General features: G+C 41.9%; 239 protein-coding genes, 3 tRNA genes, 3 pseudogenes and 2 CRISPR repeat arrays (2 of these 247 cut by a window edge). Of the genes and pseudogenes, 129 read left to right on the forward strand and 116 right to left on the reverse strand.

From position 1 onward, the window contains the following. The 12 genes from SYN7509_RS0218115 to SYN7509_RS0218165 all read left to right on the forward strand — a co-directional run. On the forward strand, positions 1-411 hold the final stretch of the coding sequence (locus SYN7509_RS0218115) for a LuxR C-terminal-related transcriptional regulator (protein ID WP_009631596.1). Its footprint begins 1,008 nt before the window's first position; only the last 411 of its 1,419 coding nucleotides appear in the window; its start codon lies beyond the left edge, outside the window; its stop codon occupies positions 409-411. Positions 412-604: 193 nt separating this feature from the next. Then, positions 605-1,846, forward strand: a complete 1,242-nt coding sequence (locus SYN7509_RS0218120; RefSeq protein WP_009631598.1) for an MSMEG_0569 family flavin-dependent oxidoreductase — start codon at positions 605-607, stop codon at positions 1,844-1,846. 164 nt (positions 1,847-2,010) lie between these two features. Further along, a complete protein-coding gene (locus SYN7509_RS0218125; RefSeq protein ID WP_009631599.1) occupies positions 2,011-2,493 on the forward strand; it encodes an MSMEG_0572/Sll0783 family nitrogen starvation response protein in 483 nt (160 codons plus the stop codon). A 2-nt stretch (positions 2,494-2,495) separates the two neighbouring features. Beyond that, positions 2,496-3,476, forward strand: coding sequence for a Nit6803 family nitrilase (locus SYN7509_RS26325; protein ID WP_009631600.1), 981 nt, complete (start codon positions 2,496-2,498; stop codon positions 3,474-3,476). A gap of 10 nt (positions 3,477-3,486) precedes the next feature. Then, a complete protein-coding gene (locus SYN7509_RS0218135) occupies positions 3,487-3,903 on the forward strand; it encodes a nuclear transport factor 2 family protein (protein ID WP_009631601.1) in 417 nt (138 codons plus the stop codon). Next, the gene (locus tag SYN7509_RS0218140; RefSeq protein WP_009631602.1) at positions 3,900-4,973 is read left to right on the forward strand and encodes an MSMEG_0568 family radical SAM protein; all 1,074 of its coding nucleotides are present in this window, start codon (positions 3,900-3,902) and stop codon (positions 4,971-4,973) included. Before SYN7509_RS0218135 ends, SYN7509_RS0218140 begins: the two co-directional genes overlap by 4 nt. Before the next feature lie 7 nt (positions 4,974-4,980). Then, positions 4,981-5,478 carry an MSMEG_0567/Sll0786 family nitrogen starvation N-acetyltransferase gene (locus SYN7509_RS0218145; protein ID WP_038021013.1) on the forward strand — a complete coding sequence of 166 codons (498 nt, stop codon included), beginning with the start codon at positions 4,981-4,983 and terminating at the stop codon, positions 5,476-5,478. After that, positions 5,478-6,428: a sll0787 family AIR synthase-like protein gene (locus SYN7509_RS0218150; RefSeq protein ID WP_009631604.1), complete on the forward strand. Its 951-nt coding sequence runs from the start codon at positions 5,478-5,480 to the stop codon at positions 6,426-6,428. Before SYN7509_RS0218145 ends, SYN7509_RS0218150 begins: the two co-directional genes overlap by 1 nt. Positions 6,429-6,436: 8 nt before the next feature. Then, on the forward strand, positions 6,437-6,724 hold the full coding sequence (locus tag SYN7509_RS0218155; protein WP_009631605.1) for an MSMEG_0570 family nitrogen starvation response protein: 288 nt from the start codon (positions 6,437-6,439) through the stop codon (positions 6,722-6,724). A 132-nt stretch (positions 6,725-6,856) separates the two neighbouring features. Continuing rightward, a complete protein-coding gene (locus SYN7509_RS28725) occupies positions 6,857-7,006 on the forward strand; it encodes a hypothetical protein (RefSeq protein WP_009631607.1) in 150 nt (49 codons plus the stop codon). A gap of 91 nt (positions 7,007-7,097) precedes the next feature. Beyond that, positions 7,098-7,316, forward strand: a complete 219-nt coding sequence (locus tag SYN7509_RS26330) for a hypothetical protein (protein ID WP_038021015.1) — start codon at positions 7,098-7,100, stop codon at positions 7,314-7,316. Positions 7,317-7,441: 125 nt separating this feature from the next. Continuing rightward, the gene (locus tag SYN7509_RS0218165) at positions 7,442-7,675 is read left to right on the forward strand and encodes an EF-hand domain-containing protein (protein WP_009631609.1); all 234 of its coding nucleotides are present in this window, start codon (positions 7,442-7,444) and stop codon (positions 7,673-7,675) included. Positions 7,676-7,961: 286 nt separating this feature from the next. Here SYN7509_RS0218165 and SYN7509_RS26335 read toward each other — a convergent pair whose 3' ends face one another. Then, positions 7,962-9,146 carry a group II intron reverse transcriptase gene (locus tag SYN7509_RS26335; protein ID WP_009631610.1) on the reverse strand — a complete coding sequence of 395 codons (1,185 nt, stop codon included), beginning with the start codon at positions 9,144-9,146 and terminating at the stop codon, positions 7,962-7,964. Positions 9,147-9,163: 17 nt separating this feature from the next. On the opposite strand from SYN7509_RS26335, the gene SYN7509_RS0218175 reads away from it, so the two are divergent. The 4 genes and pseudogenes from SYN7509_RS0218175 (at position 9,164) to SYN7509_RS26340 (ending at position 11,694) form a co-directional block, all read left to right on the forward strand. Further along, on the forward strand, positions 9,164-9,604 hold the full coding sequence (locus tag SYN7509_RS0218175) for a hypothetical protein (RefSeq protein ID WP_009631611.1): 441 nt from the start codon (positions 9,164-9,166) through the stop codon (positions 9,602-9,604). Between the two features lie 11 nt (positions 9,605-9,615). Next, on the forward strand, positions 9,616-10,212 hold the full coding sequence (locus tag SYN7509_RS30755; RefSeq protein WP_009631612.1) for a recombinase family protein: 597 nt from the start codon (positions 9,616-9,618) through the stop codon (positions 10,210-10,212). Positions 10,213-10,233: 21 nt separating this feature from the next. Then, a pseudogene (locus tag SYN7509_RS31400) lies at positions 10,234-10,539 on the forward strand (recombinase family protein); the annotation flags it as partial. Next, positions 10,525-11,694 carry a recombinase zinc ribbon domain-containing protein gene (locus SYN7509_RS26340; protein ID WP_255327330.1) on the forward strand — a complete coding sequence of 390 codons (1,170 nt, stop codon included), beginning with the start codon at positions 10,525-10,527 and terminating at the stop codon, positions 11,692-11,694. The pseudogene SYN7509_RS31400 and the gene SYN7509_RS26340, both read left to right, overlap by 15 nt. Before the next feature lie 75 nt (positions 11,695-11,769). Here SYN7509_RS26340 and SYN7509_RS0218185 read toward each other — a convergent pair whose 3' ends face one another. The 3 genes from SYN7509_RS0218185 to SYN7509_RS31405 all read right to left on the reverse strand — a co-directional run bounded on the left by SYN7509_RS0218185 (position 11,770) and on the right by SYN7509_RS31405 (position 13,939). After that, the gene (locus SYN7509_RS0218185; RefSeq protein WP_009631614.1) at positions 11,770-12,726 is read right to left on the reverse strand and encodes a hypothetical protein; all 957 of its coding nucleotides are present in this window, start codon (positions 12,724-12,726) and stop codon (positions 11,770-11,772) included. A 318-nt stretch (positions 12,727-13,044) separates the two neighbouring features. Beyond that, positions 13,045-13,449 carry a reverse transcriptase N-terminal domain-containing protein gene (locus tag SYN7509_RS0218190; RefSeq protein WP_009631615.1) on the reverse strand — a complete coding sequence of 135 codons (405 nt, stop codon included), beginning with the start codon at positions 13,447-13,449 and terminating at the stop codon, positions 13,045-13,047. Between the two features lie 358 nt (positions 13,450-13,807). Then, complete coding sequence (locus SYN7509_RS31405) at positions 13,808-13,939, reverse strand: hypothetical protein (RefSeq protein WP_255327316.1); 132 nt, start codon at positions 13,937-13,939, stop codon at positions 13,808-13,810. A 168-nt stretch (positions 13,940-14,107) separates the two neighbouring features. Between SYN7509_RS31405 and SYN7509_RS0218200 the strand changes: the two genes are divergently transcribed. Genes SYN7509_RS0218200 through SYN7509_RS0218210 form a run of 3 tightly spaced genes read left to right on the forward strand, consistent with a single transcriptional unit; the run spans position 14,108 to position 15,597 of the window. Then, positions 14,108-14,356: an AbrB/MazE/SpoVT family DNA-binding domain-containing protein gene (locus SYN7509_RS0218200; RefSeq protein ID WP_009631616.1), complete on the forward strand. Its 249-nt coding sequence runs from the start codon at positions 14,108-14,110 to the stop codon at positions 14,354-14,356. Then, on the forward strand, positions 14,343-14,774 hold the full coding sequence (locus SYN7509_RS26345; protein WP_009631617.1) for a PIN domain-containing protein: 432 nt from the start codon (positions 14,343-14,345) through the stop codon (positions 14,772-14,774). The genes SYN7509_RS0218200 and SYN7509_RS26345 overlap by 14 nt, the downstream gene beginning before the upstream one ends. A gap of 7 nt (positions 14,775-14,781) precedes the next feature. Further along, positions 14,782-15,597: a tyrosine-type recombinase/integrase gene (locus tag SYN7509_RS0218210; RefSeq protein ID WP_009631618.1), complete on the forward strand. Its 816-nt coding sequence runs from the start codon at positions 14,782-14,784 to the stop codon at positions 15,595-15,597. Positions 15,598-15,619: 22 nt separating this feature from the next. On the opposite strand, the gene SYN7509_RS0218215 is transcribed toward SYN7509_RS0218210, so the two are convergent. Continuing rightward, complete coding sequence (locus SYN7509_RS0218215; RefSeq protein ID WP_009631619.1) at positions 15,620-16,576, reverse strand: tyrosine-type recombinase/integrase; 957 nt, start codon at positions 16,574-16,576, stop codon at positions 15,620-15,622. 132 nt (positions 16,577-16,708) lie between these two features. After that, entirely contained in the window at positions 16,709-16,984 is a 276-nt protein-coding gene (locus SYN7509_RS29830; RefSeq protein ID WP_192819840.1) for a hypothetical protein, read from the reverse strand. Between the two features lie 30 nt (positions 16,985-17,014). Between SYN7509_RS29830 and SYN7509_RS31410 the strand changes: the two genes are divergently transcribed. The 9 genes and pseudogenes from SYN7509_RS31410 (at position 17,015) to SYN7509_RS26365 (ending at position 23,522) form a co-directional block, all read left to right on the forward strand. Further along, the gene (locus tag SYN7509_RS31410; RefSeq protein ID WP_192819841.1) at positions 17,015-17,203 is read left to right on the forward strand and encodes an IS1096 element passenger TnpR family protein; all 189 of its coding nucleotides are present in this window, start codon (positions 17,015-17,017) and stop codon (positions 17,201-17,203) included. Position 17,204: 1 nt separating this feature from the next. Then, on the forward strand, positions 17,205-17,465 hold the full coding sequence (locus SYN7509_RS31415) for a plasmid pRiA4b ORF-3 family protein (RefSeq protein WP_038021017.1): 261 nt from the start codon (positions 17,205-17,207) through the stop codon (positions 17,463-17,465). Further along, a pseudogene (locus tag SYN7509_RS26360) lies at positions 17,419-18,342 on the forward strand (ISKra4 family transposase); the annotation flags it as partial. The gene SYN7509_RS31415 and the pseudogene SYN7509_RS26360, both read left to right, overlap by 47 nt. Positions 18,343-18,492: 150 nt before the next feature. Next, positions 18,493-19,122, forward strand: a complete 630-nt coding sequence (locus tag SYN7509_RS0218230) for a tyrosine-type recombinase/integrase (protein ID WP_009631622.1) — start codon at positions 18,493-18,495, stop codon at positions 19,120-19,122. A 166-nt stretch (positions 19,123-19,288) separates the two neighbouring features. Next, positions 19,289-20,338 carry a rod shape-determining protein gene (locus tag SYN7509_RS0218235; protein WP_255327317.1) on the forward strand — a complete coding sequence of 350 codons (1,050 nt, stop codon included), beginning with the start codon at positions 19,289-19,291 and terminating at the stop codon, positions 20,336-20,338. A gap of 12 nt (positions 20,339-20,350) precedes the next feature. Next, complete coding sequence (gene mreC, locus SYN7509_RS0218240) at positions 20,351-21,097, forward strand: rod shape-determining protein MreC (RefSeq protein ID WP_009631624.1); 747 nt, start codon at positions 20,351-20,353, stop codon at positions 21,095-21,097. 6 nt (positions 21,098-21,103) lie between these two features. Continuing rightward, positions 21,104-21,706 carry a rod shape-determining protein MreD gene (gene mreD, locus SYN7509_RS0218245; protein ID WP_227501510.1) on the forward strand — a complete coding sequence of 201 codons (603 nt, stop codon included), beginning with the start codon at positions 21,104-21,106 and terminating at the stop codon, positions 21,704-21,706. Between the two features lie 128 nt (positions 21,707-21,834). Continuing rightward, positions 21,835-22,932 carry a bifunctional diaminohydroxyphosphoribosylaminopyrimidine deaminase/5-amino-6-(5-phosphoribosylamino)uracil reductase RibD gene (ribD, locus tag SYN7509_RS0218250; protein WP_084610743.1) on the forward strand — a complete coding sequence of 366 codons (1,098 nt, stop codon included), beginning with the start codon at positions 21,835-21,837 and terminating at the stop codon, positions 22,930-22,932. A gap of 86 nt (positions 22,933-23,018) precedes the next feature. Continuing rightward, a complete protein-coding gene (locus SYN7509_RS26365) occupies positions 23,019-23,522 on the forward strand; it encodes a hypothetical protein (RefSeq protein ID WP_009631627.1) in 504 nt (167 codons plus the stop codon). A gap of 39 nt (positions 23,523-23,561) precedes the next feature. Here SYN7509_RS26365 and SYN7509_RS0218260 read toward each other — a convergent pair whose 3' ends face one another. After that, positions 23,562-23,771, reverse strand: coding sequence for a hypothetical protein (locus tag SYN7509_RS0218260; RefSeq protein ID WP_009631628.1), 210 nt, complete (start codon positions 23,769-23,771; stop codon positions 23,562-23,564). 325 nt (positions 23,772-24,096) lie between these two features. Here SYN7509_RS0218260 and SYN7509_RS0218265 point away from each other — a divergent pair, with 325 nt between their 5' ends. Beyond that, entirely contained in the window at positions 24,097-24,780 is a 684-nt protein-coding gene (locus SYN7509_RS0218265) for an SDR family oxidoreductase (protein ID WP_009631629.1), read from the forward strand. Here SYN7509_RS0218265 and SYN7509_RS0218270 read toward each other — a convergent pair whose 3' ends face one another. The 3 genes from SYN7509_RS0218270 to SYN7509_RS0218280 form a co-directional block, all read right to left on the reverse strand. Next, entirely contained in the window at positions 24,781-26,451 is a 1,671-nt protein-coding gene (locus tag SYN7509_RS0218270; RefSeq protein ID WP_009631630.1) for an alpha-amylase family glycosyl hydrolase, read from the reverse strand. It abuts the gene before it with no gap. Between the two features lie 525 nt (positions 26,452-26,976). Continuing rightward, the gene (locus SYN7509_RS0218275; protein ID WP_009631631.1) at positions 26,977-27,267 is read right to left on the reverse strand and encodes a hypothetical protein; all 291 of its coding nucleotides are present in this window, start codon (positions 27,265-27,267) and stop codon (positions 26,977-26,979) included. A gap of 103 nt (positions 27,268-27,370) precedes the next feature. Beyond that, positions 27,371-29,584: a phosphoketolase family protein gene (locus tag SYN7509_RS0218280; RefSeq protein WP_009631632.1), complete on the reverse strand. Its 2,214-nt coding sequence runs from the start codon at positions 29,582-29,584 to the stop codon at positions 27,371-27,373. Between the two features lie 199 nt (positions 29,585-29,783). Here SYN7509_RS0218280 and SYN7509_RS0218285 point away from each other — a divergent pair, with 199 nt between their 5' ends. The 7 genes from SYN7509_RS0218285 (at position 29,784) to SYN7509_RS0218320 (ending at position 37,531) form a co-directional block, all read left to right on the forward strand. Continuing rightward, the gene (locus tag SYN7509_RS0218285; protein WP_009631633.1) at positions 29,784-31,124 is read left to right on the forward strand and encodes a cytochrome P450; all 1,341 of its coding nucleotides are present in this window, start codon (positions 29,784-29,786) and stop codon (positions 31,122-31,124) included. A 230-nt stretch (positions 31,125-31,354) separates the two neighbouring features. Beyond that, a complete protein-coding gene (locus SYN7509_RS0218295) occupies positions 31,355-32,713 on the forward strand; it encodes a hypothetical protein (RefSeq protein ID WP_009631634.1) in 1,359 nt (452 codons plus the stop codon). Continuing rightward, entirely contained in the window at positions 32,714-33,217 is a 504-nt protein-coding gene (locus tag SYN7509_RS0218300) for a type IV pilus modification PilV family protein (RefSeq protein WP_009631635.1), read from the forward strand. It begins immediately after the preceding gene. Beyond that, positions 33,195-33,830 carry a prepilin-type N-terminal cleavage/methylation domain-containing protein gene (locus SYN7509_RS27780; RefSeq protein WP_009631636.1) on the forward strand — a complete coding sequence of 212 codons (636 nt, stop codon included), beginning with the start codon at positions 33,195-33,197 and terminating at the stop codon, positions 33,828-33,830. Before SYN7509_RS0218300 ends, SYN7509_RS27780 begins: the two co-directional genes overlap by 23 nt. A gap of 47 nt (positions 33,831-33,877) precedes the next feature. Next, complete coding sequence (locus SYN7509_RS0218310; protein WP_009631637.1) at positions 33,878-34,912, forward strand: PulJ/GspJ family protein; 1,035 nt, start codon at positions 33,878-33,880, stop codon at positions 34,910-34,912. Positions 34,913-35,011: 99 nt separating this feature from the next. Beyond that, positions 35,012-36,337, forward strand: a complete 1,326-nt coding sequence (locus SYN7509_RS26375; RefSeq protein WP_009631638.1) for a diguanylate cyclase — start codon at positions 35,012-35,014, stop codon at positions 36,335-36,337. A 3-nt stretch (positions 36,338-36,340) separates the two neighbouring features. Continuing rightward, positions 36,341-37,531: a glycosyltransferase gene (locus SYN7509_RS0218320; protein ID WP_009631639.1), complete on the forward strand. Its 1,191-nt coding sequence runs from the start codon at positions 36,341-36,343 to the stop codon at positions 37,529-37,531. Here the strand turns inward: SYN7509_RS0218320 and SYN7509_RS0218325 are convergent. The 4 genes from SYN7509_RS0218325 to SYN7509_RS0218340 form a co-directional block, all read right to left on the reverse strand. Beyond that, positions 37,524-38,222: a carbonic anhydrase gene (locus SYN7509_RS0218325; RefSeq protein WP_009631640.1), complete on the reverse strand. Its 699-nt coding sequence runs from the start codon at positions 38,220-38,222 to the stop codon at positions 37,524-37,526. The two genes, SYN7509_RS0218320 and SYN7509_RS0218325, sit on opposite strands and share 8 nt — an antisense overlap. Positions 38,223-38,231: 9 nt before the next feature. After that, positions 38,232-39,359 carry an LbetaH domain-containing protein gene (locus SYN7509_RS0218330; protein WP_009631641.1) on the reverse strand — a complete coding sequence of 376 codons (1,128 nt, stop codon included), beginning with the start codon at positions 39,357-39,359 and terminating at the stop codon, positions 38,232-38,234. Positions 39,360-39,545: 186 nt separating this feature from the next. Continuing rightward, positions 39,546-40,412, reverse strand: a complete 867-nt coding sequence (gene ylqF / locus SYN7509_RS0218335; protein ID WP_009631642.1) for a ribosome biogenesis GTPase YlqF — start codon at positions 40,410-40,412, stop codon at positions 39,546-39,548. 102 nt (positions 40,413-40,514) lie between these two features. After that, the gene (locus SYN7509_RS0218340; protein ID WP_009631643.1) at positions 40,515-40,922 is read right to left on the reverse strand and encodes a universal stress protein; all 408 of its coding nucleotides are present in this window, start codon (positions 40,920-40,922) and stop codon (positions 40,515-40,517) included. Positions 40,923-41,017: 95 nt separating this feature from the next. On the opposite strand from SYN7509_RS0218340, the gene SYN7509_RS0218345 reads away from it, so the two are divergent. The 3 genes from SYN7509_RS0218345 to SYN7509_RS0218355 all read left to right on the forward strand — a co-directional run bounded on the left by SYN7509_RS0218345 (position 41,018) and on the right by SYN7509_RS0218355 (position 43,295). Then, positions 41,018-42,220, forward strand: coding sequence for a phosphoglycerate kinase (locus SYN7509_RS0218345; RefSeq protein WP_009631644.1), 1,203 nt, complete (start codon positions 41,018-41,020; stop codon positions 42,218-42,220). Positions 42,221-42,407: 187 nt separating this feature from the next. Then, the gene (locus SYN7509_RS0218350) at positions 42,408-42,743 is read left to right on the forward strand and encodes a hypothetical protein (protein ID WP_009631645.1); all 336 of its coding nucleotides are present in this window, start codon (positions 42,408-42,410) and stop codon (positions 42,741-42,743) included. Positions 42,744-42,797: 54 nt separating this feature from the next. Beyond that, on the forward strand, positions 42,798-43,295 hold the full coding sequence (locus SYN7509_RS0218355) for a DUF4385 domain-containing protein (protein ID WP_009631646.1): 498 nt from the start codon (positions 42,798-42,800) through the stop codon (positions 43,293-43,295). Positions 43,296-43,349: 54 nt separating this feature from the next. Here SYN7509_RS0218355 and folE read toward each other — a convergent pair whose 3' ends face one another. The 5 genes from folE to SYN7509_RS0218380 all read right to left on the reverse strand — a co-directional run bounded on the left by folE (position 43,350) and on the right by SYN7509_RS0218380 (position 47,889). Further along, the gene (gene folE, locus SYN7509_RS0218360) at positions 43,350-44,018 is read right to left on the reverse strand and encodes a GTP cyclohydrolase I FolE (RefSeq protein ID WP_202807357.1); all 669 of its coding nucleotides are present in this window, start codon (positions 44,016-44,018) and stop codon (positions 43,350-43,352) included. A gap of 134 nt (positions 44,019-44,152) precedes the next feature. Next, positions 44,153-44,872, reverse strand: coding sequence for an SDR family oxidoreductase (locus SYN7509_RS0218365; RefSeq protein ID WP_009631648.1), 720 nt, complete (start codon positions 44,870-44,872; stop codon positions 44,153-44,155). Positions 44,873-44,983: 111 nt separating this feature from the next. After that, positions 44,984-45,964: an acetyl-CoA carboxylase carboxyltransferase subunit alpha gene (locus SYN7509_RS0218370; RefSeq protein ID WP_009631649.1), complete on the reverse strand. Its 981-nt coding sequence runs from the start codon at positions 45,962-45,964 to the stop codon at positions 44,984-44,986. A 33-nt stretch (positions 45,965-45,997) separates the two neighbouring features. Continuing rightward, positions 45,998-47,023: a long-chain acyl-[acyl-carrier-protein] reductase gene (locus SYN7509_RS0218375; protein ID WP_009631650.1), complete on the reverse strand. Its 1,026-nt coding sequence runs from the start codon at positions 47,021-47,023 to the stop codon at positions 45,998-46,000. A 170-nt stretch (positions 47,024-47,193) separates the two neighbouring features. Continuing rightward, a complete protein-coding gene (locus SYN7509_RS0218380; RefSeq protein ID WP_009631651.1) occupies positions 47,194-47,889 on the reverse strand; it encodes an aldehyde oxygenase (deformylating) in 696 nt (231 codons plus the stop codon). A gap of 175 nt (positions 47,890-48,064) precedes the next feature. On the opposite strand from SYN7509_RS0218380, the gene SYN7509_RS0218385 reads away from it, so the two are divergent. Beyond that, complete coding sequence (locus tag SYN7509_RS0218385; RefSeq protein ID WP_009631652.1) at positions 48,065-48,898, forward strand: carbohydrate ABC transporter permease; 834 nt, start codon at positions 48,065-48,067, stop codon at positions 48,896-48,898. A gap of 3 nt (positions 48,899-48,901) precedes the next feature. Further along, positions 48,902-49,144 (forward strand): transporter suffix domain-containing protein, encoded by a 243-nt coding sequence (locus SYN7509_RS0218390; RefSeq protein WP_009631653.1) that lies wholly within the window; start codon positions 48,902-48,904, stop codon positions 49,142-49,144. Here SYN7509_RS0218390 and SYN7509_RS0218395 read toward each other — a convergent pair whose 3' ends face one another. The 3 genes from SYN7509_RS0218395 to SYN7509_RS30760 all read right to left on the reverse strand — a co-directional run bounded on the left by SYN7509_RS0218395 (position 49,145) and on the right by SYN7509_RS30760 (position 51,668). Then, a complete protein-coding gene (locus SYN7509_RS0218395) occupies positions 49,145-50,215 on the reverse strand; it encodes a hypothetical protein (protein WP_009631654.1) in 1,071 nt (356 codons plus the stop codon). Positions 50,216-50,284: 69 nt separating this feature from the next. Continuing rightward, positions 50,285-50,818 carry an alpha/beta hydrolase gene (locus SYN7509_RS0218400; protein WP_009631655.1) on the reverse strand — a complete coding sequence of 178 codons (534 nt, stop codon included), beginning with the start codon at positions 50,816-50,818 and terminating at the stop codon, positions 50,285-50,287. Between the two features lie 397 nt (positions 50,819-51,215). Beyond that, the gene (locus tag SYN7509_RS30760; protein ID WP_202807247.1) at positions 51,216-51,668 is read right to left on the reverse strand and encodes a hypothetical protein; all 453 of its coding nucleotides are present in this window, start codon (positions 51,666-51,668) and stop codon (positions 51,216-51,218) included. Positions 51,669-51,717: 49 nt separating this feature from the next. Between SYN7509_RS30760 and SYN7509_RS30765 the strand changes: the two genes are divergently transcribed. Continuing rightward, a complete protein-coding gene (locus tag SYN7509_RS30765; protein WP_227501568.1) occupies positions 51,718-53,184 on the forward strand; it encodes a DUF1565 domain-containing protein in 1,467 nt (488 codons plus the stop codon). A 301-nt stretch (positions 53,185-53,485) separates the two neighbouring features. Here SYN7509_RS30765 and SYN7509_RS0218410 read toward each other — a convergent pair whose 3' ends face one another. Further along, the gene (locus tag SYN7509_RS0218410; protein ID WP_009631965.1) at positions 53,486-53,761 is read right to left on the reverse strand and encodes a DUF3493 domain-containing protein; all 276 of its coding nucleotides are present in this window, start codon (positions 53,759-53,761) and stop codon (positions 53,486-53,488) included. Between the two features lie 34 nt (positions 53,762-53,795). On the opposite strand from SYN7509_RS0218410, the gene SYN7509_RS0218415 reads away from it, so the two are divergent. From SYN7509_RS0218415 to SYN7509_RS0218430, 4 genes are all read left to right on the forward strand, one after another. Next, positions 53,796-53,867, forward strand: a tRNA-Thr gene (locus SYN7509_RS0218415). A gap of 96 nt (positions 53,868-53,963) precedes the next feature. After that, entirely contained in the window at positions 53,964-54,164 is a 201-nt protein-coding gene (locus tag SYN7509_RS0218420) for a hypothetical protein (RefSeq protein ID WP_009631966.1), read from the forward strand. Positions 54,165-54,259: 95 nt separating this feature from the next. Next, positions 54,260-55,414 (forward strand): AI-2E family transporter, encoded by a 1,155-nt coding sequence (locus SYN7509_RS0218425; RefSeq protein WP_009631967.1) that lies wholly within the window; start codon positions 54,260-54,262, stop codon positions 55,412-55,414. Positions 55,415-55,418: 4 nt separating this feature from the next. Continuing rightward, on the forward strand, positions 55,419-56,588 hold the full coding sequence (locus tag SYN7509_RS0218430) for a homocysteine biosynthesis protein (protein WP_009631968.1): 1,170 nt from the start codon (positions 55,419-55,421) through the stop codon (positions 56,586-56,588). An 8-nt stretch (positions 56,589-56,596) separates the two neighbouring features. On the opposite strand, the gene SYN7509_RS0218435 is transcribed toward SYN7509_RS0218430, so the two are convergent. Next, on the reverse strand, positions 56,597-57,475 hold the full coding sequence (locus SYN7509_RS0218435) for a hypothetical protein (protein ID WP_009631969.1): 879 nt from the start codon (positions 57,473-57,475) through the stop codon (positions 56,597-56,599). A 389-nt stretch (positions 57,476-57,864) separates the two neighbouring features. Between SYN7509_RS0218435 and SYN7509_RS0218440 the strand changes: the two genes are divergently transcribed. Continuing rightward, complete coding sequence (locus SYN7509_RS0218440; protein WP_009631970.1) at positions 57,865-58,830, forward strand: tetratricopeptide repeat protein; 966 nt, start codon at positions 57,865-57,867, stop codon at positions 58,828-58,830. Between the two features lie 26 nt (positions 58,831-58,856). Here SYN7509_RS0218440 and SYN7509_RS0218445 read toward each other — a convergent pair whose 3' ends face one another. Together SYN7509_RS0218445 and SYN7509_RS0218450 are read right to left on the reverse strand one after the other, a co-directional pair. After that, entirely contained in the window at positions 58,857-59,477 is a 621-nt protein-coding gene (locus SYN7509_RS0218445; protein WP_009631971.1) for a TMEM165/GDT1 family protein, read from the reverse strand. A 341-nt stretch (positions 59,478-59,818) separates the two neighbouring features. Next, positions 59,819-61,546 (reverse strand): succinate dehydrogenase/fumarate reductase flavoprotein subunit, encoded by a 1,728-nt coding sequence (locus SYN7509_RS0218450; RefSeq protein ID WP_009631972.1) that lies wholly within the window; start codon positions 61,544-61,546, stop codon positions 59,819-59,821. Positions 61,547-61,690: 144 nt separating this feature from the next. On the opposite strand from SYN7509_RS0218450, the gene SYN7509_RS0218455 reads away from it, so the two are divergent. Beyond that, on the forward strand, positions 61,691-62,455 hold the full coding sequence (locus SYN7509_RS0218455) for a class I SAM-dependent methyltransferase (RefSeq protein ID WP_009631973.1): 765 nt from the start codon (positions 61,691-61,693) through the stop codon (positions 62,453-62,455). A 276-nt stretch (positions 62,456-62,731) separates the two neighbouring features. Here the strand turns inward: SYN7509_RS0218455 and SYN7509_RS0218460 are convergent, their stop codons facing one another. Beyond that, positions 62,732-63,043, reverse strand: coding sequence for a hypothetical protein (locus tag SYN7509_RS0218460; protein WP_009631974.1), 312 nt, complete (start codon positions 63,041-63,043; stop codon positions 62,732-62,734). A 289-nt stretch (positions 63,044-63,332) separates the two neighbouring features. Between SYN7509_RS0218460 and SYN7509_RS0218465 the strand changes: the two genes are divergently transcribed. The 3 genes from SYN7509_RS0218465 (at position 63,333) to SYN7509_RS0218475 (ending at position 68,600) form a co-directional block, all read left to right on the forward strand. Further along, a complete protein-coding gene (locus SYN7509_RS0218465; protein ID WP_227501511.1) occupies positions 63,333-64,187 on the forward strand; it encodes a class I SAM-dependent methyltransferase in 855 nt (284 codons plus the stop codon). 126 nt (positions 64,188-64,313) lie between these two features. After that, positions 64,314-67,841 (forward strand): WD40 domain-containing protein, encoded by a 3,528-nt coding sequence (locus SYN7509_RS0218470; RefSeq protein ID WP_009631976.1) that lies wholly within the window; start codon positions 64,314-64,316, stop codon positions 67,839-67,841. Between the two features lie 15 nt (positions 67,842-67,856). Beyond that, positions 67,857-68,600 (forward strand): 4'-phosphopantetheinyl transferase family protein, encoded by a 744-nt coding sequence (locus SYN7509_RS0218475; RefSeq protein WP_202807248.1) that lies wholly within the window; start codon positions 67,857-67,859, stop codon positions 68,598-68,600. Here SYN7509_RS0218475 and SYN7509_RS0218480 read toward each other — a convergent pair. From SYN7509_RS0218480 to SYN7509_RS0218515, 8 genes are all read right to left on the reverse strand, one after another. Continuing rightward, complete coding sequence (locus tag SYN7509_RS0218480) at positions 68,577-69,335, reverse strand: HEAT repeat domain-containing protein (RefSeq protein ID WP_009631978.1); 759 nt, start codon at positions 69,333-69,335, stop codon at positions 68,577-68,579. The two genes, SYN7509_RS0218475 and SYN7509_RS0218480, sit on opposite strands and share 24 nt — an antisense overlap. 50 nt (positions 69,336-69,385) lie before the next feature. Next, a complete protein-coding gene (locus SYN7509_RS0218485) occupies positions 69,386-69,841 on the reverse strand; it encodes a GNAT family N-acetyltransferase (protein WP_009631980.1) in 456 nt (151 codons plus the stop codon). Between the two features lie 5 nt (positions 69,842-69,846). Further along, a complete protein-coding gene (locus SYN7509_RS0218490) occupies positions 69,847-70,086 on the reverse strand; it encodes a hypothetical protein (protein WP_009631981.1) in 240 nt (79 codons plus the stop codon). An 81-nt stretch (positions 70,087-70,167) separates the two neighbouring features. Then, positions 70,168-71,661, reverse strand: coding sequence for an AmpG family muropeptide MFS transporter (locus tag SYN7509_RS0218495; RefSeq protein ID WP_028954431.1), 1,494 nt, complete (start codon positions 71,659-71,661; stop codon positions 70,168-70,170). Between the two features lie 160 nt (positions 71,662-71,821). After that, complete coding sequence (psb29, locus tag SYN7509_RS0218500; protein ID WP_009631983.1) at positions 71,822-72,547, reverse strand: photosystem II biogenesis protein Psp29; 726 nt, start codon at positions 72,545-72,547, stop codon at positions 71,822-71,824. A 75-nt stretch (positions 72,548-72,622) separates the two neighbouring features. Next, entirely contained in the window at positions 72,623-76,564 is a 3,942-nt protein-coding gene (locus SYN7509_RS0218505) for a non-ribosomal peptide synthetase (protein ID WP_009631984.1), read from the reverse strand. 3 nt (positions 76,565-76,567) lie between these two features. Further along, entirely contained in the window at positions 76,568-81,133 is a 4,566-nt protein-coding gene (locus tag SYN7509_RS0218510) for a non-ribosomal peptide synthetase (protein ID WP_009631985.1), read from the reverse strand. Then, the gene (locus SYN7509_RS0218515; RefSeq protein WP_009631986.1) at positions 81,130-84,330 is read right to left on the reverse strand and encodes a non-ribosomal peptide synthetase; all 3,201 of its coding nucleotides are present in this window, start codon (positions 84,328-84,330) and stop codon (positions 81,130-81,132) included. The genes SYN7509_RS0218510 and SYN7509_RS0218515 overlap by 4 nt, the downstream gene beginning before the upstream one ends. 172 nt (positions 84,331-84,502) lie before the next feature. Between SYN7509_RS0218515 and csaB the strand changes: the two genes are divergently transcribed. Together csaB and SYN7509_RS0218525 are read left to right on the forward strand one after the other, a co-directional pair. Then, positions 84,503-85,540, forward strand: coding sequence for a polysaccharide pyruvyl transferase CsaB (csaB, locus tag SYN7509_RS0218520; RefSeq protein WP_028954432.1), 1,038 nt, complete (start codon positions 84,503-84,505; stop codon positions 85,538-85,540). 28 nt (positions 85,541-85,568) lie between these two features. Continuing rightward, on the forward strand, positions 85,569-86,213 hold the full coding sequence (locus SYN7509_RS0218525; protein ID WP_009631988.1) for a hypothetical protein: 645 nt from the start codon (positions 85,569-85,571) through the stop codon (positions 86,211-86,213). Positions 86,214-86,381: 168 nt separating this feature from the next. Here the strand turns inward: SYN7509_RS0218525 and pgeF are convergent, their stop codons facing one another. After that, complete coding sequence (pgeF, locus tag SYN7509_RS0218530; protein WP_009631989.1) at positions 86,382-87,140, reverse strand: peptidoglycan editing factor PgeF; 759 nt, start codon at positions 87,138-87,140, stop codon at positions 86,382-86,384. A gap of 61 nt (positions 87,141-87,201) precedes the next feature. On the opposite strand from pgeF, the gene SYN7509_RS0218535 reads away from it, so the two are divergent. Both SYN7509_RS0218535 and SYN7509_RS0218540 read left to right on the forward strand, forming a co-directional pair. Further along, entirely contained in the window at positions 87,202-87,930 is a 729-nt protein-coding gene (locus SYN7509_RS0218535; protein ID WP_009631990.1) for a biotin--[acetyl-CoA-carboxylase] ligase, read from the forward strand. A gap of 72 nt (positions 87,931-88,002) precedes the next feature. Beyond that, complete coding sequence (locus tag SYN7509_RS0218540) at positions 88,003-89,190, forward strand: M23 family metallopeptidase (protein ID WP_009631991.1); 1,188 nt, start codon at positions 88,003-88,005, stop codon at positions 89,188-89,190. A gap of 159 nt (positions 89,191-89,349) precedes the next feature. Here SYN7509_RS0218540 and SYN7509_RS26390 read toward each other — a convergent pair whose 3' ends face one another. The 3 genes from SYN7509_RS26390 to SYN7509_RS0218555 form a co-directional block, all read right to left on the reverse strand. Then, positions 89,350-91,128 (reverse strand): non-ribosomal peptide synthetase, encoded by a 1,779-nt coding sequence (locus SYN7509_RS26390; RefSeq protein ID WP_009631992.1) that lies wholly within the window; start codon positions 91,126-91,128, stop codon positions 89,350-89,352. Between the two features lie 396 nt (positions 91,129-91,524). Further along, complete coding sequence (locus SYN7509_RS0218550) at positions 91,525-91,974, reverse strand: nitrate reductase associated protein (RefSeq protein WP_009631993.1); 450 nt, start codon at positions 91,972-91,974, stop codon at positions 91,525-91,527. An 11-nt stretch (positions 91,975-91,985) separates the two neighbouring features. Further along, positions 91,986-92,447 carry a phosphate-starvation-inducible PsiE family protein gene (locus tag SYN7509_RS0218555; protein ID WP_009631994.1) on the reverse strand — a complete coding sequence of 154 codons (462 nt, stop codon included), beginning with the start codon at positions 92,445-92,447 and terminating at the stop codon, positions 91,986-91,988. Positions 92,448-92,612: 165 nt separating this feature from the next. On the opposite strand from SYN7509_RS0218555, the gene SYN7509_RS0218560 reads away from it, so the two are divergent. The 6 genes from SYN7509_RS0218560 (at position 92,613) to SYN7509_RS0218585 (ending at position 100,093) form a co-directional block, all read left to right on the forward strand. Then, positions 92,613-93,155, forward strand: coding sequence for an inorganic diphosphatase (locus SYN7509_RS0218560; protein WP_009631995.1), 543 nt, complete (start codon positions 92,613-92,615; stop codon positions 93,153-93,155). Between the two features lie 82 nt (positions 93,156-93,237). After that, entirely contained in the window at positions 93,238-93,621 is a 384-nt protein-coding gene (gene panD / locus SYN7509_RS0218565; protein WP_009631996.1) for an aspartate 1-decarboxylase, read from the forward strand. 218 nt (positions 93,622-93,839) lie between these two features. Beyond that, positions 93,840-96,368, forward strand: a complete 2,529-nt coding sequence (locus SYN7509_RS27785) for a response regulator (RefSeq protein ID WP_009631997.1) — start codon at positions 93,840-93,842, stop codon at positions 96,366-96,368. 59 nt (positions 96,369-96,427) lie between these two features. Next, positions 96,428-98,665, forward strand: a complete 2,238-nt coding sequence (locus SYN7509_RS0218575) for an ATP-binding protein (RefSeq protein ID WP_009631998.1) — start codon at positions 96,428-96,430, stop codon at positions 98,663-98,665. A gap of 6 nt (positions 98,666-98,671) precedes the next feature. Beyond that, positions 98,672-99,124, forward strand: coding sequence for a response regulator (locus SYN7509_RS0218580; RefSeq protein ID WP_009631999.1), 453 nt, complete (start codon positions 98,672-98,674; stop codon positions 99,122-99,124). A gap of 6 nt (positions 99,125-99,130) precedes the next feature. Further along, positions 99,131-100,093 carry an Npun_F2552 family protein gene (locus SYN7509_RS0218585; protein WP_009632000.1) on the forward strand — a complete coding sequence of 321 codons (963 nt, stop codon included), beginning with the start codon at positions 99,131-99,133 and terminating at the stop codon, positions 100,091-100,093. A gap of 89 nt (positions 100,094-100,182) precedes the next feature. Here the strand turns inward: SYN7509_RS0218585 and SYN7509_RS0218590 are convergent, their stop codons facing one another. Then, complete coding sequence (locus SYN7509_RS0218590; RefSeq protein ID WP_009632001.1) at positions 100,183-100,608, reverse strand: QcrA and Rieske domain-containing protein; 426 nt, start codon at positions 100,606-100,608, stop codon at positions 100,183-100,185. A gap of 386 nt (positions 100,609-100,994) precedes the next feature. On the opposite strand from SYN7509_RS0218590, the gene SYN7509_RS0218595 reads away from it, so the two are divergent. The 7 genes from SYN7509_RS0218595 (at position 100,995) to SYN7509_RS0218625 (ending at position 110,487) form a co-directional block, all read left to right on the forward strand. Further along, a complete protein-coding gene (locus tag SYN7509_RS0218595; protein ID WP_009632002.1) occupies positions 100,995-102,548 on the forward strand; it encodes a ferredoxin--nitrite reductase in 1,554 nt (517 codons plus the stop codon). Positions 102,549-102,602: 54 nt separating this feature from the next. Further along, positions 102,603-103,934, forward strand: a complete 1,332-nt coding sequence (locus SYN7509_RS0218600; protein ID WP_009632003.1) for a CmpA/NrtA family ABC transporter substrate-binding protein — start codon at positions 102,603-102,605, stop codon at positions 103,932-103,934. 87 nt (positions 103,935-104,021) lie between these two features. After that, on the forward strand, positions 104,022-104,861 hold the full coding sequence (ntrB, locus tag SYN7509_RS0218605) for a nitrate ABC transporter permease (protein WP_009632004.1): 840 nt from the start codon (positions 104,022-104,024) through the stop codon (positions 104,859-104,861). 77 nt (positions 104,862-104,938) lie between these two features. Further along, positions 104,939-106,939: an ABC transporter ATP-binding/substrate-binding protein gene (locus SYN7509_RS0218610; protein ID WP_009632005.1), complete on the forward strand. Its 2,001-nt coding sequence runs from the start codon at positions 104,939-104,941 to the stop codon at positions 106,937-106,939. 72 nt (positions 106,940-107,011) lie between these two features. After that, positions 107,012-107,857: a nitrate ABC transporter ATP-binding protein gene (locus tag SYN7509_RS0218615; RefSeq protein WP_009632006.1), complete on the forward strand. Its 846-nt coding sequence runs from the start codon at positions 107,012-107,014 to the stop codon at positions 107,855-107,857. Between the two features lies 1 nt (position 107,858). Continuing rightward, positions 107,859-108,302, forward strand: a complete 444-nt coding sequence (gene cynS / locus SYN7509_RS0218620) for a cyanase (protein WP_028954434.1) — start codon at positions 107,859-107,861, stop codon at positions 108,300-108,302. Between the two features lie 25 nt (positions 108,303-108,327). Continuing rightward, positions 108,328-110,487 carry a molybdopterin oxidoreductase family protein gene (locus SYN7509_RS0218625; RefSeq protein WP_009632008.1) on the forward strand — a complete coding sequence of 720 codons (2,160 nt, stop codon included), beginning with the start codon at positions 108,328-108,330 and terminating at the stop codon, positions 110,485-110,487. Positions 110,488-110,564: 77 nt separating this feature from the next. Here SYN7509_RS0218625 and SYN7509_RS0218630 read toward each other — a convergent pair whose 3' ends face one another. Continuing rightward, positions 110,565-110,801 (reverse strand): hypothetical protein, encoded by a 237-nt coding sequence (locus SYN7509_RS0218630; protein WP_009632009.1) that lies wholly within the window; start codon positions 110,799-110,801, stop codon positions 110,565-110,567. 354 nt (positions 110,802-111,155) lie between these two features. Between SYN7509_RS0218630 and SYN7509_RS0218635 the strand changes: the two genes are divergently transcribed. Continuing rightward, a complete protein-coding gene (locus SYN7509_RS0218635) occupies positions 111,156-112,739 on the forward strand; it encodes a ferredoxin--nitrite reductase (protein WP_038021955.1) in 1,584 nt (527 codons plus the stop codon). 79 nt (positions 112,740-112,818) lie between these two features. After that, positions 112,819-113,301 carry a GAF domain-containing protein gene (locus tag SYN7509_RS0218640; protein ID WP_009632011.1) on the forward strand — a complete coding sequence of 161 codons (483 nt, stop codon included), beginning with the start codon at positions 112,819-112,821 and terminating at the stop codon, positions 113,299-113,301. Here SYN7509_RS0218640 and SYN7509_RS0218645 read toward each other — a convergent pair. Further along, positions 113,298-113,531 carry a TLTLP motif-containing protein gene (locus SYN7509_RS0218645; RefSeq protein WP_009632012.1) on the reverse strand — a complete coding sequence of 78 codons (234 nt, stop codon included), beginning with the start codon at positions 113,529-113,531 and terminating at the stop codon, positions 113,298-113,300. The two genes, SYN7509_RS0218640 and SYN7509_RS0218645, sit on opposite strands and share 4 nt — an antisense overlap. Positions 113,532-113,713: 182 nt before the next feature. On the opposite strand from SYN7509_RS0218645, the gene SYN7509_RS0218650 reads away from it, so the two are divergent. From SYN7509_RS0218650 to SYN7509_RS30215, 5 genes are all read left to right on the forward strand, one after another. After that, positions 113,714-115,003 (forward strand): HEAT repeat domain-containing protein, encoded by a 1,290-nt coding sequence (locus SYN7509_RS0218650; protein ID WP_009632013.1) that lies wholly within the window; start codon positions 113,714-113,716, stop codon positions 115,001-115,003. A 93-nt stretch (positions 115,004-115,096) separates the two neighbouring features. Next, positions 115,097-116,020, forward strand: a complete 924-nt coding sequence (locus tag SYN7509_RS0218655) for a LysR family transcriptional regulator (RefSeq protein WP_009632014.1) — start codon at positions 115,097-115,099, stop codon at positions 116,018-116,020. A gap of 19 nt (positions 116,021-116,039) precedes the next feature. Further along, entirely contained in the window at positions 116,040-117,086 is a 1,047-nt protein-coding gene (locus SYN7509_RS0218660) for an anthranilate phosphoribosyltransferase family protein (protein ID WP_009632015.1), read from the forward strand. A 151-nt stretch (positions 117,087-117,237) separates the two neighbouring features. Further along, positions 117,238-117,462, forward strand: coding sequence for a hypothetical protein (locus tag SYN7509_RS0218665; RefSeq protein ID WP_009632016.1), 225 nt, complete (start codon positions 117,238-117,240; stop codon positions 117,460-117,462). Between the two features lie 72 nt (positions 117,463-117,534). Then, positions 117,535-117,702 carry a hypothetical protein gene (locus SYN7509_RS30215; RefSeq protein WP_158506165.1) on the forward strand — a complete coding sequence of 56 codons (168 nt, stop codon included), beginning with the start codon at positions 117,535-117,537 and terminating at the stop codon, positions 117,700-117,702. 7 nt (positions 117,703-117,709) lie between these two features. Here SYN7509_RS30215 and SYN7509_RS31805 read toward each other — a convergent pair whose 3' ends face one another. The 6 genes and pseudogenes from SYN7509_RS31805 to SYN7509_RS26415 all read right to left on the reverse strand — a co-directional run. Beyond that, entirely contained in the window at positions 117,710-117,835 is a 126-nt protein-coding gene (locus SYN7509_RS31805) for an IS1 family transposase (protein WP_202807249.1), read from the reverse strand. Continuing rightward, positions 117,813-118,094: an IS1 family transposase gene (locus SYN7509_RS30775; protein ID WP_202807250.1), complete on the reverse strand. Its 282-nt coding sequence runs from the start codon at positions 118,092-118,094 to the stop codon at positions 117,813-117,815. The genes SYN7509_RS31805 and SYN7509_RS30775 overlap by 23 nt, the downstream gene beginning before the upstream one ends. Before the next feature lie 99 nt (positions 118,095-118,193). Beyond that, positions 118,194-118,481 carry an IS1/IS1595 family N-terminal zinc-binding domain-containing protein gene (locus SYN7509_RS30780; RefSeq protein ID WP_028954436.1) on the reverse strand — a complete coding sequence of 96 codons (288 nt, stop codon included), beginning with the start codon at positions 118,479-118,481 and terminating at the stop codon, positions 118,194-118,196. Between the two features lie 60 nt (positions 118,482-118,541). Beyond that, the gene (locus SYN7509_RS30220) at positions 118,542-118,700 is read right to left on the reverse strand and encodes a hypothetical protein (protein WP_158506166.1); all 159 of its coding nucleotides are present in this window, start codon (positions 118,698-118,700) and stop codon (positions 118,542-118,544) included. Then, complete coding sequence (locus tag SYN7509_RS30225) at positions 118,657-118,794, reverse strand: hypothetical protein (RefSeq protein WP_158506167.1); 138 nt, start codon at positions 118,792-118,794, stop codon at positions 118,657-118,659. The genes SYN7509_RS30220 and SYN7509_RS30225 overlap by 44 nt, the downstream gene beginning before the upstream one ends. Before the next feature lie 136 nt (positions 118,795-118,930). Beyond that, a pseudogene (locus SYN7509_RS26415) lies at positions 118,931-119,083 on the reverse strand (transposase family protein); the annotation flags it as partial. Between the two features lie 288 nt (positions 119,084-119,371). Between SYN7509_RS26415 and SYN7509_RS0218695 the strand changes: the two are divergent. Further along, positions 119,372-119,443: transfer RNA gene (locus tag SYN7509_RS0218695), tRNA-Cys, on the forward strand. Between the two features lie 135 nt (positions 119,444-119,578). Further along, complete coding sequence (locus SYN7509_RS0218700; RefSeq protein ID WP_028954437.1) at positions 119,579-120,673, forward strand: site-specific integrase; 1,095 nt, start codon at positions 119,579-119,581, stop codon at positions 120,671-120,673. On the opposite strand, the gene SYN7509_RS0218705 is transcribed toward SYN7509_RS0218700, so the two are convergent. The 9 genes from SYN7509_RS0218705 to SYN7509_RS0218745 form a co-directional block, all read right to left on the reverse strand. After that, positions 120,670-120,972, reverse strand: a complete 303-nt coding sequence (locus SYN7509_RS0218705; protein ID WP_009631043.1) for a hypothetical protein — start codon at positions 120,970-120,972, stop codon at positions 120,670-120,672. The genes SYN7509_RS0218700 and SYN7509_RS0218705 overlap by 4 nt on opposite strands. A gap of 2 nt (positions 120,973-120,974) precedes the next feature. Further along, positions 120,975-121,349: a hypothetical protein gene (locus SYN7509_RS0218710; RefSeq protein WP_009631042.1), complete on the reverse strand. Its 375-nt coding sequence runs from the start codon at positions 121,347-121,349 to the stop codon at positions 120,975-120,977. A gap of 98 nt (positions 121,350-121,447) precedes the next feature. Next, on the reverse strand, positions 121,448-121,738 hold the full coding sequence (locus SYN7509_RS26420; RefSeq protein ID WP_009631041.1) for a hypothetical protein: 291 nt from the start codon (positions 121,736-121,738) through the stop codon (positions 121,448-121,450). Between the two features lie 60 nt (positions 121,739-121,798). After that, positions 121,799-122,125, reverse strand: coding sequence for a helix-turn-helix domain-containing protein (locus tag SYN7509_RS26425; RefSeq protein WP_202807251.1), 327 nt, complete (start codon positions 122,123-122,125; stop codon positions 121,799-121,801). Positions 122,126-122,152: 27 nt separating this feature from the next. Further along, positions 122,153-122,485: a hypothetical protein gene (locus SYN7509_RS30230; RefSeq protein WP_158506168.1), complete on the reverse strand. Its 333-nt coding sequence runs from the start codon at positions 122,483-122,485 to the stop codon at positions 122,153-122,155. Beyond that, a complete protein-coding gene (locus tag SYN7509_RS0218730) occupies positions 122,482-122,835 on the reverse strand; it encodes a hypothetical protein (RefSeq protein WP_009631038.1) in 354 nt (117 codons plus the stop codon). The genes SYN7509_RS30230 and SYN7509_RS0218730 overlap by 4 nt, the downstream gene beginning before the upstream one ends. Beyond that, positions 122,835-123,050, reverse strand: coding sequence for a hypothetical protein (locus tag SYN7509_RS0218735; RefSeq protein ID WP_009631037.1), 216 nt, complete (start codon positions 123,048-123,050; stop codon positions 122,835-122,837). Before SYN7509_RS0218735 ends, SYN7509_RS0218730 begins: the two co-directional genes overlap by 1 nt. After that, complete coding sequence (locus SYN7509_RS0218740) at positions 123,034-123,237, reverse strand: hypothetical protein (protein WP_009631036.1); 204 nt, start codon at positions 123,235-123,237, stop codon at positions 123,034-123,036. The genes SYN7509_RS0218735 and SYN7509_RS0218740 overlap by 17 nt, the downstream gene beginning before the upstream one ends. Before the next feature lie 2 nt (positions 123,238-123,239). Next, a complete protein-coding gene (locus SYN7509_RS0218745) occupies positions 123,240-123,464 on the reverse strand; it encodes a hypothetical protein (protein ID WP_009631035.1) in 225 nt (74 codons plus the stop codon). 273 nt (positions 123,465-123,737) lie between these two features. On the opposite strand from SYN7509_RS0218745, the gene SYN7509_RS0218750 reads away from it, so the two are divergent. From SYN7509_RS0218750 to SYN7509_RS0218765, 4 genes are all read left to right on the forward strand, one after another. Beyond that, positions 123,738-123,995, forward strand: coding sequence for a helix-turn-helix transcriptional regulator (locus SYN7509_RS0218750; RefSeq protein ID WP_009631034.1), 258 nt, complete (start codon positions 123,738-123,740; stop codon positions 123,993-123,995). Between the two features lie 113 nt (positions 123,996-124,108). Then, on the forward strand, positions 124,109-124,615 hold the full coding sequence (locus SYN7509_RS0218755; protein ID WP_009631033.1) for a hypothetical protein: 507 nt from the start codon (positions 124,109-124,111) through the stop codon (positions 124,613-124,615). Positions 124,616-124,687: 72 nt separating this feature from the next. Next, the gene (locus tag SYN7509_RS0218760) at positions 124,688-124,981 is read left to right on the forward strand and encodes a MarR family transcriptional regulator (RefSeq protein WP_009631032.1); all 294 of its coding nucleotides are present in this window, start codon (positions 124,688-124,690) and stop codon (positions 124,979-124,981) included. Between the two features lie 24 nt (positions 124,982-125,005). Then, complete coding sequence (locus SYN7509_RS0218765; protein ID WP_009631031.1) at positions 125,006-126,046, forward strand: helix-turn-helix domain-containing protein; 1,041 nt, start codon at positions 125,006-125,008, stop codon at positions 126,044-126,046. 4 nt (positions 126,047-126,050) lie between these two features. Here the strand turns inward: SYN7509_RS0218765 and SYN7509_RS30235 are convergent, their stop codons facing one another. After that, complete coding sequence (locus SYN7509_RS30235; RefSeq protein WP_158506169.1) at positions 126,051-126,188, reverse strand: hypothetical protein; 138 nt, start codon at positions 126,186-126,188, stop codon at positions 126,051-126,053. Between the two features lie 52 nt (positions 126,189-126,240). Here SYN7509_RS30235 and SYN7509_RS0218770 point away from each other — a divergent pair, with 52 nt between their 5' ends. Continuing rightward, positions 126,241-126,609, forward strand: coding sequence for a hypothetical protein (locus SYN7509_RS0218770; protein WP_009631030.1), 369 nt, complete (start codon positions 126,241-126,243; stop codon positions 126,607-126,609). A 30-nt stretch (positions 126,610-126,639) separates the two neighbouring features. Here SYN7509_RS0218770 and SYN7509_RS0218775 read toward each other — a convergent pair whose 3' ends face one another. The 14 genes from SYN7509_RS0218775 to SYN7509_RS26435 all read right to left on the reverse strand — a co-directional run bounded on the left by SYN7509_RS0218775 (position 126,640) and on the right by SYN7509_RS26435 (position 136,799). Continuing rightward, entirely contained in the window at positions 126,640-127,284 is a 645-nt protein-coding gene (locus SYN7509_RS0218775) for a hypothetical protein (RefSeq protein WP_009631029.1), read from the reverse strand. Between the two features lie 98 nt (positions 127,285-127,382). Continuing rightward, entirely contained in the window at positions 127,383-128,036 is a 654-nt protein-coding gene (locus tag SYN7509_RS26430; RefSeq protein ID WP_009631028.1) for a hypothetical protein, read from the reverse strand. Beyond that, complete coding sequence (locus SYN7509_RS0218785; protein ID WP_009631027.1) at positions 128,033-128,251, reverse strand: hypothetical protein; 219 nt, start codon at positions 128,249-128,251, stop codon at positions 128,033-128,035. The genes SYN7509_RS26430 and SYN7509_RS0218785 overlap by 4 nt, the downstream gene beginning before the upstream one ends. Then, positions 128,238-128,675 carry a hypothetical protein gene (locus SYN7509_RS0218790; protein WP_009631026.1) on the reverse strand — a complete coding sequence of 146 codons (438 nt, stop codon included), beginning with the start codon at positions 128,673-128,675 and terminating at the stop codon, positions 128,238-128,240. The genes SYN7509_RS0218785 and SYN7509_RS0218790 overlap by 14 nt, the downstream gene beginning before the upstream one ends. 2 nt (positions 128,676-128,677) lie before the next feature. Then, on the reverse strand, positions 128,678-129,919 hold the full coding sequence (locus tag SYN7509_RS0218795) for a hypothetical protein (RefSeq protein WP_009631025.1): 1,242 nt from the start codon (positions 129,917-129,919) through the stop codon (positions 128,678-128,680). Positions 129,920-129,921: 2 nt separating this feature from the next. Continuing rightward, entirely contained in the window at positions 129,922-130,422 is a 501-nt protein-coding gene (locus tag SYN7509_RS0218800) for a hypothetical protein (protein ID WP_009631024.1), read from the reverse strand. A 9-nt stretch (positions 130,423-130,431) separates the two neighbouring features. Further along, on the reverse strand, positions 130,432-130,938 hold the full coding sequence (locus SYN7509_RS0218805) for a hypothetical protein (RefSeq protein ID WP_009631023.1): 507 nt from the start codon (positions 130,936-130,938) through the stop codon (positions 130,432-130,434). A 55-nt stretch (positions 130,939-130,993) separates the two neighbouring features. Further along, on the reverse strand, positions 130,994-131,233 hold the full coding sequence (locus SYN7509_RS0218810) for a hypothetical protein (RefSeq protein WP_009631022.1): 240 nt from the start codon (positions 131,231-131,233) through the stop codon (positions 130,994-130,996). 109 nt (positions 131,234-131,342) lie between these two features. Continuing rightward, positions 131,343-132,050 carry a hypothetical protein gene (locus SYN7509_RS0218815; RefSeq protein ID WP_009631021.1) on the reverse strand — a complete coding sequence of 236 codons (708 nt, stop codon included), beginning with the start codon at positions 132,048-132,050 and terminating at the stop codon, positions 131,343-131,345. Further along, positions 132,047-132,943 (reverse strand): Rossmann-fold NAD(P)-binding domain-containing protein, encoded by an 897-nt coding sequence (locus tag SYN7509_RS0218820; protein ID WP_009631020.1) that lies wholly within the window; start codon positions 132,941-132,943, stop codon positions 132,047-132,049. Before SYN7509_RS0218820 ends, SYN7509_RS0218815 begins: the two co-directional genes overlap by 4 nt. Positions 132,944-132,966: 23 nt before the next feature. Beyond that, entirely contained in the window at positions 132,967-134,709 is a 1,743-nt protein-coding gene (locus tag SYN7509_RS0218825; RefSeq protein ID WP_009631019.1) for a hypothetical protein, read from the reverse strand. Beyond that, positions 134,703-134,873: a hypothetical protein gene (locus tag SYN7509_RS30240; protein WP_009631018.1), complete on the reverse strand. Its 171-nt coding sequence runs from the start codon at positions 134,871-134,873 to the stop codon at positions 134,703-134,705. Before SYN7509_RS30240 ends, SYN7509_RS0218825 begins: the two co-directional genes overlap by 7 nt. Before the next feature lie 26 nt (positions 134,874-134,899). Next, positions 134,900-136,252, reverse strand: coding sequence for a hypothetical protein (locus SYN7509_RS0218830; RefSeq protein ID WP_009631017.1), 1,353 nt, complete (start codon positions 136,250-136,252; stop codon positions 134,900-134,902). Between the two features lie 10 nt (positions 136,253-136,262). Then, the gene (locus tag SYN7509_RS26435; RefSeq protein ID WP_009631016.1) at positions 136,263-136,799 is read right to left on the reverse strand and encodes a glycosyltransferase family 2 protein; all 537 of its coding nucleotides are present in this window, start codon (positions 136,797-136,799) and stop codon (positions 136,263-136,265) included. A 132-nt stretch (positions 136,800-136,931) separates the two neighbouring features. Between SYN7509_RS26435 and SYN7509_RS29845 the strand changes: the two genes are divergently transcribed. Both SYN7509_RS29845 and SYN7509_RS0218840 read left to right on the forward strand, forming a co-directional pair. After that, positions 136,932-137,003, forward strand: a tRNA-Leu gene (locus tag SYN7509_RS29845). 334 nt (positions 137,004-137,337) lie between these two features. After that, the gene (locus SYN7509_RS0218840; protein WP_369792284.1) at positions 137,338-138,042 is read left to right on the forward strand and encodes a YdcF family protein; all 705 of its coding nucleotides are present in this window, start codon (positions 137,338-137,340) and stop codon (positions 138,040-138,042) included. A 93-nt stretch (positions 138,043-138,135) separates the two neighbouring features. Here SYN7509_RS0218840 and SYN7509_RS0218845 read toward each other — a convergent pair whose 3' ends face one another. From SYN7509_RS0218845 to SYN7509_RS0218855, 3 genes are all read right to left on the reverse strand, one after another. Then, a complete protein-coding gene (locus SYN7509_RS0218845) occupies positions 138,136-139,659 on the reverse strand; it encodes a bifunctional aminoglycoside phosphotransferase/ATP-binding protein (protein WP_009631014.1) in 1,524 nt (507 codons plus the stop codon). Positions 139,660-139,732: 73 nt separating this feature from the next. Continuing rightward, complete coding sequence (locus tag SYN7509_RS0218850) at positions 139,733-140,353, reverse strand: 50S ribosomal protein L25/general stress protein Ctc (protein WP_009631013.1); 621 nt, start codon at positions 140,351-140,353, stop codon at positions 139,733-139,735. A 42-nt stretch (positions 140,354-140,395) separates the two neighbouring features. Beyond that, positions 140,396-141,730 carry an adenylosuccinate synthase gene (locus tag SYN7509_RS0218855; protein ID WP_009631012.1) on the reverse strand — a complete coding sequence of 445 codons (1,335 nt, stop codon included), beginning with the start codon at positions 141,728-141,730 and terminating at the stop codon, positions 140,396-140,398. 291 nt (positions 141,731-142,021) lie between these two features. Between SYN7509_RS0218855 and SYN7509_RS0218860 the strand changes: the two genes are divergently transcribed. Then, the gene (locus SYN7509_RS0218860) at positions 142,022-142,420 is read left to right on the forward strand and encodes a DUF6464 family protein (protein WP_009631011.1); all 399 of its coding nucleotides are present in this window, start codon (positions 142,022-142,024) and stop codon (positions 142,418-142,420) included. On the opposite strand, the gene fmt is transcribed toward SYN7509_RS0218860, so the two are convergent. Both fmt and SYN7509_RS0218870 read right to left on the reverse strand, forming a co-directional pair. After that, positions 142,377-143,333, reverse strand: coding sequence for a methionyl-tRNA formyltransferase (fmt, locus tag SYN7509_RS0218865; RefSeq protein ID WP_009631010.1), 957 nt, complete (start codon positions 143,331-143,333; stop codon positions 142,377-142,379). The two genes, SYN7509_RS0218860 and fmt, sit on opposite strands and share 44 nt — an antisense overlap. A 45-nt stretch (positions 143,334-143,378) precedes the next feature. Beyond that, positions 143,379-143,903, reverse strand: a complete 525-nt coding sequence (locus SYN7509_RS0218870) for a DUF937 domain-containing protein (RefSeq protein WP_009631009.1) — start codon at positions 143,901-143,903, stop codon at positions 143,379-143,381. A gap of 145 nt (positions 143,904-144,048) precedes the next feature. Between SYN7509_RS0218870 and SYN7509_RS29320 the strand changes: the two genes are divergently transcribed. Next, entirely contained in the window at positions 144,049-144,255 is a 207-nt protein-coding gene (locus SYN7509_RS29320) for a hypothetical protein (protein WP_084610699.1), read from the forward strand. 203 nt (positions 144,256-144,458) lie between these two features. Here the strand turns inward: SYN7509_RS29320 and SYN7509_RS0218880 are convergent, their stop codons facing one another. Further along, positions 144,459-145,772 carry an Nramp family divalent metal transporter gene (locus SYN7509_RS0218880; RefSeq protein WP_009630823.1) on the reverse strand — a complete coding sequence of 438 codons (1,314 nt, stop codon included), beginning with the start codon at positions 145,770-145,772 and terminating at the stop codon, positions 144,459-144,461. A gap of 141 nt (positions 145,773-145,913) precedes the next feature. Next, positions 145,914-146,309, reverse strand: a complete 396-nt coding sequence (locus tag SYN7509_RS0218885) for an ArsR/SmtB family transcription factor (RefSeq protein ID WP_009630822.1) — start codon at positions 146,307-146,309, stop codon at positions 145,914-145,916. Positions 146,310-146,460: 151 nt separating this feature from the next. Between SYN7509_RS0218885 and SYN7509_RS0218890 the strand changes: the two genes are divergently transcribed. Continuing rightward, a complete protein-coding gene (locus SYN7509_RS0218890) occupies positions 146,461-148,404 on the forward strand; it encodes a heavy metal translocating P-type ATPase (RefSeq protein WP_009630821.1) in 1,944 nt (647 codons plus the stop codon). Here the strand turns inward: SYN7509_RS0218890 and SYN7509_RS0218895 are convergent. After that, complete coding sequence (locus SYN7509_RS0218895; RefSeq protein ID WP_009630820.1) at positions 148,388-150,676, reverse strand: FdhF/YdeP family oxidoreductase; 2,289 nt, start codon at positions 150,674-150,676, stop codon at positions 148,388-148,390. The genes SYN7509_RS0218890 and SYN7509_RS0218895 overlap by 17 nt on opposite strands. A gap of 93 nt (positions 150,677-150,769) precedes the next feature. Here SYN7509_RS0218895 and SYN7509_RS0218900 point away from each other — a divergent pair, with 93 nt between their 5' ends. Beyond that, on the forward strand, positions 150,770-151,597 hold the full coding sequence (locus SYN7509_RS0218900; RefSeq protein ID WP_009630819.1) for a dienelactone hydrolase family protein: 828 nt from the start codon (positions 150,770-150,772) through the stop codon (positions 151,595-151,597). Positions 151,598-151,677: 80 nt separating this feature from the next. On the opposite strand, the gene SYN7509_RS0218905 is transcribed toward SYN7509_RS0218900, so the two are convergent. Next, on the reverse strand, positions 151,678-152,220 hold the full coding sequence (locus tag SYN7509_RS0218905; protein WP_009630818.1) for a DUF2231 domain-containing protein: 543 nt from the start codon (positions 152,218-152,220) through the stop codon (positions 151,678-151,680). Between the two features lie 577 nt (positions 152,221-152,797). Between SYN7509_RS0218905 and SYN7509_RS0218920 the strand changes: the two genes are divergently transcribed. Next, entirely contained in the window at positions 152,798-153,829 is a 1,032-nt protein-coding gene (locus SYN7509_RS0218920) for a hemerythrin domain-containing protein (RefSeq protein ID WP_009630816.1), read from the forward strand. Positions 153,830-153,935: 106 nt separating this feature from the next. Here SYN7509_RS0218920 and SYN7509_RS0218925 read toward each other — a convergent pair whose 3' ends face one another. Both SYN7509_RS0218925 and SYN7509_RS0218935 read right to left on the reverse strand, forming a co-directional pair. Further along, entirely contained in the window at positions 153,936-154,790 is an 855-nt protein-coding gene (locus tag SYN7509_RS0218925) for an SDR family oxidoreductase (protein WP_009630815.1), read from the reverse strand. Positions 154,791-155,068: 278 nt separating this feature from the next. Continuing rightward, entirely contained in the window at positions 155,069-155,623 is a 555-nt protein-coding gene (locus SYN7509_RS0218935; RefSeq protein WP_009630814.1) for a hypothetical protein, read from the reverse strand. Between the two features lie 62 nt (positions 155,624-155,685). On the opposite strand from SYN7509_RS0218935, the gene SYN7509_RS0218940 reads away from it, so the two are divergent. From SYN7509_RS0218940 to SYN7509_RS0218950, 3 genes are all read left to right on the forward strand, one after another. Next, positions 155,686-156,675, forward strand: a complete 990-nt coding sequence (locus SYN7509_RS0218940; protein ID WP_009630813.1) for a hypothetical protein — start codon at positions 155,686-155,688, stop codon at positions 156,673-156,675. A 94-nt stretch (positions 156,676-156,769) separates the two neighbouring features. Continuing rightward, complete coding sequence (locus SYN7509_RS0218945; protein ID WP_009630812.1) at positions 156,770-157,507, forward strand: SDR family oxidoreductase; 738 nt, start codon at positions 156,770-156,772, stop codon at positions 157,505-157,507. A 136-nt stretch (positions 157,508-157,643) separates the two neighbouring features. After that, positions 157,644-158,795 carry a pyridoxal-phosphate-dependent aminotransferase family protein gene (locus SYN7509_RS0218950; protein ID WP_009630811.1) on the forward strand — a complete coding sequence of 384 codons (1,152 nt, stop codon included), beginning with the start codon at positions 157,644-157,646 and terminating at the stop codon, positions 158,793-158,795. Between the two features lie 145 nt (positions 158,796-158,940). On the opposite strand, the gene SYN7509_RS0218955 is transcribed toward SYN7509_RS0218950, so the two are convergent. The 6 genes from SYN7509_RS0218955 to petM all read right to left on the reverse strand — a co-directional run bounded on the left by SYN7509_RS0218955 (position 158,941) and on the right by petM (position 163,055). Continuing rightward, positions 158,941-159,132 (reverse strand): DUF2949 domain-containing protein, encoded by a 192-nt coding sequence (locus SYN7509_RS0218955; RefSeq protein WP_009630810.1) that lies wholly within the window; start codon positions 159,130-159,132, stop codon positions 158,941-158,943. A gap of 301 nt (positions 159,133-159,433) precedes the next feature. After that, positions 159,434-159,922: a DUF192 domain-containing protein gene (locus SYN7509_RS0218960; RefSeq protein ID WP_009630809.1), complete on the reverse strand. Its 489-nt coding sequence runs from the start codon at positions 159,920-159,922 to the stop codon at positions 159,434-159,436. Between the two features lie 72 nt (positions 159,923-159,994). Next, the gene (nblR, locus tag SYN7509_RS0218965; protein ID WP_009630808.1) at positions 159,995-160,687 is read right to left on the reverse strand and encodes a response regulator transcription factor NblR; all 693 of its coding nucleotides are present in this window, start codon (positions 160,685-160,687) and stop codon (positions 159,995-159,997) included. Between the two features lie 130 nt (positions 160,688-160,817). Further along, the gene (locus SYN7509_RS0218970; protein WP_009630807.1) at positions 160,818-161,735 is read right to left on the reverse strand and encodes an NAD(+) kinase; all 918 of its coding nucleotides are present in this window, start codon (positions 161,733-161,735) and stop codon (positions 160,818-160,820) included. A 118-nt stretch (positions 161,736-161,853) separates the two neighbouring features. Further along, entirely contained in the window at positions 161,854-162,834 is a 981-nt protein-coding gene (locus SYN7509_RS0218975; RefSeq protein WP_009630806.1) for an SDR family oxidoreductase, read from the reverse strand. A 107-nt stretch (positions 162,835-162,941) separates the two neighbouring features. Next, the gene (gene petM / locus SYN7509_RS28745; RefSeq protein WP_009630805.1) at positions 162,942-163,055 is read right to left on the reverse strand and encodes a cytochrome b6-f complex subunit PetM; all 114 of its coding nucleotides are present in this window, start codon (positions 163,053-163,055) and stop codon (positions 162,942-162,944) included. A 65-nt stretch (positions 163,056-163,120) separates the two neighbouring features. Between petM and pdxA the strand changes: the two genes are divergently transcribed. The 11 genes from pdxA to SYN7509_RS0219035 all read left to right on the forward strand — a co-directional run bounded on the left by pdxA (position 163,121) and on the right by SYN7509_RS0219035 (position 171,433). Next, the gene (gene pdxA, locus SYN7509_RS0218985) at positions 163,121-164,170 is read left to right on the forward strand and encodes a 4-hydroxythreonine-4-phosphate dehydrogenase PdxA (protein WP_009630804.1); all 1,050 of its coding nucleotides are present in this window, start codon (positions 163,121-163,123) and stop codon (positions 164,168-164,170) included. Between the two features lie 295 nt (positions 164,171-164,465). Continuing rightward, entirely contained in the window at positions 164,466-165,548 is a 1,083-nt protein-coding gene (gene leuB / locus SYN7509_RS0218990; protein WP_009631102.1) for a 3-isopropylmalate dehydrogenase, read from the forward strand. A gap of 9 nt (positions 165,549-165,557) precedes the next feature. Next, positions 165,558-166,379, forward strand: a complete 822-nt coding sequence (locus tag SYN7509_RS0218995) for a prepilin peptidase (protein WP_009631101.1) — start codon at positions 165,558-165,560, stop codon at positions 166,377-166,379. Between the two features lie 60 nt (positions 166,380-166,439). Continuing rightward, positions 166,440-167,378: an acetyl-CoA carboxylase, carboxyltransferase subunit beta gene (accD, locus tag SYN7509_RS0219000; RefSeq protein ID WP_009631100.1), complete on the forward strand. Its 939-nt coding sequence runs from the start codon at positions 166,440-166,442 to the stop codon at positions 167,376-167,378. Positions 167,379-167,453: 75 nt separating this feature from the next. Beyond that, on the forward strand, positions 167,454-167,648 hold the full coding sequence (locus tag SYN7509_RS0219005; RefSeq protein WP_009631099.1) for a hypothetical protein: 195 nt from the start codon (positions 167,454-167,456) through the stop codon (positions 167,646-167,648). A 196-nt stretch (positions 167,649-167,844) separates the two neighbouring features. Beyond that, positions 167,845-168,336, forward strand: coding sequence for a photosystem II cytochrome c-550 (psbV, locus tag SYN7509_RS0219010; RefSeq protein ID WP_009631098.1), 492 nt, complete (start codon positions 167,845-167,847; stop codon positions 168,334-168,336). A gap of 99 nt (positions 168,337-168,435) precedes the next feature. Further along, the gene (gene psbV2, locus SYN7509_RS0219015; RefSeq protein ID WP_009631097.1) at positions 168,436-168,915 is read left to right on the forward strand and encodes a photosystem II cytochrome PsbV2; all 480 of its coding nucleotides are present in this window, start codon (positions 168,436-168,438) and stop codon (positions 168,913-168,915) included. A 96-nt stretch (positions 168,916-169,011) separates the two neighbouring features. Further along, the gene (gene petE, locus SYN7509_RS0219020) at positions 169,012-169,428 is read left to right on the forward strand and encodes a plastocyanin (RefSeq protein ID WP_009631096.1); all 417 of its coding nucleotides are present in this window, start codon (positions 169,012-169,014) and stop codon (positions 169,426-169,428) included. 121 nt (positions 169,429-169,549) lie between these two features. Next, positions 169,550-169,888, forward strand: coding sequence for a c-type cytochrome (locus SYN7509_RS0219025; protein WP_009631095.1), 339 nt, complete (start codon positions 169,550-169,552; stop codon positions 169,886-169,888). Positions 169,889-169,989: 101 nt separating this feature from the next. Next, positions 169,990-170,706, forward strand: a complete 717-nt coding sequence (locus SYN7509_RS0219030; protein WP_009631094.1) for a rhomboid family intramembrane serine protease — start codon at positions 169,990-169,992, stop codon at positions 170,704-170,706. 40 nt (positions 170,707-170,746) lie between these two features. Further along, a complete protein-coding gene (locus SYN7509_RS0219035) occupies positions 170,747-171,433 on the forward strand; it encodes a rhomboid family intramembrane serine protease (protein WP_009631093.1) in 687 nt (228 codons plus the stop codon). Positions 171,434-171,435: 2 nt separating this feature from the next. Here the strand turns inward: SYN7509_RS0219035 and SYN7509_RS0219040 are convergent, their stop codons facing one another. The 3 genes from SYN7509_RS0219040 to SYN7509_RS0219050 form a co-directional block, all read right to left on the reverse strand. Then, positions 171,436-173,145, reverse strand: a complete 1,710-nt coding sequence (locus SYN7509_RS0219040; protein ID WP_009631092.1) for a hypothetical protein — start codon at positions 173,143-173,145, stop codon at positions 171,436-171,438. A gap of 47 nt (positions 173,146-173,192) precedes the next feature. Further along, positions 173,193-174,143, reverse strand: a complete 951-nt coding sequence (locus SYN7509_RS0219045) for an ABC transporter ATP-binding protein (protein ID WP_009631091.1) — start codon at positions 174,141-174,143, stop codon at positions 173,193-173,195. 94 nt (positions 174,144-174,237) lie between these two features. Next, on the reverse strand, positions 174,238-174,909 hold the full coding sequence (locus tag SYN7509_RS0219050; protein WP_009631090.1) for a helix-turn-helix transcriptional regulator: 672 nt from the start codon (positions 174,907-174,909) through the stop codon (positions 174,238-174,240). A gap of 89 nt (positions 174,910-174,998) precedes the next feature. Between SYN7509_RS0219050 and SYN7509_RS0219055 the strand changes: the two genes are divergently transcribed. The 3 genes from SYN7509_RS0219055 to SYN7509_RS0219065 are packed head-to-tail and all read left to right on the forward strand — an operon-like array spanning position 174,999 to position 177,034. Further along, on the forward strand, positions 174,999-175,673 hold the full coding sequence (locus tag SYN7509_RS0219055; protein WP_009631089.1) for a DJ-1/PfpI family protein: 675 nt from the start codon (positions 174,999-175,001) through the stop codon (positions 175,671-175,673). 1 nt (position 175,674) lies between these two features. After that, complete coding sequence (locus SYN7509_RS0219060) at positions 175,675-176,097, forward strand: DUF6220 domain-containing protein (RefSeq protein ID WP_009631088.1); 423 nt, start codon at positions 175,675-175,677, stop codon at positions 176,095-176,097. Positions 176,098-176,125: 28 nt separating this feature from the next. Next, complete coding sequence (locus SYN7509_RS0219065) at positions 176,126-177,034, forward strand: alpha/beta fold hydrolase (protein ID WP_009631087.1); 909 nt, start codon at positions 176,126-176,128, stop codon at positions 177,032-177,034. Between the two features lie 7 nt (positions 177,035-177,041). On the opposite strand, the gene SYN7509_RS0219070 is transcribed toward SYN7509_RS0219065, so the two are convergent. Both SYN7509_RS0219070 and SYN7509_RS0219075 read right to left on the reverse strand, forming a co-directional pair. Continuing rightward, positions 177,042-178,448, reverse strand: a complete 1,407-nt coding sequence (locus SYN7509_RS0219070; protein WP_038021980.1) for an LCP family protein — start codon at positions 178,446-178,448, stop codon at positions 177,042-177,044. A gap of 190 nt (positions 178,449-178,638) precedes the next feature. Then, complete coding sequence (locus SYN7509_RS0219075; protein ID WP_009631085.1) at positions 178,639-179,037, reverse strand: hypothetical protein; 399 nt, start codon at positions 179,035-179,037, stop codon at positions 178,639-178,641. A 107-nt stretch (positions 179,038-179,144) separates the two neighbouring features. Here SYN7509_RS0219075 and SYN7509_RS0219080 point away from each other — a divergent pair, with 107 nt between their 5' ends. After that, a complete protein-coding gene (locus SYN7509_RS0219080; protein ID WP_009631084.1) occupies positions 179,145-180,305 on the forward strand; it encodes an AI-2E family transporter in 1,161 nt (386 codons plus the stop codon). 4 nt (positions 180,306-180,309) lie between these two features. Here the strand turns inward: SYN7509_RS0219080 and SYN7509_RS0219085 are convergent, their stop codons facing one another. Further along, the gene (locus SYN7509_RS0219085; RefSeq protein WP_009631083.1) at positions 180,310-180,513 is read right to left on the reverse strand and encodes a hypothetical protein; all 204 of its coding nucleotides are present in this window, start codon (positions 180,511-180,513) and stop codon (positions 180,310-180,312) included. Between the two features lie 129 nt (positions 180,514-180,642). After that, the gene (locus SYN7509_RS0219090) at positions 180,643-182,229 is read right to left on the reverse strand and encodes a S8 family serine peptidase (protein ID WP_009631082.1); all 1,587 of its coding nucleotides are present in this window, start codon (positions 182,227-182,229) and stop codon (positions 180,643-180,645) included. A 119-nt stretch (positions 182,230-182,348) separates the two neighbouring features. On the opposite strand from SYN7509_RS0219090, the gene rpe reads away from it, so the two are divergent. Further along, on the forward strand, positions 182,349-183,056 hold the full coding sequence (gene rpe, locus SYN7509_RS0219095) for a ribulose-phosphate 3-epimerase (protein ID WP_009631081.1): 708 nt from the start codon (positions 182,349-182,351) through the stop codon (positions 183,054-183,056). Positions 183,057-183,172: 116 nt separating this feature from the next. Here the strand turns inward: rpe and SYN7509_RS0219100 are convergent, their stop codons facing one another. From SYN7509_RS0219100 to SYN7509_RS0219110, 3 genes are all read right to left on the reverse strand, one after another. Beyond that, positions 183,173-183,700, reverse strand: coding sequence for a hypothetical protein (locus SYN7509_RS0219100; RefSeq protein WP_009631080.1), 528 nt, complete (start codon positions 183,698-183,700; stop codon positions 183,173-183,175). A gap of 80 nt (positions 183,701-183,780) precedes the next feature. Then, entirely contained in the window at positions 183,781-184,227 is a 447-nt protein-coding gene (locus tag SYN7509_RS0219105; RefSeq protein ID WP_227501512.1) for a hypothetical protein, read from the reverse strand. Between the two features lie 89 nt (positions 184,228-184,316). After that, entirely contained in the window at positions 184,317-184,499 is a 183-nt protein-coding gene (locus tag SYN7509_RS0219110) for a CsbD family protein (RefSeq protein WP_009631078.1), read from the reverse strand. Positions 184,500-184,709: 210 nt separating this feature from the next. On the opposite strand from SYN7509_RS0219110, the gene uvrB reads away from it, so the two are divergent. Then, complete coding sequence (gene uvrB, locus SYN7509_RS0219115; RefSeq protein WP_009631077.1) at positions 184,710-186,716, forward strand: excinuclease ABC subunit UvrB; 2,007 nt, start codon at positions 184,710-184,712, stop codon at positions 186,714-186,716. Positions 186,717-186,759: 43 nt separating this feature from the next. Here uvrB and ppc read toward each other — a convergent pair whose 3' ends face one another. Together ppc and SYN7509_RS0219125 are read right to left on the reverse strand one after the other, a co-directional pair. Next, positions 186,760-189,771: a phosphoenolpyruvate carboxylase gene (gene ppc, locus SYN7509_RS0219120; protein WP_009631076.1), complete on the reverse strand. Its 3,012-nt coding sequence runs from the start codon at positions 189,769-189,771 to the stop codon at positions 186,760-186,762. A 108-nt stretch (positions 189,772-189,879) separates the two neighbouring features. Next, positions 189,880-190,110: a hypothetical protein gene (locus tag SYN7509_RS0219125; RefSeq protein WP_009631075.1), complete on the reverse strand. Its 231-nt coding sequence runs from the start codon at positions 190,108-190,110 to the stop codon at positions 189,880-189,882. A gap of 228 nt (positions 190,111-190,338) precedes the next feature. Between SYN7509_RS0219125 and SYN7509_RS0219130 the strand changes: the two genes are divergently transcribed. From SYN7509_RS0219130 to SYN7509_RS0219145, 4 genes are all read left to right on the forward strand, one after another. Beyond that, positions 190,339-190,707: an STAS domain-containing protein gene (locus tag SYN7509_RS0219130; protein ID WP_028954440.1), complete on the forward strand. Its 369-nt coding sequence runs from the start codon at positions 190,339-190,341 to the stop codon at positions 190,705-190,707. A 285-nt stretch (positions 190,708-190,992) separates the two neighbouring features. Beyond that, complete coding sequence (locus SYN7509_RS0219135) at positions 190,993-191,397, forward strand: Mini-ribonuclease 3 (protein ID WP_084610747.1); 405 nt, start codon at positions 190,993-190,995, stop codon at positions 191,395-191,397. 175 nt (positions 191,398-191,572) lie between these two features. Continuing rightward, positions 191,573-192,820, forward strand: coding sequence for a 23S rRNA (guanosine(2251)-2'-O)-methyltransferase RlmB (gene rlmB / locus SYN7509_RS26445; protein ID WP_071994169.1), 1,248 nt, complete (start codon positions 191,573-191,575; stop codon positions 192,818-192,820). Positions 192,821-192,887: 67 nt separating this feature from the next. Continuing rightward, positions 192,888-193,184 carry a DUF1816 domain-containing protein gene (locus SYN7509_RS0219145; protein ID WP_009631193.1) on the forward strand — a complete coding sequence of 99 codons (297 nt, stop codon included), beginning with the start codon at positions 192,888-192,890 and terminating at the stop codon, positions 193,182-193,184. Between the two features lie 30 nt (positions 193,185-193,214). Here SYN7509_RS0219145 and SYN7509_RS0219150 read toward each other — a convergent pair whose 3' ends face one another. Both SYN7509_RS0219150 and SYN7509_RS0219155 read right to left on the reverse strand, forming a co-directional pair. Next, entirely contained in the window at positions 193,215-194,045 is an 831-nt protein-coding gene (locus tag SYN7509_RS0219150; RefSeq protein WP_227501513.1) for an alpha/beta fold hydrolase, read from the reverse strand. A 5-nt stretch (positions 194,046-194,050) separates the two neighbouring features. Beyond that, complete coding sequence (locus tag SYN7509_RS0219155) at positions 194,051-194,626, reverse strand: Uma2 family endonuclease (protein WP_009631195.1); 576 nt, start codon at positions 194,624-194,626, stop codon at positions 194,051-194,053. A 102-nt stretch (positions 194,627-194,728) separates the two neighbouring features. Between SYN7509_RS0219155 and gatA the strand changes: the two genes are divergently transcribed. The 5 genes from gatA to SYN7509_RS0219180 are packed head-to-tail and all read left to right on the forward strand — an operon-like array spanning position 194,729 to position 201,232. Further along, entirely contained in the window at positions 194,729-196,180 is a 1,452-nt protein-coding gene (gatA, locus tag SYN7509_RS0219160; RefSeq protein WP_009631196.1) for an Asp-tRNA(Asn)/Glu-tRNA(Gln) amidotransferase subunit GatA, read from the forward strand. A gap of 44 nt (positions 196,181-196,224) precedes the next feature. Beyond that, positions 196,225-197,088, forward strand: a complete 864-nt coding sequence (locus SYN7509_RS0219165) for an alpha/beta hydrolase (protein ID WP_009631197.1) — start codon at positions 196,225-196,227, stop codon at positions 197,086-197,088. 32 nt (positions 197,089-197,120) lie between these two features. Continuing rightward, a complete protein-coding gene (locus tag SYN7509_RS0219170) occupies positions 197,121-197,384 on the forward strand; it encodes a BrnT family toxin (RefSeq protein ID WP_009631198.1) in 264 nt (87 codons plus the stop codon). A 2-nt stretch (positions 197,385-197,386) separates the two neighbouring features. After that, positions 197,387-197,641, forward strand: coding sequence for a BrnA antitoxin family protein (locus tag SYN7509_RS0219175; protein ID WP_009631199.1), 255 nt, complete (start codon positions 197,387-197,389; stop codon positions 197,639-197,641). Positions 197,642-197,665: 24 nt separating this feature from the next. Next, positions 197,666-201,232, forward strand: a complete 3,567-nt coding sequence (locus SYN7509_RS0219180) for a DNA polymerase III subunit alpha (RefSeq protein ID WP_009631200.1) — start codon at positions 197,666-197,668, stop codon at positions 201,230-201,232. A 10-nt stretch (positions 201,233-201,242) separates the two neighbouring features. On the opposite strand, the gene SYN7509_RS0219185 is transcribed toward SYN7509_RS0219180, so the two are convergent. Further along, complete coding sequence (locus SYN7509_RS0219185) at positions 201,243-201,440, reverse strand: hypothetical protein (RefSeq protein ID WP_009631201.1); 198 nt, start codon at positions 201,438-201,440, stop codon at positions 201,243-201,245. Beyond that, positions 201,433-202,098 (reverse strand): zeta toxin family protein, encoded by a 666-nt coding sequence (locus SYN7509_RS0219190; RefSeq protein ID WP_227501569.1) that lies wholly within the window; start codon positions 202,096-202,098, stop codon positions 201,433-201,435. The genes SYN7509_RS0219185 and SYN7509_RS0219190 overlap by 8 nt, the downstream gene beginning before the upstream one ends. Between SYN7509_RS0219190 and SYN7509_RS0219195 the strand changes: the two genes are divergently transcribed. Continuing rightward, a complete protein-coding gene (locus SYN7509_RS0219195; protein ID WP_009631203.1) occupies positions 202,089-203,543 on the forward strand; it encodes a hypothetical protein in 1,455 nt (484 codons plus the stop codon). The two genes, SYN7509_RS0219190 and SYN7509_RS0219195, sit on opposite strands and share 10 nt — an antisense overlap. Positions 203,544-203,566: 23 nt before the next feature. Further along, the gene (locus tag SYN7509_RS0219200; RefSeq protein ID WP_009631204.1) at positions 203,567-205,219 is read left to right on the forward strand and encodes a cation:proton antiporter; all 1,653 of its coding nucleotides are present in this window, start codon (positions 203,567-203,569) and stop codon (positions 205,217-205,219) included. On the opposite strand, the gene SYN7509_RS0219205 is transcribed toward SYN7509_RS0219200, so the two are convergent. The 5 genes from SYN7509_RS0219205 to rsmH all read right to left on the reverse strand — a co-directional run bounded on the left by SYN7509_RS0219205 (position 205,216) and on the right by rsmH (position 208,156). Then, entirely contained in the window at positions 205,216-205,725 is a 510-nt protein-coding gene (locus tag SYN7509_RS0219205) for a DUF3124 domain-containing protein (protein ID WP_227501514.1), read from the reverse strand. The two genes, SYN7509_RS0219200 and SYN7509_RS0219205, sit on opposite strands and share 4 nt — an antisense overlap. Before the next feature lie 35 nt (positions 205,726-205,760). Next, complete coding sequence (locus tag SYN7509_RS0219210; RefSeq protein ID WP_009631206.1) at positions 205,761-206,438, reverse strand: potassium channel family protein; 678 nt, start codon at positions 206,436-206,438, stop codon at positions 205,761-205,763. 153 nt (positions 206,439-206,591) lie between these two features. After that, complete coding sequence (locus SYN7509_RS30245; protein WP_158506170.1) at positions 206,592-206,729, reverse strand: hypothetical protein; 138 nt, start codon at positions 206,727-206,729, stop codon at positions 206,592-206,594. Between the two features lie 187 nt (positions 206,730-206,916). After that, entirely contained in the window at positions 206,917-207,141 is a 225-nt protein-coding gene (locus SYN7509_RS0219215) for a type II toxin-antitoxin system Phd/YefM family antitoxin (protein ID WP_009631209.1), read from the reverse strand. Positions 207,142-207,262: 121 nt separating this feature from the next. Next, positions 207,263-208,156, reverse strand: a complete 894-nt coding sequence (rsmH, locus tag SYN7509_RS0219220; RefSeq protein WP_009631210.1) for a 16S rRNA (cytosine(1402)-N(4))-methyltransferase RsmH — start codon at positions 208,154-208,156, stop codon at positions 207,263-207,265. A gap of 139 nt (positions 208,157-208,295) precedes the next feature. Here rsmH and SYN7509_RS0219225 point away from each other — a divergent pair, with 139 nt between their 5' ends. The 4 genes from SYN7509_RS0219225 (at position 208,296) to SYN7509_RS0219245 (ending at position 212,531) form a co-directional block, all read left to right on the forward strand. Next, positions 208,296-209,480 carry an NAD(P)H-quinone oxidoreductase subunit H gene (locus SYN7509_RS0219225; protein ID WP_009631211.1) on the forward strand — a complete coding sequence of 395 codons (1,185 nt, stop codon included), beginning with the start codon at positions 208,296-208,298 and terminating at the stop codon, positions 209,478-209,480. 55 nt (positions 209,481-209,535) lie between these two features. Continuing rightward, the gene (locus tag SYN7509_RS0219230) at positions 209,536-210,672 is read left to right on the forward strand and encodes a class I SAM-dependent methyltransferase (RefSeq protein ID WP_009631212.1); all 1,137 of its coding nucleotides are present in this window, start codon (positions 209,536-209,538) and stop codon (positions 210,670-210,672) included. A gap of 237 nt (positions 210,673-210,909) precedes the next feature. After that, positions 210,910-211,899: a 2-hydroxyacid dehydrogenase gene (locus tag SYN7509_RS0219240; RefSeq protein ID WP_009631213.1), complete on the forward strand. Its 990-nt coding sequence runs from the start codon at positions 210,910-210,912 to the stop codon at positions 211,897-211,899. Positions 211,900-212,111: 212 nt separating this feature from the next. Then, complete coding sequence (locus tag SYN7509_RS0219245) at positions 212,112-212,531, forward strand: CAAD domain-containing protein (protein ID WP_009631214.1); 420 nt, start codon at positions 212,112-212,114, stop codon at positions 212,529-212,531. A 63-nt stretch (positions 212,532-212,594) separates the two neighbouring features. Here the strand turns inward: SYN7509_RS0219245 and SYN7509_RS0219250 are convergent, their stop codons facing one another. The 3 genes from SYN7509_RS0219250 to petH all read right to left on the reverse strand — a co-directional run bounded on the left by SYN7509_RS0219250 (position 212,595) and on the right by petH (position 216,391). Next, positions 212,595-213,542, reverse strand: coding sequence for an S-layer homology domain-containing protein (locus SYN7509_RS0219250; RefSeq protein ID WP_009631215.1), 948 nt, complete (start codon positions 213,540-213,542; stop codon positions 212,595-212,597). 75 nt (positions 213,543-213,617) lie between these two features. Further along, positions 213,618-214,904, reverse strand: a complete 1,287-nt coding sequence (locus SYN7509_RS0219255) for a homoserine dehydrogenase (RefSeq protein ID WP_009631216.1) — start codon at positions 214,902-214,904, stop codon at positions 213,618-213,620. 188 nt (positions 214,905-215,092) lie between these two features. Then, entirely contained in the window at positions 215,093-216,391 is a 1,299-nt protein-coding gene (gene petH / locus SYN7509_RS0219260; protein ID WP_009631217.1) for a ferredoxin--NADP reductase, read from the reverse strand. A 526-nt stretch (positions 216,392-216,917) separates the two neighbouring features. On the opposite strand from petH, the gene SYN7509_RS0219265 reads away from it, so the two are divergent. From SYN7509_RS0219265 to SYN7509_RS0219275, 3 genes are all read left to right on the forward strand, one after another. Further along, a complete protein-coding gene (locus SYN7509_RS0219265) occupies positions 216,918-217,922 on the forward strand; it encodes a phosphoribulokinase (RefSeq protein WP_009631218.1) in 1,005 nt (334 codons plus the stop codon). Between the two features lie 180 nt (positions 217,923-218,102). Then, complete coding sequence (locus tag SYN7509_RS0219270; protein WP_009631219.1) at positions 218,103-220,832, forward strand: valine--tRNA ligase; 2,730 nt, start codon at positions 218,103-218,105, stop codon at positions 220,830-220,832. Positions 220,833-220,866: 34 nt separating this feature from the next. Further along, on the forward strand, positions 220,867-221,307 hold the full coding sequence (locus tag SYN7509_RS0219275; RefSeq protein ID WP_009631220.1) for a hypothetical protein: 441 nt from the start codon (positions 220,867-220,869) through the stop codon (positions 221,305-221,307). A 15-nt stretch (positions 221,308-221,322) separates the two neighbouring features. Here SYN7509_RS0219275 and SYN7509_RS0219280 read toward each other — a convergent pair whose 3' ends face one another. Next, on the reverse strand, positions 221,323-223,338 hold the full coding sequence (locus SYN7509_RS0219280; RefSeq protein ID WP_009631221.1) for an ABC1 kinase family protein: 2,016 nt from the start codon (positions 223,336-223,338) through the stop codon (positions 221,323-221,325). Between the two features lie 213 nt (positions 223,339-223,551). Between SYN7509_RS0219280 and mnmG the strand changes: the two genes are divergently transcribed. Together mnmG and SYN7509_RS0219290 are read left to right on the forward strand one after the other, a co-directional pair. Further along, positions 223,552-225,459, forward strand: coding sequence for a tRNA uridine-5-carboxymethylaminomethyl(34) synthesis enzyme MnmG (gene mnmG, locus SYN7509_RS0219285; protein ID WP_009631222.1), 1,908 nt, complete (start codon positions 223,552-223,554; stop codon positions 225,457-225,459). A gap of 26 nt (positions 225,460-225,485) precedes the next feature. Beyond that, positions 225,486-226,058 carry a TIGR04376 family protein gene (locus SYN7509_RS0219290; RefSeq protein ID WP_009631223.1) on the forward strand — a complete coding sequence of 191 codons (573 nt, stop codon included), beginning with the start codon at positions 225,486-225,488 and terminating at the stop codon, positions 226,056-226,058. A 2-nt stretch (positions 226,059-226,060) separates the two neighbouring features. Here SYN7509_RS0219290 and SYN7509_RS26450 read toward each other — a convergent pair whose 3' ends face one another. Continuing rightward, entirely contained in the window at positions 226,061-226,267 is a 207-nt protein-coding gene (locus SYN7509_RS26450; RefSeq protein ID WP_038021033.1) for a hypothetical protein, read from the reverse strand. 78 nt (positions 226,268-226,345) lie between these two features. After that, positions 226,346-227,025: direct repeats of the CRISPR family, unit length 37 nt. A gap of 12 nt (positions 227,026-227,037) precedes the next feature. After that, positions 227,038-227,921 (reverse strand): IS630 family transposase gene (locus SYN7509_RS29325; protein ID WP_148297905.1). Its coding sequence is split into 2 segments (ribosomal slippage): positions 227,038-227,592 and positions 227,595-227,921, totalling 882 coding nucleotides; the frame shifts between segments, so codons are not numbered across the junction. Positions 227,922-228,009: 88 nt separating this feature from the next. Then, positions 228,010-228,376: direct repeats of the CRISPR family, unit length 37 nt; it runs 8,206 nt beyond the window's last position.

Raw genomic sequence — 228,376 nt, forward strand, 5'->3', positions numbered from 1 at the left:
GGTTTAACAATTGGCGATTGCGAAAATTTACCTCTGCTAACCGATGATATTACTAAGATACAGACCGCAAAATCGGTAATCTGGATTGAGCAAAAAGATCGAATACCTCAAGGAATTACCGCCAAGGTTAACTTATCTACGACTCCAGAACAATTGCGTTGCTGTGTAGAATCAGTAGTTAGCGGTCAATCTTGGGGCATTGAGGCGGAGGGAATAAAGCAAAACCTAAGCGATCGCGAATTAGAGATTTTGACTTTGTTAACCCAGGGTAAGCGCGATCGTGACATTGCTCAAGATTTAATTATTAGTGAAAGTACCGTCAAGTTTCACATGAATAATGTTTTAACCAAACTCAAGGCAAAAACTCGGTGTCAGGCGATCGCTTGTGCGATCATTAATGGTTTGATTTAACACAAGGTAAACTTTTTCTATGGCACTCTTGGCATTACCTATTGATTTAGCTAGGTCATAGCATCTACAACAAATGCGATTGCACCTTCACCTAGTCTTATTGCTAAACTTAAATCCAAAGTATTGAGAGCTACAAAAGACTTACTCAGCCAGCACTTAATCTGACAGTACATTGCTGGAGCAAAGAGTAGTTATGAAAAATCATTATCCTATAGTTATTGTGGGCGGCGGTCAAGCGGGATTATCTCTAAGTTACTGCTTGAAGGAAAAAGGCTTTGAGCATATTGTCTTTGAAAAAAATACCATTGGCTACTCCTGGCGTTCTAAACGTTGGGATTCTTTTTGCTTGGTGACTCCCAATTGGCAATGTAAGTTACCTGGTTATCACTACTTTGGCGATGAACCAGAAGGGTTTATGCAAAAAGACCAAATTGTTCAATACATTGAAGATTATGCCGCTTCTTTTGCGCCACCAATTAGAGAAGGCGTAGAAGTGTTAAAAGTGCGGAGTTTTCAAGGTGAATTTGCTGTAACTACTACCATTGGCGAATATACAGCAGATAATGTTGCGATCGCATCTGGTAGCTATCATCGCCCCAAAATCCCCCCAGTAGCCCAAAATCTCGATAAATCTATCCTGCAATTACATTCTTCTGAATATAAAAATCCCCAATCTTTACCCGATACTGTATTAGTTGTAGGGACTGGACAATCTGGCTGTCAAATTGCCGAAGATTTGCATCTTGAAGGGAAAAAAGTACATTTGTGTGTTGGTAGCGCTCCTAGATCACCACGCAGATATCGCGGTAAAGATGTCGTGGAATGGTTAGATAAAATGGGTCACTACGATTTACCCGTTGACAAACATCCGCAAAAAGAGCAAGTTCGCGCCAAAACTAACCATTATGTAACCGGACGCGATGGCGGGAGAGAGATTGACTTGCGCCAATTTGCTTTAGAAGGAATGCAATTGTATGGATCTTTGCATGACGTTACAAGTCCTTATCTACACTTTCGAGACAATTTGCAGCAAAATTTAGATGGCGCGGATGCGGTGGCGGAAAATATCAAAAAAAACATTGATAAATTTATTGACTCTAACCAGATTCAAGCACCTGTAGAACCGGACTATCAACCAGTTTGGCAGCCTGAAAAGGCGAAACCTTTACTTGATTACCAACAAGCAAATATTGGCGCGGTTATTTGGTGTACGGGTTATCATTCCGATTTTAGTTGGATAGAAATCCCGGTATTTGACGATAAAGGCTATCCCCAACACGATCGCGGTGTAACGGCTCATAAAGGCTTGTATTTTCTCGGTTTGCCTTGGTTATATACTTGGGGATCGGGTAGATTTTCGGGAATAGCAAGAGATGCGGGTTATTTGAGCGATCGCATTGCAGCTAATCAAAATATTTTGCAGTCTGTTCGTTAAGTACCTATCTAAATCAATAGGTATAGAGAGAAGTTTAGTAACCAAAGCCATCGCAACTAGCTTTATTGTTAGACCTAAAACTTTCGTATTTATAAATACAAAACCCTTATTCCGGTAGCACTTAATCTAGCAAAACGATAAACAGTTTTGCAAAGGAGAACATTATGCCTGAAGTTACAACACCCGCACACCAAACTGGTGACTTTTTTGTCGATTACGAAGAAAAAGTATTTCCCGATGTCAAAGCTGAACCCGGAGAAAAAGCCTTAGTTACCTTTCATACTGTCGCCTTTGAAGGTTCGATTGGTTTTGTAAACTTGCTTCAAGCTACCCGTTTGCAGCGTAAAGGTTTTGAAACAGCAGTTTTACTCTACGGGCCAGGCGTAACACTCGGAATTCAACGCGGCTTTCCTAAGCTTGGTGATGAACCATTCCCCGGTCAGCAAAACTTTAATAACCAAATTACTAAATTTATGTCAGAAGGTGGCAAAGTATACGCCTGTCGCTTTGCACTGCAAGCACTCTACGGACATGGCGAACCTTCTTTAATTCCAGGGATTCGTCCAATTAATCCTCTTGATGTCCTCGATCTAATTTTGATGCATCGCAAAGATAACGCCTTTATTCTCGATACCTGGACACTGTAAATATGGATTATTCGCGCCCAATTAGAGCCGCCGCCGTCCAAATAAGCCCAGTGTTGTATAGTCGGGATGGGACTACAGAAAAAGTATTGAAAGCGATCGCCAATGCTGCCCAATCTGGCGCTCAATTAGTAGTTTTTCCTGAAACTTTCATTCCCTATTACCCTTATTTTTCCTTTGTACAGCCCCCGGTACTCATGGGTAAAGAACATCTGAAACTGTACGAAGAAGCGGTAACTGTACCGGGTGCGGTAACTGATGCGGTGAGTCAAGCCGCCCGTACTTATAACATTGTGGTGGTATTGGGAGTAAACGAACGCGATCGAGGTTCTCTATATAATACTCAACTAATTTTTGATGCCGATGGGACTTTGTTACTCAAGCGGCGCAAAATTACCCCTACCTATCACGAGCGGATGGTATGGGGACAGGGAGACGGTGCGGGTTTAAAGGTTGTAGATAGCGCCGTTGGCAAGTTGGGGGCTTTGGCTTGTTGGGAACATTACAACCCCTTGGCGCGATTTGCTTTGATGGCGCAGCACGAACAAATCCATTGCGCTCAGTTTCCAGGTTCTTTAGTTGGACAGATTTTTACTGACCAAATTGAAGTAACAATTCGCCATCACGCTTTAGAATCTGGCTGTTTTGTTGTCAATGCGACAGGTTGGCTATCCAAAGAACAAGTTGCCCAAATTACTACCGATGAGAAATTGCAAAAGGTTTTGAGTGGGGGTTGCAATACTGCCATTATTAGCCCGGAAGGTAATCATTTGTGTGCGCCAATTACTGAAGGGGAAGGAATGGCGATCGCCGATCTTGATTTTTCCCTAATTACCAAACGCAAGCGAATGATGGACAGTGTAGGTCATTACTCCCGCCCAGAATTGCTGCAATTGCAAGTAAATACCAACGAGCAAACCGTTATGAAACCTTTAAGCCAGGAGTTTCACACCCTTGTAGAAACTTACCCAATTCTGAAGGAGTGAAGCCTAAAAAATGGAAACTAAACCGCCTTTACCGCCTTTTACTTTAGAAACAGCATTAATCAAAGTTCAAGCGGCGGAAGATGCCTGGAACACTCGTAACCCTCAAAAAGTTGCCTTAGCTTATACCGAAGATTCCCAATGGCGCAATCGGGACGAGTTTTTTAGTGGACGAGAGGCGATCGCAGCTTTTTTACAACGCAAATGGGCAAAAGAGTTAGACTATCGCCTCAAAAAAGAACTTTGGAGTTTTACCGATAATCGCATATCTGTCCGTTTTGAGTATGAATGGCATGACACGGCGGATAACTGGTATCGCTCCTATGGCAACGAACAATGGGAGTTTGCGCCCAACGGTTTGATGCAAAGGCGATACGCCAGTATTAACGATGTTTCAATTCTTGAATTTGAAAGAAAGTTTCGCGTATGAATAAACAACAGTTGATTGTAGAACTTCAGTCTGCGGGTTTGAAACTAGCCAACGCCGAAATTGGCGCGGCGGGACGCATTGGAGGCGCGGGACCTTCGGATCATAAAGCTGTAACTGTAGGCGATACAACAGTAATGATTCCGATATTTAACAGTCCCGCAGCTTCTTCGCCTTACACGGTTAAAGAGCAAAAATTGCAATTAAATGGAGAAGATATTAGCACGGTTGCTTTCCCCTCAGAACCAAAGTTTTATAGTTTAACGACTTCTGACGGGATTCCTTACAAACAAATTGCCTTATTACACAGCAAGGATGTATTAGCTACAACGGTTTTGCAAACTTGTATCCGTTATGGAGATACAGCAACATCTTGTCAGTTTTGCGCGATCGGGCAGTCTTTAGCCGCCGGGAGAACGATCGCCCGAAAAACCCCTTCTCAATTAGCCGAAGTTGCCGAAGCCGCCGTGCGGTTAGATGGAGTAAAGCACATGGTAATGACGACCGGAACACCCAGTACGAGCGATCGCGGTGCAGCCTACCTGACTCAATGCGCTAAGGCTATTAAAGCTAAAGTAAATATCCCAATTCAAGCTCAATGCGAACCTCCTGACGATTTTATCTGGTTTGAACGCATGAAAGAAGCGGGAATCGATAGTTTAGGAATGCACCTAGAAGCCGTTGAGGATAAAGTTAGAGCAAATATTATGCCGGGGAAAGCTACAGTTAGTGTAGATTATTACTTCCAAGCATTTACCGCCGCCGTTAAAGTATTTGGTTGGGGACAAGTAAGCACCTATTTATTAGCAGGTTTGGGAGATAGTTTAAAATCGCTCGTAGAAATGAGCGATCGCCTAATTCAAATTGGCGTATATCCTTTTATCGTCCCTTTTGTGCCAATTACCGGAACTCCTTTAGCCCACCATCCCACCCCTAGAAGTGAATGGATGTTTGCCCTTTACCAAGAAGTAGGGGAATTATTACAACGTTCGGGGATGTCATCAACAGATATCAAAGCCGGATGCGCTAAATGTGGGGCTTGTTCTGCTCTTGCCAATTTTGAAGGGAAATAAACAAGTTATGTCACTATACAAATTTATTATTGCCACATCACCCCAGCATATTAACGATTATTTTGCTTTGCGTCGCGCTATCTTTGCTGAAGAACAGCAGCTATTTGAGGGAGATGATCGCGATGAAATAGATAAAATTGCTTATCCCATTGTGGCAATTACCCCAAATAACCAAATAGTCGGCGTAGTGCGAATTTACGAAGTTCAACCGGGGGTTTGGTACGGCGGTAGATTAGGGACGCATCAAGACTATCGCAAAGGTTGGCAAATTGGCAAAGGACTAATTTATAAAGCTGTTACTACCGCTAATACTTGGGGATGTCAGCAGTTTTTAGCTACCGTACAGTTACAAAACGTGCGTTTTTTTGGGCGGCTACACTGGGAATCAATTGAAGAAATGACTATTTGCGATCGCGCTCATCATTTAATGAGCGCCGATCTCAATTTTTATCCCCCCAGCACTGAAATTCGTCCGTTTAACCTTCATTCAACCGTTGCCTCTTAATGTTATCGTCCCTTGCAGCGCGTCTAAATCAATCTCTCAGCATTTTACAAAAGCAAGACATTCAAACAGCATCCCAAGCCTTAAATATTGGCTATCGCACTCAAATCTTGCTAGGCGATGATTGTGCGGCGATTCTTGACGGCGATGGATATTTACTTTTAGCCGCCGAAGGAATGTTACCTTTGCTAGTTGATACCGATCCTTGGTTTGCTGGCTGGTCGGCAATTATGGTAAATGTTAGCGATATCTATGCAATGGGCGGAAACCCGATCGCCGTAGTGGATACTTTGTGGAGCGATCGCCTAAATAATGATGCTCTTTGGGCAGGTATGAAGGCAGCTTCAGAAGCTTACAACGTCCCCATTGTTGGCGGTCATACCAATTGCCACAGCCCTTACAATGCCCTTTCTGTAGCTATTTTAGGACGAGCAAAGCAATTAATTTCTAGTTTCAAAGCACAACAAGGCGACTTGTTATTAGTAGCTGTGGATTTCCAAGGGACATCTCACCCTCAGCATAACTTTTGGAATGCGGCAACTACAGCAAATCCCGTTCAGCTACGCCAGAATTTAGCCCTTTTACCCCATTTAGCTGAAACTGGACTATGTGATGCGGGTAAAGATATCAGCATGGGGGGAATTATTGGTACGTTATTAATGTTGCTAGAAACTTCTAACTGTGGCGCAGTGTTGAATCTAGATGCAATTCCTTGTCCCCAAGAACTACCATTAGAGCGTTGGTTGCTTAGTTTTCCCAGTTACGGCTTTTTACTTAGCATTCGTCCTGATAATGTAGCGGCGGTAAAATCTTGTTTTCACAATCAAAATTTAATCTGTGAAGTTGTGGGAGAAGTGCAACAAGACCAAAAACTCGTTCTAACTTCAACTACCGAATCGGTTGTATTTTGGGATTTATCTAATCAACCATTAACGGGCTTTTCTCCCCCATAAATAATCCTATGCCAGAAGTTCGTTTTCAAGTTCAATGGTCAGACGGTACGAAATCTCTTTGTTATTCGCCATCTTCCGTTATCAAGAAATACTTTACGCCTAACACCGACTACGATTTAGATGATTTTGTATCCCGTAGTCGTACCGCTTTACTTATTGCCAGCGATCGCGTTCAAGCCAAGTACGGGCGACCTTGTGGTTTAGCTTTAGGACAAATAGCAGAAATTGAAGCTAATTCTACCAAATACAAAGATTTGTTAGCGCCAAAAGTCCGATTCATCCAGTTTATTGAATAAATTTTCCTTAGTTAATTACTTTTCACCCCACAATGAAAGTAAGGATAATAATGAACAGCGTGACTATTACCAGCAACGAAGAAGGAGCAAGTCACTGTTCTCAAAGAGACTCGAGACTACTTAAAATTGGAGATGAGCGACAAAATTGACTTTGTAATTGATGGAAACAGCATAGTCAAAGTAATTCTCCTTACTGTACCAGTTACATCATCGGCTGGGATACTATACAGTCCCGATATGCCTGCCGTGACTCTTGAAGATATGGAAACTTCAATTCATTAAATACAGGTTCAATCGTATCAGTATTAGACCGCGAAGTGGCACAGGATTTCGCTTGTTAAGCTAGAGTTACCATGAGGAAAGCGTACAGGATTTGGCGGAAAAAGAGAATATTCCGTTGTGGCACAATGTGATCGCTCAATGGATTGAGCAGCATCGCGGTAAGAAGGTTTCTTTGCAGCAACTACAGCAAGCGTTAGGTATGCCCTTAGTAAAAGTTTGGCTAGGGTTGCTGCATTCGCCTACGCCTTATCAGTGGGAGTGTACAGGGGATTTTTATCGGGATGCGCGGGATTTTTGGATTAACAATTAATACAAATACACTCGACGATCTAAGCCCCAGCGATACCCGTTTCTACGTCTTTGGTTATAAGTTTGTTTAATCAGTGAGCTATTAATGAGATATTAAATTGCAAAACTAATTAAAATAAAAAATTTATGGCAACCGAGCAAGAGCTTCAATCCCTTTTTGATACTTTAGATGGCGACAAAGATGGCAAAGTTTCCATTAATGAGCTTTTTTTAAGTCCTGGCTTAAGTGCCATCATCTCATCAGAAACTGGTATCAGTAGCCCCCAGGAGTTACTATCACGGTATGCTTCGGGCGAAGACGGTAGTATTACCTTTGAAGAATTAAAGCAAGCAGTTAAAAATGCAAATAATTTAACCTAGTAGTCAAAAAAACCAATACCCAATGCCTAAAATCCCTCTCTAGCTCACGCTTCGAGGGATAAAAAATTTCTAAGTCATGGCAATTGAGCGCAAGCATTGAATATGCCCCTAGTAGAGGTTTAGAGCTTGGCTCTTGCATTCGCCTACGCTTTATCAATAGGACGGGCAGGGAGAGTTTTATTGGGATGCAAGGGATTTTTAGGTTATCAATTAACAAAGTGTTAGGGTCGAGGGCTGGTATTATCCAGCGCCCCTCCCTGTTAGATCCGGACGTGAAACTTTCGCCTCATCCGGCTCCCGATTCAATTAGGCTGTGCCTTTTGCTCATGTGAAGATAATCATGACAACTCTCATGTAAGGCTTCCAGATTCTTGTAGTCCCAGTTGTGGTGGTTTTCATCTTTATGGTGCAAGTGAACTCGCTCCTCGGATGTCATCTTTAATCCACATCTGGCACATGAATGGTTTTGTCGTTTTAGGACTTTAGGGGTTACACCGTCGTAGAGCTTACTGTTACGTTCGCTCCAATAGGTCAAATCGCCGTCAAAAGGTGATTTATTTCCTTTGACGTTAACGAATTTGTTTTCGGAGTAAGGGACTACTGAAAAAGCTTTATCTAGCAATGTTTTGCTAGTGTAGCGATTCTGTTTAGTTTCCTTATTGAACACCTTCTTCGCTCTTGTTTTGATGAAATATAACGAGTTTCTAGACCCGTCCATCTTACAAAAGCGGTGGTAATATCTCCAACCCCTAACTACCGGGGCTAATCTTGTAGCCTTTTCGGTAGCACCATAGTTACTGTTGTTGACGATGTGTTTTGCTTTCTTACGAAAAGCTTTGAAATTATCCACTGAGGGAACACATCTAAACTTTCCGTTACTCTGCACTTTAAAGTGCCAGCCGAGGAAATTAAACCCATCGGTCGTAGCGGTTAGCTTGGTTTTCTTTTCGCTTACCTTTAATCCTCGTTCTGCTAAAAATTGACTGATTCGTACAAGTATTTGGTTTGCATCATCTTCGGGTTTTAGAATGTATACCATATCGTCCGCGTATCGGACGCTTCGGTGTAATTCCTCAATCCCGTTGAGAGCAATATTAGCTAGTAATGGGCTAACGACCCCGCCCTGTGGCGTTCCTTGTTCGGGAAACCCTGGATTGACTCCTGATTTAAGGCAGCGAAAAATTCCTGTCTTAATGCCTAGAGGGGCAATGAGTTTATCCATGATGGATGAGTGGTTAATCCGGTCGAAACATTTTTCGATATCTAGTTCTATGACTCGCTTATCTATTCCTTTGGCGTTAGAGCTTAGATTAAGGAACAAAATCTTCTGGGCATCATGAGCCGAGCGTCCTGTCCTGAATCCGTAGCTCCTAGCGTGGAAGGTTGCTTCGTGGGCGGGTTCTAAAGCGTGTTTTGCTAGACATTGCCAGCACCTATCCGCGATAGTGGGAACAGTACAGTAAGACTGCACATAATTTCAAGTCACTTTTGGGAAGTTGTGTCACTATCATCAATCCCATCCACCCGTTATGTGGTCAGTGTGTTGTAATACAGCAAATTCGTAAAGTTGGTCAAGAGACTAAAGTAACTGTAGAGAGTCCTTTTGGGGGATTTTTGTCTCTACCAGCAACGGAAACCGATCTATGGACACAGCAAGCTTTCACAGTCCAAACAGTCGGGAAGTTTTTACCTGAGAAATTACTGCGATTAAGCGAATGGGTAGCTCGGCGAGCGCAAATTATAACGTCCGAATCTTCTTGTGTTCTTGATGATATTGAAGTCGAACCCAAGAAAAAAAATGAGAAAAAAGCATCTACTAGCAACCGCTCAACCCAAAAACGAAGAAAGGCTAAGTCGCCTCATAAAGCTAACAGCACGGTTAGTGGACAAAATACTCTCCACTCAACAGACAGAGAAAGCGATAACTAGGAGTAAACCAGATGAATAATAAAATTAGTTCAACCCATCTGGAACGCCGCGCTGTTGTGTATTTAAGACAGTCAACACCCAAGCAGGTAGAATTTCACCGTGAAAGTACTGAGAGACAATATGCCCTAGCTGACCGTGCATTAACCTTGGGTTGGGACAAGAGCCAAATAACCATATTGGATAGCGACCTTGGTAAAAGTGGTCAAAGCACAACGGGACGAGAGGATTTTCATCGACTAATGGCTGCTGTTGGTTTAGGAGAGGTGGGGGCTGTGTTAGCTCTGGAAGCCTCAAGATTTTCTCGTTCCCAAGCAGATTGGCATAAACTTTTAGATATCTGTGCCCTTACAGACACCTTGGTAATTGACCACGATGGGATTTACGACCCAAATGATTTTAATGACCGAGTGATACTGGGGTTTAAGGGAACTTGGAGCCACACGGAACTACATGGTATGCGCTTACGGTTACAAGGAGCCAAACTCAATAAAGCTAAAAAAGGAGAATTACGCTGTTCTCCACCTACTGGCTATGTCTACAACCCAGAAGGGAAATTGGTGTTAGACCCAGATGAAGGGGTAGTTGCCGCAATACAGTTAGCCTTTTAAAAGTTCCGCGAACTTAGAACAGCATTTAAGGTGATGCGCTACTTTTGTGTAAACCAAATTCCTTTCCCAAGAAGACGTTGGCGACCTGGGGATATTGGTACACTTCATTGGGGACCAGCCAACCTTAGTCGTATAACTGCCCTACTGCACAACCCAACTTACACCGGAACCTACGTATATGGTAGACGACGCAGTTTTAATGTAATTGAGGAAGGGCAAATAAAGAAGGTTAAAATCAAACAATTACCCCAAGAAGAATGGAAAGTAATCATCCACAACGCTCATGAGGCTTACATTAGTTGGCCAGAATATTTGTCTAATTGTGAGCGACTCAGACACAATTGCCCAATTTCTTTATCAGATGGATGTCCAGGTACACCTAGAGAGGGCTTTGCTCTCCTCCAAGGTTTAGTAATTTGCGGTAAATGCGGTCGTCGTATGAGTCCTCGCTACCACGGTACTGGTGGTTGTAGAGCAGCTTACGAATGTACCCAAGCTCGAAAACAAGATGGTAGCGTCGGTGCTTGCTGGAGCGTTGCGGGAGCAGCCATTGATACAGCCGTTTCCGTCCATGTGCTGTCAGCTTTTACGGACGAGCAACTAGACATTTCCCTTGCTGTCCTATCTGAACTTGAAAATATTGCCGATGAGGCAGATAAAACATGGCAACTGCGACTGGAAAGGGTACGTTACGAAGCTGAAAGAGCTTTTCGACAATATGATGCAACCGAGCCAGAAAATCGTTTAGTAGCCCGTACACTAGAAAGGCGATGGAATGAAAAATTACAACAGTTAGCAGAGTTAGAAGAAGCATACCAAAAAGCCCGCCAAGTACAACGGCTGGAATTAACAGCAGTGCAACGGCAACAAATTTTACAGTTAGCCAATGATATTCCCACACTTTGGCACGCCAGTACTACTACGAACCTTGAGCGTAAAGAAATACTAGGGCTGTTAGTAAAACAAGTTGTTATCACCCCAATTGATGCTCCCTCTCGTTCCACTCGTGTCCAAATACTTTGGCATACAGGAGTTACAAGTGAGTTGATTGCGACACGCCCAACAAATGCAGAAAAATTCCGAACACCCAACGGGGTCATTCAACTCATTGAAGAATTAGCTGTAGGTCGAACTGATAGCGAAATTGCTCATGAACTCAATCGCCGAGGTTTAGTGGGTGGTACTGGGCGTGCTTTTACGAAAAAAGGTGTCGCCTGGATTCGTTGGAAGTTTGGGATTGAAAAGCCTTTAAGTAACCCACAAGTAGCACACTTAGGGGTTAGTCCAGAAGGTTACTATTCCACCAGTGCCCTGGCTCTTAAACTTGGTGTTGGAATTCATACTGTCTATTACTGGCGAGACAAAGGAATTATTCAGGCATTTCAAGAAACTCCTAAAAGTCCTTGGTGGTACATAGTCACACCCGAAGTTTTAGAGACTTTACGTGAAAAAATCCGCCGCGTACCAGTTAAATCTGAATAATACCAGTTTGATAGTCAGCCGAAAACAATAGTTTGAATCGTTAACCCCTTTGAGTAATTTTGTACTCAAGGGGTTTTATTGTCTATCGGGGGAAGGCTTTTCAATAAATTTTTCACCATTAAAATGCCAAGCAATTCCATCGGGATCATGAAGAGAAGTCCATTGCCCAAAATTGGGAGCATTTTTCTTATGACGAAGGGTGCTGGGAGAAACATTTAATCTTCTTGCTAAAGCAGCACCAGTGAGGTGAAGTGGTACTTGTTGGGAATTTTTACTTTCGGATTTATCTAGTGAGCTATAAGGTAAGTCGCCAAGTGGCTTACTATTGAGCGATGATACTTTGGGATGATTATTTTCTGCGCTCAGTGGTAAACCATCAAGTGAGTCATAAACTGGCTCACTGATGATTTGCTTCAACGAGTCATCCAGCAGTTCACTTGGTAATTCACTATGGGGCAGCGTGCTTTCCTGAACTGGTAGGTAGTTTAAGATAGATTCGGTAGTTGGCTTGACTGGTAGTGGCTCATTTGATAGCTTACTGTTGGTGGAGTCGGTTTCATAAACAGATGACTTCACTAATTGAGTGTCACCATCTGCTCCAGTTGTTTGTAGCTCACTTTTAGATGTACTCACGGACATTGCTACAGACTCGTTTGTCAAATCAAAGGTTGTGTTAGGTGATTTTTTTTGTGGCTCACTTAATGCCTCACAGTTGTCAGGCTGATGCAGATATTTCTTTGGCAATAGATCCTCACCAGAAGAAAGAAAAGTATCCTGACTCATTGCCTGCTTGAGTGCTGCTACATCAGAAACCAGACTGCTCACCTTCACCTCTAAATCCTCAATCCGCTTTGGTGTGCCTGATAGCTCACTTGGTAGCACATTAGGTATGCTACCACCTAGGTAAGTCTCAAGGATTGCCACAATAGCGGCAGAATCTGACTTTAATCCTTGAGAGTGCTTAAATTCAACCAGTCGTTCATAGACTTGGAGTGGCGGGTAGGCTGCTATACGGGGATTTTTTGTTGCCATAGTTTGTAGATTTCCACACTTGATACAACTCTAGCCTACCCCATTTATAGCTCACCTATAGCTCACTCTTTACTCCTTTTTTCATGTTCGCTTGTTGACAAAAATGTGTGCCTAGGAAAGAAAATGTTCTAAATTACACCATTTGTGATTCACTCGTAGCTCACTTTTTTCCGTGCTACTTTCACATCTATTTCTGATTGCTTTGTTTTGCACGTAGGCGTACATCGCCGTAGAAATCGTTTGCTTGTGGTCAAATCTCTACCCAATCGCAGCGCATTCAGTGGAGAATAATCATAGATAAGAAAATATCCCTAAACTTCATTGAATCGAAGTGCAATATGAATACACCGTCGGAACTTTTAGCATCCGCATTGTTCCATCCTTTTTAGGGATGGGGATTTCATGTAGCTTATTGTGCTTCCATGTGTTAACATTTTCCCTAAGATTCTGACTTAAGGTGAAGCGTTCCTCAAATGTGAGGGATGCTTTGCCGTCAACCCCCGCCGTTTTCTTACCAGCGTTCAACTGAGTTACTTGGCGTATAGCCAGAAATCTTGCAGCCTTTGACTTCAAGATAAGTTTTTGTAGATACTTCGCTTTGCGCTTGTCTCCAACATTCACTGCTTTCCACACTCGTTTTTGCAAGCGGAATAAATCCCTCCGAAATTTCTTCCAGGGGAGATTCTTCCAAAGTTCACTAGCGTTGTCGCTGTGTCTAACCATGCTCTGCTCCAGAAAAGTGTGTTCTTTGAACCTTGACCCAATTACGGGTCATCCTACCCAGTCTGCGGGATTCCGCTTCTCGTCTAGCCTACTAGGGTTACGAAGCCCCAGACCTAACAGACTGTTTTTATTCGTTCCTCTCGTTTGATTGATCGTTCCCTTAGATGGATTCAATTCAACCGCCAGAACCCCACACTCTTGTCGCTGTTAAAAGAAAGACGCGACGGGATACTAATCTCTGGCGTGGTCAGGCTAGGTATTGCTACCTTCCAGGGTTCCCTGGTTTACGTCCTGCCATTAAATGGGTTGCTTTTCTAGAATCTGTTTCATCAATAGGAACTCCCTGTTAGCGCCAGTGTCAGCCCGTAACGGCTGTCTGATTGCGCCCTGTCCCCGGCTCCGCTCTACCGATTTCCCCGAAGGTACTCCGAGTCGGTTCGGCGCGGGCAGATAAGGAGTCATGCCTGAGTTTGGCAGGTAGGGCTTTCACCTACATCAATCGAGAAGTTCAACCTATAATGACAGTAATCTGCTGTCAGGCTGGAATGCTTATGTACGGGTTGTTTACCGTGATTCAGCATTCAACGAATCGCACTCTTTTCTTTAATTACCTTTCACCTTACAATTAAGTAAGGAACTATAGTAAGGCATTACGTTAATGAAAAGCGCTACTATTACCAGTAAAGGTCAAGTCACTATTCCCAAAGAGATTCGAGACTACTTAAAGTTAGAAATTGGCAGCAAAATTGACTTTGTAATTGATGAGAACGGGACTGTTAAGATAATTCCCCTCACTGTATCAGTTACAGCATTGTCTGGAATGCTACGCCGTCCGGGTCTGGCTGCCGCAACTATTGAAGAAGATATGGAATTAGCGATCGCTCAGGGTGCTTGTGATTGCACTTGATACCAATATTTTAGTGCGTTACGTGACTGCTGATGACCTAGAGCAGTGGCAATTAGCCGCCGCGCTAATTGAAGCAGAGGGGCAATTGTGCTTTCTCTCTAATATTGTTCTTTGTGAGTTGGTTTGGGTACTTCAAGGTAAACCTTACCAATTTACTCGTCCACAAATTTCTGGCGTTCTGGAAGCCATGCTTGCCACTCCGGTGATGGAGTTTGAGAACCGATCCGCCGTCTATCAAGCTTTACAGCGCATGAAAGTGGGAAAAGCCGATTTCTCTGATTACTTAATTGGCGCAATCGCTCATCAAGCTGAGTGTTCTACTACTTATTCCTTTGACCGTAAGCTAATTGGTGAAAAAGGTTTTCAGTATCCACGCATTTCCGACAATACAATAGATAGCGACCGGGTAAAAAGTTGATTCCTTTATGACCAAGCTTCCCCCACGCAAACTCCCTTTTTCAAACCGCCGGGATCGCCAATTCCTCTACCTTCATGAAGTTGATGCCCTGATCGCTGCAAGCATCCATTCCCGCGCCCCGACTCGCAACCAAGCTCTAATTATGCTCCTGTTCTGTCAAGCGCTACAACCATCGGAAATCTGCTGGCTGCGCTGGTGCGACCTCAATTTTACTGCCCATACTCTGCTCATTGTTCGTAATCGATCTAAGTCCCTCCGCCTCCAGCCGCAAGTTGTAGTCAACCAACAACCTTTGTGTCCTGCGGAAATTGAGATTTTGCAGGAATTAATACAACTTAGTAAAACTGACTGGATATTAGAGAGCGAGAGAAAACAACGCCTAAGCGATCGCTCTTTACACCACATCGTTCACCAAGCTGGCAAGCAAGCTGGTTTACCCCTTCCCGTCCATCCCTATATGCTTCGCCGCTCCGGGCTATATTATCGCGCTGCTCTATTGCTTCAAAGAGCCAACTTGTCGCTGCATGAATGCTGCCTGCTGTGGAATTATTACGCTACATCCTCTGCAATGACTGCCTCTGCACAAATTGAGTATAGGGCAATTGAACGCAAACGTGAGGAAACTTTTTTACTTGCTTTTGAGCAGATTAAAGCTTTTGCTGGCATTAGCAGCGATGAAAATGTTATCGACTATCTTTTGGGCGCTTATTTATTATCTCCCCATTTATCAGAAATTTTCGATAACTACTGGCTAACCCCCGCCTACTGGCGTTTGAAAACTTTGCCGAAAACATTTAAGTCTATTAGAAGCACCTATTCTTAAAAGCTTTGTATTAGAACTGTAGCTACTTTAACTTCAATCCCTGTACAGCTTGACGCTTAGTTTCCTCTCCTCGGCGGTCATACTTAGCGGTAGTAGCTGGAGACGCATGACCAGCCAACTGCTGCACAGTGAATGTATCTGTATTAGCATCGAACAAGTTTGAGCAAAAGGTGCGCCGGAAGTCGTGAGGAGAAAATTGCTCAACCCCTGCTTTTAGCGCTCGTTCTTTCACAAGCTTGTAAATACCATCTCCATCCTCAGCGAAATGCCGCTTTTCGGCTCTACCTCCTTTGTTGACGGGACAAATTAATGCCCCTGGTTCGTTACCCCTAATTTTTAGCCAATCCTCTACAATCTCAAGAGCTTCGGCGGTCAGATAAACAATGCGCCGCTTTTCTCCTTTTCCGCGCTGCACAACAATTGAGCCACTCGTGCGGTCAAGGTCAGCTAATACTAAACGTGCCAATTCTTGCCGTCTGATTCCGCCCGTTCGCAAAATCGCAATTACTGCCGCATCTCGTAAATCTATGGGCTTAGGGTTAACAAAGCAACTAGCAATCAATGCACTAATTTCTTCACTTGTTAAAGCTCGACCGCGCAAGCCAAGGGAGGTTTTTAGCGACGGTAAGGCGATCGCTTTATTGTAATGGGTCATCTCGATTAAATCCAATTGGTAAGCTTCTAATAACACTCGCCGCAAAGCTACCAGCATTCTGTTTACTGTAGTAGCAGCTAATTTTTGTTTCAGAGCCGTACGAACTGCTGCCGTATGACGATAGCGAAGTTTCGACCAGTCTAAAGTCATAGCATCACATTCTCCCGCCGTCAATAATGAGGCAATTTGATTTAACGCCGAACGCATTGCCCGCTCCGATCCCAGCGTTAACGAGCCGAGGTAAACGGCGGCAGGATGATTGCTTAAAGGGACAGGCTCAGTGAGCTTGAGCGTAACGATTTCATTGGCGGACAACAGGCGCATTACTCTTGAAAACTTACCTTCTCAAGAGCTATTTTCTCACAAAGTAAAGCAACTAATCGTCAATCTTTTTACTGCGGTGCTGACAGATATCTAAAACTGCCTAAAGCCTCAGCAACACTATCGAACTTTACTTTACTTACCAATCAAAACAGCTTGGTTACTTCCTCTAGTTACAGAACCGTCCGCACTCATCAATAGAGGCTGCCCCAAAACCACCGCCAGCTTACTTTGAGCTACAGGCTTGTTATCGACGACACACAACATTCTTCTATTTAGAGTGACGCTATCAAACCCGATAAATACTTGACCGTTAACTTGGAGAGAGCGATTATTTTTGGGGGAGATGAAAGACCCGAAATGCGGTAAAATGTCTCTATGTCCGACTCTGAGCAAGTAACCGTTTACCAACTCAAAATTTTCATCCTAGGCATCAGTCCCATGATTTGGCGACGTATTAAAGTTCGCAGCGACAACACGATCGCCGATCTGCACTACATCATCCAGATCGTAATGGGCTGGACAGACTCCCATTTGCATCGCTTTGTCATCCACAAGAAAGATTACGGCATCGCTCAAATCGGTGGTATTTCATTCTCTGACGATCCCAGCCTAAGTCAAACTAGCTGACTTGGGCTGGCGTGTAAAAGAGCGGTTTTTATACGAATATGACTTCGGCGACTATTGGCAGCATCAAATTCGAGTCGAGAAAATACTTACCTCCAAATCAAATAACTTAGAGCCAGTGTGTATTAGTGGCCAATGTGCTTGCCCTCCAGAAGACTGTGGTGGCGCGTGGCAGTTCATGGCAAAAAAACAGGCATATTGGGTCGGTTACATCGTAGAACAGGTTACACTCTTGCGGTCAACGTTTAGAAGAAGAATTGGGTGAAGAAAAAGGAGGATATATCGAAGGTTGTCAGCGAGAATGGGAGAAATTGCCGATACCCAACTTACCTCTAGTTGTGGGAATGGATGGAGGATATCTTCGCTCTACTAAACCCAAATTACGCGACAAAAGTAACTTTGAAGCCATTGTAGGCAAGAGTGTCAAAGCTGATGGTACATCCAAGCGGTTCGGGGGAGTTCATGGCTACGACACCAAACCCCATCGGCGGATCTTTGAGGTTTTGAAATCTCAAGGAATGCAGATGAATCAACAAGTGACATTCATGTCAGATGGTGATGATAAGCTCCGCCAACTCCAATTTGCCCTTACCCCAAATGCTGAATACTTGCTGGATTGGTTTCACATTACGATGCGACTCACTGTAATGAGTCAGACAGCCAAAGGACTTAAAAAACAAGATAATGAATTAGAGCTAACTAAAAAATTAGAACAAATTAAATGGTATTTGTGGCATGGCAACATCTTTAGAGCTTCACAACTCATCGAAAGCCTTATTGATGATCTTGAAGTCGAGATTTTTGATGGCAACGATCGCCCAGAAGTGAAAAAACTATTTAAAATGGTGCGGGAGTTTGAAACATATATTTCTAACAACAGTGGTTATATTCCTAATTATGGAGAACGGTGGCGCAATGGTGAAGCAATTGCAACTGGCTTCGTAGAATCGACGGTCAATCAAGTTATTACCAAGCGGTTTGTCAAGAAACAGCAGAGGCGCTGGACTCCCAAAGGTGCCCATCTTTTACTGCAAGTTAGATTATCAGTTTTGAATGAAGATTTCCGCAGTAAATTTCAGCAATGGTATCCTGGTTTGAGAACGGGAGATTGCCTAGCCGAGACAAGGGCCATAGCCTCATAAAAATCAGGATTAAATGGGCTTCGATTGACTTTTCAATCTGTGAATATTTATTCAACAAAGGTTGTTAGTGTGTGTCTAGATATTTACCAACTTTGGAGCATAAGTTGGTAAAATTGGAGTGGATACTCTCAGTTTTTGGGGAGTTGAGTCATGACATTAGCAACCGTCCCACTATCGAAAGTTGGTAAAACCGAAAAGCGAGCTTCTAAATCTCCTAATTCTCGCAAATATTCAGAAGTTAGAACTAGAGAATATTTATTATTGGCAGAAATTGAAGCGATGCGATCGGCAGTTAAAAAAGGCAAGGGTCGTCATGCTCACCGAGATTCAACTTTAATTTTGCTAATTTATCGTCATGGATTGCGTGTAGCTGAAGCATCAGCATTGCAATGGACACAGATAGATTTTAATGGAGGGACGATTTACGTCAAGCGAGTTAAAAAGGGAACTTCTTCGGTGCAACCGCTATATGGTGACGAGATTCGGTCACTTCGCAAGCTACAACGAGATTATCCTGCTAGTCCCTATGTTTTTCAGTCTTCGCGATTTGGGCCGTTAGCTCATGATACGGTTGGTGGCATTGTCGAGCGGGCTGGAGAGTTGGCTGCTTTACCGCCCGTTCATGCCCATATGCTGCGGCACGGCACGGGTTATTATTTGGCGAACCGAGGTATTGATACTCGGACAATTCAGAGCTATCTGGGGCATAACAATATTCAACACACAGTGCGTTATACCGAACTTGCTTCTACCAAGTTTCAAGGGCTGTGGGATAGTTGACTGTAGTATCGTGAATCTTATTGTCTATCTCCCCCGAAAAAAATCGCTCTCCTTGAACTGGGGAAACAGCAAAGAGCAATCTTCAGAAAAAATGCTCGGTTTTTTATTGGGAAAACCGATAAAATCCTCTAATGTGAACTTATTAAACTTTAGGGTAGCAAGATACGTGGGTCTTTTTGGTTTTTTTAATCAGTCTTCTTTATCTAGGGACATGGGTATCGATCTCGGTACTGCCAATACCCTCGTTTTTGTATCTGGTAAAGGTATTGTTTTGCAAGAGCCGTCAGTAATTGCCATCGATTCCAAAGACAAACAAACCCTAGCTGTAGGAGAAGATGCCAAAAAAATGTTAGGCAGAACTCCCGGTAGCGTCGTTGTAAGTCGTCCCTTACGCAATGGCGTAATTGCTGACTTTGATACTGCCGAATTAATGCTCAAGCATTTTATCCAACGAGCCAATGGCGGCAGAACTGTTAACCCACGCATTGTCGTTGGCATTCCTAGCGGCGTTACGGGCGTAGAACAACAAGCCTTGATGAATGCAGCTCTGCGGGCGGGAGCAAGAGAAGTTCACGTCGTCGATGAGCCATTAGCAGCAGCCATTGGGGCGGGATTGCCCGTAACCGAACCCATTGGCAACATGATTATAGATATCGGCGGCGGGACGACAGAAATTGCCGTGCTAAGTTATAACGGAACAGTGGAAAGTGAATCGGTGCGAGTGGCTGGAGATGAGCTAAATGAGGCAATTATCCACTACATGAAAAAAATTCACAATATGATTATTGGCGAACGCACCGCCGAAGAAGTCAAAATTCGGATTGGCTCGGCTTATCCTACCCGTAATGATGATGATGCGGTGATGGAAGTAAGAGGATTGCATTTACTTTCAGGATTGCCACGAACAGTCACAATTAAAGGGCCAGAAATTCGGGAAAGTATGTCAGAACCACTACTTGTAATTATTGAGGCAGTAAAGCGCACCTTAGAGAGAACCCCGCCCGAACTTGCCGCCGATATTGTCGATCGCGGTATTATGCTGGCAGGAGGTGGAGCTTTATTGCGCGGCATAAATACATTGATTAGTCATGAAACAGGCATCATTACCCACATAGCTGATGAACCTTTAAACTGTGTAGTTTTAGGTACAGGGAAAGTATTAGAGAACTTTAATCAAATGGAACGAGTATTTAGCGGGCGTTCCCAACATCAGTAACCTGTGTATGCAATGCGTCGATGGTGGGATAAAAATAGGTGGCAATTGATCGGTACTTGTTTGGCATTAGTTGGGGCTTGGATAATACGCCAAACTCAGGGTGCTGCCATTAGCGAAGTAACTAATATAATTACTCGCCCCTTTCAAGATCCAATTCAAGTGGAAAAGTTGAACGATGCCCGCAGCATCGAATTACTAGGGCGGCTAGTAGAACAAGAGCGTCAAAATCAACAGCTAAAAGAGTTACTAGACTATCGAGCCACGCAAAAAAAACCGCAAATGATTGTTGCGCCAGTTATTGGACGCAGTGCGGATTTGTGGTGGCAACAAGTAACTTTAGGGCGCGGTAGCAGTGCAGGTATCCGAGTAAACTTTGTTGTTACGGCTCCCGGCGGTTTGGTCGGTAGAGTAAGTAGCGTTACTCCAAATACTAGCCGCGTTTTGTTAGTTAGCGATGTGACAAGCCAAGTTGGGGTAACTATCAGCCGTAGTCGATATACGGGTTTGCTTAGAGGGCAATCTTCAACTAGGGCAATCATGCAATTTTTTGATAAAGTCCCCGATGTTCGCCCTGGCGATTTTGTGGCTACTTCGCCTTATAGTCAAATATTTCCGGCGGGTATACCAGTAGGGAGAGTGGAAACAATTAATTTAACCAAAAGCCCTGCCCCGGAAGCAGCGATCGCTCTGACTTCACCGTTAAATTATTTAGAATGGGTTTTTGTGTACGCAAAACCTGGCAGTCAGGAAAATAAATAATTAATTTTGAGGAAAAAGTTTTTGCGCCAAATTTTGCCAAAAGGCTTAATTCCCACCTATTTGTTGAACTGGACAGTGATTGTTGGCTCTTTAGCTATCTGTTTATTCCTTTTACCCCTGCGCTTACCAGGCGTAGAATTATTAGGGATCGCTCCCAACTGGCTATTAATTTGGGTGGTGTGTTGGAGTGTCAAACGCTCAATGGGAGCAGGTTTGCTTGCAGGTATAGCTTTAGGCTGGTTGCTAGATGGCATGACTTACCCAACCCCTACTCATACTTGGAGCTTGGTAGTTGTGGGCATTTTGACGGCACGGTTGCACAAAACGCGCTACTTGCAAGAAGATTTTATTTCTATTGCTTTAATTGTTTTTGGCATGACTATACTGGCAGAAATGATCATGGCGGTGCAATTTGCTTTTCCTGCCTCGACGCTAAATATTACTGAAGCTATAGATAAATTAAGGCTGAATTTAGCTTACCAATGGATTTATCACCAGCAAACAGCTTTATCGAGTGCGATCGTTAGTAGTCTTTGGGCCCCAGTGGTTTATTATCCTCTTAATCGCTGGTGGCAAAATCCGCCGCCAAATCCTAGTTCATCGATTTAGGTAGATATTGGCGATCGCCTTTATAATGTTGCCCAGAATTAAAAATAATCTATTACGTGAACGTTCCCCCAGATGCCACCCCCAATCCGCAGCCCCCAACGGTAGTTACTGCCTTTGATAAAGAGATTATGCAACGGTGTTTGTCTCTAGCTCGTAACGCCCTAGGACGCACCGCCCCCAATCCCTTAGTTGGCTCGGTAGTAGTCCTAGATGGCAAAATTATTGGTGAAGGATTCCATCCCGGCGCAGGTCAACCCCACGCCGAAGTTTTTGCCCTGATTGCCGCCGGAAACCTTGCCGTGGGAGCAACACTTTACGTTAACCTAGAGCCTTGCAATCACTACGGGCGCACTCCTCCTTGTAGCGAGGCAGTAGTCGCGTCTCAAGTGTCCAAAGTCGTAGTCGGGATGGTAGACCCCGATCCGCGCGTCGCTGGCGGTGGCATTGCTAGATTGCGCTCGGCGGGTATCGAGGTGGTGGTAGGAGTCGAAGAAGCAGACTGTCGTCAGTTAAATGAAGCTTTTATTCATCGCATTCTCTACCAACAGCCTTTTGGCATTTTGAAGTACGCCATGACTCTAGACGGCAAAATTGCCACAAGTAACGGTCATAGTGCCTGGATCACTGGGGAAATTGCCCGTAATGAAGTACATAAATTACGGGCTGCTTGCGATGCGGTGATTGTGGGGGGGAATACTGTTAGGCTAGATAATCCTAAGCTGACAAGTAGGCTTGCTGATGCTGCCAATCCCTTGCGGGTAGTTATGAGTCGTAGCCTAAATTTGCCTGCAAACGCTCACTTGTGGGAAAATATGGAAGTCGCCCCAACTTTGATATTGACTGAAGTGGGGGTAAATAGAGATTTTCAACAACTGCTCTTAGCTAAAGGAGTAAAAGTTGTAGAATTAAACCCTTTGACACCAACAGAGGCAATGAAGTATTTATATTCTTTGGGTTTAATGTCCGTATTGTGGGAATGTGGAGGAACTTTAGCCGCTAAAGCGATCGCCTGTGGAGCCGTTCAAAAGGTACTTGCTTTTATTGCTCCCAAAATTATCGGTGGTAATCAGGCTTTTTCCCCCGTAGGTGAATTAGATTTGACCAACATGACTCAAGCTCTCACTTTAGAGCGCTACCATTGGCGCAGTGTAGGCGCGGATTATTTGATGGAAGGTTATTTACCTATCAAGCAAATTGCTAAGGTCGATCCACCCATCGTCAATTAATTTCCTCTATTTTGTAGCCTGTTTATCAGTAGTACCGTATTTAAAAATGTCGTAATTATTAGCAGTAAACTTTAATAATTTATCCTATGACTTTAGAACAAAACGCAGAGGAAGAAGAAATGTTGACCCCTTACGAAGCCTACGAGCATAATGGTACTGCCGACCATCATACTGATGGCTTTAGTCAAGACCAAGAATTGCTCGATCCGCGTTTAATAGGGTGGGAGTTTAAAATTGTCCGTGCCAAGCGCAATTTATTCGCCGATCCAGCAGTTTTTCAGTTTTTATGTGCCGAGGAAGCGGAAGCTGGCTGGATTTTGCTTGAAAAGTTAGACGATCGTCGCGTGCGCTTCAAGCGACCTATTGCCCTTAGAGAAATTATTAAAGCTGAATTTCTTAATTACGATCCTTATCGCTGCTCTTATGGTTCTTCCTGGCAACCTAGTAAATGGCTCAGTGCGATCGCTCTATTGATTGCTGTAGTTGTTCCAGCTTACCTCGGCTATACCTTTGTGGCTCAATCTCTAGCCACCACTACTACTCGTTCAATGCAAAGTTTTCCTCCGGTAGCACCTTTGCCTAAACCTTGAACGTTAAGTTAAATCTAGTTTCTGTGGCTGTGCTGCTAATTAACGCTCTTGGGCTAAGTCGCGAATTAAGGTTAAACGCGACTCAATGTAGTCGCTGAGGATATCCGTCTGGCTACCATCTAAAAATGTTTTGGTAGTGGTTTGCTTGATCAACCACTGTACAAGGCTGGCATCATCGAGTTTCAATAAAGTATGAGCCTGTGTAGTTTCGACTACAGACCACAGCTGACGTAAAATTGCTGGAGTCATAAATACCTCTTCTTAATTATTTCTTTATCTTTTAAGAATATACTCAAGAGAACCATAAACCAACCAAAGAAACACACAAGTTGATACAAGACTTACTAAATACTTAACAATAGGATTTATATATTGACAATTGCCCTCGGTTATGAGGAGGCAAATATGTCTTTGTGCAGATGCGTAACCAAAAACAAGTAATAGTAGGGCAAATTAGTTGTGTGTCCAATTAGATAATAGGCGATCGCCTTAGCCACTAAATGAAACACTGTCCTGAAAAAACTACTTTGTGGCGCTCTTTACAGTCCAGTCTACCTCGTACACTAAAAAAATTATGACAAAACTGATTTTAATTACAGGTGTAAGTCGGGGTTTGGGTCTAGCGATGGCAGAGCAGTTTGTGCAAAAAAAATATACTGTGATTGGTTGTACGCGATCGCCAAGCGTTGCAGAAAAGTTACAACAAAAATTTGGTTCTCCCCACAAGTTTACCGCCGTAGATGTCAGTAACGACAGTCAAGTAAAAACTTGGGCAAATCAAGTGCTTACACAATATTCGCCACCGGATTTGTTAATTAACAATGCTGGTTTAATCAATCAATTAGCATCTCTTTGGCAAATAAGCGCTGACGAATGCGATCGCATTATTGATGTAAATATTAAGGGAGTAACTAATGTGATTCGCCATTTTGTCCCGGCGATGGTAGAAAAAAACAACGGTGTGATTGTCAATTTTAGTTCCGGCTGGGGACGCTCTACTTCTCCTCAAGTTGCACCCTACTGTGCTTCTAAGTGGGCAATTGAAGGGCTTACGCGCTCCTTGGCTCAAGAATTGCCGTCAAAAATGGCAGCAGTTCCTCTCAATCCTGGTATCATTCACACAGATATGTTAGAAATCTGTTTCGGTGAAGAAGCAGCCGACTATACATCAATTCAAAACTGGGTAAAAAAAGCTGTGCCTTTCTTACTCCAGTTAAGTGTGAAAGATAACGGCGTAGCTTTAACTGTGCCAAGTTAATTAATTGCTAACAAATATCTTTGCTGTATATTCAGGAAGGTTTACTGTTAGTCCTTCACTACCAATTTTAACTTCCGAGGTATCCAACCACTCGCGCCACACTTCACCCGCAGGAAAATTAGCAACTAGGTAGCTGTCAAAAACATGACTTCCTAAATTAATAACTACAACTACTTGACTACCAGAATCATCCCAACGCCTGTAAGCAAAAACTCTCGCTTCTGGGTTTTCGTGGAAAAATTCAATGTTGTCGCTTTGCAAGGCGGTACATTCCTTTCGTAAAGAGATTAACTGCTGGTAATAAACAAATAAATCTTTATTTTCTTCTCGTTTTAACAACGGCCAAGCAATTTTTTTCGGTTGAGTTACAGTTTCACTTTTGCGCTTATGTTCGCCAAACTCCTCCCCCATCCACAACATCGGTATACCCACCGCCGTCATTAGTAGTACAGCACCTAATTTAGCTCTAGTAAAAGCGGCCTCGTCAAAAATACCGCGATCGCCTAATTCCCTCATGGTACGCTGGCGATCGTGAGTAGCTAAATAATTGACTACATTTGTCGCCATTGCATAGCCTTGTTGCTTGGGATCTAAAACTTGCTTGAGTTCGCCTAAATTAAAGTTTTCGCCGCAGATATGAGGCATGATAAAGTAACGAAAACTCTCATGCCAGCAAGCATCTAAAGGCCCTTCAGGGGCAGTAATGGTACTGGTATCGGGGATATTTTCGGCAATATTATAAAATGGTTTATTGGCGGTATTTTTCTTTGATTGATGAGCTACCCAGTCTAAAAATTCATTATTAGCTAATTGGCGCACCGCATCAAAACGAATTCCATCAATATGATATTCCTGCACCCAAAAACGGACTATATCCCCGACGTATTTCCAAGCGGGTTTAACATCTAGTTTTTCGTCGTAGTTATTGTAGTTAAATTCTGGGCCCCAATGATTTCCCGGATCTTCTGGGTAGTGCATATTTTCGTAGTACCAGTAATTTCGGTCTATTTGCAATAGGGGACATTCTTCATCTGTATGGTTATAAATCCCATCCATAATTACCCGAATACCTCTAGCATGACATTCATCAATAAATTGCTTTAATTCTTCGGTAGTTCCATAACTAGACTCTGTAGCAAAAAAGTGACGAACTTTATAACCCCAACTATAATCGCCGGGATACTCATTGACGGGCATTAATTCAACCGCATTTATGCCTAAGTCGCGCAAATAGTCTAATTTAGAAATTGCATCTGTATATTTTCCTTTCCTGTCGTCGTCTATTTCTCCGCCTGTAAAATCAGCTATATGCAGTTCGTAAATAACTAATTGACGGTTTTCTGGCAATGGGACATTATCATGTTGCCAAGTATAGGTATCAATAATGCGATCGCCACCTTTGACCCTAACTAAACCATATTTCTTTTCGTCATCCACATCTGTAGCGTAAGGATCGACAACTTCTATCCAGCTATCGGCTTCAAACTGCGGACTTTTTGTTTGAATGCGAAACTTATATTGATAAACTCCATCCGCCAAATCTACCTGAGTGCGAAAATAGCCATCTTCGCCTTTTTCCATTGGTACGTCTTCCCAGTTAGAAAAAGAGCCAATCAAAGCCGCTTGTTGATTGCGTGGAGCAAATAAATTAAACTCTATAGAACTTGCCATCGATTTCCCTTTGTCTTGTGCGGAAAGAAAGTTTTAGTAATTAATACCAGCGCCGAGCGCCGATATTAAATTTACAAGCATTCACTTGTTTTTTGCTTCTTTCCTAAGAGACATCCAGAAGTTTTATCGGGAATATTTAATTATCTATATTAATAAAAAAATAAATAATGCTACAAATTAAACTTTGTTTTAGAATCAACATTTTTAAGTAAGAATTGCAGTTTTTGATAAATGGTTATTGAAAGCTCAAATTTATGGCTTTGTAATCTCATTCATAAATTGGGTCATGGCTTCAAGTTGTGAAGGTATCAATACGCAATGCACCAGTAGTTCTAAATTTAATTCGGATAAAAGTTCGCTGCGGGAGACAGATTCATAATTATCGCTGCGTAATCAATACAAAGAAAGTTGATTGTTTTCCCCTGCACGAGTGGCGCTACCTACAGGAAAATTGAGTATATTCCTGTAAAAAAAGTAAGCTGCTATTAAAGTAGCGATCGCGCAAGTTCCAAAAACGCGAACAAACTAGCAACTCTGCAACGTACCCGATTCTAGTTGTTCTAGATAGATAAACTCTGGAGACTTTACACCCGCCTCTATTCTGATTTTGACGAGTTCGGGAGATTCAAAAAATGTTTTGGCATCCTCTATTGATGTCCAAGCGGAAAAATGCACTATTTTGTTAGCATCACTTTCATACTTTAAAACTTGATAAATTCTTTCTCCAGCATCAAAGCGGATATTCGCCGCCCGATCAAAAATCTTCTTCCATGACTTATAGTCTTCAACTTCATGGATGATTAATACATAGTGCATAAATTGATAATCAAACTTTGATAATTATCAGTATATTTAAGCACAACTTTGAGAAAAGGGAAGGTAATTGAGCATCGGAAACTGCTAAATTACCCGTTCCCAATTAACCAAGCAATTCCATGGCGCGTTTAACTAAGTTTTCCGCCGTTAACCCATTAAACGCCATAAGTTCGGCGGGACTTGCGGTAGTTTCTCCTCGCTTCCAAGCAAAGGTATCGCGCTTTGAGTTGCTGCGTAACATAATTGGTTCTAACATCCCACTTGCACCAGCAGTTACACCAATTAAAGCATCACCGCCAAATAACTCCTCAAAACCCCCATCGCTTAAAAATTCGCCATCGGGTTCGCTGCAAGTATCCCAAGCTACATCGGTAGGACGATATAAGCGACGAGGATTGACAACAGAAACAATGCGTACCCCGATTTCTTGCGCTTCTAAATAAGTCGCTGCTTCAAAAACTGGCATAAGTACCATATCGCCAATTACCGCAAATACTACTGTTTTCGTACCTTTTACATCTTGAAGTGCGATCGCGCCCTTAACTAAAGCTTGTCTACTTTGCTCGAATGTAGTCCGAATTGGCAAAGGCGACTTACTAGCAGTAATTACAATCCCTTTATTTTTAGTAGATAACGCCCACTCATAGCAAGTTTGAATACTATTCGCATCCGGGGGAAATACCGGGAAAACGTTGCCATTTCGCATCATAGCGGCAAAATAAGCCTCAATTTCTGGGCGTTGGTGCGTCCAACCATTGCGCCCTTGCTCTAAAGCCCCCGCAGTAAATAAAGTAACAACTGATGGTGTAGGACGGCGCAATTCTGCCATTGCTTGAGTTACAGTCTGCATAATTGGCAAACCATTAATCGCAAAGGATTCGTAAGAACACCATAGAGTACGGCTACCCATTAAACACAACCCCACAGCTAAACCCGCGCAAGCATCTTCGCTTAAAGGTTCGTAAACTTGCCCAGTAGGGTTTTGAAAATATAGATCGTCGGTAGTAGGGTGGACAATTTTTAAAGCTTGGTTAATGTTGGCAATTCCTGATGCTTCATTGCCATCAGCGTTAGTGACAATAAAATTGCGATCGCTTTTTCCCACCATCCCGACGATTTTTCCCATAGCCGTTGTAGCTACTTTGGGTTCTCTCCCTACAGCATATTCTTCTAAACCTAGTTCGCCCAGTTCTGATAATTCATAAACCGATTCTGTAACCGATGTCCGCCCCGCCGAGCCTCCTCCAGAGCGTTCAAAGTTGTTTCGCACCAATTCCCACGCCGCCGGGGTTAAGGCACGAGTTTTGAGGGCGTTTACTATCTCTGCGTTATCTAAAGTGTGCATGGCATAGAGGTTATGAGATTTTGCCCCTTTAGCGTGTACTCCCGCACCTTTTAGCTGCTTAATAATCAATACTGTTAGTTTGCCACCCAAAGCCAATTTAGCAGCGCGATCGACGGCTACAAGCACCGCTTTAGTGAATTCTAAACGATGCTCAAAAGAGAAAGCGGTGCTATCAACGTAATCTCCTGGTTGATTTTTGTCGTCAAAGTCTTTGGCATTAACTAAAATCACTTCCTCAAAGCCGTTACCTTGCCAATAAGCAATCATCTCTGCATTAGATTTTGTCGAAACCATGCTGTGATGTTCTTGGCTAAAACCATTCCAGACTAAAACAGGTAAAAAGTTAGTTACATCAGGATAAGCGGTGTGGAAGTGCGCCATCGAACTAACAATATACGGTTCTCCCAAGCCACCATCGCCGACAGTAAAGGGAAATAGCTTATCTCTATGCAGTTTAGCGGCGGACATGGCGAAATGTTGCCCTTGTCCTAATGGGCCTGCGGGGGCGAGAATACCAGGTATAAAGCCCGATAAATGACCTAAAAGCCCGTGTTTTTCGCGGTATCTGTCGCGCAATTGTTGCACATTGACTATTCCCATGTCTTCTAAAGACTTATCTAAAAACATGGCACTATAAAAACCGGGGGCATGGTGTCCGACTTCAGTAATAATATTTTTATGCCCCAGCATAACTAAAGCCGCGTAAGCCTCCGCTTGACTTGCAAAGCCTCCGGGATGTCCTGATGCTTTGCTGGCGGTAACTTGCAATGTTAGGTAACGTAAGGCATCGGCTGCAAGTAAGGTTTGAAATACAGCATCGGGGGATTGAGGATCAGTAATCGCTGTTTGATTAGGCGCGATCGCACATTCTTTGCCATACGTCTCAAATTCTGGCAATTGTTCGCCAAAATACTGAATTCCTTGACAAAAATCTGGAATTGATACTTTTGTTTCTTGAGTCGATGCCGTCATGCCTACTTTCCTTCTAGTTAATTATTTAACGTTTATTCTACAGTTGTGCTGTTGCTTGGATACTTTACTTTTGCTTATTAGTTCCATTAATCCCGCACTCAGCAATAATGTCAGGAAAAAATATTGATTATTTCTATCAGCTAATAATTTTTGATAGCAAAGCTTATAAGATCGTTTAGTCTCAAATTATCAAACATTTATGCAAGTAATTAATGGGCCCAGTACACCACAATTTATCCAACTAATGGAAGCGATCGCCCGTCCTACCCAGCGTTTAGATGCCTATGCTAAAGAATACGGCGATGTTTTTATCTCTAAACTAAGTGGCTTTCGTCCTTTTGTCCTTTTCAGCCATCCCCAAGCAATTCAACAAATACTTACCGCCGATCCCAATTTATTTGATTCTGGAGTGGGGAATCAAATTTTACATCCTTTAGTAGGTGATTATTCGCTATTACTATTAGATGGAAGTAGCCATCAACGCCAACGTAAATTGCTAACTCCTCCCTTTCATGGCGATCGCATGAAATCCTACGGGACGCTAATTTGTGAAATCACAGAACAAATTATGAATCAACAGGCAATTGGGGAAGTATTTTCTGTGCGATCGGCTACTCAAGAAATATCTTTAAGAGTAATTTTAAAAGCCGTCTTTGGCTTAGATGAAAACGAGAGATTTCAACAACTTAGAAAACTTTTAAGTTCAATTTTAGATGCCGTAGGTTCGCCCCTAAATTCTACTTTGTTATTTGTTCCAGGGTTGCAAAAAGATTTAGGTGCTTGGAGTCCTTGGGGTAAATTTGTCCGCCAAAGAAGAGCAATAAATCGGTTGATTTATGATGAAATTGAAACCCGTAGAACTAACAATAATATTTTTGGCGAAGACATTTTAAGCTTGATGATGTCTGCAAAAGATGAAAATGGGCAATCAATGACATATGCAGAATTGCGCGATGAATTAATAACTTTGTTATTTGCCGGACATGAAACTACAGCCTCAGCTTTAGCCTGGGCTTTTTACTGGATTCATAAGTTACCAAATGTCAAGTCTAAGCTATTAGCAGAACTAACTACCATTGGGACTAATTTCGATCCAAATGTAGTTGTTAAACTGCCTTATTTAACGGCGGTTTGTCAAGAAACTTTGCGAATTTATCCCATTGCTATGTTTACCTTCTCGCGCATTTTAAAAGCACCTATGCAAATCATGGGTTATGACTTCGCTGCGGGGACACAATTAACACCTTGTATATATTTAACCAATCAGCGAGAAGATATTTATCCCGAACCAAAACAGTTTAAACCCGAACGTTTTTTAGAGCGTCAATTCTCACCTTACGAGTTTCTCCCTTTTGGCGGTAGCAATCGGCGCTGTATTGGGATGGCGTTTGCTATGTTTGAAATGAAACTCGTACTAGCAAGAGTTTTGTCACAATGGCAAATGAATTTAGCCGAAACTAAACCAGTGCAACCTGTACGTCGCGGTATCACTCTCGCACCATCGGGAGGCGTAAAAATGTGGTTAAAAACTAAGTGTTAGTACGTATTTATAAAGCAATAAGTATAAAATGTAAAACTTTTGTAGCTAATCGTTTAAAAAATAATTTAGATGTTAATTTTGATGAGAGCAATTACTTTATTATTCATACCGTCTTATTTAAAGTATAAATTAATTGTGAAGGTCGTAGGGGCGCAATGCATTGCGCCCCTACGGGATAATGTTTATGAATCAAATAGGATTGCTATATTTAAAGTATAAATTAATACTCTATGAAAGTGAATAATTTAAAAACAGCTTTTAAAATTTCCTGTAGAAATCGCGGTTTTGTTTTACCGATTGCCTTAACAATGGGAATTGTAATGATTTTAGTAGGAGTAGCAGCCGTTGCTAAATCCTATAGTCTTCGCCTCAACACGTCTGCACGCAAACAAACTGGGGGAAGTTTAGCAGTAGCTGAAGGAGGCGTAGCTAGAACTTTGGCTCAACTTACGAAAGCTAATAATAGAGTATTATTAACCGGAAATTACGATGCTATAAATCCGAAAACTAACAAAACTTATCTAGGAGCTGATGGGATTTTAAATAATGGTGACGAAGAAACAACTTTAGTAAATCAGTGGACAAGCTTCGGTGGTAGTTCTCCATGCAGCGCTATTGCTAGTCCCGGAACTCCTGACGCTACCCATAACGGCTCAATTGGTGGCGACTCTTATACGCTTAAAGCCTATCGTTATCATAATTCCAGTAGTACAGGCACTTTCTTAGTAGAAGGTAAACAGAATAACTCAGTTTCACTACTTAAAGTAACTATTACTGTTGACTCAATTATCAGCGATTTTCCTGGTGTTGTGGCAGTGGAAAAAATGGAACTATCAGGGCGTGAGGTGATTGGTAGCAATGGAAATGTTTACTACGATCCTGCTTTTTCTGCTAATAAAAGCTTAACTGCTGCTGCTGCGCCTGGCGATGCTAATAGACCAGATTATTTAAACGCGATCAAATCCGGTACAAATGATAGTTTTAGTAACGACAATGTAGCAGGAAAAATTGTTGCGTGTAAACTAAATCCTACTTTTGCTTATGCTCCTCAAGGCGCAAATTTAGGTGATATTACTGATAGTTTTAATTTACCACTTGCTGGAGCAAGTAGCGGAATTACACGCTATCAAGCAGGCAAAATAGATATTGCCAATAAAACTATAAATGTTAACACTACTAATGGGTCAGTATATATATATGTAAACAGTTCTGTAACTGTCAAAGGAACTGCAAAAATTGTCAATTTCCGTACTGATGGTATACCCCCAAAAGTAGGAGATTTGCGGATTATTATCTCTACTGACAGTCAAACACAAATTGATGGCACGCCTTGTATTGAAAATGCTTTTTTCTATTCCCCTACAGGCAACTTACAATTAGGAGGTTCTGGCGGTGGTTGCCCACGTATTGGGAATACAAATATTGATGGCGTTGTGTGGGCAAAAGTAATTACTAATACGTCTGGTAGTAATTCTGGCATAGCTGTACCCGATGATTTATCTAGTTTGTCAGATATTGCCAGTAGTATAGGCTTATCAGGAACTAAAAAGTTTGGATCTGTAAAAAATTGGCAGCGTCAACAATTATAAATGCTGCAATCAAAAAAGAAATTGTTTTCCCAGGGTTTTACAATCATTGAAGTTGTAGTTTCAATGCTAATAATAACGATATTTCTCGCAATTGCCATGCACTTAATGGTAGTTGCAGCAATTTTTAAAGCTCGTGCCGATCAGTACGATCGCGCTATAGTGTGGATTCAGGAAGACTTAGAACAAGCGATCGCCATCGCCCAACAATACGAGCAAAATGCTACCCCCTACTCGACAAAATGCAGCGCTACGGTAGCAAGTAACGGACTAGCGGCGGGATTGCTTAACGATCCGACAGGTATTGGCGGTACACCAAAAAACTTTGGGGTTAGAAGCTTTGGTAGTACAAGTTTTACGATGACGCGCACCGCAGATTATGCTACTTCTTTCGATCCTTTTAAATTGCTTAGATTAAATTATAGTGTTACGCCAGCTAATGGCGGCAGTGCGATCGCAACTATTAGTACAGAGGTAATAGCCAATGCCACGTTTAAATGCCCCTAAAAAAAACTTAGGTTTTACATTAATTGAGATTTTAGTAATTATTTTAATTGTGGGAATTTTAAGCGCAATTACTATTCCTAGTTTCATTAGTCTTGTTGATAAAATTAATCTAAACAATGCTGTTATCGAAGTAAGAGCAGCATTACAAACAGGACAAAGAGAGGCTATTCGCAAAAGCCAAGTTTGTAGTGTTGGTTTAAATACTGTAGAACGCACGGTCACGAGTTATTGTTTAGGTGAAGTAAGTAATTTGTCTACTCAAGCAGATATTGCTACTAACATTAGTAAAAATTCTGGTTCACCTGGCAACACCATTAATATCAACTTTGGTATTTTGGGAACAGCAGAATTTATAGTAGATCCAGAAGATGATTTAGAAGCAAGTCAAGGGACAGTTCAGCCAAATTATACAGAAATGAGTTGGTATCAAGTATCTATTTCACCACAAGATAATACTGGTAAAATTGTTTTTTATCTCAACAAAAATCCAGCTTTAACTAAAAAATGTATTGCTATATCTAATATTTTAGGATTGACTAGAGTTGGCAACTATACAGGTAAGATCAACAATAATTCTAAACTTAGCAAAAAAGGAATTTGCACTGCTTATTAAAAATAAATTAAATTTAACTTAAATACTTGTGTATAAGTTTTAAACCCATGAAAACTAAAATATTCACCTTTTTTAAAAGTTTACTCAATTGGCAAAAAATTAATCAGGGTTTTACCTTAATAGAACTATTGGTAGCCGTTGTAATTAGTACAATTGTTATTAGCATTGCTGGCTTTGGAATAACTACAATTTTGACTATGGATAATCGAGCAGAAGCTACCATTGAAAGACAAGTAGACCTCAACCGTGCCTTTGATTTTTTGACTAATGAAATCCGCATGGCACAGAGAATAAATTTTACTGCTACTACCGCCGCCAATGGTACAACCGTTACGCTGGACGATGTGGTTGCAAGTTCCGGGCTGAATCTTTCGCAGCTAGGCGATTATGGCAATATTGTTTTATATCTAGAAATACCGATCGCCAATTCTCCGGCGGTTTGTCCGGCAAATAGTCCAAATGCGGGGTTTGCGCCACCAGAACCTAGTAACCACGATCGCGTTGTTTACGATATTCGTGCCAATACCGGGGTATGGTTAGACCCCCAAGTAATCAATCGCTACGGACGTATACCCAGCCGTGACGGCACTATAAACCCCTGTAACAATCCTATAAGTGGGGATATTTTTGTTGATGCCATTTCCGATATTGACATCAACCCCACCAATTGCACCGCCCCGGCCGTTCTGTCTGGTAGTGGAGGATTTTATGCTTGCACGGAGGGTCTGAAAGTAGACCTTTATTTACGCAGCAGAGGTACGAATACAAAGGCTTACAATATTGCTAGTAGAGCGGTTTCAAGGCTTAGTGGTACAACAACTGTAGTCTTAACTTTATCGAGAACGCGACTTTCTAGCAGCGATACAATGAATTTAGCTTGGACGTGGACAGGTTCTAATAACGTCACTTTTAAGCTTGTTCAGCGTGTTAATGGGGCTAATACAGAAATATATAATGGCTCTGCTTTGAATACTGTTAGCACTCTATCTGGCAATCTCAACGACTTAAATTGTTATACCGTTACAGCAATAGTTGACTCAAATACTCAAATTGCCAGTAATCAAGTATGCGAGCCTAAGTAGTTGTATTTTTTGCAACTATTAATTGAGTATTAACACTGGTTTGCATAATTAAAAAAAAAGGGAAACTAATATAGATAAGATATCCTGCTTTAGCCAATAATGAGGCTCCCTAACTTACACAAATTATCGGTAAAAACTCGTTTGGCGATCGCCATGGGAGCGATGTTTGTGCCTTTAGTAGTGTTAGCAGGAGGTGCGCTTTTTTACTTTGAAAAAGGCATTAATGCTTTTGGAAAGATCGAAAATCAAGCTCTAGAAGTTTTGTTTCCCCTTGCCGACCTAGAAGCTTTAATTATTGACACCTCAAAACCAGTTAAAGATTACATGATTGACGGTAATCAAATAGCGCGAAATGACTTTTTTCGCAACAGTCAAGAAATAAATCGCACCTTTGCCGCTCTGCTTAACGTGCCTTCTAATTTGCCAGCACAAAAAAAATTGCTCCAAGCCAGTCAGAGACAATGGCAAGAAACTTTAGCAATTGGTCAAACTATTTTTGCCTATGCCGATCCCGCCACCAATTCCCACGCCGCCCAAGCTGCCGAACAATTCTACAATCGCAATTCTCAAGTTGTTAGTAACCTCGACAAGTTATACAAACAACTTACTGATTTTCAAATAAATGAAAGTTTACGTCAAGCCGAGTTAGCTAAACAGCAAGTGAGAATAATTGTAGCGATCGCCTTTCTATTGGGTGTCAGTATGGCAATTATCACTAGCACGATTATGGTTCGCTCGATTGTAGAGCCATTAAGCGTTTTAGAAAAAGGAGTCGCACAGTTAGGAAGTGGTGATTTTTCTTATCGCATCAGCCTGGCAAACCAAGATGAATTAGGACAATTAGCCGCAGCATTTAACCTCATGATTGAAAAGCTACAACAAAGCCAAACAGCACTCAAAAATTTAGCAATTTTAGATGAGCTAACCGGATTATACAATCGCCGCGAGTTCAACTCACAGCTAAAAAATGAGCTAGAACGCTCTGGGCGTTTTGGTCATTATTTTAGTTTATTAATGCTAGATATCGACTACTTTAAAAAACTAAACGATACGTACGGTCATCAAGTAGGAGATTTGGCTTTGCAGACTATTGCTGCTTTGCTTAAGCAAGAATTTCGAGCCTTAGATGTGGTAGGACGGTACGGGGGCGAAGAATTTGTCGTAATTCTTCCAGAGACATCAGCTTTTAGTGCTTACACGGTAGCAGAACGAATCCGCCAGCTAATTTCTAACTCTGCTTTATTTACAAACGAACAACAAACAATTAATGTGACAATTAGTGGAGGAGTTGCAACTTTCCCCATCGATGGAGGTACTCAAGAAGCCTTAATTTATGCCGCAGACCAGGCTCTTTACGCCGCTAAACGCTCTGGTCGCAATCAAATTATTATGTACGGTAGCTTAACCGTTAAAAAGATATTTTAAACAATGAAACTTAGCCTGTGTGCGATCGCCCTCAATGAAGAATCAGCTTTACCCAAATGTTTAAGTAGCGTCGCTGGTGTCGTAGATGAGATAGTTTTGCTCGATACAGGTTCAAGCGATCGCACCTCTGAAATTGCCCTTAGTTTCGGCGCTAGGGTGTACGAATATAAATGGTGTAACGACTTTTCCGCCGCCCGCAATGAAGCGCTAAAGTACGTTCGAGGTGATTGGGTATTGGTACTAGACGCGGATGAAGTATTAGTCCCAGAAATTGTCCCCAGTCTCAAGCAAGCAATAAATAACGAAGCCTATTTGCTAATTAATTTACTACGCTATGAAGTTGGAGCGGCAAGTTCTCCCTACTCTTTGGTTTCTCGTTTGTTTCGCCGTCATTCCAATATTTATTTTGCTCGTCCTTATCATGCTTCGGTAGATGATAGCGTGACATTAATTTTAGAGCGAGAATCTCATTGGAAAATCGGCAATTTGCCAGGAGTAGCGATCAATCATGTAGGTTATCAAAAAAATGCGATCGCCTTATTAAACAAGTTTGATAAAGCTAGAACCGCTATGGAAGGCTTTTTAGCCACCCATCCTCACGATCCTTACGTTTGCAGCAAGTTGGGTGCTTTATATGTTGAGCAGGATTTATTAGCCGAAGGTATGGAATTATTAGAGCGGGGTTTACAAGCAAAAGATGTTAGTTCTGATCTTCGTTACGAACTTCACTACCATTTAGGAATTGCCTATACAAAAGTGCAACAGGTAGAAAACGCTCAGTCTCATTATGAAAGTGCGATCGCATCTTCGGTTTATCCAATGCTCAAACTCGGCGCTTACAATAACTTGGGGGCTTTAAAACGAGCAACGGGCGACTTAATCGCTGCTAAAACTGCTTACCAAACGGCGGTCAACATCGATCCTAATTTTGCTACTGGTTACTACAACTTGGGAATAACGCTCAAAGCTATGGGGAATTTGACTGAAGCTATAGCAGCTTATAAAAAAGCAATTTCTATTCATCCCAGTTACGCCGAAGCTTATCAAAACTTAGGGGTAGTTTTATTAAAAGCTGGTTTAGTAGCCGATAGTTTAGCCGCCTTTAATAGAGCCATTGCTTTACACAACGAGCAAAACCCCGTAGCAGCGCAACAGTTACGCCAAGGCTTGCAAGATATGGGTTTAGTTAAATAATAGTTACTTCCCCTGTATCTAAATCGTAGCGCCCACCAATAATTTGTAGTTTGCCTTGGGTAACTAAATCAGTCAACAGTTTTGACTTGTTTAATACTTCTAGTTGATACTGGACATTGGCAATTACTGCGTTGTCAATGCGATCGCCCTCCATATCCTTTATCCTAGCTAGTGCGGGCTTAATATCGGCGACAAAAGTACCGATTTCCCCTTCCAGCAGTGTACCTTCAACGGCGGCGGTTACTGCTCCACATCTTTCATGACCTAAAATAACAATTAATTGAGAGCCGAGTATTTTGGTAGCATACTCCAAACTGCCCATAACTCTAGGACTAACAACATTACCCGCGATTCTGACTACAAATAAGTCTCCCAAACCCGCATCAAAAATCATTTCCGCCGGAACTCTCGAATCAGCACAGCTAAGAATGGAAGCAAAAGGATGTTGGACAGTGGCAATTTCTGCTAAACGTAATCGCGATTGATGAGGGTTTCTTCGTTTATCTTGAACAAACCTTTGATTGCCTTCTATTAGCTCTTGGAGCGCCAAAGCCGGACTAATAGGCTGGAAATTCAATTGTTGGGCAAAGGCGGTAGGAACTTGCATTAAGGGACTGCTAAGAGCCACTATCGCGCCACCACCTAGCTTGATAAAATTTCGACGACCGATAAACCGATTAGTCCGACTCATTACTTGACCTTAACGACGTACTCGTGGGAGTTTATCAGCTTGAGCTTGAGTAGTAATTAAGGCATTATCGGGAATAGATACGCGATCGCGCAAAGTTACCCCTACAACTACCGCACCCGTTCCAATAGTTACATTATTTCCCACTTTAGATTTAAACAATACCGCATCGTCGCCGATAGTTAAATTATTGCCAACTTCCAATGGGCCGTGAAAAACAATATTATCATCGGTATTAAGACCATTGCCAATTTTGATATTTGTACCTTTGAGGGCGTGAAAAGTTACTCGATCTTCAATTTCAGCATTATTACCAATAATAATCGGCGCACCTTCATCCGCCCGGATTGACGATCTTTCGCCCACTACACTATTTGCACCTAATCGAACATCGCCTACAATCCGCGCAAATTCTTCTAGGCGAACATTTTTACCTATAGTTGGTGCTACAGGCTTAGTATTCCAAGAAGTTTTTGGTGCAGCACCTACACCTGTTACGCCATCGTAGCCTTTTTCTTGATATAGCTCGTTATAATGCTCGGCAAATTCTTCGTTAACTTCCAATACTTCGTTTTGAAATTCGGAATTTGCTTCGGCTTTAGGTTTTAGTGCATTAGCTTGAGCTTGGGTGGTAATTTTAGCGCCGATTGGCACAATGCGATCTTTAGGAATTCTAACACCAGTAACGGTTGCACCGTGCAGTACAAACACACCGTCTTCAAGAGTGCTATTAGTAATTCGCGCTCTAAAGCCTACAAAATTGAAGTTGCCTAGCTTAGAATTTTTAATTACTGCTTGGTGAGCAATACTAACTCGATTTTGGGTACTGCTTGATTTTGCCCCACAATCTGCCGCCGGAGCGGGAGCATTCCGCGACGCTAAAAAGTGAATATTGTCTTGTAAGTTGGTTTCATTACCAATACAAATTTTAGTGCCAGGTTCAGCGCTAACAATAGTATTGGAGGCAACAAAGCTTTTTTCACCGATCGCTACATCTCCAAATAAGTCTACCAAAGGGCTAACGAAGCTTGAAGGTGCTACCACCAATTTAGACATTCCCGACTGAGCGAGAACTTCTACACCTACAGCAAGGGTAGAGAGTCCAGTAAGTGCGATCGCAACAGAGCGAAGTTTAAACATAAATATCGTTTCCTAAAATCAATTTTTTTTGAGTGAGTGTAAAACAAATTACAACACAACAGCTAAATTTAAGATTAAATAGTCAAGATTCAATCAGAGTTTTTACGGAAAAGACTGATAAACTTACTATTTTTCTTAAACTGCTTAAGTAAATATACGGCGAATTTAACTAACTACTAGGAAAATTTATATTTCCGGTGGGGCTTCCAGAGCGATCGCACCCAATGCACCTTTACGGAAATCTGTCAACATTTGCCTAGCGGTGCGCTCTATATCTCCTTGATGGCGTTTTTGCGCTAATGCAATTAAATAATCTTCCGCCGTCATCTCAGCAAAATCGAGGTCGTACCGCGTTAATAAAGGATTATTTGGTAAAAAAACTGGGGAATTAATTGCTAATTGTTGCAGCAACTCAATTAAAACTGTTGCTACTCGTTGATTATCGTAGGAAGCATCGCCAATATCATCGCAAATAGCTAGTTTAAACGCATTTACTTGATTATTTAGTTTAATAGGAATAATCCCCGGCGCATCTAATAATTCTAGTTGGTCAGAAATTCGCACCCAACGCAACTGACGAGTAACCCCCGCCCGCGCCGCACTTTCTACAACTCGCCGATTGAGTAAGCGATTAATTAAAGCTGATTTGCCCACATTCGGAAACCCAATTACCACCGCTCGAACAGGACGCGGTAGCATTCCGCGCAGTTGTCGCCGCTCATTGAGTTCTATTCCTGCCTTTTGGGCGGCTTTGGCAACGGCGGTTATCCCTTTCCCGGCTTGCGCGTCGGTAAAATATGGTTCTTCTCCTTGCTCTCTAAACCACCGCATCCAAGCTTGTTGAGCGGCAGGCGAAATCATATCTAAGCGGTTTAATACTAAAACTCGCTCCTTAGTACCTATCCATTCTTGGGCTTGGGGATGACAAGTTGCTAGAGGAATCCTTGTATCTCGTACTTCTAAAACTACATCTACGAGTTTTAGCTGTTCTTTGAGGGCTTTTTCTGCCTTAGCTATATGACCGGGATACCACTGGATAGGAGTAGTTTTCATAAATAGTTTTATTATCTAAAGCTTCAAGCAGTGCAACACATCTGTTGTACTGCTAACACATATACTGCCGCTACGGGATTGGTGCGATCGCTCTAAATATTATTAAGGGACTACCAGCACAGGACAAGGAGAAAGGTTAATAACCCGGTTGGTGACGCTTTCGGATGCTCCATCTTCGGTTAATCCTAATCCGCGACAGCCCATAACAATTAAGTTTGCCCCAATTTCATCAGCTACATCGCAAATTGTAAAAGCTGGCTTACCTGCTCTTTCTAAAACTTCCGCGCTGATACCTTGCTGACTAAATAAAGCTTGGGCATTTTGCAATAACTGGGCTACGGCTTCGGGGGAAGTCATTACTTGTTCGCCTGGAGATTCTTCTGTGGGCGATTCTATCACCGATAGCAGCACCAAACGGCTATGATACTGCTGCACAATGTTGACAACAACTTCTGCCGCTTCTTGAGTTTCTCGGCTGCGATCGATGGGAAATAAAACAGTCTTAAACATGAATAGATACCTACGCTACCTTGCTCCGGTAAAATGTGGACGGTGCTAAACATTGACATACCAAAAATACAAACGCGCTCTAGGAGATTAACCCTGTGTCCAAAAAAACTTTAGCAAATTTGTCGTCTTCCGATTTATCTGGCAAACGCGCCCTTGTCCGAGTAGATTTTAATGTACCTTTGGATGACCAAGGCAACATTACTGATGATACCCGGATTCGGGCGGCACTACCTACCATTCAAGACTTAATGCAAAAAGGCGCTAAGACAATTTTAGCCAGCCACTTCGGTCGTCCCAAGGGTGTAACAGATAAATTGCGCTTGACTCCCGTTGCTAAACGTTTGTCTGAGTTACTTGGTACTGAAGTCATCAAATGCGATGACTGTATTGGGGAGGAAGTTACAACCAAAGTTGCAGCAATGCAAAATGGTCAAGTGTTGTTGCTAGAAAATGTCCGTTTCCATCCTGAAGAAGAAAAAAATGACCCCGAATTTGCTAAACAATTGGCTGCAAATGCCGATATGTATGTAAATGACGCTTTTGGGACAGCCCACCGCGCTCATGCTTCCACGGAAGGGGTAACTCACTATCTCAGTCCTTCGGTGGCTGGTTATTTGATTGAAAAAGAGTTGAAATACTTGCAAAATGCGATTGAAAATCCTCAACGCCCGTTAGCAGCAATTATTGGCGGCTCTAAAGTTTCTAGTAAAATTGGCGTAATTGAAACGTTGATTGATAAGTGCGATAAGTTGCTTCTCGGTGGAGGGATGATTTTTACATTTTACAAAGCGCGGGGAATTAGTGTCGGTAAGTCTTTGGTGGAAGAAGATAAGTTAGAACTAGCTAAGTCTTTGGAAGCTAAGGCAAAAGAGCGCGGTGTATCGCTACTACTGCCTACCGATGTAGTTGTTGCTGATAAGTTTGCTGCTGATGCTAATGCCCAAATTGTTAGTATTGACAACATTCCCGACGATGGTATGGGTTTAGATATTGGACCCGACTCAATTAAAACTTTTCAAGAGGCTTTAGCTGATTGTAAAAGCGTGATTTGGAATGGCCCAATGGGTGTGTTTGAGTTTGATAAGTTTGCTAAAGGTACAGAAGCGATCGCTTATTCTTTAGCGGATCTTACCAAAACAGGCGCGGCGACTATTATTGGTGGTGGTGATTCGGTGGCGGCGGTAGAAAAAGTTGGACTTGCTGACCAAATGAGCCATATCTCCACTGGTGGCGGTGCTAGTTTGGAATTGCTAGAAGGTAAAGAACTTCCCGGAATTGCCGCGTTAGATGATGCTTAAAAAATAACTCTTTATTAAGCAGTGGTAGCGGTATATTCCTTGCTACAACTGCTTAATCATTGAATGTATCTTTGGATAGTAGGCGCGTATAGCACTTGTTGCGTAATTTGAATTTAGTAAAAGAGTTTTGAGTGTTTCCCAGCACTAATTTCGCCCAATAAATCAATAAAACAAGGAGTGGTCTTTTATGCAGCAAGTTTTAGCAACTTTTTTGCGAAAAATCGTCGTAATTTTGTTAGTTGGCTTTATAAGTATTTCTAGCTTTGCGATTAGCAGTGCGCCAAGTTTTGCCGCAACTCCTAACCAAAAATTGATTCAGCAAGAAAATTTAGATAAGCCTAGTCAATCGGTAAGCGATCGCGAACAAGCTTATGAAGAACAATTAGAGGCGGAAAAAAATCCAGATAAAGTCTTTTCGGAGAATTTGAAGGAATACAAAAAAGAAAATCCTGGGGAAGGCATTATCGAAAAAGCTGTAGAAGGTGCTGAAAAAGCCGTTGAAAAAGTCACAGGCAAAAAATAACATCACACTTTTATTTATTTAGAGACGTTGATAAAACGTCTCTTATTTTTCTAAATGCTACCTTTTGATTATTCTCTAGATTTTAAAAATATTGATTTTCGCGATCGCCCAGACCTTTATCGAGTTGGTAAGGGCGAACAGGGCGTACTTTTAGTTGAACCTTACAAATCAGAAATTCTCCCCTATTGGCGATTTAAAAATCCCGAAATTGCCCAGCAATCGAGCGAAAAAATCTACGAGATGTTTTTAGAATATCTTGACAAAAACGACTTTGTAGGGGCGGATATGGCGCGAAAATTCATTCAAATGGGTTATACGCGATCGCGCAGGTATGCAAATCACAAAAGCGGTCGAAAATATAAGCAAAACCCCCAAAAAGAACTAACGAAAGCCGCAGTAATGGCAGCAAGACAAGAGATTTTACCTAATGAAGTAGATCCAATTAAAGCGGAATCGGCGGCAATATTTAAAGTGAAATGGATAGAAGCAAAAACTAATCCTAAATACCTTCAGCTACTCGCACAACATAAGCAAATGTACGAAAAAGAGTAAGTCAAAATATAGTGACAGCAAAGGCGATCGCGTTAATTTATTGAACTGCTTACTTTAGAAAAATGCTGCTTGATGGCGAATCAAATTAAAAAATTCTTCGCGGGTTTTTTGATCTTCTTGAAACACACCTACCATGGCACTTGTTACTGTCCAAGAGCCGGGTTTTTGTACGCCTCGCATAACCATACACATATGACTTGCTTCAATTACTACGGCAACTCCTTTTGGTTCTAAAATAGTTTGTACAGCTTCGGCAATTTGACGGGTTAATCTTTCTTGGACTTGCAAGCGCCGAGAATACATCTCCACAATTCGCGCCAGCTTGCTTAAACCTACTACTTTTTGATTGGGGATATAAGCAACATGAGTTCTGCCCATAAAGGGCAACATATGGTGTTCGCAAAGGCTAAAAGTGCTGATATCTCTAACCAGTACCATCTCATTATGCCCTTCATCAAAAATTGCTCCGTTAACCAAGTCATCTAAAGATTGGTTGTAGCCACTGGTAAGAAATCGCATGGCTTCCGCAACCCGCTTAGGAGTCTTCAATAATCCCTCCCGTTCTGGATCTTCCCCAACCCCTAATAACAACGTCCTTACCGCTTCCATCATTGGCTCGTTGAGGTCTTCTGACGGTGGCTGTAAGTTTGGCTCTTTGCCGTTTTGAGTGTTGCGATCGGGTCTAGTTGAAACGCCAATATTTAAGGGATTTTGTTCGTCCATAGATTCTCTCCTATCAGAAATTAAAGAAGATTCAGCGCGATTTTGCCCGTTAGTATTAGTGGTCATAATCTTATAGTTAGTTAAATTTAGGCAAAGGGCGCGTTCACGAAGTGTTCGCTCTGCGAAATCGCATTTTATAAACTTCCCGCGCTGGGCATTAATATCAATTCATCAATTACGGCTTGCTTGGGCAACAATGCAGTGTGCAGAATCGTTTGAGCGACAATTTGGGGTGTTAACATGGCTTTACGGTCAAAATCCGAATCCAAAGCGTCCCATAGCTCGGTATCCACCGCTCCCGGACAAATAGCTGTAACTCGGATACCGCGATCGCGTTCTTCTACAGCTACAGTTTTAGAAAGGGCAATTAATCCGGCTTTACTGACGCTGTAAGCTCCCCAACCTGGAAATTGTTGTTTCCCAGCAATAGAGGCAACATTAATAATTGTCCCCCCTCCACGATGTCGCATAGTTGGTAATATGCCGACAATGCACTGAAATACACTGGTAAGGTTGAGATTAATCACTGTCAGCCAGTCAGCTAAAGGTGTTTCGCTCAACGTGCCAATGTAACCGATTCCAGCATTATTAACTAAAATATCAATGCCGCCAAAGTCCGCCGCAATTAATTTTATTTGCTCCTGCACCTGGTCAAGGTTGGCTAAATCTAGCTCGTAAGCTTTGGCTTTTACTCCCGTAGCAACGGATGCTTCGGCAACGGCGGTTAGTTTATCCATAGAACGACTTACTAAAGCGACATCAATTCCGGCTTTGGCAAATTCTAACGCTGTTGCCTTGCCAATACCGCTACTCGCCCCAGTAATTAAGGCTTTAGGCTTAATTAAATTAGTCATAAAACCTATATACTCTTGCGCCTAAGTTGGCATTATTACGAGCTAAAGTAATAAAACTTTACATCTCTTTATTAACTATACCACTTAGGGCAGATTCAACAAAAAATGTTATTAATGTTGCAATTCTGAGAACTTCCCTAGTTGGCGGAATTTTTGGTAGCGCCTTTCTCTAAGCTCGGAACTTGATAATTTAGATAATTCGTCTAAGTTATCCACCAAGGCTTGCTTGAGCGTAGCGGCGGCGGTAACAGGGTCAGAATGAGCGCCGCCGACGGGTTCGGGAATAATACTGTCGATGATCCCTAAGTTTTTTAAATCCCAAGAAGTAATTTTTAAAGCCACCGCCGCTTGAGGGGCTTTGCTGGCATCTTTCCACAGGATCGCCGCGCAGGCTTCGGGAGTAGCAACGGTATAAACCGAGTGTTCAAACATTAATAAGCGATCGCCTACACCAATACCCAAAGCCCCCCCCGAACCACCTTCCCCAATTACCGTACAAATAATTGGCACATCAAGGCGGAACATTTCGCGCAAATTGTAAGCGATCGCTTCTCCTTGTCCTTGGTGTTCGGCTTGGATTCCTGACCATGCCCCCGGAGTGTCAATAAAGGTGATTATCGGCATCCCAAAACGGTTGGCGTGATCCATCAAACGCATGGCTTTACGATAGCCTCCAGGGGATGCCATGCCAAAATTACGAGCAATATTATCTTTAGTGTCTCGCCCTTTTTGCTGACCTAACATAACTACGGGACGACCTGCTAACCGCGCTACGCCGCCAACTAAAGCCGGATCGTCAACTCCTCGGCGATCGCCATGTAATTCTAGCCACTCGTCGCTAATTGCCTGAATATAATCAAAGGTACTAGGGCGGCGGGGATGACGGGCTAATTGTAATCTTTGGGCGGGGGAAAGACTGCTAAAAATCTCTTGGCGCAAGGATTTTGCCCGTGTTTCTAGCCTTCTAATTTCCTCAGACACATCAACGCCGTTTTCTGTTGCTAGTTCGCGGATTTGGTCAATTCGCAATTCTAGATCCATCAACGGCTTTTCAAAGTCTAGCAATAGGGGTTTGCGCTCAATCGTTGCCATAATGTGCGATCGTGTCTTTGTTTCTCTAAGTATTTAACTGCTCAAAAGTGGTCGAAATCCGTGCTTAATAGACGCTGCGCCAATTTGCTCCATTTTGGCGACGGTAATTTGGTTGCGCCCCCAAGAAAAGTTTGTGTGGATTTTTTCAAATTCCAACAACATTGACTCCGCAAAACAGGCGAATAGCTGACGCGCGGGCGCATCCATGATATTTACAATGTGCATAATTCGCCAGTCAATATCTAATGAATGCTCGACAATGCCACCGTTTAGAACATGAATGCCGGGATGTTGTAACTTTGTTGCTAAGTTTTTGGGATAACCGCCATCAATCAGCAAACAGGGTTGTTTTAAAACCGCCGGATCGATTTCTACACCTTTTGGCATACTCGCAACCCAGACAATGATATCTGCTTGGGGCAAGGCTTCTTCTAAGCCCATAATTTTACCCCGTCCAAGTTCTGCTTGCAGTTCTTGCAAACGTTCTTGATTTCGGGCAATTAGGAGCAATTCGGCGACATCAGTACGGCTTTCTAGCCAGCGACAAACCGCGCTCCCAATGTCTCCGGTTGCACCACAGATGGCAACAGTAGCTTTTGATAGTTCAATTCCCAACTGTTTAGAAGCTTCTTCTACCTGACGGCAGATAATATAAGCCGTGTGAGTGTTTCCGGTAGTAAAACGTTCAAATTCTAGCTTAATATTGCGGACTTGCTTATTGTCTTGTAAATTAAAGTTTTCAAAAATAATTGAAGAAAAACCGCCCAACGCTGTAATGTCGATACCATGCTTTTGGGCATGAGCCATAGCATTTAAAATTTTGCGCGTAGCTGCTTTAATTCGCCGATTTGCCAGCATTTCCGGCAAAAAGCAAGATTCTACATACTGCCCTTCGATTTTTTGCCCAGTGATGCTAGTAACTGTAATATGATCGACAATTTGGGGCGGGGCGCTGCACCAAAAATCTAGCCCTTGGTCGGCGTATTCGGGGTAGCCTAATTCTTTAGCTACCGATTGGGCGTGTTGCAAACTGGTAAGGTGACCGATTAGACCAAACATGAATTGCTTTATTAAGACCTATAAATCCGGTCAAATGGGAGTAAGTGGATAAAAATAGTAATAGTCGCGCTGATAAATATTTCACCTCTTTGCTTAAGCAGTTAATTTTTAGGCGCGATAAGTCAATTACTGTAGGGATTTGGGGCAATTGTCTATTGCCCCTAAGTTACTTAAGCGGCACTTAAGCCGTAGGCTGACATTCTCATGATGTCGCGGGTAGTGAAGCCAATGTTACTTAGAGCTTCGCCGTATTGAATCATGAAGTCTTCAACCAAAGCTTCTTTTTCCATTGCCAAAACTTGGGCATCATCAGCTACTTCATTGAGCATTCGCCAAACAATGGGTAGATTTTGACGGTTGGCGGCTTCTAGTTCAGCTTTTGAATCTTCAAAGTTGTTTTTTAGCCAAACTTCGCCAAAATTGAGGTGGCTGTATTCATCTTTGACAACGCCTTCGGTAATTTTGCGGGCAAAATCATCAGCAACGGGGATGTAGATGTTGTAGGCGGCGATCGCAAAACATTCGATAATTAACGATTGGATCAGCAAGCAAGTTACTACTCGTCCCTCTTTGGCTGCATCTTGGAAGTTTTGATGCAGGGAAGCAAAAAACGATTTAGCAAAGGGCAAATCTGGCGTTACTTTTAAATTGCGACCGCAGGCTTCAAAACCTTTTTTATGACGGCTTTCCATTTTGGATAACCGAATTAAGTCGTCCTGATGTTCGGGCAGCATTTGCGTAAGGGTGATGTAATTTTCGTGGGCTTCTTGTTCCCCTTCAATTACAATGGCGTTAACGCGGCTATAAGCATCCTTATAGGCTTCGCTCTGAAAATCAAGTTCGGAGTTGGCAGCAAGTTGCTGCATAGGTCTATTCACTCCTATTTAACGTGAATTGGTGGACAGCATTATTGCTAGGACTCTTACTTAATTATTAAGTTAAAGTCACTGTGGTTAATTTAACTTAAACAAGGCACTATTTTAAATAGTAACGTCCTAGGGCATAGCGATCGCTCTTTAACCGCAATAAAACCCTTAACTGATGGATAATGACCGTAAAAAGCCTAAATTAGACTACTTTTTAGCCTCGCTAAGTTTATTTTTACTGCTACTGGGAGCGTTCGTCGTATTATTGCCGCTAGGGGTGGTTTTTCTTACATCTTTTACGTCCCCAACTGCCCTAGGTGAATCAGCCCAAAAAGGTTGGACTTTTGTTAATTATCAAGACGCTTGGCAACGGGGGGAGTTCCTTTTAGCCTTTGCTAATTCGACTTTGGTAGCACTAGCGGTTACAGGCTTACAAATAATCACTTCAGCACTAGCAGGCTATGCTTTAGCACGGTTAAAGTTTAGAGGCAGACAAGCTTTGCTATTAATTGTGCTGGCAACTCTTGTAATTCCGTTTCAGTTATTAGTAATTCCGATATTTTTAGTTTTGAAGTGGGGACACTTAATTAATACTTATGGGGCGCTAATTTTGCCGACGGCGGTAAGCGGATTTGGCATATTTTTACTGCGGCAATATTTTCTAACTATTCCGGTGGAATTAGAAGAAGCGGCGGCGATTGATGGTGCTAATCGCGCTCAAATATTATGGCGAGTCATGTTACCGCTATCGCGTCCGGCTTTAGTAACATTGTTTCTGTTTACATTTATTGGCGAATGGAACGATTTATTTAAACCTTTAGTTTTTACTACCAAGCCGCAATTAAGGACGGTACAACTAGCTTTAGCCGAGTTTCAAGAGCAATATACAAATAATTGGCCCTTACTAATGGCAGCAGTAGCGATCGCCACCATACCAGTAATTTTATTATTTCTGGTCGGGCAGCGCCAATTTATTCGCGGTATTGCGGCTACGGGGATTAAAAACTAAGTTATGCAAAAACTGGGCTTAGGTCTAATTATTGTCTCCTTTGTGCCTTGGATAGCAATATTTTTTGTGCCATCGTTAGCGCTGACTTTGGCTCAAAAAGCTGCTTTAGTGCCGATTTTGGTGATTATCGCCGAAGTTGTTTTTTGGTTGGGTATCTTAATCGTAGGCAAAGAAGCAGCTACAAAATATCGAAAATATTTAAGCATAAAGGCGCTATGGCGACAGGTTAAAAAGTGGCGTAAATAGCTAAGATTCGGCGCTGGTTTCTTGAATTTGCAGGCGAATAGTGCGAAGCCCGTTACCGGGCGCGCTTGCGCTATCACTATTTTCCCCTAATTGAATCTCCATCACTTCCCCCGTTAGTTGCTCTAAGCAAGTCAAAAGACTGCGTAAATTGGGCGTACTTGCTCCCGTATCTACATACAATCTATCGGATAAGCTGCCAATGCGTTTCCAGGTAGTGTAAAGTTTGGCGATCATTTGTTCTAACTGCGATGCTTGATTAACTAAGTCCGCCGCCGTATTGATACAGCCTAATCGTAAAGCTTCTTCTAAAGCCTTTTCCAAGTCCACCGCACCGTCTTCAAATACTTGAACGCTCGTTGCGGCTTCCAAGTATTTTGCTAAGTATCTAGCCTCGGAGGTGACTTGCTTAACGGTGTCTACATCAGGGTTAAGGGCAACTTCTTGACGCAAAATTGCTTGATGAGATTCCGGCAACTTTTCAATTTCTTTAACTAATGGCGGTAAATAGCGGCTAGGTAAAGTGCGATCGTTGACTTTTTCTTTCACGCTATCGGGGACTAAATCGGAAGTCATCGCCGTCCATTCATCGGCAATTTGACGGACTTCGCGGCGGGTAATGCGATCGCCATTTTTAGCCGCATCAGTTACTAATTGCTGCACCTCTGGATCGGCTTTTGCTGTTTCCATAAAGGCGCGTTTGCTAAAACACCTCACTGCTGCCGGATCTAGCTGTCCTTCTGCCATTAAGGTATCGGCACTGTTGGCTAAGGCAATAATCGCGTAAGCTTGACTTTTACTAATTTCTCGGACTTTTAGCCAGTCTAAAAAGCCACTACCACGAGCATCGCCGTGTTTTTTTTCCCGATCGCGTACCGCTCGTAAAATCCGCCCCCGCCATATTTCTGTTTGCAAATCAAAGCGATCGCACACTTGCCAAGCAGTATCAATTTGCTGTTGAAAGTCTAATTCAGCAATCTCCTCATCTTCTGGATCGGGCAATTGCAGACTTAAATCCACTGGTTCAGATAGTACCGCAGCAAGTTCGGTGGGGTTTTGGGGTGATGAAACCATAGAGAGGGCGAAGTCACGTATTACAGACCGATTATTATGGCATGATTCGGCTTGGTTATTGCTCTTAGTTTAAAAGGGAATTTTTAGTAGTAAGTCTTGCAAATTTCCTCCCAACTGGCGCAATTGACGATAAGCACGTTCTAAAACTTCTCCTTCAACTTCAACTTCGGCAGTAGGATAATTTTGGATTACCTCAATGAGGCTAATATTGCGATCGCGACTAGCAGATAAAATTAACGCTGCTCTTAATGCTTGGCGATCGGCTTTTCGTGAAGGTGTATGAATTGCTTCGCTGATTTGATCGAGAATCACATTCCCAACGGGGCTATTTAATACACGATCTAACAATATTGGATTAACTGCTACAGTCTCGGTTAGGTACTGGCGAATTGGTTTTGGGTCTTGCTTTGCCAAGGCTAAGTTTACTCGCAATGAAGTAGACAATTCACCCGTTTGAGCAAAATTTGTTAATTCTTTAACAGAAATTGATTCCCGAAAAATACGATATTTTAATAACACGTTTTCTGCTGCAAAAGCACTCCCATTAGATAGAGAAAACACAATAACTATTGATAAAAGTAAGCTGCGACGTAATAATGACATTTGCTTAAATAGACTTAACACAATAATTTATTGACGATACTTGTTAAGTTTTAGTTGCGCCATCAAGCCTAAGCTGTAATTTATCAAAGATAAAATTTTACCCAGTTTAGAAATGCTATAAATGCTTTAATTCTAAGCTTTTACGGTAATACATAAAATTAGGGTACTTTTTTTTGTTAAAGAAAAGTAAAATGTTGTTGCGTTTTTACCGAATCAACGTAACGTAATTCAAGACATTAATATTAGCAAGTACAATGCCTAAACAGGGTTTTAACATCGATCGAGCGAAGGTTTCTAGTAGCACTACTTCGCCTTTAAAGACAATAATCGCCGCCGCGTTACTTATAGGCAGTGGAGCAATATTACTTAAGACTAATGCGATCGCATCTCCCCTTGCTCAAGTTGTTGTCCCAACTGTACCAAATTCCACACCATCGCCGACACCATCCCCGGTAGTTGTACCAACTCCTACCCCATCTCCATCACCCACACCATCCCCGGTAGTTGTACCCACTTCTACCCCATCTCCATCACCCACACCGACACCATCGCCGACACCATCCCCGGTAGTTGTACCAACTTCTACCCCATCTCCATCACCCACACCGACACCATCCCCGGTAGTTGTACCAACTTCTACCCCATCTCCATCACCCACACCGACACCATCGCCGATACCATCCCCGGTAGTTGTACCAACTCCTACCCCATCACCATCGCCAACGCCATCCCCGGTAGTTGTACCAACTCCTACCCCATCTCCATCACCATCCCCGGTAGTTGTACCAACTCCTACCCCATCTCCATCACCCACACCATCGCCGACACCATCCCCGGTAGTCGTACCCACTCCTACCCCATCACCATCTACTAACCAACCACCACTGAGTGGAACAGTTATTTATGTAGATCCGGTAAATGGGACAGATAACGCAACTGGTAGCACGCAAGCGCCTTACAAAACAATTTCAGCCGCTCTCAATCAAGCCCAATCAGGTACGGTTGTTCAACTTGCACCAGGGATTTATAGCGCGACTACTGGCGAAGTTTTTCCTCTAACTATCAAACCTGGCGTAACCTTGAGGGGCGATGAGTCTACCAAAGGTCAAACTAGAGTGATTATTGGTAGCGGTAATTATGTTAGTCCTAGTTTTGCTCGTCAAAACGTGACAATTCTTGCCGAAAGTGGGAGTAATGTTACAGGCGTTACTATTGCTAACCCCAGCAGTCGGGGTACGGGTTTATGGATTGAGTCAACTAATCCCACCGTCAGAAATAACACTTTTACCATCAATAATCGCGATGGTGTTTTTCTTACTGGCAATGCAAACCCCATTATTGAAAATAATGTTTTTACGCAAAATAGTGGTAACGGTATTTCTGTAGCTCGTACTGCTAGTGGTCAGATTCGCAATAATCTATTTTTGGATACTGGGTTTGGTTTAGCAATTGGTGGTAACTCTACTCCAGAAATCACCGACAACCAACTCTACCAAAATCGAGCCGGGTTATTTATTTCTGATTCTGCTCGTCCTATACTACGGCGTAATTTCATTGAAAGTAGCAAACAAGATGGTGTAGTCATTACCGCCAGCGCCCAGCCGGATTTGGGGACTGCTGAAAATCCTGGTAATAATTTCATTCGCAATAATACTCGCTACGATGTCTACAACTCGACGCGCAGTAATACAGTTACGGCGGCGGGTAATGATATCGAACCTGAAAAAATTTCTGGTAACGTTACTTTTGTTGCGGCTACAGTAAATCGACCAGCAATTAGACAAGGTACATTCCGAGATATTCAGGGTTATTGGGCGCAACCTTATATTGAGGCTTTGATTGCCCAAAATGTAATTGCTGGTTTTCCTGATGGCTCGTTTAAGCCCACAGATCCCGTCACCCGCGCTCAGTTTGCGACTATTCTTAGTAAAGCTTTTGCGCCACCATCGCAACGAGCAGCGCAAGAATTTAAAGATGTCAAGCAAGGCTTCTGGGCTTACGGGGCAATTCAAACTGCTTACCGTGGCGGTTTTGTGGCAGGGTATCCGGGCGGTTTATTTCAACCCCAGCAAGCGATTCCTAGAGTACAGTCGCTAGTTTCTTTAGCTAATGGCTTAGGTTTAAAGTCAAATAATCCCAATGCTTTATCTACTTATGTCGATGCTGCTCAAATTCCTAACTATGCGACAGATCCAGTATCGGCAGCAACACTAAGACAATTGGTTGTCAATTATCCTATTCCTACGCAGTTGAATCCTAATCGTGATGCTACAAGAGCCGAGGTTGCAGCCTTTGTTTATCAAGCTTTGGTAAATACTGGACGCGCTCAGGCGATCGCCTCTCCTTACGTTGTCCGAGTTCCATAAATTTAAGTTCAAAAAACGCCAGAGTATCCAATTGGAAACTCTGGCGTTTTAAGTTTTTTATCGGCTGGGTCTTATATATAGTTGACCCGTTTTTAAAAGGTTGATTTTATTTTCAGGGTTTATAAATTTGCTCACCCTGTTTCAACTAAGTTAATTATTGCAGCATTTACTAAAATAGGTAAATTCCGTAATAATTTCTTTATTTTCTGTACTTTTTTGGCTGCATATATTAACTTAAGTAACCAATCAACAGTAGATTTACGGAATTAGCAGCAGTTTTTACTTAGTTTTTACTTAGTTTTTACTTATTAGGGCGTTTTGGCGATTCCTTGTCCCAACGAAATAGAAAAATCATGATGGCGACAACTCCTATTTGCAAAGCGAGGTTTGACAACGGTGCATCAGAGTGGTTTCCGGCGGCTATTTGCGCTAAAAATATTAGTGCGCCGACAAAACCAGAAGCTCCAAAAGCTATATAAATAAACCTTCGTAGTCCCCGATAAGGTGCGGCGGCTTCGGCTTTTAAGCGATCGTATTGTTCGCTTGTAAAACGTTTATTTTGAGATGGTTTGACCATGAAGCTTTAAAAATGATATCCTAGCAAATTGTGTGCCGATGTGGCTCAGTGGTAGAGTAGTTGATTCGTAATCAATTGGCCGCGGGTTCAAATCCCGCCATCGGCTTTTTGTAAAACCATTTCTAGAGATAGTAGAGACTAGCAATTGCTGTCTCTGCTAATCAAAAATCATTTATTCTAATCAACAAAGCCAAAAACTTTTATGGCAAGTCAAGCTTTATTTATTGTTAAGTTGTTAGTTGTCTCCCTAATTCTATCGGTAGCGATCAAATCTGTTGCTCCTAGTTTATTTATTCCACCCACCGCAACGAATGCCCTCATAGCGGTTTTATTACCATCAACGGTAATGACGGTTACTTTTTTATGGCGTTATGCGGCTTTTCGCCAGCAAAAAACTAACTAACCGTCTTGCGAATCTAGGCGAAATCACCATAATCCGCTAAGGTAGCTGCATTGATACATTAAAAAATTCAAATTTTTGCTAGGAGTTGCAGCAGAGTGAATATCGGTCAATGGATCGGTTTAATTGCCTTAGTTATTTCTTTATACATATTGTGGCAGATTCGTCAACTGCTTTTATTAGTATTTACCGCGATCGTTATAGCTACGGCTTTAAACAGATTAGCTCGGCGGTTGCAAAAATCGGGTATATCGCGCGGTTTTGCAATTCTACTATCTGTAGGAATTTTGCTAACTATATTAGCTGGCTTTTTTTGGTTGATCGTGCCAGCTTTTACAGGTCAATTTCAACAACTAGCAGAGTTATTTCCTAAAGGGTTAGCTAGGTCAGAATTTTGGGTAGCTCAACTTGAAAAGTACGTACCTCCGCAGTTTATTCCTTATTTGCCAGATGTGGATGGATTAATTAATCAAGTTCAACCCTTAGCAAATCAGCTTTTTCAAAGATTTTTTACTTTCTTTTCTAGCTCCTTTGGTTTTGTGGTCGACTTTCTGCTAGTGCTGATTTTGACTTTGATGTTCATCAGCGACCCGCAACCCTATCGTAAAGCCTTTATTGGTTTGTTTCCCTCTTTTTATCGGCGACGGGTAAATGTAATTTTAGACCGTTGTGAAAAAGCTTTGCGCGGCTGGTTAATTGGGATTTTGTTTAATATGTTTGTGATCGCTTCCTTAAGCGGCATTGGTTTGTTACTTTTGGGTATTCCCTTACCTTTAGCTCAAGCTGCTTTAGCCGGAATTTTGACATTTATCCCGAATGTTGGGCCAGTTTTGAGTGTAATTCCGCCTATGGCGATCGCGCTTCTAGACGCGCCGTGGAAATCTTTAGCCGTATTAGGGCTGTACGTCGGCATCCAGCAACTAGAAACTAACGTTTTGACTCCCTACGTGATGGCGCAACAAGTATCGCTACTACCCGCCGTTACGTTGCTCTCTCAAGTGTTTTTTGCAACTTTCTTTGGGTTTTTGGGTTTACTATTAGCTTTGCCCTTAACAGTAGTTGCTCAAGTTTGGATTCAAGAAGTATTAATTACTGACGTACTAGATAAATGGGGCAATGATGAGGAAAAAGAGATTGAATCTCAAACAATTGCTGACAATATAGATCCACCAAACACCCCAGAAACGCCAGTACAACAAACAATCGTTGTCCAAACCATACCCCTTGAAAAAGGCAACGAAGATAAAACTTGACTTTATGAGAACGATTGCCGAAATTAATGACAAAATTAACCGTTGCTGTGCAGTGGTCTGGACGGTAGAGGAGCTAAAAGCAAAAGTAGCCGAGTCTAGTATTGCTCAAGTGGCTAAACAAGTAGATGTAATCACCACAGGCACTTTTGAGCCAATGGAGTCCTCTGGAGCGATTATTAATTTGGGACATACCGACCCACCGATCAAAATTCGGCGCTGTTGGATGGATAACGTGCCTGTTTACTCTGGTTTTGGAGCCGTAGACTTGTATTTGGGCGCAACGCAAGCTATGGAAGCTCAAGACGGTGAGGAAGTGCGCGATCGCGGTGGCGGTCACGTAATTGCTGACTTGATTGCTGGCTTACCCGTACAAGTCAAAGCCTTGGGACAAGTAACAGATTGTTATCCTCGCGCCGCTTTTGAAACCACTATTACCCGCGAAACCATTAACCAGTTTTACTTATTTAATCCGCGCAATCTATACCAAAATTTTATTGTTGGCGTTAATGGTGGCGATCGCCCCTTATTTACTTACTTAGGCCCTTTGCAACCGCGTTTAAATAATGCCGTTTACTCCAATCCCGGCGCAATTTCCCCTTTACTTAACGATCCAGACTTGCAACTAATTGGGATTGGCACAAAAATCTTTTTGGGTGGCGGTGTGGGTTACGTTGCTTGGGAAGGTACGCAGCATTTCCCCTTACAAAAACGCCTGCCCAATCGCACCCCTGTAGGGCCCGCCGCTACGTTGGCTTTAATTGGCGATGCCAAACAAATGAGCCATCGTTGGGTGCGCGGCTGTTATTTCAAAAGTTATGGGCCTTCTTTAATGTTGGGGGTAGGTATCCCATTACCTGTATTGAATGAGGAAGTAATAGCTCATTGTGCCGTACAAGACAAGGATTTGGTAGCGCCGATTGTAGACTTTTCTATTCCCCGGCGCGTCCGTCCGACTTTTGGGTTGGTAAGTTATGCCCAGCTAAAATCTGGACGAATTACTATTGACGGTAAAGCTGTGCGTACTGCTCCCCTAGCCAGTATGTTTTTATCCCGGCAAGTAGCGCAAGAATTGAAGCAATGGATCGAAGAAGGAAAATTTACCCTTACCGAACCCGTAGCCCCGATCGCGAATGATCGCGCTTTTTTGCCTCAAGATCGGTGGACGGAATTTTAATGCCGTTTTTATTGGGGATTTTGTCGCTTGATGGGTTTTGGCGCTGGCGATCGCGCTGGTTGTTTAACGGGGGGCGCGACGTTAGTTTTCCGCACAGGCTGCGGCGGCGCAAAATTGCGCCGCGTGTCGCTACTAGAAGGATTGTTGTAGGGCTTCTTTCTCAAGACTGGTTTTGATGTTAAAGCCGCGATCGCTTCTCCATTACTCAAAATTAACTTCTCTGCTTGCCTTTGAACTTGCAGATCCCAAAACTGTCCTACAGCTTTAGTCGCCAAATCGCCGAAAATTTTGAGCTTGAAATACTTGGGTTTATCGGCTTCAGTGCGGGTTGCTTGCCTAATTTTGACAATGAAATGTCCCTCGGCGGTAGATTGATATACTATTTCCCCGCGCACAGAAAAATAATTATCTACTACTTCTAGCTCTAAGGCAGTTTCGGCGCTCGGCTTGTCGCTTTCTGGCTGCTGGAGAGTTAGTTTTTCTGGCTCCCATACCCCCACAATTTGCAGGTGTAAATTATCTTCTTTTTGACCAGTACGGGGATAAACTACCCATAAATGTTCTTGGGCTAAATCGATATGATTTTTGATTAAACTAATAATTCGCCCTAGTAAAACTGCACTAATTTGGGTTTCATCTGTAGTTGACAGCGTACCTTGAGTAAATTGATCGCTGCTAGCAACATAACGACCGCGTACTAAGCCAATAGCTCGGTACTGCATGGGTTCGCTAGGAGGTGGAATTGGTTGCAGCCGTTGCCCATTGAGCAATTGGGTATCGGTAGAGGCAGGATTGGAAGACGGATTTTGAGCCTCTATTGCCTGCATAGGTGTTTGCGGTTGGTTGGGAGCAGAATTTGATTCGGACGGATTGAGAGAGGAATTCATAAAAACTCCTTGCGGCGGAGACTTATCCCTTTTTAGGATTGAAATAAAGTAGGACACTTTAACTAGAAATCGGGACAAGCTTAAGAAATAAGCTGATCTTTTGACCTTTTTCCGTTAACCTTTACTCAGCCTATAACAAAAAACAAATTTGCTCTAGTTATACTGATTTCAAGGGATTGCTAGTAACAAGCGTAGCAAAAGCTTCCTATTACAGAGCATAGTGTGGGCAGCATAGCATAGCTACAGGCTTTATTGGCTGTAATTGACCAAGCAAAATAGTTACTGCTCTAAATGCAAAGTTTTGTGGAGAAAAGCTTTACTCCTTTGCTTGTTAGGGGCAAATAATTCTATTTTGGTCAAAGATAATACTATACATTCAAGGCAGTTTTGTGTCTCAACCCCGCAATCGCTGGTTAATAAATATTATATTAGTGGTGGCAGCTATTGCTTTAGTAGGAGCTTCTATGCTGCCATTGTTGACAAGCACTATTGAGCAAAGCCAGCCACCTACCGCCACACCGTTACCTTCAGGACAAACAGCGCTTACAGACCAAAAATCGCAATTGGCAGACCAAGCAAGGGGTTTTGAGTTGGTTTTGCAGCGCGAACCAGAAAACCTCACAGCCTTACAGGGATTGGCTGATGCTCGGATTAAATTAGGAGATATTAAAGGCGCAATCCCGTCAATTGAGAAATTGGCGGCTTTAAACCCTACGCAAACCCAATATGCGCTTCTCCTTGCCCAAGCCAAGGTAAGAACAGGGGATATTGAAGGGGGACAAAATGCTTATCGTTCAATTTTGAAAACAAAACCCGGCGATAATCTAGCCTTACAAGGATTAGTGTTAACTCTACTACAGCAACAACGCGCCGATGAAGCGATCGCCTTGTTGCAAGACACCTTGAACCAGGCAAATAAGTCTAAAGATGCAAGGGTAGATACAACCTCCGTACAGTTGCTTTTAGGGGAAGTTTACGCCAATCAAAAACGCTACGATGAAGCGATCGCAACTTACGATCGGGCAATCGCCGCAAATCAACAAGATGTACGTCCTTTTTTAGCTAAAGGTAGCGTTTTAGCAGTTCAAAAACGTTACGACGAGGCAATTTCTCTTTACGATCGCGCTATTAGTGTAGATAACAAAGATTTTCGTCCCGTACTTGCCAAAGCCAGCGTTTTCAAAGAGCAAGGCAAAAACGATCTAGCTAAACCATTGTTTGCAACGGCGGCGACTCTCGCCCCACCAGAGTACAAGGCGCAAATTCAGCAACTCGCCCAAGCAAGTCCTACCCCTTCTATTGCACTGCCTTCTACCGCGCCTAGCGCCACCCCATCGCCGACGACAAAGCCCTAACTATGTAGGCATACTCTTGGGTATGCCTACATTTTTTCAAATAAGCTCAAAACACCAAACAATAAAAATAACCCACCACCAGCAAAAGTAAGAGTACGTTCAGAAATTCGCCCCGCCAGCATTCGTCCCCCAATAACTGCGATCGCACTACAAATAGCGTGACCGACAATTGCCCCAATAGTTACGCCAACGGGGTTGTTTGCCGCCGATAGGGCGATAGTAGCAATTTGAGTGCGATCGCCCCATTCGGCGATAAAAGTGAGGACAAAGGCTTCTATATAAATGGTGGCGGCTACTTGTTTTTTAGACAATATCAATTCAGCTTTGTCTACGGCGATCGCTGCTTCTTGGACTACTTCTACATCGCAAGCATCTTTAGGCATCCGACTAGCTGAGTACAGTAACTTAATGCCAAACCCAATAAATAAAATAATTTCGCCATAATGGACGTACTTTGCAGGTAGCAAAGAAGCAACTTGTCCGACTAGGACGGAAATTATCGTCATTGCCGCTAGAGCGGCTAGTACCCCAGCAAATACAATTCTACGGGAGTGACGCATAGCCAAAATTACAGCGATAAAAAAGGTTTTATCTCCTAGCTCCGAAACTGTAATTAGCGATAAACCTTTACTAAAAGCAGTTAGCACCTTTCACTCCTCAAAACTTACATTACCTGTTTTGGGCTTGATAAAGATGCGATCGCACTTCACCAAGCCCACATTTTGCTGTGAACTTAGTGAAAGTCTCGCTGCCAAATTGCTGAAATTAGTTACTAATTTCTAACTTGTCATCAGAACCAGGCAAGATTGTTGCCAGTATGTTGATTCCGATGGACTGGCAAAATAATTACCAGTAGCTACTCCCCTTCATTAGTTGTAAAGATTATACATTTTTCCTGGCTGGTAATACAAGCCCAAAATATAAGCAAGACGTTCCACTGGAACGTCTCTACATTTACAATTGAATATAGGTAACAAATCTTTCCCTGTTAATACTTACGCTCTTTTGGCTCAAACATTGTAATAGTTACCGGGCGGTGTTGAATATCAATGCCTGCGGGGGAGTAGTAAGCCATTGTATGCTTGAGAAAATTCTCGTCGTCTCGTTCGGTGTAATCTTCACGACAATGAGCGCCTCGGCTTTCGGTGCGACTCAAGGCTGAAGTTAAAATTATCTCTCCCACTACTAATAAACTCTGTAATTCCAACGCTTCTACAAGTTCTGAGTTCCAGCAATCGCCCTTATCGTCTAAATATATCTCTTGGTATTGCTGTTGAATTTGCTGCAACTGTTGCAAACCAGAGCGCATTACTTCCTCTGTCCGAAAAACTCCGCAACACTCGGTCATGCAATCTTGAAAAGCTTGGCGTACTTGAGCAATACGGTATTTTCCCTCTTGGGCGATTAATTGCTGCATTTGTTTTGCTGCCCCTTGAACATAGCGTTGCTCGTCTACAACGGGTAATTTGCGATTTTGGACAAATTCAGCGATCGCTTTTCCAGTCCTGCGCCCGTAAACGACGCATTCTAATAGCGAATTGCTTCCCAATCGATTCGCGCCGTGTACCGATACACAGGCTGATTCTCCCGCCGCAAAAAAGCGATCGATAAACCCATCCCCACTGCTGCGGACTTTGCCATCAGTGTTTACAGGAATTCCACCCATAGAATAATGAATCGTTGGGCGCACAGGCATCGGTTCATGTACGGCATCAATGCCTACTAATCTATGGGCTTCTTCCCAACAAAAAGGAATCCGACTCATAATTTTTTCCTTGCCCATGTGCCTTAAATCGAGGTACACAAACTTACCTCCGGCGCTGCCATCGTGATTAGCACCGCGTCCGGCGGCAATCTCACGAGCGATCGCGCGGGATGTAATATCGCGGGGGGCTAGTTCCAGGCGACTAGGGGCGTAGGTATTCATAAAGCGATCGCCCAGGGCATTAATTAAGTACGCCCCTTCTCCCCGTACCGCTTCCGAAATTAGTACACCCACCGGATAAAGCCCTGTAGGGTGAAATTGCACAAATTCCATGTCTTCTAGAGGTAAACCCGCTTGCGCCGTCATCGCCAGCCCGTCACCCGTCGAAGCGTAGTCATTTGACGTGGTATTGTAAGCCCGTCCATAGCCCCCAGTAGCAAACATTACCGCTTTGGCGCGGACAACTTCAATATGACCGTCCAAAATCCGGTACATCACAACGCCTTTTGCTTCTTCGTCTTCCACAATTAGCCGCATTACATACCATTCATCGTAAATATGTACGCCGTAGCGTCTTAAGTTGCTGACTAATTCGTGTAAGATAGCGTGACCTGTTTTATCGGCGGCGTAGCAAGTACGGTTGTGGGAATGTCCGCCAAAAGCCCTTTGGGCGATGCGTCCATCCTCCAGGCGAGAAAACATTACCCCCATGTGTTCTAGATCGATTACCACGTCTGGCGCTTCGCGGGTGAGGATTTCTACCGCATCTTGATCGGCTAAATAGTCAGAACCTTTGACTGTATCAAAAGCGTGAGCTTCCCAACTATCGGCAGCATCTACGTTTTTTAAGGTTGCCGCAATTCCCCCTTGTGCTGCTACAGAGTGGGAACGAATGGGGTGAGTTTTGGCAACTACCGCAATATTTAATTTTGGATCAGTACGGGCAATCTCAACGGCGGCACGGCATCCAGCCAAACCACCACCAATAATAATTACATCGTGTTCTAGCATAAGTAAATCTGTTATTTAAAATATTTATTATTGTATTTTGACTTAATAAAAGAATCATTACCAGCAATTTTAGAGGATGTGCAGGCAGGACAATTTTATGTCATAACTTAGCTAGACACTCTTAATAACAAACCAGTTAACGATATGAACACAGATATCGAATGGGAAAAGTGGGGCAAGAAAGATCCTTATTTTGCAGTATTAATAGACAAGAAGTTTCGCAACGATAACATTACTAGCGATATAAAATCAGAATTTTTTGAGTCTGGGAGAAAGCATATAAGTCATGTATTACAAGTCTGTAGGGACTACCTCAACCCTGACTTTTCTCCAAAGAAAGCTTTAGATTTTGGTTGTGGAACTGGACGACTTGTAATCCCACTTGCAGAAGTTGCCGACCATGCTGTAGGGATGGATATTTCTGATTCGATGCTGAAAGAGGCTCAGAAGAACTGTGAAGAATACTCTGTGAAAAATGTCAGTTTACTTAAGTCAGATGACGATCTTTCTGCCTTAGATGGACGACGTTTTGACTTTATTCATTCTTACATCGTTCTTCAGCATATACCTGTTGCTAGGGGGCGACGTATTTTTACGAACCTCCTTAATCACTTGGAAGATTCAGGTATTGGTGTTATTCACTTTACCTATGCAGAGACTATTTATAGTGAGAATTATGGTGCGTCTCCTAGTGGAATAGGGCAACTGTTTAAGATTTTGAAAAAACTTCTAAGAAGATCGTTCTTATTTAGGCATCTAGAGCCAGAAATGCAGATGAATTCCTACAATGTGAATGAGCTTTTGTTCTTAATGCAAAAAGTAGGGATACGTAACTTTCATGTTGAGTTTAAGGATCATGCAGGTGCGTTAGGTATTTTTGTGTATTTTATGAAGCCCCAGAAAGTATGACAAAACGCTCATTTATTTGTTGAGAGAACCCACAATAGACAAAGAGCAACTTTTTTGTCCCTGCCCATAACTATTGGGACAACATATAAAAAAACAAGCCTCTTGCGTAAATTGCCAATTTAGGTAGGTCAACTTATGGGCGACGCATACCAAAATATTGATTCATGCAAGAGGTTTAATTTTGTTAAGAACTTTAACAGAAAGATAATAACAAGCCTACAAGACTTGCTTTTTGTTCGCTGGCGCTGATTTTAGATCAATCTGGCGAACGAGTAGCTAACTTGTTGCTTCTACAGGGCGCTGGTTTGAGACATTACCAGGCATTGGCTCGTACTGGGTTTGAGCATCGACGGCGATTAATTCAATGTGATTGAATAATGTCGTAACGAACGCAAACAGCAAAAATGGCAGCGACAGCAATACAATTAGTCCAACGGTAGCTAGGGCGTAGTAAGGTCTTCTTGCTCCCATCATCGCCATCGCTGAAGCTAAACTAAGGGTAATGGTAATCAACCAAACAATAATTTGACCGTAGATATCACCAAAGGTTAGAGTGCAGGCTAGACGGTATTTGCGTAATTTATCCATAATATTTCCTCCAGGACGTGCTTAAACTTTTAGATTAAGGGTCTAATTTTGTTTTAGACAATTTTTAAAGGATTTTGATCATTTCGCAACAGTAATTTACAGTTCTTACGATATTTTTCAGCAAAGGCGCGATCGCACAGTTATCTTTGGCATAAGGCAAAAAACTTTACTTATTTACTGTTTTTATAAAACCCTTACTCCTCACAATTAATAATCATAATAATTTCTGCGTAAAAGGTAACTATATATTTACTGATTTTGTGTTAAGCATTTAGGCTAAATTGTAGTTGTGGTAGAAACCTTAATGAAAAAACAGCTTAACTTAGAAATGTATAAGCAAGAAATAGCAGACTTATATACTGGTAGAAGCCAAACTTATGACAATAGCAATTGGCATTTGCAGATTGCTCATCGCCTTGTTGAGTATGGACAAGTTAGTTCTGGTCAGTATATTTTAGACATTGCAACGGGAACAGGTCATGTTGCGATTTCTGCTGCTCAGTTAGTGGGTGTTGAAGGTAAAGTAATTGGTATAGATATTTCTTCTGGAATGCTGGAACAAGCAAGACATAAGACTGAAAGATTAAATCTCAAAAATATTGAATTTCAGCTTGCAGACGCTGAATTACTTAATTTTGCTACTAATAGTTTTGACCGAGTTTTCTGTTCATCTGCGTTTATCTGGATGTCCAATTTAAGTGCGGCGTTACGTCTTTGGCATAACTGTCTTAAACCTGGTGGAATTATAGGATTCCATGCTTTTGCTGATACCGCTTTTATAAGTGGAGTGGTTACACAGAAAGTTGCTCAAAAGTACGGTATTTCATTTGTGAATAATAAGCCAACAGGTACAGTTGAAAAATGCCAAAACTTGCTTCAGCAGGCAGGATTTGAGACAATTGATATCAAAGTTGAACAAGATGGTAGTTATATCAGTTTAGATGAAGCTAAAAAAATGTGGCTTGGGGTTTCGCATCCTACACCTGGACAATATCCGCCTCCTTTATCACAACTTTCATTAGAGCAGTTGGCACAAGCTAAGGCTGAATTTGAGACAGAATTAGAGGCACTACAAACCGAGCAAGGAGTCTGGAATGATATTACTATCTTTTATGTATATGGTCGCAAACCAAAGATTCAATAGCTCAACTTCTCTTTAACAGAAAGTAAAAAACTATATTTATCTACGGTTTTACTCCAAAATCCCTAGCTTTCAAAATAGATAGCACTAATTTTATGCATAAACTGTAACTATTTACTTACTTATTTTGTGGTAAATAATTTTCTATTTTCGCCTAGTAATGGGGATTATCAAGTCGGGGGAAATCTCCCGGTTGATGCTCCGACTTATGTTAAAAGACACGCTGACATCGAACTGTATAACAAGTTGCTGGCGGGAGAATTTTGTTATGTACTTAATTCTCGCCAAATGGGAAAATCTAGCTTGCGAGTGCAGGTTATGCACCAATTGCTTACTAATAATATTGCTTGTGCGGTGGTCGATTTAACTACTATTGGCATAGAACAAGTTACTGTTGAGCAATGGTACGCTAGTTTAATCGCACTTTTAGTTAATAGTTTCAATTTAAAACTAAATTTGTCTGTTTGGTGGCGCGATCGCACTTTACTTTCTCCGGTACAACGTTGGAGTGAATTTGTAGAAACAATCCTATTAGTTGACATTAGTCAATCTATTGTAATTTTTATTGACGAAATTGATAGTGTTTTAAGTTTAAGGTTTCCGATTGAAGACTTCTTTGCGGCTATTCGTGCTTGCTACAATCAACGCGCCGAAAAACCCGCTTATAATCGCTTAACTTTTGTCATGCTTGGGGTAGCAAATCCCGCCGACTTGATGCAAGATAAAAAGCGCACTCCTTTTAATATTGGACAAGCTATTGAACTACGAGGTTTTGAACTTGCAGAAGTTGAACCTTTAGAGAATAAAGTAATAACTAAATCGGTACTTCAAGCCCTATTAAATTGGACTGGTGGGCAACCTTTTTTGACTCAAAAGCTATGTAAGTTAGTTGTACATTCTTCGGTAGTAATTACCGTAGGCGAGGAAGAATTAGCAATTGAAAAAATAGTGCGATCGCAATTGCTCGAAAACTGGGAATCTCAAGACGATCCCACTCATTTGAAGACTATACGCGATCGCGTTTTAAAATCATCAAAATCTGGTCAACTACTTGGACTTTACCAGCAAGTTTTAGTCAATAATACTGTGTTAGCTGATGATAGCTTTGAACAAATAGAATTGCGTTTATCGGGTTTAGTTGTTGAGAATAAAACGCATAATCAATCTGTAATTATAGTCTCTAATCGCATTTATGAAGAAGTTTTTAATAATAATTGGATATTAAAAGCTTTAGCAAATTTGCGTCCTTACGGGGAAGCAATAGCCGTTTGGCTAACTACAAAAAATGAATCTTGGCTATTAAGAGGAAAAGCTTTACAGACGGCTCAAATTTGGGCAAAAAGCAAGAGTTTGAGCGATCAAGATTACTGGTTTTTGGATGCCAGCCGCGAGTTAGAAAACCGTGAATATCAAAAAGCTTTAGAAATAGAAAGACAAGCTAATCAAATATTAACTCAAGCACAGGAAAAAGCTCAGTTAGCTTTGATAGCAGAAAAAGAGTCAAATCAAAGATTAATTGCCACTCAAAAACAAATTAGACGTACAATTAAAGTTGGTTTTAGCATTTTGGTAGTAATTTCTACGATATCGGTAATTGTAGGTGGGCGAAGTTTATTATTATTAAAGCAAGCCGAAAATCAAAACAGATTAGCAGAAGTTTCAAGATTGGTAGCAGCATCGCAATTGCTGCTGTTAAAACACGATCGCTTAGGAGCATTAATTGCCAGCATCAAAGCCGGGAAAAATGTTCAAAATACTGCTACAGATGATAATTTAAAAAATGAAATTATAAACACGCTACAACAAGCTGTTTACAGCATTCAAGAATTTAATCGTTTAGAAGGACATCTTGATAGTGTTAACGATGTTTCCTTTAGTCCTAATGGTCAAATTATTGCTTCTAGTAGCGCCGATGGCACAATTAAAACTTGGCGAACTAATGGCAGTTTATCTAAAACTTTAATTGGTCATACGGGAGGCATAAATAGCATTAGTTTTAGTCCAGATAGTCAAGTAATTGCTTCCGCTAGTGATGACAATACTATTAAACTTTGGCGCAACGATGGAATCAAAACTAAAACTCTGATTGGACACAAGCAACCCGTTGATAGTATTAGTTTTAGTCCTGACGGAAAGTTTATTGTTTCTGGTAGTTGGGATAATACAGTTAAACTTTGGCGTAGTAATGGCGAAGAAATTAAAACTACAATTCCTTTAAAACATCGCGGTGCAATATATAGCGTTAGTGTTAGCGCGGATAGTGAAATTATTGCAAGTGCGGGACAAGCTGGCGATATTAAATTATGGACTCTTGACGGTAAAAATCGCACCACTTGGCAGGCACACAAAGACCAAGTTAATTATGTTAGTTTCAGTAAAAATCGCCAATTAATCGCCTCCGCTAGTAATGATGGCACAGTTAAACTATGGAAACTAGACGGCACGTTGGTTAAAGTTTTAACTGGACATAAGGGCGCAGTTTATAGTAGTGCTTTTAGTCCCGACAATCAAACCATAGCCACCACAGGTAAAGATGGCACAGTTAAAGTGTGGCGGATGAAAGATTATACACAAATTAAAAATTTTCAAGCGCAAGGTAGAATTTATAGCGCAGGTTTTAGTCCAAATGGTGAAATAATTGCTTCTGCAAGTTCCGATAATATAGTTAGACTTTGGAAATTAAATAACTTTTTGCGTCAAGACTTAGTAGGACATCGTGCGGAAGTCAATAGTATTGATTTTAGTCCCAATAGTCAAAACCTCATCTCTGCAAGTCAAGACGGAACAATTAAACTTTGGCGAAGTAACGGGACTTTTGTCAAAACTATTGCCAAAGATTCTAACTGGTTTACAAGCGTTAGTTTTAGTCCTAATGGTCAATTAATAGCCGCCTCCAACCGCAACAAAGCCGTGAAACTGTGGGATTCTCAAGCAAGAAGATTGTTAAAAACCCTAAATGGACACACTGCACCCGTTTATAGCGTTAGTTTCCATCCTAATAATCAAATATTGGCTTCAGGAAGCTACGATCGCACAATCAAATTATGGAATACCAACGGCAAACTAATTCGTACCTTAACTGGTCATTTGGGACGAGTTTACAGCGTTGATTTTAGCTCGGACGGGCAGCTACTAGCGTCAGGAAGTAGCGATCGCACAATCAAATTATGGAGTACCAACGGCAAGCTAATTCGTACCTTAACGGGTCACAGAGGGCGGGTTTATAGCGTTGATTTTAGCCCCAATAGTCAGTTACTCGCTACCGTCAGCCAAGACGGTACAATCAAAATCTGGAATACTCGTAACGGCAAAGAAATTAGTAATTTGGTAGGACATCGAGGCGCGATTTATGGGGTTAGGTTTAGCCCGGATGGTGAAACGATTGCTTCTGGTGGTGACGATCGTATGGTTAAGCTTTGGGACTATCGTCAAGGTAAATTACTAAAAACCTTTAGCGGACATCGTGCTGAAGTTAATAGTGTAAGTTTTAGCCCAAACGGTCAAATTTTAGCTTCCGTTGGTAGAGATAATATAGTAATTTTGTGGAACTGGGATGTAGAATTTGAGCGCCTTTTGGAGCATAGTTGCAACTGGTTAGAGGACTATTTAGAGCATAATCCTAGCGTGGAAACGCGCGATCGCTTTACTTGTAAATAGTAGTCTTACCCAAAAATGGAGATATTTAGAAAAGAGGAAAGTTTTGCAATGGTAATGCTCGATTGCAAGTGGCAGTTATCACCAAGCCAGTTAGTAGCTAATAAAAATGAAGTTCATATCTGGCGCTCTAACCTCAATTTACCTACTGAAAAAGTAGATATACTAGCTCAAACTTTATCTACCGACGAGCGCCAAAGATCAAAAAAGTTTCACTTTGAGCAAGATAGGCAAAGGTTTACTGTGGCGCGGGGATTGCTGAGGACGATTTTGGGTAACTATTTGAGCATACCCGCCGATCTTATAGAGTTTAGTTATGGGCAACACGGGAAGCCGGAAATTAAAGCTACTCCGTTGCGGTTTAACTTGTCGCACTCCCAAAATTTAGTTTTGTATGCCATAACGTGCGATCGCAATTTGGGGATAGATTTAGAATTTATCCGCCCAGTTACGGAAGCTGAACACATTGCCAAGCGGTATTTTTCACCGCGCGAAAATGCAGGTTTTCAAGCTCTTTCCCCCGATCAAAAACCTACAGGCTTTTTTCACCACTGGACGCGCAAAGAAGCTTATTTAAAGGCTGTAGGGGCTGGTTTAGCGGCGGGTAACGATGATTTTGACGAAACTGTAGCCACAGAGAGCGATCGCGCCCATCGTTGGTTTTTGCGCTCTTTTGTTCCTGCCCCAAATTACTTAGCTACGGTAGCTGTAGAAGGCAACGGTTGGGATATTTTCTATCTAGAACCATCCTTCTTGCTCTAAAGTTTCAATTAGCTGCAAGCCACGCGGATCGCCCACGCCTAATAAGGAAGCTTTGGCATCTTCTCTAACTCCCAAGTCTTCATCTTCGGCAAAAGCTTGAATTAAAGCATCGATTGCAGTAGCGTAAACAACGTTAGAAGGCAATTCGCGGCACAGTTGCCCGATCGCCCAGGCGCAATTACTCCTTACTGCACCTACAGGATCTGTTACTAAAGCTTCAACTAAGGGCGGAATTGCGCCGACAACCCCCTCATAACTTACCAGTGCCATCTGCGCCAACGAACTCGCCGCCCACAAGCGCACGGCAGAAATATCAGTTTTTAAGGCAACAGCAAGAGGCATTAAGGATCGGCGATCGCGGCAGTTTCCCAAAGCCCACACGATGCCTTTACGGACGTAGCCATTCCAATCAATGTTTAACTGCGCGATTAGCGGTTCTACAGCGTCCGGGTGGGGGTTGCGCCCAATTGCGTAAGCTGCACTAACTCTAACTAAAGGGCAAGTATCGGTTAAAAGGTGAATAAGATGAGGGGTAGCGCGTTTGTCTTCTAGTTCACAAAAAGCCCGTGCTGCTAACATCCTTTGCTGAGTTTGCGGATCTTCTAGCAGGGCTAACATTGCGTCAGGATTTGGTTTATATTCCTCAACTTCTGCTGTTAGAGGTTCAAGGCGATCTAGAGGGCTTTCTAAGTCTTCCCCGTCAAGTAAGCTGATTAAATCTTCGTCGTCATACATAACTATTCAAGCTACCACAACCAAAGCGCTGTTAGCTTTGTTTAGTATATCTATTTCAGTGGTTTTACCATCGATAGCGATCGCGTTTGATAGCCCAACTGGTTGTAAAGATTTTTGGCAAAGTCATTAGTTTGAAATACTTGCAACTCAATTGCGGGAAATCCTTTAGTAATTGCCCAAGTTTCTACTTGGTTCATTAAAGCTCTAGCAATGCCTTTTCGTCTATGTTCTGGGTTGACGTAGAGTAAAAAAATATGAGCAATGCGATCGCTTGTTATTTGATCTATCGCGTTTCCTGCCCATACACAAGCTACCGCAGCATCGCTATCTGAACTTACCCACCATAAAGGCGTTTCTCTAGATAAATATTGCTCCACTGTTAGGGCTAAATGAGAAAAATCTTGCTTTGGGGCTAGTTCCTGGTAAGTTTTTTGCATAAACTTGGCTAGCAATGCTCGATCTAAGCTCGATCCAGCCCGAACTTGATAACCTGATATTAGTTCCACATTATTTAGTTAATAGTCATGCGGAATTGATCGGACAGTGCCAAATCATCCGGTATGCCTTTTACCAACATAGAAAGCCCTGGAGGTAATTGCACGTTGGCTTTTTGGGGTGAATTAATTTCTTCAATTGGCGCGGGTGCAGCCATATCGCTAGGAAGAAAGATCCGGGCGCTAACTGCTACAAGCGCTACAAAAAACACAAACACGATCGCAAAAGGAAGCACGTATTGACGGAAGATAGCCATGTTGGTAGCCGAGGAAAAGCAATAATATGAGAACTTAGCTAAAGAATTGTTAAGCCTTCTTTTATCCTACAACTTAATTTATTAATAATCATCATCATTTAAACCTGGTTTTGCCATAGCAATCGGCGGAGAATTCCAAGGCGCAATAAAAGGTAAAAGTACCAACCCTGGCAAAGCAGCTACGATAGAAAGTAAGAAAAATGTTGACCATCCGGTAACAACGGCTAATTGTCCGGCGGGGGCGGAGATGATATCACGACTAATAGCGACTAAGCTTGAAAATAAGGCAAATTGGGTTGTTGTAAAGCTGTGGTTGCAAAGACTCATCAAATAGGCAACGGTAACAACGGTAATTAAACCCGCACACAAATTCTCAATGTTGATTGCTAAAACTAGCAAAGAATAATTTTTTCCGGCGATCGCCAAAGCATAATAACCTAAGTTACTAACTAACTGGAGAATCCCAAAAATCCACAAGGCGCGATTCATACCAATTTTAGTTAGAATAGCGCCCCCGGCTAACACCCCTACTGTTGTAGCAAAAAAGCCCATTCCGCCTTGAATTGCGCCAATGTCAGTTTTTGAAAAGCCGATTTCTTGGAGAAATAAGTTTGCAGTAATTCCAACTAAAGAGTCCCCCAGTTTGTAAAGCAAGATAAAAGCTAAAATTAAACTTGCTTGAGTGACTCCAAAACGCCCGAAAAACTCTTGAAAAGGTAGAACCACCGCGTCTTGTAAGGATTGTGGCGGGCGACTTTCGGTAACGTTATTAAGTTGCTTTTTCGGTAATATAAAAGCTGCAACTATCCAAAAAACGAGTAAACCTGCGATCGGCAAATATAATTTATCTAAAGAGAGATAGCCTGTAATTAATCCGCCGATTAAGCCTGCCAGGAGTAAAGCAAATAATAAAAGAAAAATTCCATCTTTGGCTGATATAGGTGCAGAACTTTGTTCGCCTTCTAGCACGGGTTCGGTAGGCGCAAATAAAGTCGCAATTATGCCAATGCCCATAAAAGCCGCCATGATTAAGTAAACGGCATTCCAAGAAATATAATCGGCTAAAACAAAAGCTAAAAAGCCCGTTACTAGCAGCGCCATCCGGTAGCCTAGCACCCAAACCGATGCACCTGCACCCGCCTCAAGGGGCGATAAAACATCTGTGCGGTAGGCATCGCCAGCAATGTCTTGAGTAGCGCTTAAAAATGTAATGATTAGGGCGATAATTGCCAGTATTTGTAAGGATTGAAGGTTTTGGGAGGGTTGTTGTAATGCCATAGTGGCGATCGCTAATACTAACCCGATTTGAGTTATGATTAGCCAACTGCGTCTTCGTCCTAGAAATGGTGGCACAAAGCGGTCTAATAACGGCGACCATAAAAACTTAAGGGAGTAAGGAACGCCAACTAGACTAAATAGAGTAATTGTCCCTAAGTCAATCTTCGCGTCTTGCATCCATAGTTGCAGAGTTTTACTGGTGAGAAATAAAGGTAAACCAGAGGAAAAGCCCAAAAATAGCAAAACTGCCATTTTGCGGCTTTGAAAAACTTGTAAAAAATTGCGCGTTGGATTCACTTGCGAAAAACCCCTGACTGAGCATAACTTTAGGCTGAAGTCATGATGCCATAGTGGGGGTTAATTGAATAATGCAATACTTGGAGATCCCCTAACCCACGACAATATAGTAGGGGCGCAGTGCATTGCGCCCCTACTCTTAAAAATGGGGGGAAATGTTTTAAGAGGCGGTATCTTGAGGTTTATCGGAGGATTTAGCAGCAAGCGCCGCTTGTTGTTCATCGGCTTTTTTTTGTCGCTTTTTGCGTTCGGCGGCTAACATATCTTCCATGACAATTAAAGCTTGGTTCATTTTTTCGACGTTAGCGCGATACAACTCTAGGTCTTTGTTGAGTTTGTCTTCGGGTAAGTGCAAGCTACTAGAAATTTGCTTGAAAGCTTCTACACGCTTAGTTTCATCTTTAACTAATTCGGGGTCGGATAATTCTAGTAAACTAAATACACCGATCGCAAATAAACGGCTGTATTTGAATTTTTGATTGGTGGCAATTTGTTTAATTTGTTCTTGTAAGTCGCTATAACCATCTATAGGCTTTTCACTACTTAGCCATTGCATTAAGTCTTGGGATGACAAACTTTTAGCAAAGCTTCCTAATCTTTCCGCATCTTGGCGATATTGATGAGGATCGGTATTTATAGCTTGACATAGAGCTTGAAAAATTGAGTCTTTATCCCGTTCTGGTTGATAGCCTTGCATAAAGCGCTCGTAGGAAGTCACCACACCTAGCGCGTATATGGGGTTGTAGCTAAAATCAGCGTTGACAGAGAGTAAGTGCATTTCTACCATTAATTCCTCAACCACGCGGCGATAAATAGTGTTTATCGGGCGAGTGTGAGTAGAATAGAAAGCTCTTTTGGTATCGGAAACAGTACGAACGGTATTCACAGGTTGAGAATTAACGGGAGACGTATATATTATTGTCTCGCTTTAGGGCGACTTTGCCAAGGGAAGATGTTTTACTCAAGCAGTCAAATACTTGTTCAATTGTTTGGCTAAGGCTTGGACGTTGGGAGTTTTGAGCATTGTTAGATGATTTCCAGGTATAGAGTGTAATTCAACAGAGTTTGTCAGTTGACTCCAGCCTAAAGTTGTGTCAGTCGTGGTTAGGGGTTCGTTGCTTTTGAATAATGCGATCGCGCCTGGGTAACTTTGGGGTGCATAATTTACTGTAGCTTGGCTATTTGCCCAAAAAATCCGCATTATCCGCTCAATTGTTAGTTCGTCTAGCATTCGCAATCTAGTTTCTTGGGGGAAAAGGCTATTAACAGTTGCTTTTTCTAGTAAGGAAGTCCAACCATGAGGAGAAAAAATTTGCTTGAGGTAGGAATCGCAAATTAGCTCCCAGTAATCTAGTACAAAGGGATAAATAGAACCGGGTACAGTGGTAATAAGAAAATTCAAACTCTCCCAAATTGACGGTTGATTGCTGGGTATTGGTGCAAGGGTATCGAAAATTGCCAGTTTACTTACTGTTTCTCCTGCTTGGTGCAATTGTTGCGCCATTTCAAACGCAACTAAACCGCCAAAAGACCAGCCACCTAGTTGATACGCGCCTTTTGGTTGAATTTGACGCAAGGCTTTAATATAACAAGTTGCCATTTCTGCAATGCTGGTTAGTGGTGGCTGCAAACCGTCTAAACCGCAGGGTTGGAGGGCGTAAAATGGTTGATTTTTGCCTAAATGGGTTGCTAATTCGTAGTAGGGTAAAACAACGCCGAAAATAGGATGAATGCAGAAAAATGGTGTTTTAGCGCCTTGGGGTTGAAGCGGGACTATAGGCGACCAAATATAGTTTTTCTCGATATTTGGCGCGAATTGTTCGACGGTTGGCGCACTAAAAAGGGCGGATAAAGGTAGGTTTTGATGGAAATGTTGGTTTATTTGGTCTAATAGTTGAATTGCTAGTAGAGAATCTCCACCTAGTTCAAAAAAGCTGTCTTGTATTCCTACTTGCTCAAGTTTAAGAGTTTGCGCCCAAAATGTTGTTAAGGTCGATTCTGTGGCATTGCGAGGCGCTACAAAAGATTTGTTTGTAGAGATATTTGGGCTTTTTAGAGCATTTCGGTCTACTTTCCCGTTGGGTGTTAAGGGTAGCGATGACAGGATAACGAAAGCTGAAGGGATGGAATAATTGGGTAATTTTTCTTTGAGAAAGTCGCTTAATTGAGCGGTGGAAAGGTTTAAGTTGGGATGAAAGACTATATAAGCTACCAGTTGAGTATTAGCAGCAGTTTCTTGAGTAATTACGGTGACGGCTTGAATTGCTGGATGTTGTAGCAACAAGCTTTCAATTTCTCCTAACTCTATCCGATAGCCGCGAATTTTAACTTGGTGGTCGATGCGTCCTAAAAATTCTAATTTTCCGTTAGGGAGATAGCGGACTAAATCGCCAGTTTTGTAAAATTTTGGCGGTGAGACGTTGCATTGCAACGTCTCTACAAAAGGGTTGGGAATAAAACTTTTAGCGGTTAATTCAGGACGATTGAGATAGCCTCGCGCTATACCTACTCCACCGATATATAATTCGCCGGGAATGCCTATAGGGACGGGTTGATAATTAGAGTCTAGAACGTAAACTTGGGTGTTAGCGATCGCATTTCCTATAGAAATACTATCCCCAATCTCTGCAATAGTTGACCAGATACTTGTCTCTGTTAATCCGTAAGCATTAAATAATCGTCTGTTTTTTGTCCATTTCTCTATGTCTCCCGTCCAAGCTTCCCCCGCTAAAATTAGGGTTTGCAATGCTGGTAATTGTTCCGCTACAAGGGTTGTTAGGACTGCTGGGGGCAAGGTAGCGTGGGTAATGGAGTGGTAACGCAAATAAGTAGTTAAAGATGCTCCTAGACGCGATTTCTCTGGGATTAAGTAAAGACTTGCGCCGTTAGCTAATCCCATAACTATTTCAAAAATAGACGCATCAAAGCTAATTGAGGCAAATTGTAAAATCCGATGTTGCGGTTTGAGGTCAAAAGTCTGTCTCTGTGCGTGGATTACATTACTTAGTCCTCGATGTTCGATTAAAACACCCTTGGGTTGTCCTGTTGAACCAGAAGTATAGATTGCATAAGCAAGATTTGCCGCTTTTACAGGACTTGTAGGATTATATTTATTTTGGAGTGCGATCGCCAAATCCTCAATAAAAACTAATTTATGCTCCCACTCCTCGGTAAATAAAGAGTTTTGAGTTATTAAAATAGTTATTTGCGAATCTTCCAGCATAAAGCGCGATCGCGCTTTGGGATATTCTGGATCTATTGGTAAATAAGCACCCCCAGCTTTGAGTATTCCTAAAATTGCGATAATTATTAACGGCGACTTTTCTAAACAAATCCCGACAATTACATCGGGTACAACTCCTAGGTTTTGTAAGTGATGGGCGATTTGGTTGCTTTGTTCGTTTAATTGCTGGTAGGTAATTTGCTCGTTATTGTGTACAAGTGCGATCGCACTAGGATTATTATTTACTTGTTCCTCAAATATTTGCTGGATGCACTTATCGGGATAGTTTTGTTGCGTATTATTCCAGTCAATAAGTAACTGTTGGCGTTCGGTGGCGGTTAAAATGGGTAATTCGGCTAGTGTTTGCTGGGGATTATAAATAATTCCTGCTAGTAGAGTTTGCAAGTGTCCAGCCATGCGGAGGATTGTAGAGCGATCGCATAAATCGGTACTATAAGTTATCTGTGCCTCTAATCCGGCGGAACTTTCCCAAAAATTCAACTCTAAATCTAACTTACTTGTGCCATTTTCAATCTCAAAGGGATTTAGGGTAAGTTCAGGTAATTCTAAGGCTGTAATCGGCGTGTTTTGCAGAGATATCGCTACTTGAAATAAGGGATGTTTGCTTAAATCTCGCGCTGGTTGAAGTTCTTGTACTAGCTTCTCAAAGGGTAAATCTTGATGGGCGTAAGCGTCTATTGTTACTTGTTTTACTTTTGCTAATAATTCTAAAAAAGTAAGATTACTAGATAATTGAACCCGCAAAACTAAAGTATTGACAAAAAAGCCAATTAATGGCTCTAGTTCGGCTCGATTTCGATTAGCAATGGGAGAACCTACAGCAATATCTGTTTGTCCTGTGTAACGATATAACAGTGTTTGCAAGGCTGCTAAAACCGTCATAAATAATGTAACCCCCTTTTGCTGGTTAAAGGCGGATAAAGATGCGCTGAGGCTGTGTGAAAGAGCTAAAAAGTTGTAGGTTGCACCTTTGTAAGTTTGGGTAGAATTACGAATGCGATTGCACGGTAAATTTAAACTTGGTAAATCGGCGAGTTGTGTCTTCCAGTAAGGTAATTGTGACTCGATTATTTTTGGTAACTCTTGTTTTTGCCAAGCGGCGAAATCAGCATATTGGATTGGCAAATCGGGCAATAACGAAGTATTTGTACAAAAAGCAGCGTAAAGCGCGGTAATTTCCTTAATTAATACGCCAATTGACCAACCATCAGCAATAATGTGATGCAGACTTAGCAATAAAATAGAATCGCTGGAATCTAGTTGAAATATCGTTACTCGTAGCAGCAAATCTGTACTAAGGTTGAAGGGAAGATGAGAAAATGCGATCGCTCTTTGTCTTGCAGTATCTTCTCGCTCAAGTATAGGTAAATGTTGCAAGTCTACAAGTTTCAGATTTATACTTGCACTCTCAGCAATTACTTGATTTAACTCTCTTTTCTCCATTGCAAAGGTTGTCCGCAAAACTTCATGACGGCGGATTATTTCGTTAAAGGTTTGTTTTAAAGCGGTTAAATTTAAGTTTCCAGTTAGACGAATCGCCGCAGAGACGTTGTAAAAAGGATTATTTGGTACTAATTGGCTGAGAAACCAAAGCCTTTGTTGAGCAAAAGAAGCCGGAAAAACAAAAACTTCATCGGTAGAAATAGGATGAGTATGCAAGAATTATCTCCCTAAGTTTTCAGGATTTTTGAGAGACGATCGCAAACGGCGATGAGCATCACGAGAAAGCGGTACAATCCCTATGTCTGGCTGAGTTTTTTGGCTGCTTTGTAAGGTTTCGATAGTTTTAGCTAAAGGCACAATTTGAGGAGTTTCAAAGACTTTTTGCAAAGGTAACTCGACGCCGAAAGTCTCGCGGATGCGGGAAGTTAGTTGAGTAGCGAGTAAAGAATGTCCCCCCAACTGAAAGAAATTATCGTCAATACCAACATTTTTTAGTCCTAGCAATTCTGCCCAAATATTTGCTAGTTTTTGTTGAGTAGGTGATGTAGGTGAAACTGCATTTTTGCCCCAATTTGGTACAGGAAGGGCGCGACGATTGACTTTACCATTAGTTGTTAAAGGTATTTTCTCTAACACTACAAAGGCAGCAGGTATCATATAATCGGGTAGATTTTGCTGGAGATAATGTTGTAACTGGGGGATGATTTGACGCGCCAATTGTGCTTGTAAAGGATTATTTGCGTCGGTTTTAGTTATATGTCTTTCTTTTATAACTCCTGGAGTCGCTTTTTGACTAATACTTTGAAAAATCACATCATAGCAACCTGTAGCATCGGTATTTATCCAACTAACTTCGACAGTATAAGGAAGTTTATTTAACTTATACCAATCTTCCGGCTCAATTCCCGATGTTTCTAACTGTTGCAATTCTTCGCGCATTTGATGGGCGTTTTGAGGCGATTCTGTATCATTAGTTAGCCATTGAGCGGTTTTAACGGCGGTTATAACACGAGAATTGGGAATTTTTGTTACTTGTAGAATAGCTGGCTGATTTTCGAGTAAATATTGACTTACTTTGGAAATGCTTAGGTTATCTTGCTCCCAATCAAGTTGACAATCGGGAGTTGGGGTTTTTTGAGATTCAATATGCAAGATGGCGTTGTAGCGAAATTGGGTTAGTTCATTGCGATCCGCGCGATCGCATTCCCGTGTAAGCTGTACTTGGACGTGACTAATTTTTTTAAAGCGCTGTTTCAATGCGGGAAAGAAAGCCGGATCGATAACTAATTCCGTCTCTTGAAATAATGCTGCTTGTAACTGTTGCTGTAACTGCTCTTTAGACGAATCCCCCTCCGAATGTTGTAGTTGTACGGCGGCGTGAAAAGCTGACAATAGTTGTAAGTTTCGTACATCTCCAATAAATATAAATCCTCCAGGGGTGACGGTTTCAATTGCTTTCTCTAATACTTGCAATAGGTAATCGAGGCTAGGAAAATATTGGATTACAGAATTAAGAATCACTGCATCAAAAGAGTTTGCAGCTATTCCAGTAAAATCTGTTGCTAGTTGTTGCAGCAATTTAACTTGTGGTAAGGGTTGCAATAAAGGCTTTAAATATTGAATGGATGCGGCGGAAAAATCGGTTGCTACATATTCGCTGCAATGAGGCGCAATTTTAAACAGCAACAAACCCGTACCGCAACCAATCTCTAACACTCGCTCTGGTTGTAATGCTAAAATTTGCTCTACGCGACTATTTACCCATGTCTGCATTTGCTCGGTAGGTATGGGAAGCCCTGTATAACTACTATTCCAACCGATAATATTAAAATTAGATTCCTTTGCAGATTGGCTATAAGTGCGATTGTAGAGATTTTCCCATTGTAATACTAGCTCTAATTGCAACTGCTGTTCTACTGTTGTTTGAGGGACAATGTAGGCAATAATGCGATCGCTATTAACAAGTGCGATCGCATTTTCAACCATTGGATGCTGTTTTAACACTGTTTCTATTTCGCCTAACTCTATCCGAAACCCGCGAATTTTTACTTGCTCGTCAATGCGCCCAATAAATTCTAAACTTCCATCATGACGATAAAGGGCGAGATCCCCAGTTTTGTATAAGCGATTATTTGCAAAAGGATTGTTAATAAACCTCTCTGCTGTTAATTCTGCTTGATTCAAATAACCCCGCGCTATACCATCCCCAGCAATGTAAATCTCGCCAACAACGCCAATGGGGACGGGAAAAAGGCGATTGCTTAATAAATAAATCTGTGTATTCGTTACAGGACGACCGATAGAGGGATTTTCATCCGAAACCATCAATTTAGTCGTCGTCGCCCATATAGTCGTCTCTGTCAGTCCGTAGGCGTTAAATAGACGGCGATCTGTTGCCCATTGTTGGACAATTTCTGTTGTACAAGCTTCACCACCAGCAATAACCGTTTGCAGTAAAGGTAATTTGGACGCGGGTAAAACGGCTAAAACTGATGGAGAAATGATCGTTGTATTGATCGCGTTTGTCTGCAAAAATTCTATTAAATCTTTTCCTGGTAACTGGGCTTTTTTGGGGGGAATGTAGAGAGTTGCACCAACGCCAAAAGCAAGTAATATTTCAAAAATAGAAGCATCGAAGCATAAAGAGCTAAATTGTAAAATCCGGTTATGCGATCGCAATTCAAAAGCTTTTATCTGTCCTACAACTACATTACACAATCCGCGATGCTCAATTAAAACTCCTTTTGGTTGTCCTGTCGAGCCAGATGTATAAATAATGTAAGCAAGATTATCTAGATTTGCGCTGCTGGTGGGATTTTCGGTGCTGTAAGCGTCGATATTTTCGTCTGTATCCAAGCAGATTAGTTTGATGTCTGCAAATAGCGATGTTAAAGACTGCTGAGTTAAAACTACTTTTACTTGTGTATCGGTAAGCATAAACTCTCTACGGCTTTGGGGATAATTTGGATCTATTGGTACATAAGCGCCACCCGCTTTAAAAATCCCTAGTATCCCGACAATCATTTCTAGCGACTTCTCAACGCAAATCCCTACTAAACTTTCTGGCTTAATTCCCAACTCTTGCAAGTAATGCGCTAATTGATTAGCTCTATGATTCAATTGTTGGTAGGTTAGTGTTTGATTGTCGAAGACTAGAGCGATCGCATTTGGTGATTTTTCGGCTTGCTCCTCAAACAGTTGATGAAATAATTTATCGCTATAACTACAGCTAGTTTGATTCCATTCTTCTAATAACTGATGGCTTTCTGCATCACTCAATAAAGGTAAATCGGCTATGGGAATATCAGGATTTGCCACAATTGCTGTAAGTAATGTTTGAAAATGAGCGAGAAACTGAGAAATTGTGTTTTTATCGAATAAATCGGTATTGTAAGCCAAAAAACCGCTAATTCCCTCGCTTTTTTCCTCCCATAATCCACTTAATCCGTAACTTTGCTCCCACAAATGCAACTCTAAATCGAATCTTGTAGTAGTAACCTCAAACTGCAAAGGATTTAAGGTTATTCCTGGTAACTCCAAAGGTTGCATTGGGGCATTTTGGAGCGCGAAAACCACCTGAAACAAAGGGTTTCGGCTCAAATCTCTTTCAGGGTGCAATTCTTCTACTAGCTTCTCAAAAGGTAAATCTTGGCGATCGTAAGCTTCTATTGTCTTCTCTCGCACTCGTCCTAGCAATTCCCTAAAGGTAGGATTGTTAGATAAATCTGTGCGTAATACTAAACTATTCACAAAGAAGCCAATCAAAGGTTCTAATTCTGCTCGATTGCGATTTGCGATCGCAGATCCAACTACAATATCTTCTTGTCCTGTATAACGACTCAGCAATACTTGAAAAGCTGCAAGCATTGTCATAAATAAGGTTGAGCCTGTTTGCTTGCTTAAAGTTTTTAATCCCGCGCTCAAAGCTGGAGATAAAGAGATATTTTGTGTCGCACCTTTATAGCTTTGCACTCCTTTTCGTGGTTTTGTAGGCAAATTTAGCATCGGAAGGTCAGCAAGTTGAGCTTTCCAGTAAGATAATTGACTTTCTAAAACTTCTCCTTGCAAATACTTTCTTTGCCAAAATGCGAAGTCTGCGTATTGAATAGCTAAGGGTGGTAAAGGTTGATTTGTATACAGTAGTCCAATTTCCCGAATTAATACCCCCAGTGACCAACCATCAGCAACGATATGATGGAGATTGAGCAGTAAAACATATTCATCTTCGCTTAACTGCAATAGTTTGACGCGCAACAACAACTCTTTGGCTAAGTTAAACGGATGCTGGGCTTCTTGTGTAGCAATGTTTTGAGCGGCGGCTTGTCTTTCTGTTACGGGTAAATGCTGCAAATCTACTACAGGCAAAGATACATCAATTTGGGGAGATGCGATCGCTATTGGTTGTCCGTTAACTTCAACAAAGTTGGTACGCAAAGCTTCATGACGTTGGACAATTTTATTAAAGGCTTGTTTTAAAGCTAAATAATCTAGCTTTCCACTAAGACGCAAAGCCGCAGGTATATTGTAAAAAGGATTTTCGGGAATAAGCTTGTCTAAAAACCACAACCTTTGTTGAGCGAAAGATAAACAAGTGCGATTAGTTTGGGGTATTAAAGGAGGAGATGGACTAAGTAAAGCAATTAACTGTGACTTGTATTTGATGATATGCGATCGCATTTCCTCTGTTAAAATTCCTTGAGGAGCGTTACATTGCAAGCTTTCCCCTTCTACAAACACCTGAATATCTAAACGTCGTAAATCCGCCAATAATTCAATAGCACTCAAAACTCTACCTCCTCTCGATTAGTAGTATTTTTGCTACTGGCTATATATTCCGCAAGTCCTAAAATAGTTGGAGTTTCAAACACTCTTTTTAGCGGTACTTGTACGCCAAAACTCTCGCGGATTCTAGAAACTAGCTGTGTTGCAAGTAGTGAATGTCCACCTAATTCAAAAAAGTTATCGCCAATCCCTGCGTTAACGCCTAATAATCCATTCCATAACTCTAATAATTGGACTTCAACGGAGTTACGCGGAGTTTTGTTAGAGATATTTTGTGTAAAATCTGGTGTAGGAAGGGATAAGCGGTCTACTTTACCATTGATTGTTAAAGGTAATTTCTCCAAAAATACAAAAACCGCCGGAATCGAATAGTTTGGTAACTTTGCTTGCAAAAACTCTTTCAATTGCGAGCTTTTTAGTTGTACCGAAGCAACGATATAAGCAACTAAACTCTCATCTTTAACTACAACGACACTTTCTTTTACTTGGGGATGCTGATTAATTACCGTTTCAACTTCCCCCAATTCAATCCGAAAACCCCGCAACTTTACTAAATCATCTTTACGTCCAATAAATTCTAAATTCCCATCGGGTAAATATCGCCCAAAATCGCCAGTTTTGTACAAACGCGCTGATTTAAGCCAAGGATGAGCAATAAATTGTTGCGCTGTTAATTCAGGGCGATTAAAATAACCTTGCGCCAAACCATCGCCACCAATATAGATTTCTCCTGCAACTCCTACAGGTACAGGGTTTAAATAGTTATCTAATAAATATATTTGCGTATTTGCGATCGCCTTTCCAATCGGTATAGTCTTTAATTGTGTTACATTCTCCACCTCGTACCAAGTAGTAAAGGTAGTATTTTCTGTAGGGCCATAGACGTGCAACAAGTGCTGAGGCTTGCTTTCAAACACAGATTGCACCGATTTCACATCTACAACTTCACCGCCAAACAGCAAATATTTCAAATCTTTAAAAGCTGAGGGAATTTCTCGCGCAATCTGGTTAAATAAAGCTGTAGTCAAAAATAAAATATCAATCTCTTGCTGTTGGAGAGTTTGAGCAAAATCTGGAGGAGAAAGCAAAGTTTCTCTATCAATCCCCACTAACTGCAATCCGTTTAAAAGTGCGCCCCAAATCTCAAAAGTCGCCGCATCAAAGGAAATATTGGCACATTGAGCAACTTTGTTGCATCCTTTCCAGGTGATGTAATTAGAATTAATTAATCTATTTACCGCTTGATGAGTTACAGCAACACCTTTAGGAATGCCTGTAGAGCCAGAAGTATAAATTATATAAGCTAGAGTTGCGGCGGTGGATTGGTTAGGGAGATTTTCATGGCTTTGCAGTGCTAATTTTTGCCAATCTTTATCTAAACAAAGGATTTGCGTATTAAAAAAAAGGTGAGAAAAGCTACTATGGGTAACGATCGCACTTAAGCCCGTATCTTCTACCATAAACTGAAGTCGCTCTACAGGATAAGCTGGATCTAATGGTACATAAGCGCCTCCAGCTTTAAGAATACCCAGCATTACAGATACCATTACAGGCGTTGATTCTAAGCAAATTCCAACTAATGAATCTTTACCCACACCGAGTTTTTGCAAATAACGCGCCAGTTGATTGCTACCGTTATTTAGCTGCTGGTAAGTAACTTGACGATCTTTATAGTTAAGGGCGATCGCATTTGGATTATTATTTACCTGAATCTCAAACAACTGTTGAATAGACAGATGTTTTTGATAATCGCGCTGCGTCTGATTCCATTCCACCAAAATCAGATTTTTTTCAGCAACGCTCAATAAAGGCAAATCGGCTAACTTAGTATCAATATTCTCAACCGCGCCAGTTAACAGGGTTTGAAAGTGTTGAAGTAATAAAGCGATCGCATTCCCATCAAATAAAGCAGTATTGTAAACTAAAACTCCCCGCAATCCTGCCGATTGTTGCCATTTATCCCCCCACAAGCTTCTAAAATCTTCGCCGCACTCCCACAAATAAAACTCCAAATCAAACCTAGCTGTTGTCGTCTCGATTTCTTTAAAAGGTGCAAGAGTCAACCCCGGCAACTCTAATTGCTCTATAGGGGCATTTTGCAGAGCAAACACGACCTGAAACAAAGGATTTTGATTTAAACTTCGTTCGGGGTGCAATTGCTCTACCAGCTTCTCAAAAGGCAAGTCTTGATGAGCGTAAGCGCCTACAGCAACTTGCTTAACTCTGGCTAATAACTCTTTAAAACTAGGATTATTTGATAAATCAGTGCGAATAACTAAACTATTAGCAAAAAAACCGATCGCATCTTCCAATTCTCGGCGATTGCGGTTAGCAATGGGAGATCCGACAGCAATATCTGTTTGTCCAGTATAACGACACAACAAAGCCTGAAAAGCTGCAAGCAATGTCATATATAGGGTTACACCTTCTTGCTGACTAATAAAGGCGATTTTCTGCGCCAACTCTTGAGGTAATTCTAATAACTCCGTTGCACCCTTATAACTATGTTGTAAAGGACGATAGGGAGCAATTTCTAGCAAAGGTAGATTTTTTAACTGTGATTTCCAGTAAGTTAACTGTTTTTGTAACACATCTCCTTGCAAATATTCTTGCTGCCAATGGGCAAAATCTGCATACTGAATAGTTACTTCTTCCAGGGGGGAAGGTAAACCTTTACAAAAAGCAGTGTAAATTATGCCCAATTCTCGAATTAGTAAAGCGCTTGACCATTCATCAAAGATTATGTGGTGTAATGCGATCGCTAATATATATTCTCCCGCCCCAATTTGCCACAAATTTACCCTTAATAGCGTTCCCTGCTCTAAATTAAAAGGTTTTTGACTAAATACCGCGATTTCTTGCTGCGCTGCGGCTTCTCTTTCCCCTATAGGTAAAGGTTGTAAATCAATTAATTGTATAGATATTTGTAAATCCGGTAAAACAATCTGTACGGGTTTTCCGTCTACAGTGTCAAAATTAGTACGTAATACTTCATGACGACGGACAATTTCATTAAAGCTTGCTTCTAAAGCGGCAATATCCAGCAAACCAGTTAGCCGCAAGACATTCACCACGTTGTAGCAGGCAGAATTAGGAAATAGGCGATCGAGAAACCATAGCCGTTGTTGTCCAAAGGATGCCGGAAAAACAAAAACTTCTTCGTCAGAAACATTGCACCGATGCGATCGCGCTAAAGTCATTAGTTAGTTTACTGTTTTCTTAGCTAACTCTTTTTAACGGAGCGGCAACAAAAATAGCTCTACACTCAGACAGATTAACCAAAAACAAATTAAGAATTGTAGGTAAAGCTTTATAGGAAGCAATTTTAGTAACTTTTGGCTTTTGTAAATGTTAAATTCAGGTATTTTTAAAATGCAAGCGGTTTTATGTGGCTACTACGGTAAAGGAAATGGTGGCGATGAGGCGTTACTAGCAACACTATTACAAATGTTGCCTGATAATGTAACCCCCTTAGTGCTTTCCGGCAATCCTGAAGCCACAAGTAAGAGTTATCAAGTAAAATCGTGCGATCGCAATTCCTTACCCCAAGTTATCAAAGCCTTGCACCAATCGGATGTATTTATCTGGGGTGGTGGTAGTTTAATGCAAGATTCCACCAGCGCCATTAGTCCTTTTTACTACGGGGGATTAATGACTTTAGCGCAAGTTATGGGACTAAAAACTATTGCTTGGGCGCAGGGTATTGGGCCATTAAAGCGTCCTGTAACAAAATTTTTGGCACAAAAGAACTTTAGTAACTGCAACGCGGTCAGCGTCCGCGATCGCGCATCTGCTGCATTATTAACTAATTGGCAAGTTTCTTGTACTTTAGCTCCCGATCCCGTATGGGCGCTTGAATCGGTTGCTGTACCTGGATTATGGAACTTACCCGCCCCCAGAGTTGCTGTAACATTGCGATCGCATCCTTTATTAACTCCCGCGCGTTTAGCTACCTTTACCCGCGCCTTAGTAGACTTTCAAACAGCCACCCAAACTTGTATTTTACTCGTACCATTTCAGAAAACTCAAGACTTGGCGATCGCGCAAGCAATTCAACCACAGTTACCAGGAAAAAGCGAAATATTTAGCCTAGAAGATCCCAAAGCATTAAAAGGATTGTTTCGCGGCGTTGAAATGGCGATCGGTATGCGCTTACATAGCTTAATTATGGCAGCAAGTGAAGGTTGCCGATGTTTTGCACTTAGTTACGATCCCAAAGTTAGCCAATTGATGAGCGACTTAGATATGCCAGGATGGGAATTAGCCCAAATGCCAGAAAATGCGAATGTAATTAGCAAAACTTGGATAGAGCATTTTGTTAATGGCGAAGCTACTTCGCCTGAAACAATAGAGTCACTGATAGATAGAGCCTTGCTACATCAGGAGTTATTAAAAGAACTACTAACCTAGATTAGTATTCTTGCGGGTAGGTTAAATAATGCTTCAAGGCTTTAGCTCATCAAAAGTTTTAGTCCCTTTATGCCATGTGGAAAAAATGTTATCTGAAACAGAAGATCCTACGCCGATTTATAAAGTAGAAGTTATAAATCATTCAGGAATAAAAATAAACGCGTGCTTAGAGCCTGCGAAGAAAGAGGATATGCCACCTGTACAGTCACTTGACTTTACATTCGCTTGGCGTGAGTTTTGGCAAAAGAGCGACTTTGACTGTGAAGCGATTATTAAGCTTTCCTGTCAGGGAGAGATTTTAGGTTTAATTCGGTTTGGACTTTACCCTTATGGTCTTGGGGACTACACTCCTGAGTACATAGAAGTTTTGCATCTTCAATGCGTTTCCAAAGAAAGAAGATCGGTTAATCCTGTTGGCTTTTGGCTGCTTTGGTATGCTATTCAGATTGGGTTTAGTTACTGTATCGGTGAAACTGACGGTACACTGCTTAAGCTCGATTCTCTAGAAGATGCCATACCTTATTACAGAGATAAAGTTAAAATGGATGGACTAGGATGGATTAACACACCTTCAGGAGAGGCAAATTATGCTTTCAAGTTTACGCAAGAGAGAGCAAAAGAGTTCTGCATCAGAATCGAGCAAGAATACGGTTATCCCGTCAGACTCGGCTGATAGCTCTTGGAAAGAAACCTCTGATGATGTAGTTACGGCTGGCTCTAAGCAGTTTATGAGCCATCAAGAAAGATACGAGTTTGTCAAAAATAGGACTTACTCTCCTGTTAAACCTTCTTAAACTATCAACTAAAATCAGATTGGTTGTGAAGCGATCGCCAAATTGACTTAAACAGTAAAATCCTTACTAAAAATACCTGACCACTGAACTTTTTTCAATTTGTCGCGGCGGTAGGAAAAAAAATGATCTGGTTGAGAGTAAGTGCAATGAGGAGAAACGGCTACTTGTTCGGGATTAACACCCAAGTTTTCTAACTGTAAAGCAATAACTCGTCGCACATCTAGCCGCACTCGTCCGGGATGGGGATCGGGTAATATTGGCGGATTGGGCAATTCTTGCAATGTCTGCATTAAATTAGCATCATTGGCAATAATACTAGAACCTACTTCCGCCGCTACTTGCTCAGATACTTGATAAACAGAGCCAGAAATCGCAGGCCCTAAAGCAAATTTTAAATTCTCAAGCTTGCTACCAAAAGATTGTAACTTGGCGATCGCTTCTGGCACAATTTTCGCCGCCGTCCCCCGCCAACCTGCATGAAGTGCCGCCACTTGTCCTGTAGTAGAATCAGCAATAAGTACGGGCGTACAGTCAGCGCTTGCTACCCAAACTGCTTGTTTTGGAAGTTCTGTAATTAAACCATCGGCTTCAGCTAAGGTATCGCCAATTTCCCTAGGACTAAGTACAACATTACCGTGTACTTGTTTGACTCGATAAGCCTCAGCTTGAGGTTGAAACATTGAGGTAATTTCGGCAGGAGTGCGGGGGGAAAATTGCTGAGTAAAAAAACCGTGTTTCCAATCTTTCAAAAGGCTGCAAGTCAAGTAAGGTAAATCTTCGCAGGTGCGCCAGTTCCAAGTGTGCATTGCAGTATGTAATTATTTAGTAATAATAAGTGTTGATTTATATTAACTTGAGTAGCAAATCTTGAGCTTAGACAGGCAAAAGTTAGAGGCATTAGTTGCCCAAAATATCACACTGCATATTTATGAAACTCTCCCCTCTACAAATCAAACTTTATGGAAGTTAATTAAACAAGGTGCAAAGCCAGGAAGCGTTGTAATTGCTACACAGCAAACCGCAGGACGCGGACAACGAGGGCATCAATGGTATTCTGCCATTGGGGGATTGTATTTGTCTTACGCCCTTGCACCCAATATCCCAGTATCTGAAAGCTTCCAATTAACTTTACGCACCGCTTGGGGAATTGCTACTACTCTGCAAACTTTGGGCATTCCCGTACAATTAAAATGGCTTAACGATTTAGTTATAGATGGGCGTAAACTAGGCGGTATTCTTACAGAAACTAAAGTTAACCAAGGAATTATTACTAAAGCAGTGGTTGGCGTAGGGATTAATTGGACTAACCCCGTACCAGAAACAGGGGTCAATTTAAGCTCGTTTATAAACATAATTCCCGATTTAGAAATGCTTGCGGCTATTACTATCCAAGGTATAGAAACGGGAATCAATAAACCCATCGCATCTTTAATCCCATCTTACGAACAATTATTGCTAAATATTGGGCAAAAAGTAACTGTGGGCGATCGCCCTGGAGTTATTATCGGCATTACTGATACTTGTTGTTTGCGAGTACAAATAGAAGATGCAGAAGTACACCTCAAGCCAGGTAGCATTAGTCTGGGCTATAAATAATTCATTGAACTTTACAAAATAAGATATTAAAATTACGAGAGCTTAGTAATTAAGCAATACTTTAGGGGGAACATGACTCAGCACAACGATCGCCAGCAGCCTAGAAGCCAGAAGTCGCTATTATTTAAGAGCCTTAGTTGGATAAGCGTTATTAGTATTCTTAGCTGCAATCAAGTATTGGCTCAAACTGAAAGCGCCTCAGATAATATTGTCCCCTTACCCACCGCCGAAGTTGCACCGCCTCCCGCTACTCCTTCTCAACCATCAGTAGTTAGATTGCAACGCGCTTTAGCCAAACCTAAAGTTGTCCGTCCTGAAGCTGTGCCGCAGCCAAGAGTATCTACTTATGTTGCACCAAAAGCGAAGTCTCCAGTTAGAAAAACTGCTATTCAAAAAACTCAAGACTACAACGGCGCATTTATCGATCCTACCGATTACAATACGGGCGCAACTAGCACCTACGAAGCACCTAGCCAAGTGATATTTTCCCAACGCTCCCCAAGCGGCAAATCCCAGCGTCAAACAATAATTACAACTAACGGTAATTCCGTCCAGCTATCTACGCCTCAAAAGCCTCAACAAAACGCAAGTTGGGTAAGAAATAGCCGTGTAGCTACCGCCGCCATATTCCCAGTTCGAGCTAATACAAGTAAAATTCGTTATACAAATAGATTGCGATCGCCTATAAACCGCCAAAAAGCTGTAAATAATGTCGTAACTTTGCCCAAAATCCCTGTAAGCAGCTACTACAACCGCACCATTAGACCTACAGGAATGCTAGGTAACGATAATACAAATATGATATTTCCGTTACCAATACCTGCAACTATTACCTCGTTGTTTGGCTGGCGGATTCATCCTATTACCGGAGATCGGCGCTTTCACTCAGGTACAGACTTCGGCGCTAGTATGGGTACGCCCGTTGTCGCTGCTTACAGTGGGAATGTAGCGACAGCCGACCTCATGGGTGGCTATGGGTTAGCGGTGGTTTTAGACCATCAAAAGTTTGGTCAACAAACCCTTTACGCTCACTTATCCGAAATATTTGTGCAACCTGGTCAAGTGGTGGAACAAGGTACAGTTATCGGGCGTGTAGGTAGTACGGGCAATTCTACCGGCGCTCATCTGCATTTTGAAGTTAGACAACTAACTAATCAAGGATGGGTAGCCACAGACCCAGGAGTACAAATACAAAGTGCTTTCGCTCAATTAGTAGAAGCCTTGCGCGTTGCTGATGCTAGGACGCAAAAACCAGGCTAAACTTGAATTGCAAATCGCTTATAGGGCGATCGCTGGCGCTGGGAGAAAATCAGCCAAAGATATATCTTTGGCGCGAATAAGTACCTAAACCGCTCGTAAAAAATGCCCTCCCAACGTAAAGAAACTGTCATCTATCCCCACAGGTTCAATCCCAAGAAACTACGCCCAAATTTCTGCTAGTTTTTCCTCAATTAGGTTTGTGGGGGTAACAAATTCCTCAGTCAAATTTGGTCGAAATCGGTTTGATTCTGGTAGCGCTCGACGATCAACTTTGCCATTAGAAGTTACTGGTAGAGCCTCCAAGACAACAAAAACTGACGGGATAGCGTGTTCGGGTAGTTCTTCTCTTAGCAAAGCTTGTAGCTGTCTTACTAGCTTGTTAATATTTTGTTTTTCTTCCGGATGATTAGCGTAAGTATGCCAGAGTTGAATAGCTTTGTACTGATCTTTTGGAAAAAATTGCGATTCTAAAACCAAATAAGCAGCTAAGTATTTGTCTCCCTGCGCCAAATCTTCCCGCGCCACAACCACAGTTTCTCTAACGGCACAATGTTGAGCAAGAGTAGTTTCAATATCCTCTAGATCAACACGGAAACCGCGAATTTTTACTTGATTGTCGATACGTCCGATAAATTCAATTGTCCCGTTAGGTAGATAACGCGCCAAATCTCCAGTTTTGTATAAGTACTTAGGTTTATCGCTAAAAGGATTAGGTACAAATTTGTCTACCATTTGTTCCCGATTAAAGTAGCCGCAAGCCAAACTTGCGCCACCAATCCACATTTCCCCTACTACACCCACTGGTACAGGTTTAATAGGGTCACTTTTGCGCCTTAGCAAGTGATCTAGTAAATATATTTGAGTATTAGCAATTGGTCTACCTATAAAAATTTGTGTTTGATTAGGCTTTACTTGGCAAATAGTAGACCAACTTGTGGTTTCAGGAGCGCCGTACATATTCCATACGGAGCGTACCTTTGTTAATAACTGCTGTGCTAGTCTTTTGGGCAATACTTCGCCGCCACAGAGAACTTTTAGCTGTTTATTTCCTTGCCAACCAGAGGCTAAAAGACTCCGCCAAGTGCTAGGAATTGCCTGCATAACTGTAATGCCTTGAGCGAGGCTTTGGGCTAGTTTTGCACTATTGGCAGCAACTTCGCGGCTAACTAAAACAATTTCCGCCCCGACAATTAGCGGTAAGTAAATTTCTAAGCTGGCAATATTAAAACTCATTGTAGTTGTAGCAATCATTACATCTTGGGCGTTCATTCCTGGCTCGTCACGCATGGAAGATAAAAAATTGACTACTGCTTGATGGCTAATTTGTACGCCTTTGGGTTTGCCCGTACCAGAATTGTAGATAGTGTAAGCTAAGTTATTTGCAGTAACGTTACTGTCTAGGTTGGAGTCTCTACAAAGCGCGATCGCGCTCTCCTCCTCGTCCATGATTACCGTATGGGCTGCGTGAACAGGTAGGCGCTCTAAGCAACCAAGTTCTGTTAATAAAACTGGAAGTTGCAAGTCTTGCAACATAAACGCCAAGCGATCGTAAGGATAGGCGGGATCTAATGGTACGTAAGAGCAACCAGCTTTGAGAATGCCGAGTAATCCCACAATTAAATCAAGACTTCGCTCTAAGCAAATACCTACCATAGTTTCTGGTACAACATTTGCTTTTTGTAAGTATCGAGCCACTTGGTTTGCGCGTTGATTTAACTGTTGGTAAGTCAGTTGCCGATCTTCAAATCTAACAGCTATTTTTTGAGGAGTTTTTTTTACTTGTTCTTCAAATAGTTGATGAATACATTTGTTTTGAGGGTAATTAGTTTTTGTGTTATTCCATTTTTTTAGTATCTGTTCTTTTTCCCTGGAACTAAGCAAAGAAAAATCTATAACTTGTTCTTGTGTTAGCGAAAAATTACCTTTGATATTTTTCATAAGTTAATTGCTGAATTTTTTTAATTAAATATTTTTAAACCCAAATTAAAGTTATTACTATGCTTGACTGGTTAGTTTTGTAGTTCTTAGATTAATTACCTAAATACATTGAAGATTTTTTATAAGTAGTTAACGCTCTGATATTAATATTGTTCTACTTCTGGTTGTTTTTGCTAGTTATTACCTTATTTATTAGCAAATTCTTATGGGTTTACGCAATACGTATAAACACAGAAATTTTTAACCTAAGTTGTTTTTAGGTAGTTAAAATACCGTATTTACTCCGATTTGTATTGTTTTGAATAAAATTGCAAAAATTTACTATGAAGATATCAAATATTTGCTGACAACTTTCCGTTTTAAGTAAGCGATCGCACCAGAGAAAATTTTTAGTTGTCAAACTAGATGAAACTCTTGCAGGGCGGGAAGAAAATTTTTATTTTCGTGGCTGGGGCGACTGAGTTTGATTAAAGCAAATCTTTGTAAAGGAGTCAAAGCCTGCCATTGTTGTATTGTTAAACCTGCGCCTAATTCTTGCACCTTTGCTTGCAAACTAATCGGAATATTCGTGTCATCCATCCATTCGGGGTAGGCTTCTACAGCTAAATCTTTGGCTTGGCTACCCGTATATTTTTGTACGAAAGTTTGCAACCTTTGGCGATAGGCTTGAATTTCAGTAGTTGTAATGCAAGGTTGCAGAGCGATTGCTTGACGCTCTGCTTCGCTAAAATGCGTCCAATCTGCTAATTTTAGCTTAATTCCACAAGTATCTAGCTTCAAACGTACCTGCATGGGAATACAACGAAGATTATCAACAAAATCGGCTTCAAATTCAAAAAAAGTCATAGGATTTTTAGTTAGGATGGTTTAGTATTACTGCGACGGACAATCCAATAACTCACAGATAAGGCAAAAATTGCGATCGCAAGTCCGATTAATTGGCTACCAGAAGTTTTGTCCAAGTCTAGAATAATCAATTTTCGCGCCACCGCAATTAAAGACGTAATTATCACTAATTCAACTTGAATAACATTTTTTTCTAAGTAAGCTGTAATATTTGCTAGTAGTTCTAAAGCAATCAAAATATTTAAAAACAAGCCAAATAGTTCAATTAGCGTTGTATTAAAAAATCCTATAGGTTCAGTAAATAGTTCTCTAAATAAAAGTATCCCTAAGTCAACTATGGCAACAATAATTACAATTAACATTGCTATAGCCAGCAATTTAGAAGCTATTTTTTCTATGTAGTGAACTAGGTGAAGAAAGTTCTCATCTTTACCCGTCGCTAGAATTTGCCTGAATAGGTTTCTTAGTCTCATAACTTATACCTGCGTCAAATTGCATGGTACAGCTAAAATATGGGCGATCGCTTATAAAATCGGCATTGGATACTTATTCTATTTTCGCAAGTGTCCATTTTATCTTAGAATGCGATTCCAAGGGAGCGATCGCACCTGTTACCTAATCTCAAGTGGAGAAATTTTGTGAATTTAGACCGCATTCCAGCCCAACCTAAGCCAGGGTTAATCAACGTATTGATTGAAATTGCTGCGGGAAGCAAAAATAAATACGAGTACGATAAGGATTTACAAGCCTTTGCTTTGGATCGGGTGCTTTATTCGTCGGTAAAATATCCTTACGACTATGGCTTTATCCCCAATACTTTAGCTGATGATGGCGATCCCCTTGATGGCATGGTACTAATGGATGAGCCAACTTTTCCCGGCTGCGTCATTGCCGCAAGACCGATTGGAATGTTAGAAATGATTGATGGTGGCGATCGCGATGAGAAAATTCTTTGCGTCCCCGATAAAGATCCTCGCTATGCTCATGTAAAGTCTCTTAAAGACATTGCACCGCACAGGTTAGATGAAATTGCTGAGTTTTTCCGCAGTTATAAAAATTTAGAGAAAAAAGTTACAGAGATTCGCGGCTGGCAAGATGTAGAATTCGTTATGCCTTTAGTAGAAAAGTGTATCAAAGCTGGTAGCGAACAAGGTAGAGATTCTGATTCGGAAACGACTTAAATTAAGTCAATTGCCCCGACAAGTTTAGAATGTAAGAGGAGAGAAATTACTTTTTCCTCTTGCTCTCTCGCCCCGTGACACAATGCAACGAACATTTCTTAGTGCCAAAATTCATAGTTGCACGCTCACGGCTGCTTATCTTAACTATGTAGGTAGTATTAGTATCGATCGCACTCTACTAGACGCTGCGGGAATTTTACCCTACGAGCAGGTGCAAGTAGTGAATATCAATAATGGCGAACGATTAATTACTTATGCGATCGCCTCTCCCCCTAATTCTGGCGCGATAGAATTAAATGGAGCCGCCGCTAGGCTAGGTATGGCTGGCGATCGCGTTATTATTATGACCTATGCTCAATTTAACGAGCAAGAACTTCAAACCTACTGTCCTACCGTTGTTTTGGTAGATAAGCATAACAAAATCCAAGAAGTGCGTCGTTATGACGATTTGCTGGCTCAAGTTTAGGCAAAAAGCTAAATTTATTCGTAATCCTGGTTCTAATTCTAAAGACGGCAAAAAAATACGAGCTTTTGTAGAAAAAATCATCTATCTTAAGGAATAAGATCCACAGAGTACGATTAATACAGCCGTTGTAACCTTTGTCATAGTAAGCTACTAGCAACATAGCTGCAAAAACCTAAGTTGCTAATACCTAAATAGTAGCTGGAAGTATGTAGAGCCTGATGATTAAGCAACACCGCACAGTTTTGATAATTGATGATTTTTCCCCCGACCGGGAGACATATCGCCGCTATCTGCACGCTGATAGGGAGTATGACTACACAGTATTAGAGGCTCAGTCGGCAAAAGATGGGTTGATCGCGTGTGAAGTGCAGCAAGTTGATGGAATTCTATTAGACTTTTCTTTGCCAGACCTAGACGGATTGGAATTTTTGGCAGCATTGAAAAAAATGCCCTTAAGCTGCCGCCCTACAGTAGTAATGATTACGGGACAAGGCAATGAAACCGTTGCCGCCAAAGCAATTAAAAGCGGTGCAGAAGATTATTTAGTCAAAGATCGCATAACTCCCCTAATGTTGCAAGTGGCGGTAGGAAGTGCGATCGCATCTTCCAAATTACAGCAGCAGTTGCAGCAAAAAATTGAGCAAGAAAAAATTGTCAGCCAAATTGCCTTGCAAATTCGTCAATCGCTGGATTTGGCAGAAGTTTTGCAAACAACGGTGAACCAAGTAAGGCAATTTTTGCAAACCGATCGCGTAGTTATTTTTCAAACGCAACCAAACGGGGACGGAGCAGCAATTGTTGAATCGGTAGGCAGCCAATGGCGGAGTATTTTAGCCACAAATTTTTACGATCCATGCTACATCGATCGCTACAACGACCAATACCGCAAAGGGCTAATTGTCGCTAGAACTGACATATATAATGCTGGGGTGAAGCAGTGTTATGTTGACTTGTTAGCGCCGTTGCAAGTTCGAGCTTGTCTTATTGCGCCCTTGTTTCGGGGCGAAGAATTGTGGGGATTATTAATTGCTCATCATTGCTCGTCGCCGCGAGCGTGGCAAGAATCGGAAATAGATTTAATCAAGCAACTATCAACTCAAATTGGGATTGCGATCGCCCAATCAGAACTTTATCAAAAAGTCCAAAGGGAACTAAGCCAAAGGCAACGGGTAGAAGCAGAGCTTAGTGCCAGCGAAGCAGGGTTGCGTCTGGCTCTAGAGGCAGCCAAAATGGGAACGTGGGACTGGAATATCCTCACAAATCAAGTTCAATGGTCTGCCAATATGGAAGCTTTATTTGGCTTGCAACCAGGGGAGTTTGATGGCTCTTACGCTATGTTTGTTTCTAGACTGCACCCGGAAGATTGCGATCGCGTCCTCGATGCCATTAACCAATCAGTAGCCACAGGGGCAGAATACAATATTGAATTTCGAGTTGTGTATCCTAACGGTTACATTCGGTGGGCGTTATGTAAAGGGCAAGTCTTTTATAATCAAACCGGGCAACCCGTCCGCATGGCTGGAGTTGACTTAGATATTACCCCCTCTAAGCAATTGAGAGAAGAAAAGGAAGTATTGCTATTACGAGAACAAGCAGCAAGAGCCGAAGCCGAAGCCGCTAACAATAGTAAAGATGAATTTTTGGCGGTGGTGTCTCATGAATTGCGATCGCCCCTCAATGCCATTTTAGGTTGGGCGCGGCTACTGAGGACGCGGGAACTAGATAAAGAGACGACTAACAAAGCCTTGGAAACCATTGAGCGTAATACCCAAACCCAAGTTCAACTAATCGAAGACTTGTTAGACGTTTCGCGGATGATTCGCGGCGAGTTGCAGCTAACTATAACTCCGGTGAGATTGGCTACTGTTATAGAAAATACCATTAGTAGTATGAGCTTGACTGCCGAAGCCAAACAAATCCAACTAGAAGTAACTCTTAGTTGCGATTGTCAAATTTTGGGCGATCTTCGCCGTTTGCAACAAATTATTACTAATTTATTGACAAACGCCATTAAGTTCACTCCAGCAGGCGGGAGAATTGAAATTTGTCTGCACAAATATGATGATCAAGCACAAATTCAAGTAATTGATACTGGAATTGGAATTAGTCAAGAATTTTTGCCCCATATATTTGATCGCTTTCGTCGTGCCAACAGTTCCACCGAACGCTCGAATGATGGGCTAGGTTTGGGACTTGCGATCGCCAGTCAATTAACGGCGTTGCATGGCGGCACAATTACAGTTAGTAGTCTTGGTGTGGGAAAAGGAGCTACTTTTAGCGTTTTATTGCCAATTTTTGAGCCAATTATTAACGTTAAGCCAGAAATTAGCCCCGAAATAACGCCACCATTACCCCTAGCTGATATTCGCATTTTGGTAGTAGATGACGAAATTGATAGTTTAGAATTATTAGCCTTTACTTTGGAAGAATCCGGCGCTATGATTAAGCCCGTTAGCTGCGCCTCCGATGCCCTAGAAGCGATCGCACAGTTTGAACCAGATATTTTGATTGGTGACATTGCCATGCCCCAAGTGGACGGTTACACGCTGTTGAGTAAAATTAGAGAAATAAAAGGAGTTGGACAAATACCTGCGATCGCCCTATCAGCCTTTGCCAAAGAAGAAGATGTCCAAAAGTCTCTTGAGGCTGGGTTTTCGCGCCATTTGACCAAGCCCATAGAACCCACTGAGTTAGTTAAGGCGGTTTCCGAGGTGTTAATTGAAATTAATACTGTTATAAATAAATAAAATATATTAATTGTTTAGTTGTTCCCCAACTAATTATTTATTTAAAAGCAACTTAACCCATGACTACGCCCGTAAATATTACCGCAGAAACCTTAGACTTAACTAATTGCGATCGAGAACCTATACACATACCTGGATTGATTCAGTCTCACGGGGTTTTGCTCGTTTTAAAAGAACCAGAATTACAAATTATCCAAGTAAGCAGCAATACCAAAACGTTTTTAGGACAAGAACCAGAGCAATTGTTAAACACTAAACTTCAGCAATTGCTTGATGAAGACCAAATTCAAGTAATTGCTCAATGTTTAGACAAAGACTTTGAAAGCGTTAATCCTTTAAAGATATCAGTAAATAATATTGTTTTTGATGGAGTGATTCATCGCTTTGACAATAATCTAATTTTAGAACTAGAGCCAACCCAAAACACAAACAAAACTGAGTTTTTAGATTTTTATAAATTAGTTGTAGGTAGTGTAAACAAATTACAAGTTGCTTCCACACCAGAGCAAATTTGTCAAGAAATTGTTAAAGAGATTCGCGTTTTGACTCAGTGCGATCGCGTGATGGTTTATCAACTAGATCCTGAAGGATCGGGAAAAGTAGTAGCAGAAGATAAGCAAGAGCATTTAACACCTTTTTTGGGCTTAAAATACCCAGCTACCGACATTCCTAAGCAAGCAAAACATCTTTATACCCTCAACTGGTTGCGCTTAATTCCAGACATTAATTATCAAACTATTGAACTTATTCCTCCGTTAAATCCGCTTACAAATTCTCCTACAGATTTAAGCTTATCTGTTTTAAGAAGTGTATCGCCGTTGCACGTAGAATACTTACATAATATGGGCGTAGCTGCTTCTATGTCGGTATCGCTAATTAAAAATGGACAACTTTGGGGTTTAATTGCTTGTCATCATCATTCACCTAAATATATTCCCTACGAAGTGCGGACGGCTTGCGAGTTCTTGGGTAAAGTAACCTCAATGCAGTTAGTAGCAAAAGAAGAAAATCAAGACCTTGACTATAAAGTTAAATTAAAGTCAATATCATCAAAGTTCGTTGAATCTATAGGACTGCAAAAAACTCTACTTGAGGGTTTAGTAGCTGCCAAAAACGATTTATTAGGACTTACTAGCGCCCAAGGAATTGCTATTTATTGGCAAGACGAAATTTTTGCTATTGGGAAAACCCCAGATATCGACCAATTGCAAGATTTAGGTAATTGGATACAAACAAAACTTCAAGACAATCTTTTTCATACAAATACCTTAGCTAAAGAGTATCCCATTGCTGAAAAATATACTGATGTTGCCAGTGGAATTGTAGCTTTAGCAATATCGAGAACTAATAAAAACTATGTTTTATGGTTTCGCCCAGAAGTAGTACAAACAGTAAGTTGGGGGGGGAATCCTGATAAGCCTGTAGAAGTAGATGAAAAGGGGGGAATGCGACTATCGCCGCGTAAATCCTTTGAATTATGGCAACAAACCGTCAAAAATCAGTCTTTACCTTGGAAAAAGTGGGAAATTGAAGCAGTTTTAGAACTTAGAGGGGCAATAGTTAGTACGGTATTGCGCCAAGCTGACGAACTTGCCAAAATCAACATTGAGTTGCAACAAAGTAATACTGAACTTGATGCCTTTGCTTATGTTGCGTCTCATGACTTGAAAGAACCATTACGAGGCATTCATAACTACTCTAACTTTTTAATCGAAGATTACGGCAATATTTTGAACGAAGACGGCGTATCAAAGCTGCAAACCTTGGTGCGTCTATCTCAGCGCATGGAAGACTTAATTAATTCCTTGCTGCATTTTTCCCGGTTAGGACGGGTAGAACTGGCGATTTCTCGGACAAATCTAAATGATATTTTACAGCAGGTTTTAGACTTATTACGCGCTCGAATTGAAGAAACTGGGGTAAGTATTTCAATTCCTAGACCTTTACCAATTATTAATTGCGATCGCATTCAAGTAACCGAAGTATTTACCAATTTAATTAGTAATGCCATTAAATATAGCGACAGACCGGAGAAATGGGTAGAAGTTGGCTATCTTGACCACCAGGAAGAAGCAACAGTATTCTACGTCCGCGACAATGGTATTGGCATCAAAGAGCAATATTTAGATAATATATTTCGGATATTTAAACGGTTACACGGTCACAACCATTATGGCGGCGGTACAGGAGCGGGTTTAACAATTGTCAAAAAAATTGTAGAACGTCATGGGGGTAAAATCTGGGTAGAATCTACCTTTGGACAAGGTAGTACGTTTTATTTCACATTGCAGGCATAAAAAATCATGGCAGGCGACTTAATTGATTCATTACTTACAATTGAAGACAGCGATGAAGATTTCACAGCCTTCGAGCGTGTAGTCCGTAAGTTATCTATTAATAAGCCAATTTTTCGTTGTACTGATGGAGAGGATGCAATAGAATTTTTGCACCACACTGGTAAATATAAAGATACCCCTCAAACACCCCTTCCAGCAATGATTTTACTAGACCTCAATTTGCCCGGAATGGATGGGCGCGATGTACTATTGCATATAAAACAAGACCAAAATTTGCAAAATATACCTGTGGTGGTGTTCACAACCTCATCTAACCCCACAGACATTGAAGTTTGCTATCAACGGGGCGTAAATGGCTACATTGTTAAGCCCATCGACACCAGTAAACTGATATGGACTATTAAATTATTTATGTCTTATTGGTTTGACGTTACTACTTTGCCCCATCAATTAGATTAATTTTTTATGAACTCAAATCCCAGTATTAGTTTAATTCGCGCCGACTCCTACGAATTAGAATCTCTGCAAAATCATGTAACTAAGTTACTAGAACCAATGGGAGGAATGGCAACTATAGTCAAAAAAGGCGATCGCGTTTTACTTAAACCAAACTTGTTAACCGGGGCGCGTCCTGGTAAAGAATGCACTACTCGTCCCGAATTAGTCTATATTGTCGCCAAAATGGTAATGGAAGCGGGGGGTAAACCTTTTTTAGGTGATAGTCCAGCTTTTGGGACTGCAAAGGGAGTGGCGACAGCTAGTGGTTATTTACCTTGGATAGAAAAACTAAACTTACCAATTATCGATTTTCACGGACAACGTTACCAAACTTTGGGGCAAGAATTTAACCATCTGTTGCTTTCCACCGAAGCAATGGAGGCGGATGTAGTGATTAATTTACCCAAAATTAAGTCTCATATGCAGCTAACTTTAACAATGGGTGTAAAAAACTTATTTGGTTGCGTCCCTGGCAAGATGAAAGCATGGTGGCACATGGAAGCGGGGAAAGATAGCGCTAGGTTTGGACAAATGCTAGTAGAAACCGCAAGAGCAATTAATCCAGCTTTAACAATAGTTGATGGCATTATTGCCCACGAAGGCAATGGACCCAGTGGAGGAGAACCCCGTCAGTTGGGGATTTTGGGGGCAGCAAGTAATGTATTTGCTCTTGATCTAGCGATCGCACATATCCTAAAAGTTGATCCTTCTGCTATTCCGACAATCGCCGCCAGTCAACGGTTAGGACTGGTGGGAGATTTAGATAGTATTAGTTTTCCGCTTCTGCAACCCAATGAACTGCAAATTAATGATTGGCGGCTACCAGATACTTTAATGCCGATTGATTTTGGAATGCCTCGCGTTTTGAAGTCTACCTTTAAGCATTTTTACATCCGGTTCATCAAAGAGCCAATGAGCGCTTATTTGTAGGTTTGCCACTTTTCGCCCCCTAACCCCCAACTTTGGGGGAACTGGAGTTGAAAGTCCCCAGAATTTGGGGATTTATGGAAAAGGTTTATTTATGAACTAACTAATACCGAATCGCCTTCAATTTTAGCTTTGTAGGTTTTCAGTGGCTTGGTAGCTGGCCCTTTTAAGACTTTGCCATCGATGCCAAATTCGGAAGCATGGCAAGGACAAACAAATTTTTGTGACTTAGCTGCCCAATCTACCGTACAACCAGCGTGAGTACAGGTAGGATTTACAGCGCTAAGATTGCTCGTTGAACTGGTGCGAACTACTAAAACTGCACCCACAGGAGAATTTTTGTTAAGTAATTGATTATTTTTGCTTAACTGTGATAATTTCCCTACAGACTGAAACCCACCTTTGTTATTAGTAGATTCGGCTTGAGTAGTTTGGGAAGAACAGGCAGCGATCGCAACGGGCAAAGAACTAGCCAACCAACCTACACCCACCCAATTTAAAAAAGTTCGACGATCCATAGTATTTTCCTTAACTTTGATATAAAAAACTTTGCAAAATTTAATGACTTTTCCAGACTTTGAGCTTTTATTTCCTTGAGGCATCTGGCTATAGACAGGTATTTAATGACAAAAATACATATAATTTATGCGTTTTAGTCATATTCCTCAATATTTTGTTACGAAAGATACGAACTTAATAGTTAATTAATCCTAACTTGAATACTAACAAGCATTTAACGATTGTCTAACCGACTTTACCCAAATCTAAGCCGTACCGCCGCAGGTGGTGTAGCGACTGATACGAAAGGAGTGCTTGAAGTCTAATAACCTAGCAGCAAATAGCAATTATTTTAATGTATGCGACTTCCAGCAAAGCTAGATAAAGGAAATATAGGGTCTAGTCCATGATAGAAGATGCGATCGCCAAGACAAGCCTAAATAAATTTGAGAAGTTTAAAAGCGAAAAAGATGGGTTAGCGGTAAAAGCAGAATTGGCTCAATTTGCGTCGATAGGCTGGGAAGCTATGGACAGCACGGACAGGGAACATCGGCTAAAATGGCTGGGCGTATTTTTTCGTCCCGTCACCCCTGGCAAATTCATGATGCGTCTGCGCTTACCCAATGGAATTATCAATAGCCAGCAGTTGCGAGTATTAGGCGAAATAGTCGAACGCTACGGCGATGATGGTTGCGCCGATATTACCACTAGACAAAACCTTCAACTGCGCGGCGTAAGAATAGAAGACTTGCCAGATATTTTTGACCAAATGCAGCAAGTAGGCTTAACTAGCATTCAGTCAGGAATGGACAATGTACGCAACATTACCGGAGATCCAATTGCAGGATTGGATGCAGAAGAACTATTTGACACGCGGGAACTCGCAAGTCAAATTCAGGACATGATTACAAGAAATGGCGAAGGTAATGCAGAATTTACCAACTTGCCAAGAAAGTTTAACATCGCCATTTCCGGCGGACGAGATAATTCAATTCACGCCGAAATCAACGATTTAGCATTCATTCCCGCCTATAAAAACGAGCAATTTGGCTTTAACGTGCTTGTTGGCGGCTTTTTCTCCGCCAAGCGCTGCGATGCGGCGATTCCTTTAAATGCTTGGGTAGCACCAGAGGAGGTAGTAGCCGTATGCAGAGCAGTTCTAGAAGTTTACCGCGACAATGGACTAAGGGCGAATCGGCAAAAATCCCGGTTAATGTGGCTAATTGATGAATGGGGAATTGAGAAATTTCGCGCCGAAGTCGAAAAGCAATTAGGTAAAACCTTAATTAACGCCGCCGAAAAAGATGCAATAGATTGGGAAAAACGCGACCATATTGGCGTTTACAGCCAAAAGCAACCGGGATTGAACTATGTAGGCTTGCATATTCCCGTTGGGCGCTTGGAAGCCCAAGATATGTTTGAATTAGCGCGGGTAGCAGAAGTGTATGGGAGTAGCGAAATTCGGTTTAGCGTCGAGCAAAATGTTATTATCCCCAATATCTCCGACTCGCGCTTAGAAACATTCCTTGCTGAACCCGTATTAGCAAAGTTTTCTGTCAATCCCGAACCACTAACGCGGGGATTGGTTTCTTGTACGGGAGCGCAATTTTGCAACTTTGCCCTAATTGAAACCAAAAATCGCGCCTTAAAAGAAATCGCATCTTTAGCCCAAGAAGTTCAACTAACTCGCCCCGTCCGCATTCACTGGACAGGTTGCCCAAATTCCTGCGGACAACCCCAAGTAGCTGACATCGGCTTGATGGGAACTAAAGCCCGGAAAAATGGCAAGCCTGTAGAAGGAGTGGACATTTATATGGGTGGTACGGTGGGCAAAGACGCACATTTGGGAACTTGCGTAACTAAGGGCATTCCCTGCGAAGATTTGCAACCCGTATTACGAGACTTGTTAATCGAGCATTTCCAAGCAAAACCAAGAGAAAAAGCTTTAGTTTCTACCTAAAGTCAATATCCAAACCCCTCATACAACTTACCGAACTTAAATTACTACCAGATCATGAGCAACTTTTCTAGAAGACAATTTATTATCACCGCCGGCGCAGCTACCGCAGGGTCTTTACTGGCTCATGGCTGTAGCTCTGGGCCAACGGAAACCGCGAGTAGTGGTGGTGCTGCAAGCCCCGTTGCTAGTGTTGGTGCGGCGGCTAATGCTCCAAAAGTAGAAACAACTACCGCTAAGTTAGGCTTTATTGCTCTTACAGATTCCGCTCCCCTAATTGTGGCGCTAGAAAAAGGTCTTTATGCCAAGTACGGCATGACCGATGTGAAGGTAGAAAAACAAGCATCTTGGCCCGTAACCCGCGATAACTTGGTACTTGGTTCTGGCGGCGGCGGTATTGATGGAGCGCATATATTATCGCCCATGCCTTACTTAATGGCGTTAGGGAAAATTACTCAAGGTAAGCCAATTCCCATGTACATTTTGGCGCGGCTAAATACCAACGGGCAAGCAATTTCGGTTGCCAATGCTTACAAAGATATGAAAGTGGGTTTAGATAGTTCGCCCTTAAAAGCAGCTTTTAGCAAATCTAAATCCTCTGGAAAAGAAATCAAAGCCGCCGTTACCTTCCCCGGTGGTAATCACGACCTTTGGATGCGCTACTGGTTGGCTGCTGGAGGGATCGATCCTAATGCAGAAATCTCTGTAGTTCCCGTACCACCACCCCAAATGGTTGCCAATATGAAAGTAGGTAACATGGAAGCATTTTGTGTTGGCGAACCTTGGAACGCCCAGTTAGTCAACCAAAAAGTGGGTTACTCAGCTTTAGTTACAGGCGAACTTTGGAACGACCACCCTGAAAAAGCTTTTACAATGCGCGCCGATTGGGTAGACAAAAATCCTAATTCCGCCAAAGCGATGTTAATGGCAGTTCAAGAAGCTCAACAGTGGTGCGAAAAAGCCGAAAATAAAGAGGAGATGATTGAAATTATCTCTAAGCAAAAGTGGTTTAAAGTTCCTGCTAAAGATATTATCGAACGCTCCAAAGGCAATATTGACTACGGCGACGGTCGTACTGTTCAAGACTTCCCTTACAAAATGAAGTTTTGGGCAGATAATGCTTCTTATCCTTACAAGAGCCACGATTTATGGTTTTTGACTGAAAATATCCGTTGGGGTAATCTTCCCGCCGATACCGATACTAAGAAAATTATCGACCAAGTAAACCGCGAAGATTTGTGGAAAGAAGCCGCTACAGCGTTAGGAGTTCCCGCCGCCGAAATTCCGACAAGTACGTCGCGTGGAGTAGAAAAGTTTTTTGATGGTGTCACCTTCGACCCGGAAAACCCCGCCGCGTATTTGAAATCTCTCAAAATTAAGAAAGCCTAAATCCTTTGTCAGTACCGGAGTTCTGTTAAACTCCGGTACTGATACTCAGTCATTGCCGAAAATTACTACCGTAGGAGAAGTTAAAGGATGACCGTCACCCTTCCCAGTCGCACTAAAAGTAGAAAGAAAACTGCTCAAAAAGAAATTTCAACAATTGTCACTAAAAAAATTCTGCCGCCCTTAATTGCGATCGCAATTTTTGCAATTATCTGGCTGTTGCTAACTCTAGGTGACAGCCCCAGATTACCATCGCCGATTACGATGGTCAAAGAAACTTGGGACCCTTTTATTATCAAGCCTTTCTTTGATAACGGCGGTACAGATAAAGGCCTCGGCTGGCAGCTATTGGAAAGCTTAAAGCGGGTAGCTGTGGGCTTTTCCTTGTCGGCTATTGTCGGCATTACCCTAGGTATTTTAATCGGGGCAAATGTCTGGGTTTATAACGCTGTAGACCCTTTGTTTCAAGTATTGCGGACTGTTCCACCTTTGGCATGGTTGCCGATTTCTTTGGCAGCATTTCAGCAATCTAACCCTTCAGCCATTTTCGTTATTTTCATTACGTCAATTTGGCCCATTATTATCAATACAACCGTAGGCGTTCAGCAATTGCCCCAAGACTACCGCAATGTGGCTAGAGTATTGAAATTGTCAGGTTCTAAGTATTTCTTTAAAATTCTATTTCCGGCTACTGTTCCTTATATATTCACTGGTTTAAGAATTGGCATCGGTTTATCTTGGTTAGCGATCGTTGCGGCGGAAATGTTAGTTGGTGGTGTGGGTATTGGCTTCTTTATTTGGGATGCTTACAATAGTTCGCTCCTCAGTCAAATTATTTTGGCACTAATCTATGTTGGGATTGTGGGTCTAATTCTAGATCGCCTAGTAGCTTTTGTTGCCAGCAAAGTAGTTCCCGAAGAACAGAAATAAAAGTAGATTACACACTAATATTGCTTGCAAAGTCCGATTTCTGTCAGTAGCCTTTACCCTTCAGCCTTAAATAAGTCATGTCTGTATTTGTTGAAGTAGACCACATCGATCGCATCTTTCCCTTGCCCAACGGCAACAGCTACACCGCCCTAAAAAATATCGAACTCCAGATCCCCCAAGGAGAATTTGTTTCCTTGATTGGACACTCTGGTTGTGGCAAATCAACCTTACTTAATATCATTGCCGGATTAGATAGAGCAACTTCCGGCGGCGTAATTTTAGAAGGGCGCGAGGTAAGAGAACCAGGGCCCGATCGCATGGTAGTGTTTCAAAACTACTCTTTATTGCCTTGGTTGAGCGTTTCAGAAAATATCAGCTTGGCAGTAGATGAAGTTTATCAAAATAAACCTAAAGGCGAACGCAGATCGATTGTAGAGCATCACATCGATTTAGTGGGATTACGCGCCGCCGCAAATAAGCGCCCAGGGCAACTATCGGGGGGGATGAAACAAAGAGTTGCGATCGCACGGGCTTTAGCAATACGTCCCAAATTATTACTTTTAGACGAGCCTTTTGGAGCTTTAGATGCTTTAACGCGGGGTGGTTTGCAAGAACAATTAATGAAAATCTGCAACGAAAGTAACCTAACTTGCGTGATGGTGACACACGATGTAGACGAAGCATTGCTACTAAGCGATCGCATTGTCATGTTGACCAACGGGCCAGAAGCCCAAATTGGGCAAATTCTCGACGTTGAAATTCCTCGCCCCCGCCAAAAACTAGAAGTAGTTAATCATCCCACTTACTACGGCTTACGCAATGAAATAATTTACTTCCTCAATCAGCAAAAACGTGCCAAGCAGCGCAAAGCAAGGCAGCAAGGGGCGCAAAGCATTGCGCCCGTACGAGCAGCCAATGGTTTAGAAAAAGTAAATTTAGAACTAGGTTTTATTCCCCTCACAGATTGCGCCCCGTTAGTAGTTGCTAAAGAAAAAGGCTTTTTTGAAAAATACGGCTTAACAGAAGTAGTTTTAAGCCGCGAACCAAGTTGGAAAGAAATTGCTAAAGGAGTGGGTACAGGACGCTTAGATGCGGCGCAAATGGTCGCCGCCATGCCCTTAGCTTTAACGTTGGGTGCAGGGGATAAGCCGCCAATTCCTACGGTTAGTGCGATGAATTTGTCGCGCAATGGTAACGCGATTACTTTTAGCAAAAAACTGTACGACCAAGGGGTAAGAACCCTTGCAGATTTTAAAGATGCGATCGCCCTTACTCCCGATAAAGTCCACACTTTAGCGATGGTGCATCCAGCATCGATGCACAACTTGTTATTACGCTACTGGTTAGCCTCTGGCGGTATTGATCCTGATAAAGATGTCAATTTAACAGTAGTTCCGCCGCCTCAAATGGTATCCAACCTCAAAGCTGGCAATATTGACGGTTATTGTTCTGGCGAACCTTGGAACTCCCGCGCCGTCCACGAAAACTTGGGGTTTGTAATTGCGACCGATTTAGAAATTTGGGCGGGACATCCAGAAAAAGTTTTGGGCGTAACGGAAGAATGGGCAAATAAATATCCCCAAACTCATCTAGCCTTAGTCAAAGCTCTCCTCGAAGCTTGCGAATACTGCGACGATAGACGCAATCGAGAAGAAATTGTTGAACTACTCTGCCGCCCGGAATACGTTGGTTCAGCGCCGGAATATACGCGCCCTGGATTTTTGGATGCTTACGATCGCGGTGATGGCACAGAACCCGTGCAAATGTATACCTTTAACCAATTCTACGTCAACAAAACCAACTACCCAGATCGGGCAGAAAGGTTATGGATGATGACGCAATTAGCCCGTTGGGGTTTAGCACCCTTTCCCAAAAACTGGCAAGAAATCCTCGATCGCGTTTGCCGTGCGGATATATTTGGTGAAGCCGCTAGAGAATTAGGCTTTTTAGATACTGGACGCGACCCCCACACAATGATATTTGATGAGATTGTCTTCGATCCAGAAGATCCAATTAAGTATCTCAATAGTCTGGAAATCAAACAGCCTTTACAAATTCAAGAAATATGTTTGATTTAACCGCCAGCAGATCGGCGAACCATCTCCAAAACTTACCTAGCCGCACAATTTAGCATTTAATACTCCAAAACTATGCAAATACTTAAAACTAATCAAGCAACTTCTCCAATAACTACGCCAACAACTAAAAACGAACATTTTCTAGTTATTGAGAATGTCTCAAAAATTTATCCCACCCCCACAGGCCCTTATACAGTCCTAGATGGCGTAGAACTGAGCGTAGGTGAAGGTGAATTTGTTTGCCTAATTGGTCACTCTGGTTGTGGCAAATCAACGCTGCTAAACATGGTGGCAGGATTTAACACCCCTTCTGATGGTGAAGTTAGACTAAATTCAAAAGCAATTACTGAACCCGGCCCCGACCGGATGATGGTGTTTCAAAATTATTGCTTATTGCCTTGGATGACTGCTTTTGAGAACGTTTATTTAGCTGTAGATTCCGTTTATCCTGACAAGCCAGAAGCACAAAAAAGAGCGATTGTTAAGGAACATTTGGCAATGGTGGGGTTAACAGAATCCGCCGACAAAAAGCCGACGCAGCTATCGGGAGGGATGAAACAAAGAGTTGCGATCGCCCGCGCTTTATCAATTCGCCCTCAAGTATTGATTTTAGATGAACCTTTTGGGGCATTGGACGCGATTACAAAAGAAGAATTGCAAGAAGAATTATTGAAAATTTGGCAAGATTATCAAGTAACAGTGTTGATGATTACCCACGACATCGACGAAGCGCTATTTTTGGCAGATCGTTTAGTAATGATGACTAATGGACCCTCAGCAAAAATTGGCGAAGTATTAACTATTCCCTTCCCCCGTCCCCGCAACCGCGCCCAGATGTTGGAAGATCCTGAATACTACAACTTGCGTAACTACGCGCTAGACTTCCTATTTAGACGTTTTGCTCACGACGATGATTAACATGACAAGCTTAGAAATTACCGAACAATTATTAAAAGCCAAACAAGTTAAAAGCATGAGCTTTCAAGACTTGGGTAAAGTATTAGGGCGCGATCCAATGTGGGTTGCCGCCTTAATTTATCGTCAAGCTACAGCATCGGAAGATGAAGCGAGCAAATTAGCTCAAGCTTTAGATTTATCGCCAGAAATAGCCCAAGAATTAACCGAATTTCCTGTTAAAGGCTCTTTAGACCCAATTATTCCTACAGATCCTTTAATTTATCGGTTTTATGAGATTATGCAGGTTTATGGAATGCCGCTTAAAGCTGTGATTCAAGAGGAGTTTGGCGACGGAATTATGAGCGCCATAGATTTCACAATGAATGTCGAGAAAGAAACAGATCCAAAAGGCGATCGCGTCAAAATTACCATGTCTGGAAAATTTCTACCTTACAAAAAATGGTAGTGGAAGTATAAAGGGGTGACAAACGGTGACAGATATTATTAAAACACTATGTCCTTACTGCGGTGTAGGCTGCGGTTTGGAAGTGTCGCCCCCTGTAGCGAGTAGTCAAAATCAGAATTGGAAAGTAAAAGGCGATCGCACACATCCATCAAGTCAAGGAATGGTATGTGTTAAAGGTGCAACCATTGCTGAATCAATGGATTGCGATCGCTTACAATTCCCCATGATGCGATCGTCTTTAGATGAGCCTTTTCGCCGTGTTAGTTGGGATGAAGCCCTAGAAACCGTAGCTAATCGCCTGAAATCAGTATACGAAAAGTCCGGCGGCGATGCCGTTTGTATGTACGGATCTGGGCAAATGCAGACTGAGGACTACTACGTTGCTCAAAAACTCCTTAAAGGCTGTTTGGGTACAAATAATTTTGATTCTAATTCTCGCTTGTGTATGTCTTCGGCGGTAGCGGGTTACGTGCAAAGCCTGGGATCTGATGGGCCGCCTTGTTGCTACGATGACTTGGAACTAACAGATTGTGCTTTTATTATTGGTGCAAATGCCGCAGAGTGTCACCCCATAGTTTTTAACCGCCTGCAAAAGCATCACAAACGCCACCCAGAAGTAAAACTAATTGTGGTCGATCCTCGGCGTACTCCTACAGCCGAAGTTGCAGACTTACATTTAGCGATTCAACCAGGGACAGATATTGACTTACTCAATAGCATTGCTTATTTACTACTGCAATGGAGAAAAATAGACCAAAGTTTTATTGACGAATATACTAACCAATTCTCCGATTTTGCCGAAGTAGTTTCTCACTACTCACCCCAAGAAGTTGCTAAACGCTGTGGAATTTCGGCGGCGGATATTGAGCTTGCGGCACGTTATTGGAGTGAATCGGAGCGGGTTTTATCTTTGTGGTCGCAAGGGGTTAACCAGTCTTCTGAAGGTACGGCTAAAGTATGCAGTCTGATTAATTTACATTTGCTAACTGGACAAATTGGGAAGCCAGGAAGTGGACCTTTTTCTCTCACTGGTCAGCCTAACGCAATGGGGGGAAGGGAAGTAGGGGGACTTGCGCACCTATTACCCGGTTATCGGTCGGTAAGTAATGCCCAGCATCGGCAAGAACTAGAACAATTTTGGCAACTTCCCCCCGGACAGGTTTCGCCAAATCCAGGTCGCACCGCTTGGGATATTATTACCGGATTAGAAACGGGGGAAGTAGAGTTTTTATGGGTAGTTGCAACCAATCCCGCCGTTAGTTTACCCGACTTAGAGCGCGTCAAAGCCGCTTTATTGCGATCGCCCTTTACCATCGTTCAAGACGCTTACTACCCCACCGAAACCACCGCTTACGCCCATGTTTTGTTACCTGCGGCACAGTGGGGCGAAAAAACTGGGACAATGACAAATTCTGAAAGAGTAGTAACTTTGTGTTCGGCTTTTCGTCCTCCGGTAGGGGAAGCTTTAGCTGATTGGGACATAATCGCCCAAGTTGCTAAAAGGCTGGGATTTGATGATAAGTTTGCGTTTACAAGTTCTGCCCAAGTGTACGATGAATTTGTGCAACTAACGCGCGATCGCCCTTGCGACATGACGGGACTTAGCCATCAAAGGCTTTTAACGGAAGGTGCAATTCAATGGCCCTGTCCTGATAAAGGTCATATCTCTCCTAAGCGGCTTTACACCGATTTGCGCTTTGCAACGGCTGACAAACGGGCTAAATTTACTCCTTGTCACTCGCGGGGACTAGCTGAACCCCCCGATCCCGAATATCCTTTTGTCTTGACTACAGGCAGGTTATACGGACATTGGCACACCCAAACCCGCACCGGACGCATTGATAAAATTAGACAAATGCACCCCGAACCATTTATCGAAATTCATCCCCGCGATGCAAGTAAACTAGGGATTGAAGACAACCAATGGGTAGAAGTACGAAGTCGTCGGGGGATAGCTCAGTTTCCTGCTAAAATTACCAGTGCGATCGCGCCTAATACAGTTTTTGTACCAATGCACTGGGGTTATTTGTGGGCAGAAAAATCGGAAGCAAACGCCCTCACTCATCCCATATCTTGCCCTAGTTCTTTGCAACCAGAATTAAAAGCTTGTGCTGTTCAGATAGTTAGTTTAGCCGTCAAAAACGCCGATTACAGTAGTGTTAGTTTGTTGCAAACTCAATCTTAGAATTAACCGCACCTTTTACTACTTTTTGCTAAAAATGCTCAAACTCCTTCTGCCATTACGAGTATCTAATAAAACCTTCATAAACCCCAAAAAAAATCTGGCAAAGGATCGTTAAAATCATTACTCATTACCATAGAGTCACGATTTAAACCCGCTTTGGGAATTACAGGTTCTTCAGTTTGAGACAAAGGTAAAACCCTTGCCCAAGTTACTCTCTGACAAGTTAGCGTCACTTCAACATGATTTTGGATGTCTGACAATAAATCAGCTAAATTATCCGACAAGTCAGCAATATCGAAAGTTTTTGGTGACATTTTTATTTATGCCCTACTCATCACAAGCATTACAACTAATAGACATCTCCAAAATGCCCTAGTCAAATTAAAAAATTACTTGTCTACGTTTTGCGCCTAATGCACTCCAGCAAAATCCTCTAATTAATTCCTGTACAAGCAAGTAAGTACAAACATTTACAGGTATATCAAAAGGTAGGTTTAAAAGGTTTAAGGCAGCTTTTGTAACTACTTCTACAAAACCAAATAACTAAAAGGCATAGCTTAACAAAAAAGATATATTTCAGCACTGCGATCGCGCGTTTAAAAAAATCTATCGTTCTTAAAGCTATGACAGACGCAAACGGAACTCCAGAAACCGCCGAATTTCAAAACCTGACCCAAGCCGGAGAAAGTAAGCCAACTTTAAACAAATTTGAAAAAATCAAAGCCGAAAAAAATGGTTTAGTCCTCAAGCAAGAATTAGACTATTTGGCAAGCATTGGCTGGGAAGCAATGGACGAAGCTGATCGCGATTACCGATTGCGCGATTTAGGATTGTTTTATCGTACCGTTACTCCCGGTAAATTTATGCTGCGAATGCGCCTAGCTAATGGCATAATTATCGCAAGTCAAATGCGGGCTTTAGGCGAAATTGTCCAACACTACGGCGATGAAGGCAACGCAGACATCACCACTAGGCAAAATATTCAGTTGCGCGGCGTTCGGATTGAAGATGTACCAGATATTTTTAAAAAGCTGCATCAATATGGGCTAACTTCGGTGCAATCGGGTGTAGACAACGTTCGTAATATTACAGGTTCGCCTTTAGCTGGTATCGATCCTGATGAACTAATCGATACGCGGGGGTTGTGTCGCATGGTGCAAGACATGATTACAAATAATGGCGAAGGCAACCCAGCAATGGTTAACTTACCACGCAAATTTAATATTGCGATCGCCGGATGCAAAGATAACTCCGTCCACGCCGAACTTAACGACCTTGCTTTTATCCCTGCTTATAAAAACGATACCATTGGCTTCAATGTCATTGTCGGCGGGATGTTTTCCCCCAAACTTTGCGTCGCCGCCGTACCGCTTAATGTTTGGGTTAGTCCTGATGATGTAGTTGCACTAAGTAAAGCTGTTTTACTCACTTATCGCAATCATGGTTTACGCGCAAATAGACAAAAATCGCGCCTGATGTATCTGATTGACAAATGGGGAATAGAGGAGTTTCGCACTCAAGTAGAAAACCAAATTGGTCATCCTCTAGAGATTGCTGCCGAAAAAGACGAGTTTATGTGGAATAAATACGACCATATTGGCGTATCTAAACAAAAGCAACCCGGATTAAACTTTGCGGGGGTACATATTCCCATTGGGCGCTTGTATGCTCAAGATATGTTTGATTTGGCGCGGATGGCGGAGGTTTATGGGACTGGAGAAATTCGCTTTACTGTCGAGCAAAATCTAATTATTCCCAATATTCCCAACTCTAGGCTAGAAACATTTTTGCAAGAGCCACTTTTAGAACGTTTTTCCATTAACCCGGAAAACCTGTCGCGGCGGTTAGTTTCTTGTACTGGGAGTCAATTTTGCGGATTTGCCCTAATTGAAACCAAAAATCGCGCCTTAGCAATGATTAAAGCTTTGGAAGCAGAAATTACTGTAGAGCAACCTGTGCGTATTCATTGGACTGGTTGCCCTAATTCTTGCGGACAGCCACAAGTTGCCGATATTGGCTTAATGGGAACAAAAGGACGCAAAAACGGGCAGGTTGTAGAAGCTGTAGATATTTGGATGGGTGGAAAAGTCGGCTTTGAAGCTGAACTTGGTAGCCGAATAATGAAACAAATTCCTTGCGACGACCTTAAACCAGTGCTAAAAGACTTGTTAATTGAACATTTTGGCGCAAAACTCAAAAAATCGCCCGAAAGCTTTGTCCCCCAAGAATTTTTAAGTGTTAGCAGTAATTAATACATTGCTTACTAGACGCACCTTACAATGAAATAAGTGCGATCGCCACAAACATCTGCTACAAAGCCTAACTTAAGTCATGATCAACTCAGTATATTTCCAATCTCAACTGTACGAGGCGATCGCACTTATTTGCAAAACAGGCGGCTGGGATTATGGCGAAGCTTGGATTCCTTGCCCAGAAGGAGTTTTAGAACTTAGTCCTGTTTGGTACAGTCGCCCAGATACCGAAGAAATCGAGAAATTTCGCCTGTGTAGTGAAGCGTTTGTGATTCCGCCAAATCAAGGATTGCCTGGTAGAGTTTGGGCAAAAGGTCAACCAGAATGGATTGTAGATGTCTCTGCTAGATCGGAAACATATTTTTTACGCAATCAGATCGCCAAAGCTTGCGGTGTCAAGGCTGGCTTTGGTATCCCGATTAAATGCGATCGCCAAATCATAGTAGTGCTAGTCTTTTTTATGCAGACTGCTGGCGATCGCAATCAGCAAACAGTTGACTTTATTACCGCCGTAGCTGCCGAATTAGAACAAGCTCTAAGCCATAGTCCGGCTTTAATCTAGCGCATTTTAGGGGGGCTTTGGAGGGGATAGGCAACGGGCGAAACAATACTGCTAACGCTATTTGAGGAGTATTGACCAATTACCCAAAGAGGCAAGGTTAGAGTTATTAAAGCGATCGCTGTGCCGAGAATGTCTGCCAATCTATGAGTCGATCGGGGAGGATTGGCAGACGGTGTACTACTAGAGTCCATAAAAAATTGAAAACCTATTAACTCAACCCAGCACAACATAAAATTTTTTGGTGTTGTACTGATTCTACTATTTTAACGAGTTATTTTTAGTAAACTGTCTACTAGCAAACAATCTCAATAGAATTGCTGGAAAAATTGCCCTTTTAGGCAGCCAAACACCATGTTATGAGCTTAAGAAAGCTTTATACTTGAAGCCAAAACTCTGTTTAGGAGTTAATTTAATGCTGTTTGATAGCAAAACTCAACTTTTACAGCAGGCACAAGCGGCGCAAGAAACAGGTAATTGGGCAATAGTCATTCAATGCTTGCAACAACTAGCACTTGTAGATATTGAACAACAAGCAAGTCAAGTAATAGATTTAGCTATTACGGTTTTGATTGAAGGCGATTTTCATCAGCGTTGGGATATAGCAAAATTGTTTCCCCGTTTAGGCGCAAATGCCGGAATTGGAATCGATCGAGCGATTTCGCCAATAATTGAAATTGTTACGGGCGATGAAGACGAAGAATTACGCTGGTATGCAGCTAGGATTTTAGGCGAATTTAATCAACCAAAAGCGATCGCCGCTTTAGTCGATTTACTCAAATCTAATGATAATGAAGAATTAACGTCAATGGCAGCCAGTGCTTTAGGACAAATTGGCAACGGGGCGGTAGTTGCTCTTAGCGAATTACTACTAGATGAAAATACGCGCCTAATCGCTGTAGAATCCCTCGCTCATATCCGGCGATCGGAAATCATTGCGCCATTATTAACTGTAGTTAAAGATGCCGATGTAAAGATTAGAGCGACTACTATTGAAGCTTTGGGGAGTTTTCATAACCCAGAGATCCCGCCTATTTTAATTGAAGCTTTAAATGATATTGCCGCGTCTGTAAGAAAAGAAGCCGTTACAGGTTTAGGTTTTCGCGTTGACGTGCTTGAAAAATTAGACTTAGTTAATAAATTAGTGCCGCGATTGTACGATTTTAATATAGATGTTTGCTGTCATGCGGCGGCTTCTTTAGGCAGATTGAAAAGTGAAGGCGCTGCCGTTGCCCTAAATACGGTGCTAAATTCTCCTCACACACCGATAAACCTACAATTAGAATGTGTCCGGGCTTTGGGAAGAATAGAAACGCCTCTTTGCTTGCAATATCTGCGCCTTTGTTTAAACGAACATTTTTCCCCCGCCTTGCAGCAAGAAGTTGTCAAAGTTTTAGGACAAGTAGACCAATTAAAAACGATCGCCGGAGACATTTTGTTGGAAGCTTTGCAATTATCAAATAATTCTACAAGTGCGATCGCTCTATCATTAGGACGATTGGGAGAAATTAAAGCTATAGATCCGTTAATAAACTTACTTGTTAACCCCGATTCAAAAGTAAGATTACACGCGATCGCCTCTTTACAACAACTAGCCCCAGCCCAAACCTACCAAAAATTACAGCAACTAAATAATGATGCCGCCACTACACCCGAACTCAAACAAGGAGTAAAATTTGCCTTAAATGAATGGCAACAAATATAAGTTACCAGATACTTGTAACAATTTTTACCAAAACCTAGCGCTAGATCGAGTAACTTAGATTGGGATACAAATGTAATTCAGGCTACAAACAAAATGCGGCTAGAGCAGTTGCAAGCTTTTTTGGCGATCGCCGAGACAGGCAGTTTTCAGCAAGCAGCGCGAAAATGTGGGGTGACGCAATCAACCATTAGTCGCCAAATTCAAGCATTAGAAGCCGATTTAGGTTTGGCTTTGTTTCATCGCAACGCTGCTACTACTTTAACTTTAGGCGGCGATCGCTTTTTGCCCCGCGTCCGTAAAATTTGCCAGGAGTGGCACAATGCAACAGCAGAACTAGCCGATTTAGTAGCGGGAAAGCAACCAGAATTATGTATTGCGGTAATTCATTCAATTTGCTCTCACTACTTGCCGCCGATCCTGCAACAATTTTGTCGTGACTATCCAGAAGTACAGTTGCGAGTGACTTCTTTGGGGAGCGATCGCGCTTTGAAGGTTCTCAAAGATGGCATGGTAGATTTGGCGATCGTCATGAATAATCGCTTTTTAACCGCTAGTTCCGAGATGGTAGTACAGGTACTATACGATGAACCGATTGAAGTGCTAATGAGCGCAAATCACCCGCTTACAGCCTACGAATGGATACCCTGGGACAAATTAACTTGTTACCCTCAAGTAGTATTTAAAGATGGCTACGGGATGCAACGTTTGGTACAGGATCGCTTTGAGCGCTTGGAGGCGAAACTTCAGGCAGTTTTAGAAGTAAATACTCTTGATGCTTTCCGAGGGGTAGTACGTCAAGGGGATATGGTGGCTTTGCTACCACAATCGGCATTAGTAGAAGCCCGCAACGATCCTACTCTAGCGGTGCGATCGCTCGGTAATGAAAGTTCTAGTTTGACGCGCCGCGTTGTGATGGTGACTACTCAAGATCGGCTTAAAATCCCCCCGATTCGCCACTTTTGGGACTTGGTACGAGCGTCTATCCCTGTGCCGGAAAAAATAGAAACCAGCGCTTAAGCAAGTAAATTATATAGATATGAGTACGGCATTTAGAGAGTTATTAAAAAAAGTAGGTAGTGGGGTGCATACGGGGGAGGATTTGACCCGCGCGGAGTCTATGGCGGCAACAAAAATGATGCTACTAGCCGAAGCTACCCCCGCCCAAATTGGCGCATTTTTAATCGCTCACCGAATTAAGCGCCCGACAGGAGAAGAATTAGCCGGAATGCTTGATGCTTACTCAGAATTAGGGGCAAAACTGCAACCAATTAATTTTGCCCGATCGCCAATTGTGTTAGGAATACCCTATGATGGGCGATCACGGACTGCACCCATTAGTCCCATAACAGCATTACTATTAATTACCGCCAACCAGCCTGTAATCATGCACGGGAGCGATCGATCGCCTACTAAGTACGGACTGCCATTAATAGAGATTTGGCAAGGCTTAGGAGTCGATTTTAGTAAACTATCTTTGGCGCAAACTCAACAGGTATTTGAGACAACAGGATTAGGATTTGTCTACTTACCTCAACACTTTAGTCAAGCACAAGTCATATTTGATTACCGCGATCAAATCGGCAAACGTCCGCCTTTTGCGACAATGGAATTAGTTTGGTGTCCTTACACTGGGGATGCACATATTATTGCTGGCTTCGTACACCCGCCCACAGAAGGAATGTTTCAAGGCGCTTTAACTTTGCGGGGAACAAGCAATTTTACAACAGTTAAAGGCTTAGAAGGTAGTTGTGACTTACCGCGCGATCGCACGGCAATAGTAGGCATATTTACTGGCGATGCTTTAGTAGAACACTTACACCTATCCGCCCGTGACTATGGTTTTAGTAACAAAAATGTACCTCTAACTTCCACTCCAGAATTAGTTGCTGCTATGCAAACAGTATTGCAAGGTAAACCCTCAGAATTGATGCAAAGTGCCTTGTGGAATGGCGGTTTTTATCTGTGGCGTAGCGGTATTTGCTCTGATATGCGATCGGGTATTGCTAAAGCCGAAGAATTATTAACTAGCGGTGAAGTTGCCCAAAAACTAAAAGAAATTAGTGCTGTTGTCAAAAAGAGTTGAGGATAAAAGATCGTAGCGATCGCATTGGGAAGTATTTATCTTTCATTAAATTATCCCTTTGGCTTTGTTACAGACGTAAATAAGCGATCGTATACAACCTTAGGGGCGCAATGCACTGCGCCCCTACAAGATTCGCAATTGATTTAGGATAGTGATTATTTATCCTCAAAAGGTTCAAAATTTTGAAATGATTAAGAACACAGAAGAATTAAGGAAGCGCTTATTTACCAGTGGAATAGTAAAAAACGAGCAAGAGTTAAAAGGATGTAACTCTGAAGAAATTGCATATATTGAGAGTAAATATGGTGTTTTACCAAGAGCTTACAGGGAAATTTTAGTTTTACTTGGACATAGTGCCGAAAAGCTTGTTAAGTAGGTAGGTGGGCGCGAGATAGCCAAAATGTACAACATTAGATAAAGACAGTGAATATAAGAAATAAGTATAAAAATGCCAGCACGTCTTAGAGTATTTCTGAACCAAGAAGAAGATAGAACGTTATTTGAGTTAAGGACAGCCCTGGCGGTGTCACAGAAAGTAAAAGATCGAGCCGAAGTAGTGAGGTTAAATTCTCGTGGATGGTACAAAGAAAAAATGGAGATGTTGTATAAATGTTGATGCAGAATTAAATGGACAGTCCAAACTCGTATCTATTAATAAATAGTCCAATCACCAAATCGTGCATAGCAACCGTCTTGGAAAAACAAATTGTTTTTCGAGCTAAACGTTTAATCCGAGTCCGCAGGAACAAAATGCTTTTTTTCTATCTTTTGAGTGTTTTGTTTTCCGATTTTATGCAAGGATTGAGCTAAATGTCGCGAATAAGCTCCCCAATCATCAGTGTAAAAATGGGTAATTCCAAAGGGTTCTAATAAAGCTCTCAATTGTAGAAAAACTTCATCTTTACGTGTCCCAAAAACGTAGGCTAAAACTTTTCCGCTCTTACGCTCAATAGCGTGCCACAACCATCTCTGATTAGATTTTTTGGTAACGAAACGACCCCTCTTCATCGAGTTCAGATTCCACCCCTGATGATATCTCCAAAGGTTTGAATAAGCAAATATCAACCACTATCGACTTGCAATTGCGTTGTTTTAAAACTGATAAATTCACTGATTGCAATTGGTTTTGTTTTTTTTTAGTTCTTTAATAACAGTGCTAGTGCTAACCTGTAATACTCGTGCTGTATCTCGAATTCCACTGCCGTTAAGTGCCATGTCTACAATCTGTTGTTTTACTTTTCGGGACTGACCCGGATAAGCATAATCTAAAATGAATGTTCGACCATCACAAGCTTGTTCCCGACATTGGTAGCGTTGCTTCCCTTGAGGAGTCTTCCCATTTTTTACAATATCTACTCCTTGACAGTAAGGACAATATAATACTTGTGTAATCATGGCTATTCTTGATGCTGTTTATGCTACTATTTCTTTAATTGAATCTTAGCATATCAACATTTATACAACATCTCCGTTTTCTGGTTCTTCCTTTGGTTGTTCCTGTGACTGCTTGAATAAAAAAACACCAATTTCTGGACTAACGTGCTGGAGTACCTTTTGCCGCACTGTTTGCTCAATTGCTTCTAAGGTGTTCAATTTTTCTGGTGGGGTTTCCACGCACGAGAATAGCCGCAATCCCTTGGAGATAGGCTTTTAGTTCTTGAGCTTTCTCTGGAGTCATATCCTGTACCTCCTGTCTGTTTTTACTCATCCTACATTCTTGCTTCGATTTTAGTTCCCTAGTCTCTTAAATACCTTAAGTATTAATACTCATTGCAAAACTGAGATGCTCCCAAGGTATCTGCACAGGGAATCCCGTTAGATAAGGGTAGAAACGTTGATAGTCAGTCCTGTTTCGCTCTCCCGTATTCTGCCATGTCCCCCCAGCCCTCTGCTCCACTGATTACTGCACATAGAGCAATAGTGATGATATCTAACAGCAAATGCTCTTTTCCTCGGATATCACGTATTTCTTCTAGGCTGGCAAAATAGGTCAGTATGCTGGTATCAATTATCTGACTCACTGGGGTTTTCCTACTTGCTTTACTTTACCCCATCTTTTTTATGCGGTTGTCCTGAGGATAATACTAATATCGTTGATTGTGATCGATTTAGGTGCTATGATAATGAATCGCCAATACTTAGCACAAATAAGGGTAATTACTTGTTGATGCTAACTTGGGGAGCGAATAGCTACCAATAAAAGTTACTATGGCAAAACATAACCTTGGCTGAGTTAGAAGGTAAAACTTATAATAAAGTCATAGAGTTGGTTTCAGTTACTAAGCGGCGACATAGCCAAGTGGTAAGGCAGAGGTCTGCAAAACCTTTATCCCCCGGTTCAAATCCGGGTGTCGCCTTGTTTTACTATACCCACAATTACCCCAAACCCCCGACTTATCAAGCATCGCAGGGGTTATTAATAATTGTAAATGTACTTGAATGTACCCGGATATACCTAAATGTACCCGGAAAATTAGGCACGTTTTAGGCACTTGGATATCCAATCTAAATTAAACCAGGCAAACGGGCGGCTGCGATCGGGAAAAGTGGGAGTAACGATCCAGGTTAAAGGCGATCGCTTACATCTTCGAGCTACTTTCCCACCAAAGCCCGGATCTACAAAGCAGCAGCCCTATCAACAGCGATTAGCACTAGGCTATCATGCCAATCCTTCGGGGATTTCGGCGGCGGAAGCTCAAGCCCGTAAAATAGGCGCGTTGCTTGACTGCAAGGAGTTTTCCTGGATTCCTTATTTAGAAAATTCACAATTGCTGCATACAATTGGCAGTTGGATTGAGCGATTCGAGCGCCAGCACTGGGCAGAAGTGATACAGAATCAGGCATCGCTAACAACTTGGAAAACTGATTACTTGCAAGTATTTAAAAACTTGCCACCAGACGAACTATTGACGCTGGCAGCGCTGGTTAACTACATCACTACTACAAATCCTGATAGCAGAACTAGAAAACGCGCTTGCGATTACTGCTACAAGCTGGCGGAGTTTGCGGATCTTGAGGGCAGGGAGGCAATTAAGAAACTAACAGGGAGTTATTCGAGCGCTGCGGTCAATCCTCGATCGCTGCCAACTGATGCTCAGATTGCTGCTTGGCGCGATAGTTTGCCTTCTAGCTCCTGGCGTTGGGTTGTGGGAATGTTGGCTTGCTATGGCTTGCGTGGCCACGAGGTTTTTAGGTTAGACCTGGCTGATTTTCCTGTGGTTCGTGTGCTGGCAGGGAAGACCGGAGCTAGATTTATTTATCCGCTCTATCCTGAGTGGGCCGAAGACTGGAAGCTGCATCAAATAGATTTACCTAAATTGAGCTTGAATTACAGCAACGCCAAATTAGGAACTAAGGTCGCGGGTTGGTTTTACGATCGCAAAGCTCCCTTTAATGCCTATGATTTGCGGCACTGCTACGCGAGACGCTGCTTTGAATTTGGTATGGCTCCTGACTGGGCAGCCGGATTAATGGGGCATTCAAACAGAGTTCATTTGACGACTTACAGGGCTTGGATTGATGAACAGACTTATCGGCGGGTTTATCAGGCGATCGTTAGCCGTCCCGATCGCCCGTTGCCTCCCTAACCCTGATTGCTGATTAAGCGATCGAGAATTGCGTCTAATCTTTCTACCGCCGCGTTCAGGCTTGCCATCTGAGCATCGTTGCGATCTCGGTACTCTTGAAAGTTTACTCGGTCTTCTTCGGCTCTTTCGGTCAATCCTTCAACTACTGCTAAAGTTCGACCGATTGCTTCAGATAGCACTCGTTCGGTTTGGGCGGTTTGATCGCTGTTGGCTGCTATCGACCTGGCGTTAGAATCAACTATCGCCTCTATCCGGTCAAGGCGATTCTCTATCAAATCAAATCTGCTGAAGTCTACCATAATTAATCTTCCTGTTCTCCTAATAATTCCCAAGGTGCATTCTGTATCAAATCCTGGAATTCAATTAAGCAATCCCAAGCACGGCTAAACTTAAAATCGCCTTTTTGGGAGGGATTTTTGCCATAGCTATCTTTCTTATCTTGGATAAATTGATTAATAGCTTTTAATACTATTTCTTGCTTATTTTCTCCCTCTCTACAAAAGCGCTCTATTACATCCGTTCTAGAAATGTTTTTAGAGTCACCAATGTCTTTTAATTTCTGCCAAGCTTCATCAGTTAATTGCATTGATCTAAGCTTTTTTGCCTGAGCGTATCTTAAAGAGAATTTACCATTCTCATCTCTATCCATTGTTCGTAATAAGCTAGTATTATTCATGAAGCTGAATCTAGTGGTATAGAAACAGCTTACCGTATATATATAAGGCTGTCAATGCCTTATATATATACGGTAATAGATTTGATTGCTAGTGTTAACTACTCGTTATTGGTTTGTTCTCCAAATAGATGATCTAGGATTCTGTGTGTTTCAGTTCTTAGCCCTCGTAACTCTGACTTTATATCCCTGATTTCTGTTACTAAAGTTTCAAAGTTGGATTGATGAATTACAACTGTTTGAAGTAAAGCTTCGGCGGTTAATCTTGTTTCTGTCGCTGATACACGAAGTTCGGTAACTGATGTACTTAGCTCGGAAGTTGATGTACGGAGTTCTGAGACTGTAGAAGCAAGATTATCCAATCTTTCATCTGTCCAGCGTTCTATTGCCATTGGTAATAATTACTTGTATCTAGTGGTATGCTGTTAGCATACCATATATATATAAGGCTATCAATTATTAAAAACAGCCTCGATTAAATTGGCGATCGCATTTCCAATATTACTGTCAATTCTTTTGTCAGTTCGCAATTTTGAGCAAGTAATAAAATAGTCGTGGGGTATTTCTTTGTGTTCTGTATTTCTGATAAATTCATGCGGTGGAATTTTCAGCCAATCACAAATAGCCAGAAAAGTTGCCATATCGGGTATTGCTCCGTTTTCAATTCGTGAAATAGTTGAAGGACTAACACCTGCGGCCGGTGAAATTTCCCGCAACCCGCTTTTACCGCGTTTAGTACGAAGGAGATCGGCAAGCATTTCTATGTCGAGTATATACACGGTAAAACGTTTGATTAGGGGTAGCATCTATAAATCTGATTGACGATAACGTTCTTCCTCAAATTCTTCCTTTTCTTTCTCATCTTGTTTCCTCATTAAATCTGCTATATGTTCGTCATCTTCGCTAGGCAAGTTAGCAACATATAAAGCTTCTTCATAATCTGGATCGTTTTTATCAAAACCCCACATTAATCGGCAAGCTCTGCATTTATAAAAGCCAAAGTCTTCATCATGATAGATATCTTCTGAAAAGCACTCTATACATTTATTGCCTTCGTTGTTGTGGTTCATCTTTTCTCCATTGGTATTTCTAAAGCAGCGCCGCATCGATCGCAGTGCCAAATATAAGTAGGTCGTCAAACATAATCAGATACTTCCTTGCCAGTAAAGGTTAAATAGATTCTGGATTCGTTTTGTTTGGGCGGTCGGTTTTGATAGGGTTCAGATTCCTCCTGCAACTTCAATCCGTATGCTTGGGCAGACTCGATCAGGCACTGGGCAGCCTGTTCAACTTTGTCGGTAGCCGCCCAGACACGGACTCTAACTAAATCTGTTGGCGGATCGGCGATGCGATCGTCTCTTTCCCACTTCTGAGATTTGCAATCCCAAAAGAAACCTAGCCCGTTTAGTTGCTTGTACAGTGATTCTTGAGTTTCATGGTTGAGAGTAGCAATCTCACAAGCCTTGGTGTATTTCTTGGTTTGCTTCATTAGCGCTTTTCCATTGGTATTTCTAAAGCAGCGCCGCATCGATCGCAGTGCCAAATATAAGTTGGTCTGGCAGATAGTCGGCTACTGGTGACGCGGTAATGTTTGCCAATTTGAAATAAGCCCCCTTTTCGGAGCTTTCTTAATTGGCGGGGTGTTATGCAGAGGAAATCGGCGGCGGTGTTAGTGTCCGCCCAACTGCTAGGTTGTTTCATCATTGCTGAAGTCTAAATACTGATTTGTCATTGCTTCGATAATCGCTTCAACATCTTTTTTGTCGTTGTAAACACTTCGGTTATTCTTGCTCCAGTGAATTACAGCAAGAATTGGGTCTTTATCAATTTCTACTCGCTGGATAAGAGCGAGGTTAAGGTATTCGCCGCTTGGGAGTTTGACTATATACATGGTTACGATCGCACTTGCCAAGTGTCGCGGAGATAGGCGGCAAGCTCTTTAACTGCGTCTACCGCGTCGTTTAGCTTGCCTGTCTCGTCGGCATTAAAAATGTGTTCCGAGCCTGATAAGGTTTCGGCGGCATCAAGTAATTTATAGGCTTCCTCTAATTGATTCTGTATCACTTCTTTAGCGGCTATTTGGTCTAGTTGATAATTTCTCAAGGCTTTAGGTTTCATGGTTTTTTTGAGTTGGGTTAGTACGGCTGTTCTGTTCGCCTTGTATTTGCTGGATTCTCGCCATTAATTAACCTGTATGGCGGTGTTGACCTAGTAGCTAGGCTCTAACGTTTAATACGACGGCGCGATCGTGCTAAGAGACAAACAAAAGCAGATATTCCCATAGACATCCCTTTCTTTAGGTGTCTGCTTTTTATGTTGTCTACTAACTAGCAGTCTACCGCCAGCCTCCGAGGTTGTCAAGCGGTAGACTGCTGGCATTAAACCGCTATAATGAACACAGAAAACTCACAAGACGAACCAACCTTGAAGACACTTCGAGAGAGTGCTGGACTAACCCAGCCGGAACTAAGCCGACGAATAAATGCAGGCATTAGGACTATTGGCGATTGGGAACGGGGAGTATATTCCCCAAGTTTTGATCGGGCGATCGCTCTTGCCCGTGAACTTGGCGTGTCTCTAAAAACTCTTGCTAAATCTATGAAGATGGATGTCTCAGGAGTGCCAGACGAGCAATCAGATCAAGACTAACCACAAATAAAAACCGCTCAGTCAGGCAAATGATTGAGCGGTTTTTGTAGTAGTTCGTCAGCAGGTCACTATCTCATGTCGATTCGATAGTCAAAAAGGAGGAACAACTTATTATGTCCCAACTCGATCCAAATCTATGTCCCCATACACACATTATCCCTGGACTAAGTGCCATTCAGTGCCGCGATTGCCGCCGCTACTGGGAGTATTTTCACAAAGATTTCGAGCGATTACTCGCTCAAAGCTCCGATCCGCCCGAAGACACTACCCCAAGAAGTGATACAGAATCCAAACCCAAAGGAGGTAACTTTGTGCTGGCAGAAAGTGATACAGAATCCTATTCCTATCCTGAGATCCTGCGCTTTACCGACGAGCCAATCAACCTTTACTATCCACGAGGTACAGCAAAATCATTCAATCAGTATTTTCGATTCAGCTACCGCGATGGTAAACGAATGCGACATCTACATATTCCCGGCGGCAACACCCGAAGTCCTGAAGCGATCGAACGAGCTAAAAGAGTTCGAGCTTTTGTAGACGAAGGCGCGACTCCCTCTCAGGTGAGAAGCTTGATCGAAGGCTGGCAGACAAAAAAGAATCCATTGCCTAGGCTGTTCTAAAAAAAATCCCTGCTGTTACCTCTAACAACAGGGGTTCAATAAATTCACAATATTTACAAAACATAGGAGTTTATGACCTACATCAATGATAGTTCGCCCAACAAAACAAAGGTCAAGTTTTATGCACTGAGAACGGGAGAACACTTGAGAGCTTGCAAGGAGCTAACACCAGCACAGCGAGACATTTATTACTACCTCATGACCCTCGATCCTGATGGGAATGGGATGGATATCAACAGCAAAGAAATAGCCGAGCAACTAGGGCTATCAAAATTCACTGTGTGCAAATCTTTAAAGGCTCTCGACCAATTGGGCTGGATTGAGCTTGAAAAGATTACTAACACTATAAGAATTTCAATCAATTAATTAATTAGAAACAACTAAAGAGTTATGACCTACATTAATGTACCCTCCCAAGGCAAGATTGAGGGCAAGTTTTACCCGCTTCAGATTGAAGAACACATGAGAGCTTGTAGGAAGCTAACAAAAGCACAGTTAGCCATTTTTTACTACTTCAAAGCAGTCGATCCTTTTGGGGGGAAATGGATAGATATCAAGATTGTTGAATTAGCAAAGCAACTAGGATTATCAAAAATCACCGTTTCTAGAGCTTTAAAATTTCTCGATCAGCTTGGCTGGCTTAAATTAAAGCTAATTTCTGTTCAAGTGCAGGTACAGACAGATTTAGGTGATAGAGATGGCACTGACGACCAACAATTTCTCAGTGCCATCGTCCCCGATCGAAGTAATAAATGTGACAATAACATTTTGATCAAAAATGATCGCATAAAAGTATCAGAATCCGCTTCAAACAAGGATTCTGATAATAATGGTGTGAAAAAATGTTTCGGTGTGATCATTTCTGATCAAAATGGATCAGAAATGATAAAAAGTGATCAGAAATGTTCTGATGTGATCAAAAATGATCGCATGGAGGTATTGAACACCGCTCCAGGCAAAGATTTCAAACCCTCTAAGACTATTAAGACTAATAAGACTAATAAGACTCTCTCTCTCACAGACAAAGAGAGAGAGAAATTTTTGGAATTTGCAAGAAAGAAAGCTAGTGAGTTGCCAAAACCTCCAACACTGCCAGAAAAATGGATTCACAAGAACCACGACGAATTATGGGCGAAATACCAAGAGTTAGAGCAGCGCAAAGAGACGAATGAGCAACAAAGAAAGGAAAGTATCGATAAGCCACAAGAAACGGTTGTAGACCCTCGTATTGCGGCGGATTTGGAAAATGGAAAAATTTTACAAATTGATTGCCACGACAAAATGTTTAGGGATACAGATGGTTGGTGGCAGAAGTGGCACGAGTACGAGGAATGGAACGCCAAGCGATCGGCGGATTCTCAGCCAACCAATGAAGAATTACTAAGGAGCAAGCAATTAATTGAGGCAGCACTAGGAATCAAATCAAGTTAATTGGTTAGCGATCCAAAACAAAGGTTGGTTGATTAGCGCGATCGCCCAAATTTAATTCTGTATCAACTTTGATAGTGGGTTCTTGGCAGTAAAGGAAAGTGATACAGAATCCTCGCAGCGAAGGAAAGCAATACAGTGTCATCGGTTCAGGGATTGGATTCTGTATCAAAATAGAAGAAACAGGATAAAGACATATGGAATTTGATGAACTTAAACAACTGGTAGAAAGCAACGCTAAAAGTATTGAAGCTTTGAGTAATGAGTCTGCGGCAGCAAGGCAAGAACTAAGAGAAGGACTGAAGGAAACTAGAGCAATTGTTGATAGCAACGCTAAAGCTATTCTTGGATTAGCTGAAGAAGCAAGGGCAGACAGGCAAGACATTCGGGATCTCAAAGATACAGTTTTTACTCTTGCTCAGATAGCCAGCGACCACGAAAAACGTCTAACTCAATTAGTAGGCTACTCAATTACTGGTGATAGCGATCGCCTAGACCTGCTGCAACGGATTCAAAAACTAGAGCGCCGCATCAAACAAATTGAAGATACACCAAATGCGGAATAAGAAAAGTGATACAGAATCCTCGCTCTTAAATTAAGCAGATACCCGTTTTGCCTTACGCTTTGCGGTTGCCTGGATAGAGGCGCTTCTGAATTGATAAAGATAGGCACAAACAATAAACCAAGTGATAAACATTAGTTCAGAAAGCGATTCCAATCGCTTAGTAATTACTTGACTTACAAGTTCTGGTTGATACCGAAGACCATAAATCATAGAACGATCAAGAAATGAAAGCAAAACCCACGTCACTATTGGTGTAACACCCACTAAACCCGCCAAAGTTAAAGCCGTCCAGCCAAAAAATATATCTCGCTTCTTTTTGGGAGGCTGGAGCCAGCGCAAAAAGTTGGGAACCTCCGACCAGAGCGATCGCAAAGCTAGAGAATACAATCCCACTAGCAGCAGATACCAAAAGAAAGAACCAGCTAAAAATAGCAAGCTTAAAGCCGCCGTACCACTAATTGCATTTACAGGAGCTTGAGCAGCTACAGCAAAAATCAACATTAAAAAACACTGCCAACCTAGCAGGGCAGGAAATAAAACAGCAGCAACCCAAGTAGGAATTGCTAAACCCAACGTTTTCAACACCGATCCAAGTGAAAGAAACCAGATAGACTGTTTGCCCCTGGTAGTAATGGTTAAACCAGCCAGCAATAATAGAAAAATTGTAATAAACATGAGAACCGCAAACTACTACTAGCTTAGGATTCCCCTTTATTTGTAAAAGTGATCGCGCTTTTATTCTATCTTTTGGACGAAAGCGCGATCGCTCTACTTTAACTTTTAACTGAATACTTCTTAATCAGTTGGTCGCCAGGTATGATTGTTGTCCAGAATATGTATTTTTTGTCCGCCACGTAGCGGATATCTCTTTTCAGAACTTCCATAAATAATTTGTGGCTAATCCGACTACGTCCAACCAAGCATCCCGCCGAAGCATTGTAAACCTTGGTTACGGGCAAGTCATAACCCCAATGTTGGTTGATTCCAAATAACCCATTGTCCAAAAAGTCGCCAGTCCGCTTGTAGTCCTTGTTATAATCCCGCCAAACTTTCACCGGAGCCACTTGGATCAAAGCTTCATGAACATCTCTCGATCCGTGATGTCCTACTGACCACGCCTGATACTGACCAAAAGCGATCCGCGCTGCGCCCTTGGTATTCATTGGGTGAATAGTATAGTAATCGCCAGGTTCCGTCGTTGCGTCCCAGTTGCCAATTATCTTAGGGCGATCGTCCACAATTTCTATAATCATTCGCCTGTCATTAAATTCGTTAGGGCGATCGGCGTTTACCTTGCCATTGGCGTTTAGTCCTTCAACGTAAACAATGTTGTAGCGCTTTTCGCCTGTAAAGATGTTGAATTTATTAACCTGCATCCAGCGCACGATCTGGCTTGTTAAACTATTATCCAACTTATCGAAATTCATTGATTTTGCTCCTCGATATCTTCCGTTGTTGGCGCGGCGTTTGCAGGTCTTTGAGTCACAACCCCCAACAGCACTGTCGCTACACCGCCAATTGTGCCTACAGTTTTAGCGTCTCCTACTTCTTGCGTAACCAGTACAGCGCAAATTCCAGCGATCGCGCCAAAAATAGTGCCTAATAGGTCTAATTGGTTTTTATTAAGTTTAATCATCATCATTGTTTTCCTCGTAGGAATCGCGAATAGTAAAGCCATCGTGTTTTTTTAAGAATTTTTGAGTATCTTTAATTGAGCTTGATAGGCGCTTAAATTTGTGATCGATCTTCTCGTTTATCTGCCCTAATAGAAACTGAAAAGTCTCTTTGCGATTTATATAGTCTTGGATATGCAGTTCTAGATTTTTTTCTATTCTTGCCGTGTAGTCATTAGTGCGAACTACGCGGTCAAGCAAAATCTTATGCCCTTCAAGGCTTGAATGCTCTAATAGTTCTTGTCTTAAGTGATGAATATTAATTTCTAATCTATTAATTTTGTTAGCGTATTGAATTAGTAAGCCCAAAAGAATAGTTAAAGATACTAAAATCCCCAATAAAATACCGATGGATTCCAAACTAAGTATAAAATTGGTGGAAGCTGCAAACATATTTAACGAGTCCCTGTAACATTTGGATCGTTGCCTGTCAAAAAGGTTTCTACAAAATTTGCACTGCTATTGCTTAAAAGCTCCAAGCGTATTTTAGCTGTACCAACATTAAAACTACTTCCCGTTCTTCTTAGTCTTAAGTTGTTTAAGTTAGCAGAAATTTTAAGGTCAAGGTCGCAATCATTAGCAGCTTGAGATTGAAAGCTTTTATCAGGAATTAATCTAAGCCAGGGAGAAGGGCTAGAGCGCCAAACAGTTGCTACTACGTAATGTTTAGCTAAAGAGAAAAGTGTTGTACTGACACATAAAGAAATTCTAAATATCATGCCGTTAGCAAGATTATTTAAAGTTCCAATTTCAATAAAATCATTCAAAACTGTTGGTACAGTTCGAGTGATTTCTAAGCTAAGTGGCGCTGTATTGTAATTATATTTACTGCTTTGTATTCCCCCCAAAGCTTGCAGGAGATTAATAAAATTTTTGTTGCCTTCTATATTTTGGTTGCCAGTTAAGTTTACAAAACTACTAAGAACAGTGTCTAAACCGTCAATGGTATTAATTGCTTGCGTATCTTGATGATTAGTTCGTGAAAGCAAGTAAGCATCTGGTTCGTTCACCGTCGCGCCAGTAGCCACAGAACTAAGCTTAATTTTTTCATCCACGCTAAACATTCCCGCGCTATTACTAGAAGCCAAAGGATGATTAGTAGTGCTTTCATGACTAGCTACATTAGCGATCGCGCTACCTATTGGATCTGCGCCTACCTGCAAAGCAGTAACGCTGTGGGGATTATTACTACTGTCGATGTGGTTATCTAAATCTAAGTCAAGCGCTTTTAAAGTTAGTTCTGCTTGGATAGAGTCAAGCTGCAACTGTAAGTTGGTAACGTCACTAATATTTATGGGCAAATTTACACCATTTTCCACAATAGACATTTGCTCTATTTCAATGATCCAATCCTCATTGAGTAGGTTGTCTACTCTTTTGATTGCCAATTTTCTATTATTTAACCCCGTAGGTGCAGCAAGCAAAATAATATCTAACTCTGTTTTATAGCCGATTAATTTATAATCAAAAAATGACAGTTCCCCTTGCTCTTCAAAAGCTTGTCTAATTACTATTTTTAGGGCTTTAATTTCTGGGTTAGTTTTTACGTGTTTAAGCTTAAAAAGTGTGCCAGTAACTACAGGTGTGTAGACATAAAACTCATTAGTAGTAATTGTTGCTAATGGCTGCCAATTCATTATTATTGAGCATCATAATTTTGTATTTCGTCAATTTTCATTTCTATAGAATCAAGCCTATCAAGCACTTCTTCATAGCCTTGTTCCTCGTAGCCCGTGTACTGCCATACCTCCATGTATATGTCTTCAAGCCAGTAAGGAATCTCTAATTTAAGCGTGTAGGGGTAAACGCCGTAATCCTCAAATTTAATTAAAGTAAGTCTGTTTAAACCTGCGTTTTTGGTTTCGCCTGCTTGAACACCACTAACAAAGTTGCTAGACAAACTAGGAGAAACATACAAAAACTGCGATACTTTAGCCCCCAAAAACCAGTAGGTCTCCGCCGTTTGGCTGTATGTACCTATCAATACTGTGGAGCTATCGCAAGTAGCATAAATAGGCGGTATCGCCTTGTACTTGTATTTTCCAGGTGGATTGTTAGGGGTTGGTATTCTTTCAGCCATACGGCTATCTTGCAATACCAGTCCCCAATTCTCTCTAAGCGCTAAATCCCAGGCTGACATTATTAATCACTAAGGAGTAACTGGAGGCACAGTATTACCAGGATTAGGATCGGCTTGGACAGGAACGTTAGTCGGGTACAGCACGCCGGAATTTGTAATGTAATAACCCGGTGGTTTGCTTACAAACTTACCTTTTATCCATTGAGCGATCGCATAATTAGAGGCGGCGGCGGGTACTCGCAAGCTAACAAGCCTTATAGGAGAAGTTGCAACCGCCGGATCGGCTCTAAGTTGGGTAGGTATTTTTATTAACTTGCCAATAATCCCGCCACTATTAGCGCCCCTGCTGTCGTACCATTCCGCTCCTTCTACCGCAGCAACCCGAACGACCCTATCATTTAAAGCTCCACTCTCTCTTACTTTTCGGGTGTAGGCTTTTCTTTTTCGTAAATAACCTTCTATTGGTGTTGCCGAAACAGCTATGCCAAAGTAAGTTATTATTTTTTGCGGAACGACGACATGAATCGTTCTGCCCGATCCTATGTTCATGTCGACTACGCCAACTGCTTGCGCCATTTATTTTTACCTGTTTGTTTAATGTAATTTTTACTAACCTTTGTTGATCAGTTGGTTAAGGCACTATTGTGGGCGTAGGATCTTGCAAAAAGTTTGCAACCTCAAAATTTATACCACCAGTAACTAGATCCTCTGATTCTTCAAGAGGAAAACTAAAAGTTCCTGTAATAGTTCTTGTGGTGTAATTAATCGAGTAGGTCACTCCACCTTCGGTGAATCCTGTTTTATAGGCTGCTTTAGATGCTTCTTTTATGGCATTGAACACGCCGCGTGCATAGATGGTATCTTCTGCCATAGTTAATCTCGTTCTGTGTCAATATGGTTACAGATACTATGGTATATGCGTTATTTGCACATTTAGAGCATTGAAATAGTACAAAAAGGTTAAGCCTTTTTGTACTATTTTATGGCGTGACTAATGCTCCCATTTTGTTACCTTTCAAGGCAAATAGCATTATCGGGTGAATTAGAGAATGTACCCTAGCGTCTGCATAGCTAAATCGCACGTCTACAAGCGGTCTAACCTTTGGCAACTTAACTTGTTCGCCTAGTATGGTTTTAGTTTGAATTAGCTCCGGGTAACGCTCTGACTCTGATTCGCTACCGCTTTTTGTAAGCCATATCCATTCTGGAGTGTGATTTTGCAAAGATAAAATCTTAGTTACTAAGTCTCTAGGCTGGGCTGAACTGCGTGCCAACACCTGCAATTGATAGCCTTTGTCCCAGTCTGCGTAGGTATATAGCTCTTTGCCTTTTGTCCACACGTACCCACCATTAGATCCAAAGATATTTTTAATACTTGTTGCTATACGAGTTAATTCGCTTTTTGAGATAGTTTCCGATGTCTCGTTCATTATCCTGAAAGTCAGCCTACCTTCTGACCTTCTTAGCCCTTGATAGGTAGATGGGTTTGAGCCTACTTGTTTAAAGTCAGTATCTTCTAAAAAGTGCAACCTAATTTGTGGTTTAAATCGTCGGTTTGGGTGCATTTCTGATCGGCTACCACCTTCCCCAATTTCTAAATTATTTAGTAATTGGTTTATCGCCATAACCTCGGTAATTATTGGCTTAAGTAGTTTACTATTTCCTTTTAAAAGTATTCTCCCCGTCATGGTGTCGCCTCGTCTTCGCTTCTATTTGGCTCTATTTCGATAATCCGTTCAGTGCCAAACACAGACTCATTACTCATTTTTTGCGCTGCAAAAAAACCATCGGCAGCGCCCGCAACTATAAAGCCAGCTTCGATACACGATTCTTGAAATTCCTCCCAGAAATTTTCCCAATAAGCTCGACCTACAGGGTCTTTTATTCCTTCTATTTGCTCATCTTTGGCGTTAGAAAATGTCCATGGCTCATTGCGCTTTTTATTCATCTTGTCGACTGATGCTTGATCGAATTGTCCCGCCAGCACCATAGCTTGAGCAAATACTCTTGCCGCGCCTCTAAACAAAGAGCGATGATTTCTAAACAAGGTAAAAAAGCCTACTCGCGCCACTTGCTGAATTTGCAGAGAAACCAAATTAGCCAAACTAGCGGCGATTTCATCTGCCGCCTCCTCTCCTAACTCTTTCATCATGTACAAAGCTAGAGGTTGGTTAAACACGGCTATAGTAGCGGCGGGCGCTAAACCACACACACCAAACCCTAGTGATTGTCCTGCTAAAGTACCTTTAGAAGCGGCTAAGGCTATTTCAGCTTGTTGGATTTGGGCATCGATAGCAGCATCTGTGATATTCCAATCAAAGTTCCAGATAAACAACGCGCCGGAGATTATTTGCCCCCATAACTTTTTAAAATCAAAGCTAATTAATGCTTTTATTGCATTAAAAGCAAGAGACATTAGCGAAGTTCCAAACTTTTTAGTAATGTCCCAGACGGCGGCTAGCCCCTCTAAATTTCCCTGCTCTGCTGTGCCTGTAGTAGCTATACGTCGTACTCCACCAGCTACAGAAGAGCTTCTAACGGATCTAGAGGATAAACTACCTAGGCTAAGGCTAAGAGGCATATATTTGTTTATTAGTTGGGTTGTTAGGGCGGTGTGGTAGGCGGTTTATTTTTTGATAAATCTCTAATTTTTGGTCTTTGGTTGTACGGGCTGCCATAAGGATTTACTGTTTCTTTCGCGCCGGGAATATTTATAAATCCTGTTTCTACTTCCTCTATAAATTTCTCAAAATCTGTGTCGTCATCTTCACCATTTATTTTATTCACACCTTTGAAAGTATCTAACAAGTGACTTAATATTTGCGCCTTAATATCACTACTAGGATTAAGCTTAACTTTGTATATAGCTTGCAATATTGCTACACCTTCTCTAAATTTCATTAAGTCAGCTTCTAAGCCGAATTTTTCATCAAATTCAACACAGCCAACCTCTACCTCACTCTCTTTCAAAATTTCGTCATATCTAATTTTCTCCAAGGTAAACAATAGAGGCATTTTAAGCGCTAAATCTTTTTGCTTATATCCTGCCCACTCCGTAAGAGATTGCAATAGTTTATAGGTGGTAAATCCTTGGGTTTTATTTGCGCCGGTTTCGCCTAAAGTACGCATCCCCATATTAAGCAAAGTTTCAGTGTTTATATTGGTTTGGAAACACAAAGTAAACATCTCTGCGATCGCTTCTGCCATGTTTGGCAGTTTTACACCTACTGGCTGATCTCCTGGCTGAGAGGGATCGCTGTCTTTAATTTGGATCGGGATCTCCCACTGGCCCATAATTTCATCAAAGCGTTGCACGTACCAAGATAAAAACCTAGTAAGACTTGGTACGTCTTCGTTAAAATTGGGAATTAAATTACCTAAAAATCCTTCGTCTTTACTAATTAACGATGTGGGTAAATTTACTGGGTAATCGTCAACTCCGACAACCTTTGAGAGCTTATCTACCTTTTTAATTAATGATTTAATCAAGTCTTCATTTTGTGTAACATCTGGGCAACAAGTCATAGTGCAATCACATCTAGGGGGAGGAGGAGGCGGCGGCGGCGGGAATGATATGTAAGGCGCTTCTGGAACTGGGCAAGGAGAACAGCTATTTTCTACTATTACAAATGGCATATCTTCAGGGAATAAAAAATTTAAGTCTCCGTTACTTAGGTTTTCCCATGAATATGTATCTTCAAAAGTAGAGCTGCTTTGCCCTGTAGGTCTTTCTAGCTCAGTAAAAATTCTTGTAGTATTAACATAAATAATTTGCCCGCTAGGCAAATGCAAAACACCTCCGGTGCGACCAATTTGAAAATCTGGGTAATCTTCTACAGTTATAGACGGCGCTTGCCCTGAAAATATCTCAATTTCACCATTTTTTTTATGAATAGTGTGATAGCCAAAAGTATAGTGGCAAACACATTCTGGTCTAAGAGGGATTTTGAGAAATTCCATACCCGGAGGGGGAGACGGCGGCGGCGGTAGTTCTACTGGCGGCTCTCTATTCCTGCATTCCGGCGTATCTTTTCGATACACAATTTGTTGAGGAGGAAGTGTAACAAATCCCAGTATGGGTGTTAGCTCTATGCCTATGTTACATTCATCAATTACTATTGCTGGCCCTATGCCTATAGGAATTTCGGTAAAAGGATTTTCACCGCAATAAATACTACTAGGATATCTGTTGCAATCCGTTGGATCGGCGGAGTCGTCAGGAGTATGGTAAAAAGGTGAATTTCCAAAAGGCACTAAGCCTGACTGCGGCGGCGTTGTAAACCAAGGCTCCGGCAGTTCGTCCGCCTCTGTATCTGGTTTACGTTTTGTTGGTTTTCTTTTCACCATTGCGATCGCAACCTTATAATTAGCCCGTAACTTCTATTAGATAATTCTTGATATCGTCTCGTCATTATTTCTAAATCAGTTCTAGAGTACAAACGATAGGGCATTTTAAAATCATCCATATCATTAATGATATTTATGCCTGATTCAAAAGGATTGGTAATCATAAAAGTTGATTATTTACTAACAAAAATTACTCTCCGCCACCACCTTGCTCTACCATATTGATCCAAGGAAGGTTGTAGTAATTTTTAAAAAAATTACCAATAGTATCAATAATTTCAAGGCTTGATCCGGCAACTACTCCTAATTCTGCTACGTAGCCATTTAAGAAATTATTTTGATTATAATTGCATCCTAACAATACTTTTTCTAAATAGTTGCCATTGCTAGATAAAGAACTTGCACAATCTCCCACAATGTATCTACTGCCCAAAGAATTACAAGCACTTATAGTATTACCTTGCTTATAAACCATATAAGTGGTCCAATCACTTATATAAAATGGCGCATATAATTCTTCATAGGTGGAAGTACTTTCATTCATGTAACCCACAACGTTACTATTGCCATTTAAGCTAACATTAGCTGTATGTGCATCATAATTAGTGAAACTGGTGAATAAGCTAGTTGCTGTGTCTTCAAATTTAGCTACTACGAATATTAACCAATCCCCTATTGTTGGTATTAAAGGCACTGGTACAGTAGGATTAGAAATCATTTGTACATTCATGTATTTAGATCCATCAAAATAAACCGCATTTTTACCGTTAATTAAATTAGGTTTATATATAGGCTGATAACTAAATTCGTTTTGAATTACTTTTAAAAATGATGCTTGAGGTTGCATCCAAGTTGATACAGCTTCATCAGGTTGCAAATTTAATTCGCTGGCACTTATTCTAAATATCATGCCAGGCACTTGCAATAAAGAAGATGTTGGTGGAATGACTACAGGGGGAGGGGTAACAGGTAGTGTATATATAGGATCAGGCGTTTGTACAAAAATTTCCTCACTGTAAGAACCATGTATAGTCACCGTATCTGTTGCGTCTAACAAGCCATACCCAACATCTTCAATTTGTATTCCTATTTTCCCATTATCGCCTAGTTCTATTGCTAAATTATCTGTGAATAAATCCATTAAATTATAAATTCTATAGGGATATCCCGAAGGATTAAGCAAGCTAAGGCTACCTACTTTATACCAGCCGCTACCATCAGGACTTGTGTTTAATTGATTAGAGATATACAAAGTTATTTGCTTTCTAGCGCTACCCCATTCTACATTTAAAGTTTTATATAGTTTATCTGTTGCACTATCATCTAAATCAAAATCTGGCAAAGCTACTTCAGCCAAACTGTGAATAGACGCAAAGGCTTTAAGGTTTTTAATAAAGCAGTTAAAGCTAATTATTTTGTGATTTGCAATTAATGTATCGCCTACTGTTAAACCCGTATTCTCGTAAATAGTAACTATTGAACTACTGTTAGCAACTAACTTATTAGCGATAGTTTTGATGCGATTAATACTACTAATTGACATAAAGGAATAACTAATTATTTATTGATCCACGACGCTGCAAAGCCTCTTTTATTGCTTGCCTAGCGCACTGTAATTGTAAACCCTTTGAAGTATTAGTTATGTTGCAGGGTTGACTTTTTAGCATTCGTTTAGCTGAATAAAGAATCGCACACCGATAGCCTATCCCTAAGAAATTATCGAGCGCGTCTATTCGCCCGTACCACGTATATACCACGCCGATATTAGAGTTGTAGTCTAATATTTTTATTGTTTGCTCTAGACAAGTAGGCTCTAAATAATCATCACTGTCAACACATCCAAAATATTTACCTGTTGAAAGTGCGATCGCGTTTTTGGCTGAAATAACACAGCCTTGATGATGCGCGGCGATAGCTCTGATGCGGCTATCCTTACTAGCGTAAGCTTGGGCGATCGCATAGCTGTTATCTGTCGATCCATCGTCCCAGACAATTAGTTCAAAGTTTTTATAAGTTTGGTCTAAAACGCTTTGGATTGATTGAGCTAAATATTTTTCTCGGTTGTAACACGTAATAATGATAGAGATCACAAGAGTTATCCAAGAAAGAGTTAGTATACTTCCGAAAATGAGCCAAAGCGGAAGTATTATCGCAAGGATAGAAACAGCATTTTAGGCACAATTTAGGCACGAATAAAAATAACTAACTTTAATGCCATAATTGGCAATACTTCCAGCTAGTTGTACAATGGTCTGCAAAACCTTTATCCCCCGGTTCAAATCCGGGTGTCGCCTTGGTTTAAATTTAATAATTACTTGTCAATGTTAAAACTTTTAACATCCAAGGTATTAATGATTGTATAAAGAAACAATCGAAAATTTTTGTAAATGTGCAAGTATCTTTGCTGTTCACTGCTAGTTGTTTTGCCAAGGTTGCCATTGTTTCTAAAGTAAGAAAGGTCACTTTTTAGGTGTTTGACTAAAACTTGGAAATTTTTTTGCAGTATAACCACATAATATTTTAGTTGGTTAAACTGTAAAGCTAATGTTTTTATTTCTATCTAAACTACTGCCCTTATTTATTTATCCCTTGGGGCTGTCGTGTATTTTACTGGGAATAGCATTGATAATGCTATGGAAGAAGCCACGCTTTGCGGCGATTCCTGTTGCCTGTGCCTTGGTTATCTTATTAGTTACAAGTAATAGTTGGGTTGCCTTATCTTTAGTGCGAGTTCTTGAATGGCAAAATACTCCCACGCAATTACCCCAAGCAGAGGCGATTGTTGTTTTGGGTGGGGCGACAAAATCACAGTTTTTTCCCCGCCCTGGAGTAGATTTAAGTGAAGAAGGCGATCGCGTTCTTTATGGCGCAGAACTGTATAAGCAAGCTTTAGCACCAATAATTATTGTTAGTGGCGGGCGCATTGCTTGGCGCGGTAGCGGTTCCCCAGAATCCATGGATATGGCAGAAATTTTGACTCAAGTGGGAGTTCCCTCTTCAGCAATTATTCAAGAACCAAATTCCTACAATACTTACGAAAATGCCGTAAATGTCAAAAAAATACTCAATAGTCGCAAAATTAAAAATATTTTGCTCGTAACTTCCGCGATGCATATGCCGCGCAGTTTGGCAATATTTAAACGTCAAAATATAGCGGCGATCGCTGCTCCTACTGATTTTTTAGTCAGCACGAACGAATTTCAAGAAATTAAAAGTAGCTTTGAAGCTAGAATGTTGGCTTTATTGCCCGATAGTGGAGCTTTGCAAAATTTTACTCGCGCTTTAAAGGAGTATGTAGGGCTAATTATCTATCGCTTGCGCGGTTGGGTTTAACAAAATAAATATACCTTTAATTACTCCTAGTCTGCTGGGCGCAAAATAAGAGTAATTTGGAAGGTTTATTCGCAAATCGTGGTTGATAAACTATTATTCGTAAATCATGCCTAGTTGTGGTTCTATAGGCTTAGTAGTATCCAATGTCTGCACAAAGGGTTGCTCAACTACGGTAAAGGCTTCGGCAAGTGCAATTTGAGACTCCAATAAATCTACCGTAGCATCGGCAATATCGCCCTGACGAGCAGCAAGGCGATCGCGCAATACTTCCATGGGAGCAGTACAGTGAATAATTTGCAATGGTAATTGTTGAAAATCAGCTAAATCAATGGCATTAGTTCTCAAAGCCGTGCGATCGTACTTCGCATCTAAAATTACTGTAAAACCTTGATGAGCCAGCATCACCCCTAATTGCAATAAGCGATCGTAGGTTTTTTGAGTCATTTCTGGAGTATAAAGCGCATCCCCACCCCGCTCAGACAAAGGAATATTGCCTAAATGTTTGCGTACCGCATCGGAGCGCAGATGAATCGCATCTAATTTCCGCGCTAAAAGTTTTGCCGTGGTACTTTTTCCCGATCCAGACAAGCCCGACATCAAAATTAGTTTTCCTTTCCGGGGCTTAGTATACTCCCAAGCTAACTTGTAATAACCACTAGCGGTTTTTGCTGCTTCTACTTTCGCCGCTTCTGGTATCCCCGGATCGTCTAGTAAAAAAGATGTGACTTTCGCTCTCACATAAGCTTGACGGCTCAAATATAAAGGTAATACCTGCAATCCTTCCCAATCGCCAGTTTGTTCTGCATAAGTATTTAAAAAAGCATTGCCAAAATCTGAGCGCTGTCTTGCTTGCAAATCCATGACTGTAAACGCTACATCGTACATGACATCGACAAAGCGAAACGGCTCATTAAATTCAATACAATCAAATAACAAAATTTTGTCATGCCAAAGACAAATATTTCTTAAGTGCAAATCTCCATGACACTCGCGAATTTTATTATTTTCAATCCGGCTACTAAATAATTGACTTCTCCCAGTAAAAAAATTATCTGTATATTTCTTAGTTTCTGCGTACTGAGCCTGGGTTTGGGGATTGCCAATATACTTTTTGGTTTGCTCGTAATTTTCATCAATAGCTTGACGTACTTGAGCCACTTCTCCAAAAGAACGAATGCGATCGCTAGATTGAGCTTGTTCGTGATAATTTGCTACTACCCGCCCCAATTCCTCCATATGAGAATCGTTCAACGTTCCAAGTTCAAACATCTCGCTTAATAAAGCCGATTGAGGAAACTGGCACATTTTTAGCACGTATTCCACCGCTTCCCCGCTTCCACCTAAGCTAAACTTGTCCACAGCTTGAGTTACGGGCAATACTTCTAAATAAAGCTCCGGTGCGCCCCGCTTATTCATCTCCAACTCTTGATGACAAAAATGCTCTCGTTTTGCCAAGGTTGAATAATCCAAAAAGCCAAAATTCACAGGTTTTTTGACCTTATAAGCATAATCTCCCGTCAAAAACACGTAAGAAACATGAGTTTGAATCAGCGTAACTGGTTCAATAACTGGATGAGGATAAAATCCCGGCTGTAACATCTGTTCAATTAATGTCATTATTTCTTTCCCTTTTCAACAAAAAACCAGGAGTTAAGCTCCTGGTAGTAAATTACTATAAATACTTCCTTGGTTAAGCAGTAGCCGAGCCAGACTCTGCTACTGCTTCTTCGATAATTGCCTCAGCTTCGGCGCTTACTCTAGACTGCACTACACTAGCAACAGTCCGCCCTGGATCGCCTAAAACGGTAATCCCTGCGGGTAAAACAAGCTCACTAACATACAAAATATCTTTGAGATGAAGCCCAGAAATATCGACCTCAATAGCATCCGGGATACTACCAGGAGCGCACTTAACTTCAAGCTCTGTCAACACCACATCTAAAACTCCGCCTTCCATCTTCACCCCTGGAGCCTCGCCCACGAAGTGAACGGGTACTTCCACTTCGACGCTTTCTTGAGCCGCTAAAGCAAAAAAGCTGACATGATAAGCCCATCGCTTCACGGGATGAATTTGGACTTCCCGCAGCAAAGTTTTGCCGCGCCAAGACAAATCGGGAATATTTAGATCGACAACGGTACTATTTACGCCAGCTTTTTTTAACAACTGTTCCAGAGTTTTTGCTTTTACCGTCAGCATAATTGACTCTGTACCTTTATGCCCGTACAAAGAGGCTGGGATTAAACCTTCACGACGTAAAGCTCTAGGCTTGCTGCCTTCAGCGCGTTTTTGACACTCAACTGTAATTTCCATGAGACACAAGTAACTAAAATAAACGATTTAGGTGATTTAAACTTAAGAAGCTACCGGAGTACCGTTAGCATCTAGTAATGCTCGTTTGGGGCCATGAATCGGGTCTTCAACAATGATTGTTTGTTCGCGACTAGCTCCCAAAGAAACGATCGCAATTGGCACATCCATCAATTCTGCTAAGAATTTGAGATAATCCAAAGCCTGACGAGGCAGGTCTTCTAAAGAGCGGCAATTCTCTGTTGACTGTTTCCAGCCGGGGAGAACTTTGTAGATGGGACGACACTCGGCAAAGCGGCGAGCATTGCGGGGAAAGTCTTTAAACTCTACTCCATCGATTTCGTAAGCAATACATACTTTAATTTCCTCTAATTCATCGAGGACATCTAGCTTTGTAATTGCGATACAATCCATGCCATTGATGCGGACGGCGTAACGACCAATTACCGCATCAAACCAACCGCAACGGCGCTTGCGTCCGGTGGTAGTGCCAAATTCTGCACCGCGATCGCATAGTTTTTCGCCGATTTCGCCTACAAGTTCGGTGGGAAATGGCCCTTCACCAACGCGAGTTGTGTAGGCTTTGGCAACACCAATAACGCGATCGATGGCAGTGGGACCGACTCCCGTACCGATACAAGCTCCCCCAGCTACAGGATTGGAGGAAGTAACGTAAGGATACGTGCCATGATCTAAATCTAACAGCGTTCCTTGTGCGCCTTCAAATAAAATATTGCGGCGGCGATGAATAGCATCATAAATCTTTAGGGAAGTATCGACGACGTAAGGGCGCAATACTTCCGCATAATTCAAGTATTGCTCGATTACGGTTTCTGGATCTAAGGGTGGTAATTCGTACAGTTTTTCTAAAATGACGTTTTTGTATTCTACTGCCCACTTTAGCTGTTTACGCAATCCTTTTTCGTCCATCAAGTCTAGAACTCTAATGCCTGTGCGTTCGGACTTGTCGGCATAAGTTGGCCCAATTCCTCGCCCCGTTGTGCCGATTTTATGGCTTCCTCTCCTTTCTTCGGCAGCTATGTCTATGAGCCGATGGTAGGGCATGGTAACGTGAGCAGTTTCCGAAATTTGGAGATTTTTGGTAGAAATATTTAGTTTTTTTAATTGCTCTAGTTCGCCAATTAATACTTGAGGATCAATCACCGTACCGCAACCGATTATACATTCGGTGTCCGGGTACAAAATACCAGAGGGGATTAGGTGCAATTTTAAGGTTTGCCCCCCAACTACAATTGTGTGTCCGGCATTTACACCCCCTTGGTAACGTACAACAATATCTGCTGACTTACTGAGCAAATCGGTGATCTTGCCTTTTCCTTCATCGCCCCATTGGGCCCCAATTACTATGACGTTAGCCAAGGGTTTTTATTGAATGTAAAGTTTCCACAAACTATTATTATCAGCACATAGTAGTAGAGTTGTCAACAAACTAATTAAAGGGCGATCGCTTTAATTAGTTTTGTTACCTGCTTAATTTGAGGTTGGTGTGCTGATTATGGCGATTTCTCTTGGATTAAAGCAATAAGAAAAATCACCACAGCGAAGCAGGTTTAGGGTTGAGGGGGGCGTTATGCTTTAACCATACGATAAACTTAATTGCGGTTGAAAATGCGATCGCTTTAACCAAACGTCCCCAGCATTAACTAATTTATGGAGCAAAACTTACCTACAGAGATTATATTGACACACCCACGTCAATGTCTGGGAAATGTTCAACTAGATTGGACACCCCAACCAGGTAATTATCTTGATGTTGGAGATAAGACCTATGCAGTTTTAGAACGCCGTCATCGCTATCATTTGAGGGCAGGACGTTACAAATTGCATAAAATCGCGCTCTTTGTCCAATTAGCGCCAAGACCAACCGAGAACAGCCTTGTAGATGGACGCTGGGTAATTGGCGATGCTAGTTGTCGTTTTAATGCTCGTTCGGAAATCCTGCGTTGTGCTGTCAATCCCGAAGGAACTTGCCAAGGCTGCCGTTTTTACGAACAAGACCAATTGGTTACGGTTTCAGCACTTCTCCCACCAGCAAACGATTCCCATTAACAAAATCGCCGCCAGATTGTGGCTTTTTGCCTGCTAACTGGACTTCTGTTAATAACAATAGGCGATCGCCTGTTTGAATTGCCGCCCCCATGCCCTTAATAATAGCCACCACTGTACCTGGAGGACTGGAGGAATTGGCTAATTGAACCGAATCAGTGGCATCTAGGGGGACACTAGCTAGAATTTTGAGTAATTGACCGCGAAAAGTTGTTGTACAGTTAGGAAAAAAACCTCTAACTTGATTGTGCAGCGCGATCGCGCTTTTATGCCAATCTACAACATAATCGGACTTATGCAGGAGTAGTGCGTAAGTTGCTTGAGCATTGTCTTGAGCAATAGGAGTAATTTCTTGACGCTGCCATTTAACAAGGGTTTCCACCAATAAATCCGCCCCCAAATTGGCTAATTTGTCGGCAATTACTAGAGCATTATCGGCTAAGTCTATAGGAATTGTTGCTTTTAGCAACATTGCTCCCGTATCCATGCCTGCATCCATCAGCATTGTAGTGATGCCTGTTTGAGTTTCTCCATGATAAAGACACCAGTTAATCGGTGCAGCACCGCGATACTTAGGCAAAATAGAACCGTGAACATTGATACACCCCAAGGGCGGTATATCAAGAATTTCTTGAGACAAAATTTGTCCGTAAGCAATAACAACAAATATATCTGCGCCTAAAACTCTAAGCTGATTGAGAGTTTCTACATCTTTTTTGAGGCGTTGAGGAGAAAAAACTGGAATCTGTCGAGTTAAAGCTGCACTCTTAACTGGTGAAGCTGTGGTTTGATTGCCACGTCCTCGGCGTTTATCGGGCTGAGTAACTACCGCCAAAACCTCAAAACTGGGATGTTCTAGCAGACGCTCTAAAGTTGGGATAGCAAAGTTGGGAGTACCAAAAAATACGACTTTCATAACTAACTTGTCGGCTGCTCAAACTCTCAATCATACTTTGATTCTCTATCTACCTAAGTGACGACTCGCCAATTGCATCGCGTCTGCAATATCAACATCGCCATCTCTATCGGCATCTAGAAAAGCATTTAACACCGGATTTGTACCACCTTGGGGATTTTGGGTAGAAGTACCCGATCGCAACATATTCAATACTACAGGTATAAGCATAGGTAACATTTGTTGAACTATGCCCATATTTATCCCAGTTTTTTTGGCTACTTCGGCAACAATTTGTTCTGTTTGGCTGTTTGAAAATAGCGAATCTACGGCTTGAGAATTCGGTTGTGTGCCACTGTATTGATTGACTATACTTTGCGCTGACTCCGCGCCACTTTGCGATCGCTTTTGCTGCAAAGCGCCACGCACGTAGTTACCTACAATTGATAAAGCTGATTGCGTTGAACTAGGATCAGCCCCAAAACCATTGCTGAGTTGTTGCATAGTATTGAGATTATTATCTATTTGACTAGCATCACCTTGGCTGTCGCTGCTATCGATAGCATTGATAATTTGGTCGAAAAGTCCCATAAATGTTTCCTTCGTAATAATGCGATCGCACTATCCCACAATATTAAGTATTTTCACCTCTAGCTAATGGTCAGTAGGTGGGCGCGAGATAACCAAAATGTATAACTTTAGATAAAGACAGTGACTATAAGAAATAAGTATAAAAATGCCAGCACGTCTTAGAGTATTTCTGAACCAAGAAGAAGATAGAACGTTATTTGAGTTAAGGACAGTTCTGGCGGTGTCACCGAAAGTAAAAGATCAAGCCGAAGTAGTGAGGTTAAATTCTCGTGGATGGTACAAAGAAAAAATAGCAGCCCATTTTAATTGGGCAGACCAAACAGTAAGAGAGACACTTCATAAAATGGGATAAAAAAGGTTTAGGGGGATGATGGGATGCCTTAGGTAGAGGAGGAATCACAAAGTAGAAGAGGATATTGTTTATTTAGAAGAATGCCTCAAGAACGAACCACGCACATATAATACTCGTACAGCTCGGTGGGGGAAGCTTTCCTCACAAGGGTAGGGGGATCACCTTTGCGATCGCAGATTACTAAAACATTCTCATTACAGCAGTTACAGCCAGCCTAAAAACGTTTGAATTAGCAGCCAAATATTTAAGCCAGCAATTACAAAGGCTACTGTCCACGCGAGTACCTTTAGCCATAAAGGATTAACAAACTCTCCCATTAGGCGGCGTTTACTTGTAAACATCACCAAGGGAAACACCGCAAAAGATAACTGTAAACTTAAAATAACTTGACTAAAAACGAGTAACTTCCCGGTACTCTGTTCGCCAAAAAGAATAATTGTAATTACCGCCGGAACGATCGCCAGCGCCCTAGTTGCCAAACGACGCAACCAAGAAGGCAAACGTAGGTGTAAAAAGCCTTCCATCACAACTTGTCCCGCCAAGGTTGCTGTCAGCGTTGAACTTTGCCCCGAAGCTAGTAAAGCCAACCCAAAAATAGCACTCGCTGCACCAACTCCTAACAATGGTGAGAGAAGTTTGTAAGCATCCTGAATTTCTGCGACATCTTGATTACCGGAAAAATGAAATGTAGCCGCCGCAACAATTAAAATAGCTGAATTGATAAATAATGCTAATGATAAAGCCACCGTCGAATCAATAGTGCCAAACTTAATCGCTTCCCATTTTTTTTCGCTGGTTGGCTGAAAGTCGCGGGTTTGCACAATAGACGAATGTAAATATAAATTGTGAGGCATTACCGTCGCCCCCAAAATACCGATCGCAATGTAGAGCATTTCTGGATTTTGCAAAATCTCTATTTTTGGTGCATACCCTAATAAAATCCCTCCCGCATCTGGTTGAGAAAAGATAATTTCGGCAGTAAAGCAGATACCCACCGTTGCTACTAGCGTAATTACCAGTGCTTCCACGTAACGAAAGCCTTTATTTTGCAAAAATAACAATACAAGCACATCTAGCGCTGTAATGCAGACTCCCCAAAGTAAAGGGATGCCAAACAATAGTTGCAAGGCGATCGCACTTCCCAATAATTCTGCTAAATCGCAAGCTGCGATCGCAATTTCACACAGTACCCACAAACAAAAGTTAATTCGGGGACTAAAATAATCTCGGCAAGCTTGGGCTAAATCTCGTCCTGTAGCTACACCCAACCGCACGCACAGCGATTGCAATAAAATTGCCATCAAATTTGAAAGCAAAATCACCGAAAGCAATGTATAGCCAAATTTAGACCCCCCAGCAATGTCTGTCGCCCAATTACCAGGATCCATATAGCCAACAGAAACAAGATAACCAGGGCCCGCATAAGCCAGCATCTTGCGCCAAAAACCCTTACCTTCAGGGATTTTGATACTCCGGTGAACTTCCGGGAGGCTAGGACGATTTTGTGGGGTAGCCATTCATTTTGCCGCTTGCTGTTCTCATAATATTTTCATAATCTTAGCAAATTATCAAGAATAAACGAATTTTAATGTAGAGATGTTGCATTGCAACGTCTCTCTCTAGCTATTGGTTTTTAGATCGCGCGTTCTAGAACGGGTTTACACTTCTACTTCGTCTAAATGTTCTGCTACCGAGCGATACAAATCAACAATATGACTATCCGCCAACCCATAATAAACATTACGCCCTGCTTTGCGGTAGCTGACTAAACGCATATTTCGCAACAGTCTTAGCTGATGAGAAACGGCTGATTCGCTCATTTTCAAAGCCGCCGCCAAATCGCAAACACACAACTCTTGAGACGCAGCCAAGGCGGACAGTAATCGCAGTCGATTGGGATCTGCTAACACCCCAAATAATTCTGCCATTTGTTGCGCTTTAACCATTGATAACAGTTTAGGCGCGATCGCCAGGAGATTTCCTACAGTGACACAATGGACTTCACAAGTTTGGGCATCATCTGTTTGAGTCGATCGCAATTCTTGCTTATTCACCGCAGATTTAGAGCCTCTAAAAGATTTTTCTCTAGTATAAGCATTGAAATGAGAATCATTCTATAAACCTATGAATAAGTGTTCATATATTAGGATAAATAGCTTAGAATTTTGAGCATATACCTTAACGGGTTTAAATGCAGGAAACAAGATGATACAAAAATCAACCCATTCAGGCTGTTGTGCTTCTGACAGCGAGACAAGCCACGATGAACACGAACATAATCATGAACAGGGATTTAGCCTGAAGCGAGAAGGGATTTTAGTAGGTACAGTTATCGCTTTGTTTATCCTGGGTTCAGTCTTTGAAGAACGTTTGCACAATACACCTTTTACGATTGGGGAGTATTTAGTTTTTATTCCTGCTTACTTGTTAAGTGGTTGGAGTGTTTTAACCAATGCTGGGCGTAATATCTTGCGTGGAAAGGTGTTTGACGAGAACTTTTTAATGACGATCGCCACATTGGGAGCGATCGCTATCCACCAACTCCCGGAAGCGGTGGGAGTAATGCTATTTTTCAAAATTGGCGAATTGTTCCAAGAAACCGCCGTTAGCCGCTCTAAACGCTCTATTTCTTCTCTATTAGAAATCCGCCCAGATTCCGCCAATCTCAAAACTGATAATGGGATTAAAACTGTTTCTCCAGAAGTAGTTAGAGTGGGAGACACAATTTTAGTTAAACCCGGCGAGAAAATTCCTTTAGATGGCAAAATTCTTGATGGTAAATCTCAAGTTGACACCTCAGCGCTGACAGGTGAATCTGTTCCCCGCAGCGTGGGAGTAGGAGAAACCGTATTAGCCGGAATGATTAATCAATCAGGGGTGTTGACAATTGAAGTTATAAAACTATTTGGAGAATCATCAATTGCTCGGATTTTAGACTTAGTACAAAATGCCAGTAGCAAGAAATCTCAGACGCAGAAATTTATTACCAGATTTGCCCAACGTTACACTCCTGTTGTAGTCATTTTATCTTTAGCAGTAGCGTTATTGCCGCCCTTATTTATCCCCGGCGCTACTCATGCCGAATGGGTGTATAGAGCCTTAGTGTTGCTAGTTATTTCTTGTCCCTGTGGACTTGTAATTAGTATTCCCTTGGGCTATTTTGGGGGCGTTGGGGGCGCAGCAAAGCGAGGAATCTTAGTTAAAGGCGCTACTTTTCTAGATAGCCTAGCAGCAGTTAAAGCTGTGGCTTTTGACAAAACAGGCACTTTGACTAAAGGTGTATTTAAAGTAACAGAGATAATGCCTAGCAATGAATTTAGTCAAGCAGACTTGCTAAAACTAGCCGCGCAAGCAGAATCCAACTCTAATCACCCCATCGCGAAATCAATCCGACTCGCCTACGGAAAACCAATTGATGAATCTACTATTTCTAACTACACCGAAATAGCTGCTCACGGTGTCCAAGCAGAGATAGAAAATCGGGTAGTATTGGCAGGAAGCGATCGCCTAATGCACCAAGAAAACATCGCCCACGATACTTGTAATGTCAAAGGAACAGTAGTTCACCTAGCCGTAGCAGGGATTTATGCGGGATATATCATAATTTCCGACGAGCCAAAACCCGATGCAATTGCGGCGATTAAGTCTTTAAAAACCTTGGGAGTTAACAATATTGTCATGTTAACCGGAGACTCTCAAACTGTGGCTCAACAAGTTGCTCAAACGTTAGGAATAGATTCCTATGAAGCGGAATTATTGCCAGAAGATAAAGTTACGGCAATTGAAAAACTGCTGCGAGAAGTAGGAAAAAAAGGCAAAGTTGCTTTTGTAGGCGATGGAATTAATGATGCTCCGGTAATCGCTAGAGCCGATGTAGGGATAGCAATGGGCGGTTTAGGATCGGATGCGGCGATTGAAACGGCGGACATTGTAATTATGAATGATGACCCCTCTAAAGTGGCAGAAGCGATCGCCGTTGCCAGAAAAACTCACTCAATTGTCTGGCAAAATATCATTTTCGCCCTAGTTGTCAAAAGTATCTTTATTATTTTGGGTGTGTTTGGACTCGCAACGATGTGGGAAGCAGTGTTTGCAGATGTTGGGGTGGCTTTAGCGGCGATTTTTAACGCTACTAGGGTGTTGAAATAGGTTGAGCGTAGACGATCGCCGGAACTCGTTTAAAAGCTGGCGTACCCGATCGCACCTCAATCCTAGCTTTAAAAATAGCATTAGCTTCCGGGTAAAACATCAATGCCGCACCTTGTCTAACGCTGCCGTAAATCACTTCTACATTTTCTAATTTGCCTGCATTTCCTTGGACGGTAACAAGAGTGCGATCGCCTAATTTTGCATTCTCTGCGTCTTTATGGTTCATTAAAATACAATTACGGTGGGGCATTCCTCGATACTGGTCATCTAGCTTGTACACTACCGTATTATGCTGAGAATAGCTACGCGCTGTAATCAAGGCTACAACTACATTTGGCACAGATGCAGAAACGCCAAAATCTTGCGGTGTTGGCATTGTCAGATCGGGTAAAGGACTGACAAACATTGCAGCTTTTCCCGAAGGTGTCGGAAACTTTGGCTGCGTAAAAATCCGCCCTGAAATTGTAAATTCTTCACCTGTGGCATCAATTTGAGCCATTTTTTCGTAACCGGGAATTGTTTTAGCAATTAGTTGACGCACATATCGCGGATCTTGCAGTTGCAGCCAGTTAATCGGCGTTTTACCATGCAAGCGATGGGCGAGTTGCGTCAAAAATTCCACTTCAGAAATTAAATCTGCGTCTTTAAGGTGGGTTGTCCCTTCGTCGCTTAAACGCACAAAGTTGTTACCCGATTCGCTGGTAGTTTTGTGGGGATTTTCAAACCGTGCAAATACAGGAATAATTATTGTATTTTTCTTCCCTAACCCGTGAAAGTGTCCGAGATTTGGCTTGGTAGCAAGATAGATAACCGTGTCAATTTTAGATAGGGCGCGTTTTGCTTGGGTAGAATCGGGATTAGCTGCAAACAAATTCCCACCCAAACAAATTAAAGTATCAACTTTTCCCTCGTCTGCTGCCTCAATTAGCTTTCGGGTATCGTATCCTGAATTTAATTCAAGACTTCGCCCTAGCAACTTTTCTAACGCCGCTTTAATTTCTTTTTTAAGATGGATAGTAACACCCATAGAACCGAAACCTTGGACATTGGAGTGTCCCCGAATCGGCATTGTCCCCGCGCCCTCTTTGCCTGCATTGCCTGTAAGTAAGGCGGTATTAGCAATACTAAATACATTATCTACACTATTGGCTTGCTGAGTTACCCCCATTGCCCAAGAGAAAACCACTGCTTTAGCACTAGCAATTACTTTAGCGGCGGCTTCTATCTCACTTTTTGCCACGCCACAAGTAGTAGTAATAGTTTCCCAACTGGTAGAAGTCGCGCTTTCTAATACTGCTTCCCAGCCTTCGGTATAAGCTTGTAAGTAGTCAGTTTTAACTAAACCTTGCTCGATAATATATTTTTGGATGCCCATAAATAAAGCAACATCGCTACCCGGAATTGGTTGCAAGTAATGATTTGCGATATCTGAACCTGTAAACAAAGACTTTACGGGAAAAGCTGGAGAACCGAACTTAACTAAACCAATTTCCACAATGGGATTGATGACAATTACTTTACCACCGCGATCGCGCAACTTGATTAATTCGTTCATCAAACGCGGATTGTTATAAGCGGCGTTAGAACCCGTCAATACTACACAATCAGACTTTTTTAAGCTCTCCAAACTCACCATAGAAGTATTAGAGCCAAACATTTGTTTAAGTGCGGTGGTAGATGGCGCGTGACATAAATCCGAACAATCTGCCAAATTATTAGAACCCAGCACCCGCATCATTAGTTGCAATAAATACGCCGCCTCATTAGAAGATCGTCCCGAACTATAAGACGCTACTCTTTCTGGTGGTTTTTGAAAGGCATCGGTAGCGATATTATAGATTTCTTGCCAAGAAATGCGATCATAATGGCTTTTTCCCTCCCGCAAAATCATCGGAAAGCTAAGTCTCCCCAATCTATCAGCTTCGTAAGAAGTCAGCTTTTGCAACTCGTCGATAGTATTGTTTGTAAACACCGAAGCAGGGACAGCAGGTTTAATTTCTGCCGAAATTGCTTCTACACTTTTCATACAACGCTGGAGTTTTTCACCTTCTTCATTAGTAAAGCCGCCTTTTTGTCCCCCCGTCCCCCACGCACAAGACAAACAAGCACTTTTATGAAGCAGTGTTTGCCATAGTTTTGCCCCTTCTGGTGAAATTGTATGCTCTGCCCAATATTCAATTATTGGTAAACCGCCGCCAATGTAAGGTGTATTCTCATTTTTATCTTCTAGGATTGGGTTAGATTGATTGTTAGGGAATTTATCTATATCCATACCGCTTTTTTCCTAGAAAAATCGAACTAATCATATTTTAAGCGAAGTCCTCAGCGTTATAAGTAACAATTGTTTTAAATACTTCTTTAAAAAATGAAAAAAGTAACCCGTCGCACCTTTATTACTACTGCAACTTTAGCCACAGGTTTTGCTCTTGCCGTGCAGCCGATTTCAGCCAAAGTAATTACAACTAATAGCAGAGGATTAGTTGCGGGGATGGTGAAAATTCCTGTTAAAGATGGGTCAATTCCAGCTTATCGAGCAATGCCTAGCACGGGTGAAAATTTCCCCATCGTTTTAGTAATTCAAGAGATTTTTGGCGTACACGAACATATACAAGATGTTTGCCGCCGCTTTGCTAAACTTGGCTACAGTGCGATCGCACCTCAATTATTTATTCGTCAAGGCGATGTTTTACGCCTAAGTAACGTTGATGAAATCCGTAAAGTAGTAGCCAAAGTACCCGACGAGCAAGTTTTATCGGATCTTGATGCGACAGTAGATTGGGCCGTAAAATCAGCAAAAGGTAATGCTGAACGATTAGGAATTACTGGCTTTTGTTGGGGTGGGCGCATTACTTGGCTGTACGCCGCTCACAATCCTAAAGTTAAGGCGGGTGTGGCTTGGTATGGGCGACTGGTAGGGGATAAAACTAATTTAACTCCTAATCATCCTGTGGATGTTGCTTCTAGCTTAAAAGTCCCTGTGCTTGGACTTTACGGCGGCAAAGATACGGGTATTCCTTTAGAAACCGTTGAGCAAATGCGCGCAGCCTTGAATAAAAACAACAAGTCAGAAATTATTGTTTATCCTGATGCACCCCACGCCTTTTTTGCTGATTATCGCCCCTCTTATCGCGAAAAAGAAGCAAGACTTGGTTGGCAACGCCTCCAAGCCTGGTTTAAGCAGCATGGCGTTTAAAAAAGCCCTCAAGTTTAGATAACTAGGGACAGGAAAGCTACCTAAACTTGGGGCTATCTAAAAAACGTTTAAAACATCTTCTAAGGTTCTGTGCGGCTACCAGCGCCCACTACACCTATCTTGTGGCGATAAGATAGTTCCGCACCAAACCAGCCCGAAACACTGGTCAAAGTTCCCACAATCGTTGATAACACTAAACCCCAAGGTAATACCCCACCTACTGGATTACCCCAGCGTAAATATAAGTTAATAGCTGTCAATACTAACAAAGTGACATTAATAATCATGTGCGCCCACCCGGCGGTACGCTTGCGGACTCGTTCAATCTGCAAAAAGTCGCTCATGCCAATAATCGCTGCAACTACGCCGCCGCCTAACCCGGCAACTATTAGCCAAAAAGAAGCCCGCGCCCAAAATTCATCTCGGACTAGCCAGTAAACAGCATCTGTTACTAAAGCCCCTGCTAAAAAAGCGATAGGAAAGATGACGCTTAGGGGATGTAAAGGATGTCCAGCGATCGCGACGGTACTAGGAACACCCGTATCCAGGTATTCGCGGTTGTCGCTTTCGATAATTGGGGGAATATTCGGAAATGGCGTGTTAGTTGTCCGTTGTGTCTCCATGAGTCCTCCTAGTGTTTGTATGTCTACAGATTCTAAGCTGTGGGGATTTTTTCGAGATGAGCTTGGGCTTGGATTGTCAATTTACCAGCATCAACTTGAAAGTTTTTAATTTGTAGTGACATTCCGGCTAAATCAAAGTTGCTGAGATTTAGAATTGCCCTGGATCTATGCTTTGTAGTTCGTCAAGCTGGCTAGATATACCAATCTCCACAGCTTTATCTAGTGCTTGTTTTCCTAATTTGGGCTGCTCTTGCATTGCTTGTTGCTATTTCTTTGTGGGGTCACTGAGTAAATTTAACGATTTGCTAGGTTGTCTTGTATCTGTCTTGTGGTGGAGGAAGCTATTTTTTGATTGAATATTATTAATTGATCGTGTGGCTAGCTCTATCAAAAAATTGTTCGATTTCTTAGAGATTGAGTCTCAACAATAATTAGATATATTACCCTGACAAAAGTGCCGAGAATTTTACTTTTTACATAGACAGCGATCCGTCAAAAGAAGGAGGGAATCACTAGGGCAGTTATGACAACCTAAAAAGCGTAGCCGACTTTAAAGAGAACAAGAGGATATTTTAAAATGGTAGTCAGTTTAGATAATGCCAAGCGCACTGCACTAGGTAGCAAGTTAGCAGATATCAAAGCATTACAAAACTTGCTAATTGCTAACGAACAGAAGTTTATCAGCGAAATCAAAGATAGTGACATTCGCGATCGCCTTCAAGATATGCTCAACGATGACCAAAAAAACCTAGGGATTTTGGACACAATCATCGTCCAGTACGGCGTTCAAGCTGAACCAAAGGAAACTATTACCCAAATGGTGAGCAAGATTGACGAACTAATGAGCGGTTCGGAACTAACTATCTATGAAAAGGTATTTCAGCACGAATTGCTCAAGCACCAAGCAGTAATGAGCGGTTTAACTGTACATAAAGCTGCGCAAAAAATTGGCGCTGATGTGATGGCGGCGATCGCTCCATTGAACACGATTAACTTTGAAAACCGCGCTCACCAAGAGCAACTAAAAGGTGTTTTAGAAGTATTGGGTGTACGCGAACTAACTGGCGAAGAAGCCGATCAAGGGATCTGGAGTCGTGTTCAAGATGCGATGGCGGCGGTAAGTGGTGTAGTTGGTAGTGTAGTTACTCACACCAGCGATAAAGCAGACATGAACATCCAAGACATCATTCGGATGGATCATGCTAAAGTCAACACTTTGTTTACCCAAGTTGCAGCAACCGACGATCCCCAAAAGCTACAAGAATACTTTGGTCAAATCTACAAAGACTTAACTGCTCACTCAGAAGCTGAGGAACAAATTGTATATCCTGCGGTGCGTCCTTTCTACGGCGAACACGACACTACAGAATTGTACGACGAGCAAGCAGAGATGAAAAAAGTCCTAGATGAGATCAAAGCCAGCGATCCAGCTAATGTTGACCAGTTTAAGTCTAAAATTAAAAGCTTAATGGACGCGGTGGGCGATCACATTCGTCAAGAAGAAAGCACCATGTTTGCAGCTATCCGCGACAACATGAGCAGTGACCAAAGTGAACAACTAGCTACACAGTTTAAAGCTGCAAAAAGCGCAATTCAACAAAAAATGTAACCCCGTTGCATTCCCATCTGTCAGAATCCTTAAGTAATTAATTCAAGTAAAAAATCCCGCTATCTATATTTTTAGCGGGATTTTTTACTGCAAAGTTTGCTTGTCTTTAACCGTTAACTACCGCACCACCATTAGGATGTAAAACTTGACCGCTCATATAAGATGAGTCATCGGAAGCTAAAAATACATAACTAGGCGCAACTTCTTCTGGTTGTCCGGCTCTTTCCATTGGTACTTGTTTGCCAAAACTAGCTACTTTATCCGGGGGAAAAGTTGCGGGAATTAAGGGTGTCCAAATCGGCCCTGGAGCTACAGCATTAACTCTAATCTCTTTTGCTATCAAGCTTTGGGATAAACTGCGGGTAAAAGCAACGATCGCACCTTTAGTTGACGAATAATCAATTAATTGCTCATTACCTTTATAGGCGGTTACAGAAGTTGTATTGATGATCGCGCTTCCCTTTTGTAGATGCTTCAAAGCGGCTTTAGTCAAGAAAAACATCGCAAAAATATTTGTGCGGAAAGTCCGCTCCAATTGTTCGGCGCTAATATCTTCAATGCTTTCTTGGGGATGCTGTTCGGCGGCGTTATTGACTAAAATATCTAGCTTGCCAAATTCTTGCACAGTTTGCTCAACTAATTGCTGACAAAAGCATTCATTACCAATATCTCCAGCAATGGCTACAGCGCGGCGATTTTGGGCTTCTACTAGCTGTTTGGTTTCTTTTGCGTCGTCGTGTTCGTTTAAGTAAGCGATCGCCACGTCTGCGCCTTCCTTGGCAAATGCGATCGCCACAGCGCGACCAATTCCGCTATCTCCGCCAGTAATTAAGGCAACTTTTCCCGCCAATTTACCACTTCCGCGATACCCCGGATCGTCAGATTTAGGCTTTGGTGTCATATCAGCTTCAATACCTGGTTGTTGGTTTTGAGCTTGAGGCGGTTGTAGTTCTTCGGGCATGAAATATCTCCTACTTGACTTAAAATTTTTCAATCGTAAAACCTTGGATCTCACACTCGATCCAAGGTTTTAGGCAAAGCCAACAATAATTTGGGAACTTTTAGCTATGTGTGATTAGCAAAAATACTTTTTTGCTTGCTTTCAACAAAAATTTAACAACTACTAAAAAGTTATTTATCATGCTAGAGATGGAGAATATTTTTACTTTCATAACTCTGGAGGCAGACAAGGATTATTATTAAGTGTGATTTTAATAACATTAAAAATTATTGATAATTTTAAACTCTGCTCCAAGATTCTTGAATAAAGCTAATGGCAATTTGAATTAAGGGCCATCCCAACAAACAAATTACTGATGCCCAAAAAGTATTAATATCTAACCCTTGACGAACTGCAACAATTACTGCTAATAAGCTCCAAACAGATAAGATTAATTCAATTGGTTGTCCAAGTAGAGGAATTAGGGTTAAAAAGTTTAGCACTTGAGGAGCATAAGCAAAACCAATAGGAATTAGTAACTCCTGATAAGTAGGCGAGTTTCTCCTTAACCATCTACCAATTTGCCAAATAGTCAGCGTCCAAAAATAGTAGCCAGCAACAATACTCAAAGCATCAATCAAAAGTGCTAAAGGCAAAATAGAAATTGCCGTCCAGTTAATGATAAAAACTACCCAACTACCTAAAGCGTGGGAAATTGCAGCTAAAATTACAATAGTTTGAGCTACACGATTTGTTATCGGATCGGTGGGAGCATTTTCATAAAAATTAGCATCCAACGATAAAGCACTACCTAAAGTTCTCCATAAACCCTTTCTTGTTTCTTTATTCCTCACTATTAGTTCCTAATATGAATAGCTAAGGTAAAATACTATTTAATTTATTCACTACAATTTAGATGTTGCAACTATTAGTTAAGATTATTTTGTGGTTGCGGGGTGGAAGTTTAAAACTATTAACTATAGCTGTATTAATTCTATTAGTTTGGGGGACGCTTTCGCCTGTCGGAACATTAATTTGGTGGGCAGATGAGGGCGTACAACTGCTGGGATTAAAAACCAATCCTAAAATTGCTACTTTTAGACCTAATACCTCGGTTTCTAAATCTTCTCAGCTAAATTGTTATATTGTCTTTCTACCAGGAGTAGGAGATTTTTCTGCAAATCAACTAACGTCAGGGGAAGAATTGTTTTTAGATAGCTTAATTGCAGCGCATCCTAATTGTATTGCCGTCAGCGATGTTTTTCCTTACTCCGCCGCCAATGAAAGCTTAGGCGGACAGCGTGTACTTGCGCCTTTATGGAAATTTGCCGATCGCGCCCAAGGATGGCTATCTGTATCCAACGTAGTCATTAAAATCCGTAACTTGTGGCGGTTTGCAATTTCTGCCGATCCTCGTTATGCGCCAATTTACAATCAAGGCATTGCGACAGCCATTATTGAACGCATGAATGCCCAGCAGGCTATCCCCGAAAAACCACAAATTATTTTACTAGGCACAAGTGGCGGCGTACAAGTGGCTTTAGGTGCGGCAGATTATCTCAAGCGCAGCTTAAAGGCAGATATTGTTATAGTTTCGCTAGGCGGCGTATTCGCGGGAACAAATGGTTTTAAAGTCAGCGATCGCGTTTATCATTTGCATGGCGATCGTGATTGGGTAGAAAACATTGGCGCTATTGTGTTTCCTTCTAGGTGGCGTTGGACTGTCGGATCGCCCTTTAATCAAGCTCGATTGCAAAACCGTTATGCAGTAGCAAGTTCTGGCGCTCACGCTCATGATGGCGCTGAAGGTTATTTTGGCGAAAATTTGAGCAACAAAGGCGTTACCTATGTAGATTTAACCTTGCAAGCAGTTAATCAATTGCCGATTTGGTCAGCCAAGAAGTAAAAACCCTTGCATACTGCTTCTATAGCCTTTGGAAGACGTAACAATCAATTACAAAATGCTATCAAACTAAAGAGACAATCATAGGAATAGTAGCATGAGTCAAATTTCAGGAAAGAGCGTTATTATTACTGGTGCAAGTAGTGGGATTGGAGAAGCCACAGCAAAAATGTTAGCCGAGCAGGGTGCTAAATTAATGCTTGCTGCCCGTCGTGAAGATAAATTAGATAAGCTAGTGGCAGAAATTGAAGCTGCCGGAGGAACTGCGGCTTATCAGATAGTAGATGTAACAAAGCAAAGCCAAGTCCAAGCTTTAGCCGACGAAACCCTAAAGCAGTACGGCAAAATCGATGTGATGATTAATAATGCCGGAATTATGCCTCTATCACGGCTTGACCAACTGCTAGTAGAGGAATGGGAACGTACTATAGATATCAATATTAAAGGCGTACTCTACGGCATTGCGGCGGTGCTGCCAGCGATGCAAAAAGCTAATAGTGGTCACATTATTAATATTTCCTCGGTTGCAGGTCATGCTGTATTTCCTGGCGGTGCTGTTTACTGCGGTACTAAGTACGCCGTCCGCGCAATTTCTGAAGGCTTGCGTAAAGAAATAGGTAAAGATATCCGGTGTACGATTATTTCCCCTGGAGCGGTGGCTACAGAATTGACTAATCATATTACTGATGAAACCGCATCGAAAGGCGCTAACCAGCTTTATGAAATAGCCATTGGAGCTGACGCTGTAGCTAGGGCGATCGCTTATGCCATTGAGCAGCCAAAAGAAGTTGATATTAATGAAATTCTATTGCGTCCAACCGCTCAAGAATTGTAAAAGATTATTGGTAAGGGCGATCACCCTTACTTATTTTTTCAGCTTTGCGACAAAATTTTGGGGAATCATCCAATCATTAGCGCAATTATGTAATCCTAAATAGTCTGGACTCTTATTTAAAGTAAAGGCTAAATCAATGGACGATAAATTAATGTTAATGATTCCTGGACCCACTCCCGTACCGGAATCGGCACTACTAGCTTTAGCTAAACACCCAATTGGTCATCGTACCAGCGAGTTTAGCAATGTACTAGGGGAAGTAACCCAAAATCTTAAATGGCTGCACCAAACCCAAAACGATGTCCTAATGCTGACAACTAGCGGTACAGGAGCAGTAGAAGCTGGGATGATTAACTTTTTGAGTCCAGGCGATCGCATTATTGTTGGCTGCAATGGCAAATTTGGCGAACGTTGGGCAGAAGTAGGCATTGCTTACGGTTTAAATGTCGAACAAATTACCGCCGAATGGGGAAAACCACTAGATCCACAACAGTTTGCCGACAAACTTACCGCCGATACCGATAAGCAAATTAAAGCAGTTATCCTCACCCACAGCGAAACTTCTACCGGCGTGTTAAATGACTTAGAAACCATCAACCGCCACGTCAAAAATCATGGTTCGGCGTTAATGATAGTAGATGCTGTAACCAGCCTAGGCGCGGTCAACTTGCCAATGGATGATTGGGGTTTAGATGTAGTGGCTTCTGGTTCGCAAAAAGGCTACATGATCCCCCCAGGCTTGGGTTTTGTCGCTGTTAGTCCCAAAGCTTGGGAAGCTTATAAAACTGCAAAATTACCTCGTTATTATTTAGACCTAGGTAAGTACCGCAAATCTACAGCTAAAAATACTACTCCTTTTACACCGCCAGTAAACTTAATTATGGCGCTGCATACTACTTTAGGGATGATGAAAACCGAGGGCTTGGAAGGTATTTTTAGTCGTCACCAAAGGTTGATGAAGGCTACCCGCGCTGGGATTAAAGGTTTAAATATGCCATTATTTGCCGCCGATGAATTTGCAAGTCCGGCGATTACATCCGTTGCACCCCAGGGAGTAGAAGCCGATAAAATTCGTTCGATTTTGAAGAAGCGGTTTGATATTGCCGTAGCTGGTGGACAAGATCATTTATCAAATAAAATATTTCGGATTGGACACTTGGGTTTTGTGAGCGATCGCGATATTTTAAGCGCTATTTCTTCTCTTGAAGTTGCCTTACGCGAACTCGGTTATGAAGGGTTTACCCCCGGTGGGGGTATCGCCGCCGCCGCTAGAGTGCTTGCTGAATAAGACATTAAAAAAGCGGGTTGTATGTAACCCGCTTTCTTGTGTTTGTAGAAATAGATAGAAATTTTTTCGATTTTTGCCTAGTCAGTATCATAAATTAAGCACCATCGATTTTGACTTGTCTTGACTCCTAAACAATTAGTACGATCTAAGCCGTTTCCAACCAGTCATAAATTTTATCCAACTGTTCTAGCGTAATTAGCCCGTATTGCCAAAGAATCATTGGTAGGGGCCCTGGATCTTGCTCTCGATGCCTTAAAGCAACAGCGACTTCGGCGGTAGAAATTGCCAGATCCTCCTGTAAGAAATTGATAAACCGATTGTATGTTGAGGGAGCCATCGACTTTTCACCTCCGAAAAGATTTGTTAAATTTTTATTTGGACTTAATAACTATTTCTTAGTTTTGAGCTAAAAAACTGACTATTGATGATCTCAGTAAGCTTTAATTACCATTGCTTGCTTACTATGTCAATAACTGCACAATTTAAAGTGTGGAATAAAATTGTAACCCACCTTAGCTTTAAATTGAGAAAAACTGATTAAATTCTTTTATAGCTTAAAACTGAAATACTCCCTATCTGTAATAAGGAGTATTTTTCCTGCTCAGTAATTAACCCTGACTGCAAATAAATATAATTGATTACTTTTTGACTTGTAAAAACTTAATCTCAACGGGTGCGCCAACTTTAAAGCCCAATTCTTTAGCGCGTCCCCCACGAACTTCAATGACGCGATCGATTAAAACTCCCGGCCCGTAGGTCGGACAAGGTTCGGTATTACAAGGAGGTACGGCAACAGCGATCGCTTGCACCTGATTATCTTTAATAAAAATCATATCTAGGGGAATAGCGACATTTTTCATCCAAAACCGAACAGGTTGCGGGGGACTAAATTCAAATAGCATTCCGCGATCGTCGGCTAAGGTGGTTCTGTACATGAGTCCTGTAGCTTGCTGTTCGATAGTTTTAGCAACTTCCAGCCCCAAAACGCGATTTCCAATAGTTAATTGGGCGGAAATAGGTAGACTTTGCCCCAAAGCCGTTGTTTCGGGCATTGCTGTAGATGTAGAATCACAGCCCATTAGCGTCATACTTAGCATTATTCCCACTACTGCTAACCAACGACTCACCTATATTGCCCCCAAGAAAGATACTTAACAATTGTCATTAATGACTAGCAAACCATCCTCAAATGTTCCCGTTTAATAGGCTTCGCGTAAAACGTACCCTACGCCTCGGACTGTTTGAATCAAGCGTTTTTGACCTTCATCTTCTATTTTCAAGCGCAAGTAACGAATATAGACTTCAATTACATTTGATTCGCCCATAAAGTCATAACCCCAAACATTTTCTAATATTTGTTCGCGGGTCAATACTTCGCGGGGATGCTCCATCAAATACTTGAGCAATTCAAATTCTTTCATAGTTAGGTCAATGGCGCGACCGTGACGAATAGCACGGCGAGTAGCCAAATCGATCGCCAAGTCTCCAAACCGTAATTGTTCAGTAGCGGCGGGTTCTTGCAAGTACAGACGCACTAACTTTAAAAATTCTTCCGAGCGGTAGGGTTTAAGAAAGTAATCATCCGCGCCCGATTCTAAGCAAGCTACGCGATCGTCAACGGTATCTCGTGCCATCAATACAAGCATTGGCTCTTTTGAACCAGTTTTTCGCAAGAAGTCGCACAAACTCAGCCCCGATTCTCCCGCCAGCATTCGATCGACAACAATCAAAGCCGGATGGCGATCGCGCACTTGGTGGATTCCTGCGGCTGCATCCTTTACTACCACTGCCTCATAGCCCGATGCTTGCAAGTCGAGACTGACTTGAGAGGCTAAAACTTCGTCCGTCTCAATTACCAACACGCAGGTATTGCGTTCAACAGTTGTAATCATATTTTTGTTGGGGGTAAGGTTAACTAACCGCCAAATATCATTAATTGTGGTTTTAATTTAACTCAAACAATAATTTAAACCAACTCGATTTAAAATTCTTTGAGCATTAATACCTATTATAGTCGGAAAATCAAGGAAGTTCTACCGAAGTCGGTTTAGCGATGTGAGCTAAACCCCAGCCAAGTTTTTCCCGTAAGATGCGGAAAAACTCTGGTGATTGCAAGCGAATAAACTTTGCCAAGTAAGGCGACTTTTCTATTAGTACGCGATCTTCTGGAAATACATAGCATCCAGCATTACCGTCTACCACCATGATTAAGCGAGTAGGGTTAGCCGGAAGAACTGTGACAACTTCTGTATCCGCAAATACTAAAGCTCTAGAAGCCAAAGAGTGGGGACATATCGGCACTAATTGCAATACTGGCACTCCCGGCGTTACCACTGGGCCGCCAGCGCTTAAGGAATAGGCTGTAGAACCTGTTGGTGTAGAGACAATTATCCCATCGGCGGCAATATCTACGGGAGCGTGATGACCGATGGCAATTTCAAAATGGCACATACTGGTTAAAGGTTCTCGATGCAGCACCATTTCGTTCAAACACAAGGCTTCCCACGATACAGTATTTTTGCGAACTACTTGCACTGTTAGCATTACCCGTTCTTCAATCTCGTATGCGCCCTCCATGACGCTATCCAAGGCTTCGGGCAGCGTATTGACGTAGGTTTCGGTCAAAAATCCCATATGACCGCTATTGACCGCCAATAAAGGGATACCCACCGGGGCAACTTGGCGAAAAGCGGAAAGCACTGTCCCATCGCCGCCTAAAACGATGGCAAAACTCATCGCTGAATCAAAACCTGGAGGAGTTAGGCATTCAATGGGCGTATGACATACGGAACTATCGGGGGTAGCATAGCCCAAAATTCCACCTAAACCAGTGGTCATACAAACATCGCAACCAATAGCTATCAGTTTGTGTTGTAATTCGTGAGCGACGCGACGCGCGACGGGTTTTTCGTCATTGTATATGATGCCTATTTTCGGCACTTGCACACATCCAAATTAAAGCTAGGCTTGATGTTAAAATCGATCGTTGCACATTTTCGAGGCAATTAGCACAAGGCGCGATCGCCCATTAATTTTTTTTAGCTAAAAATCAAAGAAGTTAGGATTTATTAAAGGGAGTCTTTTTTTGGGATTTCTTTTTAGTTTTTAACTTTTCGTAATCTAGCTCTTTAAGTTTTTTCATAATTCTGGCGAAATACTCCTGCATATAGCTTTCTAGGGTAGTAGTTTCATCAGGATTTAGTTCAAAGGCTTCATATACTTCTTGCATCGGTGCAGTAATCGGTTTACCTGTTGCTAATACTTCAGCAAAAGCGAGTCTATCGGACAAATTCCAACCCCATTGAAAAAACCGCGATATATGGCGCACCGTCCGTAGTAGATTAATAGGCATCCGAGTTATCCGTGCATCTTGTCCTGACAATCGTTCGCACAAGGCAATAATTTCTTCAGCACTCCAAGCACGAGTACCGACTAAAGGAAAAGTTTTATTCTCTGTTTCCGGCATTTTCAAAGCGCGGACGGCAAACTTAGCGATATCTTGGGTATCCATGTAAGCCACCGGAGAAGATTCACCAGTAATCCACACTGCTTGTTTTTCTAAAATGGGAATAGCGTACTGACCGATTAATCCTTGCATGAACCCACTTAACTGCAACACGGTGTAATTTAAGCCTGATTGGGCTAAAAATAGTTCCGTACAGCGTTTGATTTCCATTAATGGCACTTCTGGGAACTTGTCGGAGTCGAGAAACGAAAAGAAGATATAGCGCTCAATTCCCGCAGCTTTCGCCGCTTGAATTAGGGAAACTTTGCCATCCCAATCTACCTGTTTAATGCTCAATGAATCTGTAGGGCGACTGGTAGCGGCATCTATTATCATCGTAATTCCTTCCAGAGACGGTGGTAAAGTGTCGGGATAACATAAGTTTCCTTGAACAATTTCGGCTCCCCATTCTCTCAAAAAGGCTGCTTTTTTCGGGCTTCTGACTAGACAGCGTACTTTATACCCCTCATCCAGAGCGCGGCGAACTACTTGTCTTCCTAAAGTTCCTGTAGAACCGACAACTAATAAAGTCATGAGGGGTGGTTTTGTGAATGTTAATTTTTATTACTAAAATCTTATCAGAATACGCTTGACAAATATAGAGAAGGGAGGAAAAAGATCGATACCTCCCTTCGATCAAATTAAAGAGCTTCTTCTTCGTCACCTTGAATTTTGAGTAGTGCGTAGCCTAGGACTATGCCTACTAAAATTAAAGAAAAAGACAAAATAATTGCTGTAAACATTTCTCCGCCCATAGTTAAATCCTCCTATTGGATTTGGGAAATAATTAGATAGTCGTAATGTATCTTAAAACAATTTCATGGATTCCATCGAAATAGCTGATAGCACTACTACAAAAAAACCTGTGCGACCGCGTTTGGCGCTGCCCATCGGCGATCCAGCCGGGATAGGATTAGAAGTAACTTTGCAAGCGCTCAACGACCCAGAGGTTACAGCAAACTGTGATGTAACGGTAATAGGCGATCGCACTTTTTTAACCGAACTATTAAAAGTCGAGCCGCAAAAGTATATACACCCAAGTAAATTAACTATTATTGAAGTTCCGTGTAGCGGACAAATAACAGTTGGGATAGGGAATGCGGCTAGTGGAGAAGCAAGCTTTAGGTATTTAGAAAAAGCGATCGCGCTCACCTTAGCCGGAGAATTTGACGCTATTGTAACAGCACCGATTGCTAAATCGGCATGGAAAGCGGCGGGACACAATTATCCTGGACAAACGGAACTATTAGCTGAAAAAGCAGGAGTAGAAAAGTTTGGGATGTTATTTGTGGGTACATCGCCTCATACAGGCTGGACGCTGCGAACATTACTTGCGACCACACATATACCTTTAAGACAGGTAGCAGACACCCTCACACCGCAGCTAATGGCAGCTAAACTCGATTTATTGTTAGAGAGCTTGGACAAATATTTTGGGATAACAAAACCAAGAATTGCGATCGCGGGTTTAAATCCCCATAGTGGAGAACAAGGGCAATTAGGGAAAGAAGAGCAAGAATGGTTAATACCTTGGCTAGAACAGGAACGCGATCGCCGTCCGGGGTTAGTATTAGACGGGCCAATTCCGCCTGATACCATGTGGGTAAAGCCTGCTCAAGCGTGGTTTGGGAGCATTGATTCAAAAGCCCACGATGCTTATTTAGCTTTGTATCACGACCAAGGATTGATTCCGGTGAAACAACTAGCCTTTGATCGCGCAGTAAATACATCAATTGGTTTACCATTTGTTCGTACATCCCCCGATCATGGTACAGCTTTTGACATTGCAGGCTTAGGAATTGCCGATCCAACCAGCATGAAAGCCGCAATTTTGTTAGCAACAGAAATGATTTCTAGCCAACGTTTTTAAAAAAAGGCAGGCAGATAGCAGAGATAGGAGCAAGCCAGAAACAAGACCCAAAGAAAATATTAAAAAATTAATTGGCATCATAGACAACTAGGTCTATTGCCTAGGAACTTCAACACCCAAAGAAAACCCCCTTTTGCAGGGGGTTTGGGGGAGGCAACTCGTCCCCCAATGGGGGGTTTGGGGGGCAGACCCCCCAAGTCTTGGTTTTTCCTAAAGTAAGCTTGAATTGCACAAGCCCCAATAGAAATAGCAGAAGTCGCGTATTCTCAAAAAACAGAGTTTTCTAAACATAAAAATGACACAGTACAGGATTACGCTTTTACCAGGAGATGGAATCGGCCCGGAAATCATGGCGATCGCACGGGAAGTATTACAAGTAGTAGGACAACAATTCGATCTAAGCTTTGAATTTACCGAAGCTTTAATAGGCGGTGCGGCGATTGATGCGACGGGCGAACCTTTGCCTTCAGAAACCTTAGATAAATGCCGAGACAGCGACGCAGTAGTATTAGCAGCCATCGGCGGTTATAAATGGGATAACTTACCGCGCCATTTGCGCCCAGAAACTGGACTATTGGGACTAAGAGCGGGTTTAGGATTATTTGCCAACTTGCGCCCAGCAAAGATTTTACCCCAATTAATTGATGCGTCTTCTTTGAAAAAAGAAATAGTAGAAGGCGTAGATATTATGGTAGTGCGCGAACTTACCGGGGGCGTATATTTTGGGCAACCAAAGGGAATTTTTACCACCGAAACCGGGGAAAAACGGGGAGTAAATACAATGGCTTACACCGAAAGCGAAATTGATCGCATTGGGAGAGTTGGATTTGAAACCGCACTTAAACGGGGTAAAAAACTTTGCTCGGTAGATAAAGCAAACGTTTTAGACGTTTCGCAACTGTGGCGCGATCGCATTAACGAACTTGCTAAAGAATACCCCAATGTTGAACTATCCCACCTGTATGTAGATAACGCCGCCATGCAGCTAATTCGCTACCCCAAACAGTTCGATACAATTGTTACGGGTAATTTGTTTGGAGACATCCTTTCTGATGCCGCAGCCATGCTTACGGGCAGCATCGGTATGTTACCATCGGCAAGTTTAGGAACTGCTGGAACTCCTGGAGTATTTGAACCCGTGCATGGTTCAGCGCCCGATATTGCTGGGAAAGATTTGGCAAATCCCATCGCTCAAGTATTAAGTGTGGCGATGATGTTACGCTACGCCCTCAACCAACCACAAGCGAGCGATCGCATTGAGCAAGCAGTAATGAAAGTATTAGATAATGGCGATCGCACCGGGGATATTATGGCTACAGGGATGAATCAATTAGGCTGTAAAGCTATGGGTGAAGCGATAATTAAAGCCTTAGATTAATTAAAAACTATGGATACTTTACTTACATTACCCGCCTTTTTCGTTGTTTTTGTACTGGGAGCATCCATAGGCAGTTTTTTAAACGTAGTTATTTATCGAGTACCCGCCGGATTATCGGTACTTTATCCGCCCTCTCGCTGCCCGAAATGCTTGCATAAACTTGGCTTAAGAGAGAATGTCCCGGTTTTCGGCTGGTTGGCGTTAGGTGGGCGTTGTCGTCATTGTCAAACAAAAATTTCCCCGCGTTACCCAATAGTTGAAGCCGTTACCGGAATAATATTTTTGTGCGTATTTTGGCAGTTTGATGTCTCAATTCAAACTCTCGGTTATTGGACGTTTTGCAGTTGGTTACTAGCGCTATCAATCATCGATCTCGATACCATGACTTTACCTGACCCCTTAACGCAATCAGGAGTAATTTTAGGGCTAATTTTTCAGTTTGCGGTTGGGTATACAGCACAAAATAGCTTGACTGGAGCAATAAATCAGTTAATGGCTGGAATTATTGGCGCAGTAGTAGGAATTTGGTTATTAAACTTAATTACTATATTTGGCTCTTTTTTTCTTGGACAGGCGGCGATGGGTTGGGGAGATAGTAAATTGGCGGCAATGATGGGCGCTTGGTTAGGATGGAAATATTTACTTTTAGCTTGCTTTATTGCTTGCGCTTTAGGGGCGTTTATGGGCGGTGGGGCGATCGCACTTAAAATTATTAATCGACGGCAACCTATGCCCTTTGGGCCTTTCCTGGCAATGGGATCTGCGATCGTTGTATTTTGGGGTGAATTACTTTTAACTACTTACTGGCGCTGGTTTTTCCCAATTAGCTAAACCCTTGCTCCCTTTCGAGTAAGATCGTAATGCTTAATTTAACCTGAGTTCTTTACTCCCATGTCCCTGTTTGATTGGTTCGCAAATCGCCGCAAAACTGAATCTACAAATAAAGAACCCCAACGTGATATTGCCGACGGACTCTGGAATAAGTGCGTAGCTTGCTCTGTACTTGCCTATACCAAAGACTTACGCGCTAATCAAATGGTTTGTTTGGAATGTGGTCATCATGTCCGCGTTGATAGCGACGAGCGCATTCGCCAGCTAATTGATGCTCATAGTTGGAATCCCATCAATGAAAACTTGTATCCCCTCGATCCATTAGAATTTCGCGATCGCAAACCCTACAGCGATAGATTAAAAGAAACTCAACAAAAAACTGGCTTAATCGACGCGGTACAAACAGGCATCGGTAAATTAGATGGATTGCCTGTTGCTTTGGGGGTAATGGATTTTCGATTTATGGGCGGTAGTATGGGTTCGGTCGTTGGTGAAAAACTTACCCGCTTAATTGAACAAGCTACCCTTAGTCGCTATCCGGCAATTATTATTTGCGCCTCTGGTGGAGCAAGAATGCAAGAAGGAATGTTAAGCCTAATGCAAATGGCAAAAATATCGGCGGCGCTAGAACGCCATCGAGAAGCCAAGCTACTATACATTCCCATATTAACAAATCCTACCACTGGAGGAGTTACAGCAAGTTTTGCCATGCTAGGAGACTTAATTATCGCCGAACCCAAAGCTACAATTGGCTTTGCAGGACGTAGAGTAATCGAGCAAACTATCCGCGAAAAATTGCCGGAGGAATTTCAAACGGCTGAAGATTTATTGCGTCACGGGTTTATTGATGCGATCGTCCCGCGTCCGCAATTAAAAAAAACCTTAGCTCAACTGATTTGCTTGCACCAGCCGATTACAACTACACCCCCTGTAACACAATGGCATAGTACGATTGACCAAGCTTCAGCGCCAGAGGCGATCGCCCCACAGCCAATTTAGGCTAGCAAATTGCGCTCGCTACATGATATTGATATTAAAGTGGCTTAATCTCTATTTATTACTGAATTATTTACTATGGGTTTTGCAGACTTGTCCATTGCTGAAATAGCGGCGGACTATAACCTCTCCGAAGCGGAGGTACTTTCTCTGTGTGACCAGTTGGGAATCGCTTACAAATCCTCTAAAACTCGTCTAGCTTTAGAAGATGCCAAAATAATCCTTTCCCACATCTTGACGCAAAGACAGTCTTCAACTAATCAACAAGATTAAAAGGCGATCAACTTTACATAAATACAAAAAGTTATTAAGTTACATGGCATTTTGCCTTGTTGGTAGCGACTTTGGCGAAAAATAAGAACCGCAGCCGAATTTATTACCTGTGGTTTTTGCTCGAACAACAGTAATCAAGAGAATTAAGCCCATGATAAATAGCTGTATTCGGAGTCGAAACTTTTGAAGGGGAACTATGTTTAAAAAAACGATCGCTTTAGTGATGGCAACTTTACTACTAGCTTTTGGGCTAGTTGTGGGTCGTGCGACCGCAGTAGAACTTAGCGAAGCTGTGCGGACAGTGCCATTAAACGGTCAAGGAGATACAACAGTACTCAATCTCAAGCAAGTTCAAGAAGGCAAACGCTTATTTAACTATGCTTGCGCTCAGTGTCATGCTGGGGGCGTAACTAAAACAAATCAAAACGTCGGACTCGATCCCGAAGCCCTAGCTTTAGCAACTCCACCCCGCAATAACATTGAAGGATTAGTAGATTACTTGCATAATCCAACAACTTACGACGGGGAGGAAGAAATAGCGGAATTGCACCCCAGTACCAAGAGTGCAGATATTTACGCAGCCATGAGAAATCTATCGGAAGACGATCTAGTAGCAATTTCCGGTCACATCTTACTACAACCAAAAATTGTCGGTGATAAGTGGGGCGGCGGCAAAATTTACTACTAAAGCCAACTTGAAGAAGTAATCAATAGTAGGGGCGCAAGGCCTTGCGCCCCTACTTTAAATCGGTATATTAAAAAAATAATTAAGGTTGAACTCTATAAAATGCTACGTCGATTGTGTTGTGTTATTGCCATAATTTTAATTTCCATCTTCCAGACTTACCCCGCTACTGCTGCCAATATCGATCGCTATTTAGTCCGTTTCTTGCACGTCACCGCTCCTATAGATTTAGTATTGAACGAAAACGGGGAAACGCGATCGTATTCTCCCGAAGCCTTAACGCGCGGCAAAGAACTATTTGAAAACAGTTGCTTAAACTGCCATGTAGGGGGCGCGACGTTGCCCGATCCGCAAGTTTCTTTATCTATGCCCAAACTCAAAGGCGCAACCCCTCCCCGCGATAATATCAATAGTTTAGTAACTTACCTAAGACGACCAATGGTTTACGACGGTAGCAGCGAAACTTTTTGGTGTCGTCAAGTGCCGGAAAGTTGGATGAATCAAGACCAAATAGAGAGTTTGGCGGCTTTTGTGCTGACGGCGGCTCAAAAAGCTCCGGGCTGGGGTACGGATAAATTGTAGATTTAACTTAAGTATCTAAGGCGCGATCGCGCTATTGCTGTACCTAGAAACGGTATTATTGAATAACAAAGGTCAACTTTTTGGAGAAAAAAAACTATGAAATTGATTGCTGCAACTCTACGGCGCTGCGGTTTAGTAGTATTGGCAATGGTAGCGCTAGTGAGCAGCTTTGCTTTATTTACCCCCTCGGCGGCGGCGGAAACCTATCAAGTCAAACTAGGTTCAGATAAAGGAATGCTAGTTTTTGACCCTGCCAAACTAACTATCAAGTCTGGCGATACCGTTGAATGGGTAAACAATAAAGTTCCCCCCCATAACGTTGTTTTTGATGCCGCTAACAACCCCACCAAAAGCGCTGATGTAGCTAAAGGCTTGTCTCACAAGCAATTACTCATGACTCCTGGACAAACTGTAAAAACAACTTTTTCCGAAACAGCCCCCGGAGATTATAGCTACTACTGCGAACCCCACCGTGGCGCAGGCATGATTGGCAAAATCACTGTAGCTGAATAAAGTCTTAGTTTCCCTTTTAGGTTGAAACTTAGCTGATAATTCTATAAAAGGGAAAAGGTTATTGAAAGTAAAACCTTTTCCCTTTGATCATTTTTACCAGTGCAGCCCTAGGAGAAAAACTTTGCCCTTCTTACGGTTAGCTTTGGTGCAACTGGCTTTAGGGATTTTTGCCGCCCTACTTTTAGGTAATCTTGCTTTAGCAGTGCAAACAAATCGCGGCGGAGAAATTTTTGGTCAGCACTGCGCCGCTTGTCATCTTGGCGGCGGTAATATTGTGATTGAAGATAAAAATTCGCATATTTCAGCGCTGGCAAAGTACAAGATGGATTCTACTCGCGCGATCGCAAGTCAAGTAAAGCATGGTAAAAAAGCCATGCCAGCATTTATTGGTAGATTAAGCGACTTTCAAATTGAAGAAATTGCTATTTATGTTTTAGAGCAAGCCAAAAAAGGCTGGTAGATTTTGAAATTAAGCTAACAAATCCTTCCGCAGGCTAGAAGCTACCGAACTGAAAATTGGTTATTGTATTGCCAGTTTCAAAATAATGGAAATAAGCTGGCATGGTTCCAATTAGAGACAATAACCCGACAACAATTACTCCTTACGTTACTTTTGGGCTAATTGCTGCAAATATTCTTGCTTTTCTATTTGAGGCAACTTTACCTCCTCAAGAATTAGATGGATTTTTTCATTTAGCGGCGGTAGTACCAAGAGAATTAACCGCAAGTTTCGGCGGTATAGCTGTAAATCAACCCGTACCTGAATGGATCACCCTATTTACTTCGCAATTTCTGCACGGCGGTATATTACATTTGGGCGGTAATATGCTGTTTTTATGGATTTTTGGTAATAATGTTGAAGACCGTTTAGGTCATGTTAAGTATTTAATTTTTTATCTGGCTTGCGGTGTACTAGCGGGCTTGACGCAGTGGTTTTTCTCGCAAAACTCCGGGATTCCATCTTTGGGCGCGAGTGGGGCGATCGCAGGGGTCATGGGCGCTTATATTCTCCGCTTTCCCCGCGCTGAAGTTTTAACTTTAATTCCTTTGGGTTTATTCTTCCCGGCGGTACGAGTGCCGGCGTTTTATTTTCTAGGATTTTGGTTTTTGCAACAAGCATTTTACGGATTTGCCAGTTTTGAAGCCCAAACAAATATTGGCATGGAAAGCGGTGGAATTGCTTACTGGGCGCACGCTGGCGGCTTTGTGTTTGGAGCGATTTTAGGCCCGTTACTTGGACTATTTGAACCGACCCCAGAAGAAAAAGCTTATTTATAACGACAAAATATAAAAAGACTTAATTTAGGAATAATTACCTGTGGTTCCATTACGAGATAATAATCCGATCTCCATTACCCCGTTTGTTACCTACGGGTTATTTATTGCCAACATTGCTGTTTTTGTGTATCAACTAAGCTTGTCAGAGGCGCAATTAGAGAGTTTTTTTCATGTTGCAGCGATGGTTCCCTGCGAATTGTCTGGAAGTTGCCCAACGGTGGGATCTTTACCCGAATGGATGACGTTATTTACTTCCCAATTTCTGCATGGTGGGTTTCTGCACATTGCAGGTAATATGTTGTTTTTGTGGATCTTTGGTAACAATATTGAAGATCGGTTAGGACACGTTAAGTATTTAATTTTTTATTTGGGTTGTGGTGCATTAGCAGCTTTGGCGCAGTGGTTTTTCTCGCAAAGTTCTGGGATTCCGTCTTTGGGGGCGAGTGGGGCGATCGCGGGTATTATGGGGGCGTATGTTCTCCGCTTTCCCCATGCTAAAGTTTTAACCTTAGTTCCTTTAGGGTTTTTCCTAACTACCTTTAACCTTCCCGCTTATTTATTTTTAGGTTTTTGGTTTCTTCAGCAAGCCTTTTTCAGCTTTGCAAGCTTAGGAGTACGAACAAGCGTAGGCATGGAAGGCGGCGGAATTGCTTATTGGGCGCACGCTGGAGGGTTTGTAGTTGGGGCGGTGTTGGGCCCAATGTTAGGGCTAATGAGACGCGATTAGTGCTAGGGAAGTAAAGCTTTAGGGGGTGCAAACAAACCAATGGAGTTAGAAGCACCCGCTTTTTTTAACTGACGGCTTATTTGCACTGAACACAAAGTAAGTAAGCTCAATTGTCCTAGTAACGTCAGAAAAATGCTAAATGCCCCAGCTTTCTCAACGGCTGCAAAAGCAAAGATGGTAAATAGCAATAAAGTTGGCGTTTGTACAGAGTTTATAGAAAGTAAACCAATTACAAGAGGAGCAAAAATAATTACAGTTAATAAAACACCAATTATCCAAAGTTCCTGTTGTTTGGTCTGCGTAAGTGCAACTAATTGAGAAATCGCTGCACACACCATAATCAAGCTTAAACTAAGAACTAAAGTCATTAAAGCTGACAATTTATCGCGGTTGTCCATGCCGAGAATAATCCAGGGGACTAAGATAATAGTTGTAATTGCGGCGTTAAGTGCGATCGCAACTATTGCCGGACTCTTTTCGCCCCACACCAAGTCCCGAAGCAGCGATAAATTTAATAAACCCTTGCGGATACTCGGTTTTTGCTTTCTGTATCGCGCCCAATCTATTAAAGCTTGCCTTTGAGGTGTAAGAGCAATAATTAAGCCGAAAAACACCAAAAAGTTACAGGCTAGTAAAATATAAAAATGGTGTATTAGCCCGGATGGTTCGCCATGAACAGCAAAACCTAAAACTACTATTTCAAAGCAAGCAACTAATAAATAACTTTGACGTTTACTAAATATAGTTTTAGTAGGACTAGCGAAACGGCGCTGTAAGGCTTGCCAACTCCAGTAAGTCCATAAGCTGTAATTTAGAATCAAAATGCTGACGACACCCACTATACCCATGCCTACAGGTAAGTTAAACCATTGTAATTTTTCAATCCCTAAGTCAGAAAATGATGTTGTCGGTTTTATGCCAGTAACCACAATTAAATCCTGAAGAACCAATGCTGGCGAAAATACATCAATCCAATCCAAAGGATCGCCTGTAACTGGTTTACTTATGCCAGCTAAAATAACCAGAAAAACTATCCCACTCCCCAATAAAGCTTGCAATCTACCTAATACACCAAAGCTAATTAAGCTTAATAGTAAAGAAAAGCTATAAAAAAATACGCAACTCATCCCTAATACGCCGTAAAAGCTCAAAATCCGAAATAAAGGAATATGTGCAGCAATCCCAGACCCCAAATGCAAGGGGAAAGCTAATAGCGCAACTATATAGAGCAGTATCGGTACTCCAAGAATTTTACCCCATAAAATATTTTGAGGCGATCGCGGACTAAGGCGAATAAAGTTTAGCGTCCCTTTACGTTCTTCGTAAGCTAAGTTATCAATTAGTAAATAAGTTCCGGCTACTAATAAAGCAAATATGCCGATTATACTTAATGCTAAAAATAAGTCCAGCGACCATCTTTGCCAATCTACAAGCAAATTACCCGTCGCATCTACAAGACAAGTGCGATCGCTACGATAAACAATAGAGCCTGTACAGTAAAGATGGCTAGAAGGAAAACCCCCTTTATAAACGGTGAGGTCTGTTGTGGGGTGCGGTATACGCAGGAGAAAAGACACCCATAACAAAAACTGCCCCAAGATCGATATAGCTCCAGCTAAGATTAAGTTGCGCGGTTTAAGTCGTCCTTTGAGTTCCCTTAGTAGCTGGGGATTCCAATCGCCTATGGAGTCAAACCAATCTGGTTTTTGCATAAAAATTCTCTTGTTTAGTTTATTATTGGCTAGAAATAAGCAGTTTCTCAAGATGGTTGTTTGTGACCGAGTTTAAGAAAAATAGTTTCCAAGTCTTCTTGAGTGCAATGAAACTCTGTAATTGAGATGCCAGCATTAATTAAAGACTGTAATAATTTTGCACCCGCAGCGCGATCGCCTGTAAAGTAAACTCGCATACTATTGGTTTGGGGTATAACTTCCCACTCTTCAATTAAGGAATGCTCAATTAGGTTGGCTTTTAGAGTTTCTATGTCTCCTAAAGTGGATATAACAATCTGTTGGCGGCTAAGTCGTTGGTAAAGGTTAGTTAAATTGCAGCTTTCGACTAAATAACCTAACTCCATAATTCCTACTGACGTACAAAGTTCTGCTAAGTCGCTGAGGACGTGAGAAGAAATTAATATAGTCATCCTAGCTTCTTGTAATGCTTTAATAATCTCCCGAAACTGCTGTCTAGCGATGGGGTCTAGTCCTGAGACTGGCTCATCAAGTAGTAATAAAATCGGTTCGTGAATAATAGTTCGCGCTAAACTCAGGCGCTGTTTCATTCCCCGCGAGAGCGAACTAATTTGACTATTGCGCTTATAGGTTAGTTGCACAAGTTCTAATACTTCGTTTAGGCGTTGACGGCGACGAGGATTTTTTAAAAGATACAACCGAGCAAAATAATCTAAATAGTCCCAAACACTCAAATCATTATACAAAGGGAAATCATCGGGTAAATAACCCAGATGACGCTTGATTATTGGGTTGCTTTGGTCTAAAGATAAGACTTCGCCATTGATATAAATTTCCCCTACGGTTGGTTCTTCCGCCGCCGCCAACATCCGAATTAGGGTAGTTTTTCCCGCACCGTTTGGGCCGATGAGTCCGTAAACTTCACCTACAGCTATTTCTAAATCAACATCATTAACGGCAATATGGCGATCAAAGCGTTTAGTTAGTCCGCAAGTTTTAATTGCTAATTCTTTACTCATAGGTGCGGAAACTGGTAGCCATTTTTTGGTCTAGCCTAGCCTGCCCTTAAAAGAATTGGTATATAGTTGCAGAAATTGAAACAATACATTGCTTTTATTTCTCTACACCGTTGGATAAGAGCGGCTTTGCCTGTACAAATTGGGCTGTCAACTGAGCGCGGGATGAAACTTCAAGTTTGCGAAACATTCTTTTGAGTGCTTGCTTGACAGAGTTTTCAGTAATCCAAAGCTCTACCCCAATTTCAGAGTTTGTACGCCCTTGAGCAACTAATTGGGCAATTTGCACTTCACGAGGGGTTAAAACTTTACTTTCTAGCTGTTGTGGAGTTTGCCGCATTGTTGCGCTCCAAGTAGATAAATGCAAACATAGAGCGCTCAAATCGGCTAGATTTTGGTCATTAAAAGCTGGCATAGCTTGTTCGCGGGTAAAGCCTACGACTCCTACCAATTGACCGCTACTAACAATCGGGCCAGCCATAACGTGCCAATGATCGGCGCGAGGACAAATCAGCCGCCAAGTTTTGGGAGATACCAGTAAACCATCATGTACTGGAGCATGACGCTCTACTAAGTAACGAGCAACGGGGTTGTATTCCACTGATAGCGCCAATTGCATTGTTTTTGAGAGCTTGAGGCAATCAAAGAAAAATACCCCACAGCGTTTTGCTTGGAAATAGTTGCCTCCTATTTCTACAACGTGCGATCGCATTTCGTATTCGTTTTTAGCAAGGGCGATCGCCTGAAATAATGGTTGCAGAATGGTCATAAGTGTACCCGATCGAGGACTAGGCTGAAAAGGGCTATGAATCTTATTCTAGTTTTATTCCTAGCAAGCGCCTTTAGGAGCATTGATTTATGACTGGCTCACAAAAACACATAGTTATTGGTTTAGTAATTTATCCCGGCATGACGGCTCTTGATATTGTGGGGCCCCAACAGGTTTTTAGCGCACTTCCTGGCGTTCATATTCATCGCCTTTGGAAAACCTTAGACCCGATCCAAACAGATGATGGGATGATAATTTTGCCAGATACTACTTTTGAAAATTGCCCCACTTTAGATGTTATCTGTATTGGTGGCGGCATCCAACAAATGGCAGTAGTAAACGATTCCCAAGTGCTTAGATTTCTCCAAAAGCAAGGTAGCACTGCAAAATTTGTTACCTCTGTATGCGGCGGCTCTGAGTTTCTGGCAAAAGCCGGACTGCTCCAGGGCTACCGAGCGGCTACTCATTGGATGATGCGCGAACAATTAACTAAATTAGGCGTTGAAGTGGGAACAGAACGAGTTGTAATTGACCGCAATCGCATTACTGGAGGGGGTGTAACCGCCGGAATTGATTTCGGTTTAACAATTGCGGCAATACTTTGCGGTGAGGAAGTCGCTAAAATGACTCAACTAATGTTGGAGTACAATCCCGCCCCTCCCTTCGATACAGGTTCACCCGAAAAAGCGGGGGCTGATTTAGTGAATAAGGTGAGAGCCTATGCGATGGGAACACTGGGTTTAGAAGTAAAAGAGGCAGTTTGATATGACTACAAATTTGGGAATAATTCGCACTCCTACCCCTTGGGTACAAATTGGTTTTTATGCAACTGCAATCGTTTTTAATCTCTGCTTGATTGCTCAGTTATTAACGGTTGGCGTTGCCTACTTCAACGATCCTGCGTGGTGGAATATTCATGTTTGGTTAGTGCGGGGGTATAGTGGGCTGTCATTAATATTACTGGGATGGGTGTTTAGCGTTCCTTGCTCAAATAAAGTGCGATCGCTTACTGTTAGTTTACCTGTACTACTTGGACTACAATTTGCCAGCATTCATCTTAAAACTCCTCTCCACCTAAACGTCTTCCATCCTCTAATTGGGTTTTCGCTACTCTATGTTTCTTCAAGCCTCGTACATCAAATATCGCGTAGTTTCTCGTCCACTGTGCCGATGATTGAGCCAAAATGAAAAGAGCCGCACCCTTAAAAATTCATAGATGACAACTTCTACTCTCTCAACCACCACAACTCAAACCTGGATTTGGCAAGGTTTCCCCATTTGTTACCAAGCTCAAGGTGACACAGGGCCGGCGGTGGTGCTAATTCATGGTTTTGGCGCTTCTTGGTGGCACTGGCGACATAATATACCTGTATTAGCTCAAGATGCTCGCGTATATGCGATCGATTTAATTGGCTTTGGCGCATCTGCAAAGCCGATTCCTGGCGAACTAAAACCCGGCGAACAAGTCCCGTATTCTTTTGAAACTTGGGGACAGCAAATTGCTGATTTTTGTACTGAAGTTGTGGGCGAACCAGTGTTTTTAGTTGGTAACTCCATCGGTTGTATTGCCGCGATGCAAGCTGCTATATACGCCCCAGAGCAAACTTTAGGAATTGCTTTAATCAATTGTTCATTGCGACTATTACACGATCGCAAACGTCAAAACCTGCCTTGGTATCGCCGTTTTGGAGCGCCTTTAGTGCAAAAACTGCTATCTTTTACACCAATTAGTCAGTTTTTTTTCAATCAAATTGCTAAACCGCAAACTGTCCGCAAAATTTTACTCCAAGCTTACGCCCATCCCGAAGCTGTAACCGACGAATTAATAGATATTATGATGGCTCCAGCCAGCGATCCTGGGGCATTAGCGGTATTTGTTGCTTTTACTTCTTACGGACAAGGCCCTTTACCCGAAGACCTGTTAGCGGTGCTACCATGCCCAGCTATTATGCTTTGGGGAACGGCTGATCCTTGGGAGCCAATAGCACTAGGACGAGAATTAGCCAAGTTTCCCCAAGTGCAAAAGTTTATTCCTCTAGAAGGTGTAGGACATTGTCCCCAAGATGAAGCACCAGAATTAGTCAATCCAATTTTGCAAGCATGGATTGAAGAAAATTCTAACTAAATAAAACTTATTGTCCAATTTGTTCTTGTCTTTTGAGCCAATCTTGTCCGAGTTGAATTGTGATGTCAGATTGGAGATTTCCGGTACTTTCGACGCGCACCTCACCTACATTTAGCGCTTGACGAATGGTTTGAGCGCTACTACCATCACCTTGCTGGGCGACAATATTAGTCACATCCAAGGGTTCGCTCCAGCGTCTGGCAATATATACATTGCGATAACCAGCTTCCGTTAGAGAGTTTACCAGCGATCGCACGGCTCTATCATCTCCGGTACTATCTTGAATTGCTACCCTTAACCTTGCGGGGTCAACTACTACCGCTTGCATTCCCTCGGCGGGAATGTTGAAATACTGAGTCATCATTGTTGCTATACGCTCTTTATCTGGTATCCAATAACTGGCGCTATATTCTCCTGGTTCGCTAAAACGCCCCGGTACTAGCAACATTTGGGCATCGGCGCGTTGTGTCTGTACGCCAAAACCTACCAATGCCATTAGTTCTTGAATAGTCAAATTAGTATCAATGTGGGTTTTAATAACTTCTAACATCTTGGGAACGCGCGTTACAGTAGTAGGATTTAACGCCTGTTCCATTAAAGAGCGCATCAAGATTTGCTGGCGTTGAATGCGCCCAATATCGCCATTTTCATCGTAACGAAAGCGGAGAAATTGCAAAGCTTGGTCGCCATTAAGATGCTGTTTTCCGGCTTTGAGGTTGATATATAAGTGCTGGCTATCGTCTTGATACTTCATAGCTTTGGGAACGTAAACTGTTACGCCACCTAAAGCATCAATTAGCTTTTCTATACCTTGGACATTAATTCGGACGTAGCGATCGATGGGTGCGCCGTTTAATAGTTCGCTAGTAGCAGTGGCGCTAAGAGCGGGTCCACCACGATAGTTTGCAGAGTTTATCTTATTAAATTTGTATCCTTCAACTTCTACGCGGGTATCTCTGGGAATTGAAAGTACGGCTAATTTTTTGGTGGTGGGGTCAAAACGCAGCAATAGCATTGTGTCCGAAAGCCCCTCAAAGGAGTTAATTGTGGCATGGTAGCCTAATTTATCGCTTCCAGGAGGAGGACTGCTAACGTCGGAGGTGAGGACTTTTACACCCAAAACTAAGATATTTACTGGGCGAGTTAGTTCAGAAAGCTTCAAACCACCGCGAGAAATGCGATCGCCTTTACCAAATATAGCCTCTTGTTCGGGGCTAAGTTGGGCTTGCATCAAGGGCGTACTCGACAAAGAAACCGCCAGCAGCGCTCCGGCGGTAGCCGATACTATGGCTACACCTGTTAAACCTGCCCAAAACCACAACCAGCGCCCAGCCTGAGAACGAGATGATTTTTTAATAAATTTTGCGGAATTTATTGAAGGCGACTTTCGCTCTGAATGTTTTTGAACTGCCACAGACTTCCTCACACTTAAAATTAAACCAAAAAATAATTGCCGCATTTAGCCAATAATTATTCGCTAAACTTGCTAAATGCGCAATCTCTAGCAGTAAGCATTATTATTTGACGGATGCGTTCAAGGATAAAGTTTACTCGGATTATATTTGACTGGCAAAGGGCAATTCTACGTAAAATGTGGCAAAAGGTTAAAAATTCTTTTTATCTGCGGAAGACAAGGGACGCTCTATTTGATTTGCCAACTTACTAAATCCTGGTAAACGTATGGGTTTACGCTGATAAAGGCGAACCATCAATATCACACTGACTAAAAAGTAACCAGAAGTTAGAAAAGTATTTAAAACTAAAAACCGTAAAGATAAAAATTCCGAAGTTTCTGCCCCCATTCCTAGCAATAAATAACCGATGAGCCAACTACCTGCTAAGGTTACAGACAAACGACTGACTTTTAATTGTTCCCGATTTTTAGATTTATCACCCTGGTAGAGCGTCCATAACGCCGGAAAAAAACCGAGGATTGGGATTAAATAGAAAAATAGCTGTAAACGGTCAAGGTCTAAATTATCTGTTGGTTCAACATTTTTCATAATTAGTTGCCAAAATCCTGAAGTGGGGGGATGAGTTTAAAAGGTGAATTTAGAGATAATAAGACCGCTTGAGCAAATTCGATCGTGTTTTATCCGGCAGTAGACAAATGCAGAAACGCATAATAATTGGATGGTGGCAAGAAATGACTCTAGGAGGGCGATTGACAGCGATCGCTCTTGTAGCTCCTCTCATCGTACTCAATGCTTGGGCAGTTTCTTCGATTTTCAACTATTTCAATTCGCTAATTGTAATTTTAGTGGCAGCTTCATTGCTGGCATTTTTGCTGAATTATCCGGTTAGCTGGATGGAAAGCAAAGGCGCTAGGCGCGAACAAGTGGCGATTTTGGTGTTTTTGGTAGCTTTATCAATTCTGCTGGCTTTGGGAGTAACTTTAGTTCCTTTAGTGCTGACTCAAGCGCAACAATTGGTAATTCGTTTACCAGAATGGATTGATTCGGGACGCTATCAGTTACTACTATTAAATCAATGGGCAGATAATCAAGGTTTCCCCCTTAATCTTGATGCGCTGCTAGTCCAAATTAACGATCGCCTAAAAGGACAATTACAATCGATCGCCTCGCAAGTATTAAATCTGGCGGTACTTACCGTTACTAGCTTGCTAGACTTTGTACTAACCATGGTTTTAGCTTTTTATCTCTTACAGCATGGGGATAGCTTGTGGCAAAGTTTAATTGAATGGCTCCCTGCTAAAATTCGCCAACCATTTTCGCAAACTTTACGGCTAAGTTTTCAAAATTTCTTTATTGGACAGCTAATTTTTGGCACTTGCATGGCTTCTGCCTTGATTCCTACCTTTTTATGGCTAAAAGTTCCTTTTGGGCTGCTGTTTGGCTTAACTATCGGGATTATGGCGCTGATTCCCTTTGGAGGAACAGTAGGAATTATTACCACTACTTTATTAGTTGCCCTACAAGATTTTTGGTTAGGTTCGCGGGTTCTAATTGCGGCGGTGGTTGTCCAACAAATTCTCGAAAACTTAGTTGCGCCGCGAATTTTGGGTAGCGTTACAGGCTTAAATCCTGTATGGATATTGATATCGGTTTTGACGGGGGCGCGGGTTGGGGGATTATTAGGGGTAATTGTGGCAGTACCAACGGCTGTTGTAATTAAAACCGCTTTAAGTGCTGTGCGCGGACGCACCAATGGAGCAGAAATCCCCATTGCAACCGATCCAAGTCAAGGAGATACAACTCAAACAGTAGTTGAAGTAGTACCACCGCAGCTTAAAAAACTAGCCACCGATTAATTGATTACAGGCGATCGCGCAATTGCTGTTCGACGGAAGATGGAGAAGTAGTAAATAGGACTGTTGAAGCATCAAGTTTTGAATATCCAGCGACCGAAAAGCCCAGCATTACTACACTCGCCGCCGATAGTGCGTACCGTCTTCCTAAGCGAATTGCATAGCGTCTATGCAAAAAACTTGTCTTTTGACTGGAGGGTTGCTGATTCATAAGTACCTTAAATTTATGCCGTCACCGGGACGTTAAAATTCATTAAGTTTTTACTATGGCATTTTTAGTAAGCGATCGCGCTTTAGTTACTATTTTGGTAACAAGATAATTACCAATTACCAATTACCCTTACGGAGTCCACCAAGCGAGAGCATAAGGCTGAGTCGCTTCATTGACTTTCTGGGAATATTGGACGCGGATTTTATATTTTCCGGTAGTGGGAACAGGGCAAAAAATATGTTCTACACTATCAACTTCGCTAATAGATGTACAAATACTACTAGGTGCGTTGTTGGATTCGGTGCTAACGAGAAATAAGTCTAAGTTATTTAAACCGCGATCGCGAAATTTCTCGCCCACATCATACTGCTGATTTTTGTTGGTGTCGTTTAACTCAATTAAGCGATTCCAAACTAAAGTCACCGATACAAAACTACCTTGACTTAAAGCTTTAGCTAAAATGTATTCTTGGGCTGAATTGGCGCTAACAGAACTGTAATCCCAACCAATCGCCGGGATAATTGTCTTCGGTTTCCATTCTCCCGGACTAAATTGCTGAAAGGCACGAAAAGCATTTAGTTGTCCAGTTCCCATTTGCGCGTGTAAGGGAATTTTAGGATCGCTATAAGCATCCGACGCAGTCCAATCTTGATTTTGCTTATCAATAATTGTCTTAGTCATTCCTAAACGCCAAGAATTAACTGAGTTTTCTTGGACTTTGTCGGCAGAATTTAGCATTACAGCTTTCATTACTTCTTGGCGACGAGCCGCTAAACTCCAATTATTGGTTTTAGAACGCAATTGTCTATCAGCATATTCTTGTAAAAGAGCCACCGTTGCTGTGACGTGAGGAGCAGCAAAGCTTGTACCCGTTACTTTTGTCAACTTCCCACTGGTATTGAGTAACGAAATATTACTTCCTGGTGCAAGTAAACCAATAGCGCGGCGAATGCCAAGATTGACTTCTTTGCCGTTTAATCGTCCTGCTAACCCGACTTTTGTATCACTTAAATTAGAAACATCTACTTTATTAAAAATTCCGTTTCTGCGGCTGCTAAAAGCGACATTAATACCGTTGTAATTGTCTGTAGGTATAGGAATACCCCCTTTACCCTGATTGCCAGCGATCGCATACAAAACGTTGTGAAACCGACTAGACCAGTCTATACACTGAGTCAATAAAGCATTGCCATCCAAACGAGCATTAGCGCGCGGATCTCGTTCTAAGGTTTCTCCAAAACTAAAATTTATCGCTCTCACATCGCCGCTATTTTGCATTGCTACGTGCTGCGCGGATAAGCATTCCTCTGGTTGACCGCCAGTTTTAAGAGAACCCACCGCCGCCGAATACAGCCTAGCTCCTGGTGCTACACCACGAATAGCTTTATCAGCGCTAATCATGACACTAGCAACATTTTCGGCGTGGGGATCTAAGTTTGTATTTGCTTTAGCTGGGCGATCGCGCAAAAATACTCCAGCAAGGGTAACGGCTCTATTTCCCGATGCGGCTTTATCTAAACCGTACTGTCCAGGACGACCGATTTCTACTTGTCCAATACTAATTTTTCGCCCAATTAAATCATAGGGAGCTTGGTGCAAGCGCAAAGCATCAATCCCTGACTCGCCCGTTGATGTAGTAGTTTGTAAAGCCAAAACTGGACTATCAAAAGCGATCGCACTTAGTCCCCCAATTGTCCACGCCAGTTGTTTTATCATCTGCTGTCAAAAAAAGCTTTTGCACCCAAGCACTTAATTTTAGTTGTTTTTGGATTATGGATAGCAATGTCGCCCAATGTTAAAATGTTTAACAATTGAGGACTTAGGAGAACTAATCTATGACTAATACGCCGTCGCCCAAGCCGATTGTAATTGCTCCATCTATCCTATCTGCTGATTTTAGCCGTTTGGGGGATGAAATTCGGGCTATTGATGCCGCCGGAGCCGATTGGATTCACGTTGATGTCATGGATGGTCGATTTGTCCCCAATATTACCATTGGGCCATTAATCGTTGAAGCTATTCGTCCCATTACCCAAAAACCTCTAGATGTCCACTTAATGATTGTCGAACCGGAAAAGTATGTAGCAGATTTTGCCAAAGCGGGAGCAGATCATATTTACGTTCACGCCGAACACAATGCGTCTCCTCATTTACACAGAACTTTGGGACAAATCAAAGAACTTGGTAAAAAAGCTGGTGTGGTACTTAACCCCGGTTCGCCGCTAGAGTTGATTGAGTACGTTCTGGAATTATGCGATTTAGTTTTAATTATGAGCGTCAACCCTGGTTTTGGCGGTCAAAGTTTTATTCCTGGCGTACTTCCCAAAATTCGCAAACTCCGCGCTATGTGTGACGAGCGCGGCTTAGATCCTTGGATTGAAGTAGATGGGGGTCTAAAGATCAATAATACTTGGCAAGTAATAGAAGCGGGAGCAAATGCGATCGTTGCAGGTTCGGCGGTATTTAATGCACCCGATTACGCGGAAGCAATTAAGGGGATTCGTAATAGCAAGCGTCCTACACCAGAACTTGCAACCGTTTAAAACTTAGAAATCTATAATATTAAGTCCGCCAAGAGTTAAACTTTTGGCGGACTTAATTGTTTATTTTAAGCTTACTGATGGCGGCATACTTTGTATGCAAGCATAGCATGGGGACTCTATTGATGGCGGCGATCGCCTAACCATTTTGCTGCTGCTATTCCGACTACCGCAGCTACTAAAGGATTGCTCAAAAACTTAATTACACCAGGCTTTTCGGCTAATACTTCTTGAAAAATATCGGGGTGGCTATGATAAGCAAAAGATGCCAGCTTTGTTACGTCGTCTACATTCATTTTGCTGGCGTGATGAGTAGAAAGACCTAATTGCTGCTCTAGAGCGCGATCTTTTAGTCCTCTTTTTTCCAAATGCTTGAAGAAGGCTCTAGCAACATCATCGCGTTCGTTTGGTTTGATTTGAGAAAGCGCTTTTTGTAGTTCTGGCTCTAACTGTCCGGGGGGAATGCGATCGTGATGCAGTGATTGTCCGAATAGTTGACGACGTTCTTCGGTAGATGAACGATTTGCAAAGTCGTCAAAATTTTCGTATTGCAACTCCGAACCCATGTCCGCATCGCCTAGACTTTCTGTATTTCCTTGTGCCAAATCGTTCATGATTTGACGTTTATATTGGTCGCTACTACTCATTTAATTTATGCTCCTCTTTTAAAACTAATTTGCTTTTCAACTGCGTATTTTTGTCGGCTGTGATAAAAATCGATACCGATTTATTTGTATTCAACCTGATTGGATTGAACGTCGTACTTTGCAGTCAAAATCAATTTTTTATCTGGGGCGTACATCAAAACTGTTAAGTCTTGATTGGGGAAGTTTTTATGAAAACCTTGAGCTAAAGATTTTGCTAAAGGTTTTACTTCTGCGGGGCTAACTTGCGGTGTAACTACAACTCCTAATTTGTTGTTGTCACGCACATAAGCGTCTTTGATTAATCCTTTACTTTTACTAATAACCCAGTTACCAAAGTCTTGCCCGCCCGTGCTATTTCCTCTTTCTATTTGCCCGTAGTTACTGCTGTTGCTAACGGATGGTAAAGTTGGTTGCTTTGCTTGTACTGCGCCACTGCAAGCAACGGTTGTTGTTAACATCAATACTAAAACTAAGGCGGTTAAAATTCGGCGTAGTTGCTGAATCATGCTGAATTGAATTTGTTTCAAGTTTTACTTTATTTAGAGCAGAATATTATGTCAATATTCTGCTCATAGTTGTTTAGACGGTTAGATTTGTGCTAAGATTTATCTACTGATTAGTCGAGCTTTTCTTTAACTTTATCTTTTACGTCTTCTATACCGTGACGTACTTCGCTCTCGGCTTGCTTGGCTTTACCTGCGGCTTTATCTTCTGGGTCACCAGTAACATTACCCAAAGCTTCTTGAGCCTTACCTTCTATGTTTTTAGCAGCAGCTTTAGCTCTATCTTCTATGCTCATAATATTCTCCTAGGCAGTCTATTAAATAACTTCAAAACTAATTTGAAGTTAAGTTGTTATCTGTAAACAATCTATCTAGTTTTTGAAGTAATAGACTTCTGCCAGAAGACATATTAGGTATCTATACAAAAAGATGTAAAAGGGTAAAAGTGGTGCTTAGTATCAAGTTGAGATTAATGTTAATAAAAGTAAAGTTATAAAAAAGTAATTATGGTAAATAATAACTCGTTTGAACTCCACGCACCCTTTGTCCCAACAGGGGATCAACCAAAAGCGATCGCCCAATTAACAGCAAATATTCAAGCGGGAAAACGCTATCAAACCTTATTAGGGGCGACGGGTACAGGGAAAACCTTTAGTGTTGCGTCAGTAATTGAAAAAATTGGCAAACCTACTTTAGTTTTAGCGCACAACAAAACCTTAGCCGCCCAACTATGCAACGAATTGCGCGAATTTTTCCCAGAAAACGCCGTTGAGTATTTTGTCAGTTATTACGACTACTACCAGCCAGAAGCTTATATTCCTGTTACCGATACCTACATAGAAAAAACCGCCTCAATCAACGATGAAATAGATATGCTGCGTCACTCAGCAACGCGGAGTCTTTTTGAACGCCGAGATGCGATCGTTGTAGCATCAATTAGCTGCATTTATGGTTTGGGTACGCCAAGAGAGTATTTAAAAGCAGCTATTCCTTTACAAATAGGCAGGGAAGTTAATCAAAGAGAACTATTGCGCGACTTAGTTACCGTACAATACCGCCGCAACGATTTAGAAATGAGCCGGGGGAAGTTTAGGGTACGGGGGGACGTTTTAGAAATTGTCCCAGCTTACGACGATCGCATTGTCAGAGTAGAATTTTTTGGCGACGTAGTAGAGGCGATTCGCTACGTCGATCCAGTAACAGGCGAAATTCTTAAAAGCATAGAAGCAATTAATATCTATCCAGCAAGGCACTTTGTTACCCCCGAAGAAAGGCTAGAAGGAGCTTGCGAAGCCATACAGCAAGAATTAAAAGACCGAAAACTTCAATTAGAAGCCGAAGGCAAATTATTAGAAGCGCAACGCATAGATCAGCGCACCCGTTACGACTTAGAAATGCTGCGGGAAGTTGGATACTGTAACGGGGTCGAGAACTACTCAAGGCATTTAGCCGGACGCAGCCCTGGAGAGCCGCCAGAGTGCTTGGTTGACTACTTTCCTGATGATTGGCTGTTAGTAGTGGATGAGTCTCACGTCACCATCCCGCAAACGCGGGCAATGTACAATGGCGATCGCGCTCGCAAAAATGTATTAATCGAGCATGGTTTTCGTTTACCTAGCGCCGCCGACAATCGCCCCCTAAAAGCCGATGAATTTTGGCAAAAAGTCAATCAATGTATCTTTGTGTCTGCAACTCCTGGAGAATGGGAGTTAGAGCTATCAGAAGATCGCGTTGTGCAACAGATAATTCGCCCAACGGGGGTAATCGATCCAGAAATTTTTGTCCGTCCCACTGAGGGACAAGTAGACGACTTATTAGGGGAAATCAAAGATCGCGTTGACAAGCGCGAACGAGTGCTAGTGACGACTTTAACTAAGCGCATGGCGGAAGACTTGACCGAATACCTGCAAGATCGGGGGGTAAGAGTGCGCTATCTGCATTCAGAAATTAATTCAATTCAAAGGATCGAAATCTTGCAGGAATTGCGAGAAGCGGTTTTTGATGTTTTGGTAGGTGTGAACTTATTGCGGGAAGGTTTAGACTTGCCGGAAGTATCGCTCGTAGCGATTTTAGATGCCGATAAAGAAGGCTTTTTACGGGCAACGCGATCGCTAATTCAAACTATTGGCAGAGCAGCGCGTCACGTAAGCGGACAAGCAATTATGTACGCCGACAACCTTACCGATAGCATGGCAAGAGCCATTGAAGAAACGGAACGGCGCAGAGAAATCCAAATTGCTTACAACCAAAAGCACAATATTACGCCCAAGTCGATTATCAAAAGATCCTCTAACTCAATCTTGTCATTTTTAGAAGTATCGCGGCGACTAAATGCCCAAGAATTAGAGATAGTTGACGAACAAGTAGATGATTTACCCTTAGATAAATTACCTGACTTAATCGTGCAATTAGAAGCCCAGATGAAAGACTCGGCTAAAAACCTAGAATTTGAAGAAGCCGCCAAATTTCGCGATCGCATTAAACGCCTGCGAGACAAGTTATTAGGGCATTAGACAATATTTGTAGAGACGTTGCACTGCAACGTCTCTACAGGTTTTAACCAGTATTTCGCATTCCCGCCGCAATGCCATTAATAGTTAGCAAAGCACCTCTAAGCAATTCTCCTTTGCTGTAACGAGAATGAATCACGCCAGAAGTTGTACTACCCGATTGACGCAGGCGCTTGAGCAAAGATACTTGTAAAAAGCCCAAGGGTACAATCGTGCCATTTCGCAATTGTACCGACCTTTGCAACACCGGATCGCCATCCAAAAGCCGCTTGTGGGCAGTAATGGTCAATATTAAATCGCGAGTTAGGTAATACTCGTTAGCAATTTGTTCAAAAACCCTTTCTAGACGGGCTTTGTCTTCTGGGTGTGACAACTCCTCTACATAATGCTGCGCCATTTGGATATCTACTTTGGCTAGAGTCATTTCTACTTTAGAAATCACCATTTTAAAAAATGGCCATTTCATATAAAAACACCGCAGCAATTTAATATGATCTTCGGGTTTTTCTTGCACAAACTCTTGCAAAGCCGTACCCACACCATACCAAGAAGGTAATAAAAAGCGAGTTTGCGTCCAGCTAAATACCCAAGGAATTGCTCTTAAACCACTTATATCTTTATTCCCTGACTGACGACGAGCCGGACGAGAACTAATTTGCAACTGGCTAATTTCGCCAATTGGGGTTACTTGGTGGAAAAAGTCGATAAAGTCTGGTTGCTCGTAAATTAAGTTGCGATAATGAGAACGCGATCGCGCTGATAATTCCTCCATAATCTCATTCCAAGGCTGGATATTATCAAACCCCGTCCGCAATAAACTTGCTTGAATTACCGCCGTTGCGATCGTCTCCAAATTATAAAGCGCTAACTGGGGCAGCGAATATTTAGAAGCTAATACTTCTCCTTGTTCGGTAATTTTGATGCGCCCATTAATACTATTACCCGGTTGCGCCAAAATCGCCTCGTAAGCTGGCCCTCCACCGCGTCCTACCGAGCCACCGCGCCCGTGAAAAATTCGTAAGTGTACGTTATAGTCTTCGGCAATTTTTTGGAGTTCTTTTTGCGCTTTATGGATTTCCCAGTTACTACTTAAAAAGCCTGAATCTTTGTTGCTGTCGGAGTAGCCTAGCATTACTTCTTGTAAGTCAAAACTAGATTTCTCCTTTGAGGCATAACCACCAGCTAATAAAGCTCGATAAGATGGCATCTCAAACAGTTTTTTCATTACCGATGGAGCGCGTTGTAAGTCTTCCACCGTTTCAAATAACGGCACTACTTGCAGCGTCCCGGTGGCTGTACCAGGGTCAAATAAACCGGCTTCTTTGGCTAGTAATAACACTTCCAGCAAGTCACTTAATTCTCGGCTCATGCTGATAATGTAAGTCTGACAAATACTAGCGCCAAACTCTTGTTGTAGGCTTCGTACTACGCGAAAAGTTTGGATTAATTCGTTTGTTACAGGGGAAAAGGGCAATTCTGTTGGTATTAAGGGACGGCGAGTTTGTAATTCGCTCGATAGCCAAATAACTCGCTCGGCTTCTGACAAGTCGTGGTAAGGGCGGGGTAATATTTGCAGATATTCTAAAATTTCATTGAGCGCCTCTGCATGGCGGGAAGATTCTTGACGAATATCTAAATGTGCAAGGGTAAACCCGTAAATTTCTACTTGACTAATCAAGTTTTCTAATTCTCGGCAAGTAATGCCCGTTTCTTTGAGATTGCTTTGAATTAACCGCAAGTCTGTTAAAAAATCGTCGGTAGAATGATAAATTCCTTTAGCATCAATAGCTATTACTTTTTGAGTTAAGTCTGTAATAGACAAACTAGCATTGCGATCGCGCGTATTTTCTAGTCTTTTTAGGATATAGCACAGTTTCAATCTGTAAGGTTCTTGACGATAACGCAAAGCTTGCGCCTCGTAAACCTCGTTCATCTGCGATTGTTCTTGCTCTAACGATTCCAATAAGTCGGGCAAAACATCGCTCAAATGCAACGACAAACTCAATAAATCTGTAAGGCGTTTAACAGATTTGATATATTTTTCTAGTACCATCTGCCTTTGATAACAGGCGGTTTGCCAAGTCACTTCCGGCGTTACCGAAGGGTTGCCATCGCGGTCAGATCCTACCCACGAACCAAACTTACAAAAATTTTTGCTGGGCGGATTTAAACGCGGAAAGCTTTGAGCAATCGAGTGTTTGAGGCTTTGATACAATTTTGGGATTTCATCAAACAACACCTCTTGGAAGTAGTGCAAAGCATACTCCACTTCGTCCAAAACTGCGGGCTTAAATTGGTGCAACTCATCGGTACGCCACCACAGGCGGATTTCTTCAGTTAACTGTTCTTTTAATTCCGCCGCTTCCCAAGAACTCGCCTCGTCAACAATTGCTTTACCTTCTTCTAATTGGTCGAGTTGCTGAAACAATTTCGCCATTCGGCGTTGCTTGTCACGAATCGTATGGCGAACAATTTCTGTTGGGTGCGCTGTAAATACTAATTGAATGTCTAGTTGATTAATTAAGTTTTGAATATGCTGGGGTGGCACATTCATATTGAGCAAGTAAGGAAACAATGTCTGAAATGTACGGGGGTTTTGAGGTTCATTATGAAGAGCTTGCCAGTTTTTTTCTAATAAATCTGCTCCCACCCCTCCATTGACAAACTGCGGTTCTTCTGATATTGAGTCAAGTAAAATCTGTTGAGATTTTTGGGGAAAACGGCTCAGGAGTTGTTGACGCTGTTCGTAATGCTGCTCAACAATATTAATTAGCTGGAAATACAAAGCAAAGGCACGAGCGGCGCGAATTGCTTCATTAAAATCTAGTTGGGAAATTAACTTAGTTACCGATGACGCTTCATCGCTGTTGGCTTGTCCTTCCGGGGAACACAAATCGCGCAGTTGTCCTAAAAGATTGACTAATTCTTGACCGCATTCTTGGCGAATTACTGATTCCCACAAATCCTCTACTATTTGGAGGCGATCGCGCAAGAATAGATCGATAGGGGAAATCGTGACACCTAATACTTCATCAGACGAGTGGAGGAGCGAACTCATAAGTATTTATTCGGGTAAAGCCGGGAATAATCTAATAATTTTAGGGTCTAATTCTAATTAAAGTCGTTTCACAAGCAACAAAATTTTGTTCGCACTTGTGAAAGGGAGCTATTTCTCTTCATTTTTCTCAGGAAAAGGCAAAATAGGCAATAACTCGCCTCTAAAAACTTCAACGCTGGCCGCAGAAATCGCTTTTAGAGTCGGGGATAAAGCCTTACTCGCTACCAGCGCCACTAATACAGGTACGGTAGCTATTTGCAATAAGGTACTATTGGCGATCGTTAGTAAACCCAAGTTTAAGCCATCTTGGGGCGATGGTTGGAAACGAGAATTAGACATTGTTAATTTTAGTAAATAACTTTAGCGAGTAATTGATTTAAGAGTCGCAATAATTTTGTTCTACTCTTAAAGTTAGTTTAGCGTTCTTAACACTCACACACCGCACAAAGTTTGTTTTTATCTTTTGCTCTACTGCCGTTAGGTCTGTCCTGGAACGGTAGACAATAGCTGGAAAAAGAACTTATACTTGAGCCTCAACTTTATCAATAACACCGAGAGGAAAGCATTATCGCTGAACCACTAAACCTAACTGTTAGCCTAAGAGGTACTCGTGAAGTCCAGGATAACTACCAGCTATTCCGCCTCACAGGTTTATTAGATGCTTTTTCCGAACCAACATTTCGCAAGGTTATCGGCAAATATATAGAAGAAGGGCCAATACATATTATTTTGGATCTTTCTCAAATTGATTTTGTTGATAGTTCTGGCTTAGGCGCTTTAGTGCAACTTGCAAAACTTGCTCAAAGTGCCGGAGGTACATCGCAAATTGTCACTAATGCCCGTGTTACTCAAACAGTGAAGCTGGTACGCTTAGAACAATTTTTGTCTCTACGCCCTAGTGTAGATATAGCTTTAGAAAATACTAAGCAAGCCTAAGACGTTGTAGTAGAAGCCTTGTAATCCGCTATCCGATTGCCAAATCTGGATAGCTTAATTTTTGTATGTTTAGTGTAAAGATAACTATATTTGTCCACCAATATGAGGGGATCGAGCATAATGGTCAAAGATTGCTACTAGAGGTAAAACATTAAATAAATAGCTAAATTATGTAAGTATTATTGCCCACCCAAAAGTTGATAGAGGAATAAATAAGCTGTGACGGAGGAGGAAAAGTGCTTAGTTCAAGAGCCAATAGTATTGGCAGCCCAATCTTTGCAAAAGATGGCGAACTTGATATCAATGAATCCTACTCAAATCCAACAAGTTTCTCCCGCAGCGTTAGCTTATATTGGTGATGCGGTATACGAGCTTTATATTAGAGCCAACTACTTGTTGCCACCAAAAACTGCTCACGCCTATCACCAATTGGTAGTAGCTCAGGTACGCGCTGAAACTCAAGCATTACAACTAGCATCTTTAGTTACTTGTTTAACTGCTACAGAACTCGAAATTGTCCGCCGGGGTCGCAATGCGGCTAATCGCCCCCCAAAACGAGTTGATGCCGAAATCTATGGACAGGCTACTAGCCTAGAAGCCTTAATTGGTTATCTTTATTTGACAAATTTCCCGCGCTTGAGTCAATTGTTGCAAAAACTCAACCTGCTTGAACCTGAAGTAAAAAAATGAAAGCTCTAAAATCTATTTGCTAAAGTATTTTTAGAGATAAAGTTAAGCAAATATTAAAATTTAACAATATATATCTAAAGATTAGGTAAATCAATCTTTAGATACAAAAATAAATTTTGGATTTCGATAAACTACTACTGATTCGGCTTGCCAGAATCTAAATTAACAAAAACAAATGGCTGACAAACCTTATAAAAAAATAGTGCTTGGTAAACCGTATCAAGGTAAACCAAAAAATACGAGTAACAATGGATCTAAACCCGTTTTAAAAAATCCAATAGATAATAATGGTTATGCTACAGAGCATCCAAAAAAATCGCTGAAAAGCTTTAGAGTCAGCTTGCCTAAAGTTGGACAACCTAAAAGCGATCGCCCCAGAGAAGACCGTTATTCCAGCGATCGCCCCAGAGAAGACCGTTATTCAAGTGCCAAAAGCGATCGCCCCAGAGAAGACCGTTATTCCAGTGATCGCCCCAGAGAAGACCGTTATTCCAGCGATCGCCCCAGAGAAGACCGTTATTCAAGTGCCAAAAGCGATCGCCCTAGAGAAGACCGTTATTCCAGCGATCGCCCTAGAGAAGACCGTTACAATAACAACGAAGATCGCTACAAACCTTCTCTACCTTTAGCCTCTGAAAGTGGAGAAGAAGAAAGCGATTTGCTCTACGGTCGTCATACCGTACTAACAGCCTTAGAAAACGAGCGTTCCCTTCATCGGCTATGGATTACATCGCGCCTGCGTTACGATCCCCGATTTCTTTCTTTGATTGCTCAAGCGAAGGAAAACGGCACAGTTGTTGATGAAGTTGAACCCAAACGATTAGATCAAATTACTAATCGCGCCAACCATCAAGGGATTGCGGCTCAAATTGCTCCGTACAGTTACAGCGAACTTGGCTCACTAATTGAAAAAGCCAAGTCAAGCTCCGAGCAGCCAGTAATTATTGTTGCTGACAGTATCAACGATCCGCATAACTTAGGGGCAATTATCCGTACTGCTGAAGCAATTGGCGCTCAAGGCTTGGTAATTCCACAAAGGAGGGCTGTAGGAATTACTTCTACAGTCATGAAAGTTGCCGCCGGAGCTTTGGAAACCTTTGCTGTTGCTAGGGTGGTAAACCTGAGCCGAGCCTTGGAAGAATTAAAAACTGCGGGTTTTTGGATTTATGGTACAGCAGCAACCGGAAGTCAGCCAGTACATACCGTACAGTTTAGCGGTGCGATCGTTCTAGTAGTTGGCTCGGAAGGCGAAGGCTTAAGCTTGTTGACTCAACGTTGTTGTGATGTATTAGTGTCAATTCCTCTTACTGGAAACACGCCTAGCTTGAATGCTTCGGTAGCTACAGGTATGGCTTTGTATGAAATTTATCGCCAACGATGGGGAACTAAACTTCATTTAGACAAATTGAAAAAAGAAGCGTAAAACAGTTTGTAAGTTACTACCGACAGAGATTTAGACAATACCCTGTAAACAGCAGTAGAGCAAAAACATGAAGAATATTTGGCACGATCTCAAAGAAATTTTAACTAACTTTTTCCAAGGCTTAGGCTGGGCATGGTGGGTAGAAGTTGTTACCCAAAATCCCCGTTGTACTTATTACTTTGGTCCATTTTTGAGCATTAATGAAGCAAGAACTGCAATTAATGGTTATGTAGAAGACTTAGAACAAGAAGGTGCGACAGAAATAAACTTACAAGTCAAACGATGCAAACCTCAATCCTTAACAATTGCCGAGGACTTGGGAGAAAAAAGAGAGCGCTACACCAAACCAGCTTTTAATAACTAGAGGAATTTTCAGCCGGGGCATAATTTGCCCCTATTTTATGACTTGGGGATGAGCCGCAAGCCAAGTTTCGATATCACGATTCATCTGCTGGGGTATTTCCCAGGGGAATAAATGGGCGGTGTTGGGGTAACATTGCCACTGACAGTTTTTAAGATGTTGGGCAGTTTCTAAGCTAGAGGCGGCGGTAATATGTCGGTCTTCTGACCCCGCCAGCATCAAGCACGGAACTTGAATATGCTCTAGAGCTTCTAAACGGTTGTAACCAGCTTTGAGGGCATTATTAAGCGCACTGTGAGCCGCCGGGGAAGTTTGCAAAAAAGCTGACATGGCATCGGAGGCAAGATAGCGGTAGGTATCACTTGTATGTTGTTGGACGAGGTAGCGGTAAAGGGACTTTTTGCCAAAATTATCAATATTCCATTGCCAGCTAGGTTGAATTTGGTTGATTATGGAAGCGATCGCCGTAAATAAGTTATCTTGCAAGCTAACGGGGGGATGGCTACCTCTTGGACGTGCCGCCGTAGCAATTAAAATTAATCCTGTCACTCGTTCGGGCAACTTTAAGGCTAATTCCATTGCTAAAATGCCACCTAAAGACCAGCCCAGGATAAGACATTTTTCAATTTCTAAGCGGTCTAGTAGCGCCTCTAAGTCAATTAAATGGTCTTGCATGACGAAATTGCCCTGAAACCTACTTTTGCCATAACCGCGCAAGTCAGGAGAAACCGTTTTAAATCTTTGAGACAAGTTTTGCGTAAACACTGACATACTACTTCCCGATCCTGGATGTCCGTGCAAGCAAAGAATTGGGAAACCTTGCCCTTGAATGTAAGTATTAAGTTGGTGTGGTTTAGATGTCACGTAAATTAAGCCCAAATCTCTTGTAAATCTAGCTCAAAACCCGGCAGTACATCTTCTCCAGAAAGAGAGTTAAGAGCGTTTTTAACTTCTACTGTTTGATTAGGGCGATAGATTTCTACTTGGCTTTCGGGATCGATTAACCAGCCTAAGATCGCGCCATTGTCTAAGTATTCTTGCATTTTGCTTTGTACATCAGTTAGGCGATCGCACTGAGAACATAATTCCGCTACAAAATTGGGACAAATAGGCGCAAATTTACGCTTTTGAGCAGTATTTAGGCTATCCCAACGCTCTTGTTTTATCCACGAAAGATCGGGAGAACGAATCGCACCGTTAGGGAGCGTAAAACCCGCCGAAGAATCAAAGCCTACACCCAGACGATTTTGCCGATTCCATAGCCACAACTGCCCATTCAACTCACAATTTTGCCTACCTGTATCGCTTCCGGCGGGTAACATAATTACTAATTCTCCGGTAGCAGTGCGTTCAAATCTTAAATCTCGGTTAGATTGACAAATCTGCTCAAAGCGCTCGTCGGTAAGTTCTATAGCGGAGTGGAGATTTAGAGTTAAGGCAGTCATAGCATTTATGGGATTGACTTAGTATTAAACCTAGCAACTTTTCAAGGCGTTGGAAGATGCGATCGCCTATACTAAATTGACTTGTATTAAAAACGCGCTTTTATGGCATCCATCCGCGAGTTGCACCAGCAGCTAGTTAATAAAGAACGCTCTGCTGTCGAAATTACCCAAGAAACTTTAAACCGCATTGCAGCCTTAGAACCCAAACTACATAGCTTTTTGTGTGTCACGGCGGAGCAAGCATTATCTCAAGCAAAAGCCGTTGATGCCAAAATTGCAGCCAAAGAGGACATTGGCTTATTAGCTGGAATTCCTATCGGCATTAAAGACAATATGTGTACTAAAGGCATTCCCACAACTTGCGCCTCAAAAATGTTGGAACACTTTGTACCGCCTTACGAATCTACAGTAACTCAACTCCTCGCCGAGGCGGGTGCGGTAATGGTGGGTAAAACTAACCTTGATGAGTTTGCAATGGGAAGTTCTACCGAAAATTCTGCTTATCAAGTTACCGCCAATCCTTGGGATCTAACCCGCGTCCCTGGGGGGTCTTCTGGGGGTTCTGCCGCCGCCGTAGCCGCCGATGAATGTACCGTATCCATTGGATCGGATACGGGGGGTTCTATCCGCTTGCCTGCCTCTTTTTGTGGGGTTGTGGGGATGAAACCAACTTATGGTTTAGTTTCGCGGTTTGGTTTGGTGGCTTTTGGTTCGTCATTAGATCAAATTGGCCCTTTTGGACGCAGTGTTGAAGATACGGCAATATTGTTAAAGGCGATCGCATCTTACGATCCCAAAGACTCTACAAGCTTAAAAGTAGAGATCCCCGACTATACCCAATCTCTAAAAACCGACCTCAAAAACCTCAAAATCGGCATCATTAAGGAAACTTTTGGCGAAGGTTTAGATCCCGTAGTTGCGGAAGCCGTAAATAAAGCCATTGAACAACTTAAACAATTAGGCGCAGAAATCAAAGAGATTTCTTGTCCTCGTTTTCGCTACGGTTTACCCAGCTATTACATTATTGCGCCTTCAGAAGTATCGGCAAACTTAGCTCGTTACGACGGCGTTAAATACGGCTTGCGGACTTCCAATCCCGAAAACCTGTTATCAATGTACACTCGCACTCGCGCCGAAGGTTTTGGTACAGAAGTCAAACGGCGGATTATGCTTGGAACTTATACGTTATCGGCGGGGTATTACGACGCTTACTATCTCAAAGCGCAAAAAGTCCGCACTTTAATTAAGCAAGACTTTGAAAAAGCTTTTGCAGAAGTAGATGTATTAGTATCTCCCACCGCGCCAACTACAGCCTTTAAAGCTGGCGAAAGAAATGCCGATCCTATGAGTATGTATTTGACCGATTTAATGACTATTCCCGTAAATTTGGCGGGTTTGCCTGGTTTAAGCTTACCTTGCGGCTTTGATAACGATGGTTTACCGATTGGATTGCAGCTAATAAGTAACGTCTTACGCGAAGATCAATTGTTTCATGTTGCCTACGCTTACGAACAATCTACTGAGTGGAAAAACCATACACCACAATTAACTTAAGCTGTGTTATGTAAGGGGTAATCAGCAAAAATTCCCCCTTCATCATGCGGAAAAAACCTTTATTGAAGTTGCTATTGGGTACGGGGGTTGTATTTGCGATCGCTTATTTAGCTGCTTGTACCTACTTATTTCGCCAGCAAGGGCGTTTTATCTTCTTTCCTTCCTCGGTGATTGAAACTACTCCCAAAGCCTTTAACCTTGATTTTCAAGAGGTATGGCTACCTGTAAATACTGCTTCCGGGAAGGTAGAAAAAATACATGGTTGGTGGATTCCCGCTACTACCACCAAGGCTAAAACTTTACTTTACTTGCATGGTAATGGGATAAATATCGGTGCAAATGCGGAGCATACTAATCGCTTTCATCAGATGGGTTTTGCAGTATTAATTATAGATTATCGGGGTTATGGGCTTAGTGAGGGTAGTTTTCCAAACGAAGAAAGTGTCTATCAAGATGCAACGACAGCTTGGGATTATTTAGTTAAACAGAGACAAATTTCGCCCAATAATATTATTTTATACGGGCATTCTTTGGGAGGTGCGATCGCCATTAATTTAGCCACTCAGCACCCCGAAGCCGCCGGATTAATTGTCAATAGTTCCTTTACTTCTATTGCAGACGTTGTTAATAGTGGCGGTCAATTTAGATTATTTCCTGTAGAGTTAATTCTCAATCAGCGCTTTGAATCTATAAAAAAAATCAAGCTTCTGCAAATGCCAGTTTTATTTATTCATGGTACAGATGATACTGTAGTTCCTTTTAATATGAGCAAACAATTGTATGCTGCTGCACCTCAACCGAAGCAACTATTTATAGTTCCCAATGCTGGACACAATAACACTGCACAAATTGCCGGGTTAAAATACTTTGAAACTGTAAAAAAGTTTGTTAGCCAAATAGTTAAGTAGTGCGATCGCGCTTTTGTGCATACAATGTATGTATGCTATATCAATGGGACAACAACAAAGCTGAGACAAATCGTCTAAAACACGGTGTTGACTTTGCTGATGCTGTTTCGGTGTTTGCTGATGATGCAGCAATTACTGTCATGGATGATTATCCTGATGAAGAAAGATTTGCCACTATGGGTATAGATACACTTGGGAGAATTCTTGTAGTAATTTACACTTGGCGTAGCAACGATATCAGATTAATCTCCGCACGAAAAGCAACTCGCTCTGAACGCCGACAGTATGAGGATTAAAAATGACACAAGAGTATGATTTTAGTAAAGGAAAACGCGGTGCGATCGATCCAGCTACTTCTGGTAAAACACGCATTACAATTCGTTTAGATGATGACATTTTAGAATGGTTCCGCAATCAAGTACACGCTTTAGGTGGTGGAAATTACCAAACTTTGATTAATAAAGCCTTGCGCGAATATATGCACAATAGCAAAGAGCCTTTAGAAGAAATTCTGCGCCGAGTAGTGCGCGAAGAATTACACAAATTAAACTAAATCTCACAACTATTTAATAAACCTATGTCTTTTGTTGGTTTACACATTCACAGCGATTACAGCTTGCTTGATGGCGCAAGTCAACTACCTGCACTGGTAGATAGAGCGATTGAATTAGACATGAAAGCGATCGCACTTACAGATCACGGTGTCATGTATGGGGCAATTGAACTAATTAAAGTTTGTCGTAGTAGAAATGTCAAGCCAATTATTGGCAACGAAATGTATGTAATGAACGGCGATATTGAAAATAAAGATCGTCGTAAAATTCCTAAATATCATCAAGTTGTTTTAGCAAAAAATACTCAAGGCTACAAAAATTTAGTTAAATTAACAACTATTTCTCACCTCAAAGGAATGCAAGGAAGCGGTATTTTTGCCCGTCCTTGTATTAATAAAGAATTACTTAAACAATACCATGAAGGTTTAATTGTCACCAGCGCTTGTTTAGGCGGCGAAATACCTCAAGCAATTCTTGCTGGAAGATTAGATGTAGCGCGGAAAGTAGCCAAAGAATATAAAGATATATTTGCAGATGATTATTACTTAGAAATTCAAGATCATGGTTCACCAGAAGATCGAATTGTAAATGTAGAAATTATTAAAATTGCTCGTGAATTAGATATTAAATTTATTGCAACTAACGACTCGCATTTTGTGTCTTGCTACGACGTAGAAGCACACGACGCATTGCTATGTATTCAAACTAAAAAGCTAATTAGTGAAGACAAGCGGATGCGTTATAGCGGTACAGAGTATCTCAAATCCGCTCAAGAAATGAGAGAGTTGTTTAGAGATCATCTACCCGAAGACGTAATTAATGAAGCGATCGCAACTACTGTAGAAATTGCCGAAAAAGTCGAACCTTATCATCTTATGGGTGAATCGCGTATTCCTAATTATGAAGTTCCGGCGGGACATACGGCGGACACTTATTTAGAATACGTGACTTGGCAAGGATTATTACAAAGATTTAACCGCAAATCTCCCCAGGAAATTGAGCCAGTTTATCGAGAAAGGCTAGATTACGAACTAAAAATGATGCAGCAAATGGGTTTTGCTACTTACTTTTTGGTGGTGTGGGATTACATCAAATACGCTAGAGATAATGGTATTCCTGTAGGACCAGGTAGAGGTTCAGCCGCAGGTTCTTTAGTTGCTTACGCGCTGCGAATTACTAATATCGATCCCGTACATCATGGGTTATTATTTGAGCGTTTTTTGAACCCCGAACGTAAATCAATGCCAGATATTGATACAGATTTTTGCATTGAAAAACGCGGGGAAGTAATAGAATATGTAACAAAAAGATATGGTGCGGATAAAGTTGCTCAAATTATTACTTTTAACCGCTTAACGTCAAAATCTGTACTCAAAGATGTAGCAAGAGTATTAGATATTCCTTACGGCGAATCGGACAAAATGGCAAAGTTAATTCCTGTAGTTAGAGGGAAGCCAACTAAGTTAGCGGTAATGATTTCTGATGCTACACCCGCACCAGAATTTAAAGAAAAGTATGACAACGATCCAACAGTACATCATTGGATTGATATGGCAATGCGTGTAGAAGGAACTAATAAAACCTACGGCGTTCACGCTGCTGGAGTTGTGATTTCTTCCGAGCCACTAGATGAAATTGTCCCGTTACAAAAGAATAATGACGGCTCAGTAATTACTCAATACTTCATGGAAGATTTGGAATCTTTAGGATTATTGAAAATGGACTTTTTGGGATTAAGAAATTTAACTTTAATCCAAAAAACCGTCGATTTAATTCAACAAAATCGTCATATTACTATCGATCCTGATGCCTTACCTTTAGAAGAAAGGAGAGTACAAAAAATCCTGGCTAAAGGCGAAGTAAAAAAAATGCCTGATGATGTAAAAAAAACCTACAAAATCTTAGAAGATGGAGAATTAGAAGGTATTTTTCAATTAGAATCTTCAGGAATGCGGCAAATAGTTAGAGATTTGCGTCCTTCTTGTATAGAAGATATTTCTTCTATCTTGGCATTATATCGCCCAGGACCATTAGATGCGGGTTTAATTCCTGAATTTATCGATCGCAAACACGGTAGAGAAAAAATAGAATATAAAACTCCATTGCAAGAGCCAATTTTAGAAGAAACCTATGGAGTTTTAGTCTATCAAGAGCAGATTATGAAACAGGCTCAAGACGTGGCTGGGTATTCTTTGGGACAAGCAGATTTACTTAGACGCGCTATGGGTAAAAAGAAAGGATCGGAGATGCAGAAACATCGAGAAACTTTTGTAGATGGAGCGGCAAAAAATGGTGTAAGACAACAAGTTGCTGAATTTTTGTTTGAGCAAATGGTCAAATTCGCAGAATATTGCTTCAATAAATCCCATTCTACAGCTTATGCTTATGTAACTTATCAAACAAGTTACTTAAAAGCCAACTATCCCGTTGAATATATGGCGGCGCTACTAACATCAAATAGCGGCGACACAGACAAGGTGCAAAAATATATTGCTGCTTGTTTGACAATGAATATTCCCATAGAACAAGTAGATATCAATCGTTCAGTTGTAGACTTTGCGCCGTTAGATACTACAATTTTGTTTGGATTTTGTGCAGTGCGAAATCTTGGATTAGGTGCAAGCGAATGTATTTTAGAAGCAAGAAATAAGGGGGGCGAATTTAAGTCTTTAGCCGATTTATGCGATCGCGTAGATTTGCATACCGTCAGCCGTCGCGCCTTGGAAACCCTAATTTTATGTGGTGGTTTTGACAAAATTGAGCCTAATCGCAATCAATTAATCCACGACTTAGATGTAGTTTTAGATTGGTCAGCTTCTCGCCTTAAAGAACGCGCCAGTGGACAAGTAAACCTCTTTGATTGGAGTGGTTTAGCAAATAATGAGCCAGCAAGTAATAAGTTTGATTCTGTCCCTAAAGCGGCAAAAGTAGCCGATTTTTCTCAACAAGAAAAGCTCAATAAAGAAAAAGAATTACTTGGCTTTTATGTTTCCGATCATCCTTTAAAATCTGTTCGTTCCGCGACGCAGGTTTTAGCACCAATTAATTTAAGTGAATTAGAAGCGCAAAGCAAAAAAGCTTTACTGTGTGCCGTGGTAATGATTAGTAGCATTAAACCAATTACTACCAAAAAAGGCGATCGCATGGCAATTGTGAAGCTTGAAGACTTGACAGGACAAACGGAAGCTGTCGTATTTCCCAGAACCTTTGAGCAAATTGGCTCATTGCTAACGGTCGATGCGCGGCTAATTGTTTGGGGTAAACTCGATCGCAAAGATGACGATACGCTTCAGCTAATTATTGAAAACGCTCAATTAATCGATCAAGTGCAGATGGTAATGGTAGAACTAACTATCGAACAAGCTATAGACACTTCAAAGCAAAACCACTTAAGAAGCATCTTACAAGAGCAATCTGGTGACAAAGACAAAGCCAATACTCCTGTCCTAGCAATCATTACAGCACTAAATAATCGTCAATTAGTCCGTTTTGGTCGTCAGTATTGGGTTCAAAATTGCAATGCTGCGGTACAGTCGCTCACAAATGCAAAGTTTATGGCTTATGCTCAACCTTTAGCTAATTTTACTTAGAAGTCGCTTTCTATTTTGATTCTTGGATTTGGCTTTTATCTGGTTCAAGAGGAGGAATTTGATCGGCGGTTAAGGTAACAACTTTACCATCTTGCCAAATACTAATTGATTGTCCTAGTTTGCGGTGCTTTTCTATAGCTTCAGCGATCGCTAATTTCACGTCAGCATCAATTTTTTGATGTAATTTTGTTAGATATGGCTCATTCATTAATAATTCCTCTGATTTGATTCCAGATTTTAGGTTGATAAATAATTGGTTTTTGTTCAAGTTCACAACCTGCAACTACTTGAGAATTTCCTTTAGAATTATCATATATAACCCAATTATCGCATAGCGGCATATACAACTTAAATAAGTTTTTAACACCTCTTGTATAACGGCGGCGAATGACATCTTCAGGAATATTATGACCGCCGCTTTCTACTCGCCTGCGTACTCGCTCTATTGCTAACTCAGGACTTTGTAACCAAAAGAAAATTAAGTTTATATTGTAGCCTTTTAACTTAAATTTTCTCAAAAAACTAGCAAAATATCTAGCCGCAAGAGTTGTTTCAAAAGCAAAATTAACACCAGAATTAGCAAGAATTTCTAATCTTTCTAACATTAACCTTCCGGCAAGAATAGCAACCGATTCTGGGTTAAACATTGAAATTCCCGCAGCAATTTCATCAGCGTTGACATATTCGATAACTTCTAGAGAATTTGGCAAGACTCTTTTGGCTGTAGTTGTTTTCCCTGAACCATTCGCACCACCAATAACATAAATATTCGGCATTACTAATACTTTCAATAAGTTTTTAGTGAGTAAAGTTAAGAATTGAGTAACATAAGCATATCTTACTAAAAACAATAAAAATGGTAGCATCACAAGAAGCGCGAACCTTGCCAACTTTGCCAGAAATAGTTGATGGATTGCCCAATATTTGCGGATCGGAATCCTTAGTTGAAGCGGTAGTTAAGAACACTCAACCAGTATTTTTACCCACAAGTAATATCAATATTCAAGATGTAAAAGCCACCTTTGCGATCGCATTACATATGCAGCAACCGATAATTCCGGCGGGAAGTAACGGCGAACTAATCAGCAATTTGCAATATATGTTTGAGCATTCCTCGGAAGGCGATAATCATAATGCCGAGCCTTTTGCTCATTGTTACAGCCGCATGGCGGATATGATTTGCGATCTTGTTAGCCGAGGCAAAAATCCGCGCGTAATGTTGGATTATTCCGGCAATTTGCTATGGGGATTGCGGAAAATGGGACGAGGAGATGTGATAGACAATCTTAAACGGATAACGTGCGATCGCACTTATCAGCCTTATGTAGAATGGCTGGGGACAATGTGGAGTCATGCGGTAGTACCTTCTACCCCAATTCCCGATATTAAACTGCATATTCGCGCTTGGCAACATCATTTTGCGGCAATTTTTGGCTGGGAAGCATTAGCACGAGTTAAAGGCTTTTCACCGCCAGAGATGCACTTACCCAACCATCCAGATACTTTATTTGAGTTTGTCAAAGCTTTACTAGACTGCGGCTATCGTTGGGTAATGGTGCAAGAGCATTCCATTGAAACTTTAACCGGACAACCTATACAGCACAAGCATTTACCCCATCGTTTAGTTGCGCGTAATTCTCAAGGGGAAACTCTAAGTATTACAGCTTTAATTAAAACTCAAGGATCGGATACTAAGTTAGTAGCACAGATGCAGCCGTACTATGAAGCAAAAACTCTGTCAAGACAAAACTTAGGCAATGTTTCAGTACCGCCAATAGTTACTCAAATCGGCGATGGTGAAAATGGTGGCGTAATGATGAATGAGTTTCCCGGCGCATTTATGAGAGCTTGGGAAGAAATGGGTAATGATGTTGTAAGCGTTACAGGGACAGAGTATTTAGAATTAATTGAATCAATTGGTTGTACGGCTAATGATTTTCCCCCTTGTCAAGCTATAGGACAACATCAGATTTGGGAAAAAGTACAAGATACACCGGATGGGGTTAATAATGCGATCGCGCAACTAAAACAAGACAACCCAAATTTTCATGTAGATGGCGCTTCTTGGACTAATAACCTGAGTTGGGTAAAAGGTTACGAAAATGTTTTAACTCCCATGAATCAACTTAGCGCCTTGTTTCACGAAAAAGTAGGTCCAACAAATACGCAAGATTTTAACTATCGTCAAGCACTGTTACACAACTTATTACTGCAAACCAGTTGTTTTCGTTATTGGGGACAAGGTGTGTGGACAGATTACGCACGAGAAATTTATCAGCGTGGCGAAAAGATATTGATAGATAATTTTTAACCGAATGTTGTCGTAGGGGCGCAATGCATTGCGCCCCTACTACGGTGGATGTTTATGAATTAAATAGGATTGTTGTAGAATCTGCAACAACATTTTTTTGGGTTTACACTCGTTTACAAATACTTTTAACTAACGTAGATGTGCCTGAATTAGTCCCAATTTTAATTATTCTATTGTTGATTGCTACTACCGTCGCCTTGGTTTCGCGGCGGCTAGGAATCCCTTATGTTACGGGTTTAGTTCTAGCAGGTTTGCCTATCACCGAGTTATTGTCTCGTCGTGTTGGCTTAGATCCCTACCTAGTTTTAAACCTTTTTCTGCCCATTTTAATATTTGAAGCGGGGATTAATACCGATGTCCGCCGCCTCCGCAGCACTTTTAAACCTATTGCTTTATTAGCTGGCCCTGGGGCGATATTAGCCACTGCTATTATCGCTGTACTATTAAAATTTGGGCTGAGTTTAGACTGGATACCAGCCTTGTTTTTAGGTGTAATTCTGGCAAATACCGATACGGTGTCAATGATTGCTGTATTTAAAGATATTCCAGTCCCCGCAAGGCTTTCTACTATTGTTGAAGGGGAAACTTTATTCAATGATGCCGCCGCTTTAGTTTTATTTAACCTAGTTGTAAAAGTATATTCAACGGGTTCTTTGACATTTTTAGAGGGAATCCAAGAATTTTTATTTGTGGCGGTGGGAGGTAGTCTTGTTGGCGCAGTTTTGGGCTACTTGAGTATACCCATATTTGCCCGTTTAAACGACCCTCTAAGCAGCCTGTTGTTGACTGTTGCCGTTGCTTTGGGAACGTCTCAAGCGGGGCAGTTTCTCGGCGTATCTGGCCCTGTAGCTGTGGTAGTGGCGGGGTTAATTTTCGGCAATTTGGGGCTTTCGCGGACTAATTCAGCAGGCGATCGCATTACCTTACTAAGCTTCTGGGAATATGCTGGTTTTGGGGTCAATACTTTTATATTTCTGCTCATTGGCATCGAAATAAACCCTGTAACTTTAAGTAAAATTTTACCCGCAGTTTTAATTGCAGTTTTGGCTTACCAAATCGGGCGATTGCTTACGGTTTATCCTTTGCTGGCTGGAGTACGCTGGATCGATCGCGCTATTCCCATTCGTTGGCAACATTTACTGTTTATTGGCAATATCAAAGGTTCGCTTTCAATGGCTTTAGCGTTAAGTTTGCCCACTAACTTACCAGGGCGAGAATACTTGATTACTTTAGTTTATGGTTGCGTGTTGGTATCTTTAGTAGGTCAAGGTTTAAGTTTGCCTTGGTTAGTAAAACGTTTAAAATTAGCTAAATTTTCTGAAACTCGCCAGCAAATTGAGGAGTTGCAAGCGCAGTTAATTACAGGTAAAGCCGCTCAAGATGAATTAGATAGTTTGTTGAAGTCAGGAGTATTGCCTAAAGCTGTGTATGAGGAAATGCGATCGGGTTATCAAGTACGAATAGCCGCAGCAGAAAAAATACTGCGAGACATCTACAATCGCCGCTCAGATACCAAGGGCGATCGCTCAAAACTTGATGCTGTTCGCCGCCGCTTGCTGCTGGCAGAAAAAGGCGCTTTAGGTGAAGCCATCCGCAAACAAATTCTTTCTGCCGAAATTGGGCGATCGCGTTTACAAGATATTGACGAGCAATTGCTAAAACTAGAAGATGATTAGTTAGGCGCTTTCTGTTGATTAGTTTGTTTAATTACCTTACCCGGACTAATCCAAGAAATGCCTTGTTGTAAAGCACTACCAATCATTACAGCTTCTACTATGGGTTCGGAAATTTCTGTCTTTGCTACCCATTCCACAATAAAATTTGCCCCACTACCGCCACTGGTATCGTTTTTATCTACTACAAAATCTGTGGAAGCTAAAGCCTCAAGTTGAATGGGCTTTTCTACATACTGTCGCAGTAATTTACCATTGGTGTCGTAGTAGCGTACCGCCGTAACAATCATGGGACTTGTCAAATCTGTATTGCGAATGCTTAATGTAGCTGCTAAATCGAAAGTCTTTTGCCGATTTTCATAATAAATATGCGAATAAATCGGCACGTAAATAGTTTGTCCGATTGCTGCTTGAAAATTTTGCTCTAAAGTCACCACTTTAGGCGATGCAACGATTGGCAACGGTGGCATTTCCGAAGCAGTACAAGCCGTTAGAAAAATTAGCGCCACTACTAAACAAATTATTCGGTATAGCTTCATGCAAATTATTTACAACCTTCAATAAAATCAATAACTTGATGCAGCGAACCGGGCTTTGTGACGATTAACACCGTCGAACTTGGTTCTAATACCGTACTACCATTAGGAATTATCAAGTCTTCATGAGCGTGAGCTTGATAGCCAATAATTAAAGAGCCATTAGGAAACCGGGAGTCTTGAGCAATTTCGGCAACGCTACGCCCAACAACATAACAATTTTCGGCGATCGCCAGTTTCAACACTTCAATTTGTCCCTGTTCAAAGTGCATCATTGACTCTACTTGAGGATAGGCGATCGCATTTACCATTGTTGATACGGCTAGTTCTACCGTACTAACTATATGATTTGCGCCAACTATGCGTAAAGGTTCGGCAAAATCGCGGTGACGCATCCGAGTAACAATATGCGGCGCTCCGTAGTGTTTGGCAAGCGTCACCATTGCTAGATTTAAAGCATCGCTCCGCAAAGCCGCAACTACCGAATCTGCTTTACGAATCCCTGCTTCTAGCAACACTTCGGTACTTACCGCACTGCCTTCAAAAGCCATCGCTCCTACTTGTTCACGGGCATAACGGCAAGCAACGGCATTAATGTCAATTACCGCCACTGTATGACCTAATTCTACAAGTCTCTGTGCCAAACTCAGCCCAATTAAACCGCCGCCACCAATTAGCACGTACATTTAATTAACCTAACTTATATCATTATCCTGTAATGCTTCGCCTACTCTTAATTTAGCCGAACGTGATCGCCCTTGGGACTGTATTTTAGTGGATAGGTGATCGCACATTTGTAATAAATTTAGCCAGGAAAGCGATCTCACAACTCATCGATTTTAGTTAGGAAGGCGATCGCACGTTTGTAATTTAGCCAGAAAAGCGATCACACTCGTAATATATTTTAGATAATCTGGCGATCTCATTGGGTCTTTTAGTTGGATAGGCGATCGCACTTCTAATATATTTGAGATCATCCGGTGATCGCTATCCTATACTGAGTAGAGATAACACTTTCGTTGTTTAGTTCAGTGGATTTGTTAGCGATCGCATAGACAAAAAAGTAAAAAGTCTTCTCTCTTTACCAAATACGTTTGATAGGATAAGCATCAAAAGCTATATCTACGCTCAATATTGAAATATTCTCTACTAATACTTGAGAAATTAAACCATATATTCTCTAAATTCTTCTAGCGGCTCATCGAAATCATCAGATATCCAAATCGCTCCTTTGGCACTACCAGGCTGACGATTAGGCTTTACTGATTCTATTGGCGTTAATCTAATTACAGGGCGATCGCCATCAAGCAAAATCACTTCTTCGCCATTGATAGCAGCTTCAACTAAATCATTTAAACTGGTGGCAGCTTCGATTAAAGATACTTGCATAGTTTTAACTCCAATTAGATTCAATCCCGTTTGTATGCGATCGGAATCTTCCCGTGCGATTCCTCAGTTCCAAAACTCCACAGGCACAGTTTTGATGATTATTCACAAGCAGTTTAGGAAATTAATTAATTTGTAACGCTTCTGCTACTCTTAATTTAGCCGAGCGCGATCGCACATTATTTTCTAATTCGTCACTTTGAGCGGTAATTGGCTTTTTAGTAATTACTTGTAATAACGATGATTCTCGTAAAGTATGCTTGACTATGCGATCTTCCAAGCTATGAAAACTAATTACAACAATTCTCCCCCCAGGTACAAGAGAAATGGGAGCGCGATTTAAAAAATTCTCTATAGCGGTTAATTCTTCATTGACGACAATTCGCAAAGCTTGAAATACGCGGGTAGCCGGGTGAATCCTACCATAACGATACTGCTTTGGGACGGAATAGGCGATCGCCTCTGCTAATTCTGTAGTTGTTGTAAAAGGGCGTTTTTCTACTATCCGTCTAGCTATTCGCCGTGATAATCTCTCCTCACCGTACTTAAAGAAAATATTTGCAAGCTCGTTTTCATCCCAATCATTAATTATCTCGGCGGCGGTCAAATCTCGTCGCCTGTCCATCCGCATATCCAAGGACGCTGTATTGCGAAAACTAAAGCCTCGCTCTGCGGTATCGAGATGGTAAGAGCTAACGCCCAAATCTGCAATTATGCCATCAAAGGAGGCTTTTTTATAGTCAAAATCGGCGAAACTGGTTAAAACAAATTGAATGCGGCTTTCATATTCCCCAAGACGTTGTTTAGCGGCGGTTATTGCCTGTTCGTCCCAATCTAAGGCTGTAACCTTGACATCGGGATACGCCTGTAAAATCGCCTCGCTATGACCGCCACCGCCTACCGTTGCATCCAAATAATGCCCCCCAGGACGAATAGCTAAAGCAGAAATTACCTCTTGACTTAAAACAGGTATATGAAAAAATGCCTGTAACTCGTTTTCCTCAACACCAAGCTCCATATAATTAAAAAAGCGCTTACAAAATTACACATCAAGCACTTAATATCTATAGTGCCTACTTCCTTCAACTTACCGCTAATTTATAAGTATTTTTGGCGGTTTCATCTAAATAAGCACTTTAATCGTAAATTAACCACCTATGGCAAGAATCGAAACTAGAACAGAACCCATGATTCTCAACATGGGCCCTCATCACCCCTCAATGCATGGAGTGATGAGGCTAATCGTTACCCTAGATGGGGAAGATGTAGTAGATTGCGAGCCTGTAATGGGCTACCTACATCGCGGCATGGAGAAAATAGCCGAGAATCGCACAAATATCATGTACGTCCCCTACGTGAGTCGCTGGGACTACGCAGCCGGGATGTTTAATGAAGCGGTTAGCGTCAATGCGCCGGAAAAATTGGCAAATATTCCCGTTCCCAAACGCGCCAGTTATATTCGCGTGATTATGCTGGAATTAAACCGGATTGCTAATCATTTGCTATGGTTAGGGCCATTTATGGCAGACGTAGGCGCTCAAACTCCCTTTTTCTACATTTTCCGCGAACGAGAGTTGATTTACGACTTGTGGGAAGCTGCTACAGGCTATCGGATGGTAAATAATAACTACTTCCGGATTGGTGGGGTTGCAGTAGATTTACCTTACGGTTGGGTAGATAAATGCGTAGAATTTATTGAGTATTTTTACCCCAAAGTTGACGAGTACGAGCGCTTGATTACCAATAACCCCATTTTTAGAAGACGGGTTGAAGGTATTGGGACAATTGGCCGCGAAGATGCGATTAATTGGGGACTTTCGGGTCCGATGTTACGGGCTTCGGGGGTGAAGTGGGACTTGAGAAAAGTTGACCATTACGAATGTTACGACGATTTTGATTGGGACGTACAGTGGGAAACGGCGGGAGATTGTTTTGCTCGTTATTTGGTGCGGATTCGAGAAATGCGCGAATCGGTGAAAATTCTGCGTCAAGCAATTAAAGCCCTTCCTGGTGGCCCATTTGAAAACTTAGAAGCAAAACGCCTAACTGAAGGTGCTAAGTCTGAATGGAATGGTTTTGACTATCAGTACATTAGTAAAAAAGTTGCGCCGACATTTAAAATTCCTAAAGGCGAACATTATGCGCGAATTGAAAGCGGTAAAGGTGAATTAGGTATTTATTTAGTTGGCGATGATAATGTTTTCCCTTGGCGTTGGAAGATTCGCGCGGCGGACTTTAACAATTTGCAAATTTTCCCTCACATTGTCCGAGGCGTAAAAGTTGCGGATATTGTGACAATTTTGGGTAGCATTGACATCATTATGGGATCGGTAGATCGTTAAAAAGGTTGGGGCGTAAGCAGTTGCGCCCCAATATATTCAAGAAAATAATTCTAATTTGTTATTAACTGACATTATTGTTAATCGGATTAAGGCAAAATGCGATCGCGCTATTACCTTTGCCGAATTTATGGAGTTGGCGCTATACCATTCCCAGTATGGCTATTACACTACAAAAGCTGTAGATATTGGGGCGCAAGGTGATTTTTTTACGTCTCCGCATCTGGGAAAAGATTTTGGCGAACTATTAGCAGTGCAATTTGCCCAAATGTGGGACATTATGGGGCAACCTGTACCGTTTACCCTGGTAGAAATGGGCGCGGGACAAGGTATTTTAGCGGTAGATATTCTTAAATACTTATACAAGCACTACCGCGAGTTTTTTAACGCCTTACAGTATGTAATTGTTGAAGTTTCTCCAGGTTTAAAGCAGCAACAACAGCAGCTTTTGCAAGGTGTAGCCGATAAAGTTAAATGGTGCAGCTTAGAAGAAATACCAGCTAATTCAATTATTGGCTGTTTTTTTTCTAATGAACTTGTCGATGCCATGCCTATTAATTTATTTTCCCTGCAAGATGGGAAATTAGGGGAAATATATATAACTCTTGCTGAAGACGACAGTTTTATAGAAGTCTGTAACGCTCCCTCTACGCCGAAAATAGCTGAGTATTTCGATTTGGTAGGAGTAAACTTAGCGCAATTAGCAGGAAATTATCGCAGCGAGATTAATTTAGCCGCTTTGGAATGGTTGAGTACAATAAGCCAAAAATTGCAGCAAGGGTATTTGTTAACTATCGATTATGGCTACACGGCGGCGCGTTATTACAATCCGATGCGAAGTCAAGGAACTTTACAGTGTTACTATCGCCACCAATACCATAACAACCCTTATATCAATATTGGTGAGCAAGACATCACGGCTCATGTAGATTTTACTGCTTTAGACCTTTGGGGCGATCGCTGTGGCTTACAAAAAGTAGGATTTACTCAGCAAGGATTATTTTTGATGGCGTTGGGGTTGGGAGAAAGAATAGCGGCAATTTCTACCGATAACGCCAATAATTTATCCCAACTACTTCAACGCCGCGAAACCTTACATCAACTAATAAATCCTCAAGGATTAGGCGGGTTTGGCGTTTTAGTCCAATCTAAAGGATTATTGCCTAGTATTCCCTTAACAGGCTTAACGGCTTAAAAAGTTCTATTATCCTTCGACAACACGAGCTTTTTTTACTCCAAAGTAATTAAATTAAAACTGATACCGTAACAAAAAAGCTAATTATGACTCCCCACGATTTATTTATGCTGGTACTGCTACTTTCCCCTGGGATTTTGCTATCGGTGATCATTATGGCGACTTTTGCGGCTGGCGGTTAATTTAACTACAGATATTTTTACGTGACATCTACAACAATAAGCTGGAGGTACACAAGTGAAAGTTGCTGTCTTCAGCACCAAGTCTTACGATCGCACTTTTCTAGAAGCTGCTAACACGCAAAGTAAACACGAGTTAGTTTTTCTTGAACCCCGTTTAAGTTGCGAAACTAGCGTATTAGCTACAGGTTCGCAAGCGGTTTGCGCTTTTGTCAACGATGAATTAAACGCTCAAACTCTTAGCAAATTGGAAAGTTTGGGCGTAAAATTGATTGCTTTGCGATCGGCGGGTTTCAACAATGTAGATTTAGTAAAAGCCGAGGAGTTAGGACTAACTGTTGTCCGCGTACCCGCCTATTCTCCCTATGCTGTCGCCGAACATACTATAGGTTTAATTCTCGCTCTCAATCGGCGCATACCTCGCGCTTACAACCGCGTCCGCGAGGGAAATTTTTCTTTAGAAGGGCTTTTAGGCTTCGATCTTCATGGTAAAACAGTGGGGATCGTAGGTACAGGCAGAATTGGCACTATTACAGCCCAAATATTGCTTGGTTTTGGTTGCAAAGTGTTGGCTTACGATAATTCGCCTCCAGATAACAAAATTCTAGAATATGTATCGTTTTCTGAATTACTAGCGGCGGCGGATATTATTAGTTTGCATTGTCCTTTAACTGCTGATACTCATCACCTAATCAACGCCAAAACTATAGCGCAAATGAAAACAGGTGCTATGCTAATCAACACAAGTCGCGGCGCTTTAATTGACACCAAAGCGGTAATTATTGGCTTAAAATCAGGTAAAATCGGCTATCTTGGCTTAGATGTTTATGAAAAGGAGGGAGATTTATTTTTTGAGGACTTCTCAAGTGCGGTGATTCAAGACGATCTTTTTGAGCGTCTATTAACCTTTCCCAATGTTCTAATCACCGGACATCAGTCGTTTTTCACTGCTGAAGCCTTAAAAAGTATTGCTGAAACCACTTTGTCAAATATCTCTGACTTTGAACAAGGACTACCATGCTCTAATCAAATTAAGATTCAAGACTAAGGTACTGGCATTCACTCTAGGAATAGAAACTTTAGTTTTTACTACTAGCGCTATCTACCTTGAAGTTGATGAATCCTTTTTTGAGAGCAAGTAAGGTAAAACAATAGTTAAAACCGTTTTGTCTCTTTTCGAGGCGGTGCTGATAGCCAAGATATCGCCTACTAAACGATCTGGGCGTTGTCCCTATCCAAAAATCAACCTAGTAAAAAATTATGGAATCCCAACTGCAACAACAAGAATACACCGATACCCAAAATATTAAGGTATCAGCCCCAGGAACTATGGTTACTATAGAGCCAAATACAGAAGATAAATGGACAGAGGTAGGCTCTCAAGTTTCAGGATTTTTAGCTCAATTACCCGAAATAATCGGCAATTTTTGGGAAAGTTACAAGCAACCAATCACTAGCTTGGGATTAATTTTTGCGGCAATTATTACTGTTAAAGTTGTACTTGCAGTAATTGACGCTCTAAACGATATTCCCCTCTTAGCACCAACTTTTGAACTAATTGGAATTGCTTATTCTGCATGGTTTATCAACCGCTACTTGCTTCAAGCCTCAAATCGTCAAGAATTGGCGCAAGAAATTGAAAAATTGAAAGGAAAAGTAGTTGGCAGTCAACAAGTGTAATAAATAGCGTACTTTTTTAAATAAATAAGCGATCGCACATACAATAAGTGCGATCGCTTATTTTTATTTAGTATTCCCTACATAGGGCGACTCTATTGGCTGTAATTTCCCCTGTTGTACCATTGCTTGATAAATTATCGCCGCCACTTCAGCGCGGGTAGCATTACGGTTAGGTGCTAGGATATTGCGATCGGGATAATTGGCTATAAGTCCGGCATTTGTTGCGGCAGCTACTTTATCTTTCGCATAATTGGGAATTTCGTTAGCATCCCCGTAAGATGGCAAAACTGATTGAGAATTAGCAGCAGCCGGAAGTTTTAAACCACTAGCAATCGCTACCAAAACTTGCACTCTGGGAATTTCTTGAGTTGGGCGGAAAACATCTCCCGGATAGCCTTGTAAAAACCCGGTATTTGTGGCGCTATTAATTGCCGGAATCCCCCAAAAATTAGACTCAATATCTTGATATTTCGTTATCCCTGGGACAGACTGATTATCAAAAGCATCTTGCAACAATGCGGCAAATTCCGCACGAGTTATGGTTTGATTCGGGCGAAAATAGTCCCCAGCATAGCCATTAACAACCCCACTGGCGGCTAAAGCATGAATATAGGGACGCGCCCAGTAATCCGGGGGAACATCAATAAAAGTAACCGCCGTCCCTTCTCTTGGAGTTGGAGAGGCTGCAACGGTTGTATTGGGTACGACTACAACTGGAACTTGCGATCGCATCTGTGGGACTTCAACAGGGGCAATAGAAGAGCTAACACTAGGTGCTAAGGTCGGTACAGGAATACTTTCGTCATTGGGAGACGGTACAAGTAAAGGAATGGTATTGACTTCGCTACCTGATAATATGCGATCGAGGTTTAAAGTTTCGGGGTTGCGAGATAGCGACCACCAGAGAATCCCGCCTATAGCGCTAAAAGCAACCAAAATTCCGATAAAATCATCAAAGCCTAAAGGTGTTTTGTCCGATGACGAAGGATCGGGCGGTAAAGAATTTGTCATATTAACAGCAAAAGAATATAGCCAAATTAAGCCACTATCTAGGGCTTCGGCGATACCTCTTTTGGGTAGGTTTTTCTACAATACTCTTAATAAACTAGCAATGCTACTTATGGCGGGTAAAGCCCGAATTTCTGCTAAAGAAGCGTTAAAATCGCCTTCACGGACATCATGAGTTACAACCACAATTTCCGCCAAATTATCGTGAATACCTGTTTGTACCACTGATTCTAAACTAACACCACAGTTACCGAAACAAGTACCTAATTTTCCAATTACACCCGGATGATCTTGAGTGAGAAAACGAGCATAAAAGCGCGTTACAAGGTCTTCCATCGGTGCTTTTTCACAATATTCTTGATGAGAGCAACTCATCAAAGGATGGGGTTTAGTAGTACCAGTTTTTAATGTTGCAGCGATCGCCAATATATCCGATACTACTGCACTAGCCGTTGCTCCCGCCCCCGCTCCTGGCCCAAAAAACATTACTTGTCCCAGAGGTTCGCCTTCTACCAAAATGGCGTTGTACACCCCGTTAATGCTGGCTAAAGGGTGGCTTTGCGGTACTAAAGTCGGATGGACGCGCAAAGATAAACTGTTGCTAGAGTGGGCTTTTTTGGCAATGGCAAGTAATTTAATTACAAAACCTAGTTTTTCAGCATAATTTATATCTGCTTTGCTGACATTGCGGATACCTTCACAGTAAACATCTTGTAACTTTATGCGTCCGCCAAAGGCTAAAGAAGCCAAAATCGCAATTTTATCGGCGGCATCTAATCCATCTACATCGGCGGTTGGATCGGCTTCAGCGTATCCTAGTTGTTGAGCTTCGGCTAATACTTCGGCAAAATCACTACCGCGATCGCGCATTGCCGTCAAAATATAATTTGTCGTCCCGTTAACAATGCCTGTAACTGCCGTAATCCGATTTACACTCAAAGATTGCTTTAATGGTTGAATAACTGGGATGCCGCCCCCTACAGCCGCCTCTAACATCACATATACCCCGGCGGCATTGGCTGCTGTAAAGATTTCATCGCCAAAACGGGCAATTACGGCTTTATTGGCGGTAACAACGTGCTTGCCGTTATTGATTGCTTGTAAGATTAGACTTCGCGCAGGTTCTAAGCCGCCAATCAACTCTACAACTATATCTACGGCTGGATCTTTAACAATTGCCTCTAAGTCTGTAGTAACTACTGCCGTTGGCAAACTTACAGCACGGGTTTTATCTGGGGATTTTACCCCAACTTTGTATACTTCTACTTCTTTTAGCAACGCCTGACGACCAGTAGGATCTAATAGCAGTTGAACTGTACCTGTACCTACCGTCCCTAAGCCCAAGATTCCTACTTTAAAAGCCACAATCTGTTACCAATATCACCAAAAACTATTGTAGAGGCGTATTTACCATACACCCCTACAAATTCAATAATTAGATCGATTGCGAACGTTGTAGGGGGCGACATTTTTGGGAAGAAAGATTCTTCCCAAAAGATGCCTTCGCAATGCCTTGCGCCCCTACGGTTAATGTTTGTGAATCTGCTAAGGATTTAGTACGTTTCTACGTGCCAGCGACCAGCTTTTTTCATGGTTTTCTGGTATTCCATCCAATTTACACCATCTTCAGCAGCCGCCGCCGATAGCGCTTCGTCAATACCACCTTCCATACCTTTTAAACCACAAATATAGGTGTGAGTATTTTCCTTTTGAATCAACTTCCACAAATCTTTAGCGTGTTCTGCTACTCGATCTTGAATATACATTCTGCCGCCTTCGGGGTTTTTTTGTTCGCGGCTAATTGCATAAGTCAAGCGGAAATTGTCGGGATACTGCGCCTGCATTTCCTCTAACTCCTCTTTATACAGAACGTTTGGAGTAGTAGGAATCCCAAAAACTAACCACGCTAAACCCTTAAACTTATAATCGGGGTTGGCTTCTTGTTCGTTCTTTTTGAACATCCGCCATAAATAAGCTCTAAAGGGAGCGATGCCCGTACCTGTCGCAAACATAATTACATTTGCGTTTGTGTCTTCGGGTAACAACATTTCCTTACCAACGGGCCCAGTAATTTTAACTTCTGTTCCTACTTCTATTTTGCACAGATGAGTAGAACAAACGCCGTAGATAGTTTCGCCTGTTTCGGGGTGCTTGTATTCTAGCTGACGGACGCACAGAGAAACGGTTTTATCATCAACGCGATCGCCGTGACGAGTCGATGCAATGGAATACAACCGTAATTTTTCTGGTTTGCCGTTTTTGTCTGTACCTGGGGGAATAATCCCAATACTTTGACCTTCAAGGTAACGCAAGTCGCCGCCAGAAATGTCAAATATCAAGTGTCTTACTGTACCAATACCACCTTCCCCCACTAACTCCTCATTAGAGATACATTGACCGAGATAAGGAGCATTAGGGCGATAAATATTTACCGGAACATCCTTGTGTTTATCAGCTTTTGGTTTTGCTTGAGTCATGGGCTTGCCTTTTTTTTCTGCATTTTCGGGCGCTAACTCATTTTCTACCGATGCTGAAGAATTATTCTGTTCGCTCTTAGCAGTTGGAGAAGAATTATTTGCCTTACTTTCAGATGATGTTAATTGACCGTTGGGTTGATCTACATTTTCTTGAAGGTGGATATTGACAATTTTTCCGCCCAAGCGAGCGATGCGCTGCATTTCTTGATTCATGCGGCTATAAGGCACTCTAATAAAAATACTGCCACTATTACGAATTGGAGGAGTCCTATTATCCGTTTCTTCGTTTTGACGGATGCCTACTACTTCGTACACAAAGACACGGCTACCAGCTTCGGTATTAGCTGCCCTATCTGCGGCGCTTGAATTATACATTGCTTAAATTTCTCCGAACCCTACTTAACTTATGAAAATTTCGAGCCTTGCTATCAGACTTATGATACCGGATACCCGACCCTTAAAGCGCTGGTAGGGAAAGTCCGTAAGGTTTGATCGAGAAATCGAAAAAAGCGTTAGTTTAGTTTTTTTTATAAAAATGTGCAACAAAACCTTAGCATAAGTAGATAAGGCAGACTATAAAGCTTGAGCTTTGGGCATTGTAAGAGAGATCCTATTTTGGTAAAATCTACAATAACAATAGTAGTAAATACTTACCACAGCACAATTTAATTGTTTTTCCCTAGAGAAAGGCAATTTTGCGGTAAACGCATACCGCATAAATGGTCTAGTAGCTCTTTAGTGACTTGACTTCGCCAGCAATGGAGAACGAAAAAATAAAGCATAGCGTGTTGCTTTATTGAGTCGCTATTTATTCAAAACCGCCTAGGTCGAGAAAAAATAGCTACAGACGTACAGTATAGAAAACTTATTGAATGAATCATTTTGTTGATAGAGGAAAGCTATGACAAGTTCGCCGGATAGAGTGGTATTAATTGGAGTTGCGGGGGATTCAGGGGTTGGTAAATCCACCTTTTTGCGTCGGTTATCTGACTTATTTGGGGAAGAATTTTTGACGGTAATCTGTTTAGATGACTATCACAGTTTGGATCGCAAACAGCGCAAAGAGACAGGAATAACTGCCTTAGATCCTAGAGCAAATAATTTCGATTTGATGTACGAGCAACTCAAAGCGCTCAAGCACGGTCAAGCAATCAATAAGCCCATATACAACCACGAAACCGGAGAAATAGATCCACCAGAGCATATAGGGGCAAATCACATCATCGTAGTAGAAGGGTTACATCCTTTGTACGATGAGAGAGTCAGAAGCTTGTTAGATTTCAGCGTGTATTTAGATATTAGCGATGAAGTCAAAATTGCTTGGAAAATTCAGCGCGACATGGAAGAAAGAGGTCATCGCTACGAAGACGTACTAGCGGCGATCAATTCTCGTCGTCCAGACTTTACAGCCTACATTGAACCACAGAAAAAATTTGCTGACGTAGTAATTCAAGTATTGCCTACCCAACTACTAAAAGAAGACAAAGATCGCAAAGTATTGCGTGTCAGAATGATTCAGCGTGAAGGGATAGAAGGCTTAGAGCCAGTTTACTTGTTTGACGAAGGTTCAACTATTCATTGGACACCTTGTGGACGCAAGCTTACTTGTTCTTACCCAGGGATGCAAATGTATTATGGGCCAGATCCTTACAGTCAAGATAATGTGTCTGTTTTAGAAGTAGACGGTCAATTTGATAACTTAGACGAAGTAATTTATCTAGAAACTCACTTGAGCAAAACTTCTACCAAGTATCAAGGAGAAATGACCCATTTATTGCTGCAACACCGCGAATATCCAGGTTCAAACAATGGAACGGGATTATTTCAAGTATTGACAGGTTTAAAAATGCGGGCAACTTACGAACGATTGACCGCCACAGAAGCCAAAATTGCCGCCCAAGTGTAATTAGGTGCAAAGCCCCGCGTGCGCGCTTGCGCTATCGCGTTAATGAAAAGGTTTTAAAAAGCCACAATTGTAGGGGCGCAATGCATTGCGCCCCTACTTTTTGCGCCTCTTTACCTTAATGTCTGCCTAGCGTATATGTCAAAATCTTAATAACAGCTTTTTTAACTTAGTATTTCTGCCATGACCGCCAGTATTAACGACTTACCCATCATTTACGACCCCAAAATCGCCGAACCCAAATGGCAGAAGTATTGGGACGATTATCAAGTGTACAAAGCTGACCCTAACCACGGGGGCGAACCCTACTGTATTGTGATTCCACCACCGAATGTGACGGGAAGTTTGCATATGGGTCATGCGTTTGAAAGTACCTTAATTGATGTTTTAATTCGCTTCCACCGAATGCAGGGGCGTAATACTTTGTGGCTTCCTGGAATCGATCACGCTAGTATTGCTGTCCACACAGTTTTAGAAAAACAGTTACAAGCGGAAGGTAAAACTCGTCAGGAGTTGGGACGGGAAAAGTTTTTAGAAAAAGCTTGGGCGTGGAAAGCCCAATCCGGGGGAACGATTGTTAATCAACTCAAGGGTTTGGGCGTTTCGGTAGATTGGTCGCGCGAACGTTTCACTATGGATGAAGGGTTATCCAAGGCGGTAATAGAAGAATTTACGCGGTTGTTTGAGGAAGGGCTGATTTATCGCGGTAAGTATTTGGTAAATTGGTGTCCCGCAACGCAATCGGCGGTCTCAGATTTGGAAGTAGAAAAGCAAGAAGTAGACGGTCATTTATGGCATTTCCGCTATCCGTTTGTAGATGATTCAGGTTTTGTGGAAGTAGCTACAACTCGCCCAGAAACCATGTTAGGCGATACGGCGGTAGCGGTCAATCCCAATGACGATCGCTATAAACATTTAATTGGCAAAATGTTGAAGTTACCCATTGTCGGGCGCGAAATTCCCATCGTTGCAGATGAATTTGTCGATCCTACTTTTGGTACTGGCTGCGTGAAAGTCACTCCCGCTCACGATCCTAATGATTTTGCTATGGGTCAGCGTCACGAATTGCCAATGATAAATATTATGAATAAAGACGGGACGCTAAATGAAAATGCGGGAGATTTTCAAGGTCAAGATCGATTTGTAGCTAGAAAAAAAGTAGTAGAACGTTTAAAAGCTGAGGGTTTTCTAGTCAAGGTAGAAGATTACAAGCATTCTGTACCTTATAGCGATCGCGGTAAAGTACCGATTGAACCATTACTATCTACTCAGTGGTTTTTAGAAATCCGTCCTTTAGCTGACAAAACTCTAGAGTTTTTAGACAATAAATCTTCTCCTCAATTTATCCCCGAACGCTGGACGAAAGTTTACCGCGATTGGTTAGTTAAATTAAACGATTGGTGCATTTCTCGTCAACTATGGTGGGGTCATCAAATCCCCGCTTGGTATGCTGTTAGCGAGACAGGTGGCGAAATTGCCGATAATACGCCCTTTGTAGTCGCTAAAACTGAAGCTGAAGCGCAAGAAAAAGCTATTTCTCAGTTTGGGCAAAATGTGCAATTAAAGCAAGATCCTGATGTGTTGGATACTTGGTTTTCCTCTGGATTATGGCCTTTTTCAACCTTGGGATGGCCAGAACAAACTCAAGACTTAGCCACTTATTACCCTACAGCTACCTTAGTTACAGGCTTTGACATTATCTTTTTTTGGGTGGCGCGGATGACTATGTTAGGCGGCCATTTTACTGGGGAAATGCCGTTTAAAGATGTTTATATTCACGGGCTAGTATTGGATGAAAACGGTAAAAAAATGTCCAAGTCATCCAATAATGGCATCGATCCATTATTGCTAATTGATAAGTACGGTACGGATGCTTTGCGCTATACGTTGGTTAAAGAAGTCGCCGGAGCGGGTCAAAATATCCGCCTAGAATATAACCGCAAAACTGACGAATCTCCCGCCGTAGAAGCAAGTCGCAACTTTACTAACAAGCTATGGAATGCTTCAAGGTTTGTGATGATGAATTTGGACGGTTTGACCCCGCAGCAGTTGGGACAACCGGAGACGGGCTTAGAAAGCGCCGATAAGTGGATATTGTCGCGTTTCCATCAAGCAGTAATTGAAATAAGTAATCGCATTAACAATTACGGTTTGGGAGAAGCTGCAAAAAGTTTGTACGAATTTATCCGGGGGGACTTTTGCGACTGGTATATTGAATTAGTCAAATCTCGCCTGCAACCGGAATCAACTTCCCGTAAAGCAGTACAACAAACTCTTGCTTACGTTTTAGAGGGGATTTTAAAACTACTACATCCCTTTATGCCCCATATTACCGAAGAAATTTGGCATACTCTGACTCAAAGTAGCGATCGCAACTTCTTAGGATTACAGTTGTATCCTCAACCAGATCAGGCGCTAATCGACTTGGAATTAGAACATAATTTTGAACTAATTACTACTACTATTAGCAAAATTCGTAACCTCCGCGCCGAAGGAGATATCAAGCCAGGGGCAAAAATTCGGGTAATATTGCAAAGTGAAAATGCCAGCGAAATCGATACCCTAACTCGCATCGGACAAATTCACATTTTGGACTTAGCCAAAGCCGAAAGCTTGGAAGTTCTACCAAAACAAGCTACAGACTCTTTAGGAAATGTCATTTCTGGAGTAGTGGGGACGGTAGAACTCTTAATTCCTCTAGCAGGTGTTGTAGATACCGAGGCATTGCGAGGAAAATTGAGAAAAGCATTGGCTAAAGTAGAAATAGAAATACAATCTCTTTCTAATCGCCTAAATAACCCTAAATTTGTCGAAAAAGCCCCGGAAGAAGTAGTTAAGACTATCCGAGACAACTTACAAGAGGCTGAAAAACAAGCCCAAATACTGCGCGATCGCCTTGGCAACTTAGACTAAACCACTATGGGCGCACCTAGCGCCCCCAAAACCTATGTTATACCTAGCCCAAGTTCTCAAACCAAAATTGTCGGGAAAAGTAGAATTACGTCTAATCGCTCATCAACAAAGCACCTACAAATGGGAAGTAGACGAACAAGGAAAAATAATTAGTGTTGTTGAAGACTTCCCATTACAAGAAGGCGTGTTAGTTTTAGTTGAACTATCTCCTAATGGAGAAATGCAAAGCATTCAAGATGCTAAAAGTTGGGTGTTAGAGTTAGTCAAAACTTACCTAACAAGCGGCGTTACTCCAGCTTTTTTAAAAGCCGAAACCGAAAGAGCCGAACAGTGGCGACAGTCCTTAACACTGCAAAATCAGGATTTGGCGCGACGTTCTCTAGAGGTAGAAGCTAGGCGCGAACAAATCCAGGCGTTAGAGGAAAGTTTTAAACGCGATAAAGAGAATGAAAATTCTGCTGAAGCTAATGGGTAATTGGTAATGACTCTATTAGGTTTTAACAATTACCGCAGTTTTGGCAACTCCGTTAGTTTCGCTTTTAACTAAGGTTTCTCGAATCAAACGCGCGATCGCTTTACTCGCCAAACGCCCCGCAACTTGTCTCCCTATTTGCTGTACTCCTGGATTAGATAGCAATTGCGGAATTTGAGAACTAACTTTTGTCGCGTCAAAGCCGCGTGTTTCTTGCAAAATACTCCAAATGCGCTTGATATGTTCAAGGGTTTGTTCTTGTTCGATATTAGCGGGGGGAGTGGGGATAATTGCCATAGCGACAGGTTTAGCCCAAGGAGTATTAAATAAGCGATCGCGCAAATTGTTAGTAACACTATTCAAAGCGTCTTTACTCAAAGCATCTACGCTTTTAGCTAGTTCATCTATTAAGTTATTGCGAATTAAAGCCCCGCGTTCAGAAGACAAAAACTCTAAAGTCTCATCAAGTACCTTATTTAAGTTATATTCGTCACTGCTACGAGCATTTTTGAGCAAGTTTTCCAACCGATTCCAACGAAAACGTCCATCTTTAAACAGCAAATCCCGCAACGATTCCCGCAACTCTGGAGCAGGATCGGTCAATAATCGCTTAGAAATATAAGGGTAGGCTTCGCTAAGGACTTTAAAGTTGGGGTCAATATAAATTGCAATCCCTTCTAACGTAACGAGACTTCGGATAATCAAAGCGTAGTAAGCGGGTACGCGGAAAGGATACTCATACATCAACGCTGACAATTGATCGGTAATGCTTTTAAAGTTTAATTCCGCCACACTAGCGCCTAAAGCATTACCAAAAATCTGCGCCAAAGCTGGAATAATTGGCGTTAAATCTGTATCTGGTGTCAAAAAGTCGAGCTTTACATAATCACGGGCTAAACCTTCAAAGTCGCGGTTTACCATGTGAACTACTGCTTCAATCAATCCATAGCGTTGATAGGGCTTAATTTCGCTCATCATCCCAAAATCTAAATAAGCTAATTGTCCGTCAGGAGTAGCTAACAAGTTTCCTGGATGAGGATCGGCGTGAAAAAAGCCATGTTCTAACAACTGACGCAAAGAACACTGCACCCCAACTTCAATAATGTATCTAGCATCAATTCCTTGCGCGCGGATGGCATCTACTTGAGTTAGTTTAGTACCAACTACCCATTCCATCGTTAAAACGCGACGGTGGGTATATTTCCAATAGATTCTTGGCACGTAAACGTCTTTTAAGTGTCCGTAAAGCTTGGCAAATCGTTCGGCGTTTTCACCTTCGTTGATGTAGTCCATCTCCTCAAAGATGCGCTCGCCAAACTCATCTAAAATTGCAACTAAATCGCTCCGCAAGCGTTTAATATTATTATTTGCCCAAGTTGCCATCCGGCGCAAAATATACAAGTCTACAGCAATAGTTTCTTGTAAGTCGGGACGTTGGACTTTAACCGCCACAACTTCGCCAGTTTTTAGCTTACCTTTGTATACTTGCCCCAAAGAAGCTGCCGCGATTGGTTCGGGTGACAATTCAGCATAAATGTTTTCTGGGCGATCGCCTAATTCTTCTTCAATAAACTGGTAAGCAATTTCATTTGCAAAGGGCGGTATCTGGTCTTGCAAGAGTGTCAATTCTTCCAAATAGGCGGGGGACACCAAATCGGGACGAGTAGACAGTGCTTGCCCGATTTTGATATAAGCTGGGCCTAATTTTGTTAATAATTCTTTTAGCTGAACGGCGCGCTTTTGTTGATTGCGATCGCCTACTCCTCTTTTTTTATCCCCCCATACGCCCAGCGCAAAGCTTACAGAAGGAAATATAACTGTAAAAATCCGTCCTAATACTTCTAGCGGTTTTTTTTTGTAATGGGCGGCTATGGCTTCCGGGTCATAGCGTAACAACTCTGGCTTAACTACTTCAATTTCAGGTTCTAAGCTTTTATGCCCGTTTAAATCTGCCTCAAGTTCTGATGGTTTAACTAAAACTAATTGTCCTGGTGCATCAACTGGAAGCTCTACTAAATCGTTCTTAACATTCATGAATATATAACCGCACTACCGCGACCATTAAGTATTGTAACAAATTACTGCTATAAGTTGATTTTTACTCGGCTCTATTTTATTGAAGGGGCGCAATGCATTGCGCCCCTACTTATTCTCCCTTGCGGCGATCGCAATTTAGTCTAGCTGGAGATTGATTCCTACTCTTGGTTGTGCCTGGTTTAAAATTAAAAATAAGTCTCCTTTAGAAAAATGACGCTCCCTGAATTTCAAGATACTTTTGATGTCATCGTAGTTGGCGGCGGTCATGCAGGCTGTGAAGCCGCCCTAGCCTCTGCCCGTTTGGGCTGTCGTACCCTATTACTTACTCTTAACTTAGACAAAATTGCTTGGCAACCTTGCAATCCCGCCGTCGGTGGCCCAGCTAAATCACAATTAACCCATGAAGTAGATGCTTTAGGCGGCGAAATTGGGAGAGTAAGCGATCGCACCTACCTACAAAAGCGCGTCTTAAACGCCTCTCGCGGGCCTGCGGTGTGGGCATTACGGGCGCAGACAGACAAGCGCGAATATGCCCAAGTAATGAAAGGGATTGTTGAAAACCAGGAGAATCTCACCATCCGCGAAAGTATGGTAACGGATTTAGTTATTGGCGCTAATGATGAAATAGTCGGCGTTGAGACTTATTTTGGTGTAGCTTTTCAAGCGAGTGCCGTTATTTTGACTACAGGGACATTTTTGGGCGGAAAAATTTGGGTAGGTAATAAATCAATGGCTGCGGGAAGAGCGGGAGAATTTGCCGCCGAAGGATTGACCGAAACCTTGAATAAACTAGGGTTTGAAACTGGAAGGTTAAAAACTGGGACTCCCGCAAGAGTAGATAAAAAGTCTGTCGATTACAGCAAGTTAGAACCCCAACCCGGCGATGAGGAAGTACGCTGGTTTAGTTTTGACCCTGATGTATGGGTAGAAAGAGAGCAAATGCCTTGTTATCTTACTCGTACTACTGCCCAAACTCACCAAATAATTAGAGATAATCTGCATTTATCCCCAGTTTACGGCGGTTGGGTGGATTCTAAAGGGCCGCGATATTGTCCCAGTATTGAAGATAAAATTGTCCGTTTTGCCGATAAAGAAAGCCATCAAATTTTTATCGAACCTGAAGGGCGCGACATTCCCGAACTTTATATACAAGGCTTTTCTACAGGTTTGCCCGAACCTATCCAGTTGCAAATGCTGCGGACTTTGCCAGGATTAGAAAACTGCGTCATGCTACGCCCAGCTTACGCGGTGGAATACGACTATTTACCTGCAACCCAGTGTTATCCAACTTTGATGACCAAAAAAGTTCAAGGTTTATTCTGTGCGGGGCAAATTAACGGGACTACAGGCTACGAAGAAGCAGCAGCGCAAGGGATTGTGGCGGGAATTAATGCGGCGAAATATTCGCAACATCAAGAAATGGTGATTTTTCCCCGCGAACACAGTTATTTAGGTACATTAATCGACGATTTGTGTACTAAAGATTTAAGAGAACCTTACAGAATGCTGACAAGTCGCTCGGAGTATCGGTTATTATTGCGATCGGATAATGCCGACGAACGTATGACACCTGTAGGAAGAAAAATTGGTCTAGTTAGCGATCGCCTTTGGGAATTATTCACCCGCAAACAAGCTAACATTACCGCCGAAAAAGAACGGTTGCACTCAACGCGCCTTAAAGAACATAGCGATATTGCTAAATTAATTGCCTCAGACATCCAACAAGCAATCAAAAACTCAATTACTTTGGCTGACTTGCTGCGTCGTCCCGGCTTCCATTACGCTAATTTGGCAACCTACGGACTAGATAACCCCACCCTTACCACCGCCGAAAAAGCAGGCGCAGAGATTGATATTAAGTATTCTGGTTATTTGCAACGCCAGCAACACCAAATAGATGCAATTTCCCGTCATGCCAATCGCCCGTTAAAAGAAGATTTGGATTACTCAACCATTGAAACTCTTTCTAAAGAAGCAAGAGAAAAACTATCTAAAGTCAAACCTTTAACTATCGGTCAAGCTTCTAGAATTGGTGGAGTTAACCCCGCCGATGTGAATGCTTTGCTTGTTTATTTAGAGTTTCGCGATCGCAAAGCACATTCAACCGTTTTAGCCTAAAATATTTACTCTGAGGAGTCCTAAAAGTGGGATTATTTGATGATTTCAGCCGTTTTCTTGAAAGTCGTTTAGAAGAATTTTTAAAAAATAATCCTCACTTAGAGTTAGAAGCACTTTTAGAACAGTTGCGCGAACAGGAAGAAGATACTTTAAGGCTAATAGCTGAATTACAGTTGCAAGAAAAGCGCAGCCAAGATGAAATTCTCTCCAAAGCGCAAGATATTCAACGCTGGCATATTCGGGTAGAAAAAGCAAAAACCGCTAATAGGCTAGATTTAGCCGAAGCCGCCCAGCAAAGAGAAGCAACCTTACTAAGAGAAGGAAATCAACGATGGGGACAAATGCAAGGCATAAAAGAGCGCATCACTCAAGCAAAAGAACTCCTAAAACGCATCCAGCAGCGCCGCCAAGAGGTGCAAACTAAAATAACTGAGTCTCAAGCAACGCGCAATAGTTACGGGGCTTCTCAGCGCCTAGAAACCGCCGGATGGAATCAAGCCCGTACACCCTACGGCGCACCAGATGATTTAGATGATGCTTTTCGCCGTTGGGAAACTCAAGACGAATTAGAGCAGATGAAGCGAAATATGGGACGGTAGAATTATTCGGGCTTTTTGGGATGTAGGAGCGCCAATACTTCATCTTTTAACGGCAACAAAAAGCCCAGGCGCTTATCTGTGTTAGAAGCCACTGCCAAAACTGCCCCGCCTAAAATATAAAAAGGCAGTGGTAAAGTTACATTTTGCGCCCATTGATAGAGTTCAGCGATCGCAAACAACACTAAAAAACAAGATAACCAAACTTTCATATTGACAGGTGGGAAAGGTTTTGTTGAGCTTGTAAGCTCACTGTTGAAGATAATAGCGGTATTTGACTGTAAGCTTATGTTTCAATCCCTGATAGGGATTTGGATTAATTGAAATTAGACGTTGGATTAGAGTTTTTCTACTCAGATTCGTTTCAATCCCTGATAGGGATTTGGATTAATTGAAATGATTGGGAGTTAGCCGCAATGCGATCGCGTAATGTTTCAATCCCTGATAGGGATTTGGATTAATTGAAATAAAAGTTAAATGCGATCGCACATTTTTTAGAGCGGGTTTCAATCCCTGATAGGGATTTGGATTAATTGAAATCCCAACTTCCCGGTGGTTGCGCTCCCAAAATTAGTTTCAATCCCTGATAGGGATTTGGATTAATTGAAATAAGTTATACGAACCCCAGCGTAAATTATGCCGGTTTCAATCCCTGATAGGGATTTGGATTAATTGAAATAAAGAATGAAATTTTAATGAGTCAGGAGACAACAGTTTCAATCCCTGATAGGGATTTGGATTAATTGAAATACGGATCTCAAAAGCAATCGGCAAGAATAACTGAAGTTTCAATCCCTGATAGGGATTTGGATTAATTGAAATTTGCTGCTATATCTCCCAAGCACAGTTTTAAAATACGTTTCAATCCCTGATAGGGATTTGGATTAATTGAAATTTCGGCTGACTGCCCATTGATAACCCGTTTAACAGCAGTTTCAATCCCTGATAGGGATTTGGATTAATTGAAATAATTGATATAGCGCTACGGGAACACGTTAGGACAGTGTTTAAAGGCGGCATCTACACAATCATGAAAGTTGTCAAATTCGTTCCACCGCTGCCGCATCCAGTTCTTGAGTACAAACCACCAATGTTCGATCTTGTTCAAGTCTGGAGAATAGGGGGGAAGATACCATAACTCACATCCCGCCTCTGCTACAATCTCGTCAATTGCCTGGGAGTGATGAAAACTTGCATTGTCAATGACGATAACATCACCTGGTCGCAATTGAGGGATAAGACACTGCTCTAACCACATCTCGAATAAGTTACGGTTACAGGAACCCACAAATGTCATTGGTGCAAACACTTTCCCTTGGCGTAGTGCTGCGATCCAACTGACACGCTCAGTACGCTTACCAGGTTTGAGAGCATAGAAGCGTTGTCCAACCTCACAATAACCATAGGGATAGTCATCTCGGTTGTCAATCCCTGCTTCATCAACATAGATGATTTGAGCAGCAGATAAGGTCTGTAGTTGCTCCTGAAATCCTTGACGTTTTAACTCATCCCGCTCTCGGTATCCATAGGTTTTTTTTTTCGACTTGAGCCAAGCTTACGCAAGGCATCACTGATGTTCTGCTGACTCACCCCTTCGCCCCACAACACAGCCATTTGCCCTTGAGTCTTGCCTCCATGTTGCTTCGCAAATTCACGAAACCTCTGCCAATCACTGATTTTATGTCGATTTCCCTGTTGATAGTGAGTAATCGCTTGACAGTTGCCAGTTTGTTCCTTGCGCTTCAGCCATAGGTCGAGTGTGTTGCGACTAATGTGCAACATCCGGCTCACATCACTTTTGCGTTCTCCTCTCTCAACTGCTGCAATCGCCTTTTGGCGCAGGTCTTCACTGTAAGGGGCGGGCATAGGTATTGTTTGATACTCTCGTTTTTCTATTATATGTCTTAATATGAATTTGTAGGGCTATAGCAATCCAAGACTCCCCAAAGAAAAGGTTTCAATCCCTGATAGGGATTTGGATTAATTGAAATACTTGAATTAATCTCTGATTATTTGATAATTGGTGAGTTTCAATCCCTGATAGGGATTTGGATTAATTGAAATTGTAGGCGGTCAGGCTGCAACTATCGATATAGTAGTTTCAATCCCTGATAGGGATTTGGATTAATTGAAATAAATCCCAGTGTTTGGATCTAAGGTTTGACGCTCAATGTTTCAATCCCTGATAGGGATTTGGATTAATTGAAATTACCATGCATCCTTCTAATGCCGATATAGACAAGTTGTTTCAATCCCTGATAGGGATTTGGATTAATTGAAATAATTGGCGCTGATGAATATCTCCCTGAGTTGCACTAAGT

Origin of the sequence: Synechocystis sp. PCC 7509, from assembly GCF_000332075.2 — a bacterium.
Taxonomy (GTDB): domain Bacteria; phylum Cyanobacteriota; class Cyanobacteriia; order Cyanobacteriales; family Chroococcidiopsidaceae; genus Aliterella.

What these genes read in the sequence shown, in the direction of transcription:
- SYN7509_RS0218265 (WP_009631629.1), top strand. Translation starts at nt 24,097, where the DNA reads ATGACAAAACTGATTTTAATTACAGGTGTAAGTCGGGGTTTGGGTCTA.
- SYN7509_RS26420 (WP_009631041.1), bottom strand. Translation starts at nt 121,738, where the DNA reads ATGGCAATAGAACGCTGGACAGATGAAAGATTGGATAATCTTGCTTCT.
- SYN7509_RS0219075 (WP_009631085.1), bottom strand. Translation starts at nt 179,037, where the DNA reads ATGAAAAATGTTGAACCAACAGATAATTTAGACCTTGACCGTTTACAG.
- SYN7509_RS26325 (WP_009631600.1), top strand. Translation starts at nt 2,496, where the DNA reads ATGGATTATTCGCGCCCAATTAGAGCCGCCGCCGTCCAAATAAGCCCA.
- fmt (WP_009631010.1), bottom strand. Translation starts at nt 143,333, where the DNA reads ATGAAAGTCGTATTTTTTGGTACTCCCAACTTTGCTATCCCAACTTTA.
- SYN7509_RS0218185 (WP_009631614.1), bottom strand. Translation starts at nt 12,726, where the DNA reads ATGGCAACAAAAAATCCCCGTATAGCAGCCTACCCGCCACTCCAAGTC.
- pgeF (WP_009631989.1), bottom strand. Translation starts at nt 87,140, where the DNA reads ATGCACACTTGGAACTGGCGCACCTGCGAAGATTTACCTTACTTGACT.
- SYN7509_RS0218200 (WP_009631616.1), top strand. Translation starts at nt 14,108, where the DNA reads ATGAAAAGCGCTACTATTACCAGTAAAGGTCAAGTCACTATTCCCAAA.
- SYN7509_RS0219165 (WP_009631197.1), top strand. Translation starts at nt 196,225, where the DNA reads ATGCGGAAAAAACCTTTATTGAAGTTGCTATTGGGTACGGGGGTTGTA.
- SYN7509_RS0218710 (WP_009631042.1), bottom strand. Translation starts at nt 121,349, where the DNA reads ATGAATAATACTAGCTTATTACGAACAATGGATAGAGATGAGAATGGT.
- SYN7509_RS26430 (WP_009631028.1), bottom strand. Translation starts at nt 128,036, where the DNA reads ATGAATTTCGATAAGTTGGATAATAGTTTAACAAGCCAGATCGTGCGC.
- SYN7509_RS0218750 (WP_009631034.1), top strand. Translation starts at nt 123,738, where the DNA reads ATGAACACAGAAAACTCACAAGACGAACCAACCTTGAAGACACTTCGA.
- SYN7509_RS0219225 (WP_009631211.1), top strand. Translation starts at nt 208,296, where the DNA reads ATGGCAAGAATCGAAACTAGAACAGAACCCATGATTCTCAACATGGGC.
- SYN7509_RS0218850 (WP_009631013.1), bottom strand. Translation starts at nt 140,353, where the DNA reads ATGGAAATTACAGTTGAGTGTCAAAAACGCGCTGAAGGCAGCAAGCCT.
- SYN7509_RS0218275 (WP_009631631.1), bottom strand. Translation starts at nt 27,267, where the DNA reads ATGCACTATGTATTAATCATCCATGAAGTTGAAGACTATAAGTCATGG.
- SYN7509_RS0219145 (WP_009631193.1), top strand. Translation starts at nt 192,888, where the DNA reads ATGAAGAATATTTGGCACGATCTCAAAGAAATTTTAACTAACTTTTTC.
- SYN7509_RS31410 (WP_192819841.1), top strand. Translation starts at nt 17,015, where the DNA reads ATGATTTGGCGACGTATTAAAGTTCGCAGCGACAACACGATCGCCGAT.
- rpe (WP_009631081.1), top strand. Translation starts at nt 182,349, where the DNA reads ATGACTAATACGCCGTCGCCCAAGCCGATTGTAATTGCTCCATCTATC.
- SYN7509_RS0218950 (WP_009630811.1), top strand. Translation starts at nt 157,644, where the DNA reads ATGGACGATAAATTAATGTTAATGATTCCTGGACCCACTCCCGTACCG.
- SYN7509_RS0218145 (WP_038021013.1), top strand. Translation starts at nt 4,981, where the DNA reads ATGTCACTATACAAATTTATTATTGCCACATCACCCCAGCATATTAAC.
- SYN7509_RS0218390 (WP_009631653.1), top strand. Translation starts at nt 48,902, where the DNA reads ATGCAAAAACTGGGCTTAGGTCTAATTATTGTCTCCTTTGTGCCTTGG.
- SYN7509_RS0218450 (WP_009631972.1), bottom strand. Translation starts at nt 61,546, where the DNA reads ATGCTAGAACACGATGTAATTATTATTGGTGGTGGTTTGGCTGGATGC.
- SYN7509_RS0218590 (WP_009632001.1), bottom strand. Translation starts at nt 100,608, where the DNA reads ATGGATCGTCGAACTTTTTTAAATTGGGTGGGTGTAGGTTGGTTGGCT.
- SYN7509_RS0218995 (WP_009631101.1), top strand. Translation starts at nt 165,558, where the DNA reads ATGGATACTTTACTTACATTACCCGCCTTTTTCGTTGTTTTTGTACTG.
- SYN7509_RS0218120 (WP_009631598.1), top strand. Translation starts at nt 605, where the DNA reads ATGAAAAATCATTATCCTATAGTTATTGTGGGCGGCGGTCAAGCGGGA.
- leuB (WP_009631102.1), top strand. Translation starts at nt 164,466, where the DNA reads ATGACACAGTACAGGATTACGCTTTTACCAGGAGATGGAATCGGCCCG.
- SYN7509_RS0218800 (WP_009631024.1), bottom strand. Translation starts at nt 130,422, where the DNA reads ATGTCAGCCTGGGATTTAGCGCTTAGAGAGAATTGGGGACTGGTATTG.
- panD (WP_009631996.1), top strand. Translation starts at nt 93,238, where the DNA reads ATGCAACGAACATTTCTTAGTGCCAAAATTCATAGTTGCACGCTCACG.
- SYN7509_RS0218765 (WP_009631031.1), top strand. Translation starts at nt 125,006, where the DNA reads ATGACCTACATTAATGTACCCTCCCAAGGCAAGATTGAGGGCAAGTTT.
- SYN7509_RS0219040 (WP_009631092.1), bottom strand. Translation starts at nt 173,145, where the DNA reads ATGCAAAAACCAGATTGGTTTGACTCCATAGGCGATTGGAATCCCCAG.
- psbV2 (WP_009631097.1), top strand. Translation starts at nt 168,436, where the DNA reads ATGCTACGTCGATTGTGTTGTGTTATTGCCATAATTTTAATTTCCATC.
- SYN7509_RS0218830 (WP_009631017.1), bottom strand. Translation starts at nt 136,252, where the DNA reads ATGTCAATTAGTAGTATTAATCGCATCAAAACTATCGCTAATAAGTTA.
- SYN7509_RS29320 (WP_084610699.1), top strand. Translation starts at nt 144,049, where the DNA reads ATGCCAGCACGTCTTAGAGTATTTCTGAACCAAGAAGAAGATAGAACG.
- SYN7509_RS0219210 (WP_009631206.1), bottom strand. Translation starts at nt 206,438, where the DNA reads ATGTACGTGCTAATTGGTGGCGGCGGTTTAATTGGGCTGAGTTTGGCA.
- SYN7509_RS0219270 (WP_009631219.1), top strand. Translation starts at nt 218,103, where the DNA reads ATGACCGCCAGTATTAACGACTTACCCATCATTTACGACCCCAAAATC.
- SYN7509_RS0218215 (WP_009631619.1), bottom strand. Translation starts at nt 16,576, where the DNA reads ATGCGCCTGTTGTCCGCCAATGAAATCGTTACGCTCAAGCTCACTGAG.
- SYN7509_RS0218880 (WP_009630823.1), bottom strand. Translation starts at nt 145,772, where the DNA reads ATGGCTACCCCACAAAATCGTCCTAGCCTCCCGGAAGTTCACCGGAGT.
- SYN7509_RS0218900 (WP_009630819.1), top strand. Translation starts at nt 150,770, where the DNA reads ATGAAAAAAGTAACCCGTCGCACCTTTATTACTACTGCAACTTTAGCC.
- cynS (WP_028954434.1), top strand. Translation starts at nt 107,859, where the DNA reads ATGACAAGCTTAGAAATTACCGAACAATTATTAAAAGCCAAACAAGTT.
- SYN7509_RS0218155 (WP_009631605.1), top strand. Translation starts at nt 6,437, where the DNA reads ATGCCAGAAGTTCGTTTTCAAGTTCAATGGTCAGACGGTACGAAATCT.
- rsmH (WP_009631210.1), bottom strand. Translation starts at nt 208,156, where the DNA reads ATGGAGCTTGGTGTTGAGGAAAACGAGTTACAGGCATTTTTTCATATA.
- SYN7509_RS30755 (WP_009631612.1), top strand. Translation starts at nt 9,616, where the DNA reads ATGAATAATAAAATTAGTTCAACCCATCTGGAACGCCGCGCTGTTGTG.
- SYN7509_RS0218775 (WP_009631029.1), bottom strand. Translation starts at nt 127,284, where the DNA reads ATGTTTATTACAATTTTTCTATTATTGCTGGCTGGTTTAACCATTACT.
- SYN7509_RS0218460 (WP_009631974.1), bottom strand. Translation starts at nt 63,043, where the DNA reads ATGGATAAATTACGCAAATACCGTCTAGCCTGCACTCTAACCTTTGGT.
- SYN7509_RS0219050 (WP_009631090.1), bottom strand. Translation starts at nt 174,909, where the DNA reads ATGACCATTCTGCAACCATTATTTCAGGCGATCGCCCTTGCTAAAAAC.
- SYN7509_RS0219030 (WP_009631094.1), top strand. Translation starts at nt 169,990, where the DNA reads ATGGTTCCAATTAGAGACAATAACCCGACAACAATTACTCCTTACGTT.
- SYN7509_RS0219265 (WP_009631218.1), top strand. Translation starts at nt 216,918, where the DNA reads ATGACAAGTTCGCCGGATAGAGTGGTATTAATTGGAGTTGCGGGGGAT.
- SYN7509_RS0218945 (WP_009630812.1), top strand. Translation starts at nt 156,770, where the DNA reads ATGAGTCAAATTTCAGGAAAGAGCGTTATTATTACTGGTGCAAGTAGT.
- SYN7509_RS0218645 (WP_009632012.1), bottom strand. Translation starts at nt 113,531, where the DNA reads ATGTTGTGCTGGGTTGAGTTAATAGGTTTTCAATTTTTTATGGACTCT.
- SYN7509_RS28725 (WP_009631607.1), top strand. Translation starts at nt 6,857, where the DNA reads ATGAGCGACAAAATTGACTTTGTAATTGATGGAAACAGCATAGTCAAA.
- SYN7509_RS0218975 (WP_009630806.1), bottom strand. Translation starts at nt 162,834, where the DNA reads ATGACTTTATTAGTTGTCGGTTCTACAGGAACTTTAGGAAGACAAGTA.
- SYN7509_RS0219195 (WP_009631203.1), top strand. Translation starts at nt 202,089, where the DNA reads ATGGTAGCATCACAAGAAGCGCGAACCTTGCCAACTTTGCCAGAAATA.
- SYN7509_RS0218435 (WP_009631969.1), bottom strand. Translation starts at nt 57,475, where the DNA reads ATGAATTCCTCTCTCAATCCGTCCGAATCAAATTCTGCTCCCAACCAA.
- SYN7509_RS0218370 (WP_009631649.1), bottom strand. Translation starts at nt 45,964, where the DNA reads ATGGCAACGATTGAGCGCAAACCCCTATTGCTAGACTTTGAAAAGCCG.
- SYN7509_RS30240 (WP_009631018.1), bottom strand. Translation starts at nt 134,873, where the DNA reads ATGATTACCAATCCTTTTGAATCAGGCATAAATATCATTAATGATATG.
- SYN7509_RS0218355 (WP_009631646.1), top strand. Translation starts at nt 42,798, where the DNA reads ATGCTACCTTTTGATTATTCTCTAGATTTTAAAAATATTGATTTTCGC.
- SYN7509_RS0218655 (WP_009632014.1), top strand. Translation starts at nt 115,097, where the DNA reads ATGCGGCTAGAGCAGTTGCAAGCTTTTTTGGCGATCGCCGAGACAGGC.
- SYN7509_RS0218475 (WP_202807248.1), top strand. Translation starts at nt 67,857, where the DNA reads ATGGAGATATTTAGAAAAGAGGAAAGTTTTGCAATGGTAATGCTCGAT.
- SYN7509_RS0218815 (WP_009631021.1), bottom strand. Translation starts at nt 132,050, where the DNA reads ATGACGGGGAGAATACTTTTAAAAGGAAATAGTAAACTACTTAAGCCA.
- SYN7509_RS0219280 (WP_009631221.1), bottom strand. Translation starts at nt 223,338, where the DNA reads ATGAATGTTAAGAACGATTTAGTAGAGCTTCCAGTTGATGCACCAGGA.
- SYN7509_RS0218730 (WP_009631038.1), bottom strand. Translation starts at nt 122,835, where the DNA reads ATGAAGCAAACCAAGAAATACACCAAGGCTTGTGAGATTGCTACTCTC.
- SYN7509_RS0218285 (WP_009631633.1), top strand. Translation starts at nt 29,784, where the DNA reads ATGCAAGTAATTAATGGGCCCAGTACACCACAATTTATCCAACTAATG.
- SYN7509_RS0219080 (WP_009631084.1), top strand. Translation starts at nt 179,145, where the DNA reads ATGCAGAAACGCATAATAATTGGATGGTGGCAAGAAATGACTCTAGGA.
- SYN7509_RS26450 (WP_038021033.1), bottom strand. Translation starts at nt 226,267, where the DNA reads ATGAAAGTTTGGTTATCTTGTTTTTTAGTGTTGTTTGCGATCGCTGAA.
- SYN7509_RS0218340 (WP_009631643.1), bottom strand. Translation starts at nt 40,922, where the DNA reads ATGTTTAAGACTGTTTTATTTCCCATCGATCGCAGCCGAGAAACTCAA.
- SYN7509_RS0218430 (WP_009631968.1), top strand. Translation starts at nt 55,419, where the DNA reads ATGAGAACGATTGCCGAAATTAATGACAAAATTAACCGTTGCTGTGCA.
- SYN7509_RS0218350 (WP_009631645.1), top strand. Translation starts at nt 42,408, where the DNA reads ATGCAGCAAGTTTTAGCAACTTTTTTGCGAAAAATCGTCGTAATTTTG.
- SYN7509_RS0218455 (WP_009631973.1), top strand. Translation starts at nt 61,691, where the DNA reads ATGAACACAGATATCGAATGGGAAAAGTGGGGCAAGAAAGATCCTTAT.
- SYN7509_RS0218210 (WP_009631618.1), top strand. Translation starts at nt 14,782, where the DNA reads ATGACCAAGCTTCCCCCACGCAAACTCCCTTTTTCAAACCGCCGGGAT.
- SYN7509_RS0218595 (WP_009632002.1), top strand. Translation starts at nt 100,995, where the DNA reads ATGATAGAAGATGCGATCGCCAAGACAAGCCTAAATAAATTTGAGAAG.
- gatA (WP_009631196.1), top strand. Translation starts at nt 194,729, where the DNA reads ATGGCATCCATCCGCGAGTTGCACCAGCAGCTAGTTAATAAAGAACGC.
- SYN7509_RS0219180 (WP_009631200.1), top strand. Translation starts at nt 197,666, where the DNA reads ATGTCTTTTGTTGGTTTACACATTCACAGCGATTACAGCTTGCTTGAT.
- SYN7509_RS27785 (WP_009631997.1), top strand. Translation starts at nt 93,840, where the DNA reads ATGATTAAGCAACACCGCACAGTTTTGATAATTGATGATTTTTCCCCC.
- SYN7509_RS0218320 (WP_009631639.1), top strand. Translation starts at nt 36,341, where the DNA reads ATGAAACTTAGCCTGTGTGCGATCGCCCTCAATGAAGAATCAGCTTTA.
- SYN7509_RS0218810 (WP_009631022.1), bottom strand. Translation starts at nt 131,233, where the DNA reads ATGGCAGAAGATACCATCTATGCACGCGGCGTGTTCAATGCCATAAAA.
- SYN7509_RS26375 (WP_009631638.1), top strand. Translation starts at nt 35,012, where the DNA reads ATGAGGCTCCCTAACTTACACAAATTATCGGTAAAAACTCGTTTGGCG.
- SYN7509_RS0218735 (WP_009631037.1), bottom strand. Translation starts at nt 123,050, where the DNA reads ATGATGAAACAACCTAGCAGTTGGGCGGACACTAACACCGCCGCCGAT.
- mnmG (WP_009631222.1), top strand. Translation starts at nt 223,552, where the DNA reads ATGACGCTCCCTGAATTTCAAGATACTTTTGATGTCATCGTAGTTGGC.
- SYN7509_RS0218230 (WP_009631622.1), top strand. Translation starts at nt 18,493, where the DNA reads ATGACATTAGCAACCGTCCCACTATCGAAAGTTGGTAAAACCGAAAAG.
- SYN7509_RS0218640 (WP_009632011.1), top strand. Translation starts at nt 112,819, where the DNA reads ATGATCAACTCAGTATATTTCCAATCTCAACTGTACGAGGCGATCGCA.
- SYN7509_RS0218135 (WP_009631601.1), top strand. Translation starts at nt 3,487, where the DNA reads ATGGAAACTAAACCGCCTTTACCGCCTTTTACTTTAGAAACAGCATTA.
- SYN7509_RS0218705 (WP_009631043.1), bottom strand. Translation starts at nt 120,972, where the DNA reads ATGGTAGACTTCAGCAGATTTGATTTGATAGAGAATCGCCTTGACCGG.
- SYN7509_RS0218585 (WP_009632000.1), top strand. Translation starts at nt 99,131, where the DNA reads ATGAACTCAAATCCCAGTATTAGTTTAATTCGCGCCGACTCCTACGAA.
- SYN7509_RS0218895 (WP_009630820.1), bottom strand. Translation starts at nt 150,676, where the DNA reads ATGGATATAGATAAATTCCCTAACAATCAATCTAACCCAATCCTAGAA.
- SYN7509_RS0218295 (WP_009631634.1), top strand. Translation starts at nt 31,355, where the DNA reads ATGAAAGTGAATAATTTAAAAACAGCTTTTAAAATTTCCTGTAGAAAT.
- accD (WP_009631100.1), top strand. Translation starts at nt 166,440, where the DNA reads ATGTCCCTGTTTGATTGGTTCGCAAATCGCCGCAAAACTGAATCTACA.
- SYN7509_RS0218870 (WP_009631009.1), bottom strand. Translation starts at nt 143,903, where the DNA reads ATGGGACTTTTCGACCAAATTATCAATGCTATCGATAGCAGCGACAGC.
- SYN7509_RS0218515 (WP_009631986.1), bottom strand. Translation starts at nt 84,330, where the DNA reads ATGACTTTAGCGCGATCGCATCGGTGCAATGTTTCTGACGAAGAAGTT.
- SYN7509_RS0218860 (WP_009631011.1), top strand. Translation starts at nt 142,022, where the DNA reads ATGGAGCAAAACTTACCTACAGAGATTATATTGACACACCCACGTCAA.
- SYN7509_RS0218410 (WP_009631965.1), bottom strand. Translation starts at nt 53,761, where the DNA reads ATGGTCAAACCATCTCAAAATAAACGTTTTACAAGCGAACAATACGAT.
- SYN7509_RS0219175 (WP_009631199.1), top strand. Translation starts at nt 197,387, where the DNA reads ATGACACAAGAGTATGATTTTAGTAAAGGAAAACGCGGTGCGATCGAT.
- ntrB (WP_009632004.1), top strand. Translation starts at nt 104,022, where the DNA reads ATGACCGTCACCCTTCCCAGTCGCACTAAAAGTAGAAAGAAAACTGCT.
- SYN7509_RS0218745 (WP_009631035.1), bottom strand. Translation starts at nt 123,464, where the DNA reads ATGAAACCTAAAGCCTTGAGAAATTATCAACTAGACCAAATAGCCGCT.
- SYN7509_RS0218630 (WP_009632009.1), bottom strand. Translation starts at nt 110,801, where the DNA reads ATGTCACCAAAAACTTTCGATATTGCTGACTTGTCGGATAATTTAGCT.
- SYN7509_RS0218840 (WP_369792284.1), top strand. Translation starts at nt 137,338, where the DNA reads ATGCTATGGAAGAAGCCACGCTTTGCGGCGATTCCTGTTGCCTGTGCC.
- SYN7509_RS0218420 (WP_009631966.1), top strand. Translation starts at nt 53,964, where the DNA reads ATGGCAAGTCAAGCTTTATTTATTGTTAAGTTGTTAGTTGTCTCCCTA.
- SYN7509_RS0218785 (WP_009631027.1), bottom strand. Translation starts at nt 128,251, where the DNA reads ATGATGATGATTAAACTTAATAAAAACCAATTAGACCTATTAGGCACT.
- SYN7509_RS0219215 (WP_009631209.1), bottom strand. Translation starts at nt 207,141, where the DNA reads ATGCAAGTATCTTTAATCGAAGCTGCCACCAGTTTAAATGATTTAGTT.
- SYN7509_RS0218480 (WP_009631978.1), bottom strand. Translation starts at nt 69,335, where the DNA reads ATGTATGACGACGAAGATTTAATCAGCTTACTTGACGGGGAAGACTTA.
- SYN7509_RS0218140 (WP_009631602.1), top strand. Translation starts at nt 3,900, where the DNA reads ATGAATAAACAACAGTTGATTGTAGAACTTCAGTCTGCGGGTTTGAAA.
- SYN7509_RS30775 (WP_202807250.1), bottom strand. Translation starts at nt 118,094, where the DNA reads ATGAAGAGGGGTCGTTTCGTTACCAAAAAATCTAATCAGAGATGGTTG.
- SYN7509_RS0219135 (WP_084610747.1), top strand. Translation starts at nt 190,993, where the DNA reads ATGGCGAACTTGATATCAATGAATCCTACTCAAATCCAACAAGTTTCT.
- csaB (WP_028954432.1), top strand. Translation starts at nt 84,503, where the DNA reads ATGCAAGCGGTTTTATGTGGCTACTACGGTAAAGGAAATGGTGGCGAT.
- SYN7509_RS0218660 (WP_009632015.1), top strand. Translation starts at nt 116,040, where the DNA reads ATGAGTACGGCATTTAGAGAGTTATTAAAAAAAGTAGGTAGTGGGGTG.
- SYN7509_RS0218125 (WP_009631599.1), top strand. Translation starts at nt 2,011, where the DNA reads ATGCCTGAAGTTACAACACCCGCACACCAAACTGGTGACTTTTTTGTC.
- SYN7509_RS0218150 (WP_009631604.1), top strand. Translation starts at nt 5,478, where the DNA reads ATGTTATCGTCCCTTGCAGCGCGTCTAAATCAATCTCTCAGCATTTTA.
- SYN7509_RS0218615 (WP_009632006.1), top strand. Translation starts at nt 107,012, where the DNA reads ATGCAAATACTTAAAACTAATCAAGCAACTTCTCCAATAACTACGCCA.
- SYN7509_RS0218600 (WP_009632003.1), top strand. Translation starts at nt 102,603, where the DNA reads ATGAGCAACTTTTCTAGAAGACAATTTATTATCACCGCCGGCGCAGCT.
- SYN7509_RS0218940 (WP_009630813.1), top strand. Translation starts at nt 155,686, where the DNA reads ATGTTGCAACTATTAGTTAAGATTATTTTGTGGTTGCGGGGTGGAAGT.
- SYN7509_RS0218260 (WP_009631628.1), bottom strand. Translation starts at nt 23,771, where the DNA reads ATGACTCCAGCAATTTTACGTCAGCTGTGGTCTGTAGTCGAAACTACA.
- SYN7509_RS0218770 (WP_009631030.1), top strand. Translation starts at nt 126,241, where the DNA reads ATGGAATTTGATGAACTTAAACAACTGGTAGAAAGCAACGCTAAAAGT.
- SYN7509_RS0219185 (WP_009631201.1), bottom strand. Translation starts at nt 201,440, where the DNA reads ATGAATGAGCCATATCTAACAAAATTACATCAAAAAATTGATGCTGAC.
- SYN7509_RS30215 (WP_158506165.1), top strand. Translation starts at nt 117,535, where the DNA reads ATGCCAGCACGTCTTAGAGTATTTCTGAACCAAGAAGAAGATAGAACG.
- SYN7509_RS0219245 (WP_009631214.1), top strand. Translation starts at nt 212,112, where the DNA reads ATGGAATCCCAACTGCAACAACAAGAATACACCGATACCCAAAATATT.
- SYN7509_RS0218905 (WP_009630818.1), bottom strand. Translation starts at nt 152,220, where the DNA reads ATGGAGACACAACGGACAACTAACACGCCATTTCCGAATATTCCCCCA.
- SYN7509_RS0218325 (WP_009631640.1), bottom strand. Translation starts at nt 38,222, where the DNA reads ATGAGTCGGACTAATCGGTTTATCGGTCGTCGAAATTTTATCAAGCTA.
- SYN7509_RS0218580 (WP_009631999.1), top strand. Translation starts at nt 98,672, where the DNA reads ATGGCAGGCGACTTAATTGATTCATTACTTACAATTGAAGACAGCGAT.
- SYN7509_RS0218555 (WP_009631994.1), bottom strand. Translation starts at nt 92,447, where the DNA reads ATGAGACTAAGAAACCTATTCAGGCAAATTCTAGCGACGGGTAAAGAT.
- SYN7509_RS0219250 (WP_009631215.1), bottom strand. Translation starts at nt 213,542, where the DNA reads ATGACAAATTCTTTACCGCCCGATCCTTCGTCATCGGACAAAACACCT.
- SYN7509_RS30225 (WP_158506167.1), bottom strand. Translation starts at nt 118,794, where the DNA reads ATGAGTAAAAACAGACAGGAGGTACAGGATATGACTCCAGAGAAAGCT.
- SYN7509_RS0219110 (WP_009631078.1), bottom strand. Translation starts at nt 184,499, where the DNA reads ATGAGCATAGAAGATAGAGCTAAAGCTGCTGCTAAAAACATAGAAGGT.
- SYN7509_RS0219065 (WP_009631087.1), top strand. Translation starts at nt 176,126, where the DNA reads ATGACAACTTCTACTCTCTCAACCACCACAACTCAAACCTGGATTTGG.
- SYN7509_RS30235 (WP_158506169.1), bottom strand. Translation starts at nt 126,188, where the DNA reads ATGACACTGTATTGCTTTCCTTCGCTGCGAGGATTCTGTATCACTTTC.
- SYN7509_RS0218575 (WP_009631998.1), top strand. Translation starts at nt 96,428, where the DNA reads ATGACTACGCCCGTAAATATTACCGCAGAAACCTTAGACTTAACTAAT.
- SYN7509_RS0218805 (WP_009631023.1), bottom strand. Translation starts at nt 130,938, where the DNA reads ATGGCGCAAGCAGTTGGCGTAGTCGACATGAACATAGGATCGGGCAGA.
- SYN7509_RS0218310 (WP_009631637.1), top strand. Translation starts at nt 33,878, where the DNA reads ATGAAAACTAAAATATTCACCTTTTTTAAAAGTTTACTCAATTGGCAA.
- SYN7509_RS0218165 (WP_009631609.1), top strand. Translation starts at nt 7,442, where the DNA reads ATGGCAACCGAGCAAGAGCTTCAATCCCTTTTTGATACTTTAGATGGC.
- SYN7509_RS0218380 (WP_009631651.1), bottom strand. Translation starts at nt 47,889, where the DNA reads ATGCAGCAACTTGCTGCCAACTCCGAACTTGATTTTCAGAGCGAAGCC.
- SYN7509_RS0218955 (WP_009630810.1), bottom strand. Translation starts at nt 159,132, where the DNA reads ATGGCTCCCTCAACATACAATCGGTTTATCAATTTCTTACAGGAGGAT.
- SYN7509_RS26365 (WP_009631627.1), top strand. Translation starts at nt 23,019, where the DNA reads ATGACTTTAGAACAAAACGCAGAGGAAGAAGAAATGTTGACCCCTTAC.
- SYN7509_RS0218740 (WP_009631036.1), bottom strand. Translation starts at nt 123,237, where the DNA reads ATGTATATAGTCAAACTCCCAAGCGGCGAATACCTTAACCTCGCTCTT.
- SYN7509_RS30780 (WP_028954436.1), bottom strand. Translation starts at nt 118,481, where the DNA reads ATGATTACACAAGTATTATATTGTCCTTACTGTCAAGGAGTAGATATT.
- SYN7509_RS0218525 (WP_009631988.1), top strand. Translation starts at nt 85,569, where the DNA reads ATGCTTCAAGGCTTTAGCTCATCAAAAGTTTTAGTCCCTTTATGCCAT.
- SYN7509_RS0219085 (WP_009631083.1), bottom strand. Translation starts at nt 180,513, where the DNA reads ATGAATCAGCAACCCTCCAGTCAAAAGACAAGTTTTTTGCATAGACGC.
- SYN7509_RS0219170 (WP_009631198.1), top strand. Translation starts at nt 197,121, where the DNA reads ATGCTATATCAATGGGACAACAACAAAGCTGAGACAAATCGTCTAAAA.
- SYN7509_RS0218280 (WP_009631632.1), bottom strand. Translation starts at nt 29,584, where the DNA reads ATGACGGCATCGACTCAAGAAACAAAAGTATCAATTCCAGATTTTTGT.
- petH (WP_009631217.1), bottom strand. Translation starts at nt 216,391, where the DNA reads ATGTATAATTCAAGCGCCGCAGATAGGGCAGCTAATACCGAAGCTGGT.
- SYN7509_RS0219055 (WP_009631089.1), top strand. Translation starts at nt 174,999, where the DNA reads ATGACTGGCTCACAAAAACACATAGTTATTGGTTTAGTAATTTATCCC.
- SYN7509_RS0219200 (WP_009631204.1), top strand. Translation starts at nt 203,567, where the DNA reads ATGCATTGCGCCCCTACTACGGTGGATGTTTATGAATTAAATAGGATT.
- SYN7509_RS0218925 (WP_009630815.1), bottom strand. Translation starts at nt 154,790, where the DNA reads ATGCCCGAAGAACTACAACCGCCTCAAGCTCAAAACCAACAACCAGGT.
- psbV (WP_009631098.1), top strand. Translation starts at nt 167,845, where the DNA reads ATGTTTAAAAAAACGATCGCTTTAGTGATGGCAACTTTACTACTAGCT.
- rlmB (WP_071994169.1), top strand. Translation starts at nt 191,573, where the DNA reads ATGGCTGACAAACCTTATAAAAAAATAGTGCTTGGTAAACCGTATCAA.
- SYN7509_RS0218400 (WP_009631655.1), bottom strand. Translation starts at nt 50,818, where the DNA reads ATGTCATTATTACGTCGCAGCTTACTTTTATCAATAGTTATTGTGTTT.
- SYN7509_RS0219125 (WP_009631075.1), bottom strand. Translation starts at nt 190,110, where the DNA reads ATGTCTAATTCTCGTTTCCAACCATCGCCCCAAGATGGCTTAAACTTG.
- SYN7509_RS0218375 (WP_009631650.1), bottom strand. Translation starts at nt 47,023, where the DNA reads ATGTTTGGTCTAATCGGTCACCTTACCAGTTTGCAACACGCCCAATCG.
- SYN7509_RS0218550 (WP_009631993.1), bottom strand. Translation starts at nt 91,974, where the DNA reads ATGACTTTTTTTGAATTTGAAGCCGATTTTGTTGATAATCTTCGTTGT.
- SYN7509_RS0218650 (WP_009632013.1), top strand. Translation starts at nt 113,714, where the DNA reads ATGCTGTTTGATAGCAAAACTCAACTTTTACAGCAGGCACAAGCGGCG.
- ribD (WP_084610743.1), top strand. Translation starts at nt 21,835, where the DNA reads ATGCAACGGTGTTTGTCTCTAGCTCGTAACGCCCTAGGACGCACCGCC.
- SYN7509_RS0218820 (WP_009631020.1), bottom strand. Translation starts at nt 132,943, where the DNA reads ATGCCTCTTAGCCTTAGCCTAGGTAGTTTATCCTCTAGATCCGTTAGA.
- SYN7509_RS0218385 (WP_009631652.1), top strand. Translation starts at nt 48,065, where the DNA reads ATGGATAATGACCGTAAAAAGCCTAAATTAGACTACTTTTTAGCCTCG.
- ylqF (WP_009631642.1), bottom strand. Translation starts at nt 40,412, where the DNA reads ATGAAAACTACTCCTATCCAGTGGTATCCCGGTCATATAGCTAAGGCA.
- SYN7509_RS0219155 (WP_009631195.1), bottom strand. Translation starts at nt 194,626, where the DNA reads ATGACTGCCTTAACTCTAAATCTCCACTCCGCTATAGAACTTACCGAC.
- petE (WP_009631096.1), top strand. Translation starts at nt 169,012, where the DNA reads ATGAAATTGATTGCTGCAACTCTACGGCGCTGCGGTTTAGTAGTATTG.
- SYN7509_RS0219100 (WP_009631080.1), bottom strand. Translation starts at nt 183,700, where the DNA reads ATGAGTAGTAGCGACCAATATAAACGTCAAATCATGAACGATTTGGCA.
- SYN7509_RS0218795 (WP_009631025.1), bottom strand. Translation starts at nt 129,919, where the DNA reads ATGAATTGGCAGCCATTAGCAACAATTACTACTAATGAGTTTTATGTC.
- SYN7509_RS26390 (WP_009631992.1), bottom strand. Translation starts at nt 91,128, where the DNA reads ATGAAAAATATCAAAGGTAATTTTTCGCTAACACAAGAACAAGTTATA.
- folE (WP_202807357.1), bottom strand. Translation starts at nt 44,018, where the DNA reads ATGGACGAACAAAATCCCTTAAATATTGGCGTTTCAACTAGACCCGAT.
- SYN7509_RS0218755 (WP_009631033.1), top strand. Translation starts at nt 124,109, where the DNA reads ATGTCCCAACTCGATCCAAATCTATGTCCCCATACACACATTATCCCT.
- SYN7509_RS0218610 (WP_009632005.1), top strand. Translation starts at nt 104,939, where the DNA reads ATGTCTGTATTTGTTGAAGTAGACCACATCGATCGCATCTTTCCCTTG.
- SYN7509_RS0218190 (WP_009631615.1), bottom strand. Translation starts at nt 13,449, where the DNA reads ATGGTTAGACACAGCGACAACGCTAGTGAACTTTGGAAGAATCTCCCC.
- SYN7509_RS0218890 (WP_009630821.1), top strand. Translation starts at nt 146,461, where the DNA reads ATGATACAAAAATCAACCCATTCAGGCTGTTGTGCTTCTGACAGCGAG.
- SYN7509_RS27780 (WP_009631636.1), top strand. Translation starts at nt 33,195, where the DNA reads ATGCCACGTTTAAATGCCCCTAAAAAAAACTTAGGTTTTACATTAATT.
- SYN7509_RS30245 (WP_158506170.1), bottom strand. Translation starts at nt 206,729, where the DNA reads ATGATCTCAAATATATTAGAAGTGCGATCGCCTATCCAACTAAAAGAC.
- mreC (WP_009631624.1), top strand. Translation starts at nt 20,351, where the DNA reads ATGCGTCGATGGTGGGATAAAAATAGGTGGCAATTGATCGGTACTTGT.
- SYN7509_RS0218920 (WP_009630816.1), top strand. Translation starts at nt 152,798, where the DNA reads ATGGTAGTCAGTTTAGATAATGCCAAGCGCACTGCACTAGGTAGCAAG.
- SYN7509_RS0218790 (WP_009631026.1), bottom strand. Translation starts at nt 128,675, where the DNA reads ATGTTTGCAGCTTCCACCAATTTTATACTTAGTTTGGAATCCATCGGT.
- SYN7509_RS0218825 (WP_009631019.1), bottom strand. Translation starts at nt 134,709, where the DNA reads ATGGTGAAAAGAAAACCAACAAAACGTAAACCAGATACAGAGGCGGAC.
- SYN7509_RS0219090 (WP_009631082.1), bottom strand. Translation starts at nt 182,229, where the DNA reads ATGATAAAACAACTGGCGTGGACAATTGGGGGACTAAGTGCGATCGCT.
- SYN7509_RS0219275 (WP_009631220.1), top strand. Translation starts at nt 220,867, where the DNA reads ATGTTATACCTAGCCCAAGTTCTCAAACCAAAATTGTCGGGAAAAGTA.
- SYN7509_RS0218365 (WP_009631648.1), bottom strand. Translation starts at nt 44,872, where the DNA reads ATGACTAATTTAATTAAGCCTAAAGCCTTAATTACTGGGGCGAGTAGC.
- nblR (WP_009630808.1), bottom strand. Translation starts at nt 160,687, where the DNA reads ATGATTACAACTGTTGAACGCAATACCTGCGTGTTGGTAATTGAGACG.
- SYN7509_RS0218395 (WP_009631654.1), bottom strand. Translation starts at nt 50,215, where the DNA reads ATGGTTTCATCACCCCAAAACCCCACCGAACTTGCTGCGGTACTATCT.
- petM (WP_009630805.1), bottom strand. Translation starts at nt 163,055, where the DNA reads ATGGGCGGAGAAATGTTTACAGCAATTATTTTGTCTTTTTCTTTAATT.
- SYN7509_RS0218300 (WP_009631635.1), top strand. Translation starts at nt 32,714, where the DNA reads ATGCTGCAATCAAAAAAGAAATTGTTTTCCCAGGGTTTTACAATCATT.
- SYN7509_RS0218330 (WP_009631641.1), bottom strand. Translation starts at nt 39,359, where the DNA reads ATGTTTAAACTTCGCTCTGTTGCGATCGCACTTACTGGACTCTCTACC.
- SYN7509_RS0219005 (WP_009631099.1), top strand. Translation starts at nt 167,454, where the DNA reads ATGGGTTTTGCAGACTTGTCCATTGCTGAAATAGCGGCGGACTATAAC.
- uvrB (WP_009631077.1), top strand. Translation starts at nt 184,710, where the DNA reads ATGGTAAATAATAACTCGTTTGAACTCCACGCACCCTTTGTCCCAACA.
- SYN7509_RS0218270 (WP_009631630.1), bottom strand. Translation starts at nt 26,451, where the DNA reads ATGGCAAGTTCTATAGAGTTTAATTTATTTGCTCCACGCAATCAACAA.
- pdxA (WP_009630804.1), top strand. Translation starts at nt 163,121, where the DNA reads ATGGATTCCATCGAAATAGCTGATAGCACTACTACAAAAAAACCTGTG.
- SYN7509_RS0219060 (WP_009631088.1), top strand. Translation starts at nt 175,675, where the DNA reads ATGACTACAAATTTGGGAATAATTCGCACTCCTACCCCTTGGGTACAA.
- SYN7509_RS0219190 (WP_227501569.1), bottom strand. Translation starts at nt 202,098, where the DNA reads ATGCTACCATTTTTATTGTTTTTAGTAAGATATGCTTATGTTACTCAA.
- ppc (WP_009631076.1), bottom strand. Translation starts at nt 189,771, where the DNA reads ATGAGTTCGCTCCTCCACTCGTCTGATGAAGTATTAGGTGTCACGATT.
- SYN7509_RS0218760 (WP_009631032.1), top strand. Translation starts at nt 124,688, where the DNA reads ATGACCTACATCAATGATAGTTCGCCCAACAAAACAAAGGTCAAGTTT.
- SYN7509_RS0218540 (WP_009631991.1), top strand. Translation starts at nt 88,003, where the DNA reads ATGACTCAGCACAACGATCGCCAGCAGCCTAGAAGCCAGAAGTCGCTA.
- SYN7509_RS0218845 (WP_009631014.1), bottom strand. Translation starts at nt 139,659, where the DNA reads ATGACATTAATTGAACAGATGTTACAGCCGGGATTTTATCCTCATCCA.
- SYN7509_RS0218490 (WP_009631981.1), bottom strand. Translation starts at nt 70,086, where the DNA reads ATGGCTATCTTCCGTCAATACGTGCTTCCTTTTGCGATCGTGTTTGTG.
- SYN7509_RS0219045 (WP_009631091.1), bottom strand. Translation starts at nt 174,143, where the DNA reads ATGAGTAAAGAATTAGCAATTAAAACTTGCGGACTAACTAAACGCTTT.